Below are 223,809 nucleotides of genomic sequence, written 5' to 3' on the forward strand. Positions count from 1 at the left end.
TGGCGGTCGGCGATCACGTGATCCCGCTGTACACCCCGGAATGCGGCGAGTGCAAATTCTGTAAATCCGGTAAAACCAACCTGTGTCAGGCAATACGCGCCACCCAGGGCAAAGGCCTGATGCCGGACGGCACGACCCGCTTCTATAAAGACGGCCAGCCAATCTTCCACTACATGGGCACCTCGACCTTCTCCGAATACACCGTGGTACCGGAAATCTCGCTGGCGAAAATCAGTAAAGAAGCGCCGCTGGAAGAAGTCTGCCTGCTGGGTTGTGGCGTCACCACCGGCATGGGCGCAGTGATCAACACCGCCAAAGTGCAAAAAGGCGACACCGTGGCCATCTTCGGCCTCGGCGGCATTGGCCTGTCGGCGATTATCGGCGCGCAGATGGCCGGCGCAGGCCGCATCATCGGCATCGATATCAACACCAGCAAGTTCGATCTGGCCCGTAAACTGGGCGCAACCGATCTGATCAACCCGAAAGACTACGATAAACCGATTCAGGACGTGATCGTCGAACTGACCGACGGCGGCGTTGATTTCTCCTTCGAATGCATTGGCAACGTCAACGTGATGCGCTCCGCGCTGGAATGTTGTCATAAAGGCTGGGGCGAATCGGTGATTATCGGCGTAGCCGGTGCCGGCCAAGAGATCTCTACCCGTCCGTTCCAGTTGGTCACCGGCCGCGTCTGGCGCGGTTCTGCCTTCGGTGGTGTGAAGGGCCGTTCGCAGCTGCCGGGCATCGTCCAGCGTTATCTGGACGGCGAGTTCGCGCTGAATGACTTTATCACCCACACCATGGGGCTGGAGCAGATTAACGAAGCGTTCGATTTGATGCACGAAGGCAAATCAATCCGCTCGGTTATTCACTTCGACAAAAAATAAGCCAGGAGGCAGAGATGAACTCGTCATTAGAACTTCTCGAAGAGCACCGCATGTTCGGTGGCTGGCAACAGCGTTACCGCCATGCAGCGCAGAGCCTGAATTGCAACATGACTTTCAGCATCTATCTGCCGCCGCCGCGTGATGATAACCCGCCGCCGGTGCTGTACTGGTTGTCGGGGTTGACCTGCAATGATGAAAACTTCACGTTGAAGGCCGGTGCGCAGCGCATCGCCGCCGAACTGGGCCTGGTGCTGGTGATGGCCGATACCAGCCCGCGCGGCGACGATGTGCCGAACGATGAAGGGTACGATTTGGGCCAGGGCGCCGGGTTCTATTTGAACGCCACGCAGGCGCCGTGGGACAAGCATTTTCGCATGTACGATTACCTCAGCGATGAGCTGCCGGCGTTGATCAATCAGCATTTCAGCGTCAGCGATCGCCAGTCGATCTTTGGCCACTCAATGGGCGGTCATGGCGCGCTGATGTTGGCGTTTCGTAATCCGCAGCGCTTTCGTTCCGTGTCGGCGTTCGCGCCGATCGTCAACCCTTGCCAGGTGCCTTGGGGGCGTAAAGCCTTCACCGCCTATCTGGGGAACGATGAAAGCCAGTGGCTGCAATATGACAGCTGCCACCTGCTGGCCACCGGCGCGGAAAAAATGCCGGTGCTGGTGGATCAGGGCGACGGCGATCAGTTCCTGGCGGATCAACTGCAACCGGCGAAACTGGCCGAGCTGGCACGCCAGCGCGACTGGCCGCTGACGCTGCGGATCCAGCCAGGCTACGATCACAGCTACTTCACCATCGCCACCTTTATCGAAGACCACCTGCGCTTCCACGCCGAACACCTGTTCCGCGGATAAAAAAATCCGGGCGGTTTAACCGCCCGGATTTCATCAGATACCGTCGAAAAGAAAATCTATTGCGGCTTTAACCTTGGTTCGGTATTGGGATGCATCGCAAAATTCAGCGCCCAGGGTGCGAACGGGAATACTTGCCATCTCATGAGTCATAACGGCGTACTCGTTGTCATCCACCAGCCTGACCAAAGGATTCAAGCGTTCCGGGCGAGTACTGGCCGGATATTTTTCAATGGGTAATAACGGGATCACAATTCGGCGATTTAATTGCCCGATGATATCGCTCGTCACGTCAAGCAGCAGGGGATAGACTGCGCTTTTCCCTGTATTCGCGTATACCGTAAATTGCATCGCTAAAACGTCCTGTATTCGTCACTGAAACAGGCATGTTCATCATGAAAACGATTTAAAGCATCGATCGCTTCTCGGTTTTCTTCCTTCCATTTCCTCATCTCATGCTGACGCAATTCGGCATCCAAAGCAGCATTCAGCGTAGCACTGAGGTTAATGCCCGCCTCACGTGCGCGGCTCAGTAAACTGCGTTCCACCGCCATGGTAACGCTTTGGGTCGTTCGTTGTTTTACTGGCATTAGCACCTCCCACAATAACCTTCGTGCAAGCAACACGGCTTATTGAACGAATAATAACACCGAGGAGCGGTGTTAGCCCATTCAAATGTGCGCCACGCATCATGGTGAAACCGGCCCGAACGCGCAAAGGCAACAAGCCAAAAGTCACCCCTTCAGTTTCGGATCCAGCGCATCGCGCAGTCCGTCACCCAACAGGTTAAACGCCAGCACGGTGAGGAAAATCGCCAAACTGGGGAAAATCGCCACGTGCGGCGCAATCACCATATCGGCGCGCGCCTCGTTGAGCATCGCGCCCCACTCCGGCGTCGGCGGCTGCGCGCCCAGGCCGAGGAACGACAGACTGGCGGCGGTAATGATGGAGGTGCCGATACGCATGGTGAAATACACCACAATCGACGAAAGGGTTCCCGGCAGAATATGCCGCATGATGATGGTCCAGTCCGAAGCGCCAATGCTGCGTGCCGACTCGATATAGGTCAGGTGCTTCAGCACCAGGGTATTGCCCCGCACCAACCGGGCAAACGCCGGAATGCTGAAAATGGCCACCGCGATAATCACATTGGCCATGCCGCTGCCCATGAGCGCCACCACGCCAATCGCCAGCAGGATGCCGGGGAACGCGAACAACACGTCGCAAATGCGCATGGTGATACGATCCCACCAGCCTTCATAATAGCCTGCCAACAGCCCCAGCAAGGTGCCAATCAACCCGCCGGCCAGTACCGAGAACACCCCGGCGGCCAGCGAAATGCGCGTGCCCATCAGAATGCGGCTAAAAATATCCCGCCCCAGCGAATCCACGCCCAGCCAATGCACCAGCGAAGGGCCTTCGTTCAGGCGGTCATAATCAAAATAATTTTCCGCATCAAAGGGGACCAGATAGGGCGCAAACAGCGCTGCGGCCACCAACAGCATCACAAACAGTCCCGCGACCAACGCCACATGCTGCCGGCGGAAACGCCGCCAAAACTCATGCCACGGCGTGCGTACCGCGTTAGGGTTGATCGTCGGCATCGCCTTCAGTGCGGCATTACGTCGCCAATGCTTAATCATGCAGCGCCCTCATTTGTAGCGAATCGCCGGGTTAATTGCCGCATACAGCATGTCCACCAACAGGTTAATCAGAATGAACTCCAGAGAAAACAACAGCACCTCGGCCTGGATCACCGGGTAATCGCGCATCTCGACGGCATCGACCAGCAGCCTGCCCAGCCCTGGCCAGTTAAAGACTTTCTCCACCACGATCGAGCCGCCAAGCAGAAAACCGAACTGCAATCCCATCATGGTCACCACCGGGATCATCGCGTTGCGCAGCCCGTGCTTAACCACCACCATGGTTTCTCGTACGCCCTTGGCACGTGCAGTGCGCATATAGTCTTCTTGCATCACCTCAACGAATGAAGCACGGGTAAAGCGCGCCATCACCGCCGCCACCGCCGCGCCCAACGTAATCGAGGGTAAAATATAGTGCCGCCAACTGTCGGCACCCACCGTCGGCAACCAACCGAGGTTGACGGAAAACACCTGCATCAGCAGCATGCCCAGCGCAAAGGCGGGGAATGAAATGCCCGAGACCGCCAGCGTCATGCCCAGGCGATCCGGCCAGCGGTTGCGCCACACGGCGGACACCATGCCAATGGCCATGCCGAAGATCACCGCCCACAGCATGCTGGTAAGGGTCAGCCACAGCGTTGGCATAAAGCGCGAACCTATCTCTTCGCTCACCGGGCGCTTGGACACCATCGAGGTGCCGAAATCGCCCTGTAGCGCGTTGACAAAAAAATGGACGAACTGCTGAGGCAACGGCTTGTCCAGCCCCAGATCCTTGCGCACCAGTTGCACCACCGCTTCGTCGGCATCCGGCCCCGCCGCCAGCCGTGCCGGATCGCCGGGCAGCAGGTGAACGAACAGAAACACCAGCACCGCGACAATCAGCAGCGTCGGGATAAGACCCAACAGTCGTTTCAGAAAATAATTAAGCATGTCGGGTTAATCCCCTCACCCCGCCCCCGGATAGAGGGCGGGGATTGGCGCCTTATTTGAGATCGGCATTATCAAAGTTGAACGAGGTATCCGGCATCACATAGAAACCGCTCAGCTGTTTGTTGTTGGCCGACAGCAGGCGCTCGGTCGCCAGGAAGATCCACGGCGCGTCGGCCCAGATGCGATCCTGCGCATCTTTGTAGAGTTTTTGCTTCTCGGCACGATCGGTGGTCGCCAGCGCGCCGGTCAGATCCTTGTCCACCTGCGGATTGCTGTAAAACGCAGTGTTGAACTGCTTGGGCGGTGCAGCCTGGGTGGAGAACAGCGGCGACAGCGCCCAATCCGCCTCACCGGTCGATGCCGACCAGCCGGTGTAGAACATACGCACGCCGGTGTCTTTCACCCCGACGCTTTCCACCTGTGCGGCTCGCTGGCCGGCGTCCATCGCGGTCACCGTTACTTTCACACCAACCTGCGCCAGCTGCTGCTGAGCGAACTGCAGCACTTTCTGCGCAGTGCTGTGGTTATGCGAAGACCATAGAGTGGTGGTGAAGCCGTTCGGGTAACCTGCCTCTTTCAGCAGTTCGCGCGCCTTGGCCGGATCGTACGGCCACGGCTTGTAGCGGGTAGCGAAGTCGATCGCCGGCGGTACCGGCCCTTCCGCCGGTACAGCGTAGCCGGAGAACGCCACTTTGATCAGCGCATCCTTGTTGATGGCGTAGTTCAGCGCCTGACGCACCTTCGGATTGTCAAACGGCTTCTGGGTGACGTTCAAGCTGATATAGCGTTGCAGGATCGAGGGGGCAGCCACCACATCGAGCTTGCCATTGCCTTCCAGCACCTTGGCCTGTTCGTAAGGGATCGGGAAGGCAAAGGTCGCTTCGCCGGTTTGCAGCATCGCCGCACGGGTGTTGTTGTCCACCACCGGGCGCCAGGTGATGCTGTCGAGCTTCGGCAATCCTGGCTTCCAATAGCCATCGAATTTCTTCACCTTGACGAAATCGGTCTGGTTCCAGGTAACGAACTGATACGGCCCGGTACCCACCGGATGGAAGCCAATCTCCTTGCCATACTGCTTCAGCGCCGCCGGCGAAATGATCGCCGCTGCCGGGTGTGCCAGGTTGTTGATAAACGCCGAGAACGGTGCCTTCAGCACGATTTTCACCGTATTGGCGTCCACCACTTCGGTTTTGTCGATCATCTTGAACAGGTTGTAGCGCTTGAGATGGCTGTCCGGGTTGCTGGCGCGATCCAGATTCACCTTTACCGCCTCGGCGTTGAACTCGGTACCGTCGTGGAATTTCACCCCCGGATGCAGCTTGAGGGTATAAGTCAGCCCGTCTTTGCTCACCTCGTAGCCGTCCGCCAGCACATTAACCAGCTTCATATCTTTATCAAAACCGAACAGCCCCTGATAGAAAGACTTGGCTACCGCCTGAGACAGCGTGTCGTTGGCGTCATACGGGTCCAGCGTGGTGAAGTTGGAAGCCACGGCAATCACCGCATCCTTCGCCGCCCAGGCCGGGCCGGTACCCATCGCAGCCAGCAGCACGGCGGCCACCAACGCATTACGTTTGAATGTGTGCTTCATGTCGCTTGTCTCTCCTGAGGTCTTTAATAAGCACCGGCGATCGGGTGGCGGGCAACAAAGTGTCCCGGCCCAACCTGTACCAACGGTGCGGTAACGGGTTCATCGCCCAGCGCGCGGATCGGGCTGGGAATTTCATCCACCAACAGCGGTTGGCGTTTGTGGGCATGAGCCGGATCGGCCACCGGTACTGCCGCCATCAGCTTGCGGGTGTAAGCGTGCTGCGGGTTGTCGAACACCGCTCGGCGCGGGCCGATTTCGACGATCTGGCCGAGGTACATGACCGCCACGCGGTGGCTTATGCGTTCCACCACCGCCATATCGTGCGAGATAAACAAGAATGCAATGCCGAGTTCACGCTGCAAATCGAGCAATAAATTGACGATCTGCGCCTGAATCGACACGTCAAGGGCCGACACCGACTCGTCGGCGATCACCACCTTCGGGTTCAATGCCAACGCACGCGCAATGCAAATACGCTGCCGCTGGCCACCGGAAAATTCATGCGGGTAACGCCGCGCATGCTCAGGTTTCAGCCCTACGCGCTCCAGCAACCAGGCCACACGCTCCTCCGCCGCCTTGCCACGCGCCACGTTATGTACCAACAGCGGCTCCATAATCGAGAAGCCGACGGTCAGCCGCGGGTCCAGCGAAGCGTAAGGATCCTGGAAGATAAACTGGATATCGCGCCGCAGGTGCTGCAACGCCGGGCCTTTCAGTTGGTTTATCTGACGGCCGTCAAAAGTGATGGTGCCGTGCTGGCTGTCCACCAGCTTTAACAACGAACGGCCGGTGGTGGATTTGCCGCAGCCGGACTCCCCCACCAGCCCCAGCGTTTCGCCGGGATAGAGATCAAAACTGACGTTTTCCACCGCGTGTACCCGACGGGTGACGCGGTTGAAAATACCGCTGCGCAGATCAAAGCGCGTGACCAGGTTTTCCACTCGCAGGATCGGTGTTGCGCCAGGTGTCACGGTATCCTGCGGCAGCCCATTGTCTTCGCCGCCGGGCAGAGGGAATTTGGCCGGGAAATCTTTATCCGCCATCGAACCCAGCTTGGGTACTGCCGCCAGCAACGCCCGAGTGTAGGGCTGTTGCGGCGCGGCGAACAGATCGCGCACCGGCCCTTGCTCCACTTGTTCGCCCTGATGCATCACCAGCACCCGATCGGCAATCTCCGCCACGACGCCCATATCGTGGGTAATGAAAATCACCCCCATCTGCATTTCCTGTTGCAACACGCGAATCAATTGCAGGATCTGCGCCTGAATGGTGACGTCCAGCGCCGTAGTCGGTTCGTCGGCAATCAGCAACGCGGGTTTGCAAGATAACGCCATGGCGATCATCACTCGCTGGCGCATGCCGCCGGAAAGCTGGTGCGGGTAACGCTTAAGCACGTCTTTGGCTTCGGGAATGCGCACCAGATCGAGCATGCGCAAGGCTTCTTGCTTCGCGGCACGGCCCCCCATCGCCTGATGCAGCCGCAGAGACTCGGCGATCTGCTCACCTACCGGAAATACCGGATTCAGCGACGTCATCGGCTCCTGAAAAATCATCGCCATATCGGCACCGCGCAGGGTTCGCAAGGTGCTCTGACGCGCTCTAGCCAGATCCAGCACCTCGCCGTTGCGCCGGCGAAACGGCATAGCGCCGCTGACGATAGCGCCGCCGCCCTGCTCAACCAGCCGCATCAACGCCAGAGAGGTCACCGATTTTCCCGAACCGGACTCGCCGACGATCGCCAGCGTTTCACCGCGATCGATGTCAAATGACAGGTTGCGCACCGCCTCAACGGTGTCGCCTTGCTGGTTAAACCGAATGCCAAGATTGCGCACCGACAGTACGCGCTGCGGCGGCAAAAATAACTCAGAGTCAGCCGCAAGCGGCATTGCAGTATCGGTCATGCACCCTCCTGGTGTTCGGTTAGCGATAAATCCCTATGGACGGCGCATCGCCGACATAACCAAAGCCGCGGTACATCCCTTCACTGTTGAAAGGCAGCGCCACGTTGCCGTGGCGATCGATGGCGATCAGCCCGCCGCTGCCGCCCATCGCCGGCAGTTTTTCCATCACCACCCGGTCGCTGGCCTGCTGCAGGCTCAGACCGGCGTACTCGATCAATGCAGAAACGTCATAAGCCGCCACACCGCGCATGAATATTTCGCCGGTGCCGGTGCTGGAGATCGCCACCGTGGCGTTGTTGGCATAACAGCCGGCGCCGATGATCGGCGTGTCGCCTATCCGGCCGGCTTGTTTATTGGTCATGCCGCCGGTTGAGGTGGCGGCCGCCAGATTGCCTAATGCATCCAGCGCTACCGCACCGACGGTGCCGAATTTACGATCGGGGTCTATGGGATCGCCGGCCTGCGCCGCGCCGTCGTGATCGAGCAACACTCGGCCCTGCTCCGCCTGAGCGCGGTGCAGTTGATCAAAGCGTTCTTGGGTAAAGAAGAAATCGGGGGCAACCATTTCCAGGCCGTGGGCGGCGGCGAATTTTTCTGCGCCCTCACCCGCGAACAGCACATGCTGGCTGTTTTCCAATACCGCACGGGCGGCCAAAATCGGATTACGGATGCGGCTGACCCCGGCGACGGCACCGGCGTCGCAGGTGCGCCCGTCCATCACGCAGGCATCCAGTTCATGAGTGCCCTGATGGGTAAACACCGAGCCTTTGCCGGCGTTGAAGAGCGGACACTCTTCCAGCAGCCTGACGGCCTCGGTGACTGCATCCAGCGCGCTGCCGCCCTGGGCCAGAATATTCTGGCCTGCGGCGACAATGGAGGACAGCGCTTGAATATACTCTTGTTCTTTTTCGGCACTCAGCGCCGCACGGGTAATTGCGCCCGCGCCACCATGAATGGCAATCACTGGTTTGCTCATTTGCCTGACACCCTGTGTTAAACCCAAGCCTTTTCCAAGACGCCTATACCCAATGGATTTCGAGTTGCAGCCAGGCGGCCAGTTCGAGAGCCACCAGGCATGCTTGAAATACGACGGATATAATTATTATTCTGACTTTTTTCGACTATATTTAGCCTGGCTATCGAAGTAAAGCATAAAGTCATCGCTCAGCATTTAGCGTAGCCCGCTTAGACTATTTCGTACATTGAAATAGCTTAATGGAATAAAAACAGAAGGTTAGCCTAACGCATCAGCGTTGAAACCGTGGCTGGAATTTTTGTTAAAAACCTCAGTCGATCGCTCTGGATAAATAGCCGCTTAGCGTTCAACCTGCTGTGTTTTCGCCGGCTGAACGCAGATAATCAATATTCAGAAACCCGATCCCGGCAGCAGTAAAAATGCGTCTTCCTCCGGCGTATTGATCCGGCCTAATATCGCATTACGGTGCGGATAACGGCCAAAACGATCAATGATCGCTTTATGCCGTAATTCAAATTCCAATTGATCGCCATTATTCAGTTCGGTATACAGCGCCAGCGCCTGCTGATGAATCACCGCCGATTCCGAATGCATAAAGGGTAAATAGAGAAAACCGCGCTGTTCGCGGCTGAGTTGTTCGCATTGCCCGGAACGGATCGCCTCTTGCGCCAGTACCAGCGCCATGCAGTCGCTGGAAAATGCACGGGGCGTCCCCCGATACAGATTACGGCTGAACTGATCGAGCACGATCACCTCCGCCAACCGTCCTTCAATAGTTTCGCGCCAGTGCGCCAATTCTCCCGCTGCCGCCGCGTGCCACAATTCGCCAAAGCGCACCTGCAACCGGCTGTCGAAATCATCGTCTTTCTTGAACCACATCACCGGATCGATTTCCTCGAACCAGAAATCTATGACCTGTTTATGCATAACGTTTCTCCCTTGTTTTACTCAGTCTATACCCTGTGGCGTTCAAGTTGCAGCCCGCTCATCCTCAGACATTGTCGGGACAGATATATTCCTCCCTTGGCCACCAGTCCGGCGCAGCCAGCAACGCTGCAGCTCGAAAAACGACGGGTGTAACCCGTTCTCCCCTTCGGCGTTATCTGCCATAATACCCCCCACATTGCCGCTATTTTTCGCGCACCCCGAATACGGAGTTCCTTATGGATCATTGCCATACTTCCGATCTCATCTCCCTTGAGCAGGCGCTGGAGAAGATGCTCAGCCAACTCTCTCCCCTGCAGCAGACCGAATCCATCCCCCTGAACGCAGCCGCCGGCCGCATTACCGCCGCACCGGTGATTTCACCGATCGACGTGCCACCGTTCGCCAATTCGGCCATGGACGGTTATGCGGTGCGTATCGCAGACCTGCATGCCAACGCCCCGCTACCGGTCGCAGGCAAAGCCTTTGCCGGTACGCCGTTCAACGGTGACTGGCCGGCCGGCACCTGCGTACGCATCATGACCGGCGCGCCTATCCCAACCGGTGCCGAGGCGGTGATAATGCAAGAGCAAGCCGAGGTGAGCGATGCCGGAGTTCGCTTCACTGCCGTGGCGCGCACCGGGCAAAATATCCGTTTGGCGGGAGAAGATATCCAACAGGGCGCCGGCGTGTTGCCTGCCGGCGTCAAATTGGGCGCTGCGCAGTTGCCGTTGCTGGCCTCACTCGGCGTCGCCGAGGTGTTGGTGATCCGCAAGTTGAAGGTCGCGGTGTTCTCTACCGGCGACGAGTTGCAGCCGGTAGGCCAGCCGCTAGAAGCCGGGCAAATTTATGACACCAACCGCTTTGCGGTACGTCTGATGCTCGAACAATTGGGCTGCGAAACGCTCGATCTGGGCATTATCCGTGATGACCAGAATGCGCTGCGCGCCGCCTTCGAGCAGGCGGACAGCCAGGCTGACGTAGTGATCAGCAGCGGCGGCGTATCTGTGGGTGAAGCCGACTACACCAAACAAATGCTCGATGAGTTGGGCGAAGTCAGTTTCTGGAAATTGGCGATCAAACCCGGTAAACCCTTTGCGTTTGGCAAGCTGAAGCACGCCTGGTTCTGCGGCCTGCCGGGCAACCCGGTTTCCGCCGCACTGACCTTCTACCAGTTGGTGCAGCCGTTGCTGGCAAAACTGGCCGGCCACAGCGAATGGCATCTGCCCCCGCGCCTGCGCGCACGCGCATTGACGCCGTTGAAGAAAGCACCGGGTCGCCTCGATTTCCAGCGCGGCGTGTTTGCCAGCAATGCCCAGGGCGAGTTGGAAGTGAGCACCACCGGCCATCAGGGCTCGCACGTATTCAGTTCGTTCAGCCAGGGGAACTGTTTCATCGTGCTGGAGCGCGAACGCGGTTCCGTGGCGGTTGGCGAAATGGTGGAAATCGAGCCATTCAACAACCTGCTGAGGAGCTGAGCATGCTGCCGGAATTAACCGACGCCGAAACGCTGCGCTATAACCGCCAGATTATCCTGCGCGGCTTTGACTTCGACGGCCAGGAAAAACTGAAGGCCGCTCGAGTGCTGATTGTCGGCCTGGGCGGGCTGGGATGCGCTGCTGCGCCTTACCTGGCTGCGGCCGGCGTCGGCCATTTGACGCTGGTTGATTTCGACACCGTGTCCCTCTCCAACCTGCAACGCCAGATCCTGCATCGCGATGCACGCCTTGGCATGACGAAGGTCGAATCGGCTCGTCTCGAACTGAGCGCCATCAATCCGCATATCCGTATTGATACCGTGGACGGGCAGTTGAACGACGAACAGATGGCGGCGCACATTGCCGCCTGCGATCTGGTGCTGGACTGCACCGACAACGTAGCGACACGCGATCTGCTCAACCGCCAGTGCCATACGCTGCGCAAACCGCTGGTTTCCGGCGCTGCGATCCGCATGGAGGGGCAGCTCAGCGTATTCACCTACCAGCCGGACGAGCCCTGCTATCGCTGCCTGAGCCGGTTATTCGGCGAGAACGCCCTGACCTGCGTCGAGGCTGGGGTTATGGCACCGTTGGTGGGCACAATCGGTACGCTACAAGCGATAGAAGCGATTAAGCTATTGGCACAATACGGCCAGCCCCTCACCGGAAAACTGCTGATGTTCGACGCCATGACGATGCAGTTCCGCGAGATGAAATTGCCGAAGAACCCGCAATGCGAGGTATGCGGCGGGGAATAGCAAGCATTGGCCAAACGGGTTACCATGCCGGACCGCAGAGCCCCGCGTAAGCCCCCCATTCTGATGAATAACATATAGGGTGAACCCTCATAACTTTGGTGGGTCGCCCTATATTATGCCTGACTCAATCATCTTCTGAATCTGATCGATGCTATCCGCCCCAAACATCTTTTTGAAACCTTGCCCAGCCAATTGCCTGAATTTCCGCGAGAGAAAAGCTATTCCCAGAAGGTTGCCAGGGCCCGATCAAGCCAGGATTATAATTAGGGTTATATGATCCTAATCCTTGTCCAATACCGGGGGCGATTTGGTGACCATTTTGTATCCCAGTGTATAACTCGCCAGCGACATAGCCCCCCAATGCTCCAGCGTAAGGATTACCACCAGAGGCCCAGGTCCCTACTAAAGTACCGCCCAATTGAGCCAGTTGTTCACCACCAGCACCCGATATCTGAGCAGTTTCACGCAAACCAAGCTCTTTCATTCTTCGTCATCCTTTACATTGATAATGTTGAAAAAAACAAAGACAAAGCCGCCCACAAGGCATAAAAAAACAATCAAGAAAAAGAAATAAAAATTCCCACCATGAATACTGTCACCAATATAATTCACAGCAGTGAATATCATAAATATGTATGTAGAGCAGCGCATCCATTTCCGAAAAAATATGCCATTAGTTCTAACAGACTGCATTAATTACCCCTAAAATACTGAAAAAACATCTCATCATGTGTGATAACGATTATTAATAACGTTTGCGCAAGTAAGTATCAAGATATTTTTCAGCCTTATTAAAAGCAAGGTAAACAGACTAAAGCCAGCAACTACTTAAATATATAATTCATTCGCGTAACCGATTTTTAGCGAATTTTATGGCAAGGTTAATTAATGGCATTAACGAATCAGGTAAATATGCGGGCAGCTTCAAATAATAAAACCAAGCTTCTATACTCACTTTACGATAAATAAAAGACATGCATTCCAGATTTTATACTTACGGGGAAAAATGCAGATAATGAACGATATTTGAGGGGTGTATGTCTGAATTTAAAAAAATTTTACTCTGTACTATAACGGAAACAAAAAAGGCGGGAAATGCTCCCGCCTTTTGACTGCCGAAGCAGAGTTACACGATGCCCTGGCTGCGCAGGTAGTCTTCGTAATTGCCGGTAAAGTCGATAACCTTGTGCGGCGTCATTTCCAGCACGCGTGTCGCCAGCGAGCTGACGAACTCACGGTCATGGGAGACGAAGATCAACGTACCTTCGTACATTTCCAACGCCATGTTCAGCGATTCGATGGATTCCATATCCAGGTGGTTGGTTGGTTCATCCATAACCAGAATGTTAGGACGCTGCATCATCAGCTTACCGAATAGCATGCGGCCCTTTTCACCACCGGACAACACCTTCACTTTTTTCTTGATGTCGTCCTGGCTGAACAGCAAACGGCCCAGTACGCTGCGCACCGCCTGCTCGTCGTCTTTTTCCTGTTTCCACTGGCTCATCCAGTCGAATACCGTCAGAGTGTCATCGAACTCGTATTCGTGATCCTGAGCGTAGTAGCCGATCTTGGCATTTTCGGACCACTTCACGCTGCCGCTATCCGGCAGGGTGTCGCCCACCAGCGTTTTCAGCAGGGTGGATTTACCGATACCGTTCGGGCCCAGCACCGCCACTTTCTCGCCTACTTCAACCATCAGGTTGAACTTGCTGAACAGCGGGCCGTTATCGAAGCCTTTGGTCAGCGCCTCTACTTCCAGCGCGTTACGGAACAGTTTCTTGTCCTGATCAAAACGGATGAACGGGTTCTGACGGCTTGAGGCCTTCACTTCTTCCAGCTGGATCTTGTCGATCTGGCGGGCGCGAGAGGTCGCCTGCTTGGATTTGGAGGCGTTGGCGCTGAAGCGGCTCACGAACGATTGCAGTTCGTTAATCTGTGCCTTCTTCTTGGCGTTGTCCGCAACCAGACGCTCACGCGCCTGAGTGGCCGCGGTCATGTATTCGTCGTAGTTACCCGGATAAACGCGCAGTTCGCCGTAGTCCAGATCCGCCATGTGAGTACAGACCATGTTCAGGAAGTGACGGTCATGCGAAATGATGACCATGGTGCTGTTACGATCGTTCAGCACCTGCTCCAGCCAGCGAATGGTATCGATGTCCAGGTTGTTCGTCGGTTCGTCGAGCAGCAGGATTTCCGGATCGGAGAACAGCGCCTGCGCCAGCAATACGCGCAGTTTGAAGCCCGGCGCGATCTCGCTCATCGGGCCGTAATGCTGTTCAACCGGGATGCCTACGCCAAGCAGCAATTCGCCGGCGCGCGCTTCGGCGGTGTAACCGTCCATCTCGCCGTAAGCCACTTCCAGATCGGCCACTTTATAACCGTCTTCTTCGCTCATTTCGGCCAGACCGTAAATGCGGTCACGCTCTTCCTTCACCGCCCACAGCTCGTGGTGGCCCATGATGACGGTGTCCAGCACGCTGTATTGCTCGAAAGCGAACTGATCCTGACGCAGTTTGCCCAGGCGTTCGTTCGGATCGAGGAACACGTTGCCGCCGCTCGGTACCAGATCGCCACCCAGGATTTTCATAAAGGTGGATTTGCCGCAGCCGTTGGCCCCGATCAAACCGTAGCGGTTACCGCCGCCAAACTTGACGGAGATGTTTTCAAACAACGGCTTACTGCCAAACTGCATAGTGATGTTGTTAGTGCTTAACACAGCGCTCGCTCTTCATATCATTGGGAATGTGATTTGGCGCGCATTATGCCATAACGAGGATAAGAGATCGCGGGAAGTTTCGGTGACAATTTGAGCAAAGGTGCGGCGGCAGAGGATCATGCGGTGAACCCTGCATGCCGGATCCCATGATTCGGCGCAATGCAATCCTGCCCGTTGACGGAGGGATACCGGAGAGAAGCTATTACCGATTGAAGATTGCCATGGGTGACTTCCCCACGAAATAGTGTAATTCAGCAAATTTACTCACATGCATCCATGATTTAAAATGCCAAAATATAAATGTTTAAATTTTTCTTTTCTTAAAATGTCTGCTTTCAATATCGAAACATCATCACTCCACTCTTTTTCAAAAATGGATTTGATGTCATTATTGTTTAGTTTACCTAGTTGCTTCAATCCACAAGCGGCATAAAGTTTACTTTCTGGCGTTGCCTTGGGATTATTGGCTATTCTCAAAAAAATATTCGTTGCACTCTTGCTTTTAAGAATATCTATTACAGCAACTTCTCCTTCACTAATCCTGCCAACAAAGCCGTTCATTCCTAAGGAAAAGTAACGGGTCTGCGATAGATTATTTTCTATAGCCTCATAATCCTTTTCATTTGCGTAGCCATGGAGAGAACATAACGAAGTAAGAGAAAAAGTAGCAACTATAAAAATCCCTTTCATAAACCCACCTACATTAAAAAATCATTTACCTTATGCCAACCTAACCACATAAATAAAATCATTGCAAATAGAAAACTTATAACCGTATTAATAATATGCTTTATTGCAATCGATAAGATTCAAAACAACTCATTATTTTATATGATTTTTTTCAATTATCACCCAGCAACACAAATGACAATTACCGTTTAAAAACATCTAAATCATAGAGTTAAAAAAACACTCCTTGCCTATATAATAAGTTGTAATTATTGGTCACATATAAAATAAACCACCGGAAACCATTTAGATAAATTATAGCAGCGCACTTAAATTTACAAAAAACAAATTAATCACAGCCTCTGATAATTTAACAGAGAGTGCTTATACCTCAGAAAATGGGATTATAAGCTTGATGTGTAATGATTTCCTTTACATGAAAAAATATGCACAATCGACGAATTTTTTCAACCCGCGATTTTCTGCAGTGTTCAACGTTAATTTCAGTAGCCCTGTGCCATAACCTTTCATTCCTTTCTTGCAACCAGAAATCTCCACGTTGTTCGGCGTATCTCCACTCGCGAATCTGATGAGCCTATCGCTACGGAGATCGCGGAATGCCATTGAAAACTGATCTGTGCTGTTGTTATAGAAGAGAGCCATTTCGAATGGGGTAGCTTTGTTCCGTTCACTCTGGTGATTGGGGTTTGCATGCTCATGCATGGGTACAAACACAATTGTATTCACCACAACAATTATCACCATAAATTAAATTCACACAAAACATTAATAACGCACGAGCGCACCTCAAAAAATAATCAGATTTATCATCTGAGTCATAGAGAGAAAACCAATATTTACGTTAAACATCCCAACAAAAAATAACGTTAATCTGCAGGAGACAAGCCCTTATTCCCTTGAATTAAATAAACACATTACCTTTAATCTCTCCTCTTGGCCGAATCGCAATTTTATGCTGGGGCACAACCACACCACCGCATATTTATCTATACGATTAAAATTGTGATTCACCTCTTAAAACCCACAGGGAATCGGATTCTTTGTGTGTGGCAGGTCACTAAATCATCACCACCGCATACTTGCCGCAGCATCAAAACACCAAGTAACATATTGATAATGATTAATTTAAAATCCATTCACTTCGTTTTCACACCACGAATAACCTGTATTGCATATAGTTGTACATACAAGTATATGTAAACAAGAGGTTGCAATAGTGTGATCGCAACAAACAGCATCCCTCAGGTATCACTGGTGAAACATTAACAATAAAAACATGCCACCCATCGCGAGAGATAGAAATAATGACAAACACTGTTGAAAACGAGTTATCCGAGAATCGGACGATCGAAAAGAAAACGATAAATTATAAGGTCATTTTTGGTGCCAGCCTCGGCAACGGACTGGAGATCTTCGATTTTACCGTTTACAGCTTCTTTGCCGCCATTATCGGTAAACTGTATTTCCCCAGCGATACGGCCTATGGCTCTTTATTAATGTCGGTGGCCGTTTTTGGCGTCGGCTTTATTATGCGGCCGCTGGGCAGCATGGTGTTGGGCGCCTACGCCGATCGCGTCGGGCGTAAGGCCGCCATGTTAATGACTATCGTTCTGATGGGCGTCGGCACAGCGCTAATCGCCTTTGCCCCCACTCATGCGCAAATTGGCATCTTCGCACCGATGCTGATCGTGACCGGGCGGTTAATTCAGGGTTTTGCCGCCGGTGGCGAAGTCGGTTCGGCAACCACCTTGCTGCTGGAATCCGCAGGCGCCAATCAGCGAGGATTCTTTGTCAGCTGGCAGGCGATAAGCCAGGGCATCAGCGCATTGTTGGGCGCCTCTTTCGGTCTGGCGCTCACCTATTTTCTGCCGGAAGAAGCTCTCTATTCCTGGGGCTGGCGCGTGCCTTTCATCATCGGCTTGCTGATTATTCCCGTCGGCGTGTATATCCGTAAACACCTGGAAGAAACCTATAGCGGCGAGGTTGCGGATCAAGAACGCCCACCGGTTAACCCGGTCTGGGATGTGCTGCGCAATCACTTTAACGACCTGCTGCTGGGGATGCTGATCATTATGTCCGGCACCGTGATGGTTTATATTGTGTTGCTGTATATGCCGACCTATATGATGCAGACCTATCACATTGCCGCGCCAACCGCCTATCTGTTCAGCTGCATTGCTTCCGTGGTGCAGATAGTCGCCGTGTATTACGCCGGCCGCTACGTCGATCGGGTGCAGAACTACAAAAAGCCGCTGATCCTCTCCATCTTTGCCTCGTTGGTGCTGATTTACCCCACCTTTTGGTTCCTCGGTTCCGCCGATTCCCTATGGCTGGCGATTGTCATCCGCATTCTGCTGATCGGCGCTCTGGGCATCAACATGTTGGCCAGCACCATGCTGATCGTTTCCGCCCTGCCGCGCCACGTACGCGCTACCGGTACCTCGATGATTTACGCCTTCGGCGTAACGCTGTTTGGCGGTTCCGCGCAGCTTATCGTCACCTGGCTGCTGGACGTGAGCGGCAACCCGATGGCGCCGGCCTGGTATGTCACCGGCATGCTGACTATCAGCCTGATTGCCACTACAGTGTTCAAGGAGCGGCACAAAAACTGACGCAATGGTTCTATCCCAGGAGCGAAGAGAAGTATGGATACCCCTTATAATTTGGCATTACTGACGGGCGCAGGACTGAGCGCCATTGCGGCCCTGGTGCATGTTTGGGTGATCAAGGCGGGGCCGCGCGGATATCGCCTGTGTGGCGCCGGCGATCGCTTTATCCACGCCGCCGAAGCCGGCAAGAAATTTCCGGCCATCGCGACCGCAGGTATCGCTCTGGTGTTGTTTATCTGGGCGTTGTACGCTTTGGCCGGCGCCGGCATCATTGCGCCGCTGCCATTGCTGCGCCCCGCGCTGTGCTTCATCACGTTTATCTATTTGTTGCGTGGTATCGCAGGCCCCCTGGTGCTGCGCAATACCGGCCGCAGCCACAGATTCATCGTCATAAGCTCATTGATATGTCTCTGCATAGGCCTGGTTCATCTGCTGGGGCTTATACAGTGTTGGAACGCGCTGGCATAGCTTTCCGGATAACACCCGCTCTGCACCGCAGAGCGAGGTCGCTGTCTATACCGCGCTTGAAACCACATCGCTCAAACGGGCTGACTCAGGCATGATCACCGTATCTGACCACAGTCAACCGCTCTTCCTCTGAAGGGGAAACAAAGTACTGTGTAAGCAGATCGAAGGTTTCTTCGCTTAGCACGAAAGGATGATCGCCCTGCTCATTTCTCAGTTTTATCCGCCTCTTGCATTGCATATCGCTGACGTCCAGAAAATGCAGACAATGGCTAACACCGGCGGCTTCCGCCAATTGTCTGGCCCAAAGACGACGATCCGGCGTATTCATCGGAAAATCGAGCACCACCGACAGACCATTACGCAGCAGTTGTACAATATGTTCGCTCAATACCTGCCGCAGCCGGGCCGAATAGCGGACATAATCCTGCAATCCTGCCATCTGTTGTTCATACAGCGTCGCCAGCCAGCTGTCCTCAACGATCAACAGCGTTTGCGGGCACTGCGACAAGCGGTTTGCCAACGTCGACTTGCCTGAACCGGCTTTGCCGCACATCAGATGTAAAACAGCGTGGGGGTGATTTTCCATGACGTCCTCCTGGGTGATGGCCAGCAGGAGGAGAGATTGCCCCGCCTTGCCGGCGGGTTTTGGCTTGAAAGAGACGCGCTATCCCACCACTCTCAGAATGGTGATAATAATCTGCGCGAATACAAGTCGGTTTTTGTTCATCCACTATCAATAGAATAAAGCCGGGAGTGCTGTCAACAGCGAAACCAGCCTTGCATTAACCTGCGTGATAGCCGCAGCTGTCCTGCGGCGTTTGATCCCGCTGATCCAAACCATAGTCACGCACCACCTCAGCCACCCGCAGGCGGTACTGCGCCAGCACATCATGGCGGCCACGCGCCTGCGCAGCCCGGTGCTGCTCGATATTGCGCCACTGCTTTACCGCCTCTTCATCCCGCCAAAAGGACAGCGACAGCAACCGCTGCGGATCGGCCAGGCTTTGAAAGCGCTCGATGGAGATAAATCCGTCGATCTCCGCCAGCAGCGGCTTTAGCTCTGCCGCCAGTTTAAGGTAGGTTTCACGCTGCCCGTCGGCGGCCTGCAATTCAAAAATAACGGCAATCATAGAGAGTTCCTGTCAGGAAGATTAACCCTATCCTAAGGCTAGACCTACAGCCATACTTCGCCTAATCTCGAACTATGAATGACATCGATATCGAAGATCGCCTGGCGGCACTGACTGCCGCTATCGCCGACCGTACCCGTGCGCGCATGTTGTGCCTGCTGATGGACGGGCGCGCCTATACCGCCACCGAGCTCAGCGCCGCTGTGGACGTCGCCGCCTCTACCGCCAGCGGGCATTTGGCGCGCTTGCAGGAACAGAGGTTGATCGCCTGCGTCAAACAGGGGCGCTATCGCTATTTCCGCCTGGCGGGGCAGCCGGTGGCCGATGTGCTGGAAACGCTGATGGCGCTGGCCGGCGTCGAACGGCCGGCAGTGAAAAGCACGACCCCCACCTCGCTGCAATTCGCCCGCACCTGCTACGATCATATGGCCGGTGAAGTGGCGGTAAAACTGCATGACCGTCTGCATCAGTTGGCCTGGCTGGTGGGCGAGGAAAACTACCTGCTGAGCGACGCGGGGCGTACCGCCCTGACAGGGTTGGGCATCGACTGCACGCCTGCGCCTTCGCGCCGGCGCTTCGCCTGCGGCTGCCTGGACTGGAGCGAACGCAAGGCTCACCTTGGCGGCGCACTTGGCGCTGCGGTACTTAACGCCTTTATCGAGCGCGGTTGGATAAGGCGCCGGCTCGATAGCCGCGAGCTGCAACTCACCGCCGCAGGCAAGAATGCTCTGAAAGCACATTTTGACCTCAGGGTTTAACCCCACAATGCGTTAGTTTTGGTGCAATACTTAATCGTCAAACCGTCAACCCGAGGACTCTTCATGCTCGATCAAACCCAATTCCCAATCACCAAACTGTGGCCGGCGCAGCATCCGGAACGGCTGCAGCTTTACTCGCTGCCAACGCCTAACGGCGTGAAAGTCTCCATTATGCTGGAGGAAATCGGCCTGCCGTATGAAGCGCATCTGATCGATATCGGCAAAAATGAAACCTGGACGCCGGAATTTCTGTCGCTGAACCCGAACGGTAAAATCCCATCGATTATCGATCCCGATGGCCCAGGCGGTAAACCGCTGCCGCTGTTCGAATCCGGTGCCATCCTGCTGTATCTGGCGGAGAAAAGCGGTCAATTCCTGCCACAGGATCCTGCGCAGCGTTACGAAACCATCCAATGGGTGTTTTTCCAGATGGCGGCGGTCGGCCCGATGTTCGGCCAGCTCGGCTTCTTCCACCGGTTCGCCGGGCGTGAATACGAAGATAAACGCCCGCTGGAGCGTTATAAAAATGAATCCAAACGCCTGCTCGGCGTGCTGGAAAGCCGCCTCGAAGGCCGCAACTGGATCATGGGCGATTACACCATCGCCGATATTTCGCTATTGGGCTGGGTGCGTAACCTGATCGGCTTCTACGAGGCGCGTGAACTGGTGGAATTCGACAGTTTCCCACGGGTAGGGAAATGGCTGGAACGCGGTTTGGCGCGCCCGGCAGTACAACGCGGCTTGAATATTCCAGCCCGCAACGAATAATTTATTACCTGGGATAGCCGCTGGCTATCCCATTTTAGCTCCCCGTATCGTCATAAAAGTGTCACACCTCTGCACTACTCTCCCTGCGTAACAAACTGATGCTATTTATGTTTTATTATTACGACAAGGAGCTTTTCCATGCTGCAGCCCGTTTCTTTGATCGCCGGCGCCGTGTTATCCGCCCTGCTTTGTTCCACCGCCTTCGCCGATGAAACACCGGCCAGTACCGCGGGTCTTTCCGAGCGCGCGGCGCGCGGCAACATCGTCGAGCCGGGCGGCGCACGCCGCCTGAGCGGCGATCAAACCGCCGCACTGAAAGCCTCGCTGTCTGACAAAACGGTCAAAAACGTGATTTTACTGATCGGCGACGGCATGGGCGATTCTGAAATCACTTCGGCGCGCAACTATGCAGAAGGTGCGGGCGGCTATTTTAAAGGCATTGATGCCTTGCCGCTGACCGGTCAATACACTCATTACTCGCTGGATAAGAAGACCCAAAAACCGGATTACGTGACGGATTCCGCCGCCTCGGCGACCGCATGGTCCACCGGCGTAAAAACCTATAACGGCGCGCTGGGGGTCGACGTCAACGGCAAGGACCAGCCGACGTTGCTGGAAATCGCCAAGGCGGCGGGTAAAGCCACCGGCAACGTCTCCACCGCCGAGCTGCAGGACGCCACGCCGGCCGCGCAGGTTTCGCATGTCACCTCTCGCAAATGCTACGGCCCGGAAGAAACCAGCGAAAAATGCGCCACCAACGCGCTGGAGAATGGCGGCCGCGGCTCGATCACCGAGCAATTGCTCAAAACCCGCGCCGACGTCTCGCTGGGCGGTGGAGCGAAATCCTTTAATCAGCTGGCGAAAAGCGGCGAATGGCAGGGAAAATCATTGAAAGACCAGGCAACCGCGCTCGGTTATCAATGGGTGGAAAACCTCGATGGCCTGAATGCCATCAGCGTGGCCAATCAGCAAAAACCGCTGCTGGGGCTATTTGCCGCCGGCAATATGCCAGTGCGCTGGCAGGGTCCGAAAGCCTCGCATCACGGTAATATCGACCAACCGGCGGTCACCTGCGAGAACAACCCGGCACGAACTGCCAATATCCCAACGCTGGCGGCAATGACCGAAAAAGCGATAGATCTGCTGAAAAACCAGCAGAACGGTTTCTTCCTGCAGGTGGAAGGCGCATCGATCGACAAGCAGGACCATGAAGCCAACCCTTGCGGCCAGTTCGGCGAAACGGTCGATCTGGATGAAGCGGTACAGAAAGCGCTGGCCTTTGCCCGCGCCGACGGCAACACCCTGGTGATCGTCACTGCCGACCATGCGCACTCCAGCCAGATCATTGCCGTCGATGCCAAAGCCCCGGGCCTGACGCAAACGCTGACCACCAAAGATGGCGCGCCAATGACCATCAGCTATGGCAATTCGGAAGAAGGCTCTCAGGGCCACACAGGTACCCAGTTGCGCGTTGCCGCCTACGGCCCGCATGCCGCTAACGTCGTGGGCCTGACCGATCAGACCGACCTGTTCTACACCATGCGTGACGCTATGGCGATTAAGTAAGTTGGCTGCCTGGTAGCTTGCTCTATCCCTTCTCCTCCGGAATATCAGGGGGAGAAGCGGCTTTAACAGGTTAAAAATGAGCGATTAACGGCTATATTCACCCTTACGTCTTCACTTCGCGCCCAAGCGCCCAGATGAAAGGATGACCCCTTGCAGTCGATTAGCCTGCCATTGACCACCGCACGCCTGCGGCTACGCCGCTTTACCCCTGCCGATATCAACGCCTACGCGGCTTACCACCGCCTGCCGGAGGTTTATCGCTATTTGTACGCCCCCACGCCGAGCGATGCGCAGTTGGAAGAACAGCTTGCCCAGGCGGTGGCTTCACGCTTCAGTGAGGATGGCGATATTTTTTATTGTGCGGTCACCTTGCAAGACAGCGGGGAATTGATCGGCGAAGTGCTGCTGAAATTGGCCAACCGCGCGGCATTACAAGGGGAGATCGGTTATATCTTCAACCCGGTCTACGCCGGTAAAGGCTATGCCGCGGAGGCGGTGCGTGCGGTGCTCGATCGCGGGTTCAGCGAGGTGGGTTGCCACCGCATCTTTGCCCGACTCGATGCCGCCAATCAGGGCTCGATCGGCGTGGTCGAGCGGCTGGGCCTGCGTAAAGAAGCGCACCTGCGGCAAAACGACCGTTTCAACGGCGAATGGGGCGACGAATTTATTTACGCCTTGTTGAACGAAGAGTGGCAGAACAGGCTGCCATAGTGCGTTCTAGGCATCTGCCAGCACCTTCGCCGCCATTTGCTTATAGCTCTCCACCAGTTCGCGGCCCTCATCGGGGCCGGTACTGACCGCCAGGCGCATCGTCGCCTCCCCCAGATGCATCAGCAGAAAAGCGGCGTTTTCAACCGCAACAGGGTCCGCCTGTGGCCGCAAACGCCGTATCGCCGCCGCCAGCAACGCACCGTTCAACCGGCTTTCCGCCACCTCTTCTTCACGCAGCGTTTTGTTCGCTTGCGTCGCCGCCCAGATATCCCGCATGACGGGCTCGGCCATAAACAGGGCATAATATTCGTCAATCAGGCAGCCAAAAGCCTCGATCAGCCGAGGAAAATCTTGTACCTGAGTTAAACATTGCTCAATGCATTCGCGCGCTTCCTGGTTATAACGCTGTGCCAGCACGCGCACGATAGCGGTCTTATCCGGAAAATACTGGTACAGCGCCCCAATGGAAATACCGGCATTTTGCGCCACTTCGCTCATGCGCATCGCATCGCTGCCCTGCTGGGCTATCAGCGCGGTGGCGCAATCCAGGATCAGCTCCACCTTCTCGCGGCTCCGCGTCTGGCTGGGTTTACGCCGCAACGCGGGCGGATTTTTTTGCTTGTCATTCATCAGCATCGTCCTTTGAACCAAAAACTGCCTTGACAATAATACGAGGGTTTATCATATTTACAAAACATGAGTGATACTCACATTTGGAGAGAAGCGATGGATAACAGCGATAAGACCTCACCGATACTGGTTTTAGGTGCTACCGGTAAAACCGGCAGCCGTGTAGCGGCGCGTTTGCAACAGCAAGGCGTGGCCGTACGCGCCGGCCATCGTGGTGCCGCCATTCCTTTTGACTGGGAGGACAGCGGCAGTTGGCAACCGGCCTTACAGGATGTGAAAAAGTTGTACCTCAGCTTCCAGCCCGATCTGGCGGTGCCGGGTGCCATCGACACCATTGAACGTTTTTGCCGACAGGCGGTAGCGGTCGGTGTGCAAAAGATCGTGTTGCTCAGCGGACGCGGAGAAGACGAAGCTCGCCAGGCTGAGGAAATAATAGAGCGTAGCGGCGCGGACTGGACAATATTGCGCGCCAGCTGGTTTATGCAAAATTTCAGCGAAAGCTTTATTCTCGATGACCTGCTGAACGGCACGGTTTATTTGCCGCCGGGCGAAATTCCTGAACCCTTTATTGATGCCGACGATATCGCCGACGCCGCGGTCGCCGCTCTCACTCAGCCCGGCCACAGCAATAGGGTATATGAGCTAACCGGCCCGCGACTGATGACGTTTGGACAAGCCATTAGCGAGATTGCCGCCGCCAGCGGACGTGAGATTCTCTATCGGCAGGTGCCGATAGCCGATTATGTCGGTTATCTGCGCGAAGCGCAGTTGCCGGAAGAGATGGTCAGCTTGCTGGAGTATTTATTCAGTACGGTGCTGGACGGGCGCAATGCGTCACTGACCGACGGTATCCAGCGCTGCCTTGGGCGCCCAGCGCGTGATTTCAGCACCTATGCCGCCGACACCGCAACTCGCGGTATTTGGCAACAGCGCTAATCGGATTCTGGCCGCCTCACGGCGGCCATTTTCTTTTTGTTACCGGCCACGCTTTGCAATTCATCGTTAAATATTGTTTGATAAGCCAATATCGTTTAAATCGGCGGCAATTAAACCCTGCTAAATTAGCGGTTATATTTAGCCCGCAAAAATAAATGAATTATTCCTGCCAATATTCCTCTTTTTTTAGTTACAAAAGTAGTTTTTAACATTCTTGCAAACAATAATATCCCCTCAGTAACCTGAGTTGAACAATCCGCCTCCAGATGGCCTGTAATAATCCACTTTTCGTTAAAGAAAACTATTAACAAAAAGACATTATCACTGCAATTCGGCTCATGCCGGGCGGTCTGTTTTGACTTATTTCCAGGGTAACTCCCGATAAATTCTTTCACCTGCAATGAGTAGAATTTACACATAAGAGATTTGATTTAATGAGAAAATTACTCGTCCTGATCTTCTGTCTGAATCTGTTCGGCGTCACGCAACAGGCTGCAGCAGAAGAGAATAAGACCGTCGATGTGGTACTGATTGGCGGCGGTATCATGAGCGCCACCCTGGGGACTTACCTGCATGAGCTGGAGCCGAACTGGTCCATCGACATGTATGAGCGCATGAACGGCGTAGCGGAAGAAAGTTCCAACGGCTGGAATAACGCCGGTACCGGCCACTCCGCTTTCGCCGAAATGAACTACACACCAGAGAAGGAAGACGGCACCGTTGACATCAGCAAAGCTGTGGTGGTTAACGAGTCTTTTGAAATTTCTCGTCAGTTCTGGTCTTATCAGGTGAAAAATAACGTCCTGAAAGATCCAAAATCCTTTATTAACAGCGTACCGCACATGAGCTTTGTTTGGGGTGACGATAACGTCAACTTCCTGCGCAAACGCTATGCGGCGCTGCAGCACAGCACCCTGTTCCGCGGGATGGAATACTCCGAAGATCCCAACCAGATTAAACAGTGGGCGCCGCTGGTGATGAACGGCCGCGATCCGGCGCAGAAAATTGCCGCGACCCGCATGCCGCTGGGTACCGACGTCAACTTTGGCGTGATCACCCACCAGTTGGTTGGCGCACTGAGCAAAAGCGATAAGTTCAAGCTGAGCCTGGGCCACGAAGTGCGCGACATCAAGCGCAACGCCGACAACACCTGGAGCGTGACGGTTGCCGATCTTAACCGTGACGGCAAAGAAACCACCGTTAACGCCAAGTTCGTGTTTATCGGGGCAGGCGGCGCCTCTCTGACGCTGTTGCAGAAGTCCGGCATTCCTGAAGCCGACGGCTACGGCGGTTTCCCGGTCGGCGGCCAGTTCCTGGTGACCACCAATCCTGAAGTGGCGAATCAGCATCTGGCCAAGGTTTACGGTCTGGCCAGCGTAGGTTCGCCACCCATGTCGGTTCCGCATCTGGACACCCGCATGCTGGATGGCAAGCGCGTCGTACTGTTCGGGCCGTTCGCCACCTTCTCCAGCAAGTTCCTGAAAAACGGTTCGCTGTTCGATCTGCTGCACTCGCTGAGCACCTCGAACCTGATGCCGATGACCCACGTCGGGCTGGATAACTTCGACCTGGTGAAATACCTGGTTGGTCAGTTGATGATGAACGACGATGACCGTTTCGCTGCGCTGAAAGAGTACTTCCCTGAAGCCAAACAGGCTGACTGGAAGCTGTGGACCGCCGGACAACGCGTGCAGATCATCAAGAAAGATGATGAGAAAGGCGGCGTATTGCAATTCGGCACCGAAGTGGTCAGCTCCGAAGACGGCAGCATCGCCGCCCTGCTCGGCGCATCGCCGGGCGCCTCTACCGCTGCGCCAATCATGCTGCACCTGATGGAAAAAGTGTTTAAAGATAAAGTGGCGACGCCGGAATGGCAGAGCAAGCTGAAAGAGATCATTCCATCCTACGGTCACAAGCTGAACGGCGATATTGAAATGACCAACAAGATCCGCGGCTACACCAGCAGCGTCTTGCAGTTGGACTATATCGAAGTGAAGCCGGAAACTCACTGATCCGACGTTTGTTCCCCCTTTCATCAAGGCCGCCTCGTGCGGCCTTTTTTGTTTCTCTGCGGCTGGAAAAGCACTTTTAGCCACCTTTAGTCCCCCAGTTAACACTTGCGTAACCCGGTTCAGCGGCCTATTATCAAAGAACTAACTTGGATAATTACTCTTACCTACTGTGACCTGAATGCCGTACCGCGGGAGAACTTAAACAATGGATCGCGTCAATATCATTCACGATTTGCTGAACTGGATTGAAACTCACCTGGATCAACCGCTGCTGTTGGACAACGTGGCGGCGAAGTCAGGCTACTCCAAATGGCACCTGCAAAGGATGTTCCGCAGCACCACCGGCCATGCGCTGGGCAGCTATATCCGCGAACGCCGCCTGTCACAGGCCGCGCAGGCGCTGCGTTCGACCCCACGTCCTATTCTCGACATCGCCCTGCAGTTCCATTTTGATTCCCAACCGTCATTTTCACGCGCGTTTAAAAAACAGTTCGGCAAAACGCCGGCGGTGTATCGCCGCACTACGCGCTGGGACGTGGTGGAAATGCGTCCGCAACCCATCGCACCGCTGAACGGGCACCGGCACGAGTCGCCGGGCGTACATTTGTGGTATGCGGGGAAATGTGTGGATGACGCCTGCACTCATTGGATGGGTCTGCGCTGAGGCGGCTAAAAAGCAAAAAGCCAATGGGCAACCCCATTGGCTTTTTTAATGCCCGCAATACTCAGTTGTATTCGATGGTAAAGGTTGCGGTCGACTTGATATTACCGCCTTTGATCGTGGTACCGGTACGGTAGTAACGGGCTTTCAGCGGCAGGGTCAGGGTGTTGGCCTGGTTTGGCACCGTACGGCCGGCATTGACCGCATCGCCATTCTTGATAGGTTGCGTCGTGGTGCCCGTCAACAGCTGCACGGCAACGCCGGAAGCCGTATTGGCTCCAGGTTGCGATTTAATTACGCCAGGCGCATTGGAGGTATCCTGATCGTAATTGAAACGCACATTCACAATCCCCTGCCCGGCACTGCCCGGCAACAGATCTTCACCGACGCCGCCAACACAGTTAATGTTGATATCAAACGCTTTTTCACCCTGAGTTGAGCCAACGCCGCCAAAAGAGGCAGCAGTGACGCTGTCCAGATTAACCACCTTGTCCTTTGAGCCACTGTCGACGTTACAGGTTGAGGTGACAATCGTCAGGCTGTTGGCGTCGACAATCGACTGCAGCAATGGCAACCCAGGACCGCTACCGTCCATATAATAGTTGGTATATAGCCCGGTAGTCAGTTGGCCGGTGCCTGTCTGAGCCGCCGTTTTCACGACATCGATCTTGAAGTAACCGCCGTTCAGGTTAACGGTCGTGTTCCCACCCAGCCGTAAGGTATGCGGGTAAAAGGTGCTGATCGATCCTGCTTCACGATACAAACGGATGCCAATCCCCGGAATATTGGTGCTCCAGACGTTGGTAAGAGTAGATCGGCTCCCCTGCAATATCTGACCGATGGCGCTACCGCCACTGCTATTGCAACGGCCAATACCGTTCACGGCATTAATCGGGAACTGACCGGTGACCAAGGTATCGCCGACCTGGCTGCCAGGCGTGACCAGCACGCGCCCGAGCTTCATATTGATCACCTGAGCCTTGTAACCGCTGGTGACCGTACAGCTGGCGTAAGCGCTCTGGCCGGCGGCCATCAACAATCCGAACAGCGCCAGCCGTTGGAACGCCGTTTTGTTCGGCGAAAGAACACGCGTTAATGTCATCATTTGCAACTCGCTTCAATAATTTCGTAGTCAGTATTGCCCTGCGCTTTCGCGCTGTAGCTGACAGAACACTGCTGCGTAGGCTGCGTGCCCCATTTCACCTGCAACAACCCTTTCTTCGCTTCCGTACGCAAGTAGATGCGGCTGCCCTGGCCAACGATGCCCACCACCTGATTGCGGGTGTCCAGCACTTCCGAGCCAAATGGCAACGCGTTGCCGTCCGGGCCGAGGGCATGGATGATCAACGCCTGGCCTTTGGTGGTCTTGAACTCCAGCCGCGCGATGGCTCCGGCGTAAGGCGCAATCTGCTGACTGCTGCTTTCCAGTTCCACATCGCGCGACATGCCGCTTGGATCGAGCGTTACGCTGGTCATGCGGTATGGCGCCACATAAGGGACTACCGCATAGCCGTTGTCATCGATACGCACGCCCGGCGAGTTGGTCACGATAGCCCCGGCGGCGTCCGGCGCCTCTACCAGCACCATGGTCTGGCCGCGCTGCGGCGTCATGGTCACCCCGCCGCTGTGGGCCACTACGCTGCCCGATGCGCCGATCGACGACTGGCGATAATCTTTGCCGTAACTGTAAGAGCCGTTCAGCGTCGAGAACCGGCTGCGGTATTCGCCGCTTACGCTGCTGTTGGTGCCGCCGGATTGATCGTTGGCCAGCGTCGCGCTGTAGCTGACGTTGTTATCTTCACCGGTCGAACCGTTGATACCCACGCGGCTGCTGTCGTAGCCGTTATCGGTATAGCCCAGTGAACTGTTCAGGCTCAGGGTCTGCGAACCGACGCTGAACGGGATCGACAGTGTCAGGTAATAACGGGTTTCATCGCGGTTATACATGTCCGAGGTACGCATGGCGGACAGGCCATAGGTGACGCGGCCATAATAGTTGTTATAACCCACCTGATATTGCTTGGTGCTGCCGCCCCGGTTCCAGTAATCGCGAACCGAACCGGTGATATACAAAGAGCCATAGTTATCGCCCAGCCCCTGATTCAGGGTCAGCTGGTATTCGCTGCGCTGGCGGTTAACGGCGTCGGCGCTCAGGTTCTTGCGCTCGTTGTCACGCGAGTAAACGGCGTCGCGCAACGAAAGGTAACCGGAGGTGGAATAGCGATAAGCGGCGATGGTGAAGTTGGTATTGGTTTCAGTCATCAACTTGCTGTAGCTGAGCTTATAGCTCTGCCCGGATTGGTCGCCCTGCTTCAGGCGGGTATTGGCCTGAGTGACATCCAGAGCAAAGGCGCCGATCGGCGTCGCCACCGCGCTCCCCAACAGTACGGCGCTATAACCGTCACTGGCGATAGCGCCGGTGTAGCCGGTGATGATATTGGTGAACCCGCGCTGATAAGTCGCCTGGAACATGTCGGGTTCCTTGCTCAAATTATCATCGCGCACTCGGCCGGCGGTCAGAGCATAACGCTGGATCCCCGGACGCAACATCTGCGCTACCGAAGCGTAAGGCACGCTGAACTGGCGCTTGCTGCCGTCGGCCTCGTTGACGGTAACATTCAAGTCGCCGCCGTAACCGGTTGGGTAAAGATCGTTAATCACGAATTCACCCGGGGCAACGGTAGTCTGGTAGATCAACTGGTTATTCTGACGGATCTCCACCAACGCGTTACTCTGCGCCACGCCACGCACCACAGGCGCATAGCCGTTCAGAGAGTCAGGCAGCATGCGGTCATCCGTCGCGACCTGCACGCCGCGAAAACCGATAGAATCAAAGAAGTCGCCGCTGGTATAGGTATCACCCAACGTCAGCATGCCACGCACGGCCGGGATGGCGCGTTGTGCATAAGTGGCGGTGTTTTGCCAATGGGTGCTTTCGTTGGAGCGCCAGTTGACGTTAGAGTCGTGGCGCAACTGCCAACCGGCCACGTTTAACCCGGCGTTAAGGGTCAGGTAGGCATTGGTTGAATCCGCGTTGCTGCCGTTGGCAGAACTGTGGGTATTAAAGGCATTAAAATTATACGAAAGGCTGCCGGCGGTAATACCGCGATCCCAGAATTTCGGGTCAACGTAACCGCGTGCACTGCGGCGCAGCGACGCCTGCGGGATACTGATATCCATACGCAGCGAACTGGTATCAAGGCGGTAATAGGCTTCCGGCACCCACTGCGGCAGGCTTTTACAGGTATCGGTATTGACCGACGGATCGCTGCTCAACGCCGCAGTATCCACACCGAATTCATCCAGCGACAGCAGAGAAAAGCAGGTATCGGCACTGTTTTTACCCGGCACGTTTTTGAAATCGATACTTTTCTTGCCTTTCCACTCGCCGTTAACATAAACGTCGAGCGAGTATTTGCCTGCCAGAATAGGGTTACCGTCGCGGAAACGCGAAAGATCGACGCCTTGTGCCTCGCCAATCAGGAAGCTACTGTTGAAGGACGCTTCAACCGGTGCAGTCGGCTTTTTGCTGTCGGCAGCGATTTCTGCCCGGGCAAAGCCGGGGGCAGCCAGGAAAAGCGCGCCACCGGTCAACAACAGAATCGATTTATAGTTAAATAGCGCCAGTTTAATGGCCGCAGAAATAGGCAACTCTTTCATATAAAAGCATTCCTTTACCAAATTAAGCTCACCCCGCCGACAGCTTGCGCTCTGGGATATGAGTCTCTCTTCCAAGAGTTACTTTTGCTTATTCTTAGTGCGGGACACGCGTCCGCCAAAATCGTTGATGGTGGTAAATGCAACGTCCGCAATGCGCGAGCTGTCACCGGAAAACGACAGCGTTTTTTCCTGGCCTGGCGCCAGCATGTCGCCGTGTGGCGCCAACGGCACTTTCTTCTGGTTGACGACGGCATTGATTTCGGTGAACGACACGTAATACGGCGTTGGGTTTTTCACGCTGACGCCGGCGCCGCTAAAGCGCCACTGCAGTTTTTCAGGCGCATCGTTCGCTTCGCCAGTCAGGCCGGCCGGACGATACAGCAGTTTGACGCGGGTGCGGAAAGCCACCTGTAAAAAGTTCTCAGGCGTGCTGCTATTTGCCCCGGTCGGCGCAGGAGGGATCTCCAGTACGTTCAACCAGAACAGGGATTCTTTGTCTTGTGCCAATGCCGACGTGGTCAGTGAAACACGCAGCGCCTGGCCGGTCGCCGGTTCAACACGGCTGATGGGCGGGGAAACGATAAACGGCGCCTTGCTGTTCTCTGGCGTGGTTTTCGCATCGCCTTCGTCAATCCAGGATTGGATCAATGCCGGTGAAGTTCCATTATTTGATAATTGGACGGTAACTTCCCGTTGTTTTCCCGGATAAATAATACGAGTACCGTTAATGATGACACTGGAAAAAACGCTGCTGCTGAATAGCGTGGCGATCAGCAATACACTGTATTTTTTAAATGAATTTTTCATTATTTTATCACTACGGTAGGGAAAAACGGCGGGAGTATTATCCCCCGCCCGAATAAGCATATGACTTATTGGTAAATGATGGTGTACTGAACGCTTGAAGTCACATCACCAGCGCCGGCAGCATTGGTCGCGTAATATTCAGCGTAGTAGTTCAGGTCAGCAGAATCGCCTTCGTTAGCAACGGTAACCCACTGAGAGTTATTCTGTGCGCCGTTGGTGCCGGCTGCCAGAATTGGCAGGAACTGGTTGTTGCTGCCCAGCAACTGAATTTGCACGTTGGTCGCTGCATCAGTCTGCGCCTGGTTGTTCAGACGGCCAGTGTTGAAATCAACCGTTGCGCCTGGTTCGAAATAAGTGGCTACCTGGCCTTTAGAACATTTGGTCAGGTTGATTGCAAATGGAGTACGGCCGGCAGTCGCGCTCTGAGTTGCCAGAGTTGAAGCAGAAACGGTTGGCAGAGTTACGGTGAAGTCTTTACCGCCTGGGGTGCTGATAGTACAAGTCTGGTCAGTCACTTTACCGTTGAAAGTAATAGTACCGTCAGCCGCTTGTGCAGAGAAAGAAGAAATAGTAGCGGCGCTTACAGCCAATGCCAATACGGCAGACAGTTTAGAAATTTTCATATTTAGACTCTCGATGAATTAATACAACTATTAAGTACATTCAGCGATGCTACTCCTTGTCAGGAATGAAGCCCCGATGAATCCATTGCCCGGCGAAATATAGACTAGGCGTATTCTTATTGTTAAATCGTTTATAACATTCATATCCCTCCTCTTGATAGGAAAAAACTATCAACAAATACCTATCGATCGATGTTGACGATTTAACTGAATAGGAATAATCTGTGTTTTGAAAAGCCAGGCAGTGCAACATTTTACTTTAAGTCATGATTATCAGGATATTATCCTGTAAATTTACATTTAGTTACCTTTGAAATCATTTGGACTTCACGATAAATTGCGCGTTTAATGGTCTGCGAGCGCCCTGGCACGTCCCGGTGACGACAAATAAGATAATTACCAATAAACAGTGTGTTTTTAATTTTTTATCTTTAAAAAACAACCTGTTGTATATCAATCAAGGGATTGAGGAATGAGCGGTTCTTTTAGAGCGAAAAATAACGGAATTAATTACGTTTTCCAGCCGATGTTCGGAAAATCCGGACAATTGCTGGCCGTTGAATGCTTATCCCGATTCACTTTTAATAGCGAATATGCTCATTTCTCCCCTGAACAGTTTTTTCGATCAGCCGATAGCGCCACCCGGATTGAGATTCTTTTAGAACAAGTCAGTCTGATAGAAAAATATAATCACTGGTTTCGTGATAATCAGGTTATAGCCACATTGAATGTGGACGATCATTCTCTGAGGTCGCTGGCCAACGACCATTTTGCAGAAAGAATTCGTGCCACTCATTGTATTCATTTTGAAATCAGCGAGAACTCAACCCGGTTGGTAAAAGATCGGGTTCATGGCGATCCTTCGTTGAAAAGTTATTCATTTTGGCTGGATGATTTTGGTTCTGGTTACGCCGGTTTTTCCGCGTTGTATAACAGCCAGTTCCGCTTCGTTAAGCTCGACCGATTTTTGTTATGGGATTTTATGAAAAAGTCCGGCGGTGACGGCTTAATGCGCGCTTTATTGCGTTTTTTTTACCTTAATCATTACAAGGTAATCATCGAAGGAGTTGAAACTCCCGACCATAAAAAATGGCTGGACGAAATGCCATATTACGCACTGCAGGGAAAGCTGTGGAAGGAATCCGACATCAAGGATTTGAACTCGCTTCTTACAGCTGAATACTTTTAACTCATTATTGGTGTCTGCCATTATGTCTAAAAACAATGTCCTTGTTATTAGTGAGTGCAAGTACAGCTATGTCGGCCTTTCGGTGTTAGTGAAAAAACATTACGGCAAGTACGATATCAGACTGTTTTCAGATTTTATGCAGGGTGGATCCAAGGCGGAAAAGATAATAAAGCACGATATCGCGCTGATCTTTACTTCGCAAAATCTGGAGCAAAGCGTCAACGTCATTGAAAGCCTGGTGTCAATGCATCAGCAATACAACACCAAAACGCGGATCCTGGTGTTTTATGATGATGAACGCGTAGTAAAACTGCTGTCGATACTGGGTATTTCCGTTGAATTGGTCTCCACCCGCATCCCACTTTATTCGCTGCAGGAAAAAATACAAAACCTGTTGGAAAGCAAAGAGGCCGGCGGGATAAAAATGCAGAAAACCCGTGAGCTTAGCCCGGCGGAAAGCGATGTCATCTTCAATCTGCTGCGTGGCGACAGCCTGCTGCATATTGCCCAGAAGCGCGGCACGCACCCCAAAACCATTTTCTCGCAAAAATACAGCGCGATGAAAAAGCTGCGTTTACGCAGCATGAGCACCATCTTCGTCGCCAGTAAATAACCCTTCAGGCCGCAATCTCGCGGCCTGGCTTCGTCACGCCAGGTTAAATTAATGTAACAATGAGCGACAAAGCAGCAACAGCCACATAACACTCCTGTCTATTGGTTACGATTTGCCCACGGGATTTTCCCGCGAGTCATGTCGTATGGATTAAATAAAAACATCAGGAGATGTTATGAAATCATCTTTATTCAGCCGCTATACCTGCTTTGTTTTGAGCATCTTGCTTGCGCTGGCGTCATTGGCGCTATCGCCGCAGCACCCCTGGTTCTGGCTACCGGCAATCCTTTTCGGTTGCCTGAGCGCACTGGGCATTTACGATCTGACTCAGCAACGCCACGCCATCTGCCGTAACTACCCGATCATCGGCCGCCTGCGCTTTTTCTTCGAGTTTATCCGCCCGGAAATACGCCAGTATTTACTGGAAGAAGATAACGCGCAGATCCCGTTCTCACGCACTCAGCGCACGCTGGTCTATCGCCGCGCCAAAAATGAGATGGGCGACAAGCCGTTCGGTACCCAACTGGACGTTTATCAAACCGGCTACGAATGTATCGGCCATTCCATGCGCCCGGTGGCAGCATCCGATCCCACCAGTTTTCGTGTGGCGATCGGTGGCCCGGATTGCCGCCAGCCCTATTCCGCCTCAATCTTTAATATCTCCGCCATGAGCTTCGGTGCGCTGTCGGCCAACGCCATCCGCGCCCTCAATCTGGGTGCAGCAAAAGGCAATTTCTATCATGACACCGGCGAAGGCAGCATCAGCCGCTATCACCGCGAGCACGGCGGCGATTTGGTGTGGGAACTGGGCAGCGGCTATTTCGGCTGCCGCACCGCCGACGGCCATTTCGATCCGCAGCGCTTCGCCGAGCAGGCAAAGAGCCCGCAGGTAAAAATGATTGAAATCAAACTCAGCCAGGGCGCCAAACCGGGCCATGGCGGCATTCTGCCGGCGAAAAAAGTGGATGCGGAAATTGCCGCCACGCGCGGTGTGCCCGAAGGGGAAGACTGCATTTCTCCAGCCTCGCACAGCGCCTTCACCACCCCGGTAGAAATGATGCATTTTATCCAGCAGCTGCGCGAATTGTCCGGCGGTAAACCGGTGGGGTTTAAGCTGTGCATCGGCCACCCGTGGGAATTTGTCGCCATCGCCAAGGCGATGCTGCATACCCATATTTTGCCGGACTTTATCGTAGTAGACGGTAAGGAAGGCGGCACCGGCGCCGCACCGCTTGAGTTGTCCAACTACATGGGCATGCCGTTGCGCGAAGGGTTGCTGTTCGTCCACAACACCCTGGTAGGCTGTGGGTTACGCGACAAGGTCAAAGTCGGTGCCAGCGGCAAAATCATCAGCGCCTTCGACATCGCCAGCGTGCTGGTGCTGGGTGCCGACTGGGTGAACTCGGCACGCGGTTTCATGTTCGCCGTCGGCTGCATTCAGTCGCAAAGCTGCCACACCAACCATTGCCCGACCGGCGTCGCGACTCAGGACCCTTTGCGGCAAAAGGCATTAGTGGTGCCGAACAAAGCGGAACGCGTTTACCACTTCCACCAAAATACGGTCAAAGCGCTGGCGGAAATGCTGGCCGCGGCCGGCGTCAGCCGCCCGGAGCAACTGACGTCTCACCATATGCTACGCCGCATTACCTCAACCGAAATCAAGGTCTATGCGGACATCTATTACTATCTGGAGCCGGGCGCATTGCTGGAAAAAGAGATCCAAAGTGATTTTTATGCACGTATGTGGCGCATGGCGACACCCAACAGTTTCGATCAGGCGATCTCGCTGCCGGTTTAAGCGGTACATGATTATACCTATAGCTTTCGGGGGCAGGTAACAACGCTGCAGCTTGAAAGATGACGGGTATGAATTGCCCCCTCGCCTCGGGGAAGAGCATTGGAGAGGGGGTTGCTTGCTACAGCGGCCCTCCCCCTCAGCGGCGAGAGGGCATGTAGGTTACGCCTTGCGCGCCGGGGCGTCGCCGGCCACGTAATACTCTGCGGTACTGCGCGGCAACGGCGCACGCTGGCGAATGTTGTCGGCAATCTTCTCGGCAATCATGATCGTGGTGGCGTTCAGGTTACCGGTAATGATCAGCGGCATGATGGAGGCATCCACCACCCGCAATCCTTCCATGCCGTGCACCCGGCCCTGGCCGTCGACCACGGCCATCTCGTCTTCGCCCATTTTGCATGAGCAGGAAGGATGAAAGGCGGTTTCGGCATGTTCACGCACAAAAGCGTCCAGTTGCTCGTCGGTCTGTACCTCCGGTCCCGGGCTGATTTCTCGCCCACGGTACTCGTCCAGCGCCGGCTGAGCCATGATTTCACGCGTAATGCGGATCGCATCGCGGAACTCCTGCCAGTCTTGCTCCGTCGCCATATAGTTGAACAGGATGCTCGGGTGCTGGCGCGGATCTTTCGATTTCACCTGCACCCTGCCACGGCTTGGAGAGCGCATCGACCCGACATGAGCCTGGAACCCGTGTTCTTTGACCGCATTGCTGCCGTTGTAATTAATCGCCACCGGCAGGAAGTGATATTGGATATTCGGCCAGGCGAACTCTTCGCGGCTACGGATAAAGCCACCGGCTTCAAACTGATTACTGGCGCCAATGCCAGTGCCGTTGAACAGCCACTCTGCGCCAATCTTCGGCTGGTTGAACCATTGCAGCGCCGGATACAGCGACACCGGTTTTTTACAGGCGTACTGCAGATACATTTCCAGGTGATCCTGCAGGTTCTCACCGACGCCCGGCAGATCGTGCACCACCTTGATATCCAGGCTTGTCAGCAGCGATGCCGGGCCAACACCGCTGCGTTGCAGGATCTGCGGCGAGGCAATCGCCCCGGCGCACAGCAGCACTTCACGCCGCGCGCTTGCGCTGGCGATCTGATTGCCGTCGCCCTGCAAATAGTCGACCCCTACCGCACGTTTGCCGTCGAAGCGGATTCGATCGGTCAGCGCATGGGTAACGATTTTCAGATTTGGGCGCGAACGCGCCTGATCCAGATAACCACGAGCGGTACTGGCGCGGCGGCCTTTCGGCGTCACGGTACGATCCATCGGACCGAACCCTTCCTGCTGATAACCGTTCAGATCCTCGGTACGCGGATACCCTGCCTGCACGCCGGCTTCCACCATCGCGTGGAACAGTTCATTGTTGCCGGCTTTCGGGGTAGTGACGCTGACCGGGCCGTCGCCGCCGTGATAATCGTTCGGGCCGATGTCGCGGGTTTCCGCCTTGCGGAAATACGGCAGGCAGTCCAGATAGCTCCAGTTTTCCAGACCCGGCGCTTTTGCCCAGTTGTCGAAATCCATCGCGTTGCCGCGGATGTAACACATGCCGTTGATCAACGAAGAACCGCCCAGGCCTTTGCCGCGGCCGCATTCCATACGGCGGTTGTTCATGTGCGGCTCAGGATCGGTTTCATAGGCCCAATTGTAGCGGCGACCCTGCAGCGGGAAGGCCAGCGCGGCCGGCATCTGCGTGCGGAAATCCATCCGATAATCCGGGCCGCCGGCTTCCAGCAGCAACACGCTGACATCAGCGTCTTCGGTTAAACGGGTGGCTAATACGTTACCGGCAGAGCCGGCACCGATAATGATGTAATCGTATTCCACTCATTATCTCCTTAATCTGTTTGCCTGAATGAGGCGAATGGCCAGAAGGGCGCTATACGCAATAGGCGGCAATATTGGATTCAAAAATCAAGGGTATTCCCTATGAATTTCGAGTTACAGCCAGGCGGCAAGGGCGTGGAACCCCAGGAGCTTACTCAAGTAAGTGACTGGGGTCCGCGTTCGCGGCCAACAACGCTGTAGCTCGAAAGGCGACGGGAATATCAGAACACCGAGGCGTATTCGCCCAGCTCTACCTGCACCGATTTGATCTGGGTGTAGTGTTCCAGCGTCGCCAGGCCGTTCTCGCGGCCGACGCCGGACTGCTTGTAACCGCCAACCGGCATTTCCGCCGCCGACTCGCCCCAGGTGTTGATCCAGCAAATGCCGGCTTCAAGCTGATGGATCACGCGGTGAGCGCGGGTCAAATCATTGGTCACCAGCCCTGCGGCCAGGCCGAAGGTGGTGTCGTTGGCACGGCGCACCACTTCTTCTTCGCTGTGATAGCTGAGGATGCTCATCACCGGCCCGAAGATTTCTTCGCGCACAATTTCCATGTCGTCGCGGCAATCGGTAAACACCGTCGGTGCCACATAGGCGCCCTTGGCGTATTCGCCTTCGGTCACGCGCTCACCGCCGCACAGCAAACGCGCGCCGCTGTTTTTGCCGCTCTCGATAAAGCGCAACACGGATTCCATATGCGCGAAGCTGACCAGCGGCCCGAAGTTGGTTTGCGGATCGGTCGGATCACCCAGACGAATGCGCTTCACCCGCTCTACAATTTTTGCTTCAAACTGCGCCTGCAGCGCCGCCGGGACAAACACGCGCGTACCGTTGGTGCACACCTGGCCGGAGCTGTAGAAATTGGCCATCATGGCGATATCGGCGGCGCGATCCAGATCGGCGTCGTCGAAGATAATCAGCGGTGACTTGCCGCCCAGTTCCATGGTGACTTCTTTCAGCGTTGAACCGGAGGCGTTGGCCATCACTTTCTTGCCGGTTTTTACCCCGCCGGTGAAGGATACCTTGGCGATGCCCGGGTGATCGGTCAGATACTGGCCGACTTCTGCGCCGCTGCCGGTGAGCACGTTGAACACGCCGTCCGGCACGCCGGCTTCGGTGTAGATCTCGGCCAGTTTCAGCGCCGTCAGAGAGGTCACCTCGCTCGGCTTGAAGATCATTGCGTTGCCCGCCGCCAGGGCCGGTGCGGACTTCCACAAGGCAATCTGAATCGGGTAGTTCCAGGCGCCAATACCTGCCACCACGCCCAGCGGTTCACGGCGGGTATAAACGAAAGAGGTGTCGCGCAGTGGGATCTGCTGACCTTCGATAGCCGGGATCAGCCCTGCGTAGTATTCCAGTACGTCGGCGCCGGTGACGATATCGACAGCGGTGGTTTCCGACATCGCCTTGCCGGTATCCAGCGTTTCCAGCGCCGCCAGTTCGTCATTGCGCTCACGCAAAATATCCACCGCGCGCCGCAGAATGCGCGAACGCGCCATCGCCGTCATCGCCGCCCACACCTTCTGCCCGCTGGCTGCGCTGGCAACCGCACGGTTGACGTCTTCAGCGCTGGCGGACTGGATCTCGGCAAGCACTTCGCCATTCGCCGGGTTCACTGCGTTGAAGGTTTTCCCCTCGGTACTGTCTACATAGGCACCATTAATATAGAGCTTCTGCAAGCCAAAACGGGACATAGGTTCTCCTTGGATTGTCCTCAGGGTGGCGTTTGCCCCCGGAGTTGAAACGTAATGTAATCGGTAGTGAGCGCGATCGCCTGCGCCTGGTTAAACGCCGCACCGCGCAGTGCGCTGCGCAACCACAGACCGTCGATTAACGCCGCCAGCCCTTTGGCCGCCAAACGCGCCTGCGCCTGCGGCAATGTGCGGCTGAACTCGGCGCACAGGTTGGAATACAGACGACGGCCATTTACCTGCTGCAACCGGTTAAGCTGCGGCTGATGCAGGCTGCTGGCCCAAAAGGCCAGCCAGGTTTTCATCGCTGCGCTGTTGATCTGGCTGTCGTCGAAGTTGCCGGCAACGATCGCCTGCAGCCTTGAAGCCGGGCTCTGGTCGTTCAGCGCCTGCAGCCGCAGCTTCACCGCTTCTCCCAAATGGCTGATCAAATAGCGCATCGTGGCTTCCAGCAACCCGTTCTTGTCCTTGAAATAGTGGCTGATGATGCCGTTGGAAACGCCCGCCCTGCGCGCTATTTGCGCAATAGTGGCATCATGCATTCCGACTTCGTTTACCGCGGCCAGCGTGGCATCAATCAACTGCTGCCTTCTTATTGGCTGCATTCCTACCTTTGGCATAATTCGACTCTCACAAAACCGACTTCGGCCTCGTCTCAGCGGCGAATTTCATCGACTTTCCGCCTGCTGAACTTGGTCTTCATGTGGACTATTAAACTTTTTTTTGATTGAACGTTCAATAAAAATTGCATATATTTTATTGCTGCCTGGTTACAAAAATGTACTTTTCGGTTGTGGAACTGGCTGATTTTTGTGAGGTATTTAACGAATCTGACCAAAATCAGTGTCTGTAAGCGGTTCCCACCACGAAACGATTTCCGTTTCGTTAACAGGCTAAACGGCAAGCAGTGCCGCTTTTTATCCGCACTTTCCGGACGACGCCTGCGCGCCGTTCAGAGCAGAAATGTGGGCACGATTTTACTCAGTTGTTAAAAACAGAGGACGACGATGACAACCAGCGAAACCTCCTCAAAACCGCAAAAGGATCGCCTTAATCCTGTGGTTTTCTTTACCTCGGCGGGGCTGATTCTGGCCTTCTCGCTGATGACCATTTTTTTTACCGATTTCTCCGGGCGATGGATCACCCGCACCCTGAATTGGGTTTCGACCACCTTCGGCTGGTATTACCTGCTGGCCGCCACCCTGTACATCGTATTCGTGGTATTTATCGCCGCCTCGCGCTTCGGTTCGATCAAACTCGGGCCGGAACAGTCGAAACCCGAGTTCAGCCTGATGAGCTGGGCGGCGATGCTGTTCGCCGCCGGCATCGGCATCGATTTGATGTTCTTCTCGGTCGCCGAACCCGTGACGCAATATATGATGCCGCCGGAAGGTGATGCCCAAACGCTGGAAGCGGCGCGCCAGGCCATGGTGTGGACGCTGTTCCACTACGGGCTGACCGGCTGGTCGATGTATGCGTTGATGGGCATTGCCCTCGGTTATTTCAGCTACCGCTATAACCTGCCGCTGACCATTCGTTCGGCGCTGTACCCAATCTTCGGTAAACGCATCAACGGCCCGATCGGCCACAGCGTGGATATCGCGGCGGTGCTGGGCACTATTTTCGGCATCGCCACCACACTCGGCATTGGCGTAGTGCAGCTCAACTATGGGTTGAAAGTGCTGTTCCAGGTGCCGGAAAACCTGACGGTTCAAAGCGCACTTATCCTGCTTTCGGTGATTATGGCCACCATTTCGGTGACCTCAGGCGTCAACAAGGGCATTCGTATTTTGTCTGAGCTCAACGTGTTGCTGGCGCTGGGGCTGATCCTGTTCGTGCTGTTCTGCGGTGATACCGAGTTCCTGCTCAATGCGCTGGTGCTCAACGTCGGCGATTACGTCAACCGCTTTATGGGCATGACGCTCAACAGCTTCGCCTTCGATCGTCCGGTGGAATGGATGAACAACTGGACCCTGTTCTTCTGGGCCTGGTGGGTGGCATGGTCGCCGTTTGTCGGCCTGTTCCTGGCGCGTATTTCGCGCGGGCGTACCATCCGTCAGTTTGTGGTCGGCACGTTGATCATTCCCTTCGTGTTCACCCTGCTGTGGCTGTCGATCTTCGGTAATAGCGCGCTGTATCAGATTATCCACGGCAATGCCGCCTTCGCGCAGGAAGTGATGCAATACCCGGAGCGCGGCTTCTACAGCCTGCTGGCGCAATACCCGGGCTTCACCTTCAGCGCCTCGGTGGCCACCATTACCGGCCTGCTGTTCTACGTGACCTCAGCGGACTCAGGCTCACTGGTGCTGGGCAACTTTACCTCGCGCCTGGCCGACATCAATAACGATGCGCCCAACTGGCTGCGGATTTTCTGGTCGGTGGCCATCGGCCTGCTGACCATCGGCATGCTGATGACCGACGGGGTGCCCGCATTGCAGAAAACGACGGTGATCATGGGCCTGCCGTTCAGCTTTGTGATCTTCTTCGTGATGGCCGGATTGTATAAATCGCTGCGGGTTGAGGACTATCGCAAGGCCAGCGCGCTGAACACCAACGCCCCCATGCCGATTTCGAGCAATGACGTGCTGAACTGGAAGCAACGCCTGTCGCGGGTGATGAACTACCCCGGCACCCAGTACACGCAAAAAATGCTTGATACCCGTTGCCGACCGGCAATGCAGGAAGTGGCGCGCGAGCTGGAACTGCGCGGTGCCAAAGTGGAGTTTACCGAAGTGCCGCCGGCAGAAGATGAGCGTTTGAACCACCTGGAACTGCTGGTGCATTTGGGTGAAGAGCAGAACTTTATCTATCAGATTTGGCCGCAGCGTTATTCGGTACCGGGCTTCACCTACCGCGCCCGCTCAGGCAAATCGCACTATTACCGGCTGGAAACCTTCCTGATGGAGGGCACTCAGGGCAATGACCTGATGGACTACAGCAAGGAGCAGGTGATCGGCGATATCCTCGATCAGTACGAGAAGCACCTGAACTTCCTGCATATTCACCGCGAAGCGCCGGGCAATACCCTGACCTTCCCGGATATGTAGCCCCCGCTAAAACCCCAAAGGCCACACCACGTGGCCTTTTGTTTCTGCGAAGTTCGCCACTGGAGCCGATTGCAGGTCATTGCGCAAACCACGTTGAATTAATCGGAAGCGGGAAATATCAGGCTAAAGGTTATTCGAGCAGCCTTATCCTCATGCGCACATTCTGCGCGGGCCTTACCGCCGTGCAGCGTCATGATCGCACGGACGATGGCCAGCCCCAGGCCGCTGGCGTGGTTGCCTGCACTGCGGGCGGCATCGACACGGTAAAAACGGTCGAACAGCTTGTCCAGCTGCGCCGGTAAAATGGGCCGTCCCTGATTGACCACCTGTACCACTCTCTCCCCCGTCGGCCGACTGAGTGCCTGCAGCTGTATCTGGCTGTTTTCGTCGGCATAACGCACCGCGTTGGCGACCAGATTGCTTAACGCACGTTGAAACAGCATCGCATCCGCCAGCAGTTGCCCTTCGCCCCGGCAAACCAAAGTGATACCCCGCTCTTCCGCCAGGCCTTCGAAATAGTCCGCCACCCGCTGAAGCTCCTGTGCCACATCCAGACGACTATAGTTCAGCACCGCCTGCGCTTCTCCGGCGCGTGCCAGAAACAGAATATTTTCCACCATGCGTGAAATGCGCTCCAGCTCGTCCATATTGTTCGACAACAGCGTTTCATACTCCTCCACGCTGCGCGGCTGATACAGCGCCACCTGGCAATGCCCCATCAGCGCACCCACCGGAGTGCGGATCTCGTGCGCCAGATCGGCGGAAAACTGCGTCAGGCGCTGATAGCCTTCATTCAGCCGATCGAGCATGGCATTAAACGAACGGGTCAGCTGTTGCAGTTCTTTCGGCGCCCCCTGTTCGCTCAGGCGGGTCGACAGGGTATTCGGCGTGATCACTGCCGCCTGCGCCGCCATGCGCCACAGCGGCTGTAACCCACGACGCATCACCCAATAACCCAGCAAGGCGATCAGAACAAACGCCACCGCTACCGCGGCGACGATCCGCCACAGATAGCGCGCCAGCATCTTCTGTTCATTGACCATCACGTGGGCTGCCGAGATCTGCAACAGGTTGCCGTCATCCAGCCTCACCAGCGCCGATGCGACGCGCAACGGCACGCCCTGCGCCGTTTCCCCGCTTTTTATCGCACTCAGCAGCTGCGGCGTATCGGCCGGCGTCGGCGTAACCGGCGGCAAGTTCAACCTGGCCGGATTAACGTTGATTAACGGCTTTTGCCCCGGCTGCTGAAAAATCAAAACGTCCTGTTCATTGCCCAGCATGTTTTCAAACAGGCCGGTATTGGCCACCAACCGGTCGAGCGGAAAGCGCTGGCTCAGCAAATGGCGGAAATACTCCACCCGGCCGGTAACCTGAAAATCGCTGCGGAGAGTCATTTCCTGACGCATTGCGCCATACAGATACCAGCCTGCGCCACTGACCACCAACGCCGCCACCAAAGCAAACAGCATGGCGCTGCGCAACGTCAGCGACAGGGCGCGCCAGCGTTGGGCCAATGCGCTCATGAACGCGGCTCGCAGACGTAGCCGATACCGCGCACGCTGTGGATCAGCTTGACGTCAAACGGCCGGTCAATCTTGGCACGCAGACGTTTGATCGCCACATCCACCACGTTGGTGTCGCTGTCAAAATTCATGTCCCAGACCTGGGAAGCGATCAGGGTGCGCGACAACACCTCCCCTTCGCGCCGCACCAACAGGTGCAACAGCATAAACTCCTTATTGGTCAGCGGGATCACCACATCCTGCCGCACCGCCTTGCGGCGCAATACGTCGAGTTGCAGATCGGCAAGGGTATAGTGATCGGCTTCGCGCACCGTGCCGCGTCGCAGCAGCGTACGGATACGCAACAACAATTCCGTGAAGGAAAAAGGTTTAATCAGATAATCCTCGGCCCCCAACTCCAGGCCATGAATGCGATCCTGCACCCCGTCACGCGCCGTCAGAAACAGGATCGGCACGTCGCTTTTCTTGCGCAGCACTTCAATTATCTGCCAGCCGTCCAGCCCCGGCAGCATCACGTCGAGCACGATGGCGTCGTAACCGTGCTCCAGCGCCCGAAACAGCCCGTCAGTGCCGTTACGCGCCAGATCGACGCTGTACCCCGCCTCTCCCAGCCCTTTTTTCAGGTAATCACCCGTGCTGATGTCGTCTTCAACCACCAGTATCCGCATTGTCGTCACCTCATTGCACTTGCGGAAATACTAGCAGTTTCGGCGGGCATTCTTGATGACATTAATGTCATCAAACGGACATGGTGCTGTCCCTATTGTTCGACCATGCTTAACCGGCACCCCATACAAAGGAGAACTTTATGATTACCCGTCATCGTTTTGCCGGTTTACTGCTGTCCACCCTGATGCTGTGCAGCGGTATTGCCGTCGCCGCCCCGGCGCCCGGGAAAGTCATCGCCCCACTGCGTGGCACTATCGATCAGGTCACCGACAACAGCCTGCAATTGACCGACCGTAAAGGGGAAAAGGTCAGCGTAAAAATCAACGATCAAACCAAGGTGTTCAGCGTTTCGAAAGGCACGCTGGAGGATATCAAGCCGGACAGCTTCATCGGCACCGCCGCCGTGCCGCAAGCGGATGGCACCTTGAAAGCGCTGGAAGTGCACGTGTTCGCCGCCAGCCTGCGCGGCACCGGCGAGGGCCATTCGGCCTGGGAGTCCGCCGACGGCAAGGTAGACACCATGACCAACGGCACCGTCGGCAAGCTGGTGAAATCCAACGGCCGCACCCTGACCGTGACCTACGGCAACCAGCAGAAAACCGTCGCCGTACCGGAAGATGTGCCGATCGTCACCCTTGATCCCGGCGATCGCGGCCTGTTGAAACCGGGCGCGCATATCGTGTTGTTCTCCGCCACTGACGATAAAGGCGAACGTGTCGCCACCCGCATCTCCGCCGGCAAAGACGGCACCGTGCCGCCAATGTGATTCGGGAGAAAAAGATGAAAACCAACGCGCCGCGGCCGGTGCATCGCTGGCCGGTCCGGATCACCCATTGGATTAACCTGTTCGCCATGATTTGCATGTTCATGAGCGGCTGGGAAATCTACAACGCCTCACCGCTGTTCGGCTTCCGTTTTCCGCCGCAGATGACGCTCGGCGGCTGGCTGGGCGGCGCGATTGGCTGGCATCTGGCGGTGATGTGGCTGCTGGCGTTTAACGCGCTGTGCTACCTGTTGTGGAGCCTGTTCAGCGGCCATTTTCGGCGCGATCTGCTGCCGCTCGGCATCGGCGCGCTGCGGCGCGATATCGGGCAGGCGCTCACGCTGCGTTTGAAGCATCAACACGGCCGCTATAACGCCATTCAGAAGTTGATGTACCTCGGGGTACTGGTTCTGGGGCTGCTGTTGGTGCTCTCCGGACTGGCCATCTGGAAACCCGTGCAGCTACAAGGCCTGGTGGGCCTGTTCGGCGGGTTTGACACCGCGCGCTACGTGCACTTTTTCGCCATGTCCGCCATTGGGTTATTTGTAGTGATTCACCTGCTAATGGTGATTATCGTGCCGCGCACGTTATGGGCAATGATTACGGGTGGCAAACATGAACGATAAACAACGGCGCCCTTCGACGCCGGCCCTGGAACCGGACCAGAAAAAACAGCTGGTCAATCTGCAACGCCGCCTGATGCTGCGCTCCGGCCTGACGCTGGGCGGCATTGCCATGCTGACCGGCTGCAATCTGCAGGACGGCGATCAGGTGGATAAAGTGCTGTGGGCCATGTCGCGCTGGAACGATCGGGTGCAGGCCTGGCTGTTCAGCGGCCAGCGGTTGGCGCAAACCTATCGGCCGGATCAGATCACTCACCCCTTCCCGTTCAACGCGTTTTACCCCGAGTACAACGTCCCGGAAGTGGATCTCGCCAGTTATCGTCTGGAAGTCTCCGGCAGAGTGGAAAAAAACGCGCCCTGGACGCTGGAACAATTGCAGCGTCTGCCGCAGCAAAGCCAGATAACCCGGCTGATCTGCATCGAAGGCTGGAGCGCCATCGGCCAATGGGGCGGCGTGCCGCTGCGCATTTTTTTGCAGCATGTCGGCGCAGATCTGAACGCCCGCTACGTCGGTTTCAAGTGCGCGGATCGTTATTACTCCAGTATCGATATGGCCACCGCACTGCATCCACAAACCATTCTGGCGCTGGATTTCGGCGGCAAGGCGCTGCCGGCAGACTATGGCTATCCGTTGCGGCTACGGGTGCCCACCAAGCTGGGCTTCAAGAACGCCAAACATATCGCTGCCATTTTTGTCAGCGATACCAATCCCGGCGGCTACTGGGAAGATCAGGGCTATAACTGGTTCAGCGGTATCTAGTTTTCCGGGCAGTGTTGCGCATAAGCCACCTTGCCGGCTGGAAAAGCGCGTTCCCCCCCGCCAGGGGGTTTTTCTATTTAACGATATTCACCTGTAAAATCATTTCTGCACCCCGATGCTGCCCTTGTACCATGAGGAAACTGCCGGATTACGGAGCTGAAACATGCCTAAGTTTGCTGCCAATTTATCGATGATGTTTAACGAACTGCCATTCCTGGAACGGTTCGAAGCCGCCGCAGGCGCAGGGTTCAAGGCGGTGGAATTCCTGTTCCCCTATGAATATCCAGCCGAACTGCTGGCGGAACAGCTGCGGCATAATGATCTGCAACAGGTGCTGTTCAATACTCCACCGGGCAATGTTGAAACCGGTGAATGGGGCTTGGCGGCAGTCCCTGGCCGCGAACAGGATGCGCGCGCCGATATCGAACGCGCGCTGGCCTACGCCACCGCACTCAATTGCCCCTGCGTACACGTGATGGCCGGTTTGGTCCCGCCGGGAGCAGAGTGGCAGCGCTATCGAGAGACCTTTATCGACAATATCCGCTATGCCGCCGACACCTTCGCCGCACAGGGCATCAATGTTTTGATCGAAGCCCTCAGCCCGCAGGTAAAGCCCCGGTATCTGTTCTCCAGCCAACATCAGGCCGCGCAGTTGGTCGAGGATATCGATCGCCCGAACGTTTTCATTCAGTTTGATTTTTTCCATGCTCAGTTGGTGGATGGCAATATCAGCGGCCTGATGACTTCGCTGGCCGGGCGCTACGCTCATATTCAGATCGCATCAGTGCCAGATCGTCATGAGCCTGACGATGGCGAGCTGAATTATCCGTGGTTGTTTGCGCAGTTGGACAATATAGGTTATCAGGGCTGGATCGGCTGCGAATACAAACCCCGTGGCGAAACCGGTGTCGGTCTTGGCTGGATAAAGCCTTACCTCTAATAGCTGGCAATGTCACTTCTCTGGCATACTCCACACACCGCTTTTGGTTCTGTGCAGGAAAAAAATAATGCCGCTTATCACCACAGCCCCGACGCTGCTGACCGAACGTTTACGCCTGGATGCGCATAGGCTTGACGACTTTGAATCGCTGGCCGCCATGTGGGCCGATCCCGAGGTGGTGCGTTATATCGGCGGTACGCCGAGGGACCTTGAAGACTCTTGGGGCCGCCTGATGCGTTACGTCGGCCACTGGGCGCTATTAGGTTATGGCTACTGGGCGGTACGCGATAAAATCAGCGGCGCTTATCTTGGCGGCATCGGTTTTTCCGACTTCCAGCGCAATATTATCCCGGCGCTTGACGCCCCGGAGATGGGCTGGACGCTGGTCACGGCAGCACAGGGCAAAGGTTATGCCACCGAAGCGTTGCGGGCGGCATTGGCCTGGGGGAAGGAGCACCTACCCGGCGATAAGGCGGTATGCATTATCTCGCCGGAGAACCAGCCGTCGCTGGCGTTGGCGAGAAAAGTCGGTTTTAGCGAAAGCCACCGCAGTGAATACCATCAGAATCCGATTGTGGTGATGCACTGCCTCTTATGAACACGGGCTTTAAGGCACCTGCGCCGTCGCCAGCGCAACCTGAATAAAATTATCCCGTAATGCGTCGGGTTGCTGCGGGTTCCAGGCAATGCCCACCTGCCATTCGGTCAAAGCACCGTTTAGCGCTAAAATGTCGATGCCCGTCGGCACAATATGGGTCACGCTTTGCGGCAACAGCGCCACGCCAATGCCGGCGGCGACCAGCGCCAGCAGCGTCTGGATGTCACCGGCCTGCTGCACCACATTCGGCGTCAGTTGATGCGCGGCAATAAAGCGCAGCGACTGATCGCTCAGGCCGCGCCCACGCTTGGGTGTCAGTTGCAACAGCGGCAACGAGTTAAATCGCTCCATCAGAGTTTCCGCCCGCAGCGCCAACGCCGAGGGGGCCGCCAATACCAGCCGATCGCTCAGCAATGCCGTGGCCCGCAGCGGCGCAGTGACCGGTAACCGCACGAACCCCACCTGCAATTCTCCCTGCAATAACAGCTGATATTGTCGCTCCGAGGGCAGATCCTCCAGCCCCACGGCAACCGCTGGAAAACGTTGACGGAAGGCAGCGACCAGTTGCGGCGCCAAATGAAAGCTGGACAGGCCGAATCCGAGCGCCAGCCGCCCCGCCTCCCCTTGTACCACCCGCAGAGCGTGCTGTTGAAACTGCAGATGCCGGTCGACCAACGTCCGGGCTTCGGGATACAACCGCTGCCCGCCGGCGGTAAGCTGAGCGCCCTGACGACCACGGTTAAACAGCCGGGCGCCGAGCAGCATTTCCAGCGTCTGGATCTGTTTGCTCAATGCCGGCTGAGTGATGCACAGCAGCTCCGCCGCCAGACGATAATTACCCTGTTCGGCCAGCACCACGAAGGCGCGCAGTTGTTTTATATCCATTCCGTCAGGTTATCAATTTAGGAATTTAATTGATTATACAGTAATCAATATGCTTGCTGTAATCAACGCCAGATAACAGCCAAAGGTAACCTTATGACAACCTCTCTACGCGCCGCGACGGTGCAATTTCAGCATCGCGCCAATGATAAAAATTACAACCTGTCGGTAATGGAGGGGTTTATCGCCCGCGCCGCCGCCGAACAGATCCAGGTATTAACCTTTCCGGAAATGTGCATCACCGGCTACTGGCACGTGCGGCACCTCAGCGCCGGCGAGATTGGCGCGCTGGCGGAACCGATCGCCGACAGCCCTTCGCTGGCGCGCATTCGTCCGTTGGCGGAACGCTATAATATGGCAATCGGCGTCGGGTTGATTGAGTTGGGTGAGGATGGCAATTATTACAACGCCTACGCCGTATGCCTGCCCGACGGCGGTCTTCACGTTCACCGTAAACTGCACGCCTTTGAACATGAGGCGATAGCCAGCGGCGACAGCTTTACCGTGTTCGATACCCCCTGGGGAGTGCGGATGGGCGTTCTGATTTGCTGGGACAATAACCTGGTGGAAAACGTACGCGCCACCGCCCTGCTGGGAGCAGACGTACTATTGGCACCGCACCAGACCGGTGGCACCCACTCGCGCAGCCCGCATGGCATGAAGCCGATCCCGCTGGCGCTCTGGCAGCAGCGCAAAGAGCATCCGGCGGCGATAGAAGAAGCCTTTCGGGGCGAACATGGCCGTGGCTGGCTAATGCGCTGGCTACCGGCGCGCGCGCATGACAACGGCCTGTTTATTCTCTTCAGCAACGGCGTGGGTCGCGATGACGACGAAGTGCGTACCGGCAACGCGATGATCCTCGATCCCTATGGCTGTATTCTGGCTGAGACCTGGGCGGCAGAAGATAAAATGGTGATCGCCGATCTCGATCTGTCGTTAATCCCGCTCAGCACCGGGCGCCGCTGGATCCACGGTCGTCGACCGGCACTATATGGCATCCTCACGGAGCTGCAGGGTTACGAGCGTGATGCCCGCAGCGCCCGCTTCTCGTCGCAACCGGCGCAAAAATTGGGTAAGTAGCGCCGAATTTCAGGCAAAAAAAATCCGCCCGAAGGCGGATTTTTATCCGGTACGGCCAACTGCGCCGCACGCTCACGCCCGCAGGCATGAAGAAATCTTAGAAACGGTAGCCTACGCCAACCATCCAGGTGCCGACGTCAACACTACGGATGCGGCTCTGCTCGTAACCTACGTCCAGAGCAACTTCCTGGATTGGGTTGAACTGCAGACCAGCGCCGTAAGTGAAGCCGTAGTCGCTGTTGCCGTTACGATCGGTGCCGTTTTGTGCATTATCGATGTTTTTGCCGTAGCCAACACCCACTACACCGTAGATGCTTGCCCAGTCGTTGAAGCGGTAAGCTGGACCGGCAGTGATAGAGTTGTACTGCGCTTTACCGTAGTAACCGTCTTGAGAACCGTTCTTTTCCAGATGGGTAAAGGAACCGATCACGCCCAGTGGGCTGTTGTCGAACTCGTAACGATACTTCAGGTTGAAACCGTCGGCTTTGTTAGCAACGCCTTGGAGATCACCCTGTGCATAGCCAGCGGATACGGTGCTCTGACCAGCGAATGCGGTACCTGCGGTTACTGCTAATACACAGGCTGCTACTGCGGAAAGACATGCAATTTTTTTCATAACCACCTCAAACGCGTTATATTTTTAAGTAAATCCATTTGTTCATGCATTGAAAATATAGCAAAAATTAGCGTGAAACTCTGCCTTAAAATGAGTGTCTAATGCTTTATATCGTGTAACATAAGATTTCAAGAACAGTGTATCTGCTTCTTTTCGCTCTATTTTCGAGCCGCATTCTACTCGTTTGTGTGACAACAATCACCTATTTAATATCCAGACAATTCCGAAATAAATGCGCACTTTTTGACCATTTCCGCTTGTTTGGCGCAAGACCGTGGCAGCTTTTATCGTTTCGTACGCTTTTCGCAGACACATTTGCCCCATTTCATTTACACTGCCCTCATCTCTATTTCGACTGTCTTCCCAAGGCTGTGGAAGGCGAACAAAAGGCTCATAAGGATGTCTGCGTCTACACCCGCTAAAGCGCCTTCCGCGCTGCTGCCCATCTGTTTGTTAATCATCGCCATGGTGTCGATCCAGGGCGGCGCTTCGCTGGCCAAAACCCTGTTTCCGCTGGTCGGCGCGGAAGGGATCACTACGCTGCGCCTAAGCATCGGCACGTTGATTCTGTTTGTTATCTTTCGCCCATGGCGCATGCGTTTCGCCGCCGGCAGCCGCCTGCCGCTGCTGGTCTATGGTCTGGCGCTGGGCGCCATGAATTACCTGTTTTACCTTTCTCTGCGCACCCTGCCGCTCGGTATCGCCGTGGCGTTGGAGTTCACCGGGCCGCTGGCGGTCGCCATGTTTTCCTCACGCCGCGCGATCGACTTTTTATGGGTAGCGCTGGCGCTGGTCGGGTTGTGGTTTCTGTTGCCACTTGGCCATGATATGGGCAGCATCGACCCGTTCGGCGCAGCCTGTGCGCTGGGCGCAGGCGCCTGCTGGGCGGTCTATATTATTTTTGGCCAGAAGGCCGGTGGCGATCACGGGCCGGGCACGGTGGCGGTCGGTTCACTGATAGCCGCGTTGGTATTCTGCCCGATTGGGGCCTGGCAAGCCGGTAGCGTATTGCTGAATGTCGATATTCTGCCCACGGCGCTGGCAGTGGCGATCCTCTCAACCGCACTGCCTTATTCGCTGGAGATCATCGCGCTGCCCAAAATCCCGGCGCGTACCTTCGGCACTCTGATGAGCCTGGAGCCGGCAATGGCGGCGCTTTCCGGCATGCTGTTCCTTAATGAGCACCTGACAGTAGCGCAATGGCTGGCTCTGGCGGCGATTATCGCGGCATCGATGGGCTCGACTCTGACCATCAAATCCAAACCGCAAATCGAAAAACTGTCCTGAAAATCTGATACGCCCACATTTGCCAGAAACGGAATGCTGGCGGGTTAACTGTTTTCGCACTGATAAGCAGGCATACGATTCCCGCAGCAACCGACGCGTTTTATGGAACCCAACCCGGCTGGGTTGATCACATGGAGAACCAAAATGATTTATAACACCCTGTTTAACCCACGCTACGGCCGTGGCATGTTGGTTAAAGCCCTTAACACCCTCCGTCAATACGATCGGCCTGAGTTGGCGCTGGGCGGCATGAGATCGACGGCGAGCTGCACCAGGAATATGCCGCTATCCACCTGTTAATCAGCGGCGAAGAACGCATTGATTACGGGCTGCCGGGGGGGTGGCAAAGCGATCAGCCCTACGACGAGAAGCAGGATCTGCAACTGTTGGATATCGGTCGCCATCATCAGACGCTGCATATGTTTCCCGGTATGTACGCCATCTTCTTGCCCCATGAGCCGCATCAACCCAACTGCCAGTTGACTGCCCCAACCGTTATCAAGAAAGCGGTAGTGAATGTACATTACAGCCTGCTGCTGTAGTCGATTAACCCTGGGGTAAAGAACGAATGAACTTCAGGGTCTGCCCGGGTGAACGCAGCCGAATAAAACGGATATGCCCATACCGGGCATTATTCATATCATCAAGGTAACTGGCCCGGTTTTTACGGTAGGTTTTGAGGGTCCACAGAATTATCGAATCGCGGCTGAAAAAAGAACGGCGAAAACTCTCGCGATTACCGGTGCCAGGCCACAATTCAGTTTGGGTCCAGGCGCGCATGGCCGCACGGCGTACCGCCTGAAACAACGTGCGGCAAAACCCGTAGTCCACCCACACGACCCAATCGACCTCGCGCCACTTGAGCGATTTGGTTCGGGTATAATTGCCGTCCAGCACCCAGCCGCTGTCCGCATCGCCCAACACCTGTGCGATGCGGGCCAAAAACTCATCATCCGGCGTGCCTTGCCAGTCTCGCCGCCAAAACAACGTATCCAGCTCGATATAAGGGACTGCAAATTTTTCGGCCAACTGGCGCGCCACCGTGCTTTTGCCACTGCCGCTGGTTCCCACTACGTTAATTTTCATAGGATTATAGCGATAACTAATGAGGGGGAATTATTTTAACCGGATGTTATCAAGCTATCAACCTGAATTAACAGTCAATTAATACGCCGACACAATAATTACCCATTAAAAATATATTCTCATGGGAAATAACATCGCAAAGGTAACCCCTCACATTTCAATTATTACCATCGTTCGTCACACACCCTACCTTAAAAGATAAAAAATTAATATAATTCAATTACTTAAACAGATAAAAAGATGGGAAAATTGGATTTTAATTTGTAAGTCTAATTTTACATTCGTTATGGCCTATTTATCCAATAGCCATTTTCGTGCTGCAAGAATGAATATGGCTGCTATAATTATTCCCGTGACAAAAATAGGACAACGACCCACAAAGAGGATATCTGATATGAGTACCGCTAAACTGGTGAAAACGAAATCTTCTGATCTGCTTTACACCCGTAATGACATGGACGAAAAAACGAAACTGGCTGCTATCAAGGCCCTGAACCATCAGGTAGTGCAGTTTATTGACCTGTCGTTGATCACCAAACAGGCACACTGGAATATGCGCGGTGCCAACTTTATTGCCGTCCATGAAATGCTGGACGGGTTCCGCACCGCGATCACCGAGCATCAGGATACTTTCGCCGAGCGCGTAGTGCAGCTGGGCGGCGTGGCGCTGGGTACCGTGCAGGTGGTGAACGATAAAACGCCCCTGAAAAGCTACCCAACCAACATCCACAGCGTGCAAGAACATCTGAAAGCCTTGGCAGATCGTTATGGCGCAGTGGCGAACGACATTCGCAAGGCCATCTCCGAAGTAGAAGATGAAGATACTGCCGATATGTTCACTGCAGCATCACGCGATCTGGACAAGTACCTGTGGTTTATCGAATCCAATATTGAATAACCCCGGGTAAGCGTCATCCCCAACCCGCTTGGCGGGCTTAAACAGGCTGCGGGTTTTTCCCCGGCCTGTTTTTCTTTTTACGCCGCTTGAATTGCTCAAAAAAACGCCCATAGTAGACTTAATCAGTTCACGATTGATGGCGTTATATACAGAGGAATATGACGAAGACACCGAAGTGAGGTCCCCATGGCAAACGGATGGGCGGCGGATGGCGCCGTACAGGATCAAATCGACTCCACCGTTGATGACGCTGTGCAACGTGCACGACTTGCACTGGGTCAAGGTGAAAGCGAACATTACTGTCAGGAGTGCGGCGAAGAAATCCCCCTGGCGCGCCGCCAGGCGTTAAAAGGCATCCGCTATTGTCTGGTCTGCCAAACCGAACTGGACAAAAAACAGGCCGACAGCGGCTTATATAACCGGCGCGGAAGCAAAGACAGCCAGTTGCGCTAAGCTGGCGGCTAATCAAGAGCACCGGGTTCTGAAACCATTTTCTGTACTTATCGAACACTCCTGCACCATATGCAACAACCATGAATCATAAAAGTTAGAGTTAGTTATCAATATTGAAGCGAAACTGTTAACTATCGGTTGTTTCACCCCCATTATTTGGTTAATGATAGGCCAATGCACCAGCACGAAACCCAAAGCACCATTTTGGGGCCTCAATTTGGTGCATAAAAATAATAATACGCCTTTAAGGCACAACATCGCATCACAACTCTTTGTTTTTATGGTAGTTGCAAACATGGCACGATTTTTTCATGGCACCAACTGCAATATAAAAAATGGGTAATCCGCAACCTGTACAGGAAATTCCTCACATGAAGTCAATTTTCAAAGTCTCCCTGGCCGCACTTTCGCTGGCTTTTGCCGTAAGCTCCCACGCAGCAGATAAACTGGTCGTCGCAACCGATACCGCATTCGTTCCTTTTGAATTCAAACAAGGCGACAAATACGTTGGCTTCGATATCGACCTGTGGGCCGCGATCGCTAAAGAGCTGAAATTGGATTACACCCTGAAACCTATGGATTTCAGCGGCATTATCCCGGCGCTGCAAACCAAAAACATCGATTTGGCGCTGGCAGGCATCACCATCACCGAAGAACGTAAAAAAGCCATCGAGTTTTCCGACGGTTACTACAAAAGCGGCCTGTTGGTGATGGTTAATGCCAACGACGACAGCGTAAAAAGCGTGAAGGATCTGGACGGTAAAGTGGTGGCGGTGAAGAGCGGCACCGGTTCGGTGGATTACGCCAAGCAGAACATCAAAACCAAAGATCTGCGTCAGTTCCCGAACATCGATAACGCCTATATGGAACTGGGTACCAAACGCGCTGACGCGGTACTGCACGATACGCCAAACATCCTGTACTTCATTAAAACCGCAGGCGCTGGCAAGTTCAAAACCGTCGGTGAATCACTGGAAGCCCAGCAATACGGCATCGCCTTCCCGAAAGGCAGTGACGAGCTGCGCGTGAAGGTGAACGGCGCGTTGAAAACGCTGCGCGACAACGGCACCTACAACGAAATCTACAAAAAATGGTTCGGTACCGAGCCTAAATAACGGGTGAAGTCAGCCATTGTTTAACTTGAGCACAGGGGTTGTGCCTTAGCCCCTGCGCTTTGTTGTATCTGATTCCCAGCGTTGGGATCATCGGGAGAAAACACCATGCAGTTCGACTGGAGCGCCATCTGGCCCGCCATCCCCATTCTGTTAGAAGGCGCCAAAATGACCCTGTGGATTTCGGTCCTCGGTCTGATTGGCGGCCTGATCATCGGCCTTGTCGCCGGCTTTGCCCGTACCTACGGCGGTTGGATTGCCAACCATATCGCCCTGGTGTTCATCGAAGTGATCCGCGGTACGCCAATCGTGGTGCAGGTGATGTTTATTTACTTCGCCCTGCCGATGGCATTCAGCGATTTACGCATAGATCCGTTTAGCGCGGCGGTGGTCACCATCATGATCAACTCCGGCGCCTACATTGCGGAAATTACCCGCGGTGCGGTGTTGTCGATCCACAACGGATTCCGTGAAGCGGGCCTGGCGTTGGGTCTGTCGCGCCGTGAAACCATCCGTTACGTCATTATGCCGCTGGCGCTGCGCCGCATGCTGCCGCCGCTGGGTAACCAGTGGATCATCAGCATTAAAGACACGTCGCTGTTCATCGTGATCGGCGTGGCGGAACTGACCCGTCAGGGCCAGGAAATTATTGCCGGTAACTTCCGTGCGCTGGAAATCTGGAGCGCCGTGGCGGTTATTTATCTGATTATCACCCTGGTGCTGAGCTTCGTTCTGCGTCGTCTGGAAAGAAGGATGAAAATCCTGTGATTGAATTTAAAAACGTCTCCAAGCATTTTGGCCAAACCCAAGTGCTGCACAATATCGACCTGAAAATTAACCAGGGTGAAGTCGTAGTGATTATCGGGCCTTCCGGCTCCGGCAAATCCACACTGCTGCGCTGCATCAACAAACTGGAAGAGATCACCAGCGGCGATCTGTTCGTCGATGGTCTGAAAGCCAACGATCCCAAGGTCGACGATCGCCTGATCCGTCAGGAAGCCGGCATGGTGTTCCAACAGTTTTACCTGTTCCCGCACCTGACGGCGCTGGAAAACGTCGCCTTTGGTCCGATCCGCGTACGTGGTCTGAAAAAATCGGAAGCGGAAAAACTGGCGCGTGAGCTGTTGGCCAAAGTGGGCCTGGCGGAACGCGCGCATCACTACCCTTCCGAACTGTCCGGCGGCCAACAGCAGCGCGTGGCTATCGCCCGTGCGCTGGCGGTAAAACCGAAAATGATGCTGTTCGACGAACCCACCTCGGCGCTTGACCCGGAGCTGCGTCACGAAGTGCTGAAGGTCATGCAGGATCTGGCCGAAGAAGGCATGACCATGGTGATCGTGACCCACGAAGTCGGCTTTGCCGAGAAAGTGGCATCGCGTCTGATCTTCATCGACAAGGGCCGTATAGCCGAAGACGGCAACCCGCACGATCTGATCAATTCGCCGCCAAGCCCGCGCTTGCAAGAGTTCCTGCAGCACGTTTCCTGATTTGTCCTGCTCGACGGCGGGCGCATTCTGCGCCCGCCGTTTCTAAACAGGCGATGCCGCTTTCTTATGCCGCATAACCTGCACCGTCGTTAAAACGCCCCTCAGGCAACCAACAGCTCTTCCGTTGCCGCTGCACCGGTTAGCTCCACCTGTTGCGGAACATAGCGCAGTTCGCTCAGCAGCGTTTGGTGATCCTGCCCCAATAACAGAATCACGCTGTCAGCGGCATCCAGCCGATGATCGTCATTGTTGTCGATAATAATGTAACTGCTGTTTTTATCGGCCAGTACGCTGCCTACCCCTACCTTGGCGCTGAGGGCATCGATACTGCCCAAATCCAACAACGCCGCCAGCAATTGGCTTGCGCTCCCTGTCTGATCGGCCGTCAGCGCGCCTATCCGGGTTTCGATATTTTCACCATTGCTGGTGCCGTAATCCGCCAATGCGCTCCCGCCGGCATCATTGGATAAACGTAGCCCGGACGCAACGTCAGTAAAGCTGTCCCGTGCCAGCGAAAAATCCCTGAGCGTCACGCCAGAAGCCGCCGTGCTTGATTGCAGGGTCAGACTATTTTGCCCCGCTCCGGCAACGATGGTGGTATCACCCATGATGCTGAAATGGTCATTACCGCCCCCACCCTTCACCAACAGTTGCTCGCCCAACAAACCAAGCTCTCCCAACAGCGGTTCCAATTTCGCCTGGCTCCCGCCGCTCAGCGGCAACAAATCCAGCATTTGAATCAAGGTACCGTTGCCGCTGCCGCCATGGGCTGAATTCAGGGTGAATGCATTGCCGACAAACGACGAAGCGTCAATCAGACCTACATTGGCGTATCCCTCCCCGAGCGTCAGATCAAAACTCGCCTTGCCGGAAAGCACGATGTCATGCACTTGTTCATTGCTGCCGGTCAACGTCAGGGCGTTACGGCCCCAAGCCGCCGCGGTGATGGCGATCAGCTCCAGCGGGTTTTCACTGCCGTGGGACCCCAGCGCCAACGACCCGGCGTCTCCACGGCCGGAAAACAGCAGATCGAACCTATGGGTGGCATTTTCCACAAAGTCGATCTCAAGCCGGCTATCAGCCTGATCGCCCACGCTGCTGATTTCAAGCCGGGCAGCATCCGCATTGGCATTGATCACTTTTACATTATCCGCCCGATCGGAAAGCAACAGTCCACCGCTGCCCAGATCCTCCGCAGCCCGATCCTGAATGACATATCCCCCTCGGGTTCCCTCTACTGTCGCATGGCCGCTTAGCACGCCGTAGTCAAAAACATGGGCATCAGTCGCCAATTTCTCTGTCTTGATTCCACTCCAGCTGACCTTATTCAGCGTCGCTTCAGCCTGGCCGATATAACCGGCCAGATCGAGCTGTTCAAAATGGCTAAAATTGGCGGCATTGCTGGTAACCGTACTGACACGTACGCCCCAAAGATCCAGCGTGGAAGTGAGTTTGACGATCAGATTAGCGGACAGGATATCCAGACCGGCTCCGCCGTCCGCCCCCAGCAGTGCCCCGACATGGTTGGCGCCGCCGGTAGAATTTCCGGCCCACAGCAGGCTGTCGTTGCCCTCGCTCAGATTAAAATGCCCTGTTGCAGCGGCGACGTCGGCCAATGCCGTTAACTGTACCTGATCGCCACCGTAGGTGCCGTCGAGGGTAACGTTAGCGTTATTGACCGTCACCTCCACGCCATATCTGACGTTCGGGTTGTTGTGCAGTTGAATGGCCGCTGCGCTGTCCCCGTTGATAATCAAATAGGAAAGTTGGGAGGCATAGCTCAGATCTACAGTGACATCCGCATCCGCATTAAGAAAAACCCGGAACAGCACGGCGGTTTCCGCGTTGCTCAGCGAATGCCCGGTGTGGGTGTTTACCGTCCCGTAAGCGTTTCCGCCTTCTTCGCTGGTACTGAGCGAAGCCGTGGTTTTATAGGCCAGGCTCTGCCCTATATCGCGCGCAAACGCCCATTGTTCGCTCTGCGTTATGCCACCGTTCGCCGCGGCAGTCACCAAATCTTCAACCACCGCCTGTGTTATCAGTCCCTTGTCGTCGCCTAAGGCCCGGTAGTGCGCCAGTTGTTGCTCATCCGCCGCCCTGCCGTGAACGGCCTGGTACACATGCTGAATAAAGGCATCGCCCTGCAGAGAGCCAACCTGCTCCTGAAACTCAGGGGTTGCCAGCAGGGCGGTGACTAACTCAGGGTAATTGAGGGTGCCAGAAGCCAGGATTTTGCTCCAGGTATCCAGCGAGGTAGCGTCAATGCTCCGCTCGGGAATGGCACGAAACAGCGCCGCTACCTGTTCCAAATATACCGTCGCGGGCAGCTCTCCCGGCTGATACTCATAGCCGGCATCATTAAAATGTTGCTGCGCAGCGCTGTCTTCCGGCGCCACTACGCCGCGCAGTTGTTCAATCATGACAACCAGCAGATCGCCACGCGTCGCCCCTTCCGCCAGGCGGTGCTGATAATCTGCCAGTTCTGCCGCCGTTGGCGAGCGTTCAAAACCCTGCTCGAACAGCTGCAGAATAAAATCGCTGTCAGACAGGTTATTGATCGGCAGAGTCTCTATTTTGTCCTGCGCCAACCCGGCCAGATCTGCGCCCTCGTTAAGCTGGCGCCCATACTGATTGAGTTCATCGGCCAGCCAGGGTGCCTTTAGCAGGTAGAACATAGCCAGGGCATCCCCCGCGCCGCCGGCGGCATCTGCGGCAACAGAGGGAAATAACCCCTCGGCAATCCGCTGCTCCAGGGCATCGCGCTGCGCCAGGATCACCGGATCGTTGCCCAGATAATTAGCCAGATCGATCACCACGCTGGCGACCGCGCTATTGAAATGGCCCAGCGTAAGCAGCCCGTTGATGTAATCCGGATCGGGGGAGGCGTTATAAACCGAGAAGTAGATCGAGGTGAGGATATCGTATTCGCTCTGGCCGTTCATCCAGTCGGCATCAGGCTGACTCATTAAAATGCTGGCCATATAGGCCGGCGGCTGGCTGCCTATATCAAATTGACTGTCGTAATAGTCGATTTCTGAAACCGTCGGTAGACGCCCAAAAATGCCAATAATCAGAGCGCCGATCTCTTGTTGCGTAGATAAAGGAATCATAATAACTCCTGCTAATGTGTCGAGTAAGGGATACGGCACATCGGTGCCGCAAACCTCTCCCCTGCATAAGGAAAGAGACGATGCACACTGCTGGAATGGTTATTATTGGTGTCCCTACAGTTAAGGAACCTTAATGGAGTATGTCAAGAAAGGAAACCAAGCTTCCGGCCAGTATGGGCGTTGCCTCCCATCCTGGTAAATATTCGTGCAAACTCGGCGATTGGTGATTAACGCCAGCGTTCTGCCGCCCAGTCAGCATGCTGCGCGGCGTCATGGAAGGTCCAGACAACGAAACGGCTGATCTTTTTGCCCCCTGCGCCATCTCGATGGTGCGCACTTCCACCGCGCCCGCCAACTTCAGTGCGTAGTAAAGGCTCGGCAGAGAAGTATTTTTGGAGATAAGCGAGGTAAACCACAGGCGTCATCGACCGCGGCTACAAGGCTGGTCGCCAAGGAAGGCCGCCACGTCCTGCAGATAAGCTTCATCCTGCACAGATCGGGGTGCGAATAGGCCAATCACATTGATCAGCGCCGGGTGGCGGACAAACAGCGGCTTTAACATCATGTGGTCAGCGCGCTCAATCCGCGTAACGGTTAACAGATTGGCGGGAATATTTTGCCGATAAACGCGTTCGGTTTCATCCACATCCACATTAAGATCGCGCCCACCAACGATCAGATGCACCGGCGTTTTGAAGTTTCGCAATCCCTTAGTGGCATCGCTGGCCATATTGGCGCGAATAAACCGCCAGCGATCGGCGCTTAACGGTGCCAGAGGCCCATATTCTCTGCCGTACTGCACATAGCCGTTCGGCTGGCCAAGCAACGACAGCAGGTGTCGATCCTGCGCCTCGCGCGTCTGAATTTGTCGTTTCGTCATCGCCGCCGCGGCCATCTCCGCACGGGTGTTATAGCGCCCCTGACGAAGCCAGTTAATTGCCGGCGCTACCGCTAACGTAAAGGCGATATCCGGCCGTTGCCCGGCAATTTCCGGCATTACCCAGCCGGCCTGGCTGGCACCCCACAGTCCGACGCATTGCGAGTTAAAACGCTCATCCTTTCTGGCCCAATCAATAATGTCGACCGCTTCTTTGGCCCGGTCGTTCATGGTTTGATGCAGCCAGTTGCCGGAGGAGCCACCGACACCCGCCTTATCGAAGGCCAAGACGGCGTATCCTTGCTTCGCCATGGTTTCCCAGACGCTGTAATAGCCTTCATCGCGGCTGGCGTTGGCCGGACCATCGCCATGAATGAAGACGATCACGCCCGGCTTTCCGGACACGTGCTTAGGCAGCACTAGCGTACCGGTCAGCCGATTGCCGCCTGCCTCCAGCGCGATCCGTTCGGTGATAAATTGGTAATCATTGGCGTAGAGGACCCACCCCAACGTCGCCAATATCAGCATCAACACGCAGGCCGCTATTTTTTTCATCGCCCCACTCCAATGGATTTTTCCATTACCAGCCAACTGGCCTGGCGGAACAGCAACCAAAGCGAGAGGTATTTCTTTGGTTCACCGCTCCTGAAGCCGCATTGCCGATACAGGTGCTGCGCGCCGACGTTTTGTTGGCTCACATGCAGACTCAGTCGGAGGTTCGGCCGATGCGCCACGGCATATTCGGCTATCCATTGAAGCAACATTCTCCCCACGCCTTTTCCACGCTGCGTTTCATCCACCGCCAGATAAGAGAGATAGGCCTCATCGGCTGCGGGAACATGCTGCAGTACCGCAATTTGCAGGTACATCCGCCAAAAGTTCCACATACCGTAGCACCGGCACAGACGCATTATCGGCAGGGGCCGCCCCCGCAAGGCGGCATTTCCCAGCGAGTCGGCAAACGTCAATCCAAATGCCGCAATCACCTTGCCGGCTCGCCTGACGACAAAGTTATGCTCTTGGCTGTCACTCTGCTTCCAGCTCCACAGTCGGTAAAACAGCCGCCATTGCTGACGCGCGCTTAAACCGCTCGGACGTCGAAATTTGTCGCTGAAGGCGGAGTAAATAAGCGCTGCCGTTTGCAAACGGCAGGATTCACGATAAGGCTCCACTTCAAGCATCACGGTCACCGTTATTGTTATCGGAAGATCAACTGCTCCAGCAGTGGGTTTAGCGTGACCGCCGCCGGTGTGCAGGATGGAAAAATCGTCTGACGCCAGGCCTGGCTCTCGATAACGTCAAGGATGAGTTGGGCAAGTTCGCGAGGATTTAATGCCGGCTCTATCACTTCGCTTTGTTGCGCCAGAGTAATGACCTGCTCCAGCGCACCCGCCAGTTGCTGCTGATTGGCGCCGAATGTCTTAGCCAGGGCGGGATTTCGTGCCACTTCCGCCACGATTTCCGCCGAGAGCTGCACGTTGTCCGGTGAAGCAACAAAAGCATGGTAGGCGGTAAAAAAAGCGGATAACGCCTGCCTCGGCCGATCCTTTTCGGCCATCAATTGGGTCGCTAACTCGGTAAAAAAACGGCTCTCCAGAAACGCAATTTCGCCGATCAACGCTTCCTTTCCAGCAAAGTGATTGTAGAGATTACCCACGCTAACCCCTGCTACCCGCGCAATATCCCGCATGCTGGTCTGGTGGAACCCCTTGTGGGTAAAGCTGTACAACGCAGCATCAACGATTTTTTCACGGTTTCCCATCGGTCCTGTCCTGCAGTTGAAGAGACGGCCTTTGCCGTCAGGCTTAAATATACTGACAAGCAAAGATAACGAACGAACGTTCGTTCATATTCGGGCGTAACTCAAATCCTGTCAAGCCAGCATGCTTAAACAGAAGAACAACAATCGAGGAAACAGTTAAAACGGGGACGGATTAAGCGGTGCGCGGATTTATTCAGCAAAGTGACCATTTACCGCCAACACGTTGATAATAAATAAAATATTTATTGGCGCCGGTTAAATGACCAGCGCCATTGGGATTAACGCCAGCGCTCCGCCGCCCAGGCAGCTTGCTGCTCCGCGTCATGGAAGGTCCAGGCAACGAAACGACTGATCTTTTGCCCTTGCGCCATTTCGATGGTGCGCACTTCCACCGCGCCCGCCAGCTTCAGTGCGTGGTAAATGCTTGGCAGAGTGGTATTTTTGGAGATAAGCGAGGTGAACCACAGGCAGTTCTGTGCCTTGCCGACACTCTCCTCAACCATCTTGCGCACGAAGGCTTCTTCGCCGCCTTCACACCACAGTTCGTTATTCTTGCCACCGAAATTCTGTATCGGCTTATCGGCCACTTCGCCTTTACCCAACTTATGCAGTTTAAGGCGAGTGCTGGCGCGCGCTTCCTGCTCTGAACCGTGGAACGGCGGGTTGCACAGCGTGGCGTCAAACTTCTCCGCTACGCCGATAATGCCGTTAAGGATAAATTCCGGCTGTTTCTGCAGGCGAAGACGCACGCTGTTTCGCAGCGTCGGGTTCATCTCTACGATCATCTTGGCAGAATTGAGCGAGACCGGGTCGATCTCCGAACCGGTAAACCGCCAACCGTACTCGCGCAGGCCGACGATCGGATAAATGCAGTTGGCGCCAATGCCCACGTCGAGGATCGCCACGCCTTTACCGCGCGGGATCTCGCCACCGTTGCTGGTGGCCAGCAGATCCGCCAGATGGTGCAGGTAGTCGGCTCGCCCAGGGATCGGCGGGCAAAGGTAGTCGGCGGGAATATCCCAGTGTTCGATACCATAAAAATGTTGCAGCAACGCACGGTTGAGCATTTTAACCGCCGCCGGATCGGCGAAATCTACCGAGATATCGCCCCAGGCATTTGGCTTGACGAACGGCTCCAGCGCCGGGCAACTGGCTATCAGCGCCGGAAAATCATAGCGTGAGCGATGACGGTTACGCGGGTGCAGGCCGCTTTTCTGCTGCGGGAAGGTTTTCTTTTTTTCCACCGTGACGGGCTCTCTTTAAAGGCATTTCTGGCGCGTAAGATACCATAAAGCGACGCCAAACTTGCAGCCGACAGGAAACCCGTCAAAATAAAAGCTCGGTTTATCCACACCAGGTCGTTTATGAGCAGTGAGTCCCGTTATTACTATGAGCCCGCCGCAGGCCACGGTCTGCCGCACGATCCGCTGAACGCCATCGTCGGTCCGCGCCCCATCGGTTGGATCTCCTCGGTCGGCGCCAACGGCCAACGCAATTTGGCGCCTTACAGCTTCTTTAACTGTTTCAACTACCGTCCCCCCATTATCGGCTTCGCCAGCACCGGCTGGAAAGACAGCGTGGCGAACATCGTGGAAACCGGAGAGTTTGTGTGGAACCTGGCGACACGCCCGCTCGCCGAGGCCATGAACAACAGTTCCGCCAGCCTGGCGCGCGGCGAAGATGAATTTGCCTTTGCCGGCGTAACGCCACTGCCCGGTCGGCGCGTGAAGGCCGAGCGCGTAGCGGAAAGCCCGGTCAACTTTGAATGCCGTCTGACGCAGTGCATTCAGCTGCAAAGCGCCGCCGGTGAGAAGGTGGAAACCTGGCTGGTGCTGGGTGAAGTGGTCGCAGTGCATATCGACCCTGCGTTGCTGGACGAGCATGGCGTTTATCAAACCGCCGCTGCCGAACCTATCCTGCGCGCCGGCGGGCCGAGCGCCTACTATGGCATTTCGGAACAACACCGTTTCGATCTGCTGCGCCCGGACGCCCTGAAGCGCTGAACAAGCCCCTCGTTCTCCCTCGGGAGAACAAGGGGGAATTAATGATCAAAAAATCTGAAAAAGATTATCAATACTCTCCGATTTCATCCTGCCTGCCACTGCGTAATAATCACTCCATCGAAAGGCAACTCCCTTTCTCCCTTACAAACTTGACAGGAATGACTCTCATGAAAAACATCAAAACTTTTGCTGCTGCTATCGCTCTGGCTACCGTATCTTTCACTTCTTTTGCCGCTGAACACGTCAGCGCACAAGACGCCGCCCAGTTCGAAAAAGCCGGCGTGATCACCGCCAGCGGCGCTACCGACCTGAGCAGCCTGAAAGCTCAGTTGGCAGCCAAAGCCGATGCGGCCGGCGCCAAAGCCTTTACCATTACCTCTACCAGCGGTAATAACCTGATGCATGCCACTGCGGTCATCTACAACTAATCATTTGTTTCAGATAAAAAAAGCCCGCCGATACGCGCTATCGGCGGGCTTTTTTCAATGGGTTGTCAGCCCAGGCGAGCGTTAATCGCCGCAGCGAAATCACGGCACATCTGCTCGTCGCCCTCGGCGTTATCCGCCAGCACCTTATCGCCATCCACCACCCGGATATGCGCCGCCAGGTCGAAATCCGCCGCCGGCTGCGGCCGGGCGGCAGCATCGGCAATGGTCTGCCGCGCCTCCTGCCATGCCTGCGCTACCGTCTGGTTACAGGCCTGCGCCAGGTAGTCCGGGTTAAAGCCCTCTCCGGTCAGGCTGCGCAGCGTATCGTCGTGGCTGACGCCGTTGCCCGGTAACCAGTAGTGGCGCGCCAGATCCGGGCCAATCGCCGGGTTGTCTGTCAGATAACCGTCGCGTTGCAGGAAAAATTGTCGCGTCTGCTCGACCGCCATCAACGCCAGCAGATAGCCCTGATAGGAACAAGCCGACTCCAATGACAACAGATGCGGGATCGCCAGCGTCGGGCGCGGGCTGCCGCTGATACCCAATATTTTGCTTTCTACCTCGCGCGCCAGCGCGGTAATCGCCTCCGGCGTGCGTTGTTCATCCTCCCACTGGTACAGCGCCCATTCAAAGTAAGGCACCAGCAAGATATGACGCTCGTTGAAAGCCCGCATCGGTTGGCGCGCAGCGATACTGGCCTCAATCAGCGCATCCGGCACCGGTTCGCCGGCGGCGTTCTTCGCATAGCGTTTCAGCCAATCGGCGTCGTCCAGCAGGCTGTCGCAAAACATCGACTGGGTTTCGGCATAGGCCATTGACGTCGGCGGAAACTCCTGCGAGAAACAGGGTGCATTCTGACAAATATTGGCGAAGTGCGCGGCGTGGCCGCCCTCATGGAACAGGGTGTTCAGGCCATGAGCGCCGCTGCCTACCTGATCCGGCTGCGCCAGGCTGGTAAAGTTAATCCGCGCCGGCAGCCATTTGCCCTGCTGGATAAACGGCGGCACCGGCCCATGCATAAAGCCGTTCTCATACTTGCCTGGGCGCACCAGTAGATCGAGATCCATCTGCGCACCGCGAAAACCGATGTGCAGCCGCTTGAAACTGTTGACCCAACGTTCCAGCGACTGAGCAAACGGGAAATAGGGATCCAGTTGGCGGGTCACGTCACCGGCGCTGGCAAAACGCAGGTTCCAGGGTTCCAGCGCCTGCGCGCCCTTCTCCGCCGCCAGCTGTTGCAAGCTGCGTGAGTTGGCCTCCCGGGTCTGCTGCTCGAAACGATCGAGGATGGCGAACAGCTGTTCCGGCGTCATGCGCTCGGTTTTGTTCACCTTATAGTCGAAATAGTTGCGAAACCCCATCTGGCGCGCAAAGCGGTTGCGCAGGCTAATCAGCACCGGCAGGCCGTTGTGCAACAGCCACTGTTCCAGCTCGCGCAGCGCCTCTTGCGAGCTGCGGCGGTAGTCTTCGTTTTCATTGGTGGCCTGATTGGTCAACAGCTCGCCGAGCGAAGCATTGACCCGTTGCCCTGCGGCATTCAGGTGGCTGACCGGGTTGGCCTTGCGCCGGGTATAAAGATCCGCCTCGGCGCTGATGATTTGATCCAGCAACGCTTGCGCCTGCGCATCTTCAATCGCGTTGCAGTCGAAAAAACGCAGCCAACCGTTCAACCCATGTTGCAGCGCATCACGCTGCGCATCCTGTGGCAGGATCTCCAGCCCAGCCAACAGCCGGCGAATTTCAGCCAGCCGACGCGGTTCGCCGATAAAGCGCTTGTAGGCGCTCTCCGCCGCCGAGAAGCGCGCAGAAACCTCGTCACCGCCCGTGCCCATATAGTTCTGCCAGAACAGATCTTCTTTGGTGCGGTGAACGTCGAGGTAGTCCTGATTCAATTGATTGAAGTAATCGAGAGCCTGTTGCATAACCATCCTTTCGGCCAATATGCGTGATGTTCCAGTATAGCCAAGGGATTTACGCGCTGCGTAAACGCGCCAACCCTTGCTCCAGGCTGCTGACTTCACCGGCGGCCAGCAGACAGCAGGCAATCTGGCGCTGGATCGCCAGCGGAATAGCCACCTCCCCCGCCAGACAGCGTTCGGTCCAGCGCGCGGTGGTTTCGGCATCCTTCGCCACCGGCAGTTCTGGCGTCTCGTCCTGTGCCGGCCGCTCCAGCAGCACCTGCTGCTCGCCGTCGACGATGTAATGGATCTGCGGGCAGCGCTGCGGGTTGGCGTAGGCTTCCCCTTCGGTACCGTGCATCAGCAGCCCGCGGGCGCCAATCTGGCGAAAGAAGGATGCCACGCGGCCGACATATTCCGGGTGCGACACGCTGGCGATGCGCAGCACATCCTGCTCGGCAAAGGGCGTCGCCAGTTTGGCCAGCGTATGGGCGCTGTTACGCACCCCCATGCGCCAGCGCAGGCCAAGCTGCCTGTCCAGCGGGGCGGATAACGCATTGACCGGGATAAATACCGTTTCGCCGTTGTCCAGACGTTGCTGGGCATGGGCGGCATCTTGCGACCAGGGCAGGCCCAGCGCACGGAAGGTTTCCGCGCTGGTGACGCGGGTGCTGTCATCCAGCACGCCATGCACCACCACCGGCAGGCCGACGCGCGTCAGCAACAACGCCAGCAGCGGCGTCAGGTTAGCCTGTTTGCGCGCGCCGTTGTAACTGGGCAACACCACCGGCATCGGTCGCCCCTGCGGCGCCTGCAGGCGCATCACCTGCTGTTGCATCGCCTGGTAAAAGCCCAGCATTTCCTCTTCGGCTTCCCCTTTAATGCGCATGGCGATCAGAATGCCGCCCAACTCCAGTTCACCCACCTCGTCGGCCAGCATCTTCTGATAAAGCTGGAAGGCGGTTTCCCGGTCCAGATCGCGCGCGTGGTTCTTCCCACGGCCTATTTCTTTGATAATTTTGGTGTAATCCATCGCCTGTACGTCCCCTGATTCAGTCTGGGATTAGCATACCCTATCCACGCCGCCGCTCAACCTCATCCGCCAACCGCTGCTGGTCGGCGTTACCGGCGCGCAGGCCGGCGATCACGCCGTCGACATCATCAGGGCTACGGTTCTGGCTCATCTTCCATTTGCCCTCGCGCCGGGTCACGGCGATTTCGATACCGACAATGCCCTTGATCTGCGCGGCGATATAGTTCGCCGGGGCATCGTCAATCCCCCAGGGTTCAGGCTGCCGCCCTTCCTGCAACGCCGTTAACCCTGCCAGTTGCCGGCGCAACCAGCCCGCATCGTCGGTTACCGTCGGTACGCCATAGAGCTGCACCAGGCTGTAATTCCAGGTCGGCACCGCCTTGCCGGTCCGGCGTTTGGTTTCGTACCAGCCCGGCGAGATATAGCCATCAACGCCCTGAAACACCACCAGGCATTCCTGCACCGCCTGTAACAGTTCCCAATGGCGATTGGCACGTGACAGGTGCGCCCGCAGGCAGATGTTTCCCTGCTCGTCGGCATCAATCAAAAACGGCAACGGATCAGCCACCAGCCCTTGCTCGCCGTGGCTGATCAACATGCCCAGCGGGTTGGCGCGCACCAGCGCAATGTGGGCTTCCAGGTCATCTTCACGGAATGAGGCAGGTTGATACATGCGTTTGGCTCCTTTGACGGCGGGTAGAAGCCACCAGCAATAACACCCGCCGGCGGTTTGCTAAAGAGCCAGTTTACGCTGTTGTTGGATGATCCACCTCAGCAACACAAAGGCAACCCCCATCGCCGACAGGTTGTAAACCATAGCGCCGGCAAATGCCTGCCCATAGCGATCCGCTCCGCCGCCGGCAGCCAACAGCGGGACAAAAAATGCACCGCTGGCAGCAATACCCAGCGCGCCGCCCACCTGCTGCACGGTGGAAATCACCCCGGCGGCCATGCCCGCCTGCTGCTCCTTTGCCAACCCGAGCACCAGGTTAAGCAACGGCGTCATGCTCAATGCCTGGCCAAATCCCAGGATCACCAACCCCGGCAGCAGGCGGAGCGGATTCGCCAGCGCCGCCCCCCACAGCACCTGCGCCACCAACAGCGTCATCCCGGCGGCGTAGACTGCCACGCCACCGGCCAAAACGCCGTTACCCCAGCGCTGCGCCAGCTTTGGCGCAAGAAACGAGGCCAGCATAAAGGCCGCGCTGGCAGGCGCGAATAGGCTGCCCGCCTGAAACGGCGTCAGGCCAATCCCCGCCTGCAACAACAGCGCAAAACACAGGAAGAACGAGGAGGCGGTAGAGTAAATGGCCAACACCACCGCGACCCCGGGGCCAAAGCTTCCCTGCCGGAACAGCGCAGGATCGAGCACCGCATCTCCGGTATGCAGCGCCAACCGGCGTTCCCAACGCACAAAAACCCAGAGTACCGACACCGCCATTGCCAGCGCGGGCCACACCCACCAGGGCCAGCCGCGCGACGGCCCTTCCAGCAACGGCACTAACAGCAACAACAACCCCGCAGCGGCCAGCAGCAGGCCAACGCCATCCAGCCGCTGCGCCTGCTCGAGGCGCGATTCGGGGATACGCCGCGCCGCCAGCAAAGCCAGCGCGCCAATCGGCAGGTTGATCAGAAAAATCATGCGCCAGCCGCTGCCGAAAATATCGGCCTCGATAATGAACCCGCCGAGGATCTGGCCGAAAATCGCCGCCAGCCCCAACGTCATGCCCAGCCAGGCAAAGGCGCGCCGCCGCTGTTGCGGGCCGTACAACACGCGCAACAGCGCATAGATCTGCGGAAACAGCAGCGCCGCTGCCGCCCCTTGCAGAAAACGCGCCGCAATCAGCATGCCGAGCGACGTAGCCATGCCGCACAGCGCCGAAGTCAGGGTGAACCCCAACATGCCGAGACTGAACAGGCGACGGCGGCCAAAGCGATCGCCCAAACGCCCGCCGGCGATCAACAACACGCCGAAAGCCAGCTCATAGCCGGCGATAATCAGCCCCACGCCGGCAAAATCGGCGGCAAACTGCTGCTGGACAACCGGTGCCGCCACGTTCACGACAAACAGGTCGAACACCGTCACGAATCCGCCCAACAGCAACACCGGCAACCCCGGCAAGCCCCGATCGCCGCAAGATAATGACTGTTCCATAACACCTCCCGAGATTACGATGGCGGCAGTATGGAACATGTCTTAAACTGTTACTATATAGCCATTTATACTATTACTGAGAACAACAGGACAGCCGTATGCCGCCACGCACCCTCAACCGAACCCGTCAGGACCTGGCGGACTTTCTGCGTCAGAAGCGCGAGAAACTGTCGCCGCAGGCGGTCGGCTTGCCGAGCGGTAACCGACGCCGTACGCCAGGGCTGCGGCGCGAAGAGGTTGCGGCGCTGGCGGGCGTGGGCCTCACCTGGTACACCTGGCTGGAACAAGGACGGGAAATCAACGTCTCGGTGGATTTTCTGGAGAATCTGGCGCGGGTGTTAAAGCTGGATGCGACCGGGCGTTACCATCTGTTTTTGCTGGCGCATCAGCGCCCGCCGGTGCCGGTCGGCCATCAGTGGTGCCAGGTTTCACCGCTGGTACGCCGTCTGCTGGATGACCTGCAGTTGCGCCCGGCTTACGTGATGAACCTGAGTTGGGACATCATCGCCTGGAATCCGGCGGCGGAAAGGTTGTTCGCCATCGGCGATCGCCCCGCGGAACAGCGAAACATGCTGTGGATGCTGTTCGCCGATCCGCAGCTCAACCAGCGGCTGGTGGAATGGCAGGCACAGGCGCCGCAAATCCTCGCCAGCTTTCGCCGCGACTATGCCCGCGCGCCAGATGACGCCACCATGCAGCAACGGATACAGGCGCTGGAACAGGTATCACCGCAGTTCCGCCAGCTGTGGCAACAGCATGACATTCACGGCCGTTGCCAGGGGCAACGCACCTTCAGCGTGCCGGGTGCCGGTCAGGTAACCTTTGAGCACGCGTCGTTTATCGTCGATGAGGAAAATCATTTGCGGCTGGTGATGTACAGCGCGCTGGCGCAATGCCCGGCCAGCGCGGCGTTCGAGGCGTTATTGCAGACGTGAGGCTATTTGCGGCTGTCAAAAATCAGCTTGCAGGCCAACCCGGCGAACACGCCGCTGAGCAGGTAGTTCGGCCAACGCGCGCTGAAGCGGCGGCCGACAAAACGGCTTTTCATGTTGCTGACCGCCAGGATCACCCCGCCGTTAATCAGCAGACCCACCAGATTCAGTACCGTCGCCAGCAGCAGCATCTGTACCACCACCGAACCGGCATGCGGATCGAGAAACTGCGGGAACAGCGCCAGAACGAACAGCGCCATTTTCGGATTGAGCAGGTTGGTGAACAGCCCCTGGCGGAATATGCGCACTGTCGGCACAGCCGCTAATCCGGCAGATGCCTGCAGGCTGCTGCCCGATCGCAGCGTTTTCCACGCCAGATACAACAAATATGCCGCCCCCAACATTCTCACCGCATCATAGGCCAGCGGCACCGCGACGAACAGCTGCGACAGGCCCAACGCCGCCGCCAAAGCGTGGCAATAGGTGCCGAGCTGGATCCCCGCCAGTGAAGCGAAACCGGCGCGGCGCCCCTGGCTAACGCTGCGTGAAGTGATAAGCAGCATATCCGGGCCCGGGGTGAGCGTTAGCGCCAGACAGGCACCGGAAAACAATAAAAGCGTGGAAGCATCAACCATAAATCACCTGAGCAGAGCGTGGCGGGAGCGAAGCTTTATCATAACCACGCCATCGACTTTTACCAGCGCCAAATCATTGCCACGGTGCTTTGGGCATAAAGGCCGCCAACAGAGCGTCGATCGCCACCCGCACCCGTAGCGGCATCGCGGTCCCCTTCAGCCAGACGACGTTAATCGCCAGCCCCGGCCCACAGCTGCCTGGCAGGATTTCCCGCAGCGTTCCCACCGTCAGCGCGTCGTGCGCCAGCCAGCGCGGCAACATGGCAATGCCGTGCCCGGCGCAGGCGGCACCCAGCACCGCCTCCATATTCCCCAACCGCAGGCGGGCCGGCGGTTGCAGCCGCTGAGTTTTCCCCTGCGGGTCCAGCAATTGCCAAGGCTGGCTACGCCCGTCACGCAGCATGCCGATCGCCTGATGCTGCAACAGCTCAGCCACGGCACCAGGCTCCCCCTGCCGCGCCAGATAGGCCGGTGCGGCGCAAAGTATCTGCTTCTGCTCCCCCAACAGGCGCGCAGTGATGGCCGCCGCATCGCCGGGGGCGCCGATGCGCACGGCCAGATCGATGCCCTCTTCCGCCAGATCTGACGCCCGATTGGAAAACAGCGCTTCGAGGTGCAACTGCGGGTAGCGGTCCGTCAGCGCCAACAGCGGCGGCAACACCCATTTTTGGCCGAACAGCACCGGCAGCGATACCCGCAACCGTCCTTCCGGCGTACGGGCGCGGGCGGCCAGTTGGCTTTCCGCCGCTTCCAGCGCCGCCAGCGCTTTAAGGCAGTCGTCATAAAACAGCTGCCCTTCATCAGTCAGCGACAAACTGCGCGTGGTGCGCTGAAACAATCGCACCTGCAACCGTTGCTCCAACCGCGCTACCGCTTTACCCACGGTTGAGCGGGAAAGCCCGAGCTGTTCCGCCGCGCGGCTAAAACCGCCGGCCTGAACCGCCTGCACAAAGGCGCGGATCGCATGTAACCGTTCGCTGGAGATCATGATGGCTGCCCTATTGGCGATATTAATTCGCTTATTAAACGATGAAACACCGCCACTGGCTACTCCTTACGCTAAGTACACTGAACGCACTATTTTCAGTCGAGGAAAAAACCATGAGCGAACGCAGCGAAGCCCTGACGGAAGCCGGCTCACCCGGCCTGTGGCGATTGCTGATCGGCATCAGCATCGCCAGCTTTTTGGGTTGCATCGATTTCACCATCGTCAATACCACTATCCCGGCCATTCAGCGCGAGCTGGCGGCCAGCCTGAGCGGCATACAATGGGTGATGGCGCTATTCGTGATGGCGCTATGCGCCTTTATGGTCAGCGCAGGGCGGCTGGCAGACTTGTACGGGCGCCGTCGAGTTCTGTACAGCGGGATGCTGGTGTTCGCCGGTGCGTCGCTGGGCGCCGGGCTGGCGGGCAGCATTGAGCTGCTCAATGTCTGGCGCTTTGTGCAAGGCGCGGCCTGCGCGGTGTTGTATACCGCCACCACGGCCATCGTCGCCGATGCCTGGCCGCAGCAGCAGCGCGGTCGTGCCATCGGTATTTTACTGGCGGTGAACGGACTGGGCCTGGCGATCGGCCCGGTTGCCGGTGGCCTGTTGGTCGGCTCGCTGGGCTGGCGCTGGGTGTTTCTGTTGAACGTGCCGCTGATCGCGCTGAGTTTCGCGTTCTGTCTGGGAACGGTGCGGGAGTCACGCGCGCAACAAGGCGCACGGTTGGATATTCCCGGTCTGCTGCTGTTGGTCGTCGGCGTCGCCGGGCTGTTGCTGGCCATCAGCCAGGGCGGCCAGTGGGGTTGGCTGAATGCCAAGACCCTGCTGACAGCCGCATTGGCGGTGGCCGCACTGGGCCTGTTGTTGCCGGTCGAGCGCCGGGCGCATTCACCGCTGGTGCCGCTGGAATTGCTGCGAAGCCCAGCCTTACTGCGCGTCTGCCTGCTGAGCGCGTTGCTGGCCTTTTTCTACTGCGCCGCCTTCTTCCTGATGCCGATCTATCTGGAAAGCACCCGCCACTACGGGGGCGTAATGCTGGGTTTATTGCTGTTACCCACCACCGCAGTGATGGCGCTTATCTCACCCTGGGTGGGTCGATGGGTGGATAAATCCGGTCCACGGCCGGCGTTGATCCTCGGTTTTGCGGCGCTGGCCGCCTCCGCCGCGCTGCAAAGTCTGTTTACCGCCGCCAGCCCGTTGCCGCTGCTCCTCGGGGCCTTCGCTCTGATGGGGCTGGGTTGGGGTTGCATTCTCGGCCCGCTGGTGATGGCGACGCTCGGCACCGTCAGCGAAGCGCAAAGCGGCGGCGCGCTGGGCATCACCTGGACGCTGCACAACCTGGGCGGTGCGGTGGGTCTGGCACTGGCTGCGTTGATTTACCCGGCCTACGGCTACCGGGCGGTGATGCTGTTATTACTGACGTTGTCACTGTTCGGATGCCTGCTTGCCGCCTGGCGTAGCCGCTAATTTCACCTTGCGCTCTCCCAGCAGGTTCATGCCCGCTGCCGCCAACAGGATAATGGCGGCGCCGGCAAACTGCAGCGCGACCAGCCGATGCCCGAACGCCAACCGGTCCACCAGCATGGCGGCGATCGGATAAATAAACGACAGCGATCCGATCAGGTTGGTCGGCAATTTTTGGATCGCGCCGTACAGCAGCACGTACATCAACCCGGTATGCAGCACGCCAAGCGTGGCCAGCATGCCCCATTGCCCGGCAGTCGCAGGCACGTGGAAATCCACCAGCGGCAACAGCATCACCACGCCGACCGTCACCTGAATCAGCGCGATCAGATGCGGCGGCGTGCCTTTCAGCCGTTTGGCCGCCAGTGCCATCAGCGCATAGAAAAACGCCGCACCGAGCGACAGCAGAATGCCCAGCAGGTAGTTGCTCTGGTCGCCCGCCTGCTTCGGCTGCGCCAGCACCACCAGCATCATGCCGACGAATGCCAACGCCAGCCACAGCAGCTTGCGGGCAGTCAGCTTTTCGCCAAGGAACAGCGCACCCAGCGCCACCAGCATAAACGGCTGGGTATTGTATACCGCGGTGGCAATGGATATAGACGCATAAGAGTAGGCGGCAAACAGCAACAGCCAGTTGATCACCAGCGCCACGCCGCCGGCAATCGCCAGCAACAAAGTGGCGCGCGTCAGGCAATCGCGCCGCAGCTGACCCAGCGCCCCGCAGATAGCCAACAGCACCAGTGCGCCCACCGCACAGCGCCAGAACACCACATTAATCACCGGCTGGCCGGACATCAGTACAAACCAGCCAATGGTGCCGGAAATCAGCATCGCGGCGATCATCTCCAGCGAACCGCGCTTTATCTCTGCGTTCATGGTTACTTCCTCAGGTTAAGCTTATGCTCTTAGCTTGAGGTTTTTCCGCACAGGTTTCCATCGCATAAAAAAGGCCAATATGCTTAACTGCCTTTTTATCGAAGGCGTAATAAACAAAATACCTAATGGAGAGCTTATGGATGATATAGATCGCCAGATCCTGACCATTCTGGCGGAGGACGCGCGAGCGTCGCTGAAAACCCTGAGCGCCAGGGCCGGGCTGTCGTCGCCCAGCACCTCAGAGCGGCTGCGGCGGCTGGAGGAAAGCGGCGTGATCCAGGGCTACACCCTGAACGTCAATCTGCAGGCGTTGGGTTACGCTTTTCAGTCGCTGGTGCGCATCAAGCCGCTGCCGGGCATGCTGAAGAAGGTCGAGCAGATGATTCAGGAGATCCCCGAAGTGATTGAGTGCGACAAGGTGACCGGCGAGGACTGCTTTATCGTGCGCCTGGTGGCGCATTCGATGGAGCAGCTCGACCACATCCTCGACCGGCTGGCCGAGCGTGCGCAAAGCAACACCTCCATCGTCAAAACCACGCCGGTGAAGCGCCGCTTGCCGCCGCTGCTTTGATTAACGGGTGCGTCGGCGGGTAAAGGGGTTCTTGCGCTTTTTGTCTTTCTTCTCCGCTTCGGCGGCAGACTTGAGCGCGGCCTTGTGGGCCTTGTCCGCTTCCGGTACCTCGCGCTGCTCGATCGGAAACACCGGTAACGCCGCCAGCAGCCGCGACCCGTAGCTTTTGGTCAGCAGACGGCGATCGTAAATCACGATCTCCCCATGACACTCGTTGCTGCGAATCAACCGACCAACCTGTTGGATCAGGTTGAATGACGCGCTGGGCAGGCTCTGCACTTCAAACGGATAACGTTTGAGCGATTTTAACCACTCGCCCTCGGTGAGGATCACCGGGCTGTCTATCGGCGGGAACGAGATTTTGTGAATATGCACCTGGGTCAGCAGTTCACCTTTCAGATCCAGCCCTTCGGCAAACGACTGCAGGCCAATCAACACGCTGGCCGTGCCCTTTTCAACCCGTTTGCGGTGTTCCTCCACCAGCCGGTAGCGCGGCTGATCCCCCTGCACCAGCAACATCAGGCGCAGATCGGTGACGTAGCTGAGGAAGGTTTGCATCGCCCGGTGGCTGCTGAACAGGATCAGCATGCCCTTGTGTTTGCCGCTGGCCTGCTCGGCGCGGAAGAAACGCGCCATTTCTTCCAGATGTTCCGCTTCGTTGGCTATCGCCGGTTCAAAGCGCATGTTCGGAATGACAATTTTGCCCTGTTCAACGTGATTGAACGGTGAGGACAGGGTTTCGAAGCGGTCACCGGCCTTTTCGCTCAGCCCGCTCATTTCCTGCAGGCGTGCAAAGCTGTTTAGCGAACGCAGCGTCGCCGAGGTGATCACCACGTGCGGCACCTTGCGCCACAGCAACTTTTCCAGCTGATCGCTGACGCGAATGCCAACGCAGTGCAGATACAGGTGCGTCACGTTATCGCGCAGGTCGCGCGTGACCCATTTGGAGATCGGCGCGTTGGAGGATTTATCCAGCGCCGCCAGCCGCCACAGTTTGCTCATCGCCTCCAGATAGCCCAGCGTGCGGCTCATCTGAATGATCGAACGGTGCAGGCGCACGATATCGTGCTTGCCGGTCTGTTCGGTGAGATCGTTCAAGATGAACTCCGCCACCCCGCGCAAGGCGTCGGTCAGCTTAAACAACCTTGCACTGGTCTCCACCATCTCCGCCGGCAGTTCGCCCATTTCAAACCGGTGTTCGGCGGGAGCGCTGTCGGTAGGCAGATAGGCGCTGACCTGATGTTCGAAGATCTGGATCAGCTCACGCAACTCTTCGCAGTGATTTTTCAATCTTTCGTCATTTGCCAGCCCCGGCGGGTTTTTCGGCCGGTATTGCGTCATGCACTGTTCGACGTGGCGCACGATCATATCCAATTGCAGGTTGGTCGACAGCGCGGTGATTTCGCCGTCAATCTCCAGCGCGTCGCGCGCCACCTCCGGTAAATGATGGCCTTCGTCCAGCACCAGCAACAGCTCTTTCGGGTTCGGCAGCACCGATTCGGTTTCCAGCGCCGCCATCACCAACGCATGGTTGGCCACCACCACGTCGGCGGTTTCAATCTCTTTGCGGGCGATATAAAACGGGCATTCGCGGATGTAATGGCAGTTGCGCCCCAGGCAGTTGGCTTTGTCGGTGCTCAGTTTGCCCCACAGCGGATCGTCGATCGACAGCTGATAGTGGTCGCGCAGCCCGTCCCACTCATGGCGGCTGAGCGCCTTGGTCAACTTTTGGCACAGCGCCTGCTCTTCGCCGCTGGACGGTGCCAGTTCGTCATCGAGGAACAGCGTGAGGTCACCCTGCTCGCTGACGTCGGTGCTCAGCGCCGCCAGATTGCGCGGGCAAACGTAGCGGCCCCGGCCAAAGGCACCGGTGAATTTCAGATCGGGGATGATCTTTTTCAGCAACGGCAAGTCTTTGCTGTAGATCTGATCCTGCAACGCCACGTTGGCGGTACTGACCACCAACGGCTTGCTCTCCGCACGGCCGACGGCGATCCCCGGGATCAAATACGACAGCGTTTTACCGACGCCGGTCGGCGCCTCAATCGCCAGGTGGCGCGGGTAATCGCCGGCCAGCGTCTTGGCGACTTCGGCGATCATCTGCCGTTGCGGCGCACGGGAAATAAAATCCGGTATTTGTTGCTGCAGGGCTTTGTACCACTGGCCAATCTGATCTTTTACTGCGGGGGAGAGCGCCATTCAACTCTATATCTAAACGAAATGATGGCGCTATTGTCCCACAGACCGCCGGCCGAGTCAGCCCGAGTTATGGCTGGTTTTCAATCATTGAGGCACGGCCCGCACTGAACGACCACTCATCCAGTTGAGTGGTGGTGATGACGATCATCACATCCTCCGGACGCAGTTGCAGGTTCTCCCCCAGCAGCGCCGCCAAACGTTGATAAAAACGCTGTTTGGTGGCGGTATCGCGCGGGCGGCCGATGGTGATGTAAAACAGCACATAATCCGCCGAGCGCGGCCCGCCGAGGTAATCGCGATCGTAAATCAACTCGCCGGGGCGGTATTGATCGATGGCCTGAAACTTGTCGGCCGGCGGTACGCTGAAGGTGTCGACCAGCGCCTGATGCAGGCTGTCGGACAGGGTTTGCAGATATTCCGCTGATTTTCCCTGATGCAAGGCAATGCGGCTGAAAGGCATGGGACTACTCCTGTTTCAATTCACGCAGGCGCGCCACGGCGCTGGCCGCCGCCGGCCAGCCGGCATAGAACGCCAGATGAGTGATCAATTCGGCAAGCTGCTCGCGGCTCACGCCGTTGCGCTGCGCCAGTTGCAAGTGAAACGGCAATTGTTCTACGCGGTTCAGCGCCACCAGCGCGGCGACGGTAATCAGGCTGCGTTCGCGCGGGCCAAGCTCCGGCCGCTGCCACACGTCGTCGAACAATACGCTGTCGCTGAGCTGCGCCAGCTTGGGGGCAATATCGCCGAACGCCTGTTGGCCGGCCTGTTGGGAAGGTTGCATCATATTCTCCTGCTGTTTAACGGATAGCCTTAAGCTACTCGCCGTCATGGCAGGTGAAAATCGGGATTTTTGGCAGTCTTAATCCACAAAATCAGAACCGTTGGATCATTGAACGGCGCTCGGAACTGCGCGGTGCATAAATCTCGCGCATGATTCTTCCGGAAACCTGGAGAGAGATTGTTAGCGGTAAATTGGCCGCAGACACCTGTCCGTTGAAGAAATTCACTCTTTATGCAACTTTTTTAATCGTTCGATATGGAAATGAATATTTTGTCATAAATAGATCACATAACTGAGGTAAAAAATCCTCGCCGCAAACAAAGAGGCGGCACAGTGAAACAGCAGTACAACTGATGATAAGCGTCTTTCAATCGAATAAAGCAGGGTAAATCATGAAACCTAATCTTCTGGCCGTTATTATTCCGGCACTTTTAATTGCGCAGACAGCACAGGCAGCAGAAATCTACAATAAAGACGGCAACAAGCTCGATTTTTACGGCCGCGTAAAAGCACTGCACTATTTCTCTGACGATACCGGTAATGATGGCGATAAAACCTACGTGCGTATCGGTTTTAAAGGCGCGACTCAAATTAACGATATGCTGACCGGCTACGGCCAGTGGGAATATCAGATTTCGGCTAACCATTCCGAATCAGACAGCGCGAAAGACACCAAGACCCGTCTGGGCTTCGCCGGTCTGAAATACAAAGATCTCGGCTCATTCGACTACGGCCGCAACTACGGCGTTATTTATGACGTGGGCGCCTGGACCGATATGCTGCCTGAGTTCGGCGACGACGCTTACGTCAAAACCGACAACTTTATGAACGGCCGTGCCAACGGCTTGGCAACCTACCGTAACAACGATTTCTTCGGCCTGGTCGACGGCCTGAAGTTCGCGGTACAGTATCAGGGCAAAAACGAAAACGATGGCCGCGCCAACAGCAAGGCGAACGGCGACGGTTGGGGTCTGTCTTCCAGCTACGAAATCATCGACGGTCTGAGCCTGGGCGGTGCCTATGCCTCTTCCAACCGTACTGCAGGCCAAAAGGCAGGCACCTTCGGTAAAGGCGATAAAGCCGATATCTGGGCCGGCGGTCTGAAATACGACAACAACAATGTTTACCTGGCCGCGACCTATTCGCAAAGCCGTAATATCGTGCCTATTTCCGGCACCGCGACCATCAATAACAACTCCACCTCCGTTAGCGGCTTTGCCAACAAGGCTGAAGGCGTGGAGTTGGTTGCGCAATATCTGTTCGACTTCGGCCTGCGCCCATCGCTGGGTTATGTTCAGTCGAAAGGTAAAAATATCGAAGGCGTCGGCGATGCCGATCTGGTGAAATATTTTGACGTTGGCGCTTACTATTATTTCAACAAGAACATGTCGACCTATATCGATTATAAAATCAACCAACTCGACGACAATAATAAGCTGGGCCTGAAAACCGACGACGTTGTCGCCGTCGCCCTGACTTACCAGTTCTGATGTGATGAATAACCACCACTGCAATCTTTAGCTTCGGCTACTTGAAAAGGTTTATTTCGCCGGGCGGCTGCGCCCGGCTTTTTTCATTTGCGCTTTCTGCCCCAGCCTCCCCCCCGACTCTCGCTCTGCATCCCGTAACCGCACGCAGAAACTTGCCTTGCAAAACAATCGGGTCTAGATGTAATACCCTATGGCTTTCACGTTGCAAACCACAAGCTTGCACCTGAAAGATGACGGCTATCGCCTCCCTTCCCCACAGGAATAAGCCATGCACGACGATGGACTGTTTGAGTATCAAAGCGCCCTGCGCTACAGCAGCGATCAATTGGCGCAGATCCTCTGCCACTGTTTCGAAAACTACATTGTGCGTTTTGTCATCGACGGCGCTACCTTCGCCAGCCGCTTTGGCGCCGAAGATCTTAGCCTGAACGACAGCATTATCGTCACCCACCGGCAACAGCCGGTAGCGCTGGCGCTGATCAGCCGCCGTGGCCTGCACAGCCGGGTGGCGGCGCTGTCCATCCGCCCGGAAATGCGCGGCAAAGGGCTGGGAAAAGCGCTGATGCAGCGTATCGTCGCCGACGCGCACAAGCGTGGCGATCGTCGGCTGTCGCTGGAAGTGATCGAAGGCAATGACGCCGCACTGGCACTCTACCATCAGGCTGGCCTGCGCATCGTCCGCACCCTGACCGGCCACCAGGCCGACGCACCGACAACCGCCGAAGTGGCAATGCTGCAAGAGATTGATCCATTGACCGTCTCGCACCGCCTGACGGCCGAAGGCGCCACCGATCAACCCTGGCTGATCGCGCCGGAATCCCTTTACAAGCTGCCCGGCAAACCGCACGCCTTTACCCTTGACCGCCAGGCCTATGCGGTGGTGCAGGTCGGGGCCGAGAAGTGCTTCCTGCGCATGATCTACGTGCCGCCGCAGCACCGTGGCAAAGGGCATGCCCGGGCGCTGCTGGCCGCGTTACAAGTGCAGTTTTCGCCGCTGCCGCTGGCGGCCAACGTTTACGTTCCCGAGGTAGCAGCGCCCTTCTTTGACCGGCTCGGCTGGCGGCAAGACGCATTACGCCAGTTCGAGATGGCGATGACGTTGAATACCGCACAATAACAACCCGTGAGTTATCCCTTTATGGCAGGAGAAAACATGCAGAAAATGACCCTTGGCGCGGCGATCGGCATTGCGCTATTGACGCTGACCGGCTGTGCGCAGCCGCCGAAAACCGATCTGCAGGCCCAGCAGCGGCTGGCGGACCAGTCGGTGCTGGCGCTGAACTGGTTCCAACAGTCCGGTGAATATCAGGCGTTGGCGCACCAGGCATTCAACAGCGGCAAACGCGCCTTCGATCAGGCCAAGGCCGCGCCGGGCAAGAAGAAGGCCGTGGTGGTCGATCTGGACGAAACCCTGCTGGACAATAGCCCGTATTCCGGCTGGCAGGCGCAGCAAGGCAAGCCGTTCGCCGCCGCCACCTGGGCGAAATGGTCACAAGCCGAACAGGCGGGGGCCGTGCCGGGCGCGGTGCAGTTTGCCCGTTACGTCAACAGCCACCAGGGTACGATGTTCTATGTCTCCAATCGTAAAGTGTCCGAATACGCCGCCACGGTCGCCAACATGCAGAAACTGGGCTTTACCGGCATGTCGGAAAAAACCGTGCTGCTCAGCAGCGACACGTCCAACAAGCAGGCACGCTTTGACGCCATCAAACAGGCGGGCTATGACATCGTGGTGTACGCCGGCGACAACCTGAACGACTTCGGCGCGGCGACCTATCACAAGGATAACGCGCAACGTCGGGCCTTCGTCAGCGATAATCAAAACAAGTTCGGCACCGAATTTATCGTGTTACCCAACCCGCTGTACGGTGACTGGGAAAACGGTATGGCCCGCGATTACAACAAGCTGACGCCGGAGCAGAAGCTGCAAATCCGCCAACAGGCCATCAAGGCCTGGAACGGGCAGTAATCGCCTACAAACGGAGTACTTTCCAGTACAGTCGCGCTCTGCGTATATCCTATGGATTTCAAGTTACAGCTAGGCGGCAAGCTCGTTCATCCCCAGGAGCTTACTCAAGTAAGTGACTGGGGTGACAAATCTGTCGGGAGCAGATTTGAACGCTGCTTGCAGCGGCTCCGAAGGAGCGTGGCCCATGGACGGGCCACGTTACCGGGTGCAGCCAACAACGCTGTAGCTTGAAAGACGACGGGTATACTTACAATAACTTATACATATAACTGGTGGCATCCAGCGTGCCGCCATTGCTGGCGCGCGCGTACTGCGGAATGCTTCCCGCCAGTTGAAACCCCAGTTGGCGATACATGCCCTCGGCCGTGTCGCCGGTCAGGGTGTCCAGCACCAATAAATGCCGCTGACGCTGAATCGCCCTTTGCTGAATTTGCAGCATCAACTCACGGGCGATGCCCTGGCGGCGAGCCTGCGGATGCACCATCAATTTCACTACCTCGGCACGGTGGCGGCCGTTGTCAGGCATGTCCAACAGCAGTTGCACCGTGCCGACCACTCGCCCCGCTTGCCGGGCGACCAGCAGGATCCTTTCTTCGCGCTCAATCGCCGGCAGCAGACGGTGCCAGAATGCCTGCGCCTGTTCCAACGTGAAAGGCATGACAAAACCAATGCTCGCGCCTTGCGATACGCTGGCATGCAGCATATCGGCCAGCTCAGGAAGGGCGTTTTGTACCTCGCCGGCGTTCAGTTGCTGTATCTCAATCATGATTAGGGCCTGCAGATAACAAGGGTGTAATGGGCCGGCACGGTGCCGGGCACAGCAAACTTAGAAGCGCCAAATAACCGGTAACGCAGACAGTCGCCCGGCTCAAGCTGGAAGGTGCGGTCCTCGAGCGTCAGCTCGAGCCGGCCTTCCAACAGCCAAAGATGGTGTTCGAGCGCATGTACCGAAGGCGCGTCATAGGCAATTTCTGCCCCGGCTTCAAGCCGGCCTTCGATAAACTCCGCCTTGAACAGCGCGGCGGGCGGCGATACCGAACGGCGGTGAAAGCCGCTGGCGCTGTCGACCCATACCGGTTGCTGATCGCGGCGCAGCAGCTCCGGCGGTTCATCCTCGACCTCGCTCAGCAGGCGTGACATGGTCAGCCCATATGCCGAGCACAGCTTGTTCAGCAGCGAAGCGGTCGGGCTGGTTTCCGCACGCTCTACCCGCGACAGCGTCGCCCGGCTGATGCCGGTTTGCTGGGCCAGTTCCTCCAGCGACCAACTCTGCCGCTGACGCAAATCAGACAGCCGCTGGGCCAAGCGGAGATCGGCGCTTTCCAATCCGTTATCCATTCTCTTGCTCCTGATGATAAATCCCATATAAGAGAAATAATCTCAAATAAGGGATTGGTCAACCGAATTTTAAAACAGCCCGCACAGGGCGATAAAAAACAGCATGCTCAGCAGCACCACCGCCAACATATTGCGCAAGAAAAACGCCAGTATCACCGCAAACAGCGCCCCCCACAGATAGGGATTATCCGGCACCGCGCGCAAGGTATCGCCGCTGAAAGCCAGGATCGGCCCGCAGATCGCCGTCAGCACCGCCGGTACGGAAAAACTCAACAAACGCCTGAAGCGTGGCGACAGCCGCACCGGCAGACTCGGTGCCAGAAAACAGTAACGATTGAAAAACACCACCAGGCCCATCAGCACTATCGTCAACCAAATCATGCGCGCCCCTTGCTGCACAGCATACCGGCGCCCATCGCCACGACGGTGGTGATAATCAATGCGCCCGGCACCTGAAAATAATGCAGCGCCACCGACAGCAGCAACGCGGTCAGAACACACGCCAGCACCGGCAGGCTACGGATCATCGGTACCACGATGGCGATAAAAGTGGCGGCAATGGAGAAATCCAGGCCATAACGGTCCAGATCCTCGACACTGCCGGCGGCCAGCACGCCCAACAGAGTGAAAAAAATCCAGCTCAGGTAAAAGGTCAACCCGGCCCCAAGCGCGTACCAGCGGTTAAAACGCGCCGGTGCCTGGTTGCCGGTGAGGGCAAACAACTCATCGGTCAACAGGAACCCCAACAGCAAACGCCAACGCAAAGGGAGCGGCGCTACGCTTTCCCGCAGCCGCAGGCCATACAGAAAATGTTGGGCGGTGACAAAAAAGGTCGAGACCAAAATGGCCAGCAACCCCGCACCGCCTTTGATCATGCCCATCGCCACCAGCTGCGAGGCGCCGGCAAAGACAATGGCCGACATGCCCAGCCCCTGTGCCGCCGTCAGGCCACTCTGGATGGCCATCGACCCCGCCAGGATACCCCAGGGCAACACCGCCAGACACAGCGGCAGGATCGCCGCCGCCCCTTGCAGCGTCGGGCGCAGCCGGGACACCGGCGGTTCGGTGAAGAGTGATAAGTGCGTCATGCTGTTCTCCTTCGTTTGAAGGCATAGCCTACAGCAGGATTCTTGCGGGGTATTGCACAGGATTGCGCGGCTATTTCAGCGATTTAACATAGTCGCCGGGCGTGATGCCCATCGATTTGCGGAAATGGCGGTGGAAATGGCTTTGATCGTGAAAACCGCTGCTCAGCGCACTGTCCAGCACGCCGTGGCCTGCCTTCAGCATTTGGCGCGCCTTGCGCAGCCGGGCCTGGATTTGGTAAGCATGCGGCGGCAAACCGGTGGCCAATTGAAACTGACGCAGCAGATAGTAGGGGCTGAGCCCCACCCGTTCCGCCAGCTCCAGCAACGAAATGTCTGCCTCGGGGAAGTCATCCAGAAAAGCCTTCACCTGCGTTACCTGGCTTTGCGCCTTACTCTGCGGCGCAGGTTCGATGCGGCTTTTACCGTGCCGCAGCATCAGCCAGGTGAGCGCAGAAAACACCATGGTTTCTTTCAGCAGACGGTTTTCATCGCTGCGCAGCAGACTGAACGCCAGCCGCAGTTGGCCGGCAACGCCGACGTCGTGAACCACCGGATGGGGGAAATAAGGCGTTGCTCCGGCGCCGTTTTTCAAGTCTCGCGAGAGAAACGTCAGCAGCTCCGGGGTGGGATACATCGCCTGATAGGACCAGCCGTCTTCGCTGGCGGCGCTGCCGGTATGAATATCGTCGGCGTTGACCAGAATGATGCTGCCCAGCGGCGCCACGTGCTCGCCGCCGGTCCGGTAAAAACGCTGGGCGCCGTCGTCGATCACCCCTACGCAGAAGCCTTCGTGGCTGTGGCGCGAGAAAGTCTGGCGGCGATAGGTAGCCTGCAGCACCCCCAACCCGCCGAGTTCGTCGACGTGCATAAAGCTGGCCTGCTCCCGGCGAAGGTTACGCCCTGCGCTTTCCACCATAATATCCACCTCCGCTGAATGAAGTTTATTCTATCATTCAGTGGACGGATGGTTTTGTACAAAATTGCCCGTCTCGTCGGCCGGCGGCGCGATGGCCGCACAGCGCCAGGCGCTGAACATCGCCAGCAATGGCGCCAGGGCAAACAACAGGAACAACCAGCGTGCGGCATTGGCCGCCCCCACCGCCCCGCCCGGCTCATTGAGCCCAGCCAGATTCGCGATCATCCCGGCCAGCGCCGCGCCAAAGGCGGTGGCAAACAGCTGCACCGTAGTGATGGATGCGCCGGCGATATCCTTATCCGCTTCGGGGGCAACCTGCAGGATACGCGTCAACAGATGCGGCCAACCGAAACCGATGCCGAATCCCACCAGCGTCAGCGCGATAACGATCGGCGTCAGCGCCAGCCAGTGGCCGCCGGAAGGGGTCGGCATCAAAATACCCAGCGCCAACAGCCCCACCAGCACGAACAGCGGCCCGCTGATGATCGCCCGGCGGATGCCCGCACTGCGCCAGCCGGAACTGAGGATCTCCGACAGCGTCCACCCCGCCGCCATGGTGGCCGCAATATAGCCGGAAATCAGCGGCGATTGACCATGCAGGGTTTGCAGGAAGTAAGGCACGAAGATTTCGCTGGTCATGCCTACTACCAGCAGGGAGACGGTGATATACAGCGAGGCCAGTTGGGAACCGCGACGCAGAGCGCCATGCGGCAACAGCCGTGCACGAGAGTGCGCCTCACGCTGTATCAGCCAGGCCATCAACAGCAGCGCCAGAGCAATGCCGCCCATATTGATCCACGCGCTGTCCGCCAGGCTACCGGCGGACACCACCAGCACCGCCGTCGCCAACAGCAGCAACTGAGCCGCCGGCAGCGGTGCCGCCTGTTGCTGTGGTTTACCCTTGGGCAGGATCAGGAAAGTGAAACCGGCGTACAGCACCATGATCGGCAGCAGGATGCCGAATGCCCAGCGCCAGGCATTCAGTTCGGCAAAGATCCCGCCCACCGCCGGCCCCACCAGCGTCGCAATGCCCCACATCGCCGACACCAATGCCATCGCGCGCGGCCACAGCTTTTGCTCAAAGACCAGATTGATCATGGCGTAGGACAACGCAAAAATCAGACCGCCGCCAAACCCCTGTACCGTTCGGCCGATCAGCATCACCGGCATCGACGGCGCCAGCGCGCACAGCATGGCTCCGGCGATAAAGAACAGCGACGCCACCAGATAGGCACTGCGTGCGCCATAACCGCTGAGCAACCGCGCGGATAACGCGGAGCCGAGAATGGACGCCACCACAAACAGCGTGGTGTTCCAGGCATAGAGATTCAGGCCGCCAATGTCCTGCACCACCGAGGGTAAAATGGTGGTGGCGACCAGAATATTGATGGCATGCAGCGCTACACCGAGTGAGAGCGCGATCGCACTGGCGCCATTTTTGCCGGAGAAAAGATCGCCCCAGCGGCTATCATCGTTAGTTATCACGGTCGTCGTCCTGTTTTCAGAGTAATGGCATTGAGTTGCGGGTGATATTGCGCTAAATTTAACAAGTGTTAACTTGGAATAATGGTAGGGTGAGGCGGAGAAATATGTCAAGAATAAACTTGGAAAATAGCGATAGCACCGCACAGTCGGTCAGTGACCGTTTGCTGACGCTATTGAAAACCCGCGGCCCACAACAGGCATCTGATGCAGGAAAAGTCCTCGGCACCACCGGTGAAGCTGCGCGCCAGCAGTTCGTCAAGCTGGCGAAAGAGGGATTGGTTGAAGCGGTAGCGGAAACGCGCGGCGTCGGCCGCCCGGTGCAGCTGTGGCACCTGACCGTCGCCGGCAATGCACGTTTTCCGGATACCCATTCCGAATTGACGGTGCAACTGCTGCGTACCGTGCGCGACAAACTGGGCGAACAGGCGATCGACTTGCTGATCGACACCCGTGAACAGGAAACGCGCATTAACTACAAACAGGCAATGATCGGCGCGATCGATTTGCAAGAGCGCGTCGCGCGTCTGACGGCCATCCGCACCCGCGAAGGCTACATGGCCGAATGGCGCGCCCAGGAAGACGGCTCGTTTCTGTTGGTGGAAAATCACTGCCCAATCTGCGCCGCCGCCACTGTCTGCCAGGGATTCTGCCGCGCTGAACTGAGTATTTTCACCGAAGTGTTGCAGGCGCAGGTTGAGCGTTCCGAGCATATCCTGGCCGGCGCGCGCCGTTGCGCTTATCGCATCTCGCTGCTGTAAGCAGGCACTCACCCATGCAATGGGCGAAACCGCAATGAAAACGCATGCCGGATTCTGGTTGGCGACGCTGGGGATTAACGCCGCTTGGCTACTGGCGATCCTGGGCCGCGATCGGGTCAATGCCGTACTGCTGGCCGGCGCCGTGCTGGCGCTCATCTTTACCCCGGCGCACCGGCGGCGATGGGCGCTGTTGGCCGCCCTGACAGGTATCCTGATGGACAGCCTGTGGAACTACGCCGGCGTGTTGCATTTCAGCGGCCACAGCCTGTTGCCGTTATGGATGATTGCCCTGTGGCTGGCCTTTGGCTGCTGGTGGTTTTGGCTGTTGGACCTGATAAAGGCCGCCCTCTGGCCGCTGGCAGTCCTGGGGTCCATCGCCGGGCCGCTGGCGGGCATTATCGGTTGGAAGTTGGGCGCAATACAGCCGGGCACCGCGCCGGAAATCATGCTGTTGCTGCTTTCTGTCGGTTGGGCCGCCTTTCTGCCCGCAGTGAGCTGGCCGCGTCTGAACAAGCCGGCCCCGTAACGGCGCAGAGTTACCTGCCATTCCTTTTTCACCGACCTTTTTCCATTAAAAAAGTGGTGAAAAGCGTTGCTTATCCTCCACCCGATCGGGTTTACTGAGTCCTCTAATAATAACCTTCCCTACAGAATAAAAACCCATGCTTAGCCAAAATAGTCGTAACGTCCTGCCGTTAATCGGGGCACTTTTCACGTTATATATTGTTTGGGGGTCAACCTACTTCGTTATTCGTCTGGGCGTAGAAAGCTGGCCGCCGTTGATGATGGCTGGTATCCGCTTTCTGGTCGCCGGGATCGTACTGTTCAGTTTCCTGGCGCTGCGCGGCCATGCCCTGCCAACGCCAAAACAGTGGCTGGCCGCCGGCACCATCGGCATTTTACTGTTGGCGGTGGGCAACGGCCTGGTGACCGTGGCGGAGCATCAGAACGTGCCTTCCGGCATTGCCGCGGTGATGGTGGCGACGGTACCGCTGTTTACCCTGTGTTTTAGCCTGCTGTGGGGCATGCGCAATACCAAACTGGAATGGGCGGGCATTGCGCTGGGCCTGGTGGGGATTGTGCTGCTGAATACCGGCAATAACCTGGTCGGCAACCCGACCGGTGCGCTGCTGATCCTGCTGGCTTCCGCCAGTTGGGCGTTTGGTTCGGTTCTGGGGTCTCGCATCTCACTCCCCGCCGGGCCGATGGCCGGTGCGGCGGAAATGCTGGTCGCCGGCGTGGTGTTGCTGGTAGTCAGCCAACTGAGCGGCGAGCGCCTCACCCAGATGCCCACCGCCAAAGGCTTCTTCGCGCTGGGTTACCTGATCGTCTTCGGCTCCATGCTGGCGATCAGCGCCTACATGTTTTTGCTGAAAAACGTGCGCCCGGCGGTGGCGACCAGCTATGCCTACGTCAACCCGGTGGTGGCGGTACTGCTTGGCATCGGCTTTGCCGGCGAGTCGCTGGCGCCACGTGAATGGGCCGCGCTGGTGATTATCGTCGCTGCGGTGGTGCTGGTGACGCTGGGAAAATACCTGTTCACCCGCCCGGCAAGCCGTATAAACAGAAAATAGTATGACTCGGGGCGAAGATATTCGCCCCTATGCCGCCGCCAACAAGGTGGTGGCTGGAAAGACCACGGGTATAAAAACGAGTCTTGTTTCACCCGACAAAGGGTCTATAATTCCCGCTGTTCCGAACAACCTGCGAAATTATTCCTATGCTGAAAAAAGCGTTTATCATCGTTATCGCCCTGGCCGCCTTTGGTTCACTGGGTGGCGTATTCCTGGCCGGGTTGAATATGTACACCCGTTCCACCACGCCACTCGAAGAGAGCACCTCGGCCAATGATGCCGCCGTCAACACGGCTCCGGCAGACGGCATTCAGGCCAAGTGATCCTCCATCCAGCCCTGACAACGCTGCTGTAAAAAGCGTTGCAACAGCCTGACGCGCTCCGATACCTGCGAACGGTGCGGGCACACCAGGCTGATGGGCACCGCATCGCTTTGCCATCCAGGCAATAGCTGCACCAATCGCCCTGCGTGAATATCCGCTACCACATCGATGGCCGATTTACGGACAATACCGTGCCCGGCCAGTGCCCAACGCCTCGCCACCTCTCCGTCGTCGGTAAAATAATGGCCGTTCAACGACACTTCAATGCACTCATCCCCACGCCACAAGCGCCATTCAGCCTGCCTGCGCCCGCTGGGCTGATAAATCAGAATGCTGTGTTGCGCCAGTTCTGCCGGCGTCTGCGGCACGCCATACCGCTGCAGGTAAGCCGGGCTGGCGCAGATTAAGCGCCGGTGCTGCGGCAAAATGGGCAATGCTACCAGCGAAGAATCCGCCAACTGGCCGAAGCGCAGCGCAATATCTACCGGCTCGCGGAACAGGTCGGCCTGGCGATCGTTAATCAGTAATTGCAGTTGAATATGCGGGTGCTGTAGCTTGAATTCGTCCAGCCAGCCCAACAGCAGGTTGCGGCCAAAATCGGACGGCGCAGAAATTTGCAGCACGCCGGAGAGCCCTTGATGTTTCTCGCGTATCGCCTGCTCCCCTTCTGCCAACGCGCCTAACGCCAGCCGGGCGCTGTCAAGATAACGCCGTCCCTCCTCCGTCAACCGCAGGCTGCGGGTGGAACGCACCAACAGCCGTACCCCCAACCGCTGCTCCAACCTTTTAATCGCAATGCTGGCCGCCGCCGGGGTGATATCCAGCGCGCGCGCCGCCTCTGAAAAACTGCCGCCGTCAACCGTACGAACGAACACGTCGAGATCGATAAAGGATGTCATGGGGATCCTGGCGCTACGCCTATTATTAAAAATAATTTACAAGTGTTTGCCATTTAGGCTGATTGTTCGCGGATTTTCAATGCCTGATGATAGATAACAACAACACTCATGGCAATCGAGGCGCTATCATGACCATCTCTTCTTCTCCCCTGAACCGGCAAAAGCTGGTGATCCTCGGCGGTAACAGCGGTATCGGCGCAGCGGTGGCTTACGCCGCCGTGGCAAGCGGTGCCAGCGTAGTGCTGGCCTCACGCCGCGCTGGATGCATGCAACACTATCAGCCCACCGCCGGCGGCAGCCTGCGAGCAATGCAGGCGGACGTCACCGACGAAGGTTCGCTGCGTGCGCTGTTCGCCGAGGTCGGCGAGTTCGATCATCTGGTGTTCACCGCCGGGCCGCTCGTACAGACCAGGCTGCTGGCAGATACGGATTTCGACGAGGCGCAGGCCAATTTTGACGTCAAACTGTGGGGCGCCTTACGCGCCATACAGGCTGCGCTGCCTACCTTGTCACCGCAGGGTTCCATTACCCTGACCTCTGGCCAACTGTCGCGCAAATACCTCAGCGGGCAGTTGATTAAAACCGGCATCAATGCGGCGCTGGAGGCGATGGGCAAACAGTTGGCGAAAGAGCTGGCGCCGCGACGGGTCAACGTGGTCAGCCCCGGTGTTACCGTCACCGAAGCTTACGATGCCCTTGGCGCCGAACAGCGTCAGGCGATGTTCGCCAAAATCGGTGCCGGGCTGCCGGTCGGCCGCGTCGGCCAGGCGGCGGACGTGGCGGCTGGGTATCTGCTGGCGATGGAAAACGGCTTTATCACCGGCAGCGTGATTGATATCGACGGCGGTGGCCTGCTGTAAATTTGGCAAGCGCCGCCTGGGGAGCCGCCTACAACGCCGTCACCCCCAGTGCGGCGGCCTGTTGTTCCAGTGCGGTGATTTTTTGGTACGCTGAACGCGGGACCAGCGTGAAGTCGCCGATCAGCAAGCTGTCGCTCACCGCTTCCCCCACCATCGCCTTCGCCCCGGCGCGCAATATTTCCAGCTGTTCCGGCGGCGTATGCGCAGAGGTAATCAGCGGCAACCCCGGAACGACGGCCGTCCGGCCAATAATTTTCACCCCCGCCAGCGCCTGGGGTTGTGCCCGTTTGAGCAATTCCAGGCTGACGCAGTCGATGGCCGCAATGTCCGCTTCGCGGTTTTGGATCAGTTTGAGCGATTGGTAATGCGCGCCGGACGCGATAGCGGCGCGGAAGAATTTTCCGTCTTGCGCCAAAGGCGCGATCAGCGCGCGCAGGCTGTTATGGCCAGACTGCGAATCGGTGCTGTTATAGGCCGCTACCCGGCCGCGAAAATCCGCCAGGCTTTCGCCCGGCTCATCATCGCGCACCACCAACCAGCTACTGTACTCCGGCCCCTCGCAACCCTCGACGCGATAGTGATAAGTGCCGACCAGTTGTACCTGCGGCAGGCTGCTGACCAGCGGATAACCGCAGGTCTGGCTGAGCAGGATATCGTCCTGCCGCCAGTGCCGCGCCAAATCCTGCGGCCAATTCAGTTGCGACGGCAAATCCGTCAGTCCCAAATCTTGAAGTTTTTCGCGCAGCACCTGCCAAAAAGCCTCGGCCGGTTGATGCGTAACGCCGTACATCGGCAAAGATACCTGCTTCATGTCCCTTACCCCGCAGAAGAATCCGCCAGCGTCTGCTGACGCCAGGCGGTGAGATAGCGCACCCAGCGCTCAAACAGCATATCGGTGATGATCGCCAGCAAAGCCACCACTGCCGCGCCCTGGATCACATAGGCAGTATTGAAACCGCTCAGGCCGATGATGATCGGCGAACCCAGCGTTTTGGTGCCCACGGTGGAGGCGATGGCCGCCGTGCCGATGTTAATGATGACCGACGTGCGGATGCCGGCGACAATCACCGGCGCCGCCAGCGGCAGCTCGACGCGCCACAGGATCTGCCTGGCGCTCATCCCCACTCCCTGCGCAATCTCGCGCGTGGCGCTGGGCACCGATTCAATCCCCGCCAGAGTCCCCTGCAAGATGGGCAGCAGGCCGTACAGCACCAGGGCTATAATCGCCGGCTGCTCGCTAAAGCCCATCACCGGTACGGCAATCGCCAGCACCGCCACCGGCGGGAAGGTCTGACCGACCGCCACCAGGGTTTCCACCAGCGAGCGGAACTCCTTGCCGGCCCGACGGGTCACGCCGATCCCGGCCGCCACGCCAATCACCACGGCGATCAGGCTGGAAACCGCCACCAGCAACAGGTGCGCCCACACCAGCGAGATAAAGCTGTCTTGCTGATAGACCGGCCGCTCCAGATCGGGGAACCAGGCGGCGAACAGCCCGTGCAAATGATTCATGCCAAATACCAGCGCCAGCAGCAAAGCAAAGGTCCAGGGCAGCGGATCGCGCAGCCAGCGCGTGGAACGCTGCGCACTCATGACAGCGCCTTTTGGCTAATCAGATCGTTGAAATGCAGCACGCCGAGCGCTTCGCCCTGTTCGCCCACCACCGGTAAACGTTCACTGCCGCGCGCCACAAACACCGACAGGGCTTCACGCAGGCTCATGGCGGCGGCGATCGGCTCGCCGTCGGCACTGCCGGGGCGCACGCGCTCGGCTACCGTTCCCAGCGACAGCAGCTTGATGCCGCGATCGCTGCGGCCGAAGAAATCGCGGACAAAATCGTTGGCCGGCGCGGTCAGCAATTCCAGCGGCGTGCCCTGCTGCACAATGCGCCCCTGATCGAGCAATACGATGCGGTCCGCCAGCGCCAGCGCTTCGTCGATGTCGTGCGTCACCAGCACGATGGTACGCCCGGAAAGATGATGAATGCGCGAGATCTCCGTTTGCAGCGCCGTGCGCGTCACCGGATCCAGCGCACCGAAAGGCTCGTCCATCAGCAGCACCTCGGGATCGGCGGCCAGCGCGCGCGCCACCCCAACCCGCTGCTGCTGCCCGCCGGAAAGCTGGTGCGGGTAGCGGCGGCGGAACAGATCCGGCTCCAGGTGCAGCAGCTCCAGCAGTTCGGTCACCCGATCACGGATGCGCGCTCGCGGCCATTTCAGCAGTTGCGGCACGGTGGCGATGTTCTCCTCCACCGTCCAGTGCGGAAACAGCCCGATCGACTGGATGGCATAGCCCATCCGGCGGCGCAGATCCTGCGGTTTGAATTTCTGGATCTCTTCGCCGGCAAAATAAATCTTGCCCCGATCATGTTCGATCAGCCGGTTGATCATTTTTAACGTCGTGGATTTACCGGAACCCGAGGTGCCGATCAATACGGCAAATTCGCCCTCGGCAATCTGCAGCGTAAGGTCGTCCACCGCCGGCTTGCCCTGAAAAATCTTGCTGACCTGAGTAAAGTGAATCATCGGCGTGATACTTCCAATAGTGAAACCATAAATTTAAACAGAGAATCGACGATTACCGCCATCACGATCACCGGGATCACCCCCAGCAGCACCAAATCCAGCGCGCTGCTGAGCAGGCCCTGGAAGACAATGGCACCAAAACCCCCGGCGCCGATCAGCGCCGCCACCACCGCCATACCAACGGTTTGCACCGCCAGAATGCGCACGCCGGTCAAAAACAGCGGTAACGCCAGCGGCAGTTGCACGCGGAAGAAAATCTGCCCACGCGTCAGCCCCATGCCGCTGGCAGACTCGATCACGCTGGCCGGCACGCTTTGCAGCCCGGCCACCACGCTGCGCACCAGCGGCAACAGGGCGTACAGCACCAGCGCAACGATCGCCGGCGCCATGCCGATGCCGCTGACGCCATGCTCCGCCAGCCACGGCACCGCCGTCGCCAACCCGGCCAAAGGTGCTATCAGCAGACCAAACAGCGCAATCGAGGGCACGGTCTGGATAATGTTCAGGGTAGAGAAGATCGGCGTTTGCCAACGGCGGGAACGGAAACACAGCACCCCGAGCGGCACGCCAATCAACAGTGCCGGCACCAGCGTCGCCAGCAGAATGGTCAGGTGCTGCAACAGCGCGGCGTCGAACACCTCCTGCCGGTTGTAGTACTCCTTCAGCAGTGAAAGTTGATCCAACTGATGCCCAAACAGCAACGCCACCGCAGGCAGCACCACCAGCAGATTGCCGATGATGCGCCACAGGTGCGAGGCGGCGAGGCGAGTCAGGGCGTCGGCGGCCATCAGCAGGCTCAACGCCAATATCAGCCAGCAGCCGCTTCCCCAGGAGGTGCGCGCCAGTCTGGATCCATCCTGAGCCAGTTGTTGTGCGGCATCGCCGCTCAGCCAGAAGGCCAGCGTCAGCAGCGCCGAAGCGGCCAGCGTGGTGAGCAACGCATTGCGCCGGTTCGGCGCCAGCAGGCTAAGCACCGCCAGCACCAGCATCGGTGCCAACAGCCACAACGCCGGGCCGTGCAGCAGGGAGATCAAGGAAATGGGCTTGCCCGACAGCAGGCGATTGGGGGCATAGCTGAGAAACGGCAGGCCAAATGCGGCCAGCAGCAACAGGATAAGCAATGTCAGTAAAACGCGGTTTTTTACGGCAATAATCAAAGAAACTCTCCGGCTCCATGTCTGGTGGGCCGTATCCCGCCCCTCTCCCAAAGGGAGAGGGGGAAGATCGGCATTATCCCTTAACAAATCCTTTCTCTTTCAGATAAGCGGCCGCAACCTGTTTGGCATCCTGGCCCTCTACCGCGATCTGCGCATTGAGTTTCTGCAGCGTCGGGCCATCCAGCGAGGCAAATACCGGCTTCAGCAATTCGGCGATATTGGCGTGCTGTTTCAGCGCCGCCTCGCGAATAATTGGCGCCGGCGCGTAAATCGGCTGCACGCCTTTTGGATCCTCGAGCGTTTGCAGCCCCAGCGCCGCCACCGGGCCGTCGGTGCCGTAGGCCATCGCCGCATTCACGCCGGAGGTTTGCTCCGCCGCCGCCTTGATGGTCACGGCAGTATCGCCGCCGGCCAGCGACAGCAGTTGATCCTGATTCAGTTTAAAGCCGTAAGCATTTTGGAACGCCGGCAGAGCGTCCGGACGCTCGATAAACTCCGCCGAGGCCGCCAGCTTGAATTTGCCGCCGCCGTTGATCCACTTGCCGAGGTCGGCCAGGGTTTTCAGGTGGTTGGCATCCGCCACGTCCTGACGGATGGCGATAGTCCAGGTATTGTTGGCCGGCGAGGCAGCCAGCCAGACGATTTTGTTCTTGTCATAATCGAGCTTCTTCACCTTCTCGAAACCGGCCTGGGCATTTTTCCAAGCCGGGTCTTTCTCATCGGAGAAGAAAAATGCGCCGTTGCCGGTGTATTCCGGATAAACGTCAATCTCGCCGGAGGTGATCGCCCCGCGCAGCACCTTGGTGGTGCCGAGTTGCAATTTGTTGGTGGTTTTGATGCCATTGGATTCCAGCACCTGCACAATGATGTTGCCGAGCAGCGAACCTTCGGTGTCGATTTTGGACCCGACGCGCACCGTATCGGCCGCCTGCGCCACGCCGACGCTCGCGGCAAGCAAGGTCAACGCCAGAGCAAAGAAACGTCCACGTGATGGGGTGATAGCCATACTTTTTCCTCTTGTTGTGTGTTTTCCGGCTATTTGGCCAGATCGATTGGAAAATCCTGAGAAGCGCGCTTCCATCGCGCAATCAATGTCTCTGCCGGCCAGACTTCATGTTCGCCCTGGTACGCCGTCGGCGTCTCGCCGCCGCTGAAAGGGTGAACCTCAACGGCAACCGGAGTAAAGGCGTAGTCGTTCACCCATTGGCCATAACCCTGCACCACAAATCCCTGGCTGCGCTGCCGGTACGCGCCGCGCTCCGCCAGATACACTTCCCGTAAACCGTACCACGGCAGGCCGGGCAGGTCATGGTGAACTAAATGATAGTTCAGATTGAGAAACAGCAGCCGCCACGGCCACGCCGCCTCATTAATAATAGAACGTGCCTGCGGAGCTTCAACGGCGCGATGCTCAAAAAACGACCTCACCTTGGTCAGCGCCAGCGCCGGGTAACTGATGGCCAACAGGTAGAACGCCGCGCCAATGCCCTGCTGTTGCAACCAGCCCAGCACCGCCGCCAACAGCAGCAGGTGCACCAGCCACATCGCCAGCGTGCGCAGTTCGCCGGCGGCGATAGCCTTCAGTGCATTGACCAACGTAGCGGCAATATCCAGCGCCGGGCCAAGCAGTACCCGCCCGACCAGCGTATTGCGCACTTTCGCCAACAGCGGGAACAACCGGGGGAAACGCTGCCATTGGGCTTGGCTGAAATAATAGCTTTCGGGATCTTCATGCGGATCGGTCAGGTGTTCGTTGCGGTGGTGCTGAATATGCGAATCGCGATACAGACCATAGGGATACCACACCGCCAGCGGCAACAGGCCAAACAGCTGATTGACTCGCGGCCAGCGCGTTGGGTGGCCGTGGATAAGTTCATGTTGCAGCGACATATACCAGGTGGTCAGCAGGATCAGCAGCGGGGTGCCAAGCCACGGCCCCAGCGTCTGCCAGTACTCCGCCACGCCAAACCAGCCGCCGTAAACCGCCGCCATAATGCCCCAGGTCGGCAGCTCCAGCCGCCAGTACCAGCGCCGGTTAAGCTGCCGGATCCAGCTGCGCTGGGCAGAATGCAGGTAGTGGCTGTGGCTTTGAGGTGAGGACATGCTGCGGCTCGCTGTAGGAAATTTTCCTCAGTATCTGCGAGCCGCATGGGCGCTCAAAATAACGAAAGCGGTAAAGCAAAGTTAAAAATCAGCTATTTGCATAGACGGCCTGCGGCTGACATTCGATAGGGAAATTAACCGAGTTGGCGATAAAGCACAGGTGGTGCGCTTTTTCATGCAGTTGCTGCGCCAGTTGCAGATCGTCGCCATCCCGAATCGTTACCCGCGGGCGCAGCGTAACCGAAGTAAAGAACCCGCCGCGCTGGGTATCTTCGCGCATGATGCCGATGGCGTTGTCCTGATAGGCCAGCACCGAAATCCCCGAGGTGGCGCACAGGTGCAGATACCAAAGTTTGTGGCAAGCGCTGACCGAGGCCACCAGCAGATCCTCCGGGTTCCAGCGGGCGGCGTCGCCGCGAAAGGCCGGGTCGGCGGAACCGGCAATATCCGCCTTGCCTGCGGCGCTGATGCGATGATCGCGGCCGTAAGATTTGTAATCCGGCGTACCGGCGCCCAAATTGCCTTCCCAGTTCACTTCCACGTCGTACCGATGTTCGCCTTTCATTACCCGATTTTCCTTTTATCATGCTTCAAAAATGCTAATCAGAGACCCGGGTAGACATCCCCCGCATCGGCATACTGCTGCAACCGTTCGCGCCACCATTTTGCCGCCAGGCCGGTGGCGCTTTCACGCCAGCCAAAATAGGCGATATCGCTGCAACGTTCCGCTTCGACGCTTTTCGCTACCAGTTCGCCGCTTTTAAGATAAGGTTCGGCCAAATAGCGTGGCAGATAGCCGCAGCCAAGACCGCGGAGCTGCGCCCGCAGTTTGGCGTCAAACCCAAAGACCGTCAGTTGATCTTGCTCCTCGAGGATATTCAGGTTCTGCGGTGCATTCACCCGCGAGGTATCCCGCACCACCACAGCACGGTGCTGCCGGATATCGGCCTTCAGCAAGGGCTCGGCCAACGCCGCCAGCGGATGTTGCGGGGCCACGGCAAACACGTAATCCAGCCGCCCCAATTGACTGAAAGCATAACCTACGCGCGACGGCGGCTCACAAATAGCGCCGATAATAATGTCCGCGCAACCATAAACCAGCGACTCCCAGGAGCCGGCCAGTACCTCATGGCTAAAGCTCAAACGGGTATGGTGATGGCGCTGATAAAACTCTTCGATCAGCGGCAACAGCCGTTCGAACGGGAAGGATGCGTCAATACCCAACGTGATCTCGTTCTCCCAACCGTTTTCCACATAGCGCGCCTGCTGTTCCAGATCCTGCGCCGCCCGCAGCAGCACCCGGCCCTTCTCCAACATCAGTTTGCCGGTATCGGTGAATTTCGCCCGGTGGCCGGAACGGTCAAGCAGGGTAATCTCGAGGTCGCTCTCCAGTTTTTGCACCATATAGCTCAGCGCCGATGGCGTTTTGAACAGTGCCGAAGCCGCAGCGGCGAAAGAACCATGCCGATCCAGCGCATCCAAAATCAGTAACGCTTCCAGGTTTAGTCTCACCGCATTCCCCCGTGTATAAAAAAACTCAACAAGATGGCAAAAATTCTGCGCTATCTTTGAAATCGGCCCCTGTCTACCCTGCGGTTTATCGGCGTTACATTCACCCGTTGTTAAACCGAAGTATCACTGGGAAGGTAAATCATGTCTAAATTTCAACTACTTGACAACGATAACTCTGCGCTAATATTCATTGACCATCAACCACAAATGGCTTTTGGCGTGGCCAATATTGATCGCCAGCAGCTGAAAAACAACGTGGTCGGTCTGGCCAAAGCCGGCAAGATTTTTAATGTCCCTACCCTTTTCACCTCTGTTGAAACCGAAAGCTTTAGCGGCTACATCTGGCCGGAATTACTGGCGGTTCACCCTGAAATCACCCCGATTGAACGTACTTCGATGAACTCCTGGGAGGACGCAGCCTTTGTGAAAGCCGTTGAAGCCACCGGCCGCAAAAAGCTGGTGATCTCCGCGCTGTGGACCGAAGTATGCCTGACTTTCCCGGCGCTGATGGCGCTCGAAGCCGGTTATGAAGTTTACGTGGTCACCGATACTTCCGGCGGTACCTCGGTTGACGCGCATGAGCGTTCTATCGACCGCATGGTGCAAGCCGGTGCTATCCCGGTAACCTGGCAGCAGGTATTGCTGGAGTATCAACGTGACTGGGCGCGCAAAGAGACTTATGACGCTGTGATGGAACTGGTACGCGAACACAGCGGTGCTTACGGCATGGGCGTCGACTACGCTTACACCATGGTGCATCACGCGCCAGCGCGCGTGGCGAAATAAACCTTAACCCCGGCCATGTCGCCGGGTTTTCTCTGGAGTCGGTTCCTATGGCCCACCCGCAGCATGTCACGTTAGTCATCACTCACCATTTGGCACCAGGGCAGGAACAGCCTTATGAGGCCTGGCTGAAACGCATTATGCCCGAGGCCGCCAATTTCGCCGGTCATCTCGGCGTTAACGTGATCCGCCCCATCGGCAATGAACAGGCCTACACCATACTGGTGCGCTTTGACAACCTCGACAATCTGTCCCAGTGGGTGAACTCACCGCTGCGCAAACGCTACATCGAGGAAGTTTCGCCGCTGCTGCTGGAGAGCGACAGCATTGAAATTCGGCCCGGTGCGGAATTCTGGTTTACACCGCCGAGCGCCACTACCCGCCAGCCTGCCAAATGGAAACAGTTTTTGATCACCCTGCTGGTGATTTTCCCCTCCACCAATCTGGTGCCCTGGTTCTGGGGCAAGCTGTTGCCACAACTGAACGGCACGCTGAGCGGCCACTTTCTCAATGACGCCACCGTAGTCGCTCTGGTGGTTTTCCTCTGGATGCCGATCGTGACACGCGTATTTCATCAATGGCTCACCCGCCGCTAGGCGGCCTGCCGGGAGAACGTTATGAGCAACCCTGCTTCCCTGATTATCACCAACGGTAAATTTCACACGGTCGATCGCGAGGCATCTACTGCCCAAGCGGTGGCTATCCGCGACGGTAAATTCCTCGCCGTCGGCAGTGAAAACGACGTTATGCAACACGCGGGGCCTGAAACACAGGTGATTGACCTGCACGGCCACACTGCCGTCCCCGGCCTCAACGACTCGCACCTGCACCTGATCCGCGGCGGCCTGAACTACAACCTGGAGCTGCGCTGGGAAGGTGTGCCGTCGCTGGCCGATGCGCTGCGCATGCTGAAGGAGCAGGCGCTGCGCACTCCCAGCCCACAGTGGGTTCGGGTGGTCGGCGGCTGGACCGAGTTCCAGTTTGCTGAACGCCGGATGCCGACGCTGGACGAAATCAATCAGGTGGCACCGGACACCCCGGTGTTTATCCTTCACCTGTACGACCGAGCCTTGCTCAACCGCGCGGCGCTAAAAGTGGTGGGCTACACCAAGGACACTCCAAACCCACCGGGTGGCGAAATTCAGCGTGACGGCAACGGCAACCCGACCGGTATGCTGATTGCCAAGCCTAACGCCATGATCCTGTACGCTACCCTGGCGAAAGGCCCCAAATTACCACTGGAACAGCAGATCAACTCGACTCGTCAATTTATGCGCGAGCTGAATCGCCTTGGCCTGACCAGCGCCATCGACGCCGGCGGCGGCTTCCAGAACTATCCTGATGATTATCAGGTGATCTCCGAGCTGCATGAGAAGAAGCAACTGACCCTGCGTATCGCCTACAACCTGTTCACCCAGCGACCGAAGCAGGAGTTGGAGGACTTCCAACTGTGGACCGACATGCTGAAACCGGGCCAGGGCACCGACTTTTACCGCCATAACGGCGCTGGCGAGATGCTGGTGTTTTCCGCCGCCGACTTCGAGGATTTCCTGCAGCCACGTCCGGACCTGCCGGAAGGCACGGAAGACGAGTTGGAGCGCGTGGTGCGCCATCTGGTCGAGCACCGCTGGCCGTTCCGCCTGCACGCCACCTACGACGAATCCATCAGCCGCATGCTGAACGTCTTCGAAAAAGTGAACCGCGAGATCCCGTTTAACGGCCTGCACTGGATCTTCGACCATGCGGAAACCATCTCCGAGCGCAATATCGCGCGGGTAAAAGCGTTGGGCGGGGGCATTGCCGTGCAGCACCGCATGGCTTTCCAGGGGGAATACTTTGCCGAACGTTACGGCAAGGAAGCCACCCAACAGACACCGCCAGTGGCAAAAATGTTGGCGGCCGAGCTGCCGGTCGGGTTGGGTACCGACGCCACCCGCGTGGCCAGTTACAATCCGTGGACCGCACTCTACTGGCTGGTTTCCGGCCGTACCGTCGGCGGTATGGCGATGTACGATGACCAGGCGCGGTTGGATCGCGAAACGGCGTTGATGTTGTGGACGCAGGGCAGCGCCTGGTTCTCAACTGAACAGGGTAAAAAAGGTCAGATTAAGGTCGGGCAACTAGCGGATTTGGCCGTGCTGTCGCAAGACTATTTCAGCGTACCCGAGGAGCAGATCAAGGGGATTGAATCGGTGATGACCCTGGTAGACGGCAAGGTGGTTTACGCCGCCGGGAGCTTCTCATCGCTGGCGCCACCGGCAATACCGGTACTGCCGGACTGGTCGCCGGTCACTCAGGTGCCGGGGCATTATCGTTCTGCAGCGCCTTCGGCCGCGACCCGGGTCGGGGTGCTGAACCAGGCGCACCAGTGCTGCGGACCCTGTGGGGTGCATGCGCATCAGCATGATGTCGCCCGCAGATCCAGTATTCCGATCTCGGACGATAACGCCTTCTGGGGTGCCTTCGGCTGTTCTTGCTTTGCTTTTTAGTTGCTATGCTAGTAGCCTACTAACTTATTAAGTTACTAGCCAGTTAACTTATTACCCCCCTAAACTCTGACGTTGTTAACTGATGAACGTCAGAGTTTATTTCGTCAGTCGCGGTTAATCTCCAGCCAGCGACGCTGCTCGGCGGAAGCGGCTATCGCATCCAGCACGCAGGACACTTTCCAGCCCTCTTCGAAATCCGGCCACATGCGGTCGCCAGCGGCAATGCCGTTGACCAGATCGCGGATCTCCACCGTTTTCTGATCGTTAAAACCGATACCGTGCCCGGCGCTGATGCAAAACGCCGCGTAGTCCGGGTGCTTCGGCCCCACCAGCAGCGTTTTGAAGCCCTGCCGCTCAACCGGTTCGTCATGCCGATACAGCTTCAGTTCCGCCATCCGCTCCTGGGTATAGCTGAGCGTACCTTTGGTGCCGGTCACTACGTAAGTCAGCCCCATCTTGCGCCCGCAGGCAATGCGCGAGGTTTCGATAGTGCCCATGGCACCGCCGGCAAAACGCACCAGCGCACTGGCCTGATCCTCGTTTTCCACTTCGTGCATTACCGTCGGGTCTTTGGCATCCGGCCGCTGTTTGATAATGGTCTGCATGTCGCCGGAGACCGCCACGATATCGCCCACCAGATAATGCGCCATGTTAACGATATGCGCCGCCAGATCCCCCAGCGTGCCCAATCCGGCACTGGCCTTGCGGCAATGCCAGTCTATCGGGGTGCGCGGATCGGCGAGATAATCCTCATTGTGGGTGCCGTAGAAATGCACCACCTCGCCAATCTCGCCGTTGGCGATAATTTCGCGCGCCAGCTGGCTGGTCGGGTTCTTCATGTAGTTGAAGCCCACCAGCGTTTTAACCCCTTTGGCGCGGGCGGCCTGCACCATTTCGGCGGCATCGTTGGCATCCAGCGCCAGCGGTTTTTCGGAATAAACATGCTTACCGTGGCGGATCGCCTCCAGCGCCATCTCCTTGTGCAGGAAGTTTGGCGCGCAGATATCCACCACATCAATAGCCGGATCCGCCACCAACTGCCGCCAGTCGCCGGTAGAGCGTGAGAAACCAAATTCGGCGGCGCGCTGTTGCGCCAACTCCGGGGTCACTTCCGCCAGCATTTCCAGCACCAGTTCGCCTTTCAGTGGAAATACCGTGGCCGCCTGCGCATAAGCAATAGCGTGACAACGCCCAATGTAGCCGGTGCCGATTAACCCAACGCGTACCTGTTTCATCACCTTCTCCCCTGCCGATATCCATAGTATGACCGGCGCGCCGTTTAATGAAACGCGCCATCTGATACAGATTTATATGGAATATAAATTTCAATAACAAGCCAGGGAGAAAATAAAACTCATATCCGTGATGCCGTTCATGAAACCCTGCCGACCATGATGCAACGGCGCAGCGATCACGTTACGCTGCACCCGGCGGTGAAGAACGCACGAATAAAATGGATATTTTATTTCATATCACGGCAAACCGTTCGCGCCATACAGCAAGAACCCCGGCCGCTGTTTAAGCCGCTGCAGATACGCATTCAGACTCGGGTAATCCGGGCGCGAGAACGGCGTCATCAACCAGCGATTCAACGACAGCCCAATCACCACATCCGCCAGGCTAAAAGCCGCGCCAGCCATATAAGCCTGGCCCTGCGCCAGATGCTGCTCCAGTATGCCCATCAGCCGGTTCCACTCCCTTTCGGCGTCCGCCAACCGGGCCTGATCCTGATAAGCGGCATCCTGACGCACCCGCGACATGAACACATAGCGCCAGGCATTGTTCAGATCGGTAGCCTGCCAGTCCATCCACATCTCAACCCCGGCCCGCGCCCCCGGCTCCAGCGGCAGCAGGTCGTCGCGCCCTTCACGGCCCACAAGGTAGCGGCAAATCGTATTGGATTCCCACAGTACCCGCTCACCGTCGATCAATACCGGTACCAGTCCGTTGGGGTTAAGCGCCAAAAACGCCGCTTCCTGGGTGGAGCGAAAACCGCTGCCCCAATCCTCCCGCTGCAATGCCACATCCAGTTCATGGCAGGTCCACAGCACCTTGCGCACGTTAATCGATGACGCCTTACCCAATAACTTCAGCATGCCGTTTCCTTATTATTCCAGCCAAAAAGGTTTACGCCCTTCCCGCCGCGCATCGGCGCGCGTCAGACCGACATCCGCCAACTGCGCGTCGTCCAGCAGCAACAGTGATTTACGCGTGCGGTAGCGTTGCAGGTACAAACGCCAACGGAAAAAGAGTAACCGGCTCCGCGCCGGCGCGCCATCTGCAAACAGGGTCATCATTACGTTCTCCTTCGGTTTAGCCTCGACGTTCATGATGCGGCGCGGGGGTAAAACGGTACAGATTCAAGACGGTGGTATTTTTTCCATACAAAAGCTGTCTCTGCGTATCTGAATGGTCTAATTTAATCCCATCTGTGCCGGTTATTTTCCCATTCACTCTCATTTTGGGTATCTGTATGACACGCTACGCCACGCTGGCCGCCATCCTCAGCCAACGCATCGAACAGGGGCTTTATCCGGCCGGTGAACGCCTGCCGTCGGTACGTACGCTGAGCCAGGAACACGGCGTCAGCATCAGTACGGTGCAACAGGCTTATCGCCTGCTGGAAGAGAGCCAATTGGTGGAAGCGCGGCCGAAATCGGGCTACTACGTGCGGGGGCTGCGCACATTGGCCGAGCTGCCCGCCGTCACACGCCCGGTACAACGACCGGTGGACATTTCGCAGTGGGAGCAGGTGCTGGATCTGATCCGCAACAAGCCGCGTGAAGATCTGATACAGCTGGGGCGTGGCATGCCGGATATCAGTGAACCGACACTAAAACCGCTGATAAAGGCGCTGGGACATATGGGCCGCCACGGCGATCTGCGCAGCCTGTATTACGACAATATTCAGGGCGTGATGGGATTGCGTGAGCAAATTGCCCGCTTGCTGCTGGATTCCGGTTGCCAGATAAGCGCCGACCAGTTGGTGATCACCACCGGTTGCCATGAAGCGCTGTCCGCCGGGCTGCGCGCCGTGTGCCAACCGGGGGACATTGTGGCGGTGGACTCCCCCTGTTTTCACGGCACGATGCAAACGCTGAAAGGGCTGGGCATGAAAGCGCTGGAGGTCCCTACCGATCCTCTGACCGGCATCAGCCTGGAAGCGCTGGAAATGGCGCTGGACCAATGGCCCATCAAGGCGATTCTGCTGACGCCCAACTGCAACAACCCGCTGGGCTACATCATGCCCGAGGCGCGCAAGCAGCGTTTGCTGACGCTGGCGCAGCGCCATGATGTGGCGATCATCGAAGATGACGTCTACGGCGATATCGCCTACCAGTATCCGCGGCCGCGCACCATCAAGTCCTTCGACGACGATGGCCGCGTGCTGCTGTGCAGTTCCTTTTCCAAAACGCTGGCACCCGGCCTGCGCATCGGCTGGATTGCCCCCGGCCGTTATCTGGAGCGCGTGCTGCACATGAAATATATCGGCACCGGCTCCACCGCCACCCAACCGCAGTTGGCGATTGCCGACTTTATCCGCCACGGCCACTACCTGCAGCATCTGCGGCGCATGCGTACCCGCTACCAACAAAACCGCGATCGGATGACCGGTTGGATCATGAAATACTTCCCACCCGGCACCCGCGTCAGCCAGCCGCGCGGCGGTTTTATGCTGTGGATTGAGCTGGACGACGAATTTGATACTCTGCGGCTGAACCGCTATCTGGAACAACAAGGTGTGCAGATCGCCGTCGGCAGCATTTTTTCCGCTTCCGGCAAATACCGTAACTGCCTGCGCATCAACTACGCGCCGAAACTGACGCCAGAGATTGAACAGGCGGTTCGCCGGGTCGGCGAGACCATCCAAAGGCTAATGTTGGCGCCGGTAACCGGCATCGAAAGCGCCCTCGCGCAGCGGGGGTAAAGCTTGTCGCAATCGGATTATCCGCGCATGCTCTAACCTTTTACACTGGAGCCTTTCTTCACAGGCAGCCAAAGGAATCATCATGAGCAGCGATCAAATTCCGGTTTCCAGCGCGCTGGCAGTTCGCTTCGCGGCGTTGGGGGTGGATATTGAACAGGTTAGCCAACTGGCCGGCCTTCCCAGCGGGTTGCTCAGCGACGGACGCGAAAAGGCCAGGCTTTCCACCCACCAGTATTTTGAAGTCTGGCGCGCGCTAGCCAGGCTGACCAATGATGCCGCATTCGGTTTGCGCCTCGGCGGCGACGTAGCGCCGGAGCACTACGATATCGCCTCGGTCGCGGCGCTGCATTCCGCCACCTTGGGGGAAGCCTTGCAAAAGGTGGCCCGCTATAAGCGGCTGGTATGCCCGGAGGAGCTGATGCTGATGGAAGACGGCAATGGCGTGCGGCTGCATACCCGCTGGCTGATGGCCGAAGGCCACGCTCCCGACCTGCTGATTGATACCATGTTCGCCTACATCACCGCCCTGTGCCGTCGTGGCACCGGCATGGCGATCCAACCCCAGGCGATCGAGCTGACGCGCCGCCAGGATCCCGCTTCCCCGCTGTTGCGCTATTTTTCCTGCCCGATCCATTTCAACGCGCCGCTGGACGTGCTGGTGTTCGACCGCGCACTGATGAAACAGCCGTTTATTACCTATAACCAGGACAGTCTGGCCGTGTTGCTGCCCGGGCTGGAAGCCGAGCTGGCCAGGGCGCGGCAGGATGACAGCCTGCCCGCCCAGGTGATGGCAATCCTCGCTCGCAGCATGCGCGGGCAGCGGCCCAGCGTAAACAGCGTGGCCGCCGAATTGTACGTCAGCCCGCGCACCCTGCAACGTCGGCTGCAACAGCAGGGCTACAGCTATCAGCAATTGCTGGATAAAACCCGCCATCGCACCGCCTGCCATCTGTTGTCGGACACCGATCTGGAGCCGGGTGAAATTGCCTTCGTGCTGGGTTTTGAAGAATTGAATTCGTTCAGCCGCGCTTTTATGCAGTGGGAATCGCAAACGCCGAACCGCTGGCGCAGCCGGCGCGTGGCCCCCCGTCAGGAGAACAGATGATGAAAGTGATAATCTTCGGTGCCAGCGGTATGGTCGGCCAGGGGGCGTTGCGCGAGTGCCTGCTCGACCCGCAGGTCACAGAAGTGCTCAGCGTCGGCCGCAGCCCGCTGGCGCAAAGCCACGCCAAACTCAGGCAGTTGACGACGCCCGCGCTCGACGATCTGTCGGCGCTGGAGCCGCAGTTCGCCGGCTATGACGCCTGCTTGTTTTGCCTTGGCATCTCGTCCTTCGGCATGAGCGAAGCCGACTATCGCGCGGTGACCTACGATCTGACGCTGGCCGCCGCTCGTCCACTGGCGCGGTTGAATCCGGCCATGACTTTTATTTACGTTTCCGGCGCCGGTACCGACAGCAGCGAACAGGGCCGCAGCATGTGGGCCAGAGTCAAGGGGGCGACCGAAAACGCCCTGCTGGCGCTGCCGTTCCGTGCGGTGATGTTCCGCCCCGGCGCTATCCTGCCATTACACGGCATCCGTTCCAAAACCCGTGCTTATCATTTGCTGTATACGCTGTTTAAACCCCTGTGGCTGGGTGCCTTGCGGCTGTTCCCCAATCAGGTCACCACGACCGAAAGGGTCGGGCTGGCGATGCTGGCGGTTGCGCGACGTGCGACGCCGCTGCAAATCATCGAACCGGCAGAAATTAACCGGTTGGCGCTGCCATCGTCGACATGACTCTGCTATGTTAAAGCCGCGCGTGCGGGCTGTTGGCCCGCGCTTTCGCCCCCGTGACAGAAGACAGCTATCATGCCGCAAAAGATTTTATTCAGCGCCTGCCTGGCCGGTTTTAAAGTTCGCTATAACGGCTCCGACAAACCGCTGGTCAACGCGACCCTGCAACGTTGGCAGCGCGAAGGCCGCCTGGTGGTTTGCTGCCCGGAGTTGGCCGCCGGTTTTTCCACCCCGCGCCCCAGCGCAGAAATTACCCCGGCCGCCAATGGCGCCACCGTGCTCGCCCAGCAGGCGCGGGTGATGGAGGCCGGCGGCAACGACGTCACCGACAGCTATCTGCTCGGCGCCCATCTGGCGCTGGAAACCGCACGGCGGCACGGCTGCCGTTTTGCGCTGCTCACCGACGGCAGCCCATCATGCGGCAGCCAGTTTATCTACGACGGCTCTTTCAGCGGCCAGACCAAACCCGGCAGCGGCGTTACCGCCGAGTTGCTGCGCCGGCATGGCATCGAAGTGTTTTCCGATCGCCAGCTCGCGGCGCTGATCGCCCGGGTTGAGGCGACGGAACGGACCTAGCGACGCAGATACGCCGTCAGCCGCTGCTGCAGGTGCGAAATGCCCTGTGGATGGGTGATAAAGCGGTCGACGGTCATCATCTGCCAGCATTGCCCCTCATCGCCAAAGCGAATGGCGGCAATTTGCGCCGGCACGATTTCGCCCACCATAAACCAGGTGGGCGGATAGCCGGCCAGAATGCCGTCATAGCGCTGTTGCCAGTTCACCTGCCGAGCGGCAATGCGCAGGCCAAATTCCTCGAAGGTTTCCCGTTGCACGCATTGCAGCGGCGTTTCATCGCCTTCACGCCCGCCGCCGGGCAGATCCCAGCAGCCCGGCCAGGGGATACCGATTTTGTCGTCACGCCGATAGGTCAGCAAGCTGTCGCCGCACAGCAGCGCGATTTTGGCGCCGCCGAAGCTGTCGTTGTCCATTACGCCTCATGATTCTCCGCCCGTTTGCCAATCATCTTACCTCATCCTCCTGCCCGCTGGTGTATAGTGAAAATCCGTTTTCACAACAGGCGAACAATAGCGATGAATTCTCCGTTTCTGGTTACTCCACAATGGCTTGCGCAGCATATCAACGATGAAGATCTGGTGGTGGTCGATGTCAGGATGTCCCCGGTCGGCCTGGTGCCGAAAAAGGATATGCTCGCCGAGTTTGAACGCGGCCATATACCGGGCGCGCTGTACTTTGATATCGACGACGTAGCCGACAAAAACACCGCCCTGCCGCACATGTTGCCGACGGCGGCGGAATTCAGCGCGGCAGCGGGCAAGCTGGGCATCAACGATAAGCAAACCATCGTGTTTTATGACGAGGGTAATCAGTTTTCCGCCCCGCGCGGCTGGTGGACCTTCCGCAACTTTGGCGCGCAGCGGGTTTACGTACTGGACGAAGGCCTGAACGGTTGGACTGCGTTGGGTCAGGCACTGGAAACCGGCCCGGCACAGCCTGAACCGCAAACCTTTAACGCCCGCTTCAACGCCGATGCGGTAGTGAATATGCAACAGGTGGAGCAGGCGCTAAACACGCAGGTACAGATTTTGGACGCCCGCGCCGCGCCGCGTTTTTACGCCGAAGCGCCAGAGCCGCGCCCAGGGCTGCATCGCGGCCATATCCCCGGCAGCATCAATATCCCTTACGGCGAGCTGCTGGAAAACGGCCGCTTCAAATCGCTGGAAGCGCTGAAGAAGACCTTCAGCGATAAAGGGGTGGACATCAACGGGCCGATCGTCACCAGTTGCGGCTCCGGCGTCACCGCCGCGGTGTTGGCGTTTGGCCTGCTGTCGCTCGATGCACCGCAGGTGAAGCTGTATGACGGCGCCTGGACCGAATGGGGTGCGCTGAGCGGCAATCAACCGATCGAACAGGACTAGCCGTCGATCCGTTCGGCCACGATCTGCGCCAGCCGTCCAATAGCCGCAGAGGGGTTTTCTTCGGCGCGGTGCAACACCACACCGATGTGGCTGAGCGCCGGCAAGGCATCGGGTGCCAGGCGGAGTAATCCCGAAGGCAACCCGGCATCGGTGCGTACCGTGACCCCCAGCCCGGCGCTGACCGCCGCCCACACACCGTTCAGGCTGCGGCTGGTGAAGGCGATGCGCCACGCAATACCGGCGCGATCCAGCGCGTTGGTCGCCGCACTGCGCATCAGGCAGGGGGCGTCGAACATCACCAGCGGCAAGGGCTCATCACCGCCCTGCCACTGGTTCAGATCGAAGTTCGGCGAGGCGATCCAATGCATCATCCGGCGGCCCAAGTCCTGCTGAAACGGCGTGCTGATGCCGCCGTCCCACGCCAGCGACAAATCCAGCTGCCCTTTCAGCACCCAGTCGATCAGCTCCGCGTTGCGGGCGATGCGCGCCTCTATGCGCACCTTCGGATGGGCACGGGTAAAACTGCCCAGCACCTGGGGCAAAAAGGTTTCACCGAAATCTTCCTGCAGCCCAAGCCGCACGGTTCCTTGTAAATCCAGCCCGCGCACCGCAGCGGCAGCCTCGTCGTTCAGTTCCAGCAGCCGGCGAGCGTAGCCCAACAGCGTTTCACCGGCCTCGGTCATCACCATTCCGCGCCCGGATTTTCGCAAGATCGGCGCACCGATCTGCTGCTCCAGTTTTTTCAGGTGCGCGCTAACCGCCGAGGTCGATCGCCCCAACCGTTCCGCCGCCCTGGCGAAGCTGCCCAACTCAATGCCGGTAACGTAACTGCGCAGATCGTCGAGATCGAAGGTGACTCGCCCCATGCTGACCATCCCGTTTTTATGAACCATTAATCAAAATAATGCCGATTTTACTGATAAAGATGGCGTGTCATGCTCGCCGGGTCAATGTCTTTCAGGAGAATCATCATGCTTGCCATGCAATACAATTTTCCCCTGCCCGCCGATTACGATATGGCGATTATCCGCGACCGCATCAGCCGTTTTGGCCACCTGCTGGATAACTGTCCGCAGTTGTTGATTAAAGCCTATCTCTATGCACAGAAAGGTGAGCACAGCGGCGAAAATCTCTATGCACCGTTTTATCTGTGGAACAGCAGTGTCGGCATGAGCGATTTTCTGACCGGCGACGGGTTCAGGGGGGTAAGCCAGGCCTTTGGCTGGCCACAGGTTTCGCATTGGCTGCCCTGGCTGACGTATTTTGACCGCCAAAGGCTCGCTGAAGCCACCTGCGCCACACGTCAAACGCTGCCGATCGCACCTTACAGCGATCTGGCTGCGTTGCGCCGCCAGCAGCAGGACAATCCCGCTACCCTGGACAACAATGCCGTGGCCAGCATAGTGGCGTTTGATCCCGCCGCCTGGCAACTGGTGCGGCTGCATCTGTGGCGGGAACTACCGCTGACGCAGGAACCCGGCACCCAATGCTACCGGGTTGGCCACCTTTCCGTCCCCTTTGACCACACTGCGCCGCGGGTTGACAGCCAGACCTGATATTGATAATCATTATCAAATACAGTCATTCAATTACGATCCGCAGGATGCCGATCGTCAGGGCCAACCGCTATGTCACAGTCGCCTGTCACACCTTACGCCACCTCTTGCTGCATCGTCGGTGGTGGCCCTGCCGGGCTGATGCTCGGTTACCTGCTGGCGCGGGCGGGCATTAACGTAACGGTGCTGGAAAAGCACGCCGATTTCCTGCGCGATTTTCGCGGCGATACCCTTCACCCTTCCACGCTGGAAATCATGCATCAGCTTGGCCTGCTCGATGAGTTGCTGACGTTGCCGCACCAACGCGCAGAAACGCTGCAGGCCGAGATCGCCGGCCGCGATATCACGCTGGCAGACTTCACCCGGCTGCCGACGCGCTGCAAATTTATCGCGTTCATGCCGCAGTGGGAGTTTCTCAACTTTCTGGCAGAAAAAGCGGCTGCCTTCCCTGAATTCACGCTGATCAAATCGGCGCAGGTGCATCAACTGCTGTATGACCGCGGCCAGGCATGCGGGGTGCTGGCGGACACGCCCGAAGGCCCGATCCGCGTGCGCAGCCAGCTGGTGGTCGGTACCGACGGGCGCAACTCGGTGGTGCGCGAACAGGCGGCATTCAGCAGCCGCGCGTTTGGCTCGCCGCGCGACGTGCTGTGGATGAAGCTCGATAAAAAACCCGGCGATCCGGCCTGGTCGATGGGCCACACCGGCCCGAAACAGAACTTCATCATGATCGACCGGGGCGAATATTGGCAGTGCGGATATTCCATCGATAAAGGCAGTTTCGAGGCGATTCAGCAAGACGGCCTGGAGAGGTTTTTGCTGCACATCGCCGAAGTGGCGCCGTTTCAGGACGATCGCCTGCAGGATATCCAAAGCTGGCAACAGGTACAGCGCCGGCGCAATTTCCCCACCAAAGCCACCCAATTCCTGCAGATCAAGATGAGCCAACGCAGACCGAAAAAACGCCGCGCCGGCGGCGGTTCCAGCCTGATGACCCGCGTCGGCAACAGCCGCTGGCTGCCGCGCCTGTTCGGCCGCATTATCGGGCTGGGGTTTCGTCGGGAAACGCCGAAGCATCTTGGCGGGTGAATCACTACTGCGGGTTGGAAACGTGACGAAAATGGACGAACTCAACTTTTACTTGAGAAAAATCAACATCGTGTAACGGGACTTCACAAAAGGCTACCTTGGTGCTGTCACCGGCATAAGCCGTGGCAATGACTCGGCTGTCCTCATTAACTATCGGGCTGAATCGCGCGTCTCCTTGTCTGCTGGCATTAAAGGCGTCACCGGCATATTTTTCCCTATGAATACGATAAAGCGGCGTCCCTGCCTCTAAAATACGCTTATTGATATTGATCTTTGCAGCCGGTGGCACCAAATCATCAGCCATGCTGTGCCCCCTCCTTCTCTTTACGAGCAGCATGCAAAACGGCAGAGGGATCTTTCTGCAAGAGTTCTTTAGGTTTTTTCCCGTCAAGCCAGCCGTTTGCCGTCCCCATCCAACTTGCCATAGACCATGGGCTTTTTGTTCCCTCAAAAACGCTCAATATCTCTTTAAGGACTTTTAGCGGCTGATAAGCCTCATCAAGAGCGTAAGCAGGATAACGATCATGGCCCTCAACGTTGATCGCGAAAATTTTTCCGCGCTGCTTCCACCCGTTCGGACCGGCACTGCGATTACGGTTGCTGAACCCGGCCTTATCGGAAAGATCGGATGAGGTCAGCCAGGTGGAATCTGCCAGTATGTACTGACGAAGATCCTGTTTTCTGACTTCATTTCTGCCACGGAATGCTTCAAAACCATCAAAAATACTGGCTTTTGATCCTCCACCAAGAGGAGACGTCTCAGCAGGCTCTTCTGCTACTGGCCGTTTCATCCCCACCTCCCTCGCAATCTCCAACATTTGCATTGCCGCGCGGGGATCCAGGGTAGGGTCGTTTACAATGGCTACTAATTTTTCCCGCAACGCCGCATTCCTGGCAGTATCCTTATCACCACGTTTTGCTTTATTGTTTCCGGCATCGACTTCAATAACCAAATACCGAGTCGTGTGCTTACCCGGTTTAAGATGCTGTAACTGATCGGCAGTCAGCATTTGCATTGAAATGCCATGGCCTGAACGGCGATGAGTCTGTTCTTTAGTCGTCATACTGCCTCCATATACAGATATTGAGTATATTGAGTATATCTCGTATGGAATTGAGTGTCTAAATTTTCACCACCAATCTATCGCCAGTATTCTGGCCATAACCCACAATGAGGCCCCTATGTTCACTATCCGCCAGGCTTTGATCGGTGATTTGTTGCTGGTTCGAGACGTCGGCATTCGTACCTATCAGGCGCACTTCGGCGAACTTTGGCACTATAAAGAGGAGCTGGACGCTTTTTTGGCGCAAGATTTTGCGGTCGAGGCATTAGAAAAAACGCTGCAGGATCCGGAAGTTTGCTGGCTGCTGGGCTATGAAGGCGAGGATCTGGTGGGCTATGCGCGGCTGAATTTCAACAGCCTGCTGGCGCCGACGCAAACCACCGGTGCAGAGCTGCAGAAAATCTATTTTCTGCCGGAATACGCCGGCCGGGGTTACGGCCAACTTTTCTTTGAGCAGGTACAGCAACGGGCTATTGAAAGGCAACAACCCATGCTGTGGCTGGAGGTGCTGCAACGCAATACCAGCGCCCAGCGTTTTTATCAGCGCCAGGGGCTGAGCCTGTGCGGCGAGACCTGCTACACCAGCGCACAGGGTTCCATCGGCATCTGGTATATGAACAAAGCGCTGTAAACACAGCGCTTGCCCCGCCCTATCAGGCCGGAAACTCCAGCGCGTCGGTCAAATCCCCCAGCGGTTTTTGACCGCGTTCCGCCATCGCTTTATCGCGTTCAGCCAACCCTTCCAACATCGGCAGATCGAATACCCGGCCGATCAAGCGCAGGATCGAGCCGGTATCGTATACCTTGTGATCGACATAGCCTTTACGGGCGAACGGCGAGATGATCAACGCCGGAATGCGCGATCCCGGCCCCCAACGATCGCCCTGCGGCGGCGCAACGTGATCCCACCAGCCACCGTTTTCGTCGAAGGTGATCACCACCACGCTGTTGTTCCACTGCGGGCCGTTACGCAGGCTGTTGATGATGTGGGCGATATGGCGATCGCCTGCTTCCACATCGGAATAGCCGGCATGCATATTGAGGTTCCCTTGCGGCTTGTAGAAAGTCACCGGCGGCAGCGTACCTGCCTCTACCGCCGCCAAAAAGGCGTTGGTGGCAGGTGAGTCGCCAATGCCGCCGTCGCGCAAATGGGCTTCGCGTGCCTGTGGGTTGCCCGGCCCCAGATTTTCGAAGTAATTGAACGGCTGATGGTGATACTGGAAGTCCGGCGCGCCGGGAAAATCGCCCTGATCCTTGCGGTTGTCCAACGCGTACTGCCAGCCGCCGGCGTACCACGCCCAGTCGACGCCCTTCTGATTGAGCAGGTCGCCGATGTGCGCGTGCTTTTGCGGCGGCAACACATTGGGCTGAGTGGCATCCGCCAGCGTGGGGTCTTTTTCATCCCGGGTCCACGACGGCCAATACGGCGGCGCCATGGTATTTACCGCATAACCGTCCGGCGTCAGCAGGCTCTTGCCAAACAGCGGGATGCCGAACGACGCGCTGACCGGCGAATCACCCAGCGGCTTCAGGCGCGGGTCAGCCGCGTCATCGCTCTCAAGCTGGGCAATGCCCTCTTTGGCAATGGAGTTTTGTACGTCGGGGTAAAACGGCGGGCGGGCGCAGATCAGATACTGATGATTGAGGAAGGAGCCACCAAACGCCCCCTGGAAGAAGTTATCGCACAGGGTGAATTCCTGCGCCAGCGTCCACAACCGCAAGTTATAGGCGCCGTCACCGTAGTAGCCCATGGTCAGCGCACCGGAATCCGCCCAGGCGACAAACTTGTCGTTTTTACCGCCGTTGATCTGCATCTGGTTTTGATAGAAAACGTGCCACAGGTCACGCGTCACCACGCCGTGCGGCAGGTTTTCCCCTTGTGGCCCGGTCAAGACAAACGGCTGATTCGGCAGTTGATTGGTGAATACCGCATCCTCGCCAATGCTGTAATTGACGTGCCCGACTTCCTGCGCCTTCGGCACCAACCCTTTCCAGATTGGCGGCAGCGTATCCAGCAACCGACCGTCGCGATCGCGCTGCTGGTACTCTTCGGGCCTGAGCGCCGACAGCGGTTTTTCCACGCCGGGAAAATTGGCAAACAGGTTATTGAAGCTGCGGTTCTCGGCGTAAATCACCACCACGTTTTTCACATGACGGCGCAGCAGCGGGTTTTGCGCCCCTTCCGGCAGGCTGTTCAACAACAGTTTCTTATTACCCTCACCGGCAGCACTGGCCAGCGGTGCGATGGCGGCGCCGACGCTCAGCGCGGTAGCCCCCGTCAGAAAACGGCGGCGCGCCGGGTTAGCCGGTTGTTGCTCGTTGTCGCCCGCGGACGGCGGCAGATCGTTATGCGGTTTATCGCTCATGTGCATTCCCTCTAAAATTTTTAACCTGTTGATTTGTTATAAATTTATTTAAGAGGCATTATGCTAGGACACTGTTATGAACGAAATGTGACAGTGGAAGGCAGGTTAGCATTTGGCAACAATTTCGCGAGGATTGCCGCAGTTTAATCACTCTCCCGTCTGGCCGCAGGCTCAGCGAGCGTCGCGTTGCACCATCAGCAGCAGTAACGCCAGCGCATTGGGCAGCATATACAGCAGCGCGCCCAACTGTACCGCCAGCGGGTTGTCCCTGGCCTGCCAGGCCATAAACCAGTCGCCGGCTATCACCATAAAACCCAGGCCCCACACCGCGATCGCGCAAAGCGCGCCCAGCATCGCCCAGGCTTTGCCTTTGGCAAACGCCGCATAAGGATGGCCCAGATGTTTCACCATCAACACAATGCCAAAGGCTGCCGTTATGCCTGCCAGGGATTCCAGCAGGGTAATCAGCGCCAACCCGACCACCCCGGCCCAGGGTGCGGTGATGGCGCGCCACATCAGCCCAGGCACCTGATAGGTATCCTGCATACCGAGCAGCGGCGCTACGGCATGGCGGGCAGTGCCGGCAAAATCTGCCGTATTGTTCAACAGGCTGAAAATGCCCCACAGGGCCGGGAACAGTGACAGGACGATGCAAGACAGGCGTGACACAGTGATTTCGTTCATAATTATCCTTAGTTTTCCTTTTCAAAGGGTATATTAAGAACCCATCTTACCTTAGCCCACCGTATCGAAATGGGGGGAATGCCTCCGTTGCCAATACCGTCACAGCCCATTATTTAGATCGCCACCAGCCCGCGCACCCCGTCCTGCTCCATCGCGCTGCCAGCGCCGCGCTGTACGATGCTGCCGCGCGACATCACCAGATAGCTGTCCGCCAGCTCGGCGGCGAAATCATAGAATTGCTCCACCAGCAGGATCGCCATGTCGCCGCGCGCCGCCAACTGTTTGATCACCGCACCAATCTCTTTGATCACCGAAGGTTGGATCCCCTCCGTCGGCTCGTCGAGGATCAACAACTGCGGCCGACAGGCCAATGCGCGACCAATCGCCAATTGCTGTTGCTGCCCGCCGGAGAGATCGCCGCCGCGCCGATCCTTCATCTGCCGCAGTACCGGGAACAGCTCATAGATATTCTCCGGTACGCTGCGTGCTTCGGCGCCGGAAAAGCGCGCCAATCCCATCAGCAGATTCTCCTCCACCGTCAGGCGTGGAAAGATCTCTCGCCCCTGCGGGACATAGGCAATGCCCGCCTGCACCCGCTGATGCGGTTTTCTGCCGTTGATCACGCTGCCCTGCCAATGAATGGTGCCGCTCTTGGCCGGGATCAGCCCCATCAGGCATTTCAGCAGCGTGGTTTTGCCCACGCCATTGCGCCCCAGCAGGCAGGTCACTTCGCCGATATTGGCCTCAAACGACAGGCCGCGCAGAATGTGGCTGCCGCCGTAGTACTGATTCAGTTCGTTTACTTGCAACATAGCGACTCCTCAGCGTCCCAGATACACGTCGATCACCTGCTCATTTGCCTGCACCTGCGCCAGTGAACCTTCCGCCAGCACCTGGCCCTGATGCAGCACGGTGACGTGGTCGGCGATGGTTTCGACAAACCCCATGTCGTGCTCCACCACCATCAGCGAATGCTTGCCTGCCAGCGAGCGAAACAGCTCGGCGGTGTACTCGGTTTCCGCATCGGTCATGCCCGCCGCCGGCTCGTCGAGCAGCAGCAAATGCGGCTCCTGCACCAGCAGCATGCCGATCTCGAGAAACTGCTTTTGCCCGTGGGACAGCAGCCCGGCAGGCCGGTGCCGTTCGTGGCTCAGCCGCAGGGTTTGCAGCATTTCATCGATACGATCCCGTTGTTCGCCGCTCAGCCTGGCGCGCAGGCAGGCCCACACCGACTTCTGGGTTTTCTGCGCGATCTCCAGATTTTCGAATACCGTCAGCGCTTCGAACACCGTCGGTTTCTGGAACTTGCGGCCAATGCCGGCCTGGGCTATCTGCATCGGGTCCAGCGCGGTCAGATCGACGGTTTGATCGTAAAACACGCTGCCGCTGTCCGGCCGGGTTTTGCCGGTGATCACATCCATCAAGGTGGTTTTTCCCGCGCCATTGGGCCCGATCACGCAGCGCAGCTCACCCACGCCAATCTGCAGTGAAAGATCGCTCAGCGCGCGAAAGCCGTCGAAGCTGACGTTGATGTTATCGAGCACCAGCACCGGGTCGGTTTGTTGGCGGTGCTTGTCGGCAGGCAGCGGTTGGGTAAACAGATCGTCGGTCATTTGCAGCGAATTCATTGCGGTTTCCCCTTGCGCAGCAGGCCGATAACCCCTTTCGGCAGGAACAGCGTGACGAGGATAAACATCAGGCCAAGGAAGAATTGCCAGTATTCCGGGATCGCCACGGTGAACCAGCTCTTGGCGCCGTTAACGATACCGGCGCCGAGCAGCGGGCCCACCAGCGTGCCCCTGCCGCCCAGCGCCACCCAGATAGCGGCCTCGATCGAGTTGGTCGGCGACATTTCGCCCGGGTTGATAATGCCCACCTGCGGCACATACAGCGCCCCGGCCAACCCACACAGCACCGCCGACAGCGTCCAGACAAACAGCTTGAAGCCTTTGGGATCGTAACCGCAGAACGTCAGGCGGTTTTCCGCATCGCGCACGGCGGTCAGCACCCGGCCGAACTTGCTGCGCGCCAGGGCGAAACCGATAGCCAGGCTGGCGGCCAACAGCAGCACCGTCGCCAGAAACAGCGCCACCCGCGTGCCGGTGGCGGTAATCGGGAACCCCAAAAGCGTGGTGAAACCGGTGAAGCCGTTGTTGCCGCCAAAGCCGGTTTCGTTACGGAAGAACAGCAACATACCGGCGTAGGTCAGCGCTTGGGTCATGATCGAGAAATAGACGCCCTTGATTTTTGAACGGAAGGCGAAGTAGCCAAAGACAAAGGCCAATACGCCGGGCACCAATATCATCAGGCACAGCGCCCAGGCGAAATACTGGGTGCCGCTCCAGAACCAGGGCAACTCGCTCCACGACAGAAATGACATAAACGCCGGCAGGCCGTCTCCCGCCGCCTGGCGCATCAGATACATGCCCATCGCATAGCCGCCGAGAGCGAAAAACAGCCCGTGCCCCAGCGACAGCAGCCCGGCATAGCCCCACACCAAATCGAGCGCCACCGCCACCACGGCGTAGCACAGGATTTTTCCCGCCAGCGTCAGGGTATAGGTGGAGATCGCCAACGGGTGGTCCGCCGGCAACAGGGCCAGAAACGGCATGATTAACAGCGCCAGCAACGCCAGCCCGCCGATACTCAGCGCCAGCCGGGGGGCCTTCTGCACGCCGGTGAGAGTTAATGGTTGGCTCATCAGTCGATCACCCTGCCCTTGAAGGCGAACAGCCCCTGAGGACGTTTTTGAATAAACAGAACAATCAGCGCCAGGATCAGGATTTTACCCAGCACGGCGCCAATCTGCGGTTCAAGAATTTTATTGACGATGCCGAGGCCAAAGGCCGCCACTACGGTGCCGGCCAGTTGACCCACGCCGCCGAGCACCACCACCAGGAAGGAATCGATGATATAGCCCTGGCCCAGCTCCGGCCCCACGTTGCCCAGCTGCGACAGCGCCACCCCGCCCAGCCCGGCGATGCCGGACCCCAAACCGAACGCCAGCATATCGACACGCCCGGTGGGCACGCCGCAGCAGGCGGCCATCGCACGGTTCTGCGTCACGGCGCGCACGTTCATGCCAAGACGGGTTTTGTTCAGCAGCAACCAGGTGAGCGCCAGCACCAGCACCACAAACACGATCACCGCAATGCGGTTCCACGGCAGCACCAGGTTAGGCAGCAGTTGAATGCCGCCCGACAGCCAGGCCGGGTTGGCAACCTCCAGGTTTTGCGCGCCGAACAGCACCCGCACCCCCTGGATCAGCACCAGGCTGATGCCCCAGGTCGCCAGCAAGGTTTCCAGCGGCCGGCCGTACAGGTGACGGATCACCGTGCGCTCCAGCGCCATGCCGATGCAGGCGGTAATGGCGAACGCCACCGGCAGCGCCACCAGCGGATACAATGCCAGCCACTGCGGTGCAAACTGTTGAAACAGCCCCTGAACCAGGTAGGCCGAGTAGGCGCCCAGCATCAGCATTTCGCCGTGCGCCATGTTAATCACCCCCAACAGGCCATAGGTAATCGCCAACCCGAGCGCCGCCAGCAGCAGGATCGAGCCGAGCGAAAGCCCGGTAAACGCCTGGCCGATCAGATCGCCAATCATCAACCGGTGTTTTACGCTGGTCAGGCTTTTCAAGGCTTCGGCACGCACTGCGGCGTCAGGTTCGTGGGCGACGTCGGTCAATGCCTGTAGCCGTGGCTGCGTCTCCGGATCGCCGGAGCTGCCCAACAGCCGCACGGCGTTGAGACGCACCTGCGGATTGGCGTCGGTCAATTGCAGATTCGCCAGCGCTATGCTCAGCGCATCATGCACACGGGCGTTTTTTTCCTGCGCCAGCCGCTGGGCCAGCAGCGGCAACTGATCGCTTTGCGCCTCGCGTTGCAGGGCCTGCGCCGCCTGTAAACGTACCGCAGGATCGTCGCTAACCAGCCGATGCGCCGACAGTGCGTTGGCGATCAGAATTCGCAGCCGGTTGTTCAACCACACTTTTTTCGGCGTGCCGACCGGCGGGGCTACGCCATCCAGCGGGTGATAAGCTTCGCCCCGCTGGATAAAGGCATGTTTGGCCTCGTCGATCACCACGTTTTCCTGCTTCAACCCCTGCAATAACGGCAGGCGCGCAGCGTCCGGCGCGGTCGCCCACGCCTGCAACAATTTGGCCTGCTGCGTGCGATTGGCCGCAGCAAAGTCATCGGCCGGCCCCGCCTGCGCGAACATCGGCAGGCAGCACAGCAACCAAAACCAGGAGCGGAAATGGAACAAGAATGGGGATTGCATCAGCGGCCTCCTCTGTAGGGGCCGGGTATGCCCGGCCCCTACCGTTACGACGGGCGCAGCCTGCGGCGCCCCTGTGGGAATGCGACGGTTACTTGCCGCCTTTTACCGGGTGATCCGGCTTCTTGTCGTTGCCGGCGATGAACGGGCTCCACGGCTGCGCGCGCACCGGAGCGTCGGTCTGCCACACCACGTTGAACTGGCCGTTGCCTTCAATCTCACCGATCATCACCGGTTTGTGCAGGTGGTGGTTGGTGGCGTCCATGGTCAGCGTGAAGCCCGACGGCGCGGCAAAGGTCTGCCCCGCCATCGCCGCACGCACCTTGTCGACGTCGGTGGTGCCGGCTTTCTCGACCGCCTGTGCCCACATATGGATGCCGACATAGGTGGCTTCCATCGGGTCGTTGGTCACGGCAGTGGCGTAGTTCGGCAGGTTGTGCGCCTTGGCGTAGGCTTTCCATTCGCTGACGAATTGCTTGTTGGTTGGGTTATCCACCGACTCGAAGTAGTTCCAGGCCGCCAGGTTGCCCACCAGCGGTTTGGTGTCGATGCCGCGCAGTTCTTCTTCACCCACCGAGAAGGCGATCACCGGCACGTCGGTAGCCTTGATGCCCTGATTGGCCAGCTCTTTGTAGAACGGCACGTTGGAGTCGCCGTTGATGGTGGAGATCACTGCGGTTTTGCCGCCGGCGGAGAATTTCTTGATGTTGGCGACGATGGTCTGATAATCGCTGTAGCCGAACGGCGTGTAGACCTCTTCGATGTCCTTGTCCTGGATCCCTTTGGTGTGCAGGAAGGCGCGCAGGATCTTGTTGGTGGTGCGCGGATACACATAGTCGGTCCCCAGCAGGAAGAAGCGTTTGGCCGAGCCGCCGTCTTCGCTCAGCAGGTATTCCACCGCCGGGATCGCCTGCTGGTTAGGGGCGGCGCCGGTGTAGAACACGTTTGGCGACATCTCTTCCCCTTCGTATTGCACCGGGTAGAACAGCAACCCGTTCAGCTCTTCAAACACCGGCAACACCGATTTGCGCGAGACCGACGTCCAGCAACCGAACACCGCCGCCACTTTGTCCTGGGTCAGCAACTGGCGCGCCTTTTCGGCGAACAGCGGCCAGTTGGAGGCGGGATCCACCACCACCGGTTCGAGTTTTTTACCCAGCACGCCGCCCTTGGCGTTGATGTCATCAATGGTCATCAGCGCCACGTCCTTCAGCGGCGTTTCAGAAATGGCCATGGTGCCTGACAGCGAACTCAGGATGCCGATTTTAATGGTATCGGCCGCCTGAGCGCTCCAGGCCATGCCCATGCCGATCACGGTGGCGGACAACGCAAAAGCTTTTATAAAGTGACGACGTTGCATAATTCAAACTCCCGGTGAATGTTAGGAAACCAACCTTCTTTAAGAAAAACTAACCCTATGGATTTCGAGTTGCAGCTAACAACGCTGCAGCTCGAAAGACGACGGGTTATTGCTAAAGCCTTGCCTGGTGCAGCATATGCAGAGTTATTTTCCGTACTTCCGCCTTACTGACGGCAATGTGGTTGCTGAGCAGCGTTTGCGCCTCCTCGGTCTGGTGTTGCAAGATCGCCCGCAGAATGGCGGCGTGTTCGTTGTAGGTGGCCTCGACCCGGGTTCCCTGGGTGAAGTCCAGCCGGCGAATGATGCGGATCTTCTCGGTCAGGTCGCGATGAATGCGCGCCATTTCCCCATTGCCCGCCGCCTCCACCAGCGTCATATGGAACTGCTCGTCGTTCAGCGAGACGGTTTTGCCGTCCTCCAGCCGCGGCTCGTCGATCCAGAAGCCGTTGAGCGCCGCCAGTGGCAGCGGCACGTCTCCCGTCGGGCGCGCGCACAGCCGTTTGACCGCTTCGCACTCCAGCACGATGCGCAGATCGTAGAGTTGCTCGAAGTAGTCGAAATCGAAGGGGCGCACCTGCCAGCCGCTGCGAAAATGCACTTCGACGTAACCCTCGCGCTCGAGCCAGAACAGCGCCTGACGTACCGGCGTACGGCTGACGTCCATGCGCTGCGCCACTTCGTTTTCGCTGAAGCGATCGCCTGGCAGCAGATGAAAATCAAAGATGTCATCCTTGAGCTGGAGGTAGATACGCTCCGCCAGCCCCTCCGGCCGCGCCTTGCTGCGGTTATTGGTGATTTGCATAGTTTTCCTCTTGCCGGGCGCAACATGCGGCGCCCCAGCGTTAAATCCTGAAACAGGCTGAACCCACGATGCTCAGCCGGCGTGCTCCAGCCACAGCAAAGCATCGCCTGGCCCCACCGGCCGCCCTTGCTGGCAACCGATGCGTTTGATGATCCCGGCGCGCGGCGCGGTGACCGCCAGTTCCATTTTCATCGCCTCGACCACAATCAGCGGTTGGCCGGCTTCCACCGTCTGCCCCGGCTCCACCAGGATCTTCCACACGTTGCCGTTCAGATCGGCGCTGACCAGATAGCCGTCGACCTCTTCTTCATCCCTCTGCGGCGGCAGCAATTGCGCCTCGGCATCGCTCTCTTGCGCCTGCCAGAGCGTCACTTCATGGCTGAATGCCTGCTGTTGGCGCTGCTGGAATGCGGCGATGTCTTCGGCGTTGTCCGCCAGGAAACGGGTGTACTCGGCAAAATCGAATTCGCTGTTCTCGATGCGGACCTGCGCCCGCCCTTCACGGAACGCCTCGCGCTGCTCATCCAGTTCCTGCTCGCTGACCGGATAGAAACGCACCTGATCGAAGAAGTGCAGCAACCAGGGCTCACCGGCGTTGAATTGCGGGTTTTTGAGGAATTTGTTCCAGATCGGCAGCGTGCGCCCGACCAGTTGATAGCCGCCCGGCGAGTCCATGCCATAAATGCACATGTACATGCCGCCGATACCGACCGTGCCTTCGGCCGTGTGGGTGCGCGCGGGGTTGTATTTAGAACTGAGCAGCCGATGACGCGGATCAATCGGCACCGCGCACGGCGCGCCGAGATAGACATCGCCCAACCCGAGGATCAAATAGCTGGCATCGAAGATAATGTCGCGTACCTGTTCGCGGTGGCTGAGGCCATTGATGCGCTGGATAAAATCGACGTTGTTCGGCAACCAGGGCGCAGAGCTGCGTACCGTTTGGCTATAGCGTTCCACCGCGCCCAGGGTGGCGGAGTCTTCAAACGCCATCGGCAGATAAACCGTGCGCGTCGGCACCTTCAGGCGGCTGACGTCGCCCAACGCCTGCTCACGCGCCAGCAGGCGCTGGAGCAAATCGGCCTGGCCGACAGTGCGGCTGTCGTAACGGATCTGAAGCGAACGCACGCCCGGAGCCAATTCCTCAACGCCGGGGATCGCGTCCTGTTTGAGCGATTGCATCAGCAGGTGAATACGCAGCCGCAACGCCAGATCAAGTACGTTGTCGCCGTACTCCAACAAAATGTAGCCGTCCCCGGCCTGGCGATAGACGACCGAGGGGCGCCCATCTCCGGCCGGCAACGCGGCGACGATAGCGGCAGAGGCCGTGGCGCCCGGAGTCAGATCCGGCGTCGGCAGGGTTATCGCCTTCACCGCCGCCAGCGCTTCGATGCTGCCAAGCTGCGCCTGCTCCAGCGATTGCGCCTGTTTGAAACCGATAGGATGGAAGCGGATGCGGTCGCCCGGCTTCACCTGGCCCACCTTCCACAGCTCGGCTTTGGCGATGGTCACCGGGCAGACAAAACCGCCGAGGCTCGGCCCGTCTCGGGTGAGGATCACCGGGAAATCGCCGGTGAAATTAATCGAGCCGATGGCGTACTCGCAATCATGTACGTTAGAAGGGTGCAGCCCGGCCTCCCCGCCGTCCTGCCGCGCCCAGCCGGGTTTCGGCCCCGACAGGCGCACGCCCAGCCGGTTGGAGTTGTAGTGCACCTGCCATTCGGCGGCAAAAAAGGTGTCGATCGACTCCGGGGTAAAGAAGTCCGGCGCGCCGTGCGGGCCATAGAGCACGCCGATGTTCCACAGGCTGCCGTATTGCGGGATCAGGCTGTCGTCCATTGCCTGCGGCGCCGCGATGGGGGCCGGGGTGGTGCTGGCCGCCAGCGCAGGCTGGGATACCGCCAGTATATCGGCGACCCGCAGGGTGCGCCCGGCGTGGCCGCCAAACTGCCCGAGGGCGAAGGTCGAACGGCTGCCAAGGTACACCGGCACGTCGAACCCATTACGCACCGCCAGATAGGTGCGGCAACCGTGCGCAGCGCGACCCAAGCTCAGGACCTGCCCGGCGCGAACCGCAACCGGCTGCCAGTAGGCTACCGTTTCCCCATCCAGGTTCGCCGGGCAGTCGGCGCCGGTCAGGGCGATGATCGCGTCGCAATGGAAACGCAAGGTCGGCCCCTGCAAAGTAAACTCCAGCCCGGCGGCGCTCGGGTGGTTGCCGACAATTCGGTTGGCCAGCCGGAAAGCGAAATCGTCCATCGGCCCGGAAGGCGGCACGCCGATATCCCAATAGCCAAGACGGCCCGGATAATCCTGCACGCTGCTGTAGGTGCCCGGTTGCAGCACTTCAATGCTGCTGGGCTGGAAACGGAAGCTGTCCAGCATGCGGGTCCAGACTTCGCCACACTGGAATTGCGCCGTGGCGATCACCTGACGCAGGTAATCGAGGTTGGTGGCGATGCCGTGCAAACGGGTAGCGCCGAGCACCGCACGCATTTTCTCCAGCGCCTGTTGGCGATCTTCGCCGTGGACGATCAGTTTGGCGATCATCGGGTCGTAAAATGCCGACACTTCACTGCCGGTCGCCACCCAGCCGTCAACGCGTACGTTATCCGGGAAATGCACCTCGGTCAGCACGCCGGGGCTGGGCTGGAAATTCTTCAGCGGATCTTCGGCATAGATGCGCACCTCAATCGAGGCCCCCTGCGGTGCGCGTTGCAGCGCCGCCCAGTCCAGCGCATCGCCCGCCGCCACCTGCAACATGCATTCGATCAGATCCAGCCCGGTCACCATTTCAGTCACCGGATGTTCCACCTGCAAGCGGGTGTTTACCTCGAGGAAATAGAACTCGTCGCGCGCGCCGTCGTAGATAAATTCCACGGTGCCGGCGCTGCGGTAATTCACCGATTCACCCAGCGCTACTGCCGCCTGATGCAGCGCCTGACGGGTTGCCGCCGGCAGGTTCGGCGCCGGGGTTTCTTCCACCACCTTCTGATTACGGCGCTGCAACGAGCAATCGCGTTCGCCGAGCGCCACCACCCGGCCCTGGCCGTCGCCAAAGATTTGCACTTCCACATGGCGCGCCTGATCGACAAAGCGCTCGATAAAGGCCCCGGAGTCGCGGAAGAACTGCTCGCCCAGCCGCTTTACGCTGTCGTAAGCTTCGCGCAGCGCCGCTTCGTCGTCACAGCGCGTCAGACCAATGCCGCCACCGCCGGCGGTGCTTTTCAACATGACCGGGTAACCAATCCGCGCGGCGGCGATAACCGCGTCCTCAATGCTGTCCAGCAGGCCGGTGCCCGGCGTCATCGGCACCTGCGCCACCGCCGCCAGCTCACGCGCCCGGTGCTTCAGGCCGAACTCACGAATTTGCGCCGCCGTCGGCCCGATAAAGGCGATACCCGCCGCTTCGCAGGCATCGGCGAATTCGGCACTTTCGGAGAGAAAACCGTAACCGGGATAGATCGCCTGTGCGCCGGTTTCCGCCGCGGCGGCGAGGATTTTATCAATGCACAAGTAGCTGTCGGCGGCCTTTTCGCCACCGAGCGCCACCGCCAGATCGGCCTCGGTGACATGTGGCGCATTGCGGTCGGCATCGGAATAGACCGCCACGCTGGTCACGCCCAGACGTTTCAGGGTACGTATCGCGCGGCAGGCAATTTCGCCGCGGTTGGCTATCAATACAGTGGTAAACATTATGCAATCCTCATAGATCGAACCCAATAGCTTTCAGGCTGTGGCCAGACGGCAAGCAGGCACATTCCCAGGCGCTTACTCAGGTAAGTGACTGGGGTGAGTCAACGCTGCCGATAACGCCAGGGTCGGAAAAATGACGGGTATAGTTGCGCCAGCCGCCAAATTCAGTGATGTCCAATGCGCCCTCCAGCGCCCAGGGTTCGCAGATAAAGCCTTTTACCCGGCGGCCATCCGCCAGCAGCAGCGTGCCGATGCCCAGCGGCGCCGGGATCTCCGCGACAAATTCGCCGAAACGCGCCAACGGGATGTCCCACAGCTCAACGCTGATGGCGGCCCCCTGCCCGGTTTTGACCAGCCCCGGTTTGGGCGGCTGAGTATTAGCCAGGGCGTAGAGCCGGTAGCACGGCGCGGTGGCGGTTTGCTCCACCCATACCGCGTCGCGCTGGGTAAGCTGGACATTCAGCGGCATACCGCTGAGGTGAGCGCCCACCACCGCCACCCGCACATGTTCCACCGATGGTGTCAGCGGCAATGGCGACGGCAGCGCGCGGCCGGTGGCGCCGAGCGGCAGGTTCTGTGCCTGTTGCCAGCGCAGGCCGAAGGCCGCCAACGCACGATCGTGCCAGGCCGGCGCGATCAGCGTGATGCCGGCAGGCAGGCCGTCGTCGCGCATCGGCGCAGGCAAGGCCAGCGCGCTCAGATCGGCCAGGTTGGTAAAATTGGTGTAGGTACCGAATTGCGAATTGAACAACACCGGCTCCTGCTCCATTTCCGCCAAGGTGCGCAGCGTCGGCGAAGTCGGTACCACCAGCGCGTCGTACTGCGCCAGTTGTTGGCCAATTTCCCGCGCCAGCTCGGCACGCAGGTATTCCGCCTTGTAGGCGTCGCAGGCGCTGTACTTAAGGCCGTTATTGAGGATGCCGCGCACCACCGGGTTGATGGCCTGAGGATCGCTGTTCAGCATCGCCTCGACCGCTACGGTGCGCTCCGCGACCCAGGGGCCGTAATAGAGCTGCTCGGCCAGTTGGTGAAAGGGGGTGAAATCGATGGGGTCAAGCGTTACGCCGCAGCGTTGCAACTGCGCCAGCGCCCGTTGAAACGCCTGCTCGGCCTGAGTGTCGCCGAAAAATTCGGGCTGCGCGGGAACCGCAAAACGCGGCGCGGCGGGCAAATCCGCCGGGGCGGTGCGGGGGTTGATGCGCGAATAAGCGTCGGCTGCGTCATAACCGCCGGCCATCTCGGCTACCAGAGCGGCATCCGCCACCGTCAGGGCAAAGACCGAGACGGTGTCATTGAGGCGACACGCGGGCACCACGCCACGGTTCGACAGCCAGCCTTTGGTCGGTTTCAGACCGACGATATTATTGAACCCTGCCGGAACGCGCCCTGAACCTGCGGTATCGGTCCCCAGCGAGAACGGCGTCAGGCCGCGCGCCACCACCGAGGCAGAACCGGAACTGGAGCCGCCGCTGACATAGCGGCTGTCAAAGCTGTTGACCACCGCACCGTGCGGTGAGCGGGTGCCGACCAGGCCCGTGGCGAACTGATCGAGGTTGGTTTTTCCGATAACGATGGCGCCGGCGGTGCGCAGATTGGCGACGACCCTGGCATCCGCTGCGGCCTGGTAGGTAAATTCCGGGCAGGCAGCGCTGGTCGGCCAGCCACCGACGTCGATATTGTCTTTAACCGCAAAGGGCACGCCGAACAGCGGCAGACGGCTGATATCCCCGGCGACCGCGTCCAGTTGCTGCGCCAGCTGTTGGTACTGCGCTTCCCGCTGCGCGGCGGCGGCAAGGTAAAGCCAGGCGTTGTCGTCCAGGCTCAGGCCCGAGGTCAGCGCCTCCAGCGTGGCGCGCACGCAGGCCATGCGCTCGCCGGCCGGCCGGGTGTGATAATGGTGTTGCCATTCACTGAGGGTGAAACCGCGTTGTTTAACTGGCTGGGTCATCGTCTGAATTCCATCTGGTACACAAGATGGGATTCAATAGAGCAACCGGCATGCCAATTTTTAATCCACTGATTTCAATAAATTATAATTAAAACTTATGACGGGAGAGTAAAAAATCTGCACCAGCGGCGCGCAATCATCGGACAAAAAAGGTGCAAAAAATGGGAGAAAGCAGCGATCGCCGCTTGGAAACGCAGAATAATATTGTCACATCATGCTCGCTCAAATTTACCGCTGGCGCAGTTCGGTTTAACAGGATGCTTACACAGTGATGAGCGGTCAGTCGGAACGATGCCCCAAGCGGAGTATCACTGAATCTCTGACGAACCTGAGCCATGGAGATGGCCGCCAGAGTGTCGCTCAGAACAAGATCGCGTTTTGTCACAATATCGGTGATGGGCCGGTCCCGATAAAGGCCCATACCGATAAGTAACCAGACAACAAGCTCCGCAGGGCATTTACGCTTTCTGATACTGGCTTTATCTGTGGATAGAAGGACCTGAGGGATCCATTCAAGTGAGATCGCACTCTGAAAAGAGGAAAGAGAGTCGGGTTCAACCTAGGTTGTGTCTCGTCTAGCCATGTCGAAAGCATCAAAAAGCCCCATCAGAAAATGATGAGGCTTATTGTGAGACACCTGCCGGATCGTTCAACCGATCATTTTGCTTAACCGAACGGTGTTAGCCCAATGGCGGTTTTTTCATCACTCAAAAGATCAGCGAACCTTCATTGTTCTAGAGGCACCGACCAGTAAACCTATACGCTGCTCAACCCCAGCCCTAGTCTTCCAGTTACGGTGGCTACGATCTTGCTGAGAACTGGCAATAATCATCCCCTTAATCTTTTCGGGCGGCATATTGCTATTCTGACCCGCGATAACAAGTCTTTTCATTGAAGTCTCAACAGCGTTTCTTACCTGGCTGTTCACTATTCTTCCGGCGCTCAGAGAGCTATCCATTCTATAGTTAATAGCAAACTCCAACAGAGCCTTATATTCTGATTTTATCTCAGTAGTTGAAACATTCTTATCTTTCAAATGTGTAGTTTTGCTCGGGCGCACAATTTTAGCTTTCCCAGCAATAATTTTATTGGTCATATGTACCTCCTACACGGCGAACTGATGCGGATATCATAACATAGTTGTTCATAAATCGCTCTCCACTCGAGACAGTGTTTTCACCAACACTTTGGCTCGAATCCGACAACCTCGCCTTTCACGTTCGATATCAGCAGGTACCAGCTCGTATCCCTCTACCCGATAGTCAGGGACTAACTCTCTAACTGGCTGACTTATCAGCACTTGTGAAGCACCATATGCTGTAGCAAAACTCTCTGCCAAAATGAGGCCTATCGGAATCATTAAGTCCGTCAAACCATGCGAAAAAGGATTCGACTCAAGGAAACGAAGAGCTACGTTTATCCTCTTCCGGGAGTGCTTGGCAAGAAAGAGCCCGCACAGTTGACCATCATACCAGATGCTGACGTCAAGCTTGTCGCGCCTTTTATTACGCTGCCGTAGCCAGTTAAAATCAATTTTTAAATGCTTCCGAGCAGGGTGTGTTCTCCAAGCCGGGTGAACAATATCCCAGTCAGATGATTTTATTCGCTCTAACGAAAGATTCTCAAAAGTTATCCTATCGCCATAATCGTCAAGAATTTGAAGTCCCGCAATAGATAGAGCCATAGCCCTTAATTCACGATGTTCAGAAGCTCCAGCCATCAAACCTCCCTATTCTTTAAACTATGATCCTTTTGCGTAAATGCTGGGTATATACCTACTATTGGTGCAAATATCGATATACCACCAGGAGCCGCTGTCAGCATCCACAGCACAGTGCCAAGAGCATCCCCTTGCAGTTGGTCAAGCTTACCAACGGTAGCCATCAGATAGACAGCGATCAACTCACAAATTCAGCTAAACTGGCTGAACACATCAGTGTTGCAGTTGCTGCCCGAGAACTCAGTCTGTATGAATCGCAGTTCTACCACCATCTGATGCGGATGGCTGGCGGCCCATACAACAGTATGCTGCGGGACAGAAAGAAAAAAGGCGCAATCTTGCGATTACGCCTCTAGTGACGTGAACAACTCAATTACTCGCCGCGAATGCGTTGCGCCAAACCTTTGAGGAAATAACGCAGCATCTGATCGCCGCACGGGCGGAAGTTTTTGGTGCCTTCTTTGCGGAACAGCGCGCTCAGCTCCGGCTTGGAGATACGGAACTCCACGGCGGTGAAGATCTGGTGCATGTCGGTGTCTTTCAGTTCGAACGCCACGCGCAGCTTTTTCAACACCAGATTGTTGGTGATCGGCAGTTCCACTTCCGGTGCCGGGAACTTGTCGTCCTTACCGCGCTTGAGAAACACCAGGCCGTTCAGGAAGTGCGCCATCACTTCGTCCGGGCAGTTTTCGAAACCCGGTTCGCCTTCTTTGATGACGTAAGCGCGCATCGCAGAGACCTCAACGTCGAAATTATCCAGTTTGATAATCTCGGTCATTTTGGCGTCGTTAATACTCAGCATGTAGCGCACGCTGCGCAGCACATCGTTGTTGATCATGGAATTGCCTTTAGCTTGTAAACCGGGGGAGGTGCGCGTTGTAAAACGAAAAATACACCCTATACCTGCCATACTTGGAATATGTGCGGCAGTATAGGGATCGGTGAAGGGTTTCTCAATCAATTTGACTTTTTTGCCGATACAGCGGGATGTCTTCGCCAATAATGTATTTGTTGCGCAGGAGCGACGACACCTTATCCATCACCATCACTACCACCACCAGGATCAGGGTGATGAACATCACCACGTCCCAGTTCCACAGCCGCATGTTCTCCGCATACACCAGGCCGATGCCGCCGGCGCCGACGAAGCCCAGCACCGCTGCGGAGCGGGTGTTGGATTCAATCTGGTACAGGCTTAGCGCCAGAAAGGTAGGAAACGACTGGGTGAAAATACCGTAACGGTGCTTCTGCAAGCCGTTGGCGCCCACCGCCGTCAAACCACGGCTGGGGGATTTATCCACCGCTTCGTGCCCTTCGGCATACAGTTTGCCGAGCAGCCCGACGTCCTGCATCACAATCGCCAGTACCCCGGCCAACGGCCCCATGCCGACGGCGCGCACGAAGATCAGCCCCCAGATCGCCATATCGATGCCGCGTAAAATATCCAGCAACCGCCGCACCGCCACCGAGATCGGCCGCAGCAGCGGCGTCGACATCACGTTGCGCGCAGCGAAGAACGACAGCGGCAAGGCGATGAGCGAAGCGGTAATGGTGCCGGCAAACACGATACCGATGGTGATGAAGATCTGCTGGAAGTAATACCTAAACGGCCAGTTGACGAAATCGTGCCAGACGAACATGCGCACAAAGTAACGCCCCAGTTGCTGGCAGCCGTTAACGAACTGCGGCCAGGAGATGCCGAAGAACTGGAAGAAGAACAGATAATACAGCGCGATCGCCACGGCGATAATAGCGAGGGTGCGCAGATAGCGGCGCTGCTGCGAGAATATTTCCGGGTGCTGCTGTTTGAGCGTTTGCAGCCTTTGTGCCGAGAGCGTTGGTGCGGTAATCATTTTTTCCCCTCCACGACCCGTTTGCGCAGTTCGCCGGAGGTGTAATCCAGCAGCGAGACCACCAGGATAATCAGCAACAGCGTCATGCTGACCTGATCGTAGCGATCGAGCTTGATATTGGTCATCAGCTCTTGGCCGATGCCGCCCGCTCCCACCAGCCCCAGAATGGTCGACTGACGGAAGTTGATTTCCAGCCGCATAAAGCTGTACGACAGAAACACCGGCTTCACCTGGGGCCACAGACCGAAACGCATGCGTTGCAACGGCGTCGCGCCGCAGGCTGCCAGCCCGCGCACCGGCTTGTTGGATGCGGTTTCGATCGACTCATAAAACAGTTTTGTCAGGCTGCCGATGGTGTGCAGCGCCAGCGCCAAAAAGCCGGGGATGGCGCCAATGCCGAATGCCATCACGAACATCACCGCCCACGCCAGCTCCGGCATGGTGCGCAAAAATGCCACCAACGTGCGGATCGCCAGGCGCAGCGACGCCGGGCTGTGGGTATTGTTAGCCGCCAGAAACGCCAGCGCCCCCGCCACCAGCACCGAGAGAATGGTCGCCGCCAGCGCCAGTTGCAGCGTTTCCCAGATCAGCGGCAGCTGAATGTTGAGCCGATAACCCCAGTAGGCCAATGACCCTTCGGTATGGCCATCGGCGAACAGCAGCTTCCAGTGTAGCGTCGGGACGGTTTCCGCCAGGTAATCGAAGAAGTGGGGAATGGACACCCAGACAGTATGCAGGTTGAACTCGGCGATGTTGCCGGCGCCCAGGTAGAGCGCCACCAGACCGAGCGACCAGAACAGCGTCTCGCGCTTTTGCTTGCTGCGGATCTGTTGGTAGTAGTGCGCAAAATCTGTATTCAAAATAGGTTTCCGACGTGTGGAAATCAGCGGGGCTCAGCCTGGCCAAGCCCCGGCAGCATTAACGGTCGCCTTTGGTCAGCTCACGCTTCATATCGATGATGTTCTGGTATTCCGCCAAAGTGGTGTCGCCGATGTGCTGTTTGCCGCCCATCGCCTTGATAAAGCACGAGTGATCGTCCTTATCCAGCTTTTTGATGGCGGTCACGACTTTGGCTTTGAAATCGGCCGGCAGCGAGTTGCTCACCAGGATTGGGCCATTCGGGATCAGCGGCGACTGCCAGATAATGCGGATCTGTTTCATCAGGTCCGGGCTTCCCATGCGGATCATGCGGGTGAACGCGCCGCTGGTGTAGCCGGTGTTGTAGTCGCCGATCATCGAAGCCCAGGTCACCGCGCCTTCGAATTGGCCGTTCAGCACGCCGAGAATGTCCTGCTCATGACCACCGGAGAAGGTGACGCTGGAGAAGGCGTTGTTGTATTTGTTGTCCACCGTGCCGCCGAACAGTTTTTTGAACGCCTGGTTCGGGATCAGGAAGCCGGAGGTGGAATCAGGATCGGCGAAACCGATGGCTTTGCCCTTCAGATCTTCCAGCTTTTTATACGGGCTACCGGCTTTGACCACCACCACAGAGTGGTAACCGCGAGATTGGTCAACGTCATCAACCGCAATACCGACGATGTCCACCGCTTTCGGATCCTTGATGTACACCGAGGCGAACGACGATGGCGACATGCTCAGCACCAGATCGATCTTGCCGCCCAGCAGGCCCTGGATCACCCCGGAATAGTCGGAAGAGTTGCGCAGCTTGGTGTCCACGTTCAGCTCTTTGTCCAGGAACTGCTTCACGCACTGGTTATCGCCGATCTGCTGGGTGGCGTTTTGGCCGCCGAGAATGCCCAGGTTCAGTTCTTTAGGTGCGTCCGCTGCGGCAGCATTAAATACCATCATCGCGCCGGCCATCAGGGTGGTCAGACTCAATACTTTTTTCATTACGTGTGCCTTGTGTGTGTAAAGGTAAAAGTGAATCAATGGATTTGATTGGCTTCTTCGCCATACAGCTGGTGCAGTATCCGTTCGTTCAGTTGCGACGGGTGCCCGTCGAACACGATTTTGCCCTGGGCGATACCGATTACCCGGGTGCAATATTCTTTCACCAGTTCAACCGAGTGCAGGTTCACCATCACCGCGATGTCGTCCTCGCTGACTTTTTGCAGCGCATCCATAATGCGGCGGGTGTTTTTCGGATCGAGGGATGCTACCGGCTCGTCGGCCAGCAGGATTTTAGGGTTTTGCATCAGCGCGCGGCAGATCGCCACCCGCTGCATTTGGCCACCCGACAGGTTTTCGGCGCGCTGCAGGGCGTGCGGCAGCATATTGAGCCATTGCAGCAGCTCGATGGCGCGCCCGCGGTCGGCGTCGTCAAACAGTTTGAAGAAGGATTTCAGGGTAGAGGTGTGGCTCAGGCGGCCCAACAGTACGTTGGTCATGACGTCCAGCCGCGGCACCAGGCAGAAGTCCTGGAAGATCATGCCGCAGCGGGAACGCCACTGGCGCATCTGGCGGGTGGAAAGTTGGGCGATATCCTGCGCCACGCCGTCATCTTCAAAATGCAGCATCTCGCCGCAGCTCGAAGGAATAGTGCCGTTCAGGGTATGCAGCAAGGTGGATTTGCCTGCGCCCGAGCGCCCAATCACCGCCACGAACTCGCCGGCGTGCAGATCGAAGTTGATGTCGTCCAGCACGCGCTGCTGGGATTTATAGGCTTTGCCCAAGCCTTTCACCGACAACACTTTGCGTGAGGAGATCGGTTGCTGCCCTGGAAAATCGGTTGGTGCAAGTTTTAACTGTGCCTGAGCCATATGATTTCTCTGGTTTCAGTGGCTAATCATTATGGGCACCTATTAACGAATAAATTTATGACAGCGGGATGATGGTTTTATGGCTGGTAAGTGACGTATGCCGCCCGCTCGCTATAGCCAAAATTTGAGGGGCGGCGTCGGGGCTAATTGAAATGGATTACGCCTTTGATCAGCTGTTTATTGTTAATCACCTGCTGCTCGTAATGTTCCGCCAGGGTGTCGAAATCAAAATGGTGGGAGAGCATCATCTGCGCGGTAATTTTCCCTGCCGCCATCAAACGGCCCACCTTGGCGAAATCCTCGTGGGTCGCATTGCGGCTGCCCATCAGGGTGGTTTCTTTTTTATGGAACTCCGGATCGGAGAACTGAATATCGCCCTTGAACAGCCCGACGAAAACGATGCTGCCGCCGTGGCGGATCAGGTTCAGGCTATTATTCATCGCGTGCGGGTTGCCGGTGGCGTCAATCACCTTGGCCGCCAACATGCCGCCGAACTTATCGCGCAGCGCCGCGTCAAATTGCTCATCCGCCGGGTTTAACGTCGGCAACCCCAGGGCTTTTTCAACATGCGCCCGCCGCTCGGCGCTGGTATCGGCTACCACCACCTGCGCGCCGTCGGCGCAGGCTATCGCCGCCACGCCCAGCCCGATCGGCCCTGCCCCCACCACCAGCAGGTGATCGTCCGGTGCCACTGCCGCCCGGCGCACCGCGTGGGCGCTGATGGCGAAGGGTTCAATCAGCGCCGCCGTTTCCGGTGGCAGGCCGTCCACTGCCAGCAGATTGCCGGCAGGCACGCTCAGGAACTCGCAGAAACCGCCATCCTGATGAACGCCAATCACCGAAATATTCTCGCAGCAGTTGGTTTTGCCGCTCTGGCAGGCACCGCAGCGCCGGCAAGAAATATACGGCATCACCGTCACGCGCTGGCCCACCCGCCAGCCGCTGACATCATTGCCGATACTGACAATCTCGCCGCATATTTCATGGCCCAATACGCGGGGATAACTGAAGAAAGGCTGATGACCGGACCAGGCGTGAATATCCGTTCCGCAAATGCCGACGGTGATTATTTTGATCACCGCCTCCTGGTCTGCGGGCAAAGGCACCGGGCGCTGTTGATAAACCAATTTCGTCGGCTGCTCACACACTAATGTTTTCATTGTCGTCATCGTCTTTCCTCCAGTCAGGTGAGAAGGTTATTCAATAAAAACGCGGCGACCGGTCATGCCAGTGGGCAGAACTGTGAGGCAGCACTAAATAAACCGATTTAAATTGGTTTTAAATGCATAAAAAACACCAGAGACAGCCCATGAGCAGAACCCAGAACCTGCGGCAAAACGTGGTTAACCAGATGATTGAGGGCATTCACGGCGGCCATCTCCGTTCGCCGCTGCCTTCACAGGCGGCATTGGCCGAAATGTATAACATCAGCCGCACCACGGTACGCCACACGCTGGCCCACCTCGACCAGCGCGGGGTGTTGGAAAAGGTCGGGGACGACTATGTGATCGTACGGCCGCCACAGGCGGAGGACGGCTTCGAGTGCGTGAGCCATTCGCTGGAAGAGCAGGACAAAGAGTTCAAAAAAGCCTTCTATCAGATGATTAACCAGAAGCAGCTGCGCGCCGGCGACAGCTTCAGCGAGCTGCAACTGTCGCGCATCGCCAACGTCAGCCCGCTGGTGGTGCGGGAATTCCTGTTGCACTTCAGCCGTTATAACCTGATCGAAACCGTCAAGCGCGGCCAGTGGCGCATGAAAAAGTTTGATCAAAACTATGCCGAGCAGCTGTTTGAACTGCGCCAGATGCTGGAAACCCATGCCCTGTCCCGCTTCATCAACTTGCCCGCCGACGACGAACGCTGGCTGCAGGCCAGGGAGTTGTTGAGCCGCCACCGCCAGTTGCGGGAAAGCATCAGCGACAGCTATCGCCTGTTCTCCCAGTTGGATCGCGACTTCCACGGGCTGATCCTCTCCGCCGCCAACAACCCGTTTTTCAACCAGTCGCTGGAGATCATTTCGGTGATTTTCCACTTCCACTACCAGTGGGATGAAACCGACCTGAAACAGCGCAATATCATTGCCATTGAAGAACATATGATCATCCTCAGCGCGTTGATCTGCCGCAATGACCAGGAAGCGATCAACGCGCTGCATCGCCACTTGGACACGGCCAAGCAATCGATGATCCGTTCCATCCATCAGGACGCCGCCTGATCGTTTTTTATCGATAAAAAACACCGAAGGCGGCATTTAAAACCGATAAAGAGCAGCAAAATAGTAACTGCCGCACGGAACCGCGACAAAAACGCATCGCTAAAATATCCCCCCATCTAGGCTTACTGCCGATCGCCTGCTAATGCACCACCCAGGGGAATACCCGGAATAATAAATATTATTAATGCGAAATTCTGGAGGCAAAGATGGAAAGAACCACCACCGTTGACAGCGGAAAAGAACAGATTGACCCTTATTCAGATCACATCATTCCGATGCCGCCAAACGGCCTGCTGGTACGTTCGGCAAGAATTAAAAAAATCCAGACCACTGCCATGCTGTTGTTGTTTTTCGCCGCCATTATCAACTTCCTTGACCGCAGTTCGCTGTCGGTCGCGAACTCCACCATCCGGGAGGAAATGGGCCTGAGCGGTACCGAAATCGGCCTGCTGCTTTCCGCGTTTTCATTGGCTTACGGCATCGCCCAACTGCCCTGCGGGTTACTGCTGGATCGTAAAGGCCCGCGCATTATGCTGGGGGTGGGAATGTTCGTCTGGTCGGTGTTCCAGACGCTGTCCGGCATGATCCACAATTTCACCCAGTTTATCTGGGTGCGCATCGGGCTGGGGATCGGCGAAGCGCCGATGAACCCGTGCGGCGTGAAGGTGATCAACGATTGGTTCAACATCAAACATCGCGGTATGCCGATGGGAATTTTCAACGCGGCGTCCACCATTGGCCTGGCGATCAGCCCGCCGATCCTCACCGCCATGATGCTGGCCTTCGGCTGGCGTGGGATGTTCATCACCATCGGTGTGCTGGGGATCGCGCTGTCGATCGGGTGGTATATGCTGTATCGCAACCGCCAGGACATCGACCTGAGCGCCCAGGAACAGGCCTATCTGAATGCCGGCAGCGTCAGCGCGCGGCGCGAACCGGTGAACTTCCGCGAGTGGCGCTCGTTATTCAGGAACCGCACCATGTGGGGCATGATGATCGGTTTTAGCGGCATCAACTACACCGCGTGGCTGTATCTGGCCTGGCTGCCGGGCTACCTGCAAACCACCTATCATCTGGATCTGAAAAGCACCGGGCTGATGAGCGCCATTCCGTTCCTGTTCGGCGCCGCCGGCATGTTGTCGAACGGCTTTGTCACCGACTTCCTGGTTCGCCGTGGCATGGCCCCGCTGAAAAGCCGCAAAATCTGCATCGTGGCCGGCATGTTGCTGTCCGCGTCCTTCACCGCCATTGTGCCGCAAGCCACCACCACCTACAGCGCCGTAGTCCTGATCGGCATGGCGCTGTTTTGCATCCACTTTGCCGGCACCTCTTGCTGGGGCCTGATCCACGTGGCGGTGACCTCGCGCATGACCGCCTCGGTCGGCAGCATTCAGAACTTCGCCAGCTTTATTTTCGCCTCGTTCGCCCCGGTGATCACCGGCTTTATTCTGGATACCACCCACTCCTTTAAACTGGCGCTTATCCTTTGCGCCTGCTTCACCGTCATCGGCGCGCTATCGTATCTCTTCGTGGTCAAACACCCGATTGTCGACAGCGCAGCCTGACTCCCGCCTCACGCCCCCCTCACCTGCTGCAGAGGGTGGGCGTTCAATTCAGAGTGAAGAAATCCAGCCCCAACGCGGCCTTCACGCGCGCCAACGTCTGCCTGCTGATCTGGTCGGCACATTGGGTTCCGTGTTGCAAAATACGCAGCAACTCGCCCTTATCGGCCATATATTCGGCCCGACGGGTGCGAATCGGCTCCAGCAAGCTTTGCAGGCAATCTTCCAGCAGGCGTTTGATTTTCATATCACCCAACCCGCCACGGCGGTAGTGCGCCTTCAACTCAGCCACCAGCACGGCGTCGTCATAGAAGGCATCCAGATAGGTGAACACCATGTTGCCCTCCACGCGGCCAGGGTCGCTGACATTTAAATGACCCGGATCGGTAAACATGCTCATCACAGCCTTATGCACCTGATCGGCATCAGCCCCCAGCATAATGGTGTTACCCCGCGATTTCGACATCTTGCCCTTCCCATCGAGCCCCGGCAGACGGCTGACCTTGCTCAGCAGCGGCTGGCATTCCGTCAATACCGGCCTGCCGACGATACGATTGAACCGCCTCACGATCTCGTTGGTTTGCTCCAGCATCGGCAGTTGATCTTCCCCGACCGGCACGTGGGTCGCGCCAAAAGCGGTGATATCCGCCGCCTGGCTGACCGGATAAACCAGAAAACCGGCCGGCAGGTTGCGGGAAAAGTCTTTTTCGATAATTTCACTTTTCACCGTTGGGTTACGTTCCAGCCGCGCTACGCTGACCAAGTTAAGGTAATACATCGTCAGTTCCGCCAGCGCAGGCAGCGCGGATTGCAGGCAAATCGTGGTTTTCTGCGGGTCGATGCCCACGGCCAGGTAGTCGGCTACCAGGTTAAGCACGTTATCGCTGATTTTTTGCGGATTGTTGCCGTTATCGGTCAGCCCCTGAAGATCCGCGACCAACACCGTTTGTTGATGTGCCTGTTGCAGCTCAACCCGTTGGCGCAGTGATCCGACATAGTGGCCCAAATGCAGAGACCCGGTGGCGCGATCGCCGGTGAGAATGGTATAGCTCATTGCATTGCTCCTGAAAGTAAAGACACCGCCGGATCAACGCAATAAAAATGCCGCCAGAACCGGCGGCATTGAAAAGAGGTGTGAATACCCGTGCCGCCTTCAGAGGAGGCGCCACCAAGACTGGCTGTGAGTGGAGTGCAACGGCGTATTCATGTTTTTAAATTATCTCCCCAACGCGTTGGTTGTCAATAACCTCACGCCGATAGGCCGCCGCCTGTTCCGCGGCGATATGGCAAAACGCGTCGGTCAGTGGTGAGGACGTTTGCCATGCCAGCGCCAGCGTATAAGGCACCGGGCTGCCCACGCCGCTCAGTTCACGGAACACCACGCCGGGGGATTTGAGCACCGCAAACAGCGCAGGCATCAGCGCAATCCCGACTCCGCCGGCCACCAACCCACCGATCGTCTGCATCTGCCGCGCCTCTTGCACGATGCGCGGGCTGAACCCCGCCACCGCACAGGCTTGCAGGATCGCGGCGTGCATGCCCGGCCCATAATGCGCCGGAAACAGCAGCCACGGCTGATCGGCCAGATCGCGCAGCGCCACCTCTTGTCGCGCTGCCAACGGGTGGTGATCCGGCAGTGCCAGCACCATGCGATCGAACAAGAAAGGCTGGATCTGCAAACCTTCCTGCGGGGCCACCGGCAGCACCACCATGCCGATATCGGCGCGGTCGTCACGCAGGGCGATCAGTTGCTCGGCGGTCGTCGCTTCCTGCAGATGAAATTCCGCCAGCGGATGCTCGAGGCGAAACTGCCGCAGTATCCCCGGCAACAGGGCATTCACCGTGCTGTCGACAAAAGTCAGGCGCAGCGATTCAGTCAGGCCGCGTGCCGCCCGTCGGGTATTGCCCAGGGTGCGCTCGAACTGCGCCAGGGTGCGACGCGCCTCGATCAAAAACACCTGCCCCGCTTCGGTAATGCGCGTGATGCGGTTGCCGCGCTCCAGCAACGGCACGCCCAGCTCCTGCTCAATTTTTCTGATGGCGGCGGTCAGCGGCGGCTGTGCCATATGCAAGCGCTCGGCGGCGCGATGAAAGCTCATCTCTTCGGCCACGGCAATAAACTGCCTAAGCTGGCGTAGTTCAATCACGCGATACCTTTTTCGTATTTTGAAAGCATAAATAGAGTATTGGATGTATCGATACCAAAAGCCAATACTTTTCCTGACCGCCGGACCACGTCATTCCGGGGTGGCCGGCGGTGAATGAGGATCGGGTATGACACAACGTACAGCAATTATCACCGGTGGCTCCAGCGGCATTGGGCTGGCCATCGCCCAGCAATTGGCGCAACAGGATTACCGCATCGCCATCGTGGCGCGTGACCCCCAGCGTCTGCAGCAAGCCGCCCGGCAAATTGGCCCAGGCACCCGCCACTATGCGGCGAACTTGAGCCGTCGCGGGGCGGTAGAAGAAGTGGCTGCACGGTTGGCGGAAGATCTCGGTACGGTGGATGTAGTGGTCAACAACGCCGGCTTTACCCGGGTGATTGCAGCCGACACGCCGCTGGCGCAGGCCGAGCGCGAGTGGGATGCGGTGATCGAGGGTAACCTGAAAAGTACCTTTTTGTTCACCCTGGCGATGCTGCCGCACCTGCGCAAACCGGGCGGACGCATCATTAACCTGAGTTCGATTGCTGCCCAATGCGGCAGCGGTAGCCCCGGCGCGCTCGGCTATTCCGCCGCCAAGGCTGGCGTACAGGGCTTTACCCTCAACCTGGCGCGCGAACTGGGCCCGCAGGGGATCACCGTTAACGCCATTGCACCGGGTTTTATCGCCGATACGCGCTTCTTCGGTGCCGGGCTGCCGCAGGATCGCATTGATGCCATTGCGGCAGAAACGCCGCTGGCGCGCACCGGCCGGGTAGAAGATGTTGCCGCCGCCGCATTGTGGCTCGCCTCGGAACAGGCTTCATTTATCACCGGCACCATCACATCGATTAACGGCGGCGCCCGGGTCGGGTAAGAAAGCGTTACATTCCGCCATTGGCGTTCTCAGCCTGCCGCGCTAGGGTGTAGGGATTCAACCTGAAGAAGGAACGCAATATGAAGATCGGATTTGCCGGACTGGGCGGAATGGGCAGCGCCATGGCCACCAACCTGTTGCAGGCAGGGTATGCGCTGAAAGTATGGAACCGCTCCCCCCAACCGACGCAACCGCTGGTCGCCGCCGGGGCTATGCAGGCGCAGCAAGCGGACGAGCTGGCCGATGTGGATGTCTTGATCACCATGCTGGCCAACGACGCGGCGACCGAGCAGGTGGTGGTGGAAAGCGGCCTGCTGCAACGGCTGCAACCGGGGGTGATCCACATCAATATGGCAACGGTATCGGTAGCGCTGGCCAAACGACTAGCGGCGCTGCACGCCGAGCGCAACGTCGGCTATATCGCCGCACCGGTACTGGGGCGGGTGGACGTCGCCGCGGCCGGCAAACTGAACATTCTGGCGGCGGGTGATGCGCAGTTGCTCGCCAAAGTCCAGCCACTGTTTGAAGTGCTCGGCCAGCAGACCTGGCATTTTGGCGAGCAGCCCGAACAGGCCAATATCGTCAAAATTGCCGCCAACTTCACGCTGGCCAGCGCAATTGAGGCGATGGCGGAAGGCAGTGCGCTGGTACGTAACTACGGCGTTTCCGGCACGGATTATCTGCACATGCTCAGCAGCACCCTTTTCGCCTCCCCGGCCTACAAGGGTTATGGCGCACTGATTGCCGAAGAAAGGTTCGAACCGGCCGGCTTCAAATTAAGCTTGGGTATGAAAGACGTGAGCCTGGCGCTGGAGGCCGGAGCCAACAGCCACACGCCAATGCCGTTCGCCAGCGTGCTGAAGGATAACTTCCTCGACGCGGTGGCGCAGGGCGATGCGGATCTGGACTGGTCGGCGTTGGCCAAGGTGGCTGCGCGCAGGGCGGGATTGAAATAACAACTCACGGGCCCGACTCGCGCCGGGCCTTTTCTCTGTCGATCAGAAGTGGATCTCCGCCGTCGGCAGCGCGTCGATCAGCACGCCGAAGCTCTCGATATTCGACAGCGTGGCGTTGTGATGAGTGCGGATCTGCAGGCCCGTCGCGTGCGCTTTGTCGTGGCTGGTGTGGGCATCCGCCGCCAGCGTGACCGGGTAGCCCAGCCCGGCGGCGCGGCGGGTGGTGGTGTCCACACAGAACTCGGTGGAATAGCCGCAAATCACCAGGTGCGTTACGCCGTGGGCGATCAACAACTGCCCCAACCCGGTGCGCAGGAACGAATCCGGCGTGGTTTTTTCCACCCGGTGATCGCCGGTTTTCACCTGCAACGCGGGGTCAATCTGCCAGGCGTCGCTGCCGTGCGCCAGCTCTTCGTCAGCCGTGTGATGCTGGACAAAAATCACCGGTACGCCGGCCAGGCGGGCTCGGTCGCTCAGTTGGTTGATCCGGCCAATCGTCGCTTCGGCATCCGCCGGCGGTGGCGTAAACAGCCCTTTCTGCACATCGATAATCAACAACGCTGACTTCATGATTGATCCCCTGAGAAAAATGCCCTCTCAGCATACCGGTTGGCGTGGGCGGAAGATATGATCAACGCCCTGTTCGCGCAGCTTGTTCACCAAATCGTGGCCGCCGTTCGGCGTGGCGTGCGCCAGCAGGCGTTCGGCTTCGAATACCGGGCTGGCCCAGAAAATGTTCACCGGATCGCCGTACTGTTTCGGCAGCGTCAGATGCTCGTTATAAGGATAAAACGCCGAGGACAGCACATAACCTTCATACCCCAGCGGCGCTACTTCCGACTCCAGCGTATGTCCTTCGCCAAACCAGGTGATTTTCGCCCAGGGTACGTGCGCGAAGCCGGCCAGCGCGCTGGCCATTTGCACCGCGTTTTCTTCGGTCATGTACTGGCCGTCGATGGCGATGCCCATTTCCATGCGGCGATAACGGCTGGCATCGTCGTTAAACAGAATTTCTACCCACGGCATCGGCCGGATGCTGACGCCCATGGTGAGAAAATAATAAATACCGTCGCGTTCGTGTTGGGTAATCGCCATCGGCGGCCATTTGCCCTGATCGATGGCGTAGTATTTTACCGAAGGGCCAAAATGCTGCTCATAACGCGCCTGATAATCACTCTGCATTTTTGGCCACGGGTTGCCTTCCTCCCGCTGCCAACTGCGCCAAAACTGGCGGGTGTTTTCCGCCAGCGCATACTGGGTGTTGGTAGAGGCGGAACCCAGTGGGTAAGCCAGCGGGCTCTCTTTGATGCAACTGGCGGAATAGCACACCGAATGGTCGATATACAGGCTCCAGCCGGGGATCACCGCCAGCAATTGGCCGTAATACCACAGCGCAGCGCCGTCGTCGCTTTCGGTCCAGACCACCGTCAACCCCTCCGGGTTCAGCGGCGCTTCCCCTTCCAGATTGCGGCAAAACTCGGCCGCCAGCATAGGCGGTTGGCCCCGTTCAAGCGCGGCGCGATCTTCCTGCAAGGGCGCAGCCACCAGATTACGCAGCCAGCAGGCGCGTACCTGAAAACGCTCGCCGTTTTCTTCTGCAGGGTAAATGTAAAAATAAGCTGCCCGGTGATCTTGCTGAACCACCGCCACCAGCGTCTGATTCTCATTACTGACTTCAGCAAGTACGTATGACTCGTTCATATCACCTCAACAATAGGGTCACGGCGCAGAATAATGCTGCGCACCAATAAATTGGAATTCGGCTTTTCCCAAGTGTAAAGCGCATCCGTGGCCGGATCACCCGTAAAAGTCTCAAAAAGGCCATAAACGGGGATAAAACATTGGGTTATTGGTAATAACTATAGACCCGTCATACTTGAAGCTGCATCTGTGTTGGCTGCACCCGTGCACCCCAGCCACTGAGTTTACCAAGCTCCCGGGGATGAACGGCCTTGCCGCCGAGATGCAACTCCAATTATTTTGGGTATAGCGCTTATGGCGGCAGGAGCTTACGCCGGTTTGTTAATTCGCCGTACGGCACGCTGATAGGACCCGTTGCGCATCGACGCGCGCAACACTTTACCGACGCCACCTGCGCCCACCCTCACCATGCGCCGCCGCAGCCTGCCGGGATAAAAATCAAACTGCTGCTGCGCCCAGTCGGGCAGCAGATCGATACCCGCCTGCATCACCAACCAACCAAAAGGCCGTGCCAATGCGCTCGGTGCCGGGGCGGCCAGCAGAATGCGCGCCACTTCCCGCGTGCGCTCATCGCACACCAGTTGCGGCCGCATCCGCTGCAGATAATCGGCCACCGCCGCACAGGAAGTGGGAATATCGCGCGCACCCAGAGCGGCGGCAACGTGCGCCGTCTCCCGGTAATAGCGATCTTGCAGTTCGGGGGAAAGATGCGGGTTGCGGTAACGCAGGTGGCTCGCCAGGAAACAGCTGCTTTCCACTACGTGCACCCAGGTGAGCAGATCGGGATCGCTGGCGGCATAAGGTCTGCCGTCGTTGCTGACCCCGGTCACTTGCAGATGAATGGCCCGCACCTTGGCGATCAGCCGTTCGGCTTCTGCGGTGGGGCCAAAGGTGGTGACGGAGACAAACTGGCTGGTGCGGCGCAGGCGGCCAAGCATGTCTTCGCGAAAATTGGAGTGATCCCACACCCCGGCCAACGCCAGCGGGTGCAGCATTTGCAACAGCAAGGCGCTGACGCCGCCGCACAGCATTGAGGTGAAATCGCAGTGTACCCGCCAGATGACCGACTGCGGGCCAAACAGGCCGGGGTCACCCGCCGGGTTTTCGAAATCTATGCCGCCGAGCGCCAGCCCGGTCAGGCCGATCACCTGTTTTTCTATCGCTGCGCGTAGTGCTTCCATCCTGCCTGGCCCCTTAATCATCCGGTGGCCAGTGTATCACGCGGCGGTTTTAGTCCTGCTCGTTGAGCAAAACAATCTTGCCGGCAAAGCTGCGATCCTCCAGCCGGCGATGGGCAGCCGCGCCTTCGCTCAGCGGGAAAGTCTCGATATGCGGCAGAGCAAATTCACCGTTCTGCCAACTGGCGAACAGCCGTTCTGCCCGCTCGCGGCGCGCTGCGCCGCTATTGAGGTAGGTCCAGAGATCGCCGCCCACCACGCCTTTGGAATCCATCATCAGGTGATAAGCCGAGATCGCGGGTGCCTCGCCCCCCGCCATGCCGAAAGTCACCACCCGGCCGCCGGGGCGCAGCGCGTCAATGCTTTGCTGCAGCGTGATGCCGACCGAATCAAAACCGTACTCGACACCGCCGTCGGTCAGCGCGGCGATTTGCGCCACCCAGTCCTGCTGGTAGGTAAAGGCCGCCGTCGCGCCATTCTTCAGGGCAATCTGCTGTTTGTGCGCCGAAGACACCAGCGCATAAACCTGCGCGCCGCGCGCCACCAGCATCCGGGTCAATATTTGCCCGACGCCGCCGGCCGCCGCATGCACCAGCGCACGATCGCCCGCCCGCACCTGCACGCTGTCGTTAATCAGGTACTGCGCCGTCAGCCCCTGCAACAAAATCGAGGCGGCCTCGACGTCGCTCAACGCCTGCGGCAACCGCAGCGCATGATCCACCGGCACGTTGATGCGCGTGGCATGGCAGAAAGGCACGTCGGCAAAGCCAACCCGGTCTCCCACCTGCCAGCCGTTAACACCCTCGCCCACGGCGAGAATGGTGCCAACGCCTTCGTAACCGCCGATATGCGGTGGCGTGCCGTGCAGCACATAATTGCCTTTGCGGCGATAGATATCGGCGAAATTAAGCCCGGCAGCCCCCATACGTACCTGCACCGCGCCTGCCGGTACCGGTGGCGTCGGCAGCTCAAGGTATTCGAGCACATCTGGCCCGCCAAATCGTTCAAAGGTTAATGCCTGCATGATATTACTCCGGGAATTTTTCGCCAATAACGCACTGACGGTCGTTACCCTCCAGTATCCCAGAGCGCTATACTGCCGAAAAGTGGCCCGCAGGGCATTCAGAAAACACCAGAGGTTTATAATGGATCGTTTAACCAGCATGGCGGTGTTTGTGCGGGTGGTGGAAAAAGGCAGCTTTGTCGCCGCCGCCGACGAGATGGCGATTTCCCCCACGATGGTCGGCAAGCATATTCGCTATCTGGAGCAGCGCCTGAACGCGCCGTTGCTGAACCGCACTACCCGCAGGCAAGGATTAACCGAAGCCGGCCGGGTATTTTACGAGCGCTGTCGCCGCCTGCTGGCCGATGCCGACGCCGCCGAAGCCAGCGCAAGGGCGCTGTTAAACTCGCCCAGCGGGCTGTTGCGCATCAGCGCGCCGGTCACCTTCGGTAACCGCGTTTTGACGCCGATCCTTACCGAGTTCCTGCAACAGCATCCGGACGTAGAAGCGGAGGTGGTGCTGTCGGATCGCAAGGTGGATTTGATTGAAGAAAGGTATGAAGCCGCGTTTCGCATCGGGCCGGTCGCGGATGACGGCCTGGTGGCGCGCGCCCTGCCCGATTACCGCATGACGTTGGCGGCCTCTCCCGATTATCTGGCCCGGCATGGCACCCCAACGCGGCCGGAACAGCTCAGCCAACACAGTTGCTTTGGTTTTAGTCAGTGGGACGGCAATCATTTTTGGCGGCTGCAAGGCGCGCAGGGGGAAATCAGCGTGCCGGTCAGGCCACGGCTGCGGATGGACTCCGGCGAAGGGGTGCGCCGTGCGGCGCTGGCCGGTTTCGGCATTGCGCTGCATGCCGCTATGCTGCTGGATGAAGATATCGCCGCCGGCCGCCTGGTGCGCGTGCTGCCGGACTATTCGCCGCTGCCGCGGCCGATGCATCTGGTCTATCTGCCCGAGCGGCGGCAATCACCCAAGCTGGAAGCCTTTATCGCCCTGACCGTTGCCAGACTGTGGGGGCGCGCATAAATGCGCTATGTGGCGGTTGAAACGGACACCGCGCTGAATTACATTTTCTGTCCGACTCACTGCAGAGGCGTTTTTGCAGGGCGTTAACCTACGTTAATTCGGCATTAACCCCACAAAACCTCTATCTAATTTTTGTTTTTCTTCAACTTAGATAGCAGAGACTTCGATGATTACCCTCAGAGCACGCGCGGCGGAAGACAACGCGCAACTGGCAGATATTTGGCAGCGTTCGGTGCGCGCCACCCACCACTTTCTGACCGAAGATAACATTGCCCAACTGTTCCCGCTGGTGCTGAACGATTACCTGCCGGCGGTCGACGTTTGGGTGGCGGAAGATCGCCCCGGGCACCCTTGCGGTTTTATCGGGCTTAGCGGCAACAAGGTGGAAATGCTGTTTATCGATGCGGAACAACGCGGCAAAGGGGTCGGCAAAGCGTTGCTGGCGCACGCTGAAACGCTGCACGATGAGCTGTTACTGGACGTTAATGAACAAAACCCGCAGGCCAGCGGATTTTACCGCCACTACGGTTTTGAGATCACCGGCCGTTCAGCGCTCGACGGCCAGGGCAATCCCTTCCCGCTGCTTCATATGAAGCTCGACAAGCGTTAAATAAAACAAATCGGCCAAGGTTTACCTTGGTCGATTTTTTGCCATCACTTCCTCTCATGATTTGATATACCGAATCAGAATAACTAATAGATTTTACATTCTTCCTGTCACTATAAACCCCCGGTAGGATTGGCCCGTATTCACCAGAAACAGACGTTCCGCCTGCCATTTACCACCAGAAGCCGACCCCTGTCCGGCGTTACACGCTCCGGGCGGAATACTGTGATGTTTTGATAAGGATTGGCTGTTCTATGATCGTTCTTTCGAACGTTTGCAAAACTTTTGACAGCGCGCAAGGCCGCGTTGTCGCGGTTGATGACGTCAACCTGGCCGTGGAAGCCGGGCAAATCTACGGCATCATCGGCTACAGCGGTGCCGGCAAAAGCACCCTGATCCGTTTGCTTAACGGGTTGGAAACCCCCACCAGCGGCAGTATTCAGGTCGATGGCTTCGATATCGCGCGCGCCAAAGGCAATCAACTGCGCCAGGCGCGGCTGAAAATCAGCATGGTGTTTCAGCACTTCAACCTGTTGTGGTCACGCACCGTCAGCCAAAACATTGCCTTCTCCATGCAAATCGCCGGCGTGCCCAAGGCACAAATCAAGCAGCGGGTGGCGGAGCTGGTCGCGCTGGTTGGCCTGCAGGGCCGCGAGGATGCCTATCCTGCGCAGCTCAGCGGCGGGCAGAAGCAGCGTGTCGGCATTGCCCGTGCGCTGGCCAATAACCCTGGCGTGCTGTTGTGCGATGAAGCCACCTCGGCGCTCGATCCCCAGACCACCGATTCGATTCTCGAGCTGCTGCTGGATATCAACCGCAAGCTGAACCTGACGATTGTGCTGATCACTCATGAAATGCACGTGGTGCGCAAAATCTGCCACCGCGTGGCGGTGATGGAAAACGGCCGCATCGTTGAGGAAGGCCCGGTGATCGATGTCTTTACCCAGCCGCAGCAGCCGATTACACGGCAGTTCGTTAAACAGGTTTCGCAGTATCAGGAAACCGAAGAGAACTTCAATCCGTTGCTGGCTCAACATCTGCCTGGGGCCATTTTCAAGCTGACGTTTGTCGGCGTGCAAACCCATCAGGCGGTGATTTCCGATGTGATCCAGCGCTACCGGGTGACCATCAACATCCTGCACGGCAAAATCAGCCACACCCTTAACGGGTCGTTCGGCGAGCTGTATATCCACGCGGAAGGCAACGACCTGCAAATCGACAACATGCTGAAATTATTGAAAGAACGCGATATCGCCGTTGAGGTCATCAAACATGATTGAGTCACTGTTCCCTCACCTGCGTATTGATCAGTTGCTGAACGCCACCTGGGAAACCCTGTATATGACCGGCATCGCCGGGCTGGCAACGCTGCTGCTCGGCATTTTATTGGGAGTGATTCTGTTTCTGACCTCCCGGGGCCAGCTGTTGCAGAACCGCACGGTCTATTCGCTGATTTCGGTGCTGGTCAACGTGTTCCGCTCCATCCCCTTCATCATTCTGATCGTGCTGCTGATCCCGTTCACCAAGACCCTGATCGGCACCATTTTGGGGGCCGACGCCGCCCTGCCGGCGCTGATTGTCGGCGCTGCGCCTTTCTACGCCCGGTTGGTGGAGATTGGTCTGCGCGAGGTGGATAAAGGCGTAATCGAAGCAGCGCGTTCGATGGGTGCCAAAACCGGCACCATTATCTTCCGTGTGCTGCTGCCGGAGTCTTCTCCGGCGTTGGTTTCCGGCATTACCGTTACCCTGATCGCGCTGGTGAGCTACACCGCGATGGCCGGGGTGATCGGTGCCGGCGGGCTGGGCAATCTGGCCTATCTGGAAGGGTTTCAACGCAACCACGGTGACGTAACGCTGGTGGCGACGCTGACGATTTTATTGATCGTTTTCGTTATCCAGTGCATTGGCGACACCATTACAAGAACGCTCGATAAACGATAAATAACTCAGGAATAATGATGATGAAAAAGCAAATGATGATGCTGGCCTTCGCCTCTCTGACCGCGTTGGCGTCCTTTGGTGCGGCGGCGGAAACCAAGCTGGTGGTCGGTGCGTCCAACGTACCGCATGCCGAGATCCTCGAACAGGCAAAACCGATTCTGGCAAAGGAAGGCATCGATCTGGTGATCAAACCTTTCCAGGATTACATTCTGCCGAACACGGCGCTGGCCAGCCACGATATTGACGCCAATTATTTCCAGCACGTGCCGTATCTGAATTCAGTATTGAAGGACCATGCCGGCGATAAGTCCTATGACTTCGTCAGCGCCGGCGCCATCCATATCGAACCGATCGGTATTTATTCCAAGAAGTATAAAAGCCTGAAAGATCTGCCGGACAACGGCAAAATCATCATGCGCGATGCGGTGGCGGAAGAAGGCCGCATTCTGTCCATCTTCGAAAAGGAAGGCGTGATTAAGCTGAAGCCGGGCGTGAGCAAGGTGGATGCGCGCATCACCGACGTGGTGGAAAACCCGAAACACCTGAAATTCCTGGCGAACGTCGAAGGCGCGCTGCTGCCGCAGATGTACAACAATGATGAGGGCGACGCGGTAGTGATTAACGCCAACTACGCCATTGACGCCGGGCTGAACCCGACGAAGGATCCGATCGCTGTCGAAAGCGGTGAAAATAACCCGTATGCCAACATCATCACCGTGCATAAGGCCGACGTGAACAAGCCGGAGATTGTTGCGCTGGTGAAAGTGCTGCACTCCAAGGAGATTCAGGACTTTATCCGCGAAAAATACAAAGGCGCGGTGATCCCGGTCAATCAGTAATTCGGATCAAGGCCGCAGCGATGCGGCCTTATCTTATCCCGATACCTTCCCTAAACTTTATTCCCCACCTGGCTGAGACGCGGCCAAACCAGCATCAGCGCATCAAGCAGACGGAACAAATCATCGCGGCTTGCCCCTTCACGCGCCTGCACCGACATGCCTTCAATGGTGCAAATAATGTACTTCGCCAGTAACCCGGTGTCGGTTTTTGCCAGCAACTCGCCCTGCTGCACTTTGCGGTCGAAGCAGGCCTTCAGGCTGGTTTCCTGCGAATGGTGCTTTTTACGCAGCATCATGGCGACTTCGTCAGAAGAAGATGACAGCGCGGCGGACGCACACACCATAAAGCAACCGGAAGGCGTGTCCGGATCGGTAAACACCTGCGCTGAAGAGCGGACGTAAGCTTCTACGATTTCCGCAATCGGCAGGTCCTGCTCCAACAGTTGATTGGTGCAGGTGGTGTATTTTTGCAGGTAACGTTCCACCGCAGCGCGGAACAGCCCTTCCTTGTTGCCGAATTCGGCGTACAGCGTTGGCGCCTTGGCTCCGGTCACCTCGACCAGATCGGCCAGCGACGTTGACTCATAACCGTGCCGCCAGAACAGATCGAGTGCGCTTTCCAGCGCACGGTCGCGATCAAACTGCTTCGGTCTGCCGCGCGTTTTTTTGGTGCAGACCTCTTCATTGATACTCATAGACCCTCTCTTATCCCGCCCCGCAGCAGGGCTTCACAATTAAATTAACGATCATTATAAAAAAATATTGCGCTCCCGTCGAGAAGCGATTAACATTTAGTTATCGATCGTTAAGTAATCTTGACGACAGACATTGAAAACCCAATTTACGCTTCTCGGATAGGAACTAATATTATGAAAAACTTAAAAATGACTCTTGCTGCTGTCGCTCTGGCCTCCGCTTCCTTCGGGAGCTTCGCTGCCGATCTGGTTAACAGCCAGCCGACTGACCAGCAAAAATCCGGTGTGATCACCGTCAGCGGCGCTTCCGATATTACCTCACTGGAAGCCAGTTTGGCGGAAAAAGCGGATGCAGCCGGTGCGAAATCATTCCGCATCATTGGCGCCGGTGGTGAAAATCAACTGCACGGAACCGCAGTAATCTATAAATAACAATAAGTTAATCGTTTCCTGCGGGGCCGGTGACGGCAGTTTCCTCCCCCGAAGAAGACGGTGAAAAGAAAATTAATTAACGAACATTAAAAAAATAGTTGCAATACGCCGAACAGGCGTCTAACATTAAATTATCGATCGTTAATCAATTTAATGACCAACCAAACAAACATCGTACAGAATAGAGATAGGAAATAAGACCATGAAAAACCTGAAAATGACCCTCGCAGCTATCGCACTGGCTTCTGTTTCTTTCGGTAGCTTCGCAGCCGAACTGGTTAATACTCAACCGTCCGATCTGCAAAAAACCGGCGTGATCACCGTCAGCGGCGCTTCCGATCTGACCAGCCTGGAAAGCAAACTGGCTGCCAAAGCGGATGAAGCCGGTGCCAAATCATTCCAGATCATCTCAACCACCGGCGACAACAAACTGCACGGTACTGCGATCATCTACAATTAATTGCAGAATCAGCCATTGAGCAAAGAGGCGGCTTAAGCCGCCTTTTGTTTTATTCCCCCGCCAAAAATCTGTTGTAAGCTGTGGTTTCCTCTTGCAGCGAATCTGACAACGCCATGACACCTCTGCTGTTTCATAAATATCACGGGCTGGGTAATGATTACCTGGTGTGCCACCATTTGGTCGCTACGCGGCTGAGCAATGAACAAATCCGCATACTGTGTCACCCCCATTACGGCATTGGTTCAGATGGCCTGCTGATCGACAGCGGTGACAGCATCAATCCCACGCTGCGCATCATTAACCCGGACGGCTCGGAAGCCGAGAAAAGCGGTAACGGCCTGCGCATTTATGCCCGCTATCTGTTTGATATCGGCCGCGTCGGCCATCAGCCGTTTCTGGTACACACCGCCGGTGGCGACGTGCAATGCCGGGTCGATGAAGATAAACACCAGGTCAGCGTGGATATGGGCCGCGCCAATTTCAATCCGGCAGCGCTGCCGGCACTGATCGACTTGCCCGAAGCGCTCAACTATCCGCTGCCGCTGGCGAAGGAAACCCTCAGCGTATCGCTGGTTTCGATGGGTAACCCGCACTGCGTTGTGCCGGTGAACAGGCTGGATTTGGCTCAGGTCCGCCGGTTGGGGCCACAGATAGAAAATCACCCGCTGTTTCCCAAAAGAACCAACGTACAATTGGTGGAAGTGATAGATCGCCAGACGCTGCGTATCGGCATTTGGGAACGCGGCGCCGGTTTTACCCTGGCCTCCGGCAGCAGCAGTTGTGCGGCCGCCAGCGTGATGCGCAAGCTGAAACTGGTCGATGACAACGTCAGCGTTCGGATGCCGGGCGGCCAGTTGCAGATTAGCTTTAGCGGGGATTTTCACGTCCGCATGCGTGGGCCGGTGCATAAAATCGCCAGCCTGACGCTGGACGAAGACTGCTTTATCGGCGGTGGAGAAGCCCTGCGTCAGCGCGAGAAACACTAATATTCAAAAGGGTGGCCAGTGAATAAAAATAATGAATCGTTGCCGGTGCTGCCACCGGTGAATGTTTAGCAATCTGTCAAGGCCAGGAATATCCTGCTTGCCAACGCCATGCGGCTGCCTGCATTGAATTTTCCCTTTTGCCAAAAATAGCCCATGCTAAAAGAGGATATGGCGGGAACAAGGCCAATCCCTCACCTCTTTCTGGCTAACCGGGATGCTGGCTCATGACGAAAAAAACCACGCTGCTGCAATTTTTTCATTGGTATTATCCCGATGGGGGTAAGTTATGGCAGGAAGCCGCCGAACGTGCGCCGCACATCGCCGGGCTGGGCATCACCGATCTGTGGCTGCCGCCCGCCTATAAGGGCGCTTCCGGCGGTTATTCGGTGGGTTATGACAGTTATGATCTGTTCGATCTGGGCGAGTTCGATCAAAAAGGCAGCCGCGCCACCAAATACGGCGATAAAGAGGCGCTGACCCATGCCGCCGCTACGCTGCGCGACAACGGCGTGCGGGTGATTTATGACGTTGTGTTCAACCACAAGCTCGGCGCCGACGAGAAAGAACGGGTCCACGTGTACCGAGCTGACGTCAACAACCGCAACAATATCAACGACCAGGGCTTCGACGCGCTGGCTTATACACGTTTTACTTTCCCTGGCCGCCAAGGCGCCTACTCCAAATTTATTTGGGATTATAAATGTTTTGGCGGGGTCGATTACATTGAACAGCCGGATGAAAAAGGCGTGTTCAAAATCGACAATGACTACGGCGACGACGGCTGGAACGATCAGGTCGGCGGCGAGAAAGGCAATTACGATTACCTGATGGGCGCCGACGTGGAGTTTCGCAACACGGCGGTGGCGGAAGAGCTGAAGTACTGGGCGCGCTGGCTGATGGAAACCCTGCCGTGCGACGGGTTCCGACTGGATGCCGCCAAACACATCCCAGCCTGGTTTTTTAAGGAATGGGCGGACCATGTGCGCGACGCCGCACAGCGCGACCTGTTTATCGTCGCGGAATACTGGTCACACGATCTGGCAGCGTTACAGCAGTATATTGACCTGGTGGATGGCAAAGTGATGCTGTTCGACGTGGCGTTGCATCTGAAGTTTCATCACGCCTCGAAACAGGGTGACGAATTCGATATGGCGCAGATTTTCACCGGTACTCTGACCGCCGCCGATCCGGCCCACTCGGTTACGCTGGTCGCCAACCACGACACTCAACCGCTGCAGTCGCTGGAAGCGCCGGTCGAGCCTTGGTTTAAACCGCTGGCCTACGCCCTGATCCTGCTGCGCGAACAGGGCGTGCCCTGCGTGTTCTATCCCGATCTGTACGGTGCCAGCTATAAAGACAAAGGCGGCGACGGCAATGAATACCAGATTGACATGCCGGTGATCCCCGAGCTGGAAAAACTGATCCAGGCGCGTCAGCGCTTTGCCAACGGCGTGCAAACCGATTATTTTGACGATAAAAACTGCGTGGCCTTTAGTCGGAGCGGTACCGCAGACGCACCCGGCTGCGTGGTGGTGCTCACCAATGGCATCGAAAACGGCAAAGCGGTGTCGCTGGGCGCGCAGCTGGCGCATAAAACCTGGCGAGACCTGCTCGGCAACCGCCAGGATGAGGTCATTACCGACGATCAGGGAAACGCCACTTTCCCGGTAAACGGCGGCAGCGTCAGCGTCTGGGTGCTGGCTGAAAACCTGTAGCAAAACCGCCGCCGCGGCGATGAGTCACCCCGGCGGCAAAACTAATTTTTGCCTTTCAGGTCTAAATTGCGGTATCACCTTAGCAAACCATTCACACAGGAGCCTAAATAGGGTACAAGGCTGCATGAAAATTCCAAAACGACTCCAGCCATTGGTAGATGATGGTTTAATCGACGACGTCATCCGCCGTTTGAAGAGTGGCAAAGAAGCCGACGTCTTTATCGTGCGCTGCGGCGAAGAGATCCGCTGCGCCAAAGTCTACAAAGAAGCGGACAAACGTAACTTCAAGCAGGCCGTCAATTACCAGGAAGGCCGTAAAGTGCGTAACAGCCGAGATGCCCGCGCCATGAGCAAGGGATCTAAATTCGGCCGCCAGCAGCAGGAAGAAGCCTGGCAGAACACCGAGGTCGATGCACTGTATCTGCTCGCCAAAGCGGGCGTGCGCGTGCCTCAGCCGGATATTTGTCTGGATGGCGTACTGCTGATGGAGCTGATCACCGACGAAGAAGGCCTGGTTGCGCCGCGCCTGAGCGATGTGAGCCTGACGCAGGAACAGGCGTTGGCCGATCACGCGGTGATGATGAACTATGCGGTGCGCATGCTGTGCGCCGGGCTGGTGCATGGCGATCTGTCGGAGTTCAACGTGTTGATGGACAAAAATGGGCCGGTGATTATCGATCTGCCGCAGGTGGTGGACGCCGCCGCCAATAATCACGCCAAAAGCATGTTCGAACGCGATATCAACAACATGTCGAATTTTTACGGTCAATACGCGCCGGAACTGCTCAACAGCAAATACGCCAAAGAGATCTGGGCGCTGTATCAGGAAGGCAATCTGACGCCGGAAAGCGTGCTGACCGGGAAGTTCGTGGAAAGCAGCAAGCGCGCCGATGTCGGTTCAGTACTGGAAGAGATCCAGGCGGCCAGTGAAGAACACCAGCGCCAACTGATGGCCCGCAACGAAGAAGATTAATCTGCGCCCCGGTCATTCGGCCGGGGCCTTATTCCATTCTCAAAACATCGGGGTACCTTTCGGTCGCCGCTTCATGATAAATATCCCCCAGATAGCCGGCAATATCGGCCTCGGTCAACGCCTCCGGCAGCACGATGTCGTAACTGCGCGCGTATTTGCGCTCCGGCAGCGTCACGCGGAACAATTGCCACTCTCCACCCGCTTGACGCCCATCAGGCGGCCGAACACATTAAAAATCATCATCCGTATTCCCTCCTTCACGCGTTTTACGCTATAACAAACTAGCCCCGCCGTATTGAAAAGGAAAGATCATGAGCGTTAATGCACCGCAGTTCTGGCGCGACCCGCAGTTGCCCTTTGTGGAGGCCCGCGCCATTGAAGATGGCCGCAAGGTCTGCTACGCCCTGCACAGCCATGAAATCTTTTCTATCGGCACCATCACCGACGGCACCAGCATTTATATTAACGGTCACCGACAGTTGCAGGTCAACGCCGGCGACGTGGTGATTATCAACCCGCAGCAGGCCCACGCCTGCAACCCGATTGGCGACCGGCGTTGGTCATACATCATGTTTTATATCGATACCGCCTGGCTGGGCGAGCTGCAACGGGAGATAGCCGGCGGCGACGGCAGCTTTATCCCGTTCCATGAAGTGCTCAGCCACGATCCACTGCTGTTCGGCGGCCTGAACCGGCTTTATGAGCTCTTGGTTGACCCGCAATGCTGCCATCTGGAAAAACACATTGCCCTGGTGGAGTATTTCACCGATCTGCAAATCCGGTTGGGCGAAGCGCAACCACCCGCCGTGGCTGCCCACCCCAGACTGGAAGCTGCGGCAGCCTTTATCAGTAAACATTGCACCCAGCCACTAACGCTGGAGGCGATCTGCCAGGCGGCGGCGTTGTCGCCTTCCTATCTGATCCGCGCCTTCAAGCAGCATTACGGCATGACGCCGCATGCCTATCTGGTGAATCGCCGCATCCAGTTTGGCCACCGATTGCTAAAACGCGGTTACCCTATCGCCGCAGCTGCCAGCGAAAGCGGTTTTGCCGATCAGGCGCACTTCCAGCGCACCTTCAAACAGTTGCTGGCCGCCACGCCCGGCCAGTATCAAAACCCGCGTTAAGCACCGTCGGCTAACAAATAACAGGCGCTGGCCGCCAGCAGCAGCGCCATCAGCCGATTAAAGCGCTGCACGTTGCGGGCTCGCTGCAACAAACCGGTCAACATCGCGCCGGCGTAGGCCCAGCAGGCCACCGAGGCGTAACAGATGACGCCATAAATCACCGCGAACTGCCACAGCAGCAGCCTGTCGCCGTCGGCGACAAACGCCCCCAGGCTGGCCACCGACGCCAGCCAGGCTTTGGGATTCAACCACTGCATTAGCGCGCCGTACCAGAATGACGGTGCCTGCCGCCGGTTGCCGTTGCCCAGCCGCCCGTCATCAAAGGCCAGTTGATAAGCCATAAACAACAAGAATGCGACGCCCGCCCACTGGATGATCTTCGTCAGCACCGGCCACAGGGCCAGCAGTTGGTGCAATCCCAGACCAATCAGGATCAATAGCAGGGTAAACCCCAGCGTGGCGCCAAGCACATGCCGCAGGGTAGCGTTAAAACCGAATTGCGCCCCGGCGCTCAGGGCAAGGATATTGACCGGGCCAGGGGTGATGGAAGCGGCCAGCGCAAATGCGGCCATGGAAAAGTAAATATTCATGATTACAAGCACCTGAGAAAAAGTTCGCAGATGCCAGATTGCCGCTCGGGAGCGGCAAAGTATTGAACAGAATTACCCTGATGCCGCTCACTAAGCCGGCATCAAACCGATAAAGGTGGTTTTCTTGCGCGGCCCGGTCATCAGCGCCTCCAGTTTCTCCACGCATTGCAGATAGTGCGGGGTCTTTTTATGGGCGGCAACCGCCTGCTCATCCTTATAGGCTTCATAGATGTAAAACCGCGTCGGGACGTTTTCATCTTGCAGCACATCAAAGCGCAGATTGCCCGGCTCTTCGATCGCCCCCAGATGGTTGGCGCGGAAGACCTCAATAAACTCGTCGATTTTGTCCTGCTTAACGTTAATTTCTACCAAAGTGACGTGCATGGCGGCTCCTTGTTTAACCTTGAAATCACTGTTCTTTCAAACCATAGGTTTATTCCCCCTGATTTACCCTGCGCGGCGGCAATTTTGCAGCACAGCTCACAAATCCCGCTGCCCCCCGGCCTTGCTCACGCGAGGGCGCGAACCCGGCATCTATAGTTAAGATCCAAACCCCAGAGAGTGTGAGCTATGGATAACTATTTGATGGCGCTGGATGCAGGCACCGGCAGCGTGCGCGCGGTAATCTTCGATCTGGCGGGCAATCAGATCGCCCAGGGCCAGGCTGAGTGGCGGCATCTGGCGGTGTCTGGGGTGCCCGGCTCGATGGAGTTTGATTTAATCCACAACTGGCAATTGACCTGCCAGTGCATCCGTCAGGCGCTGCAAAATGCAGGCCTGACTGGCCAGGCTATCCGCTCTGTAGCCTGCTGCTCAATGCGCGAAGGCATAGTGCTGTACGATCGCAACGGCGTACCGATTTGGGCCTGCGCCAATGTGGATGCGCGTGCCAGCCATGAAGTCAGCGAGCTCAAAGAGCTGCATAACCATAATTTCGAAAGCGAGGTGTACCAATACTCCGGGCAAACGCTGGCGTTGAGCGCCATGCCGCGCCTGCTGTGGCTGGCCCACCACCGGCCGGACATCTATCGGCAGGCGGCGACGTTGACCATGATCAGCGACTGGCTGGCGAATATGCTGAGCGGCGAACTGGCGGTGGACCCGTCCAATGCAGGCACCACCGGCATGCTGGATTTGGTCAGCCGCGACTGGCGACCGGCGCTGCTCGATATGGCCGGGCTACGCGCCGATATTCTGTCGCCGGTGAAAGAGACCGGCAGCCTGCTCGGGCAGATTACCGCGCAGGCTGCGGAGCAAAGCGGCCTGGTGCGCGGCACGCCGGTGGTGATGGGCGGCGGCGACGTTCAACTGGGTAGCCTGGGGCTGGGCGTGGTGCATGCCGGGCAAACGGCGGTGTTGGGCGGCACCTTTTGGCAGCAAATCGTCAATCTGCCGGAGCCGGCCACCGATCCGGACATGAACATCCGCATTAACCCGCACGTGATCCCCGGCATGGCGCAGGCGGAATCAATCAGCTTCTTCACAGGGTTAACCATGCGCTGGTTCCGCGATGCCTTCTGCGCCGAGGAAAAGCTGATGGCGGAACGGCTGGGCGTAGATGCTTACAGCCTGTTGGAAGAGATGGCGGCGCGGGTGCCGCCGGGCGCCTACGGGGTGATGCCGATATTTTCCGACGCCATGCACTTTAAAACCTGGTATCACGCCGCGCCGTCGTTCATCAATATGTCGCTCGACCCGGAACGCTGCAATAAGCAAACCCTGTTCCGTGCGCTGGAAGAAAATGCCGCCATTGTCTCCGCCTGTAATCTGGAACAGATCGCCAGCTTCTCCGGCGTGCAGGCGCGATCTCTGGTGTTCGCCGGAGGTGGCTCAAAGGGCAAGCTGTGGAGCCAGATCCTGAGCGATGTTACCGGCCTGACGGTTCGCGTGCCGGTGGTGAAAGAAGCCACCGCGCTGGGCTGCGCTATCGCCGCCGGCGTCGGCGCCGGGTTGTATGAGTCGCTGGCGGCCACCGGTGAAAAACTGGTGCGCTGGGAGCGTGAATATCAACCGGATAGCGCCAATCATGAACTCTATCAACAGCAAAAACACACCTGGCGGCAGATCTATGCCGATCAGCTCACGCTGGTGGACCATGGCCTGACCACCTCTATGTGGAAAGCGCCGGGATTGTAATGCCCCTGGGCGCAGTCTGCTGCGCCCGCCGCATAAGCTTATGCCCATTGAGCATTTGACCTGCCGTTCTGCCGCAGCCCGCCACTTTGCTTGCTCCGCGTGATTATTCCCCCTCAGAAACAGTGTAACTACGGCAAACGGATTTATCCGCCGCAAATGCCTGCGTAAATTGTGATCTCTGTCACTCCGCACTTTGCCGTGCGGCGTACGTACTCACCTGAGACGAGCGGTACTATGCTGAATAACAAAGATAAACCTGCATCATCACCCTGGTTGGCGATCTTCTCGCTAACGGTCGCCTGCTTTGTGATGGTCACCACCGAATTTCTACCGATCGGCCTGCTGACCAATATCGCGCCGTCGCTGGACGTCAGCACCGGCAAGGCCGGCCTGATGGTTACCGTGCCCGGCATTGTGGCGGCGATAGCCGCACCGGCGCTGAGCCTGGCGGCCGGTCGGCTCGATCGTCGTCTGTTGATGCTGGCGTTGAGTTTGTTGCTGGTGGTGTCCAATCTGGTTTCGGCGCTGGCGGTTAACTTCCCGATGATGCTGCTGGGCCGCGTGCTGCTGGGTGTCTGCGTAGGCGGTTTCTGGGCCTTCGCCGCCAACTACGGCCGCCATCTGGTGCCGGAAGCCAGCCAGGGCCGCGCCACCGCGCTGATCCTTAGCGGTATTTCGGTCGGTGCAGTATGTGGCGTGCCTGCCGGCGCGCTGATTGGCGACCTGTTCGGCTGGCGCGCCGCCTTCTTTGGTGGCGCGGTGCTGGCGGTAGGTGTGCTGTTGGCACAACTGCGCCTGCTGACATCGGTCCCGCCAACCCGGCCGGTCACGCCACGCGATCTGCTGTTGCCACTGCGTTTACCGATGGCGCGCACCGGGCTGATCGCCATCGTCCTGCTGTTTATCGGCCATTTTGCCGCCTACACCTACCTGAAACCGCTGCTGCAACAGGTATTTGTCCTCAGCCCGTCGGCGATTTCATTGCAACTTCTGGCCTACGGCGCCATCGGCCTGCTGGGCACCTTCCTCGGTGAACGCCTGGCCGAGTGCAGCTTGCGCGCCACCTTTATCCTGATCGCCACCATGCTGGCCGCCATCCTGATCGTTTCGCCTTTCCTCAGCGGCATTGCCGGCGCCACGCTGATGGTCATGGTTTGGGGGCTGGCGTTCGGCGCCGTGCCGGTCTGCGCCACCAACTGGATGTTTGCCGCCGTGCCGCAGGCACCGGAAGCCGGCCAGGCGCTGCTGGTCTGTGTGATCCAGGTTGCGCTGGCCTCCGGAGCGCTGCTGGGCGGGGAAGTGGTCGACTGGCAGGGCGTCAGCAGCGCCATGCTGTTCGGCGGCATTCTCATCCTTTCCGCCGCGCTGGTGTTCGGCTTGACCTTGCGTTCCGGCATGATTGGCGCTAAACAGTCATAATCATTGTCTATCCACAGAAACACCCCGGTCCTCCGACCGGGGTTTTGCATTGAGAGCGCTATGGATCATCATTTACTGGCCATTCGGGTGTTTAACCGCGTAGTGGAAACCGGCGGATTCACCCGCGCCGCGGACTCGCTGCGGATGCCCAAGGCCACCGTCACCAAGCTGATCCAGAACCTGGAAGATCACCTGCAAACCAAGCTGTTCCAGCGCACGACCCGCAGCGTGTCTGTCACCCCTGAGGGCGAGTGTTATTACCAGCGCACGGTTAAGTGGCTGGCGGAATTGGAGCAGATGGAAGGCTGCATGACCGAATCCCAAAGCGCGCCGCAGGGCGTGTTGCGCATTGATGCCGGTGGTTCGACAGCGCGCCAGTTGCTGGTACCGGCGCTGCCGGATTTCATCGCGCGTTATCCGCAGATTCAGATTGATTTGGGCGTCGGTGACCGCTTGATCGATCTGATCAACGACAGCGCCGACTGCGTGATCCGCAGCGGCCCGCTGGCCGATTCCAGCCTGATTGCCCGCCGCCTGTTCGAGCTGGAATGGGTGACCTGCGCCACGCCAGCCTATCTGGCGCGTTACGGCACGCCGAAACACCCCTGCGATCTGGAGCTGGGCTATCCGTTGGCGCACTATCGCCATGCGCTGAACGATCGCATTCAGCCGCTGCACTTTGTTGACCGGGGCAAAGAGATCGACATCCAGCACCGCTATCACGTCAGCGTCAACGAAGGCAATGCGCTGTTGGCCGCGGCGCTGGCCGGCCTGGGCATCATTCAGACTTTCCGCTTTATGGCGCAACCGCACCTGGACAACGGTGAACTGGTCAGCCTGCTGCACGACTGGCAACCGCCATCGGAACACATGTATGTGGTGTATCCCTCCAACCGCCATCTTAGCGCCAAGCTGCGGGTGTTCATCGACTGGGCGGTGGAGGCCTTTAAATAGCCCGCAACTGCGGCTATAGTTGCGCATTCTCTGGGCAACAAGAACTTAAATCATGCGTATCGAACGACTTTCCGCACACCGCCAGCGCATTGGCGAACTGGCAGCCCTGCTGCATCAGGAGTGGCGTGATTTCTCGCCGTGGAGCAGCCACGAGAAAATCAGCCAACGCTTTGAACAGCGCTGTGAACCGCAGCATTCCGGCATGACGTTGCTGGCGCTGTCACCGCAACAACACATCCTCGGCACCGCCAGCCTGGTCATTTACGATCTGGCGGATAAACCGGACCGCAAATTCTGGCTGGGCGAAGTTTTCACCCATCCGCAGCACCGCGGTTTGGGCATCGCACGCCGTTTGATCGACCAATGCATTACCCACTGCAAGCAGAAAAACATCGCCGAGCTGTATCTCTATACACCGGACCAACAGCCGCTGTATCAAAAATTGGGCTGGCAACCGGTGGAACAACGTCAGGTTTCCGGCGAAGAAGTGACGGTGATGTGCCGCACGCTGTAACCCGGCGCATTGTGATAGTATTAAACGCAATATTGTTATCATTCTACAGGCACTCACCATGGCATATATTCCCAAAAACTACGCAAGGCTGGAGACCGGCTACCGCGAAAAAGCGCTGAAAATTTTCCCGTGGGTCTGTGGGCGCTGCTCGCGCGAATTCGTTTACTCCAACCTGCGCGAACTGACGGTTCACCATATCGATCATGACCACAGCAACAACCCGGAAGATGGCAGCAACTGGGAAATGTTGTGCCTGTACTGCCACGACCACGAACACTCCAAGTACACCGAAGCGGACCAATATGGCTCGACGGTGATCGCCGGCGAAGACGCGCAAAAAGACGTCGGCGTTGCGACCCATAACCCGTTCGCCAACCTGAAATCGATGCTGAAAAAGTAATGCCGCCGCTGCGGATGCGCACTCTCGCATCCGCAGAAAACAATTAAGCTAGCAACTTATTAAGCTAATAAAAAAGCAAAAAACCTTCCCTTCCCCCATTTCCCAGAGCATTCCTACTTACCCACTTGATAAGTTACCAGCAAAATAAGCTGCAAAGTTAACAGCATACTGGCTTGGCAAGCGGCCACCGTTGGTGCATATTGTCCACAAGTTGTTCTTGTTAACCTGTTTAATTATCAACCTAATAAGATACTAACTTAATAAGCTAACAGCTTAATTGGTTAGCATCTTGATAACTTGAGAGATGGCAGCATGATTGTTTTGATTGGCTCGCAAAAAGGTGGCGTAGGAAAATCGACCAAGGCGGTCAATATCGCCGGATATCTGATCCTCAAACAGGGGAAAACCGCCATCATCGTCGATGCCGACGATCAGAAATCAATCATGACCTGGTATAACGATCGTCAGAATGTGGAGGGCCTGCCGCATATCCCGGTAGTCGCCGCCTCGGGTAAAATAAAAGAAACCCTGCTGGAATTGGATCGTCATTACGATTACGTGATTGTCGACACCGCCGGCCGCGACAGCGCCGAACTGCGCTCCGGCCTGCTGGCCGCCGATCTGTTCCTCTCCCCGCTGCGCCCATCGCAGATGGATCTCGACACCATCGGTTATCTGTCGGAAATGTTCGCCACCGCGCAGGAATATAACGAGAAGGTGAAAGGCTACATCGTGCTGAACATGTGCCCAACCAATATCTTTATTAACGAAGCCAATGAAGCGGCGCAGGTGCTGAGCGAATATCCGGAATTTACCCTGGTCAGCAACCGCCTTTGCGACCGCAAGATTTACCGCGATGCCTGGGGTGAGGCGATTACCGTACACGAGGCGCACAACGCCAAGGCACAGGCGGAAATCGAAAGCCTGGTGAAAGAGGTGATCCTGTGAAAAAGCGCACCCCAACCCACCGCATGTCGGAAGACGAGTTTATCAACAACGCCACGTCGCACACCCTGATTGCCCCCGTTGCCGAAGCCAAGCCGCAGGGCCGCAAACGCACCTATAAGGCAATTTCGGTCAGCCTGACCGACAACCACGTCGACGCCATCGATGAAATCATTGTGCAGGCAGCTCGTAATGGCGTGGTACGCATTACCCGCTCCGACATCATCAAGCTGGCCATTGACGGGCTGGCCGAAAAGAGCGAAGAACATCTGCTGCAGTTGCTGAAAAAGCTGTAATTAACTTATCAGCCTGCCAGCTTGGTAAGTTGGCAGGCTAACAATGGGGCGTTACAACCCATTACCGGCAACCGCACACTGGTAATCCTGGATCTCGCCTGCGGAGCCCAGATTCAGGTCGGTCACTTTCAAACGGTTGGCCAGCAAAATCATCTCACCTTCAGGAGTCGCCGTCAGCGCCAGCCCATAATTGGCTATATTGTCGCCTTGCGCAGTCACATATTGCTGCAGCAACCTGAAAGGGTCTTCTTTGGTTAAATCAACGCCGACCAATTTTCTGGCCAAATATTGATGGCCGACCAGTTTTTCAGCCAAGGGTCGCCAGTTTTGATCTATATGTTTCGCTTGTTCCCCAAGCTGGTTATATACATCCTGGCGCAGGCAGGCAATATGGATATGCAACTGATTTTGGGAGCGACCGTATTTTGAATTTATCGCCAACGATAACCAGGCGTCTTTTAGAGGTTTACCCATCTCTGTAGATATATGGCCGCGATTTCCCCAAGCCTGGGAAAAATAAGGTGGCGTTTGCTCCGTTTGCAGCGCTGGGCTTTCGATACCGCTGACCTTTTCGGTCGGCATCGCCAGATCGTGATGAGGCCCCTTGCTGTCTTTGAACAGCACATAACCTTCTTTTAAATCAACTTTCAAGCAAGGCGACGGATCGTCATTTTGTTGCTGATTGGGTACGCACTGTTGGCTGACGATTTGCCACAACGCATCCTGGTTACCGCGCCCGAAGAAAAACCATAACGCCACTGCCAGAATAAAAATAACAAGCAAGATAATTAATAACTTTAGAAACCTTTTCATCATCACTCCCTGTCTGATGTTTTTTCACCTGTAGCGGGCCAGCATAAATGAGTCGACGTCAAACGGCCAGAATATTATTCCGGCATCACAACTCATTCACTTTTCACCGGACCAATAAGGGGAAATAAGGCCGTCGCGCAGGTAATTTAAGGTAAATTAATGCGGTTTCTTAATATCTACATGATATAAACAGGTCAATATATGCCGTTTAACAAGGAACTATATAATATGCAAGCTACGGATAAGCAGTTTCATTACCTGGATGTCGGTTCAGGTTTCCCATTATTACTTGGTCACAGCTATCTGTTCGATCGGCGGATGTGGGAGCCGCAGCTTGATGCGCTGGCCAAACATTATCGGGTTATCGTTCCAGACCTGTGGGGGCACGGCGAGTCGCCGCAGCTGCCGGCTTCGCACGCCAGCCTGTCGGATATCGCCGCCGACCATCTGGCGCTGATGGATCGGCTCGGCATAAAAGAATTCGGCATCGTCGGGTTGTCCGTCGGCGGCATGTGGGGCGGCGAGTTGGCGGCAATGGTGCCCGAACGGGTTAAAATGATGGTGCTGCTGGACAGTTATCTGGGCGAAGAAACCCCCGAGGAGCGCCAGCGCTATTTTGCCATGTTGGACGCCGTCGATCAGGCAGGGGCGATCACCTCGCCGCTACTGGAATACATTGCCGCACAGTTTTACTCCGACAATGTCCCCGAGTCGCTGTTGCAACCTTTGATTGCACATTTGCAAAGCCTTCCCGCCGACCTTCTGCGCAACAGCATAGTGCCGCTGGGCAAAATGATCTTCGGCCGGCCCGATAAACTGGCGCTGCTGAAAAAAATTACCGCAGCAACCCTGGTGATCACCGGCGAGCAAGATAAACCGCGCCCGCCGGCAGAAGGCCAGCAAATGGCGGATATCCTCGGCTGCAAACATGTGCTGATCCCTGGTGCCGGGCATATCAGCAATCAGGAAAACCCGGAAGCGGTAACCCAAGTACTGTTGGCTTTCCTGGCCGAAAATACCGCCTCGCGGTTTTGATAGCGTTCTACCGGGCCAAATGGCCCGGAATTCCACCTCAGTTAAGCCATTTTCGATCGCGGGTGAAGGAAACGGTCAACCACAAATCCTCAGTATCCATCCCCAGACCCGACTGGATTTCTTCGCGCATCGCGTCCAGTTCCTCCAATTTAATCCCTTCCAACACCCCCATCAGGATATTGATTTCTACAATGCTGATGCGGCCATCATTCTGACAGTAGCTGTGATAATCGATGATATTGTGTTTCCCCACCATCATATCCATGGTCTTTTCAACCAGGGCATTCAGTTCGATCGGTGCCACACGCAGCATATCTTTCAGGGATGGGCGCAAAATTTTAGCCACCGAAGGTAGCATGGCCAAAGCGATTACCACCAAAAGCGCCGGGTCTACGTACGGAGCCAACCAGGCATAGTCCGTTTTGGTCAACAGGAAGGCTACAGTGAAACTTATCAACAATCCCAGCGCCAACAGCGCATCGACAAACCAGCTGATATTGTCGAAAGAGACCAACGTTGATTGCACCCGTTGATTGCGCTTTTTAACGTAGAAGTAATAGCTGAAATTGATGAAGGTAAATAGCAATGCATAAAGTATCGCCCCGCCAAACTCTACCGAAGTGCCGCCCTGCAACAGCCCCTGGACACCGTTCAGCAACGCATACAGCGCAATTACGCCGATAAATACGCCCTCGGTAGTCAACACCATGGGCTCCAGATGCCAAAAGCCGAACTGAAAGCGCCGTGAATACTCTTTTTTGATCAACCGTGCAGTTAATACCATCAGCAGTTTAATCAGCGTGGCTATCAGAGAAAACATACCGTCAAACAAGATGGCTTCAGAACCTGTCCATACGCCAACCACGATACCTACTACGGCAACCATCAGCATCATCAATGCCGATTGCTTTAACAACCTTGTTTCTTGCGCCATATTATCCTCAGGGTGACAGGCTATAATTCCTCAAATTATAAGCAAGTTAGTGCGTAAGTGCCTGATGTGTCCTGTTGCGAGGAAAGAAACCCCTGCTCCCGCAGTATCGCCTGCCCCTGCTCCGCCAGAATAAACTCAGCCAAAGGTTGCGCCTGCGGGGCCAACAGGCACAGGCCGTAATCGGCTTCAATCACCAGAGCCGGCGGCAACTGCCGCACCGCTAATTCGGGATAGCCCGCCAATGCAGTGCCATAGCTGGCGTAACCGAGAAAGATATCCGCCTGCCCGCTGTTAATCAGATACTCTGCCGCTAACCGGCCCTGTGGAACGGGCGCCGAATCTGCACCGCCGACCAGCGCCAACGCTCTGCTTCGCAGTGCTTCTCCTTGTCCCGGCATGACCCCTTCAAGGCGATCAAACAGCTGCTGCGCATAGTCGCCGGAAGGATCGGCTCCCGGCGTCGACGTGGCAACTCGCCAACGCGAGTCCAGCAGTACGTCGAGTAACGGCGGTTCGGTTAGCCCGGCTATGTTGCGCACCGTGGCACACAGCCGATTACGGGCGAAAAGCTCTACCCGTTGCGTTAACCGCAAGTCCACCAGGCGTTGCGGATGCGCCAGATTGGCGGAGGCAAAAATATGCGGTGATTCTCCCTTCTCGATACGCTGGCGCAGCAACCCCGCCGGGCCGAATACCGTTTCCACCTCGCAATCGCTCTGCGCCTGAAACGCCGTCAGCAAAGGGCCAAATGCTCCCTTCAGACTGCCGGCGGCAAACAGCAAAATGTTATTCATTCCGATGTTCCCCTTGGCTGCGAAACAGCGGTACCAGCGTTTCAAACCGCCGGTCGTTGACCTGCAACGCCACCCGCTCAATGGTTACATCAAACAGGGGGGACAGACTCTCCGCCGTCAATACCCCGGCACAGGTGCCGATGCGCTGCAGCCCCTCTCCCCCCAACAGCAAGGCGCGATCGGCCACCGCATAGGCATGGTTGGGTTGATGGGTAGAAAACATCACCGCCATCTGTCTCTCACGCGCCAGGCGCGAGATCAAGCTCAGCACCCGGTCCTGGTGGTGAAGATCCAACGCGGACGTCGGTTCATCCAGCATCAGCACCTCACAGCACATCGCCAATGCGCGGGCAATCAGCACCAATTGCCGCTGGCCGCCGGACAAGCTGCCGAACTCACGATCGGCAAAGCTCAGCATATCCAGCGACTGCAATGCCTCTTTTGCCAGCCGGTGATCCTGCGCCGAAGGTGAGCGAAACAGGCCCACGTAGCGTGCTCGCCCCATCAACACGATATCCAGTACCCGGTAAGCAAAGGGAGCTGTGAAATGCTGCGGCACAAAACCGATGCCGCCACGGCATTCAACGGTGCCCTGCTGCAACGGCAAGGTACCGAGCAGCAGTTGCATCAGGGTACTTTTTCCGCATCCGTTAGGGCCCAATACCGCCAGCACCTCGCCGCGCTGCAACTGTAAATTCAGTGGGGCAAACAAAGGCGGTTGGCCGGGCCAACTAAAACTCAGGCCATCAACACTCAGTAAAGACTCAGCCATGCCAGCCCCTCAATTGCGCGCGGCGCAACATCAAAGCAAACAGCGGCGCGCCAATCAGCGCGGTCAGTATGCCCAACGGAATTTCGCTGCTGCTCAGGGTGCGTGCCAGATCGTCGATCAACACCATATACAGGGCGCCCAGGCACATCGAGGCGGGTAATAAGCGGCGATGATCCGGGCCGACCAGCAGCCGAGCGACATGCGGGATCACCAATCCCACCCAGCCGATGCTGCCGCTGACGGCGACCTGCGCAGCGACAATCGCGGCACATAACGTCAGAATCAGCCAGCGGGTACGTTCGACGTTGATGCCCAGCGCGGCGGCGTCTTCATCTCCCAGCGATAACAGATTGATACGCCAGCGCAATGCCAACAACAGACCGCCGGCCAGCAGCAACGGCAGGAACAGCATCAGCAGTTTCTGATCGTCGGCGGTGGCGAAACTGCCCAGCAGCCAGAACACGATGCTCGGCAGTTTCTCTTCGGTATCGGCCAGATATTGCAGCAGGCTGACGCAGGCGGAGAAAAAACCGCTGAGGATCACCCCGGCAAGCACCAGGGACAAAATATTGCGCCGGGCGATGGCGCTGGTAATGGCGAAGATCAACAGCAACGCCGCCATGCCGAACACAAAGGCGGATAACAGCAGCGCCACCAGCGGCAGGCTGAGCAAAATAGCCAAGGTGCCGCCAAATGCCGCACCGGAAGAGACGCCAATGATATGCGGATCCACCAGCGGGTTGCGGAACACGCCCTGCAGCGCGGCACCGCACAGGGCTAACGACGCCCCGGCGCCCATCGCCAACAGTACCCTGGGCAAGCGCACCCCAAGAATGACCTGCCGCTGCACCGCATCCGTTCCCACGTGCGGACCGGTGAATGGCTCAAGCAGGATCATCAGGCTGTGAGCCGCAGTCACCTGATAGCGGCCGATACCCAACGACAGCAGCGCGCAAAGCAGTGTCAGCAAGATCAGCCAACCCAGCCTCATTGCTCACTCTGGCAGCAGCTGCTGCGGTAATACTGTCGGTAGTAAGCATCTACCCGCTGTTGCAGATTAACGTCGCTGAAACGCTGCGGATAAAGCTTTTTCGCCATCCATAATTCGCCCAATGCCAGGGCTTCCGGCATCGGGTACCCCCAGGCTTTGGCGTATTCAGGCATCAGGTACACACGCTGATGCTTCACCGCGTCGATCGCCTGCCACTGCGGCGAGTGGAGAATCTGTTGCACCACCTCAGGATAACGTTCCTGAACGAAAATCACCGCTGGGTTCCACCTCAGCACGTCCTCGATCGACACCTGCTTGAACCCCTGAATATCCTTCGCTGCGACGTTCAGTGCGCCGGCATGCTGCATCATCAGCCCGGTGTATTTGCCCGAACCGTAGGTGGTCAAGTCCGGGTTGGCCATATAAACCCGCACCCGTTGGTCTTCCGGCAGGTCGCGCAACCTGTCGGCCACCAGCGCCCGCTGCTGAAACACGTCCTGAATCAGCGCCTCGGCCTGTGGCTGGCGGCCCATCACCGCGCCAATCAGGCGAATGCCGTCCTGCAGGCCAAGGGTATAAGCCCGGTCTTCATCATTCAGCACCGGGTTCATTTTACCGGCCTGGCTGGCCGCTTCACGGCGCAGAGATACTGCCACCACCGGAATGCCGACCCGTTCGATTTGCGCGATCATCTCCGGTGGGGCGTAATTGGCGACAAACACCACCTGCGGATGCAGACCGAGCAGGCTTTCAATATTTACCGAGGTGAGATCGCCCGGCATGGGCATTTTCACCAAGCTGGGCGCCAGCCGCTGATAGTTTGGCCCCAGCTGTTTTTTCCAACTGCCGAGTACACCCACCACCTGCGGCATGGCGTCGAGTTGCACCAGCAGATTCAGCGTTTGGTGTTGCAGCACCACCGCGCGGGTGATGGTATCGGGCAAAGTCACCTTTCTGTTGAGCTGGTCGGTAACCTGGCGATCCGCCAGCGCGACGGACGAGAACAGAATGAAAGCAAGCAGCATGCGTGGGAAACGTTTGAACATAAGGGGTTCCGGTTAACTATCGTTATATACAAAATGATATAGCGATAGTCGTAACGAAACAATCGGCGGGATCAAACACAGCGCGTAATCTTGTCCTGCAACTGGAGTGGGCTATTTTTCCCTTGGCCCTCAGGGAACCTCACCTACGGCTTTCCACGCACTGTCATTCGGCGGAAACAATATGACGTTAGACAAAGCAAACTGTCCGTTGCCGATGAAAAACCGGCAACTTAGTTATTTGTTAACTTGATAAGCTGATAAGCGGAGCACGGAACCAACGCGTTTTACCGCCTAACGGTTAACCGAGCGAGCCATGCGGGTATAGGTGTGCCGCACGCCGCGAATCGCCACGCTGTAGGCGAAGATATTTTCCGGCAGCGCCAGCCCCAGATACCCGGTATCGCCAATATGGTGCAGATCGGCCCCGGCCATTTTGCTCATCAGGGCAATCTGACGGAGGGTTTGTACGTCGGCACCTTCCTGAGACGTCCCGATAGCCGTCATGGCCAACGCGCCCTGTTGTTGGGTAAAAGCAATCAACGCCGCCACCTTTTCCTGCGACATGCCGGGAATGGTGCCCGGTGCCGGCAGCAGGACGATGTCCGCACCGTTTTCGACAAACAGAGCGATGTCCCGTTCAGTGATCAGCTGGCTGCCGCTTTCACGCACAATGCCGGCGCCGTGCATTTTGCCGGTCACCAGCACCAGCTTGTCCCCCACGTCATCGCGAATCTGCTTCAATGCCGCGGCGATAGCCTGGTTGCTGACGCCATTATTGGGATTGCCGGTCAGCACCACCATGCGGGCACCGAGCTCATAAAGCTTGCGCGCGTTCTCAGCAGTAGCGGCGCGGCCCGCCGTCATCTGCCAAAACTCATTGTGAGTAGAGGCGAACGCCGGATCCACCGCTTCCAGATTGACCCCAATAACCCGCCCGGTCAGCCGCTGCAGCTCGCGCAATACTTCTTGCGGCGGCACCCCGGCGGGCAAGCCTTCTATGCACGGCTGGTTTACGTCAAACAGGTTCAGCAACAGCATATCGGCGCCCTGGCTGGCCGCCAGCTCCGCATTGGTGACGTTATTCAGCAACGGCTGCGTCACGGCAATGCTTTCGCTGACCAGGATCCGCCCTTCACTGGCGCGAATGGCGTAAAGCAAATTGTCTTTGGTGATGTTGGCAAGATCGGTGGCGGTACAGTCGAGGTATCTTTTCATCGCGCAGGCTTCCGGTTATGATCACTAAACCAATTATGTACCACTTAGTTTTCTCCGGCACAAGTGGTACACTTTATGTTCATTTCATGGGGAGGATACGTATGGATGAAAAACTGGCCTTGCTTCAACCGGACTCGGCAGACAGCACGCCGATTTATCTGCAACTGGCAAAAAAAATAAGGCTCGCCGTGGAGTCTGGGCAGTGGCGTTCCGGCGATGCGTTACCTTCAGAAAGAGTGCTGATGGAAGCTTTCGGCATTGCGCGGGGAACGGCTCGCCGTGCATTTCAACACCTCGAACAGGATGGCACCATCAACCGCAATCGGGGTTCCGGGACATTTATTGCCCCACGCTTCGTACCCGCTTTGCCGCTGCTGGAAAGTTTTACCGAGATGGTGGAGCCGCAAGGTTTCAGGGCGCAAAGCGAACTGATTGGCTTTCTGCGGCGCGGGCCAACGGCAGAAGAAATGCAGGCGTTGCAGTTGAGCGATGAGCAGGATGTGCTCGAACTGGTGCGCTTGCGCAAGGCCGGCGAGATCGCCATTGCCTTACAGTATTCGGTGCTTCCCGCCACTATTTTGCCGGCGAGCGGCCTGCCGGAAGAGTCGTTGTATCACTATCTGCTCTCTATCGATAAGCCCATACTGCGTGCAACTCAGCGCTTTCGCGGCGAGATAGCCGATAAAGCCGTCGCCCGCTATCTGGCGCTGGAGGTGGGGGAACCGCTGCTGCTGGTTACCCGTACCGGGTTCACCCAGGATGAACACCCCATCGAATACACCCGCAGTTGGTGTTTGAATGACTACTATGATTTTGCACTGGAATTGAAAAGATAGAAAACCCTCCCCCAGCGCACTGAGAGAGGGCGATACGATTTACTGCAGCGTAAAGCTTTGCGCCTGTACGTTGTCGGAATCCAGGCCGACAAACACGTTGAACTTACCCGGTTCCGCGCCCCATTTCAGGCTGGCATTATAGAACTTGAGATCGTCTTCGGTGATCGGCAGCTCCACTTGTTGCGACTGGCCGGCTTTCAGCATCACCTTTTTGAAGTTGCGCAGCTCTTTCACCGGGCGGCTAACCGATGCGGCGACATCCTGCACGTATAACTGCACCACGGTAGCACCGTCGTATTTGCCGGTATTCTTCAACGTGACGCTGGCGGTCAGTTTGCCGTTGCGCGCCATCGTCGGGCTGGAAAGCGTGAGATCCGACAGGCTGAAGGTGGTGTAGCTCAGGCCGTAACCAAAGGGATACAGCGGGCCGTTAGGCGAGTCGAAATAGCGCGACGTGTACTTGCCCGGGTTTTCCTTGCCGAACGGACGGCCGGTATTCAGATGGTTGTAATACATCGGGATCTGGCCGACAGAACGCGGGAAGGTCATCGGCAGTTTGCCCGACGGGTTGTAGTCGCCGAACAACACGTCGGCCACCGCATTGCCGCCCTCGGTACCGCTGTACCAGGTTTCCAGCATCGCATCCGCCTGCTGGCTTTCCCAGCTCAGCGCCAACGGCCGACCATTCATCAGCACCAGCACCAGCGGTTTGCCGGTCGCCTTCAGCGCGGCGATCAGATCACGCTGGCTTTGCGGGATAGTGATATCGGCGCGGCTGGAAGCTTCGTGCGCCATGCCCTGGGCCTCGCCCACTACCGCTACCACGACATCGGCCTGCCTGGCCGCCTGTACCGCTTCATCAATCATCTGCTGTGGCGGACGGGCATCAAATACCACCGCCGGCTCATACTCATTCAGATAGTCGATAATACTTTTGTCCTGGGTAATGTTGGCACCCTTGGCGTAGAGAATCTTCGCCTTGTCGCCCACCGCATGCTCCAGCCCCTGGCGAAGGGTCACCGACTGTTTGACTACGCCGGCCGCCGACCAACTGCCCATCACATCACGCTGGCTGTCGGCCATCGGCCCTACCAGCGCAATGGTGTCTTGCTTGCTCAACGGCAACGTCTGCTTGTCATTCTTCAGCAACACCAGAGTTTTACGCGCTACTACGCGCGCTTCGGCGCGATGCAGGCGGCTTTCGGCATTGGTGTCCTGCGGATCGGAACCTACCGGGCCAAGGTGGTTATACGGGTCTTTGAACAGGCCCATGTCATATTTGGTGTTCAGCACGTCGCGGCAGGCGCGATCGATATCACTTTCCGAAACCAACCCGTCCTTCACCAGCCCCGGCAAGTATTGGTCGTAGTATTCGTCGCTCATGCTCATGTCGACACCCGAGGTGATCGCCAAACGCACCGCATCGCGCGCATCTTCAGCCACGCCGTGCTTGATCAGCTCTTTAATCGCGCCGTGGTCGCTGATGGTGATACCGCCAAAGCCCCACTGGCTGCGCAGCAGATCTTTCAGCAACCACGGGTTAGCCGTGGCCGGAATCCCGTTGATCGAGTTGAGCGATACCATCACCCCACCGCTGCCCGCGTCCACCGCCGCTTTATAGGGCGGTAAATAGTCCTGATGCATTCTCAGTGGGCTCATATCGACGGTGTTGTAATCGCGACCGCCTTCGGTGGCGCCATACAGTGCGAAGTGTTTGACGCTGGCCATTACCGAGCCGGGTTGGGACGGGTCACCATTCTGGTAAGCATCGACCATCACTTTGGCAATTTTGGACACCAGCCAGGTATCTTCGCCGAAGCCTTCCGATACCCGGCCCCAGCGCGGATCGCGGGTGATATCGACCATCGGCGAGAAGGTCATGTTCAGGCCATCATCGCTGGCTTCCAGCGCCGATACCCGGCCGCTGAGCGCGATGGCTTCGAGATCAAAACTGGCCGCCAGCCCCAGGCTGATCGGGAAGACGGTACGTTGACCGTGCACCACGTCGTAGGCGAAGAACAACGGGATTTTCAGGCGGCTGAGCTGCATGGCCTGATCCTGCATCGCGCGGATATCCGGCCGGGTGACGGTGTTGAAAATAGCGCCAATCTGGCCCTTGCTGATGCCGTCTCGGATCGCTTCTTTCGGGTTATCCGGCCCGACGCTGATTAAGCGCAGCTGACCGATTTTTTCTTCCAGCGTCATCTGTTTCATCAGGTTGGAAACGAAAGCATCGCGCTGCTGGGCATTCATTCCTTGCGCCGCACCGCCCTCCTGCGCAAAAACCGGACTGATGGCCAGGCCGGACAGCAAACTCACCACACAAAGCCATTTCATATTTTTTTGTCTCAGGCATGTTCCCGCCGCAGCCGGCGACGGAGAGGATTAATCAAAGTGAAAAAGCAGTGTGACATACTCTTTTTCACCGCAGAAATAATTTGTAATGTTAAAGGTTACAAGCTGTTAGCGGAGACAGATAAGCCATTTTGCAGCCGTGCACGGCTTTGCGCCGCTTCTTCGCCCAGAAAATTGACCAGCGTGGCTAATGTCGCGGGCATCACCGCCCGTTCAGGATAGACCAAATAGTAGGCCGCGCCGCTGACCACGCTGAGCGGGAACGGCGTAACAACGCGCTGCGCCTGGATATCTTCTTCCAGCAGGCACAAGTCGCCGATGGCGATGCCAAAACCTTGCAACGCGGCACTCATCGCCAGATCCAGAGTATCAAAATGCTGCGACTTGTCGGAAGGCAGCGTCTCCAGCCCCGCCGCCTTCAGCCACAGCAGCCAGTCGCGGCGATCGCGCGTGGGGTGCAGCAGGGTTTTCTCCGCCAGATCGGCCGGGGTTGGCGATCGGGCTAAATCGGGTAGGTAAGCGGGTGTGCAGACCGGCGTGAGGATTTCATCGAACAGGTGATGCACCGCCAGCTTTTTACCCTGCGGTTGGCCGAACACCACCGCAGCATCGAAGTGCTCTGCGCTGAAATCCAACCCGTGCGATACCGAAGCGGTCAGTTCGATATGCATTTCCGGGCGCTCGTTTTGCAATCGGATAATACGCGGCAATACCCAGCGCATGGCGCAGGTCGGGCACTTGATGCGCAATGTGCCCGGCTGCGCCCCAACCCGCGCCAACGCCTCGCCCAGTTGCCCCAGCGCCTGCTGCACCGGCGCCAACAACATGGCACCCTGCGGGGTCAGCGTCAGCCCGCGCGCCCGGCGACTGAACAGCGGATACCCCAAATGCTGCTCCAGCCCGAGTATCTGACGGCTGACCGCACCTTGCGTCAGGTGCAGTGTCTGGGCGGCATGAGTGAAATTAAGGCGCTGAGCCACCACCACAAAAGTTTTCAAAACGTCGAGCGACGGCAGAGATGTCTGCATAGCGGGTTCCTCGATATCCCCGAAATTACAAGGATTCCCCCAAATAATTGGAACGACATCAAGGCGGCTAGTGAACGCAGCCCGATGAGCTGACATAAGTCAGTGATTCGGGTAAGCGAGCGTAGCCAACGCCGAGATCGTTTCAAGAATGAAGGGGGAATTAGCCATGATTTTAACTCATGGCTAGTATGACAAACATTCCCTTGTCCGCCTACCGGCGCTGATGCTTAATCAATCAATACTTCCCCCCTATCCAGGAGCCAATCATGCAGAGCGCCTGCTCACAACGCTCGAAGTTGCCGGATGTCGGCACCACCATTTTCACCGTAATCGGCCAGCTCAGCGCCGAACATCAGGCTCTGAACCTGTCGCAGGGCGCACCGAACTTCGCCTGCCAACCGCAACTGGTTGAAGCAGTGGCGCAAGCCATGCGTTCAGGTCATAACCAGTACGCACCGATGAGTGGCGTGGCCGCATTACGCGCTGCGTTGGCAGATAAAGTTGAAAGATTGTATGGCGCACGTTATGACGCCGACGAAGAAATCACGGTCATCGCCAGCGCCAGCGAAGGATTGTATTCCGCTATCAGCGCGCTGGTGCACCCGGGCGACGAGGTGATTTATTTCGAACCGGCGTTCGACAGCTACGCGCCGATTGTCCGCCTTCAAGGGGCCACGCCGGTAGCCATCAAGCTGTCGTTGCAGGACTTGCACATTGACTGGGACGAAGTCGCCGCCGCCATCAACAGCAAAACGCGGATGATCATCGTCAACAGCCCGCACAATCCAACCGGCAGCGTGTTCGGCGAGCATGACATTGAGCGCCTGACCGCTCTGACGCGCAATACCGATATCGTAATTCTGTCCGACGAGGTTTACGAACACGTGGTATTCGACGGCGATATCCACCACAGCATGGCGCGCCACCCGCAATTGGCCGAACGCAGCGTGATTGTGTCGTCGTTTGGCAAAACCTATCACGTTACCGGCTGGCGCGTCGGTTACTGCATGGCGCCGGCGGCGCTGATGGATGAAATCCGCAAGGTGCACCAGTTTATGGTGTTCTCCGCCGATACGCCGATGCAATACGCCTTCGCCGAAGCGCTGGGCAATCCGCAAAGCTATCTGGGGTTGGCGGACTTCTATCAGCAAAAACGCGACTTACTGGCCAGCGCTTTGCAAGATTCGCGCTTTGAATTATTACCCAGCCGTGGCAGTTTCTTTATGCTGGCCCGCTTTAGCGGTTTCAGCAGCGAAAGCGACAACGATTTTGCGGTGCGTTTGATCCGTGAAGCGAAAGTCGCGACTATCCCGCTGTCGGCGTTTTACAGCGACGGTACCAACACCGGCATCATCCGGCTGAGTTTTTCAAAAGATAACGAAACCCTGCTGGAAGGCGCACGCCGTCTGTGTCAGGTGTAATGCATTCACTTTTGGTTTGACCATGGGAAAAAGGCACTGACTATGAAATCACTGAAAACGCTGATCGCTGTGGGCTGCCTGCTGGCCGCCGGTTCCTCTCTCGCGGCGGAAAACACGCTGCGCTTCGGCCTGGAAGCGCTGTATCCGCCGTTCGAATCCAAGTCCGCCAGTGGCACGCTGGAAGGCTTCGATATCGATCTGGGCAACGCGGTCTGCGCCGCCGCCCAGTTGAAGTGCAGCTGGGTCGAAACCTCGTTCGACAGCCTGATCCCGGCGCTGAAGGCGCGCAAGTTTGACGCCATCAACTCGGCGATGAACGTCACCGACCAGCGCCGCCAGGCGATTGACTTTACAGACTCCATCTATCAGGTGCCGAACCGCCTGATCGCCAAAGCTGACAGCGGCCTGCTGCCGAACGCCAAATCGCTGGCGGGCAAACACGTCGGCGTGCTGCAGGGCTCGATTCAGGAAACCTACGCCAAGGCCCACTGGGCGCCACAGGGCGTGGACGTGGTGTCCTATCAGGATCAAAACCAGGCGTACCTTGACCTGACCGCCGGCCGCCTCGACGCCACGTTGGTGATGGCACCCTCAGGGCAAAGCGGCTTCCTGGCGCGCCCGGACGGCAAGGGCTTCGCCTTCGTCGGCGATGCGGTCAGCGATGACAAGATCCTCGGTGAAGGCATTGCCTTCGGTCTGCGCAAAGGGGATGACGCATTGAAGAAAAAGCTGAACGACGCGATCGTGAAAGTGAAGCAGCAAGGCACCGTGACCGCGCTGGCGAAGAAGTATTTTGGCGATATCGACGTGACGGTGAAATAACCTGCCCGCCCCCGGCCATTGACAATAATGACCGGATGCCGGGGATTGCACTGCCGGCTATGAAATGGCTCCTTCGCAAGCGGGAGCCATTTTTAGTTTGCAAAGCCGATGCTTTCAGCCTACCACACGGCTTGCTCATTCAAGTCCACAGAACTGATTTATTATTAGCTACGCTGAAGTTGACTTAAAAATTTTTATTGCAGACGATAGTGCCAATGAAGTTATCGCCCCAATACATCCCCCACCCAAGTAATAGAGTTATTTATAAGAAAGGAATTTCAAGAGCGTCTATGTGTTTTTAATCTGCGAAAGATTTCGCCCTTCTTTCATTGAAGGACTGAAATTAACCATCTGTAAAATCAATAATTGACAATCAAATGATTATTTTAGGAAATGATAATAATTGATTATCACGAGAGTATAAAGACTTTGATACTTACAGATGACGTAGAACTGCATCAGCATCATGCCAGACCGGTCGGTTAACGACAGCAAGTAATCTGATGGAAACGTTCAAACAGTGGAGTGAATGGCACAGGTTCAGGGTACTGCGTTATCGTTCGCTACAGCTATGCCTGTGGTATCGAAGCAGCAATGGGTTAAATGATGAAAAAGCACATTGAAATATAGAGGGAAATCCAGACACTCAGTAACAGGTTATTTAATACGGAACTATAAGTCTTACCTGTAATAGATCACCGCCCCTCTGGTTTTAATTTTTTTATTTGGAATGGTTATTTATATTTATTTTTGTGACTATTATCGCATTTCAATTAAATTCACCATTGCCTGCATCTTGTACACGGGTAGTATTGGTTCTTAACGATTGCAATCATGCATAATATTATAAGTTCAAGGAGAACATCCATGAAAGAAATTTTAAGCAGTCAATATGATAAAATATCTGGAGGATGGCAGGACAGAGATGGCAGTGGGAAAAGGTCATCAGATAACGGAGGTTTTGGCGCTTCAAACAGAGGCGGCAATGACGGTGCCCATCGCGGAAGTCAGTCATTTTTATCACAAAACAGCCCGTATGGCAGTGGTGCTGGTGCAAATGGGATCTGGGGGAATGGCAATTCTATGGCTTCCGGAAATGGCTATGGTGGAAATGGTACAGGGCCGAGAGAATCTGGTACCAAACGTTAATTAACTGATAAAATCACAGATGTAAAACCCTGTGATTTTATGGGAAAGACCATGCGTAAATATGTTGTCTTTATAAAAAGTGATGAGTCAAAGGTAATCCCAAAAGAATCGGTAACACATTCACTCATTAAGGATATGAAAAAAGAAGGTTTCAGGAAACACCATGTCGAAGTAGATGCTGAAAATGAAAGAGAAGCCATTGATAAATTAAATAAAAATAGCGAGGATTATTTAAATTCATTACGTGAATTCTCTGGCGATATATTTATCTGCTCAGTCTGCGTTATTATTATATCTTTAGTCTATATTTTTAGCCAATAACAAGTAATTGATACTCGCCAAATAATATTAACCTACAATGTTTTATTTTCATTTTAATTTATTTTACAATGTGTGTCATATTGTTTTGATAAAATATCAAAACATCACACCTTCAATTTACATTGATGAAATCAAATAATTTATTATCAAGACAATTTATTCAAAAATTAAATTTACGCTACGCAGCCCACAATTAAAAGGCGGCTATTTAAATGAAGTACAAACTATCGGAAATAAACACATCTCAGGATAAGAAAATACCAGTTCCAGATATCATTCACTTTGTATGGGTTGGTGATACAAATCAGGCCAACATAGAGTATGTAGATATATGGAAAAGAACAAACAAAGACAAGAAAATATATTTTTGGTGTGAAAAAAACTCTTCGCTATGCAATTCACTTCACGAATCCATACGAGAGTATGTCCTTTGCAATGAATTTGAAAATAAAAAAAACGCTGAAATACGCATAAAAAACCATGCTTTTAACTACATATTTCCAAAATTAAAAGCAGGTTTTTTTTTGATGAATTAGTTGTGGAGTTTTTATCTGAAAACAATATCCCTTGTCATGGGTTAACTACATCAACTTTGCCCCCACGACTTAAAGATAAAGGCATTACAATCAGGGATATTACAGATGTTTTTAGTTTAAAGTTCGCTGATTTTATGAAGTATTATTATTACGAGATTATTTTAAGAGGTAATCTTGCTAGTGCCTGTGACATAGTCAGACTCCTGATTATCTATCAGCATGGCGGGATTTATATGGACATGGACACACTTCCATATACTGACCATGCCTTCAAGAGATTAAATAAATTCATAGCAAAAGAAAAAGTTGTGGAGAATGAATCTCTATTTTTGTTTAAAACAACGTGTATTTTAAAGAAACTTTCCAAATTTAATAATTCAGATAATAAACATTGCAATAATCATAATAATGAAATCGGAATAGATAAGAGTAAACATCAAAAAATACAGGAACTCGCAGAGCTAGACATTGCTGATTTTTCCTTGATGGACGTATTCCCCCTAGGGAAAATGTATGTACATGAAAATTTATTATCCCTCGGATCGCTTAGAAGATTAAAAGGCATTTATTTTAATAACTTCATAGCTTCTCACTCCGGTTCAAAAACCATAAGGATAATTCTTCGCACCATGAAGAAAAGATATAAATTTTTAGAACAAAACAACTGCATCTTTGATTATTACAAAGATAATAAAAAAACCGGTTATCTTACCCGAATTCTAACATGGCGAACTGAGCTAATGACAAAAGACTATTGCGTGACTTCTGTTTTATCAGGACCAGGTTTAATTATTGAAGTTTTATTAGGATTGGCCTATGAACTCCTTGATTTTGACCATTCAACTGAACCATCCTCTGTTGCAGAGTTCATGCAAAATGATCAGTATGGGATAGCATTATTTCAACATAATTTAGACACTCCGGACGGCATTTATTCCTCATGGCGAAAATAGCGTTAATAATAAAATGAAATGGCACGGTCGAGCGCACCTCCTCCCCGGAATTCCCTTTTGGATTTTGGCGGGATTATGTCTCTTTTTATTACAGCCTTCCTGACCTTCGTCATTTCCGCCACCCTATACTAGCGGGCTGGAACTCCCTGGAACCAGCCCTATCTTCTGCCTGATGCAGTAACCCTACTCGATATTAGCGCTCGAACACCGAGCTGTTCAGCGCGCGATCTTGCTGATGGCGCTCCAGCGCCAGCTCGATCAACCGGGTAATCAACTCGCTGTAGCTGACGCCGCTGGCGGCCCACAGTTTGGGATACATGCTGATATTGGTAAACCCTGGCAATGTGTTGATCTCGTTAATCACCACGTTGTTGTCCGGCGTCAGGAACACGTCAACGCGCGCCAGGCCGAAGCATTCCAGCGCCCGAAACGCCTTTAGCGCCACGTCGCGAATTTTGTCGCTGACTTCCGGTGCGATCTCCGCCGGCACCACTACCTTCGCGCCCTGCTCATTGATGTACTTGGTGTCGTAGGAGTAAAAAGCGTCGCTCAGCACGATTTCACCGCACAGGCTGGCCTGCGGCTCATCATTGCCCAACACCGCGCATTCAATCTCACGGCCGACAATCGCAGACTCCACCAGCACCTTGTGATCGAAGCTGAACGCCAAAGCCAGAGCTGCGTCAAAACCGGCCCGATCCTGCACCTTGCTGACGCCCACCGAAGACCCCTGGTTAGCCGGCTTGATAAACAACGGCAAACCCAAACGTTCGCTAAGCTGATCGAAATCGTATTTGCTGCGGTTGGTGCGCGTCAGGGTGACAAAGGGGGCAACCGCCAGCCCGGCATCGCGCAGCAAGCGTTTGGTGACGTCTTTGTCCATGCTGACCGCCGAGCCCAACACACCGGCGCCGACGAACGGCATATTGGCCATCCGCAACAGCCCTTGCAGTGAACCGTCCTCGCCCAGCGTGCCATGCACGATCGGGAATATCACGTCGAGCTGACCCAGTGCGCCGGCGCTGCTCGCCTCAATCAGTTGCTGTTTCTCCTGACCGGGGATCAGCGCCACATTTTTATTTGAGCGATTCAGTGCGATCAGCGCCGGGTTTTCCGCATTCAGCAGATAATTGGAGGCATCGTTAATGTGCCATTGCCCCTGCTTGTCGATCCCCAGCAGCGTGACGTCAAACTTCTCTTTGTCGATAGCGTCCACAATGTTTTTTGCCGATTGCAGAGACACCTCATGCTCAGCCGATTTACCGCCAAAGATCACTCCAACCCGTAATTTAGTCACGCCCTGAATCCTTCTGAAAAATCATGAAAAAAAGTCGTTTATCACAATAAACGCATTGTCCGATGGCGGCAATCGTTGTCATCAGGAAACTTCTTATGCCACGGAATGTACAATCACCACCATCCAAACCATATACACTTCGTATATTATCCCTTTAAGGAGCAGCCTATGGGCATTGTGAAAATTTCAGACGCGCTGCATGACGATCTGCGCCTCGCCAGCCTGACGATGACGCGTTCGATCAACGCGCAGGCGGAATACTGGATAAAAATCGGCATGCTGGCGGAGTTCCATCCAGAACTGACCTACCCCCAACTGGTAAAAAAAATGATGAAAGATAACGCGCTGACGCTGAAGGAGATTGTCGGGTGAAACAGATTGTGATCAAAACGCCGGAAGAGATCGCCAAAATGCGTCACTCTGGCGCACTGCTGGCCAAGGTGTTTGCTATGCTCGATGGGGTGATTGTCGAAGGCATGTCGACCATGGAAATTAACGATCGCGCCGAAGCCTTTATCGTCGATGAGTTGAAATCACGCCCGGCCAGCAAGGGCCAGTACGATTTCCCTTACGTGCTCAATACCTCGATCGACGACGTGATCTGCCACGGCATCCCTTCGGCCAGCAAAATTCTGCGTTCCGGCATGATCGTTAACGTCGACATTACGCTGGAAAACGGCGGTTACATTGCCGACTCCAGCAAGATGTACTGTATCGGTCAGACTGCGCCATTGGCCAAACGGCTGGTGAACAACGTGTATGAGTCCCTGTGGCAAGGCATCCGCGCGGTAAAACCTGGCGCAACCTTGGGGGATATCGGCCATGCCATTCAGCAGCACGCGGAACAGGCCGGTTACAGCATCGTGCGTGAATACTGCGGCCACGGCATCGGCCGCGATATGCACGAAGAGCCGGCGGTGCTGCACTTCGGCCAGCCGGGCACCGGCAGGGTGTTGCAGGAAGGGATGGTATTTACCATCGAACCCATGATTAACCAGGGCGACCACCGGATTAAGCAGAAGAAAGACGGCTGGACGGTGGTGACCCGCGACAAAAAGCTGTCTGCCCAATGGGAGCACACCGTGGCGGTTACCGCAGACGGCGTGGAAATCCTGACGCTGCGTGACGAAGAGCGCCAGGCGGGGTACGCAGAACGCTATTAAGCCACTAAGTTATTAAGCTAATAAGCCATTAAGTTATCAAGCCAATAAATTAATTTACCCTTTGGATTTCAAACGGCGGTAACGGTAAGAACCACAGGTCATGTCGGGGCGCTGCATGCGGTGCCCGGGTTAATCGAGACGAAGGTATTCGTCCCCTGGGGTAACCGCGCCGCAGTTTGAAAGACGACAGGTATGACAGGGAGATCGGCATGACGCAGTCAGGTAACCAGGCATTTCTCGCTCAGCTCAAAGACATCGTCGGCAGCTCGCAGCTGTTGACCGGCGAACGCAGTACCGAACGTTACCGCAAGGGATTCCGCTCCGGCGAAGGCAAAGCGCTGGCGGTGGTGTTCCCTGCCCGCCTGTTGCAGTTATGGCGGATACTTGAGGCCTGCGTTGCCGCCGACAAAATCGTCATCATGCAGGCGGCGAACACCGGCCTGACCGAAGGCTCGACGCCCAGCGGCAACGATTATGACCGCGATATCGTCATCGTCAGTACCCTGCGGCTCGATCACGTGCAGGTGCTGGACAACGGCAAACAGGTGGTCGGCTTCCCCGGCAGCACCCTCAATCAGTTGGAAAAATTGCTGAAACCCTACGGCCGCGAGCCGCATTCGGTGATCGGCTCTTCCTGCATCGGCGCTTCCGTTATTGGCGGCGTGTGCAATAACTCCGGCGGTTCGCTGGTGAAACGCGGCCCGGCTTATACCGAAATGGCGCTGTACGCCCAGCTGGGTGAAGACGGCCAACTGCGGCTGGTGAACCATCTGGGGATTAAACTCGGCGACACGCCGGAAGAGATCCTCACCCGGCTGGAGAAAGGCGACTACCGGCCGGAGGACGTCGAGCACGGCGAACTGCGCGCCTCCGATAACGAATACGCCAGCCGGGTGCGCGACGTCGATGCCGACACACCGTCCCGTTTCAACGCGGATAAACGTCGCCTGTACGAGGCCTCCGGCTGCGCCGGCAAGCTGGCGGTGTTTGCGGTACGCCTGGACACCTTCGAAAAAGAAGGCAAAGAGCAGGTGTTTTATATCGGTACCAACGATACCGCCGTGCTGACCGAGCTGCGCCGCCATATGCTCGGCAAATTCGACAATCTGCCGGTGGCGGGCGAATACATGCACCGCGATATTTTTGATATCGCCGAAGTGTACGGCAAAGACACCTTTATGATGATCGACAAGCTCGGCACCGATCAAATGCCGCGTTTCTTCACCCTGAAAGGCCGCGTGGACGCCAGTTTCAACAAACTGCCGCTGCTGCCGCACAACCTGACCGACCGGCTGATGCAGGGCCTGAGCCACCTGGCCCCCAGCCATTTGCCGAAGCGGATGAAAGAATATCGCGAACGCTTTGAACATCACCTGCTGCTGAAAATGGCCGGCCCCGGCGTCGACGAAGCACAGCGATATCTTAGCCAGTACTTTACCCAGGCCAACGGCGCATTTTTCGCCTGCACCGCAGACGAAGGCAAAAAGGCCTTCCTGCACCGTTTCGCCGCCGCCGGCGCGGCGGTGCGCTACCATGCGGTGCATGCCGACAAGGTAGAGGATATTCTGGCGCTGGATATTGCGCTGCGCCGCAACGATACCGAGTGGTTTGAAACCCTGCCGCCGGAAATCGACAGCCAACTGGTGCACAAACTGTATTACGGCCACTTTATGTGCCACGTATTCCACCAGGATTACGTGGTGAAAAAAGGCGTCGACAGCCACGCGCTGAAAGAGCAGATGCTGGCGATCCTCGACCGGCGCGGCGCGGAGTACCCGGCCGAGCATAACGTCGGCCATCTCTACCACGCAAAACCCGATCTGCAAGCGTTCTACCAATCCGCCGATCCGACCAACAGCTTTAATCCCGGTCTCGGCAAGACCAGCAAGCGGAAACATTGGGCCGGCAATACCCGGTAACATTTCCGCTTTCGGCCCGCGCCCCCGGCATACGGGGGCAAAGCCGAAGATCCCTCTGCGCCTTCGGCCCCTATCTCCCCTATCGTCTAGACTTAAAGACCGGTGCAGCCGCTTTTGCTGCGCCGTTCAAGGCGTATGTCATGCGTCACCATCCGCGACGAGAGGAACTCTTCATGCCATACCAAACGGTAAACCCTTTTAACAACCAACTGATCAAAGAGTACACACCGCATACTGACCAGCAGGTAGAGCAGGCATTGGCAAAGGCTGATGCGCTGTATCACTCCGGCTGGGCCAAGGGCGATATCGACCAGCGGCTGCCGGTGCTGCACAAACTGGCGGACCTGATGGAGAACCGGGTTGAGGAACTGGCGAGAATCGCCAGCCAGGAAATGGGCAAGTTGATCGCGCAAAGCCGCGGCGAAGTGAAACTCTGTGCCCAGATCGCCCGCTACTATGCCGATAACGCCAAAAAATTTCTCGCGCCGGTGCGCTACGAATCCAGCCTGGGCGAAGCCTGGGTGGAGCATCATCCGATCGGCGTGCTGATGGCGGTAGAGCCGTGGAACTTCCCGTTCTACCAGTTGATGCGCGTGCTGGCCCCCAATCTGGCCGCCGGCAATCCGGTGCTGGTGAAGCATGCCGGCATCGTGCCGCACTGCGCGCAGGCCTTTGAACAATTGGTCGCCGAAGCCGGCGCACCGCAAGGCGCCTATACCAATCTGTATATTTCGCAACAACAGGTGGCGAACGTCATCGCCGACGACCGGGTGCAGGGCGTGGCGCTGACCGGCTCGGAAAAAGCCGGCAGCATAGTGGCCGCGCAGGCGGCGAAGGCACTGAAGAAATCTACGCTGGAACTGGGCGGCAACGACGTCTTCGTGGTTCTGGACGACAGCGATCTCGCCAGAGCCGCCAAGATCGGCGCGCAGGCGCGACTAAGCAATGCCGGCCAGGTTTGTACCGCAGCCAAACGTTTTATCGTGCAAGAAAAAGTGGCGGAACCCTTCCTGCAAGCCTTTACCGAGCATTTCCGCGCGGTGAAAATCGGCGATCCTCTGGATGAAACCACCACGTTGGGGCCGCTGTCTTCCCGCGAAGCGCTGGAGGGCCTGGCCAAACAGGTCGACGCCGCGGTGAAAAACGGCGCCAAACTGCATTACGGCGGCAAGCCGATACCGCATGACGGCAACTTCTTCGAGCCGACGATACTGACCCACATCGGCCGTGACAACCCGGCGTACTTCGAAGAGTTTTTCGGCCCGGTGGCGCAGATCTATGTGGTCAAGGATGACGACGAGATCGTCAAACTGGCCAATGACTCTCATTACGGCCTCGGTGGCGCTATTTTCAGCACGGATATCGAACGCGCCAAAAAGCTGGCTTCGCGCATCGAAACCGGCATGGTGTATATCAACTCCTTGACCGACACCGCACCCGAGTTGCCTTTTGGCGGCGTGAAGCGTTCCGGCTTCGGCCGTGAACTGTCGGATCTGGGGATCAAAGAGTTCGTGAACCAGAAACTGGTGGTGGTGAGCAAAGGCTAAACCGAAAAAACCTCGGCGGGAGACGTTAAGTTTATGTTGCGCCTCCCGCCTAACTTCACTATCTTTGATCCGTTAATCACTCCCTGCTTTTCAGGAATATCAATGGCTCAGTTTGCGCACACCACAGACCCAACGAACACGCCGCTTCCGGCCGTCGTTCAGCTGTGCGCATCTTCCGCCCCTCCTGCCGTTTTCTCTGTCGTCACTGCGGTTGCCGCTTACCCGCCACGCTCTGTGGTTGTGCGCTAAGCCAAACCGAATTTTACCTCCAGCTTTCTTTATTTGCGCTCAGGCGTAGACCGCCGCGCGCTGGAGATTGTCATTTTCACGACAGGTGAAACCGAATGCGATTTATCACTCAATGGGCCAATGCCGGCCTGGCTACGCTGTTCGTCCTGCTTTGGAGCAGCGGCGCAATTTTCTCCCGCTGGGGGCTGGAGCACGCCTCCGCCTTCGCCTTCCTGTTCTTCCGCTGCACCATCGCTCTGGCGCTGCTGCTGGCAATAGGTTTGTGGCAACGGCAATGTCTGCCCGCTCGCGGCACCCGATGGCGCGTAGCGCTGATCGGGTTGCTGATGATTGGCAGTTACCAGATTGCTTATCTGCTGGCGCTGGAACAGGGCATCACGCCCGGCGTGCTGGCGACGCTGCTCGGCGTACAGCCGATACTCACCCAGTTCATTACCGAACGCCGCTGTGCCGGGCTGCGCGGCCTCGGCTTGTTGCTGGCAATGGCCGGGCTGACGCTGGTGGTGTACCAAAGCCTGGCGATCGCCCATTTCTCCTTGCCCGGCATGTTGTGCGCCTTTGTCGCGCTGGGCTGCATGACCGCCGGTACACTGCTGCAAAAAGGCATGAGTCAGCCGCCGCTGGCGGTGTTGCCGCTGCAGTACGCCGTCGGGTTGCTGATGTGTACGCTGGTATTGCCGTTCGAACCGTTGCGGATCGCGTGGAGCATGGCGCTTATCGTGCCGCTGCTGTGGATGGCGGTGGTAATCTCAGTGCTGGCCACCTTCTTGCTGTACCGGCTGATCCAACGCGGCAATCTGGTGCAGGTCACCAGCCTGTTTTACCTGATCCCGGCGGTCACCGCCCTGTTGGACTACCTGTTGCTCGGCCATGCACTGGCGGCAATGAGTATGCTGGGTATGGCGGCTATCGTACTCGGCGTAATGCTGGTGTTCCGTAAACCGTAAAACGCAAAAGCCCCTCATGCCGGGTGGCATGAGGGGCAATATCAAAACAGATTTTTCAGAATAACCAGGAACCATACCCCCACAGCAGCACCGTTACCCCGAGCAAAAACTCAAGCAGCAGGATGCCGATGGCAAAAGTGGAGCTGGAAAAAATAAAGCCTTCTTTACTGTCGATATTCAGGAAATGAGGAATACCCAGATTCAGCAGATAGCCCGAATAACACAGGCCAATCACGCCGACAAACAGACATAGCCACACGACGGGATAGAGCGCGACTATACCGCTCAGGAACATCGGGGTGGCGACATAGCCGGCAAACACCATGCAGCGGTGCAAACTCGGGCGTGCTTCATAACGCCGCGCCATCCAGTGGATCACTTTACCCATGATAGCCACACCCGCCAGCATCAATAGGTAAAACGCCACTGCGGTATAAAATGCGGTAAACATATCGAGCCGGATCGCATGCCCTTCGCCGGAGAGCCAGCCCAACTGGGTGGTGCCGATAAAGGCGCAGACCACAGGGATCGCCGCCAGCAGCAGCACGTGATGGGTGTAAAGGTGCGAGACGCTTTCGTTCTCGCTTTTAATGTGTTCGAACTCGGTGCTTGGATGCGCCAAAAGTCCCCAAACATGATTAACCATGAGACACCTCCTCCATCGCCGTAGGTCGCGATCGGCGAACGAATTTCCCTCTGACGGATTGTTGACCGTACGAGGATTGCGGCCACGGGGCTCTCTCCCCCTGTACTAATTATAGTCTTTCGCTGAAAAAACGTCGGGAAAGCACAGACGCGGCGGCGGTTTGTTTTATAATTTCTCCATCGAGCAAGGCCGTGAGGAATGCCATGTCACCTGCCATAAACATCCGCCAGGCGGGAATTGTCGACGTTGATGCCGGGCGCAACGTCACCGTGATCGAACCCAGCAACCTGTACGGTTGCCGACTCGGCGACGACGTCTTTGTAGGGCCCTTTGTCGAGATCCAAAAAAACGTCAGCATTGGTGCCCGCAGCAAAATCCAGTCGCACAGCTTTATCTGCGAATATGTCACCCTCGGGGAAGACTGCTTTGTCGGCCATAACGTGACCTTCGCCAACGATCTGTTTAAAGATGGCGCCCCCAACGCCGATAGCGCCAGTTGGGGCCGTACGCAGATTGGCGATCGGGTTGCCATAGGCTCCGGCGCTACCGTGCTGGCGGTGAACATCTGCAGCGGTGCGGTGATCGGCGCCGGATCGGTAGTCACCAAAGACATCACCCGTAAAGGGATCTACGCAGGCAATCCGGCGCGTCTGCTGAGAGAGCTGGCCCCATGAGCCAGGCTATCCATATCGCCCCCGTCGCTCAGTTGCCCGACGGGTATCTGGAAAACTGCGATTTCAGTTTCCCGGTCGCCCACTACGCCCAACCGGTTTTCGATGCCCCGGTCGACAGTTGGCCCCTGCGGCCGGTCACGCCGTTTCGCAAGCACTATCCGCTGGCCCCCTTCATCAATGAGGAAAGCGAAACCTTTTTGGCACGCCACCGAGGGGAAGCCGTCGGCCATATCACGCTGAGCAGAAACTGGAACGGCTATGCGCTGATTGAAGAAATTGTCGTCAGCGCCCATGTGCGCCGCCTGGGTGTTGCCACCGCGCTGCTGAATGCCGCACGCCGCTGGGCACAGCAACAGGAAACCCCGGGGTTGATGCTGGAAACGCAAAACAATAATCTGATCGCCTGCCGCTGTTATCAGCGCTTCGGTTTTATTCTCGGCGGTATCGATCACCTGCTGTATCGCGCTCAGCCGGATATTGCCGATCATGAAATCGCATTATTTTGGTATCTGCCGTTTAATAACGAAATCGGTTACTGATTATTGGCCGGCGTTTAGACTCTGTTTATTTATTAACCACCCGTCTTATGGTGAGAACTGTTATCATTTATATGATCACGGACTAAAACCATTGGAGGGTTAAATGTACAAGGTTGTTTCATTGATGTTAGTTATAGCGATGAGCGGATGCGCAGACAAAAATCATCAGACGCCAATAAATAAACCCGGCGCCGCGGTCACGCCTCCTGCGGTGGCCCCGATAAACCTGGACGACGAGACGTCAAGCAAGCTCAACGACATCCTCGCCAAACGCGCCACCTGGCCAGCCGGGCAGGATAATGGCCAAACTATCAATCTGATCTCTCAGCAATTTCTGGGTACGCCTTACGTTGCCAACAGGCTGATAGGCTCGCAGAGCACACCGGAAAAGCTGGTGATCGACTTCCGTGGCCTGGATTGCTTTACCTATATCGACTACGTCGATGCACTCAGTAAATCGCATAACCAGGCTGAATTCGTTCAACGCCTGATCCAGACACGCTACGCCCATAGCGACATCAGCTTCCAGCAGCGCAAACACTTCTTCATCGACTGGGCGCAGGTCGCTAAAACAAACGTTACCGACATTACCGCTCAACTCAGCCCGCACGCGGTGACGCTGATAAAAAATCTGAACCAAAAAGCCGACGGCGGCAGCTATCTGCCTGGCCTGAAAAACGTTCAGCGCAGCATCACTTATCTGCCCAGCGATGTTATCGACGACAAGGTGATGGCCCAGTTGCGCACTGGCGATTACATCGGTATCTACACCCATCTTGCCGGGCTGGACGTCACTCACACCGGCATCTTTATCATGACCGAAAACGGCCCGATGTTGCGCAATGCCTCTTCGCGCAAGGAAAACATGAAGGTAGTGGACTCGCCCTTTATGGATTACGTGATCAACACGCCGGGCATCGTCGTGCTGCGCGCCAAATAACCGCCCCTCCAGTCCCTATGGCTTTCAGGATGCAATCTGAAAGCCATGGCCTCTATACAACTCCCTGTTATTACCTATAACCCTTTGTGCTGAGCAAGCGTTTGACTTCCCCGTGGCTTCAGGCTTAGCTAACAGCACAAAACCAACTGATTTTACTGTTTTTTTCAGGGAGAACTCGATGTCAAAAACCTGGCGTTTTACCGCCTTGATGGCGGGGTTTGCCGCCACGCTTGCGCTGCAGGGCTGCGATCGGCCGGTAGACCAGAACCTTATCAAGGTCGGGGTTATCAACGGCGCGGAGCAGGACGTGGCGGAGGTCGCCAAACAGGTAGCGAAAGAGAAATACGGCCTGGAGGTTGAACTGGTCGGTTTCAGCGGTTCACTGCTGCCGAACGACGCCACCGATAAAGGCGAACTGGATGCCAACGTGTTCCAGCACCGGCCGTTCCTCGAACAGCAAAACAAAGATCACGGCTACAAGCTGGTGGCGGTGGGCAATACCTTCGTGTTCCCGATGGCCGGCTATTCGAAAAAAATCAAATCGCTGAAAGAGTTGCAGGACGGTGCCGTTATCGCTATTCCGTTGGATCCGACCAACCTCGGCCGCGCGTTGCTGCTGCTGGAGAAAACCGGCCTGATTACGCTGAAACCGGGCAAAGGGCTGCTGCCGACTTCGCTGGATATCAGCGCCAACCCGCATAATTACAAAATTATGGAGATCGAAGGCGCTCAATTGCCGCAGGTACTGGATGACCCTAAAGTCACCGTCGCCATCATCAGCACCACCTACATCAACCAGACCGGGCTGACGCCAACCAAAGACGGCATCTTTATCGAAGACAAGGATTCGCCGTACACCAACATCATAGTGACGCGCGAAGACAACAAAGACGCGCTGAACGTGCAAAACTTCGTCAAGGCCTACGAGTCGGATGAAGTGGCCAAAGCCGCCGAGAAAATTTTTAACGGCGGTGCGGTAAAAGGCTGGTAACCCCTCATGACGCCCAATTGCGGGTGCCTTCCGCGGCACTCGCAACTTTCCTGAAAATATCCCCTTCCGCGCTATTGACCCTCACATCACGTCAGGCTTTAGTATGCCTGCACGCACTTGGGAGGAGCACAGCATGTTATTAAAAGTGGGCGAACTGGCCCGCCGTTCCGGCATTACCGTCAGAACGCTGCATTATTACGACAGCATTGGTTTGCTGATCCCTTCTGCGCGTTCCGACGCCGGGTATCGTTTATACGACCGGGCTGATATCACCCGCTTGCACCATATTCAGGCATTGCGCCGAATGGGGGTCCAGCTTGCGGAGATCGGGGCACTTCTGGCACGTTCAGGCATGGCGTTAACCGGGGTGATTGAGCAGCAAATAACCATGCTGGATCGGCAGTTGGCGCAGACTGTCGCGCTGCGTGACCGTTTGCAGCATATGCATGCCCAGCTCACCGCCGGGAACGAACCGGAACTGAACGACTGGCTGACTACGTTGGAGTTAATGACCATGTACGACAAATACTTTACCGCAGACGAACTGGCGCAGTTACCTTTCTATCAGGCCGACCGGGCGCGCAATCAGGAATGGGCCGAACTGGTCGACAGCATGCGCCAATTGATCGATAGCGGCGTCGAAGCGCAAGCGCCGCAGGCACAGGCTCTGGCGCGGCGCTGGATGCAGATGCTGGAACGCGACACCGCGCATAACCCGGCGTTTCTTACCCGGCTTAACGCCATGCATGCCGATGAACCCTCAATGCGCGAACAAACCGGCATCACCCCGGCCATGACCGACTATGTCACCCGTGCCTTTGCCGAAACCAAGCTGAGTATTTATCAGAAATATCTGTCGGAGGAAGAATACGTCTACGTGCGCCAACACTACTTTACCCGCCTGCACGAATGGCCGGCGCTGATCGCCCTGTTCCATCAGGCGCTAAGAGACGGCGTGCCGCCGGAATCCGTTCAGGCGAAGCAACTGGCGGCCCAATGGCTGGCGCTGTTCCAGTCTTATGCCGGCACTGACCCGGCGACTCAGATGAAAATCCGCCGGGCAATGGAACAAGAGCCGACGCTGACCGAAGGTACCTGGTTGACCCCGGCGCTGCTGAGCTATTTGCAACAGGCAGTGGCGCACCTGATGCGTGGCTAGGTAAGGTTATCCACCAGCCGGGTGATCCCCGCAACGCCCGCGTAGCATTCCAGTAAAAACGCCGTCACGGCGACGATGCCCGGTGCATGGCGAATATCGTCATGCACCGTTAGCCAGACTTCGCGCCGCAGCCCAAGCGGCGGCGTCAGGCGTTCAAGCCCCAACTCCTGCGCGACAAAATGTGGCAGCAGCGCAATGCCCGCGCCGGCCGCAGCGGCGGCAGCCTGAATCATCAGGTCGTTGCTGCGCATCACCAGCGGTCGAGGCCCGGCCTGCTCCAGCAACCATTTTTGCTGCGCCGAAGCGGCCCGCTCATCGTGATAGCCGATAAACCCCCGCTCCGCCTCCGGCGTGTTTCGCAGATAACCGGCGTTGGCGTAAAGCCCGAACTCGACGGTGCCAATTTTTCTCGCCACCAGTTCGCTTTCAGTGACGCGGCTGAGCCGAATGGCAATATCCGCCTCGCCGCGCAGCAGCGATACGTTGGCGGTATCGGCCAGCAAAACCAGTCGCAAATCCGGATAACGGCGCTGCAACTCGGCAATACGCGGCGCGATCAGTTTCAGCCCCATCACCGGCGGCACGCTCAGCGTCACCTCACCCGCAATGCCCTGTCGCCCACTGAGGGCGGCGCGGCTGACGGCGAAGGCGTTGAGCGTCATGCTGTCCCCTTGCGCCGCGATGCGTTGCCCGTCGGCGGTGAGCAGGTAGCTGCGCGGGCGGCGATCCACCAGCTTTAACGCCAGCGATGCTTCCAGGCTGGCGATACGCCGGGCGACGGTGGCGTGATCGACCTGCAAACTGCGGGCAGCGCCTGACAATGACTTCTCGCGCGCAAACACCATGAAGTAGTGCAAATCTTCCCAATTGAACATGGGTGTTTTCTCACATCGCAAGTGAACATATAGGGGATTTTACCGCAATAATCCGTGGCGCAAACTGTTTTTGTTTATTCCACACCACAGGAAACCACCATGAAAACTTCGCTGCCGCTGGCCTATCTGGGGGTGATTATCGCCACCTTTTTCTGGGGCACCAACTTCAATGCCGGTGCCTATATCATCGCCCATCAGCCGCCGATCACCGCGTCGATTGAGCGCTTCAGCCTGGCGACGCTGGCGCTGTTGCTGCTCTTCGGTCTGCGCGGGCAGTTACGCTTCAGTACGCTGAGGAACAACTGGCCGGCCTACCTTGGGCTGGGCGTGCTCGGCTTTACGCTGTTTAACCTGTGCACCTTTTTCGGCCTGCAGTCCACCACGCCGATCAACGGTGCGCTGATCCTCGCCACCACGCCGCTGTGGACAATGCTGTTCGGGGTATTTTGGGAGAATGAAAAACTGAGTAGGTCACGCGCCGCCGGCCTGTTGGCGGGTTTTATCGGCGTAACGCTGGTGCTCACCAAAGGCAGCCTGCAAACGCTGTTGCGGTTGGAAGTCAACCCCGGCGACGGCATTATCCTGCTCGGCAGCCTGGTCTGGGCGCTGAATATGGTCGGTACCCGGCGGCTGGTGCATAACGCCACCGCCATCGAAACCACCAGTTATTCGATGCTGTTCGGCACGCTGGCCCTGCTGCCGCTGGGATTTATCTTCGAAAACCCGCTGCAAAGTCTGGCGTCAGCCAGCCTCAGCGTGCATGCGACGGTGGTTTATCTGGCGCTGTGCGGATCGCTGCTGGCCTATTTGCTGTGGTTCAACGGGCTGGAAAAAATCGGTTCGATGCGCACCGCCATTTTCTTCAATCTGGCACCGGTGTTTACCATGCTGGTGGCAACCCTCTCCGGTACCGCCCCCAACGTTTGGCAATTGGCCGGAGCCGCCTGGGTTATCCTCGGCGTGCTGCTGGCCTCCGGCGCAGTAAAACGCCTGGGGCCACGGCACCGGGCCGCCAGGCAACTATAGGTTTTTTTTATCACCGGCATAAAAAAGCCCAATTTACCTTGGCGTCGAACGGGGAGCATAATGCGCTTATCTTCTGATTTCTCAAGGTAAACAGAGAACCCTTATGTCCCTCTCCACCCCGTTGATCATCACCGACGCCACGCCGGATGACCTGGCCGCCGTACAACAGATCTACGCCTACCACGTGCTTTACGGCGCGGCATCCTTTGAAGAAACGCCGCCCACGCGGGAAGAAATGCAGCAACGGTGCAACAAGGTACAGGAGGCCGGGCTGCCCTGGCTGGTCGCCAAACGGGAGGACCGCGTAGTGGGCTACTGTTACGCCACGCCTTATCGGCCGCGCCCGGCCTACCGGTTTACCGTAGAAGACTCGGTGTACATCGCCGAAGGCCTTCAGGGTAATGGCATCGGCAAAGCGCTGCTGGCCGAACTGATCGCCCGTTGCGAACGCGGCCCCTGGCGGCAGATGCTGGCGATCGTCGGCAATGCCGAAGACAATCGGGGCTCGCTGGCCTTGCATCAGAAATTGGGCTTTACCAGCGTGGGGACATTGAACGCGGTAGGGTTTAAATTTGGTGACTGGCGCGATACCCACATCATGCAGCGCGCACTGGGCGAAGGCGATGCCACGCCGCCTTAATCGTCAATGCGGCGGGCAATTTGCAAAATATCAGCTACAGTAAATAATGATTTCATTAGGTTAGCGAGAGCTCACGTCCCCTTATAACCCCTTGGGAGAGATAAATGAAAATTATTCTGTGGATTATCGCCATTATCTTTATCGTTGGCCTGCTCACCATTACCGGCGTCTTCAAGCTGATCTTCTAAAACTTGCCCGCGCCATCCGGCGCGGGATCGCATCAGGCTTTGAAGCGGCCGCGAATGGCACCCAGAGCCGACACCACCAACAGCACCGCACCGCCGGCAATCAGGCCGAACACCACGTTGAGCAAAGCGGGGATCGCTCCCTGCAGAATATGGCCGAAGGTCGGTACTACGGTCGCGTACGACGCCCAGTCTTCGAACAAATGATGCACCGGAGGCAGGCCGTGGGTCAGAATGCCGCCGCCGACCATAAACATGGCGACAGTACCGACGATCGACAGGGTTTTCATCAGATAAGGCGCGGTACTGACAATGCCATTGCCGATCGAACGCGCCAACGCGCTGGTTTTTCGGCTCAGGTATAACCCCAGATCGTCGAGCTTGACGATGCCTGCCACAATGCCATAAACGCCGATCGTCATCACAATAGCGATACCGCTCAGCACAATCACCTGCTGGCTGAAGCTCGCGCCGGCCACGGTGCCCAGAGTGATGGCGATAATCTCGGCGGACAGCACGAAATCGGTGCGGATCGCCCCTTTCACCTTGCGCTGCTCGTAGGCCGCCACGTCTTCATTGGCGTCCAGTTCTTCTTTTTTCTCCTCGCCTTGCTTGCCGTGGGTCAGGCTGTGGAACACTTTTTCAAAGCCTTCGTAACACAGGTAGGCGCCGCCCACCATCAGCAGCGGTGTGATCGCCCAGGGGGCGAATGCGCTGATCAGCAGCGCCAGCGGCACCAGAATCAGCTTGTTGATAAACGAACCTTTGGCTACGCCCCATACCACCGGCAGTTCGCGATCGGCCTTTACTCCGCTAACCTGTTGCGCATTCAGCGCCAGATCGTCCCCCAGTACCCCGGCGGTCTTTTTCGCCGCCATTTTTGTCATCAGCGAGACGTCGTCCAGCAGCGAAGCGATGTCGTCGATTAAAGTCAGTAAGCTACTTCCAGCCAAAATGGTCATCCTTATCGAATTTCATTGAACCCTTGCCCGTTTAGCATAGCGGTAAACGGCCCTGAATGTGTATAGGAGGATGGCGCGGTTAGGTGGCCGGCACGTTCAACTGCCAGGAGAGTCCAAAACGGTCATTCAGCCAACCGAAACGTGCGCTGAAGCCGTAGTCATCGAGCGGCATCAGCACTTCACCGCCATCCGCCAGGCGGGCGAAAATCCGTTCAAGTTCGGCTTCGGTCGCCAAATTAACGTGGAGAGATACCGCCGGGGTAAAGCTGAAATCATGGCTGACCGGACTGTCGATAAACACCAGATTCTGTCGGTCAAAGTCTATCGAGGCGTGTTTGATTCGCCGCTGCCCGTCGGGTGTCTCGTCATAATGCAGCAGCTGTTGAACCTTGAAACTGTCGAACAACCCGCTGTAAAGATCGATAGCCTGCCGGGCGTCGCCCTGAAACATGATAAAGGTTGCAACCTGGCTCATAGGATCCCTCTCCCGCATGCGATAGTGTATGGATTGATGATAGCGGATGAATAAACCGCCGCCAAAAAGGAGGAAAGATGGCAATCACCTATCGCCTGGCACAGTTGAACGATCTGGCCGGCCTTCAGGCGCTGTATCAGGAATTACGCCCGCAGGATCCGCCGCTGCGCCCGGAGAGCGCCCAGCGCACTTTGCAACGTTTGCTGGACAACCCGGCGATTCGTCTGGTGGTCACCGCCGACGGTGAACAGCCGGTGGCGACCTGCATGCTGGCGATGGTGCCGGGATTGGTTCATCAGGCTCAGCCGTTCGGTATCATTGAGCACGTGGTCACGGCACCGCCGTATCGCGGGCAAGGCATTGCCCTGGCGATGCTGGAATACACCTTGCAACTGGCGTGGCGTAAAGGGTGCTACAAAGTGATGCTGCTTTCCGGTCAGCAGCGCACCGGGGCGCACCAATTGTATCTGCGCGCCGGGTTCGACGGCGACAGGGAACGGGGTTTTGTCATCCGGCGCCCTGAGGGCCGATAGCGGCCTGCGGTGGAAATCGCAGGCCAGGCCGAGGTTATTCGGTTTCGTTCTTCGCCAGACGGGCGTCTTTTTGGCGGCGATAGTCGCGGGCAGCGGCCGGGATCGGCGTCACCTTGCCGGTTTCAATCCAGCTGCGCAGGCGGTTGGCGTCGGCAAAGTGGGTGTACTTGCCGAACGCGTCGAGCACCACCAGCGATACCGAGCGGCTGCCGATCATGGTGCGCATCGCCAGGCAATGCCCCGCTTCGTTAGTGAAGCCGGTTTTGGTCAGCTGGATGTTCCATTTCGGGTTGTACACCAAATGGTTGGTGTTGCGGAACGGCAGCGTATAGTTGGGATCCTTGAAACTCGCCATACGCTCGGTGGTGGTGCTGAGCTGGCCAATCAGCGGATATTGTTTGGTGGCGATCAGCAGCTTGGTCAGATCACGCGCGGTCGAAACGTTATGAATCGACAGCCCGGTCGGCTCCACATAACGGGTATTGGTCATGCCGAGCGATCTCGCCTTGGCGTTCATCGCCTTGATAAAGGCACCGTAACCGCCCGGATAGTGATGCGCCAGGCTGGCGGCGGCGCGGTTTTCCGACGACATCAGCGCCAGCAGCAGCATGTCTTTGCGGGTGATTTCGCTGTTCAGGCGCACGCGGGAATAAACGCCCTTCATTTCTGGCGTCTGATGAATGTCCACCGACAGCATTTCATCCAGCGGCAGATGGGCATCCAGCGTCACCATGGCGGTCATCAGCTTGGTGATGGAGGCGATCGGCACCACTTCATCCGGATTGCGCGCATACATCACTTTGTGGGTCTGCATATCCACCACCATCGCACTGCCGGAAGCCAGTTCAGGCTGGGCGGCATGGGCGGCGGCGTTATTTTCGCTGGCCAGCGCGCGCGGCGCGATGCCTGCTCCCGCCTGCAAAGCGAGCAGGGTTAGTACCAAAACACGTATTTTCACATGCATTACTCTGTCACTGGAGAAGATGAAGGTCTTATTTGGCAGAATTATATGTGAGGGATCTCAAGTTGGCACTGGGATTATGCGCCCCCATTTGTGACAAATTCTGTCGGACAGAAAATTGCGCAAACCGCGAGCGCTCTGGGGTGAGCGCCCGCGATGGAAAAGTTACAGTGCCGGTTGCCACGCCGACTGCGGCAACAGATACAAACCGGCCGCATGGCGGGCGCCGTCACCGACGATATGGCCGATGCCCGCCGCCATCACAGCCAGCGTCACATCGAAGGCGTTCAGGCTGTCGCCGTAGCCCGCCGTCAGGTTGAACATCGACCCGTTGGCCAGCAAATAGATCTTTTTATCGCCCAATTGGTAAGCGTTCACAAACGGCATAGGTTCGCTGTGCGGCAGATTCTTCAGGAAGCCGACGTCAATTTCGGCCGCCACGTGGCCGACGTTAAGAATAAACACCCCGTCCTTCACCTGTTGCAGATGCTGCGCCGACAGCACGTTTTTCGCCCCGGTCGCCGTGGCGATCACATCCGCCTGGGCAACCGCAGTGGCCAGATCGACCACTGCCCAACCGTCGTAACGCGCCTGCAATGCCCGCGCCGGATCGATTTCCGCCACGATCACCTGCCCGCCGTAGGCTTTCGCCGCCGCCGCAACGCCCTGTCCGACCAGGCCATAACCAATCACCAACACGCATTTTTCATGCAGCGTCAGATGCGTGGTCTGGAAGAAAGTGTGCCAGGCGGTGAGGCCGACCATATGACGGTTGTGCAGCCCTTCTTTCACCGGCAGATCGTCCCAATTGAAGATCGGGTAGCGCGGTGCCATGCCGTTCAGCCGGCTGATGCCGGAACCGGTCGCTTCCAGGCCGGCGATAATCTGCGGGCCTTCGGCCGACTGGTGCAAGCGGGTAGTCAGATCCGCGCCCATTTCACACAGGTGGGTCGGTTCCCAGGCCAACGCGCGATCGAAGGATGCCGACCAGTCCGCATCGCTCATGTCACGCCAGGCGTGAGCCTGTGCGCCGCGACGCTCCAGCCAGGCGACCACGTCATCCTGCACCGTGGTCGGGTTGCAGGTGGTCAGATAAACCGCCGCGCCCTTGTCCAGCAACCCCGCCACCAGCGGTGCCATTTTCAGATCCAGGTGCATGTTGCATGCCAACCGCACGCCGTTCAAATCGGGCAGCGCCGCAACCGCCGCACGGGTGCGCGGCATATGGCGCATCGCCCAATCCAGTTCGCTTTCAAAATCCTGATACATCTGTTGCTCCTTTTTACTGCGCCACGCCACTGGGGGCATAGCTTAATGAATTAACCGGCGCGGCTCAGCCGCCGCATCGCCTGCGGCGACAAACCGAAGACGCGTATAAATGCCCGCCGCATACGCTCCGGATCGCTAAAACCGACGGCACGGGCGATAGCCTCCAGCCCTTCCCCGCTCTCTTCAATCCGGCCCCGCGCCGCTTCCACCCGCAGTTGCTCAATCACCTTGGCCGGCGTCTGACCGGTTTCCGCGCGAAACAACCTGCCGAACTGGCGTTCGCTCAGGCAAGCGGCATCGGCCAGATCCGTCACCCTGAGCGGCTGATGCAGATGCTCACGGGCGTAAGAAAGTGCGCTGCGGATCCGGTCTGAAGAAGGATTTAGCGCCAGCAGCAGTGAATACTGCGACTGCCCGCCAGGACGGCGGTGATATACCACCAGTTGCCGCGCCACGTTGGCCGCCACCTCTGCGCCGAGGTCCTCTTCAATCATCGCCAGCGCCAGATCGATGCCTGCGCTGATGCCGGCCGAGGTCCAGAGGGCACCGTCGCGAATAAAAATGCGATTGCTGTCGACGCGAATGCTCGGATAACGCTGCTGCAACCGCGCGGCGTGGAACCAATGGGTAGTCGCGCGCTTGCCGTCCAGCAACCCGGCGGCCGCCAGGATAAATGCCCCGGTGCACACGCTGGCCATGCGCCGCACCTGCCGGCTCTGTTGCTGCAACATCGCGATCAACGCCGGGGACTCCGCCGCCGCCACGTTGCCGCGGCCACCGGCAATCAGCAAGGTATCAAAACGACTGTCATCCAATGGCTGGGTCATCACCGCCACGCCGGACGAGCCGATCACCATTCCACCTGCCTGCGACACCGGCAAACAACGGTATGCCGGGGCATCGGTAAACTGCTCGGCCTGATCGAAAGCCGCCAGCGGCCCCGCAAAATCCAGCAGGTTAAAATCGGGGAAGATCACAAAGCCGATGTTTTTCATTATGGCGTTTTTTGAGGGTTATATGGCATACCAGCCAAAAACAGGACAGCTATTATTACCCAGAACAGAGGACAAAACTGAGGCGAATATCATGTCTGCACCATTAGTGATAGTTTTTCCGATCTATCAGGGCGTTACCCAGTTGGATTTCACCGGCCCGCTGCAATTTCTGCGGCGTATGCCCGATGCTGAAATTATCGTCGCTTCGATCGGCGGTGCGGACGTCAGTTCTGAGGGGCTGCATTTCTCCCGGCTGCAAAGGCTGGAGGACGTCACGCACTGCGATGTCCTGTGCGTGCCGGGCGGCAGTGGCTGCACCCAGGCGCTGCTGGATGAAAACTTCATGCGGCAGATCCGCCGTCTGGGGACCGACGCCCGCTATCTGACCTCGGTCTGCACCGGTTCGCTGATCCTGGCCGCCGCCGGGCTGTTGCAAGGCAAGCGCGCTGCCTGCCATTGGTCGATGCGTGAAAGCCTGGCGCTGTTCGGCGCTATCCCCAGCCGTGCGCGGGTGGAGCGCGACGGCAACGTGATCACCGGTGGCGGCGTGACCGCAGGCATCGACTTCGCTCTGGCACTGATAGCCGAGCTGCACGACGAAGAAACCGCGCAAATGATCCAGCTGTATCTGGAGTATGCCCCGGCACCGCCTTTCCTGGGGGGAACACCTGAGCTGGCACCTGCGGGGATTCTGGCGCGAGTAGAGGAAAAAATGGCGGACAGCCTGCAACAACGCCGGGCGCTGGTCGCGCAGATAGCCGCCCGCCGCTGACGAGCTGGGCGTATACTTAACCTTATGTGTTAAAGACATAGGGGATCAGAATGGCGGATTTAGCCCACTACATTACGGATTACGGCTACTGGGCGCTGTTTATCGGCTGCCTGGCCGAGGGGGAAACCATCACGTTGCTGGGCGGCATTGCCGCGCATCAGGGGCTGTTGCATCTGCCCTGGGTGATTGCGGTGGTGGCGCTGGGTGGCACGCTGGGGGATCAGTTGCTGTTCTTTCTGGGCCGCCGCTTCGGCGGGAAGGTGATTTCACGGATGAAAAGCCAGGAAAAGCGCATCGAGCGCGCCAACAAGCTGATTGCCCGCCACCCGATGCTGTTCGTGATCGGCGTGCGCTTTATGTACGGCTTTCGCATTATCGGCCCGGTGCTGATCGGCGCCAGCAAGTTGCCGCCCTCACGCTTTGTGCCGCTGAACATTCTGGGTGCCATTCTGTGGGCGACGATTTTCGTGCTGCTGGGTTATTTCGGCGGTGAAGCCATCGCCCGCTTTATCTCCGGCTTCGACAAAAGGCTGACCAGCCTGCTGTTCTGCGCGCTGGTGATCGCCGCCATCCTGCTATTGCGCTTCTGGTGGCGGCGCCGCCGCGCTGACTAAGCGCTATTTATTGAGCATCAGCTTCAGACCGAGCAAGGCCAGCACGCCGCCGCCCAGCCGATCAAACCAGGCTTTAAAGCGCAGGTAAGTACGGCGCGGGCGCGGCGATGACAGCACAAACGCCACAAAGGCGTACCAGAGTACGTCGACCGTCAAGGCAATCACCGGCAACACCACGTACATCAGCGGTGAAATTTTATGGCTGAGCAGCGCGGCGAACACGCTACCGAACACAATAGCGGTGTTCGGGTTGCCGAGTTGAGTCAGCAAACCCGTGGTGAACGCCTTGCGAAACCCCAGATGCCGCTCGCCGACTGCTTCCACATTCAGCGGCCGATTTGCCCCACGCAGCATGTTAAACGCCAAATAGATAAGGTAAGCGCCGCCCAGGACCTTCAGTGTGGTGTACAACCACGGCAGTGCCAGCAGCAGCGACTGCAATCCCAGTAGCGCGATCAAGGCAAAGATAAAACAACCGACGCCCATGCCTAACGCCACCGCCATGCCATCGCGGCGCGAAGAAGCAACCGCGGTGCGCGCCACCAAAATAAAACTTTGCCCCGGGCTCATCGCCCCGAGCGTTATCGCCCCGGTAATGCTCAATACCGATAATGCCGTTTCACTCATCATGCTCGCGGTACTCCCTTAACGATCCATTGCTCAAAGTAGCGCAGCGACGAAAATAAAAGCAATGAATACGGGAGATCATTCAACCTCAACCGCATCGCACATCAGCGCTACCAGCTCGCGCGCGGCCTTGTCCAGCGGCGCATTCTTCAGCCAAACCAGGTGTATCGGCAACCGCAGCTCGTTTTTGGTATTTTTGAATTTCAGCCGGATTAACCTCCCCTGAGCCAACAGCGGCGCAGTCAGCGACAGCGGGAAATTGCCCCAGCCCAATCCGGCCTCAACCATGTTCAGCGCCATCGGCAGGCTGTCGGTGCGCCAGTAAGATTCCGCTACCCGCGGCCGCAGATCGACGATGGGCAGATCGCGGCTGGCCACCATAATCTGCCGCACGTTGACCAGGTCCTCGAAAAACAGCTCGTCCGCCGCTCCTTTTAGCGCCGGGTGATGTGGCGATAGCGTGGCGACCAGCGATTCCGCTCCCACAAAATGGAACTGCTCCTGGCTGTTGACGTTAAGCCCGCCAAACGCCAGGCAAACGCCAACCCTGCCCTGATGCAGCATATGCAGCACATCATCTTGCGGGGCGGTCAGCACTTCGATGTTCAGCAACGGATAACGCTCCGCCAGCGTTTTGATCGCCGCCAGCAGGCCGCTGCCGTTGATATCCGAAGCAACGCCTATCGACAGCGTACTCTCCAGCCCCTGCGACAGCTCGATGGCGTGGTTTTGCAATTGTTTAAGTTGGTCGGCAATCAGCCGCGCATGCGGCGCCAGCGCCAGTGCCAGCGCGGTCGGCACCGGTTCGCGGTGCGACCGGTCAAACAGCGGGAAGCCCAGTTCCGCCTCCATGTTGGCGATCCCCATACTGACCGCCGAAGGCACACGCCGCAGCGAACGGGCGGCGGCAGAGAACGAACCCCGATCCAATACCGCCAGAAACAGCTCAATGTTATCGCTGGAAAAGTTCATTGCGTTACCTGTCAGTAAAACTGACAGCTCCTGACTTTTTCTATCAATGTGATTGACGTTATCTTAGCCGCCACGAGCCAAGAAACCACAAAAAAATAATGCAGGAGAACATGATGCAAGGCGTTAAACGCAAACTGGTGTATGTCACCGCCTATGAAATTATCGGCATGGCGATCTCCGCTTTGGGGCTGGCGCTGCTTTCCGGCAGCGCGCCCAGCAGCACCGGGCCGCTGGCGGTGATCATTACCACCATCGCCGTAAGCTGGAACTTCATCTACAACTCGCTGTTTGAGCGGTGGGAAAGTCGCCAGACGTCACGCACCCGCACGCTAAAGCGCCGTATTGTGCACGCCGTGGGGTTTCAACTGACGCTGGTGGTGTACCTGATCCCGCTGATCGCCTGGTGGATGGGGATTTCACTGCTGGAAGCGCTGCTGCTGGATATGGCGCTGATCGTCATTATCCCGTGCTACACCTTCGTGTTTAACTGGGCGTTCGACCTGATTTTCGGTCTGCCTGCCTCGGCTTTGCCGGCCGGGGAATCTGCCTAAAAAATCGCCGTTAATCCCCTCGCCTGCGGGCTATAATCGCCGCAGGCCACAAAAATCTTATTTCTCCCCTTTTTTCACGCCTCGAAAAATAAGCAAAACCCCCTGCAATTTGCACGGTAATTAATATTTTGTGATTTTCGTCACTTTTTATTCCTCGATATTTCCGTGTTGATAAAATTACACATCATATTGAATAATATGTTCTTTTCTATATGGAATAAAAAATAAACACAATTTATCACGATTTATACGCAGGATTTTTTGCCACATTTACGGAGAAAAGGTAGCATGCCTCGCCGTTATTTAATGATGGCTGTACATATAATATACCCTTTGGGTTTCAAGTTGCAGCTAGGCGGCCAGCTCGCTTATCCCCAGGCGCTTACTCCGGTAAGTAACTGGGGAGCCAACAACGCTGCAGCTTGAAAGACGACGGGTATAAAACAACAGAATGATGCCACGACCTCATTCTCATAACGATTGGCAATAGCAATCGTTTGCTCTCGTCCGAGAGCTGGGTAACCCTATAGACAGGTAAACAGGACGGATGATGCAATCACATAAAAAAACCGATCATGACAAACACGCCGCCAGAAGACGTTGGTTAGACTCACATGAATCCGGTTATCACAAAAGCATGGGCAACCGCCAGATACAGATGATCGCCATCGGCGGTTCCATTGGCACCGGCTTGTTCCTCGGCACCGGCGGCCGGCTGGAAATGGCCGGCCCGGCGCTGGCTTTGGTCTATCTGGTGTGCGGGATTTTCTCTTTCTTCATTCTCCGCGCACTGGGCGAGTTGGTGTTGCACCGCCCTTCCAGCGGCAGCTTTGTTTCTTATGCCCGCGAGTTTCTCGGCGAAAAAGCCTCTTATGTCGCCGGCTGGATGTATTTCCTCAACTGGGCGATGACCGGTATCGTCGACATCACTGCGGTCGCGCTGTACATGCACTACTGGGGCACTTTCGCCGACGTGCCGCAATGGCTGTTCGCACTCTGCGCCCTTGGGGTGGTCGCCACCATGAACATGATCGGCGTGAAGTGGTTCGCCGAAATGGAGTTTTGGTTCGCGCTGATTAAAGTGGCTGCCATTGCCATTTTCCTGGTGGTCGGCGTGGTGTTCCTGGGTACGGGCACGCCGGTGGCGGGTAACACTACCGGCCTGCACCTGATCACCGAAAACGGCGGCATGTTCCCGCACGGCTTGCTGCCTGCGCTGGTGCTGGTGCAAGGGGTGATCTTCGCCTTCGCCGGCATTGAGCTGATCGGCACCGCCGCCGGCGAATGCAAAGATCCGGCAAAAATGCTGCCGAAAGCGATCAACAGCGTGATCTGGCGTATCGGCCTGTTCTACGTCGGTTCCGTGGTGTTGCTGGTGCTGCTGCTGCCCTGGAATGCCTATCAGGCCGGCCAAAGCCCGTTCGTTACCTTCTTCAGCAAACTGGGCGTGCCCTATATCGGCACCATCATGAACATCGTGGTGCTGACCGCCGCGCTTTCGAGCCTGAACTCCGGTCTGTACTCCACCGGCCGCATTCTGCGTTCGCTGTCGATGGGCGGTTCCGCGCCGAAGTTCATGTCCAAGATGAGCAGCCAGCAAGTCCCCTATGCCGGTATTCTGGTGACCTGCGGCATCTATGTTCTCGGCGTCTTGTTGAACTACCTGGTGCCATCGCAGGTGTTTGAGATCGTGCTGAACATCGCCTCACTGGGCATTATCAGCTCCTGGGCATTTATCATCGTCTGCCAGATGCGCCTGCGCAAGGCCGTGCGGGAAGGCCGCGCCAAACCGGTCACCTTCAAAATGCCCGGCGCGCCGGTCACCTCCTGGTTGACGCTGGCGTTCCTGCTGGCGGTCGTGGTGATGATGGCGTTCGATTACCCGAACGGCACCTGGACCATCGCCACCATTCCGGTGCTGGTCGTGCTGCTGGTGCTGGGCTGGTTCGGCCTGCGCAAGCGCGCGCAGGAAGTGAAGCTGGAACAACAGGCGCACGAAGAAGCCCACCACTGAGTCTCTCAACTGCCCCCACCGGGGCAGTTTTTTTATCCGTTACAGCCGGCCGTAAAATGTCATGCGGGCGCTCTCCGACAGCGCGATATCCGGCTGGGCGTTATAGGCCAGCACCACCAGCATGCGGGTGATGTCGCCTTCGGTCGGCGTAACCCGGTGCATGGCATTGCGCCCGCGAAACAGCACCAAATCCCCCTCCTCCATCGCCAGCGTCTTCACCGCACGCTCACCGTCCAGCACCTGGGTTACTCCCGCGTAATTCATCTCGCCGCGATCGGCATCGCGCAGGTTTTCCACATACTCAAACCGGCCGCCGGCCTGCGGTTTTTGGATCAGGAGCGTGATGGCGAATGAGGAGTTATCAAAATGCCAGCCCAGTTCCTGCCCGCGATGCGCATAATGCAGGTTGATCGACGACAGCCGATCGGCGTAGGGATAGAGCTGCTGCTCTTCCAGTACCGCACAGAGGAAATCGCGGAAAGGCTGGGCATCATACAGCGTACGCAGCGGCGACTGCGCCGGGATATCCTCGTCGGTAATGCAGCCCTTGGACGACACCACCTGCCGGTTGCGCGCATGGTCGGCAGGCAGGCTTTCGTCCTGCGGTTTCAGGTATACGTTATGCTTGCTGGCGGCATAAAACGCCGCTGGGCTGTGCTCCGCCCCTTCGAGACGGACGGTCGCCAGCGCGGCGGCGGTCAGAAAGCCCCGCAGCACCAGCACACCCGCCGTGTCCAGCGTCGCTTTGCAGCGGGCCTGAAAGCCGGCGTCGCCAATCGGGTTGGCGGATAAATCAACGATATGAGCGAGTTGCTGCATGAGAAGCTCCTGAAGGCTTGGCGGCCGGATACCCCACTGTAGCGAATGTCGCATTGCCGTAATAACAAAAATGCGTTAAGGATGAAGTAACCCATTCTTAACGATAGCCGCCATGAACGCACCTTCCCGCAGCCGCCTGCCCAAACTGAGCGCCATTTTGGCGTTTGAAACCGCCGCCCGTACCGGCAGCCTGACCAGAGCGGCTGACAGCCTGGCGCTGACCGCCGCCGCCGTCAGCCAGCAAATCCGCCAGCTTGAACAGCATCTGGGCATTCAGCTGTTTATCCGCGCCAAAAGCGGCGTGACGCTAACCGAACAGGGTGCGGATTATCTGGCCTATGTGCAGGAAGCGTTCGAGACGCTGCGCGTGGCGCAACAGCATGTCGATCGCCAACGGGGCCAGGAAGCCCTGACGATCTTTGCGCTGCCGGCACTGGCGTCAAAATGGCTGAACCCGGCGATTGGCGATTGGCTGGCACGCCATCCGCAGGTGGATATCCGCCTGCACGCCACCCATGCCGCGGTAGATTTCGCCGCCTCGGCGGCGGACTTTGCATTGTGCTTTGGCGATCAAGACTATCCGCTGCTGGAAAAAGTGCGGCTGTTTCAGGATGGCGTGCAGCCGGTGTGCAGCCCGCAACGGCAGGCCGCAGGCGACTGGACCCGGCAACCGCTGATTCATGTCGATTGGGGCAAAGAGAGCCAGTTCCTGCCAGGCTGGCATGAGTGGTTCACCGCCGCCGGGCTACCGCCACCGCAGCGACGGGGCCTGACCTATAACCTGACCTCGCTGGCGATTGATGCGGCGGTAGCAGGCCACGGCATTTTGCTCGGCCAACAAAGCTTGATCCAGCGCGAACTGGCTAACGGCACGCTGGTGCCGCTGGCAGAAACGGTGCTGCCTCTCAGCAAGCCTTACTACGTGGTCTATCCGCAGCGCACGCTGGACAAGCCCAAAGCGGCGGAGTTTTTGGCCTGGCTGCAAAATCTCGCACCGCCGAATCCCGGCGGACTATCGTTCTAACCGCCGCAGCGGCTACCGGCCCTGGACATCATCTCGCCCAGCAGCAGGTTGGTCGCACGCGGCAGAAAAACCTCATTCCCGGCACCGGGGGTGAGCGTCAGTTCACCAATGTAGAGCCGCTCGGGGGTGCGATAGAAATCGACGCGGCAATAGTCGAGATCCGCCGCGACGGCTTTCGCTGCCTGAATCATTTCATCCCAAAAAGCCGGTTTCTCATGCAACGTGTTGATCTGCGGAATATCTTTTTGAATAAAAAAGCAGGGGTGAACATGCTCTTCCAAAAATTCCAGCGAAGTGGGTTCAGGCCCGCCGCGCAGTAATTCAACGAACAGATAAGATTGATTGCCATTAAAAACATGCACTTTATAATCGATCAATTCCCCGCAGCACTCGATATCCAGTAATTTTTCGACAATGATTTTCTGTGGAATAGTGGCGTAATGTTTTTCACGAAATCTTTTCCAATAGGTTATTTCAGACCATCCTTTAAGAATATTCACAATATCCTGATAGCTGATCTGACTTTTATCTTTGACTATTTTCACCTGCTGAGACGCATTATTGGTTTTGATTACAAAGGATTGTGGCAGGGAAAGGTAGTCCTGCTCGGTAAAATCATCAGTGATCATGATGACTGGCGTTAGGTAATTTTCCGATACCCGCTGTGAAATATACTCCCGTACCGCCACCTTATCCGCCAACAGGCTGAAATCACGCTGTGGATAGCGCATACGTTGATAAATTTTCTCGGAAAATGTCTTGGGGTTTTTGAAGTTAACCCAAGAGCCATGAGCAAGATAATGGCTAATTTGATAATAGATAGCATCGGGCGCGGCCCGATAGATCCGTTTTGCGAGTTTTCTCATTTTTCTGTTTCTTCCATGAAGATAGCATACGAAGAAATGCTTTTAGCATTTCGATTATTACCGCTTAATTATAAAACCCAGCGGCCCCATCCTTACAAGTGGTATGGGAATAATCGGATGATTCTTATTATGGCATGCGACAGGGAAAATCGCTGATGCAATTAAAATTCATAGATATCAATATAGTGAAAAACGCATTTTGGATGATATCTGAAAAAATGGTCTCTATTCTGGGCGTCATTTTTATCACCGCCTATATGGCGAAATATATTGGCCCGGAAAGTTTCGGCAAGATCACCTTCGCTACCGCCATTTTCGCCATTACCCAAACGCTGGCGTTGCTGGGCTCCGACACCGTGCTATTCAAACGCATTAGCCGCAACCCGCGCTCCGGCACCGCATTGATGTTTTCCACCAACCGCCTGCGCCAGGGCTGCTTTATCCTGTTTTCCGCCGCCATCCTGCTTTACACCGGTTTACGGGACGACTTCATTACCTTCTACTTTTGCGCCGCCACCTTTGTCGCCGGCTTTTTCTCGCTCAGGGACGTGTTCACCATTTACCACGACGCCCGGCTGGAGTCGCGCTTCAATACGCTGGCCAACGTTGCCGGCTTGGGCAGCGCCCTGCTGGCGCGTTACCTGATCGTTTATTTTGATCTGCATCTGTATTTCCTGGCGATCCCTATCGTGATGGTTTATCTGATCCCTTATCTGATCCGCCACCACCTTTATCATCGCCGCCACCCGCGCTTTACCGCCCCCGCCCGCGTTCGACGCAAGTATGTGCGCTATCTGCTCGCCAGCGGGCTGCCGCTGGCGGTCTCCAACGTCTCCATCGCCATTTACACCCGGCTGGCGCAGTTGTTCCTGATGTGGTTCGTCTCCGCCGAGGCGCTGGGCATTTATTCCGTCGCCATCACGCTGGCCACCGCCTGGATGTTCGTCACCAACGCAGTGATATCCTCATTTTTCGCCAAAATATTCGCTTACCGCCGTGACGATGCGGTGCGCGCCGCCGCCAAACTGAATGGGCTGGTGCTGGCGATCGCCGCCGCAATCGTGGCGGGCATCGTTTTGCTCGGCAAACCGGTGATCGTGCTGCTGTACGGGGAGCAATATCTGGCGGCCTATCCGCCCATGGGGGTGCTGGCGGTAGCCACGCTGCTTTCGGCACTCGGCACCCTGGCCTATAAATACATTGTGCTGTTCTCGGGCTACGGCTTCCTGTCGAAGAAAATGTTCCTGGTGTTTATCATCAATATCCCGCTTTCTTATTGCCTGATCCGCCAGTACGGCATCATGGGCGCCGCCTACAGCACCCTGCTGACCGAACTGCTGTCGCTGACCCTGCTCAACTACGTCTTCCGCCGCGGCGTGGTGTTGCAAATGCACCTGCGCTCGCTGAACCCGCTCACTTATCTTCGCCGTACCGGTTGATAAGGGGAAATTCGGCCGGGCCTTTTGCCAGCCTGAAATGCTCCTCATATTGCTGCCAGAGCGCGTTGAACCAACTGTCGTCGCCGCTACGCCGGTTAATCAGCGCGACGGCGGCGTCACATTGGCTGCGGGCGGTAGCCAACAACCCGGCGTCGCCTTGCTGCAACACGCACAGCAAGCGCGACATCTCCGCCAGGTACTGGCGTGCAAAACTCAGCTCGTAGTCGGTGATGTTTTTGCTGTTGTCGATCAGATCGCACAGCTTGATGGTTTGCGCTTCCGGGCAGGCCAACGCACTGTGTTGCAGGTTGGCATTCTTGCGGTGCAACCGCTCACCGCCGTAACGGCGAGTTTGCACGTCGGTCAGCATCTCCACGTATTCTTCGACCCTGGGGCCGAACTCGCGGCGGATATCCGCCAGGGTCACCGGGGTGTCTTCCACCGTATCATGCAGCCAGGCGGCGGCGATCATTTCCGGCGTAGGGTTCGCCTGCTGCAACAGCGCCACCACCGCGGTGGGGTGAACGATGTAAGGTTCGCCGGTAAACTTGCGCTTCTGCTTGCAGCTCTCGTGTGCCGCCGTAGCGAACCTTCGGGCTTTTTGCGTTAAATCCATACTGACTCCTTATCTGAATATCCCCACTTTAACGGCGATCGTCCGGGGTAAGAGAGTCTGTTTGGTTATGAGTTATGCCGGTTGCAAATGCAGCACTACAGCGCCCGCCAATACCGTTAATACCCCCAGCCACTGCGGGCCGGAAAGCCGCTCACGCAGCAAAAGCGCGCCCAACAGCGCGGCGATGCCGCCGGACAAGGTGCTTAGCACGGTGACGACGGCCACCGAGCCCGCCCCTGCGCCCACGGCAAAGGCGGTAAAACCGCCCAAACTCAGCAGGCTGGCGGCCAGCAGCAGCCCGCCTTGCCGCCAGGTGGGCCGTGCAACCAGCGCCCGTCGGTCAGTGTTCAGGATCAACACCGCCGCCAACCCGACCGTGTAACCGAGCCACAGGCTGACGCGTGGCCCCAGCACCGGCAGCGTGTATTTTCCCTGCAACCAAAAACCGGCGCCGTAACAGAGCGCAGCCACCAACGAGAAGGCGACGGAGGGCCATGCCGAACCGGATTTTTCAGACTGGCGGCCCGGCTCCATCGCGCTGAGTATCACCCCAAACAGACATACCGCCAGCCCGGCCAGCGTCAGTGCGCCAAGCCGCTCGCCGCCAAGCCAGGATAACAGCGTAGTCACCGCGCCGTAGCTGGTGACCAAGGGTGCCACCAGCGCCGCCTTGCCGATGGCGAAAGCCTGGGACAGCGCCAACGTTGCGCCCACCGTCAGGCCGGCGGCCAGCAGCGCCAGCCCCCAAACCCTGGCCGACGCCGCAAAGGCGGGAATAGCTGTGGTTAGCAACAACGCGGTTAAAATGACAAAACCGATCGCCTGGGAGAAGAATACCGCCCTGCGCACCCCCACCGCCCGCGCGTTGATGCCGATCAAAAAATCCGTGCTGCCCCAGCACAGCGCGGCGGCTAACCCCATGAATATATCCACCCAATTCTCCCGTCCGATTCGTTGACAAAAAGTAAGAGAAAAATCGCTTGTGGAACATCGATAGATTGGCAATATGGTTGAATGAAACTCAAGCTGAATGCCCAACCACGCCTGCCCTCCCTGAAAGCCTTGCATACCTTCGAGGTGGCGGCGCGCTGCGCCAGTTTTACCGAGGCGGCGGAGCAGTTGAACGTCACGCTGGGGGCGGTCAGCCGCCAGATACGCCAGTTGGAGAATGAACTGGGCGTTGAACTGTTTCACCGCAAGGGCAATGCGGTGGCACTCAACGACACCGGCAAACGGCTGGCCACCGACGTCACCCGTGCGCTGACGCTGCTGCAAAAAGCCAGCGATCGCGCCCGGCCGGTGCAGCAGCAAACGCTGAAACTGACCTGCACGCTGGGCATTGCCAGCCACTGGCTGGCGGCGCGTTTACCGGCGCTGCGCCACGCCGATCCTGATGTCTCGCTGGTGCTGGACGCCAACGAAAGCCTGCGCGATTTAGCCAGCGGCGAAGCGGACATCGCCATCCGTTACAGCCCCACCGCCAATCCGCCGCCGCATTCCCGCGAGCTGTTGGCCGATGCCTTTGCGCCGCTGGCGAGCCCCGCCTTTCTTGCCGCGCACCCTGCGTTCACCCTCGCCGATTTACCGCTGGCCCCCTTGATTCACTCACCGTGGAAGGACGCGCAAGGGCTGGGCGCCGCCGGCTGGCAAGACTGGTTCGCCGCCTTTGGCGCAGGCGCGGCGGCACCGCGCGGCATCCTCACCGTTAACAGCGTCGGCCATGCGTTGCAGGAAGCGATGGAAGGTAACGGTATCGTGCTCGGCAGCCTGGCGGTGGCGCAGGATGCGTTAGCCGCAGGCAAGCTGGTGCCGGTGTTTGGCGATCACGGGCAGCTGCCCTGCGCCTATCAATATCGCCTGTGCTGGGCGGACAGCGCGTTCGTTAGCACCACCACCCGCCGCTGGGTGAATCTGCTGCTGCAAGCGGCAGGCAAACCCCCGGCGTTTTGACGCAGCACGTATTGCGCCCACAGCAGTGAAAAATCCAACTATTTTATATATCCAAAATAATTCGAGTTGCATCGCGGCGACAACTAAGCGCATCCCCGGGAGCGTACAAACAGTACGTGACCGGGGTAAGTGCAGGAAGTCAACAAAGAGGCAGCTTGAAGTATGAAAGATATAATCGATTTTTTTGCTGCGAGACAAACCGTGGATAAACAACGCTACCTGCAACATATTGGATTCGCAGGCATCCCCCAGGCTGACCTCCTGACGCTGCAACAATTGCACCGCTGCCATATGCTGAGCGTGCCCTTTGAAAACCTGAGCATTATTTATCGTCAGGGCATTCATCTGGAAGAACCTGCGCTGTTCAATAAAATTGTCGAGCGCAACCGCGGCGGCTTTTGCTATGAGCTGAACCGGCTGTTTGCCGCGCTGTTGAAGGACATCGGCTTTAACGTGCAGTTTATTTCCGGCGAGATCCGCGCCCGCGACGGCAGTTTCGGCGCGCCCTTCGACCATATGGCGCTGAAGGTGGAGCTGGATCAGCCGTATCTGGTGGACGTGGGGTTTGGCGACTCGTTCCTGACGCCGCTGAAAATCACCACCACCGAGCAGCAACCGCAGACCAGCGGCACCTTCCATTTAGAACAGGAAGGCGCGGTCTATTATCTGGAACGCCGAAACGGCGATAACCGCTCGCACGCCAAAACCCTGTACCGCTTTACCCTGCGAGCCCGTGAGCCGAGTGAGTTCGACGGCATGTGCCACTACCACAGCACCTCGCCGCAGTCGCATTTTACCCAGCGGCTGGTGTGCTCGCGGCCAACGGAAAATGGCCGGGTGACCCTCAGCGAGAACAAACTGATCATCACCGAAGATCACCAGCGCCATGAATCGACGCTGCATTCCGAAGATGAACGGCGTGCAGCGCTGATGCACTATTTTGGGATTGATTTGGAAAGCTGATGGCAGAGCGCTACCGGCAGGGGAAATAATCGCTCTCTCGACAGGGGAATATTCCCCTGTTTACTTTTATAGGGAACACACCGCCATTTTAAACATCCCTGAATTTACCTTTTCGACATATAAGACAAACACCATTGACAACTGAAATTATTAAATAAATCCAAACAAAACCTCTGACAAACCCAATTATTTATATAATTTTACAATTAGCATATCTTTTTGTTTGCAAATGAATTATTGATTATAAAAATCATTAAAACCGAATAAAACAGTAAGTGTCACTGATATTTTTATTTAGATAGGGTAGGCTTTACCTGGCAGTCACGATTATTTCAACGATGTACCTCAAGGAGAAATGCATGAGTGACAATGAAAACAGCAAGACGCAGATTGATAATTTACGTGATGTGGTTTCTCAGCTAAAAGAAATGCGGCACTACGCACAATCCAATACCGAAACGCTGTCTGCGCAATGGTTGGCCTTCGATCAGGGCGAATATAAACATGCAGAATTTGCCGAAGCGATCGCCGAACTCTTGAATAAACAGGGCGCCTGCCTGGAAGGGCTGGAAAAGAACATTCAGGATATCGAGATTGAAATAAACCGTCTCGACAGCGAAGCCTGAAAAACCGCATTTAATCAAACCCGCTCCCTGCGGGTTTATTATTATTCAGAACGACAAATCACCCGCGCAATGTCCTTCGAATTGGTCAAAGCGCGCACTTCGCCGAACAGGTCGGTGGCCTCGGCATACTCTTTGCGTAAATACCCCAGCCACTGCTTGATGCGCGCCACGTGATACAGACCGGTGTCGCCCTGCTTTTCCAGTTGAACGTACTTTTGCAGCAGCTGCACCACCTGCGGCCAGGGCATGCGCGGTTCGTTGTATTTCACCACCCGGCTCAGGTTCGGCACGTTTAATGCGCCGCGCCCCAGCATCACCGCGTCGCAGCCGGTGGTTTGCAGGCAGTCTTGTGCGCTTTGGTAATCCCAGATTTCGCCGTTGGCGATCACCGGAATGGTCAGCCGCTTGCGGATCTCGCCAATCGCCGCCCAGTTAATGCGCTCGGCCTTGTAGCCGTCCTCTTTGGTGCGACCATGCACCGCCAGCTCGGTGGCGCCCGCCTGTTGCACCGCGTCGGCGATTTCAAAACTGCGGCTGTCGCTGTCCCAACCCAGGCGCACTTTTACCGTCACCGGCAGATGATCCGGCACCGCCGCACGCATCGCTTTCGCGCCCTGGTAAATCAGCTCCGGGTCTTTCAGCAAGGTCGCCCCGCCGCCGCTGCCGTTGACCAGCTTGGACGGGCAGCCGCAGTTGAGATCGACACCGTAAGAACCCAGCTCGACCGCACGGGCGGCGTTTTCCCCCAGCCACTGCGGGTGCTGGCCCAACAGCTGGATGCGCACCAGCGTGCCGGACGGGGTGCGGCTGGCATGGTGCAGTTCGGGGCACAGGCGATAGAAAGATTTGGCCGGCAGCAGTTGGTCAACCACGCGCAGGAATTCGGTGATGCACAGGTCGTAGTCGTTCACTTCGGTGAGCAGCTCGCGCACCAAAGAATCGAGAACGCCCTCCATCGGAGCCAATAATACGCGCATGATTACCCCAGCTAAAAAAGACGCGCAATGATACGGGGGAATGCCGGTATCAGACAAGCGCACGGGGGAATAAACCCTGCATATTTGAAGCTGCATCTTTGTTGGCTTCCTGCACTTACCCCGGTCACGTACTACCTGTACGCTCCCAGGGATGCGCTTAGTTGCCGCCGCGATGCAACTCCAATTATTTTGGGATTCAAACCGCGCTAGCCTAACCTGCGCAGGGGCTGCCCGGCGAGAAACGCCTCGATGTCCTCAATCGCCTCGCGGAAGTAGATACGGTAGTTGTCATCGGCCACGTAACCCAGGTGCGGCGTCGCCAGCACGTTGGGCAAACGGCGGAAGATATCGTCCGCCGGCAGCGGTTCAACCTCGAACACGTCCAGCCCGGCACCGGCGATCCTTTGTTGTTGCAGGGCTTCTATCAATGCCGCCTGATCGACAATCGCCGCGCGCGAGGTGTTGATCAGATACGCGGAAGGCTTCATCGCGGCCAGTTCATCGCGCCCCACCAGCCCGCGGCTGCGTTCGCTCAGCACCACATGGACGGAGACAAAATCGCTCTGCTCAAACAGCGCCCGTTTCGACTCGGCCAGCGCAACGCCCTGTTGCCCGGCTCTTTCCGCCGTCAGGTTTTGGCTCCAGGCCAGCACCCGCATGCCGAACGCCTGCGCCACCTTGGCCATCTGGCTGCCAATCTTGCCCAGCCCCAGTAGCCCCAGCGTTTTGCCTTGCAGGGTGACGCCAAGCGCCTGTTGCCAGGGGCCGTTATTACGCAACCCGGTGTTTTCCGCCACCGTGTGCTTTGCCAACCCCAGCAGCAGCGCCCAGGTCAGCTCCATCGGCGCGGCCGAACCGCTGGCGGTGCCGCAAACCACAATGCCGCGCTGTTCGGCGGCGGCCAGATCGATAGAGGCGTTACGCATGCCGGAAGTGATCAACAACTTCAACTTCGGCAAACGGGCCAACAGTGTGGCGGTGATCGGCGTGCGTTCGCGCATGATCACCAGCATGTCGCAGTCTTGCAGGTGCACCGCCAGTTCCGCCTCATCGGTAAAATGCTGGCTCATGGCGAACACCTCGACCCGCCCGGCTAGCGTCGACCAGTCCGCCATGGTGAGTGCCACCTGCTGATAATCATCAAGAATTGCGCACTTCAGCTTCATCACCGGCTCCAGATAAATTGAGTTACCCCGTCGATCCTAGTACGAAAATTCACTTCCGCCAGACATAAAAAAAGCCACCTATAAAGGTGGCCTGATAGCGTCTTGCAACAGCGCGATATTATTCGCCCGGTTTGCGGCTGCGCGGACGGCGTGCCGGCGCGCCTGAACGCGGCTTGCCGTCACCCTGAGGGCGAGCACTGCCGCCGCCACGGTTTTCACGTTGGCCGCTATGGCCGCCGCCGTTACCGCTGCGTTGACCACCACCGTTACCGGAGCGTTGACCGCCGCCGTTGCCGCGCCCGCCACCCTGACGACCATTGATGATAGGTTCGGCCTTGATGCTTGGGTCCGGCTCGTAGCCTGGCAGGGCAATACGCGGGATTTCACGCTTCAGCAGGCGCTCGATGTCGCGCAGCAGTTTGTGTTCATCCACGCACACCAACGAGATCGCCTCACCGGTACGCTCTGCACGGCCGGTACGGCCGATGCGGTGCACGTAATCTTCCGGCACGTTAGGCAGCTCGTAGTTCACCACGTGCGGCAACTGGTCGATGTCCAGACCGCGCGCCGCGATGTCGGTTGCCACCAGCACGCGAATTTTGCCGTCTTTAAAATCGGCCAATGCACGGGTACGCGCGCCCTGGCTTTTATTGCCGTGGATCGCTGCAGCAGTGATGCCGTCTTTGTTCAGCTGCTCGGCCAGGTGGTTGGCGCCGTGCTTGGTGCGGTTGAACACCAATACTTGCTTCCAGTCGCCTTCGCCGATCATCTGCGACAGCAGTTCCCGCTTACGCTTCTTGTCGACGAAGTGCACGCTTTGTTCAATCTGCTCGGACGCGGTGTTGCGACGCGCCACTTCCACCGATGCCGGGTTGTGCAGCAGCTTGTTCGCCAACGCTTTGATGTCGTCGGAGAAGGTGGCCGAGAACAGCAAGTTCTGACGCTTGGCAGGCAGCTTGGCCAGCACGCGGCGGATATCATGGATAAAGCCCATATCCAGCATGCGGTCAGCTTCGTCCAGCACCAGAATTTCAATTTTGGACAGATCAACCGCGTTCTGGTGTTCCAGATCCAGCAGGCGACCCGGTGTTGCCACCAGAATGTCGACGCCGCCGCGCAGTTTCATCATCTGCGGGTTGATGCTCACGCCGCCAAACACCACCAGCGAACGCAGGCGCAGGTGTTTGCTGTAAGCTTCGACGTTTTCGCCGATCTGCGCCGCCAGTTCACGGGTTGGCGTCAGGATCAGCGCACGTACCGGGCGACGGCCTTTGATCGGATGATCATGCTTACTCAGCAGCTGCAACAGCGGCAGGGTAAAGCCAGCGGTTTTACCGGTACCGGTCTGTGCGCTGGCCATCAGGTCACGACCTTCCAACACCACAGGGATAGCCTGGCGCTGAATTGGCGTAGGTTCGCGATAGCCCTGTTCTTCAACAGCGCGCAGAATTTCAGCACTTAAGCCGAGAGTTTCAAATGACATAGTAGAGAAAAGCTCCAGATCCCCCCTAACCTAAACAATGTTCGGTGCAGTTTCCTGGGAGGATGATCAGACGGGGCATTAAGCATGACCACGAGGGATTTGGCACAAACTGCAGTGCACCAGCGCGGGAGTGTAGCAGAAGTCGCACAAGAAAACGCAATTTTACTGACCGAGAGCACAATATGCCGGAAATTCAGCATATCCTGAAAATAACCTGAATTAAAAAAGGGGTTCTGGTTGCATTTCACTCAATCTGGCATAAAGTTAATCATATGATTGATTAACTTTTGCGAGCACTGTCTATGCCAGGTAATCAAATTGCCAGCCGGGCGCGCGGCGAACAGGCGCGCCAGCAGTTGATCGCCGCCGCCATCGAGATGTTCGGCGAATACGGCATTCAGGGCGCAACCACCCGCGATATCGCCCAACGCGCCGGGCAGAACATCGCCGCCATTACCTATTACTTCAATTCCAAAGAAGGCCTCTATCTGGCCGTTGCGCAGTGGATTGCCGACTTTATCCAGCAGGCGTTCCGCCCGCTGGCCGAGGAGATTGACCGCTTCTGGCAACGGCCAGCCGCCGAGCGCCGGCCGGAACAGTATCTCGCCTACCTGAAAAGCGGGCTGCTGGCGTTCAGCGAACTGATGACCCAACCGCAGACGCTGAACCTGAGCAAAATCATGTCGCGCGAGCAGCTCTCGCCTACCGATGCTTATCCGCTGATCCACCAGCAGGTGATAGCACCGCTGCATAGCAAACTGTGCCGCCTGCTGGCGGCCTATACCGGCATCGACGAGCACTCGACCAAAATCGTGCTGCACACCCACGCGCTGATCGGCGAGGTGCTGTCGTTTCGCATCGCGCGGGAAACCGTGCGCCGACAAGCGGGCTGGCAGCAGATCGGTGCGGCCGAAGCGGCGCAAATCAGCGAGGTGCTGGCGGAACACATAGATCTTCTGGTTAATGGGCTGCGCCAGCGTTATGGCGCGTAAACCCTGCGTATTTCAAGCTACGGCGTTGTTGACTGCGTGCACTCCCCCAGTCACTTACTTGAGTAAGCTCCTGGGGACTCACGCACTTGTCGCCTGGCCGTAACGTGAAATTCATTGGGTTTAATTTTTATAGGCAGGGAGTGTTATGAACAAGAAACGCAGTGCCATTATTGTGGCGGTTATCGTGCTGATCGCCGCCGCCGGTTACGGCTTTTGGTATTACCAACAGCAGCAAGACCAGCCGCTGACGCTGTACGGCAACGTCGATATCCGCACGGTGAATCTCGGCTTCCGCGTCGACGGGCGGCTGGCGTCGCTGACCGTGGACGAAGGCGACCCGCTCCAACCGGGGCAATTGCTCGGCAAACTGGACGACGCACCCTACATCAACGCGCTGCAACAAGCGCAGGCCAACGTCGCCAGCGCCAAGGCCAAGCTGGCGCTGCTGATGGCCGGTTACCGCGCCGAAGAGATTGCCCAGGTGCGTTCGGAAGTGGCGCAACGCCTTTCCGCCTTTAACTATGCCGACAGCTTCCTCAAACGCCAACAGGGATTATGGGCGAAAAATGCCACCTCCGCCGATGCGCTGGAAGATGCCCGCACCTCGCGCAATCAGGCGCAGGCCAACCTGCAGGCCTCGAAAGACAAGCTGTCGCAATACCTCAGCGGCAACCGCCCGCAGGAGATAGAAGAAGCCAAAGCCAATCTGGCGCAAAATGAAGCCGCGCTGGCGCAGGCGCAGCTGAATTTGCATGACACCACTCTGGTTTCCCCCTCGGCCGGCACGGTGCTGACGCGGGCTGTCGAGCCCGGCACCCTGCTCAGCGCCGGCGGCACGGTATTCACGCTTTCGCTGACTCGCCCGGTGTGGGTGCGCGCCTACGTGAACGAATCCAGCCTGGGTAAAGCGGTGCCGGGTGCCGAACTGGAAATTTATACCGATGGCCGGCCGAACAAGCCTTACCACGGCAAAATCGGCTTTGTGTCGCCGACCGCCGAATTTACGCCGAAAAGCGTCGAAACCCCGGACCTGCGCACCGATTTGGTGTACCGACTGCGGGTGATCATCACCGACGCCGATGACGCGTTGCGCCAGGGCATGCCGGTCACCGTTCGTTTTGCCAAACCTTGAGGGGACGGTGATGGAACAGGTCATTGAACTGGAAGCGTTGGAAAAACGTTTCCCGTCGTTGGCAAAACCCGCGGTCGCCAGCCTGACCACCCGCCTGACCAGTGGCGCGGTCACCGGGCTGGTTGGCCCGGACGGCGCCGGTAAAACCACCCTGCTGCGCATGCTGGCCGGGTTGCTGAAACCCAGCAGCGGCTTGCTGCGCGTCGCCGGGTTGGATCCGATCGCGCAAGATCGTCAACTGCACGCCATCCTCGGCTACATGCCGCAAAAGTTCGGGCTGTATGAAGATCTGACGGTCATGGAAAACCTGACGCTGTATGCCGATCTGCGCGGCGTCACCGGCGATCTGCGCAAACAAACCTTCGAGCGGCTGCTGACCTTCACCGATCTTACCCGTTTTACCACCCGGCTGGCAGGCAAGCTTTCCGGCGGCATGAAGCAAAAACTCGGGCTGGCCTGTACGCTGGTCGGCCAACCGCAGGTGCTGCTGCTGGATGAGCCGGGGGTAGGCGTCGATCCGATCTCGCGCCGCGAACTGTGGCGCATGGTGCATGAGCTGGCCAACGACGGCATGCTGATCCTGTGGAGTACCTCCTATCTTGACGAGGCCGAGCAGTGCCGCGAAGTGCTGTTGCTCAATGAAGGGGAATTGCTGTTCAGCGGCGCGCCTAAAGATCTGACTCAGCGCATGGCCGGGCGCACGGTGCTGATCACGCCGCCCGCCGGCAGCCACCGCGCCCTGCTGCAACGGGCGATCTGCCTGCCTTCGGTCACCGACGGCGTGATCCAGGGGAAATACCTGCGGCTGATCCTCAAGCAGGGCGAAGATCACCGCCAGGTATTGCAGGCGCTGGATCTGCCGGACGCGGAAATGACGGAAGCAGATCCGCGCTTCGAGGATGCGTTTATCGATCTGCTCGGCGGCGGGCCAAACAGCAAATCGGCGCTGGCGGAGATCATGCCGACCGTCGAAGGTGAAAGCTCGCAAACGGTGATTGAAGCGCAGGGGCTGACCAAGAAATTCGGCGATTTTGCCGCCACCGATCACGTGGACTTCAAGGTACAGCGCGGCGAGATTTTCGGCCTGCTCGGCCCGAACGGCGCCGGCAAATCCACCACCTTCAAAATGATGTGCGGGCTGCTGGTGCCGACCGAAGGCAAGGCGCTGGTGCTGGATATGGATCTGAAAACCAGCTCCGGCAAGGCACGCCAGCACCTGGGCTATATGGCGCAGAAATTCTCGCTGTACGGCAACCTGACGGTGGCGCAGAACCTGAAATTTTTCTCCGGTGTTTACGGCCTGAGCGGCAAAGCGCAGCGCGACAAAATCAACGAGATGTCGACCGCCTTCAACTTTGGGCCAATCCTCAGCCAAACGCCGGATTCGCTGCCGCTCGGCTTCAAGCAACGGCTGGCCCTGGCCTGCGCGCTGATGCACGAACCGGACATTCTGTTTCTCGACGAACCGACCTCGGGCGTCGATCCCCTGACCCGCCGCGAGTTCTGGTTGCACATCAACGGCATGGTCGACAAAGGCGTGACGGTGATGGTCACGACCCACTTTATGGACGAGGCGGAATACTGCGATCGCATCGGGCTGGTGTATCGCGGCAAGATCATCGCCGCCGGCACGCCGGACGATCTCAAACAGCAGGTAGCCTGCGACGACAACCCCAACCCTTCAATGGAGCAGGCGTTTATCGATCTGGTGCAGGGTTACGATCGGGAGGAGCAGCCGTGAGCGAGAAAGTAGCCGTGAGCGAGAAAGCAGCCGTGAGCAAAAAAACGCCCCTGCACGAGAAAACAACCTCCACTGACGCCAGCGCTTTCTCCTGGCGACGGCTGCGTGCGCTGTGTCTGAAAGAGACGCGGCAGATCCTGCGCGATCCCAGCAGCGGGCTGATTGCCTTTGTGATCCCATTGATGCTGCTGTTTATCTTCGGCTACGGCATCAACCTGGATTCCAGCAAGCTGCGGCTGGGCATTTTAATGGAGCAACAGAGCGAAGACGCCCGCAATCTGGCCCACGCTTTCGCCGGTTCACCCTACATTGAACCGAGCATCAGCGACAACCGCCAACAGTTGATCCAGCTGATGCAGGC

General features: G+C 57.2%; 226 protein-coding genes and 4 pseudogenes (2 of these 230 only partly in view). 111 read left to right on the forward strand and 119 right to left on the reverse strand.

Annotated features, from left to right (window positions below):
- Together QZQ97_RS10190 and fghA are read left to right on the forward strand one after the other, a co-directional pair.
- Positions 1-887, forward strand: partial view of an S-(hydroxymethyl)glutathione dehydrogenase/class III alcohol dehydrogenase gene (locus tag QZQ97_RS10190; RefSeq protein ID WP_164713374.1) — the 3' portion only. It extends 241 nt beyond the left edge of the window; the window shows 887 of its 1,128 coding nt (coding positions 242-1,128); the start codon falls outside the window, past its left edge; the stop codon is at positions 885-887.
- A 14-nt stretch (positions 888-901) separates the two neighbouring features.
- Positions 902-1,747 (forward strand): S-formylglutathione hydrolase, encoded by an 846-nt coding sequence (gene fghA, locus QZQ97_RS10195; protein WP_311993332.1) that lies wholly within the window; start codon positions 902-904, stop codon positions 1,745-1,747.
- Between the two features lie 33 nt (positions 1,748-1,780).
- On the opposite strand, the gene QZQ97_RS10200 is transcribed toward fghA, so the two are convergent.
- The 8 genes from QZQ97_RS10200 to QZQ97_RS10235 all read right to left on the reverse strand — a co-directional run bounded on the left by QZQ97_RS10200 (position 1,781) and on the right by QZQ97_RS10235 (position 9,712).
- Positions 1,781-2,095 carry a CcdB family protein gene (locus QZQ97_RS10200; RefSeq protein WP_311993333.1) on the reverse strand — a complete coding sequence of 105 codons (315 nt, stop codon included), beginning with the start codon at positions 2,093-2,095 and terminating at the stop codon, positions 1,781-1,783.
- Between the two features lie 2 nt (positions 2,096-2,097).
- A complete protein-coding gene (locus QZQ97_RS10205) occupies positions 2,098-2,334 on the reverse strand; it encodes a type II toxin-antitoxin system CcdA family antitoxin (protein ID WP_311993334.1) in 237 nt (78 codons plus the stop codon).
- Positions 2,335-2,478: 144 nt separating this feature from the next.
- On the reverse strand, positions 2,479-3,387 hold the full coding sequence (gene gsiD, locus QZQ97_RS10210; protein WP_311993335.1) for a glutathione ABC transporter permease GsiD: 909 nt from the start codon (positions 3,385-3,387) through the stop codon (positions 2,479-2,481).
- A gap of 9 nt (positions 3,388-3,396) precedes the next feature.
- On the reverse strand, positions 3,397-4,317 hold the full coding sequence (gene gsiC / locus QZQ97_RS10215) for a glutathione ABC transporter permease GsiC (protein ID WP_013812170.1): 921 nt from the start codon (positions 4,315-4,317) through the stop codon (positions 3,397-3,399).
- A gap of 52 nt (positions 4,318-4,369) precedes the next feature.
- Complete coding sequence (gene gsiB / locus QZQ97_RS10220) at positions 4,370-5,908, reverse strand: glutathione ABC transporter substrate-binding protein GsiB (protein ID WP_311993336.1); 1,539 nt, start codon at positions 5,906-5,908, stop codon at positions 4,370-4,372.
- Positions 5,909-5,931: 23 nt separating this feature from the next.
- Entirely contained in the window at positions 5,932-7,809 is a 1,878-nt protein-coding gene (locus QZQ97_RS10225) for a dipeptide ABC transporter ATP-binding protein (RefSeq protein ID WP_311993337.1), read from the reverse strand.
- A 19-nt stretch (positions 7,810-7,828) separates the two neighbouring features.
- Positions 7,829-8,785, reverse strand: coding sequence for an isoaspartyl peptidase/L-asparaginase family protein (locus QZQ97_RS10230; protein WP_311993338.1), 957 nt, complete (start codon positions 8,783-8,785; stop codon positions 7,829-7,831).
- Positions 8,786-9,175: 390 nt separating this feature from the next.
- Complete coding sequence (locus tag QZQ97_RS10235; RefSeq protein ID WP_311993339.1) at positions 9,176-9,712, reverse strand: DUF924 family protein; 537 nt, start codon at positions 9,710-9,712, stop codon at positions 9,176-9,178.
- A 236-nt stretch (positions 9,713-9,948) separates the two neighbouring features.
- Between QZQ97_RS10235 and moeA the strand changes: the two genes are divergently transcribed.
- On the forward strand, positions 9,949-11,187 hold the full coding sequence (gene moeA / locus QZQ97_RS10240) for a molybdopterin molybdotransferase MoeA (RefSeq protein ID WP_311993340.1): 1,239 nt from the start codon (positions 9,949-9,951) through the stop codon (positions 11,185-11,187).
- A gap of 2 nt (positions 11,188-11,189) precedes the next feature.
- Positions 11,190-11,945 carry a molybdopterin-synthase adenylyltransferase MoeB gene (gene moeB, locus QZQ97_RS10245; protein WP_311993341.1) on the forward strand — a complete coding sequence of 252 codons (756 nt, stop codon included), beginning with the start codon at positions 11,190-11,192 and terminating at the stop codon, positions 11,943-11,945.
- 151 nt (positions 11,946-12,096) lie between these two features.
- Here the strand turns inward: moeB and QZQ97_RS10250 are convergent, their stop codons facing one another.
- The 3 genes from QZQ97_RS10250 to mchS3 form a co-directional block, all read right to left on the reverse strand.
- Entirely contained in the window at positions 12,097-12,429 is a 333-nt protein-coding gene (locus QZQ97_RS10250; protein ID WP_311993342.1) for a hypothetical protein, read from the reverse strand.
- Positions 12,430-13,071: 642 nt separating this feature from the next.
- Entirely contained in the window at positions 13,072-14,664 is a 1,593-nt protein-coding gene (locus QZQ97_RS10255; RefSeq protein WP_311993343.1) for an ABC-F family ATPase, read from the reverse strand.
- A 264-nt stretch (positions 14,665-14,928) separates the two neighbouring features.
- Positions 14,929-15,354, reverse strand: coding sequence for an MchS3 family protein (mchS3, locus tag QZQ97_RS10260; RefSeq protein ID WP_311993344.1), 426 nt, complete (start codon positions 15,352-15,354; stop codon positions 14,929-14,931).
- A gap of 1,304 nt (positions 15,355-16,658) precedes the next feature.
- Between mchS3 and QZQ97_RS10265 the strand changes: the two genes are divergently transcribed.
- Positions 16,659-17,966, forward strand: a complete 1,308-nt coding sequence (locus QZQ97_RS10265) for an MFS transporter (RefSeq protein WP_311993345.1) — start codon at positions 16,659-16,661, stop codon at positions 17,964-17,966.
- A 33-nt stretch (positions 17,967-17,999) separates the two neighbouring features.
- Positions 18,000-18,431: a hypothetical protein gene (locus tag QZQ97_RS10270; protein WP_311993346.1), complete on the forward strand. Its 432-nt coding sequence runs from the start codon at positions 18,000-18,002 to the stop codon at positions 18,429-18,431.
- A gap of 85 nt (positions 18,432-18,516) precedes the next feature.
- Here QZQ97_RS10270 and QZQ97_RS10275 read toward each other — a convergent pair whose 3' ends face one another.
- Together QZQ97_RS10275 and QZQ97_RS10280 are read right to left on the reverse strand one after the other, a co-directional pair.
- Positions 18,517-19,017 (reverse strand): AAA family ATPase, encoded by a 501-nt coding sequence (locus tag QZQ97_RS10275; protein WP_311993347.1) that lies wholly within the window; start codon positions 19,015-19,017, stop codon positions 18,517-18,519.
- A 196-nt stretch (positions 19,018-19,213) separates the two neighbouring features.
- Entirely contained in the window at positions 19,214-19,561 is a 348-nt protein-coding gene (locus tag QZQ97_RS10280; protein WP_311993348.1) for an antibiotic biosynthesis monooxygenase family protein, read from the reverse strand.
- 74 nt (positions 19,562-19,635) lie between these two features.
- Here QZQ97_RS10280 and QZQ97_RS10285 point away from each other — a divergent pair, with 74 nt between their 5' ends.
- The 4 genes from QZQ97_RS10285 (at position 19,636) to QZQ97_RS10300 (ending at position 23,364) form a co-directional block, all read left to right on the forward strand.
- A complete protein-coding gene (locus tag QZQ97_RS10285; RefSeq protein WP_311993349.1) occupies positions 19,636-20,319 on the forward strand; it encodes an ArsR/SmtB family transcription factor in 684 nt (227 codons plus the stop codon).
- A 63-nt stretch (positions 20,320-20,382) separates the two neighbouring features.
- A complete protein-coding gene (locus QZQ97_RS10290; protein ID WP_311993350.1) occupies positions 20,383-21,087 on the forward strand; it encodes a glutathione S-transferase N-terminal domain-containing protein in 705 nt (234 codons plus the stop codon).
- A gap of 138 nt (positions 21,088-21,225) precedes the next feature.
- A complete protein-coding gene (phoA, locus tag QZQ97_RS10295; protein ID WP_311993351.1) occupies positions 21,226-22,653 on the forward strand; it encodes an alkaline phosphatase in 1,428 nt (475 codons plus the stop codon).
- A 150-nt stretch (positions 22,654-22,803) separates the two neighbouring features.
- On the forward strand, positions 22,804-23,364 hold the full coding sequence (locus tag QZQ97_RS10300; RefSeq protein WP_311993352.1) for a GNAT family N-acetyltransferase: 561 nt from the start codon (positions 22,804-22,806) through the stop codon (positions 23,362-23,364).
- Positions 23,365-23,370: 6 nt separating this feature from the next.
- On the opposite strand, the gene QZQ97_RS10305 is transcribed toward QZQ97_RS10300, so the two are convergent.
- The gene (locus QZQ97_RS10305) at positions 23,371-23,994 is read right to left on the reverse strand and encodes a TetR/AcrR family transcriptional regulator (protein ID WP_311993353.1); all 624 of its coding nucleotides are present in this window, start codon (positions 23,992-23,994) and stop codon (positions 23,371-23,373) included.
- Between the two features lie 96 nt (positions 23,995-24,090).
- Between QZQ97_RS10305 and QZQ97_RS10310 the strand changes: the two genes are divergently transcribed.
- From QZQ97_RS10310 to QZQ97_RS10320, 3 genes are all read left to right on the forward strand, one after another.
- The gene (locus QZQ97_RS10310; RefSeq protein ID WP_311993354.1) at positions 24,091-24,930 is read left to right on the forward strand and encodes an NmrA family NAD(P)-binding protein; all 840 of its coding nucleotides are present in this window, start codon (positions 24,091-24,093) and stop codon (positions 24,928-24,930) included.
- A gap of 434 nt (positions 24,931-25,364) precedes the next feature.
- Positions 25,365-26,942 carry a malate:quinone oxidoreductase gene (locus QZQ97_RS10315; protein WP_311993355.1) on the forward strand — a complete coding sequence of 526 codons (1,578 nt, stop codon included), beginning with the start codon at positions 25,365-25,367 and terminating at the stop codon, positions 26,940-26,942.
- A gap of 205 nt (positions 26,943-27,147) precedes the next feature.
- Positions 27,148-27,606, forward strand: a complete 459-nt coding sequence (locus QZQ97_RS10320) for a helix-turn-helix domain-containing protein (protein ID WP_311993356.1) — start codon at positions 27,148-27,150, stop codon at positions 27,604-27,606.
- 61 nt (positions 27,607-27,667) lie between these two features.
- Here the strand turns inward: QZQ97_RS10320 and QZQ97_RS10325 are convergent, their stop codons facing one another.
- The 4 genes from QZQ97_RS10325 to QZQ97_RS10340 all read right to left on the reverse strand — a co-directional run bounded on the left by QZQ97_RS10325 (position 27,668) and on the right by QZQ97_RS10340 (position 32,693).
- The gene (locus QZQ97_RS10325; RefSeq protein WP_311993357.1) at positions 27,668-28,708 is read right to left on the reverse strand and encodes a fimbrial protein; all 1,041 of its coding nucleotides are present in this window, start codon (positions 28,706-28,708) and stop codon (positions 27,668-27,670) included.
- Entirely contained in the window at positions 28,705-31,263 is a 2,559-nt protein-coding gene (locus QZQ97_RS10330; RefSeq protein ID WP_311993358.1) for a fimbria/pilus outer membrane usher protein, read from the reverse strand. Before QZQ97_RS10330 ends, QZQ97_RS10325 begins: the two co-directional genes overlap by 4 nt.
- A 78-nt stretch (positions 31,264-31,341) precedes the next feature.
- Positions 31,342-32,070: a fimbrial biogenesis chaperone gene (locus tag QZQ97_RS10335; RefSeq protein ID WP_212559068.1), complete on the reverse strand. Its 729-nt coding sequence runs from the start codon at positions 32,068-32,070 to the stop codon at positions 31,342-31,344.
- A gap of 65 nt (positions 32,071-32,135) precedes the next feature.
- Positions 32,136-32,693 (reverse strand): fimbrial protein, encoded by a 558-nt coding sequence (locus QZQ97_RS10340; protein ID WP_311993359.1) that lies wholly within the window; start codon positions 32,691-32,693, stop codon positions 32,136-32,138.
- A 472-nt stretch (positions 32,694-33,165) separates the two neighbouring features.
- On the opposite strand from QZQ97_RS10340, the gene QZQ97_RS10345 reads away from it, so the two are divergent.
- From QZQ97_RS10345 to QZQ97_RS10355, 3 genes are all read left to right on the forward strand, one after another.
- The gene (locus QZQ97_RS10345) at positions 33,166-33,882 is read left to right on the forward strand and encodes an EAL domain-containing protein (protein ID WP_311993360.1); all 717 of its coding nucleotides are present in this window, start codon (positions 33,166-33,168) and stop codon (positions 33,880-33,882) included.
- 22 nt (positions 33,883-33,904) lie between these two features.
- On the forward strand, positions 33,905-34,495 hold the full coding sequence (locus QZQ97_RS10350; protein ID WP_311993361.1) for a LuxR family transcriptional regulator: 591 nt from the start codon (positions 33,905-33,907) through the stop codon (positions 34,493-34,495).
- A 175-nt stretch (positions 34,496-34,670) separates the two neighbouring features.
- On the forward strand, positions 34,671-36,293 hold the full coding sequence (locus QZQ97_RS10355) for an FMN-binding glutamate synthase family protein (RefSeq protein WP_311993362.1): 1,623 nt from the start codon (positions 34,671-34,673) through the stop codon (positions 36,291-36,293).
- A gap of 159 nt (positions 36,294-36,452) precedes the next feature.
- On the opposite strand, the gene betA is transcribed toward QZQ97_RS10355, so the two are convergent.
- The 3 genes from betA to betI form a co-directional block, all read right to left on the reverse strand.
- A complete protein-coding gene (gene betA / locus QZQ97_RS10360; protein ID WP_311993363.1) occupies positions 36,453-38,120 on the reverse strand; it encodes a choline dehydrogenase in 1,668 nt (555 codons plus the stop codon).
- 221 nt (positions 38,121-38,341) lie between these two features.
- The gene (gene betB, locus QZQ97_RS10365; protein WP_311993364.1) at positions 38,342-39,814 is read right to left on the reverse strand and encodes a betaine-aldehyde dehydrogenase; all 1,473 of its coding nucleotides are present in this window, start codon (positions 39,812-39,814) and stop codon (positions 38,342-38,344) included.
- 20 nt (positions 39,815-39,834) lie between these two features.
- Positions 39,835-40,431 (reverse strand): transcriptional regulator BetI, encoded by a 597-nt coding sequence (gene betI, locus QZQ97_RS10370; protein WP_311993365.1) that lies wholly within the window; start codon positions 40,429-40,431, stop codon positions 39,835-39,837.
- A 387-nt stretch (positions 40,432-40,818) separates the two neighbouring features.
- On the opposite strand from betI, the gene QZQ97_RS10375 reads away from it, so the two are divergent.
- The gene (locus tag QZQ97_RS10375; RefSeq protein ID WP_197912853.1) at positions 40,819-42,858 is read left to right on the forward strand and encodes a choline transporter; all 2,040 of its coding nucleotides are present in this window, start codon (positions 40,819-40,821) and stop codon (positions 42,856-42,858) included.
- A 98-nt stretch (positions 42,859-42,956) separates the two neighbouring features.
- Here QZQ97_RS10375 and QZQ97_RS10380 read toward each other — a convergent pair whose 3' ends face one another.
- Both QZQ97_RS10380 and QZQ97_RS10385 read right to left on the reverse strand, forming a co-directional pair.
- Positions 42,957-44,381, reverse strand: coding sequence for a heavy metal sensor histidine kinase (locus QZQ97_RS10380; RefSeq protein ID WP_311993366.1), 1,425 nt, complete (start codon positions 44,379-44,381; stop codon positions 42,957-42,959).
- On the reverse strand, positions 44,378-45,049 hold the full coding sequence (locus tag QZQ97_RS10385; RefSeq protein ID WP_311993367.1) for a heavy metal response regulator transcription factor: 672 nt from the start codon (positions 45,047-45,049) through the stop codon (positions 44,378-44,380). Before QZQ97_RS10385 ends, QZQ97_RS10380 begins: the two co-directional genes overlap by 4 nt.
- A 140-nt stretch (positions 45,050-45,189) precedes the next feature.
- On the opposite strand from QZQ97_RS10385, the gene QZQ97_RS10390 reads away from it, so the two are divergent.
- The 5 genes from QZQ97_RS10390 (at position 45,190) to QZQ97_RS10410 (ending at position 48,734) form a co-directional block, all read left to right on the forward strand.
- On the forward strand, positions 45,190-45,816 hold the full coding sequence (locus tag QZQ97_RS10390) for a hypothetical protein (protein WP_311993368.1): 627 nt from the start codon (positions 45,190-45,192) through the stop codon (positions 45,814-45,816).
- A 14-nt stretch (positions 45,817-45,830) separates the two neighbouring features.
- Positions 45,831-46,439 (forward strand): cytochrome b/b6 domain-containing protein, encoded by a 609-nt coding sequence (locus QZQ97_RS10395; protein ID WP_311993369.1) that lies wholly within the window; start codon positions 45,831-45,833, stop codon positions 46,437-46,439.
- Complete coding sequence (locus tag QZQ97_RS10400; protein WP_311993370.1) at positions 46,429-47,196, forward strand: molybdopterin-dependent oxidoreductase; 768 nt, start codon at positions 46,429-46,431, stop codon at positions 47,194-47,196. The genes QZQ97_RS10395 and QZQ97_RS10400 overlap by 11 nt, the downstream gene beginning before the upstream one ends.
- A 163-nt stretch (positions 47,197-47,359) precedes the next feature.
- Complete coding sequence (locus tag QZQ97_RS10405; protein ID WP_311993371.1) at positions 47,360-48,136, forward strand: HPr family phosphocarrier protein; 777 nt, start codon at positions 47,360-47,362, stop codon at positions 48,134-48,136.
- 67 nt (positions 48,137-48,203) lie between these two features.
- Entirely contained in the window at positions 48,204-48,734 is a 531-nt protein-coding gene (locus QZQ97_RS10410) for a GNAT family N-acetyltransferase (RefSeq protein WP_311993372.1), read from the forward strand.
- A gap of 9 nt (positions 48,735-48,743) precedes the next feature.
- Here QZQ97_RS10410 and QZQ97_RS10415 read toward each other — a convergent pair whose 3' ends face one another.
- The gene (locus QZQ97_RS10415; protein ID WP_311993373.1) at positions 48,744-49,619 is read right to left on the reverse strand and encodes a LysR family transcriptional regulator; all 876 of its coding nucleotides are present in this window, start codon (positions 49,617-49,619) and stop codon (positions 48,744-48,746) included.
- Between the two features lie 93 nt (positions 49,620-49,712).
- On the opposite strand from QZQ97_RS10415, the gene QZQ97_RS10420 reads away from it, so the two are divergent.
- Positions 49,713-50,696: a nitrilase family protein gene (locus tag QZQ97_RS10420; RefSeq protein WP_311993374.1), complete on the forward strand. Its 984-nt coding sequence runs from the start codon at positions 49,713-49,715 to the stop codon at positions 50,694-50,696.
- Between the two features lie 97 nt (positions 50,697-50,793).
- Here QZQ97_RS10420 and ompX read toward each other — a convergent pair whose 3' ends face one another.
- On the reverse strand, positions 50,794-51,312 hold the full coding sequence (ompX, locus tag QZQ97_RS10425) for an outer membrane protein OmpX (protein ID WP_311993375.1): 519 nt from the start codon (positions 51,310-51,312) through the stop codon (positions 50,794-50,796).
- A gap of 399 nt (positions 51,313-51,711) precedes the next feature.
- Here ompX and rhtA point away from each other — a divergent pair, with 399 nt between their 5' ends.
- Positions 51,712-52,599: a threonine/homoserine exporter RhtA gene (rhtA, locus tag QZQ97_RS10430; protein ID WP_311993376.1), complete on the forward strand. Its 888-nt coding sequence runs from the start codon at positions 51,712-51,714 to the stop codon at positions 52,597-52,599.
- Positions 52,600-52,743: 144 nt separating this feature from the next.
- Positions 52,744-53,141, forward strand: a pseudogene (locus tag QZQ97_RS10435) (YhcH/YjgK/YiaL family protein).
- 4 nt (positions 53,142-53,145) lie between these two features.
- Here the strand turns inward: QZQ97_RS10435 and QZQ97_RS10440 are convergent.
- Complete coding sequence (locus tag QZQ97_RS10440; RefSeq protein WP_311993377.1) at positions 53,146-53,685, reverse strand: shikimate kinase; 540 nt, start codon at positions 53,683-53,685, stop codon at positions 53,146-53,148.
- 394 nt (positions 53,686-54,079) lie between these two features.
- On the opposite strand from QZQ97_RS10440, the gene dps reads away from it, so the two are divergent.
- The 5 genes from dps to glnQ all read left to right on the forward strand — a co-directional run bounded on the left by dps (position 54,080) and on the right by glnQ (position 57,635).
- On the forward strand, positions 54,080-54,583 hold the full coding sequence (gene dps / locus QZQ97_RS10445; protein ID WP_006322082.1) for a DNA starvation/stationary phase protection protein Dps: 504 nt from the start codon (positions 54,080-54,082) through the stop codon (positions 54,581-54,583).
- 186 nt (positions 54,584-54,769) lie between these two features.
- The gene (locus QZQ97_RS10450; protein ID WP_311993378.1) at positions 54,770-55,036 is read left to right on the forward strand and encodes a DksA/TraR family C4-type zinc finger protein; all 267 of its coding nucleotides are present in this window, start codon (positions 54,770-54,772) and stop codon (positions 55,034-55,036) included.
- A gap of 371 nt (positions 55,037-55,407) precedes the next feature.
- Complete coding sequence (gene glnH, locus QZQ97_RS10455) at positions 55,408-56,151, forward strand: glutamine ABC transporter substrate-binding protein GlnH (RefSeq protein WP_006324335.1); 744 nt, start codon at positions 55,408-55,410, stop codon at positions 56,149-56,151.
- Between the two features lie 105 nt (positions 56,152-56,256).
- Positions 56,257-56,916, forward strand: a complete 660-nt coding sequence (gene glnP / locus QZQ97_RS10460) for a glutamine ABC transporter permease GlnP (RefSeq protein WP_311993379.1) — start codon at positions 56,257-56,259, stop codon at positions 56,914-56,916.
- Positions 56,913-57,635 carry a glutamine ABC transporter ATP-binding protein GlnQ gene (gene glnQ / locus QZQ97_RS10465; RefSeq protein WP_006322077.1) on the forward strand — a complete coding sequence of 241 codons (723 nt, stop codon included), beginning with the start codon at positions 56,913-56,915 and terminating at the stop codon, positions 57,633-57,635. The genes glnP and glnQ overlap by 4 nt, the downstream gene beginning before the upstream one ends.
- A 101-nt stretch (positions 57,636-57,736) precedes the next feature.
- Here the strand turns inward: glnQ and QZQ97_RS10470 are convergent, their stop codons facing one another.
- From QZQ97_RS10470 to rlmF, 6 genes and pseudogenes are all read right to left on the reverse strand, one after another.
- Entirely contained in the window at positions 57,737-60,745 is a 3,009-nt protein-coding gene (locus tag QZQ97_RS10470) for a DUF4214 domain-containing protein (RefSeq protein WP_311993380.1), read from the reverse strand.
- Between the two features lie 227 nt (positions 60,746-60,972).
- Positions 60,973-61,163, reverse strand: a pseudogene (locus tag QZQ97_RS10475) (RlmF-related methyltransferase); the annotation flags it as partial.
- Positions 61,164-61,166: 3 nt separating this feature from the next.
- On the reverse strand, positions 61,167-62,177 hold the full coding sequence (locus tag QZQ97_RS10480) for an alpha/beta hydrolase family protein (RefSeq protein ID WP_311993381.1): 1,011 nt from the start codon (positions 62,175-62,177) through the stop codon (positions 61,167-61,169).
- Positions 62,174-62,803: a GNAT family N-acetyltransferase gene (locus tag QZQ97_RS10485; protein ID WP_311993382.1), complete on the reverse strand. Its 630-nt coding sequence runs from the start codon at positions 62,801-62,803 to the stop codon at positions 62,174-62,176. The genes QZQ97_RS10480 and QZQ97_RS10485 overlap by 4 nt, the downstream gene beginning before the upstream one ends.
- Before the next feature lie 17 nt (positions 62,804-62,820).
- Complete coding sequence (locus QZQ97_RS10490) at positions 62,821-63,384, reverse strand: TetR/AcrR family transcriptional regulator (RefSeq protein ID WP_311993383.1); 564 nt, start codon at positions 63,382-63,384, stop codon at positions 62,821-62,823.
- 278 nt (positions 63,385-63,662) lie between these two features.
- Positions 63,663-64,628 carry a 23S rRNA (adenine(1618)-N(6))-methyltransferase RlmF gene (gene rlmF, locus QZQ97_RS10495; protein WP_013812117.1) on the reverse strand — a complete coding sequence of 322 codons (966 nt, stop codon included), beginning with the start codon at positions 64,626-64,628 and terminating at the stop codon, positions 63,663-63,665.
- A gap of 120 nt (positions 64,629-64,748) precedes the next feature.
- Here rlmF and QZQ97_RS10500 point away from each other — a divergent pair, with 120 nt between their 5' ends.
- Entirely contained in the window at positions 64,749-65,387 is a 639-nt protein-coding gene (locus QZQ97_RS10500; RefSeq protein ID WP_004942223.1) for a flavin reductase family protein, read from the forward strand.
- A 167-nt stretch (positions 65,388-65,554) separates the two neighbouring features.
- A complete protein-coding gene (bhsA, locus tag QZQ97_RS10505) occupies positions 65,555-65,815 on the forward strand; it encodes a multiple stress resistance protein BhsA (RefSeq protein WP_004942221.1) in 261 nt (86 codons plus the stop codon).
- Between the two features lie 65 nt (positions 65,816-65,880).
- On the opposite strand, the gene QZQ97_RS10510 is transcribed toward bhsA (QZQ97_RS10505), so the two are convergent.
- Genes QZQ97_RS10510 through QZQ97_RS10525 form a run of 4 tightly spaced genes read right to left on the reverse strand, consistent with a single transcriptional unit; the run spans position 65,881 to position 70,901 of the window.
- Complete coding sequence (locus QZQ97_RS10510) at positions 65,881-67,737, reverse strand: M3 family metallopeptidase (RefSeq protein ID WP_311993384.1); 1,857 nt, start codon at positions 67,735-67,737, stop codon at positions 65,881-65,883.
- A 49-nt stretch (positions 67,738-67,786) separates the two neighbouring features.
- Entirely contained in the window at positions 67,787-68,746 is a 960-nt protein-coding gene (gene ybiB / locus QZQ97_RS10515) for a DNA-binding protein YbiB (protein ID WP_311993385.1), read from the reverse strand.
- Positions 68,747-68,786: 40 nt separating this feature from the next.
- Entirely contained in the window at positions 68,787-69,419 is a 633-nt protein-coding gene (locus QZQ97_RS10520) for an FMN-binding negative transcriptional regulator (protein WP_311993386.1), read from the reverse strand.
- Positions 69,420-69,479: 60 nt separating this feature from the next.
- On the reverse strand, positions 69,480-70,901 hold the full coding sequence (locus tag QZQ97_RS10525; RefSeq protein ID WP_311993387.1) for an MFS transporter: 1,422 nt from the start codon (positions 70,899-70,901) through the stop codon (positions 69,480-69,482).
- 98 nt (positions 70,902-70,999) lie between these two features.
- On the opposite strand from QZQ97_RS10525, the gene QZQ97_RS10530 reads away from it, so the two are divergent.
- Entirely contained in the window at positions 71,000-71,836 is an 837-nt protein-coding gene (locus QZQ97_RS10530; protein ID WP_311993388.1) for a helix-turn-helix transcriptional regulator, read from the forward strand.
- Positions 71,837-71,838: 2 nt separating this feature from the next.
- Here the strand turns inward: QZQ97_RS10530 and QZQ97_RS10535 are convergent, their stop codons facing one another.
- Together QZQ97_RS10535 and QZQ97_RS10540 are read right to left on the reverse strand one after the other, a co-directional pair.
- Entirely contained in the window at positions 71,839-72,468 is a 630-nt protein-coding gene (locus tag QZQ97_RS10535) for a LysE family translocator (protein ID WP_311993389.1), read from the reverse strand.
- Between the two features lie 73 nt (positions 72,469-72,541).
- The gene (locus QZQ97_RS10540) at positions 72,542-73,456 is read right to left on the reverse strand and encodes a LysR family transcriptional regulator (protein WP_311993390.1); all 915 of its coding nucleotides are present in this window, start codon (positions 73,454-73,456) and stop codon (positions 72,542-72,544) included.
- Positions 73,457-73,569: 113 nt separating this feature from the next.
- On the opposite strand from QZQ97_RS10540, the gene QZQ97_RS10545 reads away from it, so the two are divergent.
- Positions 73,570-74,922, forward strand: coding sequence for a DHA2 family efflux MFS transporter permease subunit (locus QZQ97_RS10545; protein ID WP_311993391.1), 1,353 nt, complete (start codon positions 73,570-73,572; stop codon positions 74,920-74,922).
- Here the strand turns inward: QZQ97_RS10545 and QZQ97_RS10550 are convergent.
- Positions 74,881-75,795 carry a DMT family transporter gene (locus QZQ97_RS10550; protein WP_311993392.1) on the reverse strand — a complete coding sequence of 305 codons (915 nt, stop codon included), beginning with the start codon at positions 75,793-75,795 and terminating at the stop codon, positions 74,881-74,883. The two genes, QZQ97_RS10545 and QZQ97_RS10550, sit on opposite strands and share 42 nt — an antisense overlap.
- 136 nt (positions 75,796-75,931) lie before the next feature.
- On the opposite strand from QZQ97_RS10550, the gene QZQ97_RS10555 reads away from it, so the two are divergent.
- Positions 75,932-76,366: an Lrp/AsnC family transcriptional regulator gene (locus QZQ97_RS10555; protein ID WP_311993393.1), complete on the forward strand. Its 435-nt coding sequence runs from the start codon at positions 75,932-75,934 to the stop codon at positions 76,364-76,366.
- On the opposite strand, the gene dinG is transcribed toward QZQ97_RS10555, so the two are convergent.
- The 3 genes from dinG to QZQ97_RS10570 all read right to left on the reverse strand — a co-directional run bounded on the left by dinG (position 76,367) and on the right by QZQ97_RS10570 (position 79,347).
- Positions 76,367-78,565, reverse strand: a complete 2,199-nt coding sequence (gene dinG, locus QZQ97_RS10560; RefSeq protein WP_311993394.1) for an ATP-dependent DNA helicase DinG — start codon at positions 78,563-78,565, stop codon at positions 76,367-76,369.
- 67 nt (positions 78,566-78,632) lie between these two features.
- Positions 78,633-79,025 (reverse strand): tautomerase family protein, encoded by a 393-nt coding sequence (locus QZQ97_RS10565; RefSeq protein ID WP_311993395.1) that lies wholly within the window; start codon positions 79,023-79,025, stop codon positions 78,633-78,635.
- 4 nt (positions 79,026-79,029) lie between these two features.
- Complete coding sequence (locus tag QZQ97_RS10570; RefSeq protein WP_311993911.1) at positions 79,030-79,347, reverse strand: carboxymuconolactone decarboxylase family protein; 318 nt, start codon at positions 79,345-79,347, stop codon at positions 79,030-79,032.
- Between the two features lie 392 nt (positions 79,348-79,739).
- On the opposite strand from QZQ97_RS10570, the gene ompC reads away from it, so the two are divergent.
- From ompC to QZQ97_RS10585, 3 genes are all read left to right on the forward strand, one after another.
- On the forward strand, positions 79,740-80,837 hold the full coding sequence (gene ompC / locus QZQ97_RS10575) for a porin OmpC (protein ID WP_311993396.1): 1,098 nt from the start codon (positions 79,740-79,742) through the stop codon (positions 80,835-80,837).
- A gap of 268 nt (positions 80,838-81,105) precedes the next feature.
- Positions 81,106-81,954, forward strand: a complete 849-nt coding sequence (locus QZQ97_RS10580) for a GNAT family N-acetyltransferase (protein ID WP_311993397.1) — start codon at positions 81,106-81,108, stop codon at positions 81,952-81,954.
- A 36-nt stretch (positions 81,955-81,990) separates the two neighbouring features.
- Positions 81,991-82,806: a 5'-nucleotidase, lipoprotein e(P4) family gene (locus tag QZQ97_RS10585; RefSeq protein WP_311993398.1), complete on the forward strand. Its 816-nt coding sequence runs from the start codon at positions 81,991-81,993 to the stop codon at positions 82,804-82,806.
- A gap of 247 nt (positions 82,807-83,053) precedes the next feature.
- Here the strand turns inward: QZQ97_RS10585 and QZQ97_RS10590 are convergent, their stop codons facing one another.
- The 6 genes from QZQ97_RS10590 to QZQ97_RS10615 all read right to left on the reverse strand — a co-directional run bounded on the left by QZQ97_RS10590 (position 83,054) and on the right by QZQ97_RS10615 (position 87,633).
- Complete coding sequence (locus QZQ97_RS10590; protein WP_311993399.1) at positions 83,054-83,572, reverse strand: GNAT family N-acetyltransferase; 519 nt, start codon at positions 83,570-83,572, stop codon at positions 83,054-83,056.
- Positions 83,573-83,574: 2 nt separating this feature from the next.
- Positions 83,575-84,144 (reverse strand): helix-turn-helix domain-containing protein, encoded by a 570-nt coding sequence (locus QZQ97_RS10595; RefSeq protein ID WP_311993400.1) that lies wholly within the window; start codon positions 84,142-84,144, stop codon positions 83,575-83,577.
- Positions 84,145-84,213: 69 nt separating this feature from the next.
- Complete coding sequence (locus QZQ97_RS10600) at positions 84,214-84,525, reverse strand: AzlD domain-containing protein (protein ID WP_311993401.1); 312 nt, start codon at positions 84,523-84,525, stop codon at positions 84,214-84,216.
- Entirely contained in the window at positions 84,522-85,232 is a 711-nt protein-coding gene (locus tag QZQ97_RS10605; protein WP_311993402.1) for an AzlC family ABC transporter permease, read from the reverse strand. The genes QZQ97_RS10600 and QZQ97_RS10605 overlap by 4 nt, the downstream gene beginning before the upstream one ends.
- 70 nt (positions 85,233-85,302) lie before the next feature.
- On the reverse strand, positions 85,303-86,148 hold the full coding sequence (locus QZQ97_RS10610; protein WP_311993403.1) for an AraC family transcriptional regulator: 846 nt from the start codon (positions 86,146-86,148) through the stop codon (positions 85,303-85,305).
- A gap of 33 nt (positions 86,149-86,181) precedes the next feature.
- On the reverse strand, positions 86,182-87,633 hold the full coding sequence (locus QZQ97_RS10615) for an MFS transporter (RefSeq protein WP_311993404.1): 1,452 nt from the start codon (positions 87,631-87,633) through the stop codon (positions 86,182-86,184).
- A gap of 104 nt (positions 87,634-87,737) precedes the next feature.
- On the opposite strand from QZQ97_RS10615, the gene QZQ97_RS10620 reads away from it, so the two are divergent.
- The 4 genes from QZQ97_RS10620 to QZQ97_RS10635 all read left to right on the forward strand — a co-directional run bounded on the left by QZQ97_RS10620 (position 87,738) and on the right by QZQ97_RS10635 (position 90,288).
- On the forward strand, positions 87,738-88,391 hold the full coding sequence (locus QZQ97_RS10620; RefSeq protein ID WP_311993405.1) for a helix-turn-helix transcriptional regulator: 654 nt from the start codon (positions 87,738-87,740) through the stop codon (positions 88,389-88,391).
- Positions 88,392-88,425: 34 nt separating this feature from the next.
- Positions 88,426-88,917, forward strand: a complete 492-nt coding sequence (locus QZQ97_RS10625; RefSeq protein ID WP_311993406.1) for a DUF2878 domain-containing protein — start codon at positions 88,426-88,428, stop codon at positions 88,915-88,917.
- A 136-nt stretch (positions 88,918-89,053) separates the two neighbouring features.
- Positions 89,054-89,965 carry a drug/metabolite exporter YedA gene (gene yedA, locus QZQ97_RS10630; protein WP_311993407.1) on the forward strand — a complete coding sequence of 304 codons (912 nt, stop codon included), beginning with the start codon at positions 89,054-89,056 and terminating at the stop codon, positions 89,963-89,965.
- 146 nt (positions 89,966-90,111) lie between these two features.
- Positions 90,112-90,288, forward strand: coding sequence for a hypothetical protein (locus QZQ97_RS10635; protein WP_311993408.1), 177 nt, complete (start codon positions 90,112-90,114; stop codon positions 90,286-90,288).
- On the opposite strand, the gene QZQ97_RS10640 is transcribed toward QZQ97_RS10635, so the two are convergent.
- Complete coding sequence (locus QZQ97_RS10640) at positions 90,276-91,187, reverse strand: LysR family transcriptional regulator (RefSeq protein ID WP_311993409.1); 912 nt, start codon at positions 91,185-91,187, stop codon at positions 90,276-90,278. The genes QZQ97_RS10635 and QZQ97_RS10640 overlap by 13 nt on opposite strands.
- A 128-nt stretch (positions 91,188-91,315) precedes the next feature.
- On the opposite strand from QZQ97_RS10640, the gene QZQ97_RS10645 reads away from it, so the two are divergent.
- Positions 91,316-92,047, forward strand: coding sequence for an SDR family oxidoreductase (locus tag QZQ97_RS10645; RefSeq protein ID WP_311993410.1), 732 nt, complete (start codon positions 91,316-91,318; stop codon positions 92,045-92,047).
- A gap of 28 nt (positions 92,048-92,075) precedes the next feature.
- Here QZQ97_RS10645 and QZQ97_RS10650 read toward each other — a convergent pair whose 3' ends face one another.
- From QZQ97_RS10650 to QZQ97_RS10685, 8 genes are all read right to left on the reverse strand, one after another.
- Positions 92,076-92,858, reverse strand: coding sequence for a phosphate/phosphite/phosphonate ABC transporter substrate-binding protein (locus tag QZQ97_RS10650; protein WP_311993411.1), 783 nt, complete (start codon positions 92,856-92,858; stop codon positions 92,076-92,078).
- Between the two features lie 5 nt (positions 92,859-92,863).
- On the reverse strand, positions 92,864-93,640 hold the full coding sequence (locus QZQ97_RS10655; protein WP_311993412.1) for an ABC transporter permease: 777 nt from the start codon (positions 93,638-93,640) through the stop codon (positions 92,864-92,866).
- A complete protein-coding gene (locus tag QZQ97_RS10660) occupies positions 93,637-94,572 on the reverse strand; it encodes an ABC transporter ATP-binding protein (RefSeq protein WP_311993413.1) in 936 nt (311 codons plus the stop codon). Before QZQ97_RS10660 ends, QZQ97_RS10655 begins: the two co-directional genes overlap by 4 nt.
- Positions 94,569-95,729, reverse strand: a complete 1,161-nt coding sequence (locus tag QZQ97_RS10665; protein ID WP_311993414.1) for an ABC transporter permease — start codon at positions 95,727-95,729, stop codon at positions 94,569-94,571. Before QZQ97_RS10665 ends, QZQ97_RS10660 begins: the two co-directional genes overlap by 4 nt.
- 73 nt (positions 95,730-95,802) lie before the next feature.
- Positions 95,803-96,735 (reverse strand): glycine betaine ABC transporter substrate-binding protein OsmF, encoded by a 933-nt coding sequence (osmF, locus tag QZQ97_RS10670; RefSeq protein WP_013812085.1) that lies wholly within the window; start codon positions 96,733-96,735, stop codon positions 95,803-95,805.
- A gap of 29 nt (positions 96,736-96,764) precedes the next feature.
- Positions 96,765-97,832, reverse strand: a complete 1,068-nt coding sequence (locus QZQ97_RS10675; protein ID WP_311993415.1) for a fatty acid desaturase — start codon at positions 97,830-97,832, stop codon at positions 96,765-96,767.
- Between the two features lie 88 nt (positions 97,833-97,920).
- Positions 97,921-98,397: an OsmC family protein gene (locus QZQ97_RS10680; protein WP_311993416.1), complete on the reverse strand. Its 477-nt coding sequence runs from the start codon at positions 98,395-98,397 to the stop codon at positions 97,921-97,923.
- A 38-nt stretch (positions 98,398-98,435) separates the two neighbouring features.
- The gene (locus tag QZQ97_RS10685) at positions 98,436-99,344 is read right to left on the reverse strand and encodes a LysR substrate-binding domain-containing protein (RefSeq protein WP_311993417.1); all 909 of its coding nucleotides are present in this window, start codon (positions 99,342-99,344) and stop codon (positions 98,436-98,438) included.
- A gap of 141 nt (positions 99,345-99,485) precedes the next feature.
- Between QZQ97_RS10685 and QZQ97_RS10690 the strand changes: the two genes are divergently transcribed.
- The 3 genes from QZQ97_RS10690 to QZQ97_RS10700 are packed head-to-tail and all read left to right on the forward strand — an operon-like array spanning position 99,486 to position 102,616.
- On the forward strand, positions 99,486-100,130 hold the full coding sequence (locus QZQ97_RS10690; protein WP_311993418.1) for a hydrolase: 645 nt from the start codon (positions 99,486-99,488) through the stop codon (positions 100,128-100,130).
- Positions 100,131-100,177: 47 nt separating this feature from the next.
- The gene (locus QZQ97_RS10695) at positions 100,178-100,723 is read left to right on the forward strand and encodes an antibiotic biosynthesis monooxygenase (protein ID WP_311993419.1); all 546 of its coding nucleotides are present in this window, start codon (positions 100,178-100,180) and stop codon (positions 100,721-100,723) included.
- Between the two features lie 21 nt (positions 100,724-100,744).
- On the forward strand, positions 100,745-102,616 hold the full coding sequence (locus QZQ97_RS10700) for an amidohydrolase (protein WP_311993420.1): 1,872 nt from the start codon (positions 100,745-100,747) through the stop codon (positions 102,614-102,616).
- Positions 102,617-102,720: 104 nt separating this feature from the next.
- Here QZQ97_RS10700 and QZQ97_RS10705 read toward each other — a convergent pair whose 3' ends face one another.
- The 3 genes from QZQ97_RS10705 to QZQ97_RS10715 form a co-directional block, all read right to left on the reverse strand.
- Positions 102,721-103,851 carry a Gfo/Idh/MocA family protein gene (locus tag QZQ97_RS10705; protein ID WP_311993421.1) on the reverse strand — a complete coding sequence of 377 codons (1,131 nt, stop codon included), beginning with the start codon at positions 103,849-103,851 and terminating at the stop codon, positions 102,721-102,723.
- A 237-nt stretch (positions 103,852-104,088) separates the two neighbouring features.
- Positions 104,089-104,712: a glutathione S-transferase family protein gene (locus QZQ97_RS10710; RefSeq protein WP_311993422.1), complete on the reverse strand. Its 624-nt coding sequence runs from the start codon at positions 104,710-104,712 to the stop codon at positions 104,089-104,091.
- Between the two features lie 12 nt (positions 104,713-104,724).
- The gene (locus QZQ97_RS10715) at positions 104,725-104,913 is read right to left on the reverse strand and encodes a DUF1127 domain-containing protein (protein ID WP_311993423.1); all 189 of its coding nucleotides are present in this window, start codon (positions 104,911-104,913) and stop codon (positions 104,725-104,727) included.
- Positions 104,914-105,089: 176 nt separating this feature from the next.
- Between QZQ97_RS10715 and QZQ97_RS10720 the strand changes: the two genes are divergently transcribed.
- The 4 genes from QZQ97_RS10720 to QZQ97_RS10735 all read left to right on the forward strand — a co-directional run bounded on the left by QZQ97_RS10720 (position 105,090) and on the right by QZQ97_RS10735 (position 108,896).
- A complete protein-coding gene (locus tag QZQ97_RS10720; RefSeq protein ID WP_311993424.1) occupies positions 105,090-106,544 on the forward strand; it encodes an aminotransferase-like domain-containing protein in 1,455 nt (484 codons plus the stop codon).
- A gap of 82 nt (positions 106,545-106,626) precedes the next feature.
- Entirely contained in the window at positions 106,627-107,649 is a 1,023-nt protein-coding gene (locus QZQ97_RS10725) for an AraC family transcriptional regulator (protein WP_311993425.1), read from the forward strand.
- Positions 107,649-108,323, forward strand: a complete 675-nt coding sequence (locus tag QZQ97_RS10730; RefSeq protein WP_311993912.1) for an epimerase — start codon at positions 107,649-107,651, stop codon at positions 108,321-108,323. Before QZQ97_RS10725 ends, QZQ97_RS10730 begins: the two co-directional genes overlap by 1 nt.
- A 72-nt stretch (positions 108,324-108,395) precedes the next feature.
- Positions 108,396-108,896 carry a DUF523 domain-containing protein gene (locus tag QZQ97_RS10735; protein WP_311993426.1) on the forward strand — a complete coding sequence of 167 codons (501 nt, stop codon included), beginning with the start codon at positions 108,396-108,398 and terminating at the stop codon, positions 108,894-108,896.
- Here the strand turns inward: QZQ97_RS10735 and QZQ97_RS10740 are convergent.
- On the reverse strand, positions 108,893-109,309 hold the full coding sequence (locus QZQ97_RS10740) for an NUDIX hydrolase (protein ID WP_311993427.1): 417 nt from the start codon (positions 109,307-109,309) through the stop codon (positions 108,893-108,895). The genes QZQ97_RS10735 and QZQ97_RS10740 overlap by 4 nt on opposite strands.
- A gap of 102 nt (positions 109,310-109,411) precedes the next feature.
- On the opposite strand from QZQ97_RS10740, the gene sseA reads away from it, so the two are divergent.
- On the forward strand, positions 109,412-110,257 hold the full coding sequence (gene sseA, locus QZQ97_RS10745; protein WP_311993428.1) for a 3-mercaptopyruvate sulfurtransferase: 846 nt from the start codon (positions 109,412-109,414) through the stop codon (positions 110,255-110,257).
- On the opposite strand, the gene QZQ97_RS10750 is transcribed toward sseA, so the two are convergent.
- Positions 110,254-111,123, reverse strand: coding sequence for a LysR substrate-binding domain-containing protein (locus QZQ97_RS10750; RefSeq protein ID WP_311993913.1), 870 nt, complete (start codon positions 111,121-111,123; stop codon positions 110,254-110,256). The two genes, sseA and QZQ97_RS10750, sit on opposite strands and share 4 nt — an antisense overlap.
- A 105-nt stretch (positions 111,124-111,228) precedes the next feature.
- Between QZQ97_RS10750 and QZQ97_RS10755 the strand changes: the two genes are divergently transcribed.
- The gene (locus QZQ97_RS10755; protein ID WP_311993429.1) at positions 111,229-111,813 is read left to right on the forward strand and encodes a DUF4865 family protein; all 585 of its coding nucleotides are present in this window, start codon (positions 111,229-111,231) and stop codon (positions 111,811-111,813) included.
- A 72-nt stretch (positions 111,814-111,885) separates the two neighbouring features.
- Positions 111,886-112,902: an FAD-dependent oxidoreductase gene (locus QZQ97_RS10760; protein ID WP_311993430.1), complete on the forward strand. Its 1,017-nt coding sequence runs from the start codon at positions 111,886-111,888 to the stop codon at positions 112,900-112,902.
- Between the two features lie 4 nt (positions 112,903-112,906).
- On the opposite strand, the gene QZQ97_RS10765 is transcribed toward QZQ97_RS10760, so the two are convergent.
- Together QZQ97_RS10765 and QZQ97_RS10770 are read right to left on the reverse strand one after the other, a co-directional pair.
- The gene (locus QZQ97_RS10765) at positions 112,907-113,206 is read right to left on the reverse strand and encodes an RES domain-containing protein (RefSeq protein WP_311993431.1); all 300 of its coding nucleotides are present in this window, start codon (positions 113,204-113,206) and stop codon (positions 112,907-112,909) included.
- Positions 113,199-113,966, reverse strand: coding sequence for a hypothetical protein (locus QZQ97_RS10770; protein WP_311993432.1), 768 nt, complete (start codon positions 113,964-113,966; stop codon positions 113,199-113,201). Before QZQ97_RS10770 ends, QZQ97_RS10765 begins: the two co-directional genes overlap by 8 nt.
- 118 nt (positions 113,967-114,084) lie before the next feature.
- Between QZQ97_RS10770 and QZQ97_RS10775 the strand changes: the two genes are divergently transcribed.
- Entirely contained in the window at positions 114,085-114,597 is a 513-nt protein-coding gene (locus QZQ97_RS10775) for a GNAT family N-acetyltransferase (protein WP_311993433.1), read from the forward strand.
- A 22-nt stretch (positions 114,598-114,619) separates the two neighbouring features.
- Here the strand turns inward: QZQ97_RS10775 and acpA are convergent, their stop codons facing one another.
- The 19 genes and pseudogenes from acpA to QZQ97_RS10870 form a co-directional block, all read right to left on the reverse strand.
- Positions 114,620-116,332: an acid phosphatase gene (acpA, locus tag QZQ97_RS10780; RefSeq protein WP_311993434.1), complete on the reverse strand. Its 1,713-nt coding sequence runs from the start codon at positions 116,330-116,332 to the stop codon at positions 114,620-114,622.
- A 171-nt stretch (positions 116,333-116,503) separates the two neighbouring features.
- Positions 116,504-117,016, reverse strand: a complete 513-nt coding sequence (locus QZQ97_RS10785) for a DUF2165 family protein (RefSeq protein WP_311993435.1) — start codon at positions 117,014-117,016, stop codon at positions 116,504-116,506.
- A 113-nt stretch (positions 117,017-117,129) separates the two neighbouring features.
- Positions 117,130-117,828, reverse strand: coding sequence for an urea ABC transporter ATP-binding subunit UrtE (urtE, locus tag QZQ97_RS10790; protein WP_311993436.1), 699 nt, complete (start codon positions 117,826-117,828; stop codon positions 117,130-117,132).
- 9 nt (positions 117,829-117,837) lie between these two features.
- Complete coding sequence (gene urtD / locus QZQ97_RS10795; RefSeq protein ID WP_065506073.1) at positions 117,838-118,644, reverse strand: urea ABC transporter ATP-binding protein UrtD; 807 nt, start codon at positions 118,642-118,644, stop codon at positions 117,838-117,840.
- Complete coding sequence (gene urtC, locus QZQ97_RS10800) at positions 118,641-119,717, reverse strand: urea ABC transporter permease subunit UrtC (RefSeq protein ID WP_126527695.1); 1,077 nt, start codon at positions 119,715-119,717, stop codon at positions 118,641-118,643. The genes urtD and urtC overlap by 4 nt, the downstream gene beginning before the upstream one ends.
- The gene (urtB, locus tag QZQ97_RS10805; protein WP_311993437.1) at positions 119,717-121,297 is read right to left on the reverse strand and encodes an urea ABC transporter permease subunit UrtB; all 1,581 of its coding nucleotides are present in this window, start codon (positions 121,295-121,297) and stop codon (positions 119,717-119,719) included. The genes urtC and urtB overlap by 1 nt, the downstream gene beginning before the upstream one ends.
- Before the next feature lie 88 nt (positions 121,298-121,385).
- Positions 121,386-122,654, reverse strand: a complete 1,269-nt coding sequence (gene urtA / locus QZQ97_RS10810) for an urea ABC transporter substrate-binding protein (protein ID WP_020438701.1) — start codon at positions 122,652-122,654, stop codon at positions 121,386-121,388.
- Positions 122,655-122,766: 112 nt separating this feature from the next.
- Complete coding sequence (locus tag QZQ97_RS10815; RefSeq protein WP_311993438.1) at positions 122,767-123,456, reverse strand: GntR family transcriptional regulator; 690 nt, start codon at positions 123,454-123,456, stop codon at positions 122,767-122,769.
- 72 nt (positions 123,457-123,528) lie between these two features.
- Positions 123,529-127,152: an urea carboxylase gene (gene uca / locus QZQ97_RS10820; protein WP_311993439.1), complete on the reverse strand. Its 3,624-nt coding sequence runs from the start codon at positions 127,150-127,152 to the stop codon at positions 123,529-123,531.
- Positions 127,153-127,231: 79 nt separating this feature from the next.
- Positions 127,232-129,100 carry an allophanate hydrolase gene (gene atzF, locus QZQ97_RS10825; RefSeq protein ID WP_311993440.1) on the reverse strand — a complete coding sequence of 623 codons (1,869 nt, stop codon included), beginning with the start codon at positions 129,098-129,100 and terminating at the stop codon, positions 127,232-127,234.
- Positions 129,101-129,368: 268 nt separating this feature from the next.
- Positions 129,369-129,694: pseudogene (locus QZQ97_RS10830) on the reverse strand (transposase domain-containing protein); the annotation flags it as partial.
- A gap of 121 nt (positions 129,695-129,815) precedes the next feature.
- Positions 129,816-130,196, reverse strand: coding sequence for a hypothetical protein (locus QZQ97_RS10835; RefSeq protein WP_311993441.1), 381 nt, complete (start codon positions 130,194-130,196; stop codon positions 129,816-129,818).
- A gap of 48 nt (positions 130,197-130,244) precedes the next feature.
- Positions 130,245-130,820, reverse strand: coding sequence for a hypothetical protein (locus QZQ97_RS10840; protein WP_311993442.1), 576 nt, complete (start codon positions 130,818-130,820; stop codon positions 130,245-130,247).
- A gap of 373 nt (positions 130,821-131,193) precedes the next feature.
- Positions 131,194-131,658, reverse strand: a complete 465-nt coding sequence (locus tag QZQ97_RS10845; RefSeq protein ID WP_004942106.1) for a DUF1456 family protein — start codon at positions 131,656-131,658, stop codon at positions 131,194-131,196.
- A gap of 115 nt (positions 131,659-131,773) precedes the next feature.
- Positions 131,774-132,673 carry a phosphonate ABC transporter, permease protein PhnE gene (gene phnE, locus QZQ97_RS10850; protein ID WP_311993443.1) on the reverse strand — a complete coding sequence of 300 codons (900 nt, stop codon included), beginning with the start codon at positions 132,671-132,673 and terminating at the stop codon, positions 131,774-131,776.
- The gene (gene phnE / locus QZQ97_RS10855) at positions 132,670-133,533 is read right to left on the reverse strand and encodes a phosphonate ABC transporter, permease protein PhnE (RefSeq protein WP_311993444.1); all 864 of its coding nucleotides are present in this window, start codon (positions 133,531-133,533) and stop codon (positions 132,670-132,672) included. The genes phnE (QZQ97_RS10850) and phnE (QZQ97_RS10855) overlap by 4 nt, the downstream gene beginning before the upstream one ends.
- 58 nt (positions 133,534-133,591) lie before the next feature.
- A complete protein-coding gene (phnD, locus tag QZQ97_RS10860; RefSeq protein WP_311993445.1) occupies positions 133,592-134,524 on the reverse strand; it encodes a phosphonate ABC transporter substrate-binding protein in 933 nt (310 codons plus the stop codon).
- Between the two features lie 35 nt (positions 134,525-134,559).
- Positions 134,560-135,393: a phosphonate ABC transporter ATP-binding protein gene (gene phnC, locus QZQ97_RS10865; RefSeq protein ID WP_311993446.1), complete on the reverse strand. Its 834-nt coding sequence runs from the start codon at positions 135,391-135,393 to the stop codon at positions 134,560-134,562.
- Positions 135,394-135,536: 143 nt separating this feature from the next.
- Positions 135,537-136,562, reverse strand: a complete 1,026-nt coding sequence (locus QZQ97_RS10870; protein ID WP_311993447.1) for a zinc-binding alcohol dehydrogenase family protein — start codon at positions 136,560-136,562, stop codon at positions 135,537-135,539.
- A 140-nt stretch (positions 136,563-136,702) separates the two neighbouring features.
- On the opposite strand from QZQ97_RS10870, the gene QZQ97_RS10875 reads away from it, so the two are divergent.
- Both QZQ97_RS10875 and QZQ97_RS10880 read left to right on the forward strand, forming a co-directional pair.
- The gene (locus QZQ97_RS10875) at positions 136,703-137,608 is read left to right on the forward strand and encodes a GntR family transcriptional regulator (RefSeq protein ID WP_311993448.1); all 906 of its coding nucleotides are present in this window, start codon (positions 136,703-136,705) and stop codon (positions 137,606-137,608) included.
- Between the two features lie 206 nt (positions 137,609-137,814).
- Entirely contained in the window at positions 137,815-139,173 is a 1,359-nt protein-coding gene (locus tag QZQ97_RS10880; RefSeq protein WP_311993449.1) for an MFS transporter, read from the forward strand.
- Positions 139,174-139,216: 43 nt separating this feature from the next.
- On the opposite strand, the gene trpS is transcribed toward QZQ97_RS10880, so the two are convergent.
- Both trpS and QZQ97_RS10890 read right to left on the reverse strand, forming a co-directional pair.
- Positions 139,217-140,224: a tryptophan--tRNA ligase gene (trpS, locus tag QZQ97_RS10885; protein WP_311993450.1), complete on the reverse strand. Its 1,008-nt coding sequence runs from the start codon at positions 140,222-140,224 to the stop codon at positions 139,217-139,219.
- A gap of 157 nt (positions 140,225-140,381) precedes the next feature.
- Positions 140,382-141,317: a LysR family transcriptional regulator gene (locus QZQ97_RS10890; RefSeq protein WP_311993451.1), complete on the reverse strand. Its 936-nt coding sequence runs from the start codon at positions 141,315-141,317 to the stop codon at positions 140,382-140,384.
- A gap of 127 nt (positions 141,318-141,444) precedes the next feature.
- Here QZQ97_RS10890 and QZQ97_RS10895 point away from each other — a divergent pair, with 127 nt between their 5' ends.
- On the forward strand, positions 141,445-142,191 hold the full coding sequence (locus tag QZQ97_RS10895) for an SDR family NAD(P)-dependent oxidoreductase (RefSeq protein WP_311993452.1): 747 nt from the start codon (positions 141,445-141,447) through the stop codon (positions 142,189-142,191).
- A gap of 80 nt (positions 142,192-142,271) precedes the next feature.
- On the forward strand, positions 142,272-143,147 hold the full coding sequence (locus QZQ97_RS10900) for an NAD(P)-dependent oxidoreductase (protein ID WP_311993453.1): 876 nt from the start codon (positions 142,272-142,274) through the stop codon (positions 143,145-143,147).
- Between the two features lie 42 nt (positions 143,148-143,189).
- Here QZQ97_RS10900 and QZQ97_RS10905 read toward each other — a convergent pair whose 3' ends face one another.
- The 4 genes from QZQ97_RS10905 to QZQ97_RS10920 all read right to left on the reverse strand — a co-directional run bounded on the left by QZQ97_RS10905 (position 143,190) and on the right by QZQ97_RS10920 (position 147,050).
- Positions 143,190-143,717 (reverse strand): cysteine hydrolase family protein, encoded by a 528-nt coding sequence (locus QZQ97_RS10905; RefSeq protein WP_311993454.1) that lies wholly within the window; start codon positions 143,715-143,717, stop codon positions 143,190-143,192.
- A 27-nt stretch (positions 143,718-143,744) separates the two neighbouring features.
- On the reverse strand, positions 143,745-144,848 hold the full coding sequence (locus tag QZQ97_RS10910; RefSeq protein ID WP_311993455.1) for a suppressor of fused domain protein: 1,104 nt from the start codon (positions 144,846-144,848) through the stop codon (positions 143,745-143,747).
- A gap of 308 nt (positions 144,849-145,156) precedes the next feature.
- Positions 145,157-146,029, reverse strand: a complete 873-nt coding sequence (locus QZQ97_RS10915) for an oxygenase MpaB family protein (protein WP_311993456.1) — start codon at positions 146,027-146,029, stop codon at positions 145,157-145,159.
- Between the two features lie 49 nt (positions 146,030-146,078).
- Positions 146,079-147,050 (reverse strand): quinone oxidoreductase family protein, encoded by a 972-nt coding sequence (locus QZQ97_RS10920; protein ID WP_311993457.1) that lies wholly within the window; start codon positions 147,048-147,050, stop codon positions 146,079-146,081.
- A 121-nt stretch (positions 147,051-147,171) separates the two neighbouring features.
- On the opposite strand from QZQ97_RS10920, the gene QZQ97_RS10925 reads away from it, so the two are divergent.
- The 5 genes from QZQ97_RS10925 (at position 147,172) to QZQ97_RS10945 (ending at position 151,449) form a co-directional block, all read left to right on the forward strand.
- Positions 147,172-148,062, forward strand: coding sequence for a LysR family transcriptional regulator (locus QZQ97_RS10925; RefSeq protein WP_311993458.1), 891 nt, complete (start codon positions 147,172-147,174; stop codon positions 148,060-148,062).
- 166 nt (positions 148,063-148,228) lie between these two features.
- Positions 148,229-148,672 carry an acetyltransferase gene (locus QZQ97_RS10930; RefSeq protein WP_311993459.1) on the forward strand — a complete coding sequence of 148 codons (444 nt, stop codon included), beginning with the start codon at positions 148,229-148,231 and terminating at the stop codon, positions 148,670-148,672.
- Between the two features lie 251 nt (positions 148,673-148,923).
- Complete coding sequence (locus QZQ97_RS10935) at positions 148,924-149,949, forward strand: methionine ABC transporter ATP-binding protein (protein ID WP_311993460.1); 1,026 nt, start codon at positions 148,924-148,926, stop codon at positions 149,947-149,949.
- The gene (locus QZQ97_RS10940; RefSeq protein ID WP_311993461.1) at positions 149,942-150,610 is read left to right on the forward strand and encodes a methionine ABC transporter permease; all 669 of its coding nucleotides are present in this window, start codon (positions 149,942-149,944) and stop codon (positions 150,608-150,610) included. Before QZQ97_RS10935 ends, QZQ97_RS10940 begins: the two co-directional genes overlap by 8 nt.
- Before the next feature lie 17 nt (positions 150,611-150,627).
- On the forward strand, positions 150,628-151,449 hold the full coding sequence (locus QZQ97_RS10945; RefSeq protein WP_442995180.1) for a MetQ/NlpA family ABC transporter substrate-binding protein: 822 nt from the start codon (positions 150,628-150,630) through the stop codon (positions 151,447-151,449).
- Between the two features lie 50 nt (positions 151,450-151,499).
- On the opposite strand, the gene QZQ97_RS10950 is transcribed toward QZQ97_RS10945, so the two are convergent.
- Positions 151,500-152,144 carry a TetR/AcrR family transcriptional regulator gene (locus QZQ97_RS10950; protein ID WP_311993462.1) on the reverse strand — a complete coding sequence of 215 codons (645 nt, stop codon included), beginning with the start codon at positions 152,142-152,144 and terminating at the stop codon, positions 151,500-151,502.
- 174 nt (positions 152,145-152,318) lie between these two features.
- Between QZQ97_RS10950 and bhsA (QZQ97_RS10955) the strand changes: the two genes are divergently transcribed.
- The 5 genes from bhsA (QZQ97_RS10955) (at position 152,319) to QZQ97_RS10975 (ending at position 156,710) form a co-directional block, all read left to right on the forward strand.
- Positions 152,319-152,576, forward strand: coding sequence for a multiple stress resistance protein BhsA (bhsA, locus tag QZQ97_RS10955; RefSeq protein WP_311993463.1), 258 nt, complete (start codon positions 152,319-152,321; stop codon positions 152,574-152,576).
- Positions 152,577-152,778: 202 nt separating this feature from the next.
- Positions 152,779-153,036 (forward strand): multiple stress resistance protein BhsA, encoded by a 258-nt coding sequence (gene bhsA / locus QZQ97_RS10960; RefSeq protein ID WP_311993464.1) that lies wholly within the window; start codon positions 152,779-152,781, stop codon positions 153,034-153,036.
- A gap of 113 nt (positions 153,037-153,149) precedes the next feature.
- Positions 153,150-154,022 carry a diaminopimelate epimerase gene (gene dapF / locus QZQ97_RS10965; protein WP_311993465.1) on the forward strand — a complete coding sequence of 291 codons (873 nt, stop codon included), beginning with the start codon at positions 153,150-153,152 and terminating at the stop codon, positions 154,020-154,022.
- A 224-nt stretch (positions 154,023-154,246) separates the two neighbouring features.
- Entirely contained in the window at positions 154,247-155,737 is a 1,491-nt protein-coding gene (amyA, locus tag QZQ97_RS10970) for an alpha-amylase (RefSeq protein WP_311993466.1), read from the forward strand.
- A gap of 124 nt (positions 155,738-155,861) precedes the next feature.
- The gene (locus tag QZQ97_RS10975; RefSeq protein ID WP_004942055.1) at positions 155,862-156,710 is read left to right on the forward strand and encodes a PA4780 family RIO1-like protein kinase; all 849 of its coding nucleotides are present in this window, start codon (positions 155,862-155,864) and stop codon (positions 156,708-156,710) included.
- A gap of 28 nt (positions 156,711-156,738) precedes the next feature.
- Here the strand turns inward: QZQ97_RS10975 and QZQ97_RS10980 are convergent.
- Positions 156,739-156,953: pseudogene (locus QZQ97_RS10980) on the reverse strand (DUF7661 family protein).
- Positions 156,954-157,021: 68 nt separating this feature from the next.
- Here QZQ97_RS10980 and QZQ97_RS10985 point away from each other — a divergent pair.
- A complete protein-coding gene (locus tag QZQ97_RS10985; protein ID WP_311993467.1) occupies positions 157,022-157,837 on the forward strand; it encodes an AraC family transcriptional regulator in 816 nt (271 codons plus the stop codon).
- On the opposite strand, the gene QZQ97_RS10990 is transcribed toward QZQ97_RS10985, so the two are convergent.
- On the reverse strand, positions 157,834-158,427 hold the full coding sequence (locus QZQ97_RS10990; RefSeq protein ID WP_311993468.1) for a LysE family translocator: 594 nt from the start codon (positions 158,425-158,427) through the stop codon (positions 157,834-157,836). The genes QZQ97_RS10985 and QZQ97_RS10990 overlap by 4 nt on opposite strands.
- A 90-nt stretch (positions 158,428-158,517) precedes the next feature.
- Entirely contained in the window at positions 158,518-158,811 is a 294-nt protein-coding gene (gene lsrG / locus QZQ97_RS10995) for a (4S)-4-hydroxy-5-phosphonooxypentane-2,3-dione isomerase (RefSeq protein WP_013812026.1), read from the reverse strand.
- 186 nt (positions 158,812-158,997) lie between these two features.
- Between lsrG and lsrK the strand changes: the two genes are divergently transcribed.
- The 7 genes from lsrK to QZQ97_RS11030 all read left to right on the forward strand — a co-directional run bounded on the left by lsrK (position 158,998) and on the right by QZQ97_RS11030 (position 165,091).
- Positions 158,998-160,563 (forward strand): autoinducer-2 kinase, encoded by a 1,566-nt coding sequence (gene lsrK / locus QZQ97_RS11000; protein WP_311993469.1) that lies wholly within the window; start codon positions 158,998-159,000, stop codon positions 160,561-160,563.
- Between the two features lie 234 nt (positions 160,564-160,797).
- Positions 160,798-161,982 carry an MFS transporter gene (locus QZQ97_RS11005; RefSeq protein ID WP_311993470.1) on the forward strand — a complete coding sequence of 395 codons (1,185 nt, stop codon included), beginning with the start codon at positions 160,798-160,800 and terminating at the stop codon, positions 161,980-161,982.
- Between the two features lie 60 nt (positions 161,983-162,042).
- Positions 162,043-162,936: a LysR family transcriptional regulator gene (locus QZQ97_RS11010; RefSeq protein ID WP_311993471.1), complete on the forward strand. Its 894-nt coding sequence runs from the start codon at positions 162,043-162,045 to the stop codon at positions 162,934-162,936.
- A 52-nt stretch (positions 162,937-162,988) separates the two neighbouring features.
- Positions 162,989-163,450 (forward strand): GNAT family N-acetyltransferase, encoded by a 462-nt coding sequence (locus QZQ97_RS11015; RefSeq protein WP_311993472.1) that lies wholly within the window; start codon positions 162,989-162,991, stop codon positions 163,448-163,450.
- 58 nt (positions 163,451-163,508) lie between these two features.
- Positions 163,509-163,850, forward strand: coding sequence for an HNH nuclease YajD (gene yajD, locus QZQ97_RS11020; protein ID WP_004942039.1), 342 nt, complete (start codon positions 163,509-163,511; stop codon positions 163,848-163,850).
- 312 nt (positions 163,851-164,162) lie between these two features.
- The gene (locus QZQ97_RS11025; RefSeq protein WP_126481117.1) at positions 164,163-164,798 is read left to right on the forward strand and encodes a division plane positioning ATPase MipZ; all 636 of its coding nucleotides are present in this window, start codon (positions 164,163-164,165) and stop codon (positions 164,796-164,798) included.
- Positions 164,795-165,091: a hypothetical protein gene (locus QZQ97_RS11030; RefSeq protein ID WP_311993473.1), complete on the forward strand. Its 297-nt coding sequence runs from the start codon at positions 164,795-164,797 to the stop codon at positions 165,089-165,091. Before QZQ97_RS11025 ends, QZQ97_RS11030 begins: the two co-directional genes overlap by 4 nt.
- A gap of 51 nt (positions 165,092-165,142) precedes the next feature.
- Here the strand turns inward: QZQ97_RS11030 and QZQ97_RS11035 are convergent, their stop codons facing one another.
- Positions 165,143-165,904, reverse strand: a complete 762-nt coding sequence (locus QZQ97_RS11035) for a CDP-diacylglycerol diphosphatase (protein ID WP_311993915.1) — start codon at positions 165,902-165,904, stop codon at positions 165,143-165,145.
- A gap of 228 nt (positions 165,905-166,132) precedes the next feature.
- On the opposite strand from QZQ97_RS11035, the gene QZQ97_RS11040 reads away from it, so the two are divergent.
- The gene (locus QZQ97_RS11040) at positions 166,133-166,939 is read left to right on the forward strand and encodes an alpha/beta fold hydrolase (protein WP_311993474.1); all 807 of its coding nucleotides are present in this window, start codon (positions 166,133-166,135) and stop codon (positions 166,937-166,939) included.
- A 37-nt stretch (positions 166,940-166,976) separates the two neighbouring features.
- On the opposite strand, the gene QZQ97_RS11045 is transcribed toward QZQ97_RS11040, so the two are convergent.
- The 6 genes from QZQ97_RS11045 to QZQ97_RS11070 form a co-directional block, all read right to left on the reverse strand.
- Positions 166,977-167,873 carry a cation diffusion facilitator family transporter gene (locus tag QZQ97_RS11045; RefSeq protein WP_311993475.1) on the reverse strand — a complete coding sequence of 299 codons (897 nt, stop codon included), beginning with the start codon at positions 167,871-167,873 and terminating at the stop codon, positions 166,977-166,979.
- Positions 167,874-167,908: 35 nt separating this feature from the next.
- Complete coding sequence (locus QZQ97_RS11050; protein ID WP_311993476.1) at positions 167,909-168,667, reverse strand: substrate-binding domain-containing protein; 759 nt, start codon at positions 168,665-168,667, stop codon at positions 167,909-167,911.
- Positions 168,660-169,439 carry an ABC transporter ATP-binding protein gene (locus tag QZQ97_RS11055; RefSeq protein WP_311993477.1) on the reverse strand — a complete coding sequence of 260 codons (780 nt, stop codon included), beginning with the start codon at positions 169,437-169,439 and terminating at the stop codon, positions 168,660-168,662. The genes QZQ97_RS11050 and QZQ97_RS11055 overlap by 8 nt, the downstream gene beginning before the upstream one ends.
- Positions 169,432-170,430, reverse strand: a complete 999-nt coding sequence (locus tag QZQ97_RS11060; protein WP_311993478.1) for a FecCD family ABC transporter permease — start codon at positions 170,428-170,430, stop codon at positions 169,432-169,434. Before QZQ97_RS11060 ends, QZQ97_RS11055 begins: the two co-directional genes overlap by 8 nt.
- On the reverse strand, positions 170,427-171,476 hold the full coding sequence (locus QZQ97_RS11065; protein ID WP_311993479.1) for an ABC transporter substrate-binding protein: 1,050 nt from the start codon (positions 171,474-171,476) through the stop codon (positions 170,427-170,429). The genes QZQ97_RS11060 and QZQ97_RS11065 overlap by 4 nt, the downstream gene beginning before the upstream one ends.
- Positions 171,477-171,767: 291 nt before the next feature.
- Positions 171,768-172,691 (reverse strand): DUF7916 family protein, encoded by a 924-nt coding sequence (locus tag QZQ97_RS11070; protein WP_311993480.1) that lies wholly within the window; start codon positions 172,689-172,691, stop codon positions 171,768-171,770.
- Positions 172,692-172,792: 101 nt separating this feature from the next.
- Here QZQ97_RS11070 and QZQ97_RS11075 point away from each other — a divergent pair, with 101 nt between their 5' ends.
- Entirely contained in the window at positions 172,793-173,527 is a 735-nt protein-coding gene (locus QZQ97_RS11075) for a GntR family transcriptional regulator (RefSeq protein ID WP_311993481.1), read from the forward strand.
- A gap of 39 nt (positions 173,528-173,566) precedes the next feature.
- On the opposite strand, the gene bglX is transcribed toward QZQ97_RS11075, so the two are convergent.
- Together bglX and QZQ97_RS11085 are read right to left on the reverse strand one after the other, a co-directional pair.
- Positions 173,567-175,864 carry a beta-glucosidase BglX gene (gene bglX, locus QZQ97_RS11080; protein ID WP_311993482.1) on the reverse strand — a complete coding sequence of 766 codons (2,298 nt, stop codon included), beginning with the start codon at positions 175,862-175,864 and terminating at the stop codon, positions 173,567-173,569.
- Between the two features lie 116 nt (positions 175,865-175,980).
- Entirely contained in the window at positions 175,981-176,910 is a 930-nt protein-coding gene (locus QZQ97_RS11085) for a LysR substrate-binding domain-containing protein (RefSeq protein ID WP_311993483.1), read from the reverse strand.
- 266 nt (positions 176,911-177,176) lie between these two features.
- Here QZQ97_RS11085 and QZQ97_RS11090 point away from each other — a divergent pair, with 266 nt between their 5' ends.
- The 6 genes from QZQ97_RS11090 to QZQ97_RS11115 all read left to right on the forward strand — a co-directional run bounded on the left by QZQ97_RS11090 (position 177,177) and on the right by QZQ97_RS11115 (position 182,112).
- Positions 177,177-178,331 carry a pyridoxal phosphate-dependent aminotransferase gene (locus QZQ97_RS11090; protein WP_311993484.1) on the forward strand — a complete coding sequence of 385 codons (1,155 nt, stop codon included), beginning with the start codon at positions 177,177-177,179 and terminating at the stop codon, positions 178,329-178,331.
- A 42-nt stretch (positions 178,332-178,373) separates the two neighbouring features.
- Positions 178,374-179,153 (forward strand): ABC transporter substrate-binding protein, encoded by a 780-nt coding sequence (locus tag QZQ97_RS11095; protein WP_311993485.1) that lies wholly within the window; start codon positions 178,374-178,376, stop codon positions 179,151-179,153.
- A gap of 867 nt (positions 179,154-180,020) precedes the next feature.
- Positions 180,021-180,302, forward strand: coding sequence for a hypothetical protein (locus QZQ97_RS11100; RefSeq protein ID WP_311993486.1), 282 nt, complete (start codon positions 180,021-180,023; stop codon positions 180,300-180,302).
- A gap of 51 nt (positions 180,303-180,353) precedes the next feature.
- Positions 180,354-180,623 (forward strand): hypothetical protein, encoded by a 270-nt coding sequence (locus tag QZQ97_RS11105; RefSeq protein ID WP_311993487.1) that lies wholly within the window; start codon positions 180,354-180,356, stop codon positions 180,621-180,623.
- 212 nt (positions 180,624-180,835) lie between these two features.
- Entirely contained in the window at positions 180,836-181,159 is a 324-nt protein-coding gene (locus QZQ97_RS11110) for a TcdA/TcdB catalytic glycosyltransferase domain-containing protein (protein WP_311993488.1), read from the forward strand.
- A 2-nt stretch (positions 181,160-181,161) separates the two neighbouring features.
- On the forward strand, positions 181,162-182,112 hold the full coding sequence (locus QZQ97_RS11115) for a TcdA/TcdB catalytic glycosyltransferase domain-containing protein (RefSeq protein ID WP_311993489.1): 951 nt from the start codon (positions 181,162-181,164) through the stop codon (positions 182,110-182,112).
- A 193-nt stretch (positions 182,113-182,305) separates the two neighbouring features.
- On the opposite strand, the gene ddlA is transcribed toward QZQ97_RS11115, so the two are convergent.
- On the reverse strand, positions 182,306-183,409 hold the full coding sequence (ddlA, locus tag QZQ97_RS11120) for a D-alanine--D-alanine ligase (RefSeq protein ID WP_311993490.1): 1,104 nt from the start codon (positions 183,407-183,409) through the stop codon (positions 182,306-182,308).
- Positions 183,410-183,577: 168 nt separating this feature from the next.
- On the opposite strand from ddlA, the gene QZQ97_RS11125 reads away from it, so the two are divergent.
- The 5 genes from QZQ97_RS11125 to QZQ97_RS11145 all read left to right on the forward strand — a co-directional run bounded on the left by QZQ97_RS11125 (position 183,578) and on the right by QZQ97_RS11145 (position 189,234).
- Complete coding sequence (locus QZQ97_RS11125; protein ID WP_006324220.1) at positions 183,578-183,781, forward strand: ParD-like family protein; 204 nt, start codon at positions 183,578-183,580, stop codon at positions 183,779-183,781.
- The gene (gene map / locus QZQ97_RS11130) at positions 183,778-184,572 is read left to right on the forward strand and encodes a type I methionyl aminopeptidase (RefSeq protein WP_311993491.1); all 795 of its coding nucleotides are present in this window, start codon (positions 183,778-183,780) and stop codon (positions 184,570-184,572) included. Before QZQ97_RS11125 ends, map begins: the two co-directional genes overlap by 4 nt.
- Positions 184,573-184,781: 209 nt before the next feature.
- The gene (gene dld / locus QZQ97_RS11135) at positions 184,782-186,491 is read left to right on the forward strand and encodes a D-lactate dehydrogenase (protein WP_311993492.1); all 1,710 of its coding nucleotides are present in this window, start codon (positions 184,782-184,784) and stop codon (positions 186,489-186,491) included.
- 173 nt (positions 186,492-186,664) lie between these two features.
- Positions 186,665-188,038 carry an NAD-dependent succinate-semialdehyde dehydrogenase gene (locus QZQ97_RS11140; RefSeq protein ID WP_311993493.1) on the forward strand — a complete coding sequence of 458 codons (1,374 nt, stop codon included), beginning with the start codon at positions 186,665-186,667 and terminating at the stop codon, positions 188,036-188,038.
- 344 nt (positions 188,039-188,382) lie between these two features.
- Positions 188,383-189,234: a DMT family transporter gene (locus QZQ97_RS11145; RefSeq protein WP_311993494.1), complete on the forward strand. Its 852-nt coding sequence runs from the start codon at positions 188,383-188,385 to the stop codon at positions 189,232-189,234.
- Between the two features lie 55 nt (positions 189,235-189,289).
- Here the strand turns inward: QZQ97_RS11145 and QZQ97_RS11150 are convergent, their stop codons facing one another.
- Positions 189,290-189,880 (reverse strand): Yip1 family protein, encoded by a 591-nt coding sequence (locus tag QZQ97_RS11150; RefSeq protein WP_004941995.1) that lies wholly within the window; start codon positions 189,878-189,880, stop codon positions 189,290-189,292.
- A gap of 203 nt (positions 189,881-190,083) precedes the next feature.
- On the opposite strand from QZQ97_RS11150, the gene QZQ97_RS11155 reads away from it, so the two are divergent.
- The 5 genes from QZQ97_RS11155 (at position 190,084) to QZQ97_RS11175 (ending at position 194,183) form a co-directional block, all read left to right on the forward strand.
- Positions 190,084-190,554: an acyltransferase gene (locus QZQ97_RS11155; RefSeq protein WP_311993495.1), complete on the forward strand. Its 471-nt coding sequence runs from the start codon at positions 190,084-190,086 to the stop codon at positions 190,552-190,554.
- A complete protein-coding gene (locus QZQ97_RS11160) occupies positions 190,551-191,093 on the forward strand; it encodes a GNAT family N-acetyltransferase (protein ID WP_311993496.1) in 543 nt (180 codons plus the stop codon). The genes QZQ97_RS11155 and QZQ97_RS11160 overlap by 4 nt, the downstream gene beginning before the upstream one ends.
- Before the next feature lie 103 nt (positions 191,094-191,196).
- A complete protein-coding gene (locus QZQ97_RS11165; protein WP_311993497.1) occupies positions 191,197-192,033 on the forward strand; it encodes a DUF1460 domain-containing protein in 837 nt (278 codons plus the stop codon).
- A 178-nt stretch (positions 192,034-192,211) separates the two neighbouring features.
- Positions 192,212-193,024, forward strand: coding sequence for a MetQ/NlpA family lipoprotein (locus QZQ97_RS11170; RefSeq protein WP_311993498.1), 813 nt, complete (start codon positions 192,212-192,214; stop codon positions 193,022-193,024).
- Between the two features lie 133 nt (positions 193,025-193,157).
- Positions 193,158-194,183 carry a MerR family transcriptional regulator gene (locus QZQ97_RS11175; RefSeq protein ID WP_311993499.1) on the forward strand — a complete coding sequence of 342 codons (1,026 nt, stop codon included), beginning with the start codon at positions 193,158-193,160 and terminating at the stop codon, positions 194,181-194,183.
- Here QZQ97_RS11175 and QZQ97_RS11180 read toward each other — a convergent pair.
- Positions 194,180-195,058: a LysR family transcriptional regulator gene (locus tag QZQ97_RS11180; RefSeq protein ID WP_311993500.1), complete on the reverse strand. Its 879-nt coding sequence runs from the start codon at positions 195,056-195,058 to the stop codon at positions 194,180-194,182. The genes QZQ97_RS11175 and QZQ97_RS11180 overlap by 4 nt on opposite strands.
- Positions 195,059-195,157: 99 nt before the next feature.
- On the opposite strand from QZQ97_RS11180, the gene QZQ97_RS11185 reads away from it, so the two are divergent.
- From QZQ97_RS11185 to QZQ97_RS24545, 3 genes are all read left to right on the forward strand, one after another.
- Complete coding sequence (locus tag QZQ97_RS11185) at positions 195,158-196,084, forward strand: DMT family transporter (RefSeq protein ID WP_311993501.1); 927 nt, start codon at positions 195,158-195,160, stop codon at positions 196,082-196,084.
- Positions 196,085-196,187: 103 nt separating this feature from the next.
- Complete coding sequence (locus tag QZQ97_RS11190) at positions 196,188-196,724, forward strand: GNAT family N-acetyltransferase (protein WP_311993502.1); 537 nt, start codon at positions 196,188-196,190, stop codon at positions 196,722-196,724.
- 104 nt (positions 196,725-196,828) lie between these two features.
- The gene (locus tag QZQ97_RS24545; protein WP_017346848.1) at positions 196,829-196,912 is read left to right on the forward strand and encodes a membrane protein; all 84 of its coding nucleotides are present in this window, start codon (positions 196,829-196,831) and stop codon (positions 196,910-196,912) included.
- A gap of 32 nt (positions 196,913-196,944) precedes the next feature.
- Here the strand turns inward: QZQ97_RS24545 and QZQ97_RS11195 are convergent, their stop codons facing one another.
- Entirely contained in the window at positions 196,945-197,862 is a 918-nt protein-coding gene (locus tag QZQ97_RS11195) for a DUF808 domain-containing protein (RefSeq protein WP_311993503.1), read from the reverse strand.
- Positions 197,863-197,950: 88 nt separating this feature from the next.
- A complete protein-coding gene (locus QZQ97_RS11200) occupies positions 197,951-198,346 on the reverse strand; it encodes a VOC family protein (protein WP_311993504.1) in 396 nt (131 codons plus the stop codon).
- A 77-nt stretch (positions 198,347-198,423) separates the two neighbouring features.
- On the opposite strand from QZQ97_RS11200, the gene QZQ97_RS11205 reads away from it, so the two are divergent.
- The gene (locus tag QZQ97_RS11205) at positions 198,424-198,879 is read left to right on the forward strand and encodes a GNAT family N-acetyltransferase (RefSeq protein WP_311993505.1); all 456 of its coding nucleotides are present in this window, start codon (positions 198,424-198,426) and stop codon (positions 198,877-198,879) included.
- Between the two features lie 34 nt (positions 198,880-198,913).
- On the opposite strand, the gene pbpG is transcribed toward QZQ97_RS11205, so the two are convergent.
- From pbpG to QZQ97_RS11220, 3 genes are all read right to left on the reverse strand, one after another.
- Positions 198,914-199,843, reverse strand: coding sequence for a D-alanyl-D-alanine endopeptidase (gene pbpG, locus QZQ97_RS11210; protein ID WP_311993506.1), 930 nt, complete (start codon positions 199,841-199,843; stop codon positions 198,914-198,916).
- A gap of 162 nt (positions 199,844-200,005) precedes the next feature.
- Positions 200,006-201,109, reverse strand: a complete 1,104-nt coding sequence (locus QZQ97_RS11215) for an adenosylhomocysteinase (RefSeq protein ID WP_311993507.1) — start codon at positions 201,107-201,109, stop codon at positions 200,006-200,008.
- Between the two features lie 50 nt (positions 201,110-201,159).
- A complete protein-coding gene (locus QZQ97_RS11220) occupies positions 201,160-202,104 on the reverse strand; it encodes a GlxA family transcriptional regulator (protein WP_311993508.1) in 945 nt (314 codons plus the stop codon).
- Between the two features lie 91 nt (positions 202,105-202,195).
- Here QZQ97_RS11220 and QZQ97_RS11225 point away from each other — a divergent pair, with 91 nt between their 5' ends.
- Both QZQ97_RS11225 and QZQ97_RS11230 read left to right on the forward strand, forming a co-directional pair.
- Positions 202,196-202,876 carry a DJ-1/PfpI family protein gene (locus QZQ97_RS11225; protein ID WP_311993509.1) on the forward strand — a complete coding sequence of 227 codons (681 nt, stop codon included), beginning with the start codon at positions 202,196-202,198 and terminating at the stop codon, positions 202,874-202,876.
- Positions 202,877-202,926: 50 nt separating this feature from the next.
- The gene (locus QZQ97_RS11230) at positions 202,927-203,490 is read left to right on the forward strand and encodes a DedA family protein (protein WP_311993510.1); all 564 of its coding nucleotides are present in this window, start codon (positions 202,927-202,929) and stop codon (positions 203,488-203,490) included.
- A 3-nt stretch (positions 203,491-203,493) separates the two neighbouring features.
- Here the strand turns inward: QZQ97_RS11230 and QZQ97_RS11235 are convergent, their stop codons facing one another.
- Positions 203,494-204,117 carry a LysE family translocator gene (locus QZQ97_RS11235; protein WP_311993916.1) on the reverse strand — a complete coding sequence of 208 codons (624 nt, stop codon included), beginning with the start codon at positions 204,115-204,117 and terminating at the stop codon, positions 203,494-203,496.
- A 78-nt stretch (positions 204,118-204,195) separates the two neighbouring features.
- On the reverse strand, positions 204,196-205,089 hold the full coding sequence (locus QZQ97_RS11240; protein WP_311993511.1) for a LysR family transcriptional regulator: 894 nt from the start codon (positions 205,087-205,089) through the stop codon (positions 204,196-204,198).
- Positions 205,090-205,202: 113 nt separating this feature from the next.
- Here QZQ97_RS11240 and QZQ97_RS11245 point away from each other — a divergent pair, with 113 nt between their 5' ends.
- Positions 205,203-205,640 (forward strand): PACE efflux transporter, encoded by a 438-nt coding sequence (locus tag QZQ97_RS11245; protein WP_311993917.1) that lies wholly within the window; start codon positions 205,203-205,205, stop codon positions 205,638-205,640.
- A gap of 550 nt (positions 205,641-206,190) precedes the next feature.
- Positions 206,191-207,654 carry an L-asparagine permease gene (ansP, locus tag QZQ97_RS11250; RefSeq protein WP_311993918.1) on the forward strand — a complete coding sequence of 488 codons (1,464 nt, stop codon included), beginning with the start codon at positions 206,191-206,193 and terminating at the stop codon, positions 207,652-207,654.
- A gap of 39 nt (positions 207,655-207,693) precedes the next feature.
- On the opposite strand, the gene QZQ97_RS11255 is transcribed toward ansP, so the two are convergent.
- Positions 207,694-208,473 (reverse strand): HalD/BesD family halogenase, encoded by a 780-nt coding sequence (locus QZQ97_RS11255; RefSeq protein WP_311993512.1) that lies wholly within the window; start codon positions 208,471-208,473, stop codon positions 207,694-207,696.
- 112 nt (positions 208,474-208,585) lie between these two features.
- Here QZQ97_RS11255 and QZQ97_RS11260 point away from each other — a divergent pair, with 112 nt between their 5' ends.
- Entirely contained in the window at positions 208,586-209,497 is a 912-nt protein-coding gene (locus QZQ97_RS11260; RefSeq protein ID WP_311993514.1) for a LysR substrate-binding domain-containing protein, read from the forward strand.
- Here the strand turns inward: QZQ97_RS11260 and QZQ97_RS11265 are convergent.
- Positions 209,494-210,363: an ATP-grasp fold amidoligase family protein gene (locus QZQ97_RS11265; protein ID WP_311993515.1), complete on the reverse strand. Its 870-nt coding sequence runs from the start codon at positions 210,361-210,363 to the stop codon at positions 209,494-209,496. The genes QZQ97_RS11260 and QZQ97_RS11265 overlap by 4 nt on opposite strands.
- A gap of 155 nt (positions 210,364-210,518) precedes the next feature.
- Between QZQ97_RS11265 and QZQ97_RS11270 the strand changes: the two genes are divergently transcribed.
- The gene (locus QZQ97_RS11270; protein WP_311993516.1) at positions 210,519-211,802 is read left to right on the forward strand and encodes an oligosaccharide flippase family protein; all 1,284 of its coding nucleotides are present in this window, start codon (positions 210,519-210,521) and stop codon (positions 211,800-211,802) included.
- On the opposite strand, the gene QZQ97_RS11275 is transcribed toward QZQ97_RS11270, so the two are convergent.
- Positions 211,777-212,418: an HD domain-containing protein gene (locus QZQ97_RS11275; protein WP_311993517.1), complete on the reverse strand. Its 642-nt coding sequence runs from the start codon at positions 212,416-212,418 to the stop codon at positions 211,777-211,779. The two genes, QZQ97_RS11270 and QZQ97_RS11275, sit on opposite strands and share 26 nt — an antisense overlap.
- A gap of 72 nt (positions 212,419-212,490) precedes the next feature.
- Positions 212,491-213,339 carry a DMT family transporter gene (locus QZQ97_RS11280; protein ID WP_311993919.1) on the reverse strand — a complete coding sequence of 283 codons (849 nt, stop codon included), beginning with the start codon at positions 213,337-213,339 and terminating at the stop codon, positions 212,491-212,493.
- A gap of 93 nt (positions 213,340-213,432) precedes the next feature.
- Here QZQ97_RS11280 and QZQ97_RS11285 point away from each other — a divergent pair, with 93 nt between their 5' ends.
- The 3 genes from QZQ97_RS11285 (at position 213,433) to QZQ97_RS11295 (ending at position 215,957) form a co-directional block, all read left to right on the forward strand.
- A complete protein-coding gene (locus QZQ97_RS11285; protein WP_311993518.1) occupies positions 213,433-214,368 on the forward strand; it encodes a LysR substrate-binding domain-containing protein in 936 nt (311 codons plus the stop codon).
- 201 nt (positions 214,369-214,569) lie between these two features.
- Complete coding sequence (locus QZQ97_RS11290) at positions 214,570-215,331, forward strand: arylamine N-acetyltransferase family protein (RefSeq protein ID WP_311993920.1); 762 nt, start codon at positions 214,570-214,572, stop codon at positions 215,329-215,331.
- A 359-nt stretch (positions 215,332-215,690) separates the two neighbouring features.
- The gene (locus QZQ97_RS11295; RefSeq protein WP_311993519.1) at positions 215,691-215,957 is read left to right on the forward strand and encodes a hypothetical protein; all 267 of its coding nucleotides are present in this window, start codon (positions 215,691-215,693) and stop codon (positions 215,955-215,957) included.
- A 41-nt stretch (positions 215,958-215,998) separates the two neighbouring features.
- On the opposite strand, the gene dusC is transcribed toward QZQ97_RS11295, so the two are convergent.
- The 3 genes from dusC to rhlE all read right to left on the reverse strand — a co-directional run bounded on the left by dusC (position 215,999) and on the right by rhlE (position 219,583).
- Positions 215,999-216,934, reverse strand: a complete 936-nt coding sequence (gene dusC, locus QZQ97_RS11300) for a tRNA dihydrouridine(16) synthase DusC (RefSeq protein ID WP_311993520.1) — start codon at positions 216,932-216,934, stop codon at positions 215,999-216,001.
- 206 nt (positions 216,935-217,140) lie between these two features.
- A complete protein-coding gene (locus tag QZQ97_RS11305; RefSeq protein ID WP_311993521.1) occupies positions 217,141-218,100 on the reverse strand; it encodes a D-2-hydroxyacid dehydrogenase family protein in 960 nt (319 codons plus the stop codon).
- A 118-nt stretch (positions 218,101-218,218) separates the two neighbouring features.
- Positions 218,219-219,583 carry an ATP-dependent RNA helicase RhlE gene (gene rhlE / locus QZQ97_RS11310; RefSeq protein ID WP_006324167.1) on the reverse strand — a complete coding sequence of 455 codons (1,365 nt, stop codon included), beginning with the start codon at positions 219,581-219,583 and terminating at the stop codon, positions 218,219-218,221.
- Positions 219,584-219,885: 302 nt separating this feature from the next.
- Between rhlE and cecR the strand changes: the two genes are divergently transcribed.
- The 4 genes from cecR to QZQ97_RS11330 all read left to right on the forward strand — a co-directional run.
- Positions 219,886-220,575, forward strand: coding sequence for a transcriptional regulator CecR (cecR, locus tag QZQ97_RS11315; RefSeq protein WP_311993522.1), 690 nt, complete (start codon positions 219,886-219,888; stop codon positions 220,573-220,575).
- 145 nt (positions 220,576-220,720) lie between these two features.
- Positions 220,721-221,707: a secretion protein HlyD gene (gene hlyD, locus QZQ97_RS11320; protein WP_311993523.1), complete on the forward strand. Its 987-nt coding sequence runs from the start codon at positions 220,721-220,723 to the stop codon at positions 221,705-221,707.
- A 10-nt stretch (positions 221,708-221,717) separates the two neighbouring features.
- On the forward strand, positions 221,718-223,448 hold the full coding sequence (locus QZQ97_RS11325) for an ATP-binding cassette domain-containing protein (protein WP_311993524.1): 1,731 nt from the start codon (positions 221,718-221,720) through the stop codon (positions 223,446-223,448).
- A gap of 50 nt (positions 223,449-223,498) precedes the next feature.
- On the forward strand, positions 223,499-223,809 hold the 5' end (the start) of the coding sequence (locus tag QZQ97_RS11330) for an ABC transporter permease (protein WP_442995190.1). Its footprint extends 844 nt past the window's final position; 311 of the gene's 1,155 nt are visible here — the first part of the coding sequence; it begins with the start codon at positions 223,499-223,501; the stop codon falls past the right edge of the window.

This window comes from Serratia sp. root2, assembly GCF_031931805.1.
GTDB lineage: Bacteria > Pseudomonadota > Gammaproteobacteria > Enterobacterales > Enterobacteriaceae > Serratia > Serratia inhibens.

Excerpts from the sequence above, each read along its gene's own strand:
- QZQ97_RS11125 (WP_006324220.1), top strand. The coding sequence starts at position 183,578 with ATGGGCATTGTGAAAATTTCAGACGCGCTGCATGACGATCTGCGCCTC.
- fghA (WP_311993332.1), top strand. The coding sequence starts at position 902 with ATGAACTCGTCATTAGAACTTCTCGAAGAGCACCGCATGTTCGGTGGC.
- QZQ97_RS10415 (WP_311993373.1), bottom strand. The coding sequence starts at position 49,619 with ATGGATATAAAACAACTGCGCGCCTTCGTGGTGCTGGCCGAACAGGGT.
- QZQ97_RS10600 (WP_311993401.1), bottom strand. The coding sequence starts at position 84,525 with ATGATTTGGTTGACGATAGTGCTGATGGGCCTGGTGGTGTTTTTCAAT.
- cecR (WP_311993522.1), top strand. The coding sequence starts at position 219,886 with ATGCCAGGTAATCAAATTGCCAGCCGGGCGCGCGGCGAACAGGCGCGC.
- QZQ97_RS10690 (WP_311993418.1), top strand. The coding sequence starts at position 99,486 with ATGTCTAAATTTCAACTACTTGACAACGATAACTCTGCGCTAATATTC.
- QZQ97_RS10330 (WP_311993358.1), bottom strand. The coding sequence starts at position 31,263 with ATGAAAGAGTTGCCTATTTCTGCGGCCATTAAACTGGCGCTATTTAAC.
- QZQ97_RS10375 (WP_197912853.1), top strand. The coding sequence starts at position 40,819 with ATGACAACCAGCGAAACCTCCTCAAAACCGCAAAAGGATCGCCTTAAT.
- QZQ97_RS11265 (WP_311993515.1), bottom strand. The coding sequence starts at position 210,363 with ATGAGAAAACTCGCAAAACGGATCTATCGGGCCGCGCCCGATGCTATC.
- QZQ97_RS11140 (WP_311993493.1), top strand. The coding sequence starts at position 186,665 with ATGCCATACCAAACGGTAAACCCTTTTAACAACCAACTGATCAAAGAG.
- QZQ97_RS10335 (WP_212559068.1), bottom strand. The coding sequence starts at position 32,070 with ATGAAAAATTCATTTAAAAAATACAGTGTATTGCTGATCGCCACGCTA.
- QZQ97_RS11190 (WP_311993502.1), top strand. The coding sequence starts at position 196,188 with ATGTCCCTCTCCACCCCGTTGATCATCACCGACGCCACGCCGGATGAC.
- QZQ97_RS10935 (WP_311993460.1), top strand. The coding sequence starts at position 148,924 with ATGATCGTTCTTTCGAACGTTTGCAAAACTTTTGACAGCGCGCAAGGC.
- QZQ97_RS10235 (WP_311993339.1), bottom strand. The coding sequence starts at position 9,712 with ATGCATAAACAGGTCATAGATTTCTGGTTCGAGGAAATCGATCCGGTG.
- ompC (WP_311993396.1), top strand. The coding sequence starts at position 79,740 with ATGAAACCTAATCTTCTGGCCGTTATTATTCCGGCACTTTTAATTGCG.
- QZQ97_RS10470 (WP_311993380.1), bottom strand. The coding sequence starts at position 60,745 with ATGATTCCTTTATCTACGCAACAAGAGATCGGCGCTCTGATTATTGGC.
- QZQ97_RS11205 (WP_311993505.1), top strand. The coding sequence starts at position 198,424 with ATGGCAATCACCTATCGCCTGGCACAGTTGAACGATCTGGCCGGCCTT.
- QZQ97_RS11235 (WP_311993916.1), bottom strand. The coding sequence starts at position 204,117 with ATGAGTGAAACGGCATTATCGGTATTGAGCATTACCGGGGCGATAACG.
- QZQ97_RS11305 (WP_311993521.1), bottom strand. The coding sequence starts at position 218,100 with ATGAAGCTGAAGTGCGCAATTCTTGATGATTATCAGCAGGTGGCACTC.
- QZQ97_RS11015 (WP_311993472.1), top strand. The coding sequence starts at position 162,989 with ATGCGTATCGAACGACTTTCCGCACACCGCCAGCGCATTGGCGAACTG.
- QZQ97_RS11200 (WP_311993504.1), bottom strand. The coding sequence starts at position 198,346 with ATGAGCCAGGTTGCAACCTTTATCATGTTTCAGGGCGACGCCCGGCAG.
- QZQ97_RS11165 (WP_311993497.1), top strand. The coding sequence starts at position 191,197 with ATGTACAAGGTTGTTTCATTGATGTTAGTTATAGCGATGAGCGGATGC.
- yajD (WP_004942039.1), top strand. The coding sequence starts at position 163,509 with ATGGCATATATTCCCAAAAACTACGCAAGGCTGGAGACCGGCTACCGC.
- QZQ97_RS10985 (WP_311993467.1), top strand. The coding sequence starts at position 157,022 with ATGAGCGTTAATGCACCGCAGTTCTGGCGCGACCCGCAGTTGCCCTTT.
- QZQ97_RS10340 (WP_311993359.1), bottom strand. The coding sequence starts at position 32,693 with ATGAAAATTTCTAAACTGTCTGCCGTATTGGCATTGGCTGTAAGCGCC.
- QZQ97_RS10710 (WP_311993422.1), bottom strand. The coding sequence starts at position 104,712 with ATGCTGAAGTTATTGGGTAAGGCGTCATCGATTAACGTGCGCAAGGTG.
- QZQ97_RS10205 (WP_311993334.1), bottom strand. The coding sequence starts at position 2,334 with ATGCCAGTAAAACAACGAACGACCCAAAGCGTTACCATGGCGGTGGAA.
- QZQ97_RS10910 (WP_311993455.1), bottom strand. The coding sequence starts at position 144,848 with ATGAACGAGTCATACGTACTTGCTGAAGTCAGTAATGAGAATCAGACG.
- QZQ97_RS11090 (WP_311993484.1), top strand. The coding sequence starts at position 177,177 with ATGCAGAGCGCCTGCTCACAACGCTCGAAGTTGCCGGATGTCGGCACC.
- ybiB (WP_311993385.1), bottom strand. The coding sequence starts at position 68,746 with ATGGATTACACCAAAATTATCAAAGAAATAGGCCGTGGGAAGAACCAC.
- QZQ97_RS11060 (WP_311993478.1), bottom strand. The coding sequence starts at position 170,430 with ATGAGGCTGGGTTGGCTGATCTTGCTGACACTGCTTTGCGCGCTGCTG.
- QZQ97_RS10510 (WP_311993384.1), bottom strand. The coding sequence starts at position 67,737 with ATGCAACAGGCTCTCGATTACTTCAATCAATTGAATCAGGACTACCTC.
- pbpG (WP_311993506.1), bottom strand. The coding sequence starts at position 199,843 with ATGCATGTGAAAATACGTGTTTTGGTACTAACCCTGCTCGCTTTGCAG.
- osmF (WP_013812085.1), bottom strand. The coding sequence starts at position 96,735 with ATGGCTATCACCCCATCACGTGGACGTTTCTTTGCTCTGGCGTTGACC.
- betB (WP_311993364.1), bottom strand. The coding sequence starts at position 39,814 with ATGTCCCGTTTTGGCTTGCAGAAGCTCTATATTAATGGTGCCTATGTA.
- QZQ97_RS10530 (WP_311993388.1), top strand. The coding sequence starts at position 71,000 with ATGCCGCCACGCACCCTCAACCGAACCCGTCAGGACCTGGCGGACTTT.
- QZQ97_RS10765 (WP_311993431.1), bottom strand. The coding sequence starts at position 113,206 with ATGGCTGATGATTTGGTGCCACCGGCTGCAAAGATCAATATCAATAAG.
- QZQ97_RS11025 (WP_126481117.1), top strand. The coding sequence starts at position 164,163 with ATGATTGTTTTGATTGGCTCGCAAAAAGGTGGCGTAGGAAAATCGACC.
- yedA (WP_311993407.1), top strand. The coding sequence starts at position 89,054 with ATGCTTAGCCAAAATAGTCGTAACGTCCTGCCGTTAATCGGGGCACTT.
- QZQ97_RS11270 (WP_311993516.1), top strand. The coding sequence starts at position 210,519 with ATGCAATTAAAATTCATAGATATCAATATAGTGAAAAACGCATTTTGG.
- QZQ97_RS11095 (WP_311993485.1), top strand. The coding sequence starts at position 178,374 with ATGAAATCACTGAAAACGCTGATCGCTGTGGGCTGCCTGCTGGCCGCC.
- QZQ97_RS10450 (WP_311993378.1), top strand. The coding sequence starts at position 54,770 with ATGGCAAACGGATGGGCGGCGGATGGCGCCGTACAGGATCAAATCGAC.
- QZQ97_RS10550 (WP_311993392.1), bottom strand. The coding sequence starts at position 75,795 with ATGAACGCAGAGATAAAGCGCGGTTCGCTGGAGATGATCGCCGCGATG.
- bglX (WP_311993482.1), bottom strand. The coding sequence starts at position 175,864 with ATGAAATGGCTTTGTGTGGTGAGTTTGCTGTCCGGCCTGGCCATCAGT.
- QZQ97_RS10380 (WP_311993366.1), bottom strand. The coding sequence starts at position 44,381 with ATGAGCGCATTGGCCCAACGCTGGCGCGCCCTGTCGCTGACGTTGCGC.
- QZQ97_RS10655 (WP_311993412.1), bottom strand. The coding sequence starts at position 93,640 with ATGAGTGCGCAGCGTTCCACGCGCTGGCTGCGCGATCCGCTGCCCTGG.
- dinG (WP_311993394.1), bottom strand. The coding sequence starts at position 78,565 with ATGGCGCTCTCCCCCGCAGTAAAAGATCAGATTGGCCAGTGGTACAAA.
- QZQ97_RS11010 (WP_311993471.1), top strand. The coding sequence starts at position 162,043 with ATGGATCATCATTTACTGGCCATTCGGGTGTTTAACCGCGTAGTGGAA.
- QZQ97_RS11285 (WP_311993518.1), top strand. The coding sequence starts at position 213,433 with ATGAAACTCAAGCTGAATGCCCAACCACGCCTGCCCTCCCTGAAAGCC.
- gsiD (WP_311993335.1), bottom strand. The coding sequence starts at position 3,387 with ATGATTAAGCATTGGCGACGTAATGCCGCACTGAAGGCGATGCCGACG.
- QZQ97_RS10395 (WP_311993369.1), top strand. The coding sequence starts at position 45,831 with ATGAAAACCAACGCGCCGCGGCCGGTGCATCGCTGGCCGGTCCGGATC.
- ansP (WP_311993918.1), top strand. The coding sequence starts at position 206,191 with ATGCAATCACATAAAAAAACCGATCATGACAAACACGCCGCCAGAAGA.
- QZQ97_RS10350 (WP_311993361.1), top strand. The coding sequence starts at position 33,905 with ATGTCTAAAAACAATGTCCTTGTTATTAGTGAGTGCAAGTACAGCTAT.
- QZQ97_RS10485 (WP_311993382.1), bottom strand. The coding sequence starts at position 62,803 with ATGCTTGAAGTGGAGCCTTATCGTGAATCCTGCCGTTTGCAAACGGCA.
- QZQ97_RS24545 (WP_017346848.1), top strand. The coding sequence starts at position 196,829 with ATGAAAATTATTCTGTGGATTATCGCCATTATCTTTATCGTTGGCCTG.
- QZQ97_RS10490 (WP_311993383.1), bottom strand. The coding sequence starts at position 63,384 with ATGGGAAACCGTGAAAAAATCGTTGATGCTGCGTTGTACAGCTTTACC.
- QZQ97_RS10755 (WP_311993429.1), top strand. The coding sequence starts at position 111,229 with ATGCTTGCCATGCAATACAATTTTCCCCTGCCCGCCGATTACGATATG.
- QZQ97_RS11230 (WP_311993510.1), top strand. The coding sequence starts at position 202,927 with ATGGCGGATTTAGCCCACTACATTACGGATTACGGCTACTGGGCGCTG.
- glnH (WP_006324335.1), top strand. The coding sequence starts at position 55,408 with ATGAAGTCAATTTTCAAAGTCTCCCTGGCCGCACTTTCGCTGGCTTTT.
- QZQ97_RS10875 (WP_311993448.1), top strand. The coding sequence starts at position 136,703 with ATGAGCAGAACCCAGAACCTGCGGCAAAACGTGGTTAACCAGATGATT.
- dld (WP_311993492.1), top strand. The coding sequence starts at position 184,782 with ATGACGCAGTCAGGTAACCAGGCATTTCTCGCTCAGCTCAAAGACATC.
- rhlE (WP_006324167.1), bottom strand. The coding sequence starts at position 219,583 with ATGTCATTTGAAACTCTCGGCTTAAGTGCTGAAATTCTGCGCGCTGTT.
- urtB (WP_311993437.1), bottom strand. The coding sequence starts at position 121,297 with ATGCAATCCCCATTCTTGTTCCATTTCCGCTCCTGGTTTTGGTTGCTG.
- amyA (WP_311993466.1), top strand. The coding sequence starts at position 154,247 with ATGACGAAAAAAACCACGCTGCTGCAATTTTTTCATTGGTATTATCCC.
- QZQ97_RS11160 (WP_311993496.1), top strand. The coding sequence starts at position 190,551 with ATGAGCCAGGCTATCCATATCGCCCCCGTCGCTCAGTTGCCCGACGGG.
- QZQ97_RS10785 (WP_311993435.1), bottom strand. The coding sequence starts at position 117,016 with ATGAACGAAATCACTGTGTCACGCCTGTCTTGCATCGTCCTGTCACTG.
- QZQ97_RS10500 (WP_004942223.1), top strand. The coding sequence starts at position 64,749 with ATGAGCAGTGAGTCCCGTTATTACTATGAGCCCGCCGCAGGCCACGGT.
- QZQ97_RS11145 (WP_311993494.1), top strand. The coding sequence starts at position 188,383 with ATGCGATTTATCACTCAATGGGCCAATGCCGGCCTGGCTACGCTGTTC.
- acpA (WP_311993434.1), bottom strand. The coding sequence starts at position 116,332 with ATGAGCGATAAACCGCATAACGATCTGCCGCCGTCCGCGGGCGACAAC.
- QZQ97_RS10725 (WP_311993425.1), top strand. The coding sequence starts at position 106,627 with ATGAGCAGCGATCAAATTCCGGTTTCCAGCGCGCTGGCAGTTCGCTTC.
- QZQ97_RS10705 (WP_311993421.1), bottom strand. The coding sequence starts at position 103,851 with ATGAAACAGGTACGCGTTGGGTTAATCGGCACCGGCTACATTGGGCGT.
- QZQ97_RS10315 (WP_311993355.1), top strand. The coding sequence starts at position 25,365 with ATGAGAAAATTACTCGTCCTGATCTTCTGTCTGAATCTGTTCGGCGTC.
- QZQ97_RS10250 (WP_311993342.1), bottom strand. The coding sequence starts at position 12,429 with ATGAAAGAGCTTGGTTTGCGTGAAACTGCTCAGATATCGGGTGCTGGT.
- QZQ97_RS10200 (WP_311993333.1), bottom strand. The coding sequence starts at position 2,095 with ATGCAATTTACGGTATACGCGAATACAGGGAAAAGCGCAGTCTATCCC.
- QZQ97_RS11295 (WP_311993519.1), top strand. The coding sequence starts at position 215,691 with ATGAGTGACAATGAAAACAGCAAGACGCAGATTGATAATTTACGTGAT.
- QZQ97_RS10925 (WP_311993458.1), top strand. The coding sequence starts at position 147,172 with ATGGATCGTTTAACCAGCATGGCGGTGTTTGTGCGGGTGGTGGAAAAA.
- QZQ97_RS10355 (WP_311993362.1), top strand. The coding sequence starts at position 34,671 with ATGAAATCATCTTTATTCAGCCGCTATACCTGCTTTGTTTTGAGCATC.
- QZQ97_RS10420 (WP_311993374.1), top strand. The coding sequence starts at position 49,713 with ATGACAACCTCTCTACGCGCCGCGACGGTGCAATTTCAGCATCGCGCC.
- QZQ97_RS11215 (WP_311993507.1), bottom strand. The coding sequence starts at position 201,109 with ATGTATCAGGATTTTGAAAGCGAACTGGATTGGGCGATGCGCCATATG.
- phoA (WP_311993351.1), top strand. The coding sequence starts at position 21,226 with ATGCTGCAGCCCGTTTCTTTGATCGCCGGCGCCGTGTTATCCGCCCTG.
- QZQ97_RS11260 (WP_311993514.1), top strand. The coding sequence starts at position 208,586 with ATGAACGCACCTTCCCGCAGCCGCCTGCCCAAACTGAGCGCCATTTTG.
- QZQ97_RS10905 (WP_311993454.1), bottom strand. The coding sequence starts at position 143,717 with ATGAAGTCAGCGTTGTTGATTATCGATGTGCAGAAAGGGCTGTTTACG.
- QZQ97_RS10835 (WP_311993441.1), bottom strand. The coding sequence starts at position 130,196 with ATGACCAATAAAATTATTGCTGGGAAAGCTAAAATTGTGCGCCCGAGC.
- QZQ97_RS11050 (WP_311993476.1), bottom strand. The coding sequence starts at position 168,667 with ATGAATAACATTTTGCTGTTTGCCGCCGGCAGTCTGAAGGGAGCATTT.
- QZQ97_RS10845 (WP_004942106.1), bottom strand. The coding sequence starts at position 131,658 with ATGATCAACAACGATGTGCTGCGCAGCGTGCGCTACATGCTGAGTATT.
- QZQ97_RS11255 (WP_311993512.1), bottom strand. The coding sequence starts at position 208,473 with ATGCAGCAACTCGCTCATATCGTTGATTTATCCGCCAACCCGATTGGC.
- QZQ97_RS11035 (WP_311993915.1), bottom strand. The coding sequence starts at position 165,904 with ATGAAAAGGTTTCTAAAGTTATTAATTATCTTGCTTGTTATTTTTATT.
- moeB (WP_311993341.1), top strand. The coding sequence starts at position 11,190 with ATGCTGCCGGAATTAACCGACGCCGAAACGCTGCGCTATAACCGCCAG.
- QZQ97_RS10680 (WP_311993416.1), bottom strand. The coding sequence starts at position 98,397 with ATGAAAGGCGAACATCGGTACGACGTGGAAGTGAACTGGGAAGGCAAT.
- QZQ97_RS10620 (WP_311993405.1), top strand. The coding sequence starts at position 87,738 with ATGTCAAGAATAAACTTGGAAAATAGCGATAGCACCGCACAGTCGGTC.
- QZQ97_RS10735 (WP_311993426.1), top strand. The coding sequence starts at position 108,396 with ATGCCGCAAAAGATTTTATTCAGCGCCTGCCTGGCCGGTTTTAAAGTT.
- QZQ97_RS10270 (WP_311993346.1), top strand. The coding sequence starts at position 18,000 with ATGGATACCCCTTATAATTTGGCATTACTGACGGGCGCAGGACTGAGC.
- gsiC (WP_013812170.1), bottom strand. The coding sequence starts at position 4,317 with ATGCTTAATTATTTTCTGAAACGACTGTTGGGTCTTATCCCGACGCTG.
- QZQ97_RS10345 (WP_311993360.1), top strand. The coding sequence starts at position 33,166 with ATGAGCGGTTCTTTTAGAGCGAAAAATAACGGAATTAATTACGTTTTC.
- lsrG (WP_013812026.1), bottom strand. The coding sequence starts at position 158,811 with ATGCACGTCACTTTGGTAGAAATTAACGTTAAGCAGGACAAAATCGAC.
- QZQ97_RS10740 (WP_311993427.1), bottom strand. The coding sequence starts at position 109,309 with ATGGACAACGACAGCTTCGGCGGCGCCAAAATCGCGCTGCTGTGCGGC.
- QZQ97_RS11085 (WP_311993483.1), bottom strand. The coding sequence starts at position 176,910 with ATGCAGACATCTCTGCCGTCGCTCGACGTTTTGAAAACTTTTGTGGTG.
- QZQ97_RS10625 (WP_311993406.1), top strand. The coding sequence starts at position 88,426 with ATGAAAACGCATGCCGGATTCTGGTTGGCGACGCTGGGGATTAACGCC.
- QZQ97_RS10580 (WP_311993397.1), top strand. The coding sequence starts at position 81,106 with ATGCACGACGATGGACTGTTTGAGTATCAAAGCGCCCTGCGCTACAGC.
- QZQ97_RS10520 (WP_311993386.1), bottom strand. The coding sequence starts at position 69,419 with ATGTATCAACCTGCCTCATTCCGTGAAGATGACCTGGAAGCCCACATT.
- QZQ97_RS11045 (WP_311993475.1), bottom strand. The coding sequence starts at position 167,873 with ATGGCGCAAGAAACAAGGTTGTTAAAGCAATCGGCATTGATGATGCTG.
- QZQ97_RS10880 (WP_311993449.1), top strand. The coding sequence starts at position 137,815 with ATGGAAAGAACCACCACCGTTGACAGCGGAAAAGAACAGATTGACCCT.
- QZQ97_RS10585 (WP_311993398.1), top strand. The coding sequence starts at position 81,991 with ATGCAGAAAATGACCCTTGGCGCGGCGATCGGCATTGCGCTATTGACG.
- QZQ97_RS10325 (WP_311993357.1), bottom strand. The coding sequence starts at position 28,708 with ATGATGACATTAACGCGTGTTCTTTCGCCGAACAAAACGGCGTTCCAA.
- QZQ97_RS11155 (WP_311993495.1), top strand. The coding sequence starts at position 190,084 with ATGTCACCTGCCATAAACATCCGCCAGGCGGGAATTGTCGACGTTGAT.
- betI (WP_311993365.1), bottom strand. The coding sequence starts at position 40,431 with ATGCCAAAGGTAGGAATGCAGCCAATAAGAAGGCAGCAGTTGATTGAT.
- dps (WP_006322082.1), top strand. The coding sequence starts at position 54,080 with ATGAGTACCGCTAAACTGGTGAAAACGAAATCTTCTGATCTGCTTTAC.
- QZQ97_RS10540 (WP_311993390.1), bottom strand. The coding sequence starts at position 73,456 with ATGATCTCCAGCGAACGGTTACATGCGATCCGCGCCTTTGTGCAGGCG.
- QZQ97_RS10945 (WP_442995180.1), top strand. The coding sequence starts at position 150,628 with ATGATGAAAAAGCAAATGATGATGCTGGCCTTCGCCTCTCTGACCGCG.
- QZQ97_RS10635 (WP_311993408.1), top strand. The coding sequence starts at position 90,112 with ATGCTGAAAAAAGCGTTTATCATCGTTATCGCCCTGGCCGCCTTTGGT.
- QZQ97_RS11055 (WP_311993477.1), bottom strand. The coding sequence starts at position 169,439 with ATGGCTGAGTCTTTACTGAGTGTTGATGGCCTGAGTTTTAGTTGGCCC.
- QZQ97_RS10715 (WP_311993423.1), bottom strand. The coding sequence starts at position 104,913 with ATGATGACCCTGTTTGCAGATGGCGCGCCGGCGCGGAGCCGGTTACTC.
- QZQ97_RS10840 (WP_311993442.1), bottom strand. The coding sequence starts at position 130,820 with ATGGCTGGAGCTTCTGAACATCGTGAATTAAGGGCTATGGCTCTATCT.
- QZQ97_RS10610 (WP_311993403.1), bottom strand. The coding sequence starts at position 86,148 with ATGGTGGAAAGCGCAGGGCGTAACCTTCGCCGGGAGCAGGCCAGCTTT.
- lsrK (WP_311993469.1), top strand. The coding sequence starts at position 158,998 with ATGGATAACTATTTGATGGCGCTGGATGCAGGCACCGGCAGCGTGCGC.
- QZQ97_RS11110 (WP_311993488.1), top strand. The coding sequence starts at position 180,836 with ATGAAGTACAAACTATCGGAAATAAACACATCTCAGGATAAGAAAATA.
- QZQ97_RS10595 (WP_311993400.1), bottom strand. The coding sequence starts at position 84,144 with ATGGATAACGGATTGGAAAGCGCCGATCTCCGCTTGGCCCAGCGGCTG.
- QZQ97_RS10675 (WP_311993415.1), bottom strand. The coding sequence starts at position 97,832 with ATGTCCTCACCTCAAAGCCACAGCCACTACCTGCATTCTGCCCAGCGC.
- QZQ97_RS10720 (WP_311993424.1), top strand. The coding sequence starts at position 105,090 with ATGACACGCTACGCCACGCTGGCCGCCATCCTCAGCCAACGCATCGAA.
- QZQ97_RS10535 (WP_311993389.1), bottom strand. The coding sequence starts at position 72,468 with ATGGTTGATGCTTCCACGCTTTTATTGTTTTCCGGTGCCTGTCTGGCG.
- QZQ97_RS10645 (WP_311993410.1), top strand. The coding sequence starts at position 91,316 with ATGACCATCTCTTCTTCTCCCCTGAACCGGCAAAAGCTGGTGATCCTC.
- QZQ97_RS11005 (WP_311993470.1), top strand. The coding sequence starts at position 160,798 with ATGCTGAATAACAAAGATAAACCTGCATCATCACCCTGGTTGGCGATC.
- QZQ97_RS10660 (WP_311993413.1), bottom strand. The coding sequence starts at position 94,572 with ATGATTCACTTTACTCAGGTCAGCAAGATTTTTCAGGGCAAGCCGGCG.
- moeA (WP_311993340.1), top strand. The coding sequence starts at position 9,949 with ATGGATCATTGCCATACTTCCGATCTCATCTCCCTTGAGCAGGCGCTG.
- QZQ97_RS11180 (WP_311993500.1), bottom strand. The coding sequence starts at position 195,058 with ATGTTCAATTGGGAAGATTTGCACTACTTCATGGTGTTTGCGCGCGAG.
- hlyD (WP_311993523.1), top strand. The coding sequence starts at position 220,721 with ATGAACAAGAAACGCAGTGCCATTATTGTGGCGGTTATCGTGCTGATC.
- bhsA (WP_311993463.1), top strand. The coding sequence starts at position 152,319 with ATGAAAAACTTAAAAATGACTCTTGCTGCTGTCGCTCTGGCCTCCGCT.
- QZQ97_RS10775 (WP_311993433.1), top strand. The coding sequence starts at position 114,085 with ATGTTCACTATCCGCCAGGCTTTGATCGGTGATTTGTTGCTGGTTCGA.
- phnC (WP_311993446.1), bottom strand. The coding sequence starts at position 135,393 with ATGGCTCAGGCACAGTTAAAACTTGCACCAACCGATTTTCCAGGGCAG.
- dusC (WP_311993520.1), bottom strand. The coding sequence starts at position 216,934 with ATGCGCGTATTATTGGCTCCGATGGAGGGCGTTCTCGATTCTTTGGTG.
- QZQ97_RS10320 (WP_311993356.1), top strand. The coding sequence starts at position 27,148 with ATGGATCGCGTCAATATCATTCACGATTTGCTGAACTGGATTGAAACT.
- bhsA (WP_004942221.1), top strand. The coding sequence starts at position 65,555 with ATGAAAAACATCAAAACTTTTGCTGCTGCTATCGCTCTGGCTACCGTA.
- QZQ97_RS10975 (WP_004942055.1), top strand. The coding sequence starts at position 155,862 with ATGAAAATTCCAAAACGACTCCAGCCATTGGTAGATGATGGTTTAATC.
- QZQ97_RS10700 (WP_311993420.1), top strand. The coding sequence starts at position 100,745 with ATGAGCAACCCTGCTTCCCTGATTATCACCAACGGTAAATTTCACACG.
- QZQ97_RS10770 (WP_311993432.1), bottom strand. The coding sequence starts at position 113,966 with ATGACGACTAAAGAACAGACTCATCGCCGTTCAGGCCATGGCATTTCA.
- QZQ97_RS11185 (WP_311993501.1), top strand. The coding sequence starts at position 195,158 with ATGAAAACTTCGCTGCCGCTGGCCTATCTGGGGGTGATTATCGCCACC.
- trpS (WP_311993450.1), bottom strand. The coding sequence starts at position 140,224 with ATGAGCTATACCATTCTCACCGGCGATCGCGCCACCGGGTCTCTGCAT.
- QZQ97_RS11240 (WP_311993511.1), bottom strand. The coding sequence starts at position 205,089 with ATGAACTTTTCCAGCGATAACATTGAGCTGTTTCTGGCGGTATTGGAT.
- QZQ97_RS10400 (WP_311993370.1), top strand. The coding sequence starts at position 46,429 with ATGAACGATAAACAACGGCGCCCTTCGACGCCGGCCCTGGAACCGGAC.
- QZQ97_RS11220 (WP_311993508.1), bottom strand. The coding sequence starts at position 202,104 with ATGAAAAACATCGGCTTTGTGATCTTCCCCGATTTTAACCTGCTGGAT.
- QZQ97_RS10310 (WP_311993354.1), top strand. The coding sequence starts at position 24,091 with ATGGATAACAGCGATAAGACCTCACCGATACTGGTTTTAGGTGCTACC.
- QZQ97_RS11040 (WP_311993474.1), top strand. The coding sequence starts at position 166,133 with ATGCAAGCTACGGATAAGCAGTTTCATTACCTGGATGTCGGTTCAGGT.
- QZQ97_RS10760 (WP_311993430.1), top strand. The coding sequence starts at position 111,886 with ATGTCACAGTCGCCTGTCACACCTTACGCCACCTCTTGCTGCATCGTC.
- dapF (WP_311993465.1), top strand. The coding sequence starts at position 153,150 with ATGACACCTCTGCTGTTTCATAAATATCACGGGCTGGGTAATGATTAC.
- bhsA (WP_311993464.1), top strand. The coding sequence starts at position 152,779 with ATGAAAAACCTGAAAATGACCCTCGCAGCTATCGCACTGGCTTCTGTT.
- mchS3 (WP_311993344.1), bottom strand. The coding sequence starts at position 15,354 with ATGAAAGGGATTTTTATAGTTGCTACTTTTTCTCTTACTTCGTTATGT.
- QZQ97_RS10385 (WP_311993367.1), bottom strand. The coding sequence starts at position 45,049 with ATGCGGATACTGGTGGTTGAAGACGACATCAGCACGGGTGATTACCTG.
- QZQ97_RS10290 (WP_311993350.1), top strand. The coding sequence starts at position 20,383 with ATGCTCGATCAAACCCAATTCCCAATCACCAAACTGTGGCCGGCGCAG.
- QZQ97_RS10440 (WP_311993377.1), bottom strand. The coding sequence starts at position 53,685 with ATGAAAATTAACGTAGTGGGAACCAGCGGCAGTGGCAAAAGCACGGTG.
- QZQ97_RS10990 (WP_311993468.1), bottom strand. The coding sequence starts at position 158,427 with ATGAATATTTACTTTTCCATGGCCGCATTTGCGCTGGCCGCTTCCATC.
- atzF (WP_311993440.1), bottom strand. The coding sequence starts at position 129,100 with ATGACCCAGCCAGTTAAACAACGCGGTTTCACCCTCAGTGAATGGCAA.
- QZQ97_RS10225 (WP_311993337.1), bottom strand. The coding sequence starts at position 7,809 with ATGACCGATACTGCAATGCCGCTTGCGGCTGACTCTGAGTTATTTTTG.
- QZQ97_RS11075 (WP_311993481.1), top strand. The coding sequence starts at position 172,793 with ATGGATGAAAAACTGGCCTTGCTTCAACCGGACTCGGCAGACAGCACG.
- QZQ97_RS10650 (WP_311993411.1), bottom strand. The coding sequence starts at position 92,858 with ATGAAGCAGGTATCTTTGCCGATGTACGGCGTTACGCATCAACCGGCC.
- QZQ97_RS10695 (WP_311993419.1), top strand. The coding sequence starts at position 100,178 with ATGGCCCACCCGCAGCATGTCACGTTAGTCATCACTCACCATTTGGCA.
- QZQ97_RS10285 (WP_311993349.1), top strand. The coding sequence starts at position 19,636 with ATGAATGACATCGATATCGAAGATCGCCTGGCGGCACTGACTGCCGCT.
- QZQ97_RS10915 (WP_311993456.1), bottom strand. The coding sequence starts at position 146,029 with ATGGAAGCACTACGCGCAGCGATAGAAAAACAGGTGATCGGCCTGACC.
- QZQ97_RS10275 (WP_311993347.1), bottom strand. The coding sequence starts at position 19,017 with ATGGAAAATCACCCCCACGCTGTTTTACATCTGATGTGCGGCAAAGCC.
- QZQ97_RS10280 (WP_311993348.1), bottom strand. The coding sequence starts at position 19,561 with ATGATTGCCGTTATTTTTGAATTGCAGGCCGCCGACGGGCAGCGTGAA.
- urtA (WP_020438701.1), bottom strand. The coding sequence starts at position 122,654 with ATGCAACGTCGTCACTTTATAAAAGCTTTTGCGTTGTCCGCCACCGTG.
- urtC (WP_126527695.1), bottom strand. The coding sequence starts at position 119,717 with ATGAGCCAACCATTAACTCTCACCGGCGTGCAGAAGGCCCCCCGGCTG.
- QZQ97_RS11275 (WP_311993517.1), bottom strand. The coding sequence starts at position 212,418 with ATGGATTTAACGCAAAAAGCCCGAAGGTTCGCTACGGCGGCACACGAG.
- QZQ97_RS10390 (WP_311993368.1), top strand. The coding sequence starts at position 45,190 with ATGATTACCCGTCATCGTTTTGCCGGTTTACTGCTGTCCACCCTGATG.
- QZQ97_RS10895 (WP_311993452.1), top strand. The coding sequence starts at position 141,445 with ATGACACAACGTACAGCAATTATCACCGGTGGCTCCAGCGGCATTGGG.
- phnD (WP_311993445.1), bottom strand. The coding sequence starts at position 134,524 with ATGAAAAAAGTATTGAGTCTGACCACCCTGATGGCCGGCGCGATGATG.
- QZQ97_RS11150 (WP_004941995.1), bottom strand. The coding sequence starts at position 189,880 with ATGGTTAATCATGTTTGGGGACTTTTGGCGCATCCAAGCACCGAGTTC.
- QZQ97_RS10815 (WP_311993438.1), bottom strand. The coding sequence starts at position 123,456 with ATGCAAATCACCAATAACCGCAGCAAGGCGCGGCCGGAGGGGCTGGCG.
- QZQ97_RS11175 (WP_311993499.1), top strand. The coding sequence starts at position 193,158 with ATGTTATTAAAAGTGGGCGAACTGGCCCGCCGTTCCGGCATTACCGTC.
- QZQ97_RS11280 (WP_311993919.1), bottom strand. The coding sequence starts at position 213,339 with ATGGGGTTAGCCGCCGCGCTGTGCTGGGGCAGCACGGATTTTTTGATC.
- QZQ97_RS10950 (WP_311993462.1), bottom strand. The coding sequence starts at position 152,144 with ATGAGTATCAATGAAGAGGTCTGCACCAAAAAAACGCGCGGCAGACCG.
- sseA (WP_311993428.1), top strand. The coding sequence starts at position 109,412 with ATGAATTCTCCGTTTCTGGTTACTCCACAATGGCTTGCGCAGCATATC.
- phnE (WP_311993443.1), bottom strand. The coding sequence starts at position 132,673 with ATGATTACCGCACCAACGCTCTCGGCACAAAGGCTGCAAACGCTCAAA.
- QZQ97_RS10940 (WP_311993461.1), top strand. The coding sequence starts at position 149,942 with ATGATTGAGTCACTGTTCCCTCACCTGCGTATTGATCAGTTGCTGAAC.
- QZQ97_RS11100 (WP_311993486.1), top strand. The coding sequence starts at position 180,021 with ATGAAAGAAATTTTAAGCAGTCAATATGATAAAATATCTGGAGGATGG.
- QZQ97_RS10525 (WP_311993387.1), bottom strand. The coding sequence starts at position 70,901 with ATGGAACAGTCATTATCTTGCGGCGATCGGGGCTTGCCGGGGTTGCCG.
- QZQ97_RS10900 (WP_311993453.1), top strand. The coding sequence starts at position 142,272 with ATGAAGATCGGATTTGCCGGACTGGGCGGAATGGGCAGCGCCATGGCC.
- QZQ97_RS11070 (WP_311993480.1), bottom strand. The coding sequence starts at position 172,691 with ATGAAAAGATACCTCGACTGTACCGCCACCGATCTTGCCAACATCACC.
- QZQ97_RS10750 (WP_311993913.1), bottom strand. The coding sequence starts at position 111,123 with ATGGGGCGAGTCACCTTCGATCTCGACGATCTGCGCAGTTACGTTACC.
- QZQ97_RS11065 (WP_311993479.1), bottom strand. The coding sequence starts at position 171,476 with ATGTTCAAACGTTTCCCACGCATGCTGCTTGCTTTCATTCTGTTCTCG.
- QZQ97_RS10480 (WP_311993381.1), bottom strand. The coding sequence starts at position 62,177 with ATGAAAAAAATAGCGGCCTGCGTGTTGATGCTGATATTGGCGACGTTG.
- QZQ97_RS10640 (WP_311993409.1), bottom strand. The coding sequence starts at position 91,187 with ATGACATCCTTTATCGATCTCGACGTGTTCGTTCGTACGGTTGACGGC.
- QZQ97_RS10405 (WP_311993371.1), top strand. The coding sequence starts at position 47,360 with ATGCCTAAGTTTGCTGCCAATTTATCGATGATGTTTAACGAACTGCCA.
- QZQ97_RS10410 (WP_311993372.1), top strand. The coding sequence starts at position 48,204 with ATGCCGCTTATCACCACAGCCCCGACGCTGCTGACCGAACGTTTACGC.
- QZQ97_RS11325 (WP_311993524.1), top strand. The coding sequence starts at position 221,718 with ATGGAACAGGTCATTGAACTGGAAGCGTTGGAAAAACGTTTCCCGTCG.
- QZQ97_RS10555 (WP_311993393.1), top strand. The coding sequence starts at position 75,932 with ATGGATGATATAGATCGCCAGATCCTGACCATTCTGGCGGAGGACGCG.
- urtD (WP_065506073.1), bottom strand. The coding sequence starts at position 118,644 with ATGAATTCGCTGCAAATGACCGACGATCTGTTTACCCAACCGCTGCCT.
- QZQ97_RS10730 (WP_311993912.1), top strand. The coding sequence starts at position 107,649 with ATGAAAGTGATAATCTTCGGTGCCAGCGGTATGGTCGGCCAGGGGGCG.
- QZQ97_RS10920 (WP_311993457.1), bottom strand. The coding sequence starts at position 147,050 with ATGCAGGCATTAACCTTTGAACGATTTGGCGGGCCAGATGTGCTCGAA.
- QZQ97_RS10590 (WP_311993399.1), bottom strand. The coding sequence starts at position 83,572 with ATGATTGAGATACAGCAACTGAACGCCGGCGAGGTACAAAACGCCCTT.
- QZQ97_RS10305 (WP_311993353.1), bottom strand. The coding sequence starts at position 23,994 with ATGAATGACAAGCAAAAAAATCCGCCCGCGTTGCGGCGTAAACCCAGC.
- QZQ97_RS10545 (WP_311993391.1), top strand. The coding sequence starts at position 73,570 with ATGAGCGAACGCAGCGAAGCCCTGACGGAAGCCGGCTCACCCGGCCTG.
- QZQ97_RS10230 (WP_311993338.1), bottom strand. The coding sequence starts at position 8,785 with ATGAGCAAACCAGTGATTGCCATTCATGGTGGCGCGGGCGCAATTACC.
- QZQ97_RS10265 (WP_311993345.1), top strand. The coding sequence starts at position 16,659 with ATGACAAACACTGTTGAAAACGAGTTATCCGAGAATCGGACGATCGAA.
- urtE (WP_311993436.1), bottom strand. The coding sequence starts at position 117,828 with ATGTTGCAAGTAAACGAACTGAATCAGTACTACGGCGGCAGCCACATT.
- QZQ97_RS11245 (WP_311993917.1), top strand. The coding sequence starts at position 205,203 with ATGCAAGGCGTTAAACGCAAACTGGTGTATGTCACCGCCTATGAAATT.
- gsiB (WP_311993336.1), bottom strand. The coding sequence starts at position 5,908 with ATGAAGCACACATTCAAACGTAATGCGTTGGTGGCCGCCGTGCTGCTG.
- QZQ97_RS10605 (WP_311993402.1), bottom strand. The coding sequence starts at position 85,232 with ATGACGCACTTATCACTCTTCACCGAACCGCCGGTGTCCCGGCTGCGC.
- uca (WP_311993439.1), bottom strand. The coding sequence starts at position 127,152 with ATGTTTACCACTGTATTGATAGCCAACCGCGGCGAAATTGCCTGCCGC.
- QZQ97_RS10930 (WP_311993459.1), top strand. The coding sequence starts at position 148,229 with ATGATTACCCTCAGAGCACGCGCGGCGGAAGACAACGCGCAACTGGCA.
- rhtA (WP_311993376.1), top strand. The coding sequence starts at position 51,712 with ATGTCTGCGTCTACACCCGCTAAAGCGCCTTCCGCGCTGCTGCCCATC.
- QZQ97_RS11225 (WP_311993509.1), top strand. The coding sequence starts at position 202,196 with ATGTCTGCACCATTAGTGATAGTTTTTCCGATCTATCAGGGCGTTACC.
- QZQ97_RS10565 (WP_311993395.1), bottom strand. The coding sequence starts at position 79,025 with ATGCCTTTCAGCCGCATTGCCTTGCATCAGGGAAAATCAGCGGAATAT.
- glnP (WP_311993379.1), top strand. The coding sequence starts at position 56,257 with ATGCAGTTCGACTGGAGCGCCATCTGGCCCGCCATCCCCATTCTGTTA.
- QZQ97_RS11170 (WP_311993498.1), top strand. The coding sequence starts at position 192,212 with ATGTCAAAAACCTGGCGTTTTACCGCCTTGATGGCGGGGTTTGCCGCC.
- ompX (WP_311993375.1), bottom strand. The coding sequence starts at position 51,312 with ATGAAAAAAATTGCATGTCTTTCCGCAGTAGCAGCCTGTGTATTAGCA.
- QZQ97_RS10870 (WP_311993447.1), bottom strand. The coding sequence starts at position 136,562 with ATGACGACAATGAAAACATTAGTGTGTGAGCAGCCGACGAAATTGGTT.
- QZQ97_RS11105 (WP_311993487.1), top strand. The coding sequence starts at position 180,354 with ATGCGTAAATATGTTGTCTTTATAAAAAGTGATGAGTCAAAGGTAATC.
- QZQ97_RS10570 (WP_311993911.1), bottom strand. The coding sequence starts at position 79,347 with ATGCAACCTTCCCAACAGGCCGGCCAACAGGCGTTCGGCGATATTGCC.